The organism is Alteromonas sp. 38 (assembly GCF_902506055.1).
GTDB lineage: Bacteria > Pseudomonadota > Gammaproteobacteria > Enterobacterales > Alteromonadaceae > Alteromonas > Alteromonas lipotrueae.
The window spans coordinates 2,248,636-2,479,321 of sequence record NZ_LR733300.1 but is presented as its reverse complement, the minus strand read 5'-3'; the positions used below and the strand labels follow the sequence as shown (position 1 = coordinate 2,479,321).

General features: G+C 43.6%; 185 protein-coding genes and 5 tRNA genes (2 of these 190 running past the window's edge). 100 read left to right on the top strand and 90 right to left on the bottom strand.

All coding sequences use genetic code 11. The annotated features are described in order from the left end of the window. The 5 genes from prfA to kdsA form a co-directional block, all read left to right on the top strand. Nucleotides 1-822 carry the 3' portion of a peptide chain release factor 1 gene (prfA, locus tag FLAVO9R_RS10715; RefSeq protein ID WP_159531165.1) on the top strand. The gene continues 264 nt to the left of window position 1, outside the view, so 822 of the gene's 1,086 nt are visible here — the last part of the coding sequence; its start codon lies off the left edge, out of view; it ends in the stop codon at nucleotides 820-822. Between the two features lie 4 nt (nucleotides 823-826). Further along, the gene (gene prmC, locus FLAVO9R_RS10710) at nucleotides 827-1,693 is read left to right on the top strand and encodes a peptide chain release factor N(5)-glutamine methyltransferase (RefSeq protein WP_159531163.1); all 867 of its coding nucleotides are present in this window, start codon (nucleotides 827-829) and stop codon (nucleotides 1,691-1,693) included. Nucleotides 1,694-1,778: 85 nt separating this feature from the next. Next, nucleotides 1,779-3,353 (top strand): DUF3369 domain-containing protein, encoded by a 1,575-nt coding sequence (locus FLAVO9R_RS10705; RefSeq protein ID WP_159531161.1) that lies wholly within the window; start codon nucleotides 1,779-1,781, stop codon nucleotides 3,351-3,353. 78 nt (nucleotides 3,354-3,431) lie between these two features. After that, nucleotides 3,432-3,803 (top strand): SirB2 family protein, encoded by a 372-nt coding sequence (locus tag FLAVO9R_RS10700; RefSeq protein ID WP_159531159.1) that lies wholly within the window; start codon nucleotides 3,432-3,434, stop codon nucleotides 3,801-3,803. 24 nt (nucleotides 3,804-3,827) lie between these two features. Beyond that, complete coding sequence (gene kdsA / locus FLAVO9R_RS10695) at nucleotides 3,828-4,682, top strand: 3-deoxy-8-phosphooctulonate synthase (RefSeq protein WP_159531157.1); 855 nt, start codon at nucleotides 3,828-3,830, stop codon at nucleotides 4,680-4,682. 61 nt (nucleotides 4,683-4,743) lie between these two features. On the opposite strand, the gene FLAVO9R_RS10690 is transcribed toward kdsA, so the two are convergent. Next, a complete protein-coding gene (locus FLAVO9R_RS10690) occupies nucleotides 4,744-5,031 on the bottom strand; it encodes a hypothetical protein (RefSeq protein ID WP_159531155.1) in 288 nt (95 codons plus the stop codon). 228 nt (nucleotides 5,032-5,259) lie between these two features. Here FLAVO9R_RS10690 and FLAVO9R_RS10685 point away from each other — a divergent pair, with 228 nt between their 5' ends. The 5 genes from FLAVO9R_RS10685 to fusA all read left to right on the top strand — a co-directional run bounded on the left by FLAVO9R_RS10685 (nucleotide 5,260) and on the right by fusA (nucleotide 10,730). Further along, nucleotides 5,260-6,153, top strand: coding sequence for a transcriptional regulator GcvA (locus tag FLAVO9R_RS10685; protein WP_159531153.1), 894 nt, complete (start codon nucleotides 5,260-5,262; stop codon nucleotides 6,151-6,153). Nucleotides 6,154-6,183: 30 nt separating this feature from the next. Further along, a complete protein-coding gene (locus FLAVO9R_RS10680; protein ID WP_420838755.1) occupies nucleotides 6,184-6,852 on the top strand; it encodes an alpha/beta family hydrolase in 669 nt (222 codons plus the stop codon). 55 nt (nucleotides 6,853-6,907) lie between these two features. Then, nucleotides 6,908-7,363 (top strand): DUF423 domain-containing protein, encoded by a 456-nt coding sequence (locus FLAVO9R_RS10675; RefSeq protein ID WP_309475333.1) that lies wholly within the window; start codon nucleotides 6,908-6,910, stop codon nucleotides 7,361-7,363. Beyond that, a complete protein-coding gene (rlmM, locus tag FLAVO9R_RS10670; RefSeq protein ID WP_159531147.1) occupies nucleotides 7,356-8,450 on the top strand; it encodes a 23S rRNA (cytidine(2498)-2'-O)-methyltransferase RlmM in 1,095 nt (364 codons plus the stop codon). The genes FLAVO9R_RS10675 and rlmM overlap by 8 nt, the downstream gene beginning before the upstream one ends. A 195-nt stretch (nucleotides 8,451-8,645) precedes the next feature. Then, entirely contained in the window at nucleotides 8,646-10,730 is a 2,085-nt protein-coding gene (gene fusA / locus FLAVO9R_RS10665; protein ID WP_126873886.1) for an elongation factor G, read from the top strand. A 99-nt stretch (nucleotides 10,731-10,829) separates the two neighbouring features. Here fusA and cynS read toward each other — a convergent pair whose 3' ends face one another. The 6 genes from cynS to FLAVO9R_RS10635 all read right to left on the bottom strand — a co-directional run bounded on the left by cynS (nucleotide 10,830) and on the right by FLAVO9R_RS10635 (nucleotide 18,456). Further along, nucleotides 10,830-11,279 carry a cyanase gene (cynS, locus tag FLAVO9R_RS10660; protein WP_013784675.1) on the bottom strand — a complete coding sequence of 150 codons (450 nt, stop codon included), beginning with the start codon at nucleotides 11,277-11,279 and terminating at the stop codon, nucleotides 10,830-10,832. Nucleotides 11,280-11,319: 40 nt separating this feature from the next. Beyond that, nucleotides 11,320-13,113, bottom strand: a complete 1,794-nt coding sequence (locus FLAVO9R_RS10655) for a bifunctional protein-serine/threonine kinase/phosphatase (RefSeq protein ID WP_159531145.1) — start codon at nucleotides 13,111-13,113, stop codon at nucleotides 11,320-11,322. 44 nt (nucleotides 13,114-13,157) lie between these two features. Then, nucleotides 13,158-14,006: a formate/nitrite transporter family protein gene (locus FLAVO9R_RS10650; protein ID WP_159531143.1), complete on the bottom strand. Its 849-nt coding sequence runs from the start codon at nucleotides 14,004-14,006 to the stop codon at nucleotides 13,158-13,160. A gap of 428 nt (nucleotides 14,007-14,434) precedes the next feature. After that, entirely contained in the window at nucleotides 14,435-16,483 is a 2,049-nt protein-coding gene (locus FLAVO9R_RS10645; RefSeq protein WP_159531141.1) for a transglutaminase family protein, read from the bottom strand. Beyond that, a complete protein-coding gene (locus FLAVO9R_RS10640; protein WP_159531139.1) occupies nucleotides 16,480-17,541 on the bottom strand; it encodes a DUF58 domain-containing protein in 1,062 nt (353 codons plus the stop codon). Before FLAVO9R_RS10640 ends, FLAVO9R_RS10645 begins: the two co-directional genes overlap by 4 nt. 3 nt (nucleotides 17,542-17,544) lie before the next feature. After that, the gene (locus tag FLAVO9R_RS10635; protein WP_159531137.1) at nucleotides 17,545-18,456 is read right to left on the bottom strand and encodes an AAA family ATPase; all 912 of its coding nucleotides are present in this window, start codon (nucleotides 18,454-18,456) and stop codon (nucleotides 17,545-17,547) included. Between the two features lie 218 nt (nucleotides 18,457-18,674). On the opposite strand from FLAVO9R_RS10635, the gene seqA reads away from it, so the two are divergent. The 7 genes from seqA to FLAVO9R_RS10600 all read left to right on the top strand — a co-directional run bounded on the left by seqA (nucleotide 18,675) and on the right by FLAVO9R_RS10600 (nucleotide 27,303). Further along, the gene (seqA, locus tag FLAVO9R_RS10630) at nucleotides 18,675-19,412 is read left to right on the top strand and encodes a replication initiation negative regulator SeqA (protein ID WP_159531135.1); all 738 of its coding nucleotides are present in this window, start codon (nucleotides 18,675-18,677) and stop codon (nucleotides 19,410-19,412) included. A 27-nt stretch (nucleotides 19,413-19,439) separates the two neighbouring features. Then, entirely contained in the window at nucleotides 19,440-21,089 is a 1,650-nt protein-coding gene (gene pgm / locus FLAVO9R_RS10625; protein ID WP_159531133.1) for a phosphoglucomutase (alpha-D-glucose-1,6-bisphosphate-dependent), read from the top strand. A gap of 217 nt (nucleotides 21,090-21,306) precedes the next feature. Further along, nucleotides 21,307-23,784 (top strand): glycogen/starch/alpha-glucan phosphorylase, encoded by a 2,478-nt coding sequence (locus FLAVO9R_RS10620; protein WP_159531131.1) that lies wholly within the window; start codon nucleotides 21,307-21,309, stop codon nucleotides 23,782-23,784. Nucleotides 23,785-24,036: 252 nt separating this feature from the next. Beyond that, on the top strand, nucleotides 24,037-25,338 hold the full coding sequence (locus FLAVO9R_RS10615) for a putative bifunctional diguanylate cyclase/phosphodiesterase (RefSeq protein ID WP_159531129.1): 1,302 nt from the start codon (nucleotides 24,037-24,039) through the stop codon (nucleotides 25,336-25,338). A 91-nt stretch (nucleotides 25,339-25,429) separates the two neighbouring features. After that, the gene (gene astE, locus FLAVO9R_RS10610; RefSeq protein ID WP_159531127.1) at nucleotides 25,430-26,467 is read left to right on the top strand and encodes a succinylglutamate desuccinylase; all 1,038 of its coding nucleotides are present in this window, start codon (nucleotides 25,430-25,432) and stop codon (nucleotides 26,465-26,467) included. After that, entirely contained in the window at nucleotides 26,460-26,861 is a 402-nt protein-coding gene (locus FLAVO9R_RS10605) for an HIT domain-containing protein (protein ID WP_159531125.1), read from the top strand. Before astE ends, FLAVO9R_RS10605 begins: the two co-directional genes overlap by 8 nt. 115 nt (nucleotides 26,862-26,976) lie before the next feature. After that, nucleotides 26,977-27,303 (top strand): heavy metal-binding domain-containing protein, encoded by a 327-nt coding sequence (locus tag FLAVO9R_RS10600; RefSeq protein ID WP_013784663.1) that lies wholly within the window; start codon nucleotides 26,977-26,979, stop codon nucleotides 27,301-27,303. Between the two features lie 81 nt (nucleotides 27,304-27,384). Here the strand turns inward: FLAVO9R_RS10600 and FLAVO9R_RS10595 are convergent, their stop codons facing one another. The 6 genes from FLAVO9R_RS10595 to FLAVO9R_RS10570 form a co-directional block, all read right to left on the bottom strand. Continuing rightward, nucleotides 27,385-27,552, bottom strand: coding sequence for a DUF2897 family protein (locus FLAVO9R_RS10595; protein ID WP_159531123.1), 168 nt, complete (start codon nucleotides 27,550-27,552; stop codon nucleotides 27,385-27,387). Between the two features lie 35 nt (nucleotides 27,553-27,587). After that, nucleotides 27,588-28,271: a M15 family metallopeptidase gene (locus FLAVO9R_RS10590; RefSeq protein ID WP_159531121.1), complete on the bottom strand. Its 684-nt coding sequence runs from the start codon at nucleotides 28,269-28,271 to the stop codon at nucleotides 27,588-27,590. Continuing rightward, nucleotides 28,268-29,401: a succinyl-diaminopimelate desuccinylase gene (gene dapE, locus FLAVO9R_RS10585; protein WP_159531119.1), complete on the bottom strand. Its 1,134-nt coding sequence runs from the start codon at nucleotides 29,399-29,401 to the stop codon at nucleotides 28,268-28,270. The genes FLAVO9R_RS10590 and dapE overlap by 4 nt, the downstream gene beginning before the upstream one ends. Continuing rightward, entirely contained in the window at nucleotides 29,395-29,742 is a 348-nt protein-coding gene (locus FLAVO9R_RS10580) for an ArsC family reductase (RefSeq protein WP_159531117.1), read from the bottom strand. The genes dapE and FLAVO9R_RS10580 overlap by 7 nt, the downstream gene beginning before the upstream one ends. A gap of 84 nt (nucleotides 29,743-29,826) precedes the next feature. After that, entirely contained in the window at nucleotides 29,827-30,330 is a 504-nt protein-coding gene (locus FLAVO9R_RS10575) for a PTS sugar transporter subunit IIA (protein ID WP_159531115.1), read from the bottom strand. Further along, nucleotides 30,330-30,719 carry an ACT domain-containing protein gene (locus FLAVO9R_RS10570; protein WP_159531113.1) on the bottom strand — a complete coding sequence of 130 codons (390 nt, stop codon included), beginning with the start codon at nucleotides 30,717-30,719 and terminating at the stop codon, nucleotides 30,330-30,332. Before FLAVO9R_RS10570 ends, FLAVO9R_RS10575 begins: the two co-directional genes overlap by 1 nt. A 403-nt stretch (nucleotides 30,720-31,122) precedes the next feature. Between FLAVO9R_RS10570 and FLAVO9R_RS10565 the strand changes: the two genes are divergently transcribed. Then, nucleotides 31,123-31,491 (top strand): VOC family protein, encoded by a 369-nt coding sequence (locus tag FLAVO9R_RS10565; protein WP_159531111.1) that lies wholly within the window; start codon nucleotides 31,123-31,125, stop codon nucleotides 31,489-31,491. 124 nt (nucleotides 31,492-31,615) lie between these two features. Here the strand turns inward: FLAVO9R_RS10565 and hppD are convergent, their stop codons facing one another. Both hppD and hmgA read right to left on the bottom strand, forming a co-directional pair. Then, the gene (gene hppD, locus FLAVO9R_RS10560; RefSeq protein ID WP_159531109.1) at nucleotides 31,616-32,689 is read right to left on the bottom strand and encodes a 4-hydroxyphenylpyruvate dioxygenase; all 1,074 of its coding nucleotides are present in this window, start codon (nucleotides 32,687-32,689) and stop codon (nucleotides 31,616-31,618) included. A gap of 320 nt (nucleotides 32,690-33,009) precedes the next feature. Next, complete coding sequence (gene hmgA / locus FLAVO9R_RS10555) at nucleotides 33,010-34,311, bottom strand: homogentisate 1,2-dioxygenase (RefSeq protein ID WP_201299301.1); 1,302 nt, start codon at nucleotides 34,309-34,311, stop codon at nucleotides 33,010-33,012. A gap of 257 nt (nucleotides 34,312-34,568) precedes the next feature. On the opposite strand from hmgA, the gene FLAVO9R_RS10550 reads away from it, so the two are divergent. Further along, complete coding sequence (locus FLAVO9R_RS10550) at nucleotides 34,569-35,651, top strand: patatin-like phospholipase family protein (RefSeq protein WP_159531105.1); 1,083 nt, start codon at nucleotides 34,569-34,571, stop codon at nucleotides 35,649-35,651. A gap of 143 nt (nucleotides 35,652-35,794) precedes the next feature. Further along, nucleotides 35,795-35,871, top strand: a tRNA-Val gene (locus tag FLAVO9R_RS10545). Nucleotides 35,872-35,881: 10 nt separating this feature from the next. Here FLAVO9R_RS10545 and FLAVO9R_RS10540 read toward each other — a convergent pair. Then, nucleotides 35,882-37,819, bottom strand: coding sequence for a tetratricopeptide repeat-containing diguanylate cyclase (locus FLAVO9R_RS10540; protein ID WP_442858577.1), 1,938 nt, complete (start codon nucleotides 37,817-37,819; stop codon nucleotides 35,882-35,884). 387 nt (nucleotides 37,820-38,206) lie between these two features. Between FLAVO9R_RS10540 and FLAVO9R_RS10535 the strand changes: the two genes are divergently transcribed. Continuing rightward, nucleotides 38,207-40,072, top strand: coding sequence for an alkaline phosphatase PhoX (locus FLAVO9R_RS10535; RefSeq protein ID WP_159531101.1), 1,866 nt, complete (start codon nucleotides 38,207-38,209; stop codon nucleotides 40,070-40,072). Nucleotides 40,073-40,131: 59 nt separating this feature from the next. Continuing rightward, on the top strand, nucleotides 40,132-41,802 hold the full coding sequence (locus FLAVO9R_RS10530; protein WP_159531099.1) for a hypothetical protein: 1,671 nt from the start codon (nucleotides 40,132-40,134) through the stop codon (nucleotides 41,800-41,802). Between the two features lie 171 nt (nucleotides 41,803-41,973). Here FLAVO9R_RS10530 and FLAVO9R_RS10525 read toward each other — a convergent pair whose 3' ends face one another. Beyond that, a complete protein-coding gene (locus FLAVO9R_RS10525) occupies nucleotides 41,974-43,140 on the bottom strand; it encodes an MBL fold metallo-hydrolase (protein WP_159531097.1) in 1,167 nt (388 codons plus the stop codon). 311 nt (nucleotides 43,141-43,451) lie between these two features. Between FLAVO9R_RS10525 and FLAVO9R_RS10520 the strand changes: the two genes are divergently transcribed. Then, nucleotides 43,452-44,819 carry a diguanylate cyclase gene (locus FLAVO9R_RS10520; protein ID WP_232370627.1) on the top strand — a complete coding sequence of 456 codons (1,368 nt, stop codon included), beginning with the start codon at nucleotides 43,452-43,454 and terminating at the stop codon, nucleotides 44,817-44,819. 90 nt (nucleotides 44,820-44,909) lie between these two features. Here FLAVO9R_RS10520 and FLAVO9R_RS10515 read toward each other — a convergent pair whose 3' ends face one another. Genes FLAVO9R_RS10515 through xdhA form a run of 7 tightly spaced genes read right to left on the bottom strand, consistent with a single transcriptional unit; the run spans nucleotide 44,910 to nucleotide 52,950 of the window. Further along, a complete protein-coding gene (locus FLAVO9R_RS10515) occupies nucleotides 44,910-46,127 on the bottom strand; it encodes a urate hydroxylase PuuD (RefSeq protein ID WP_159531093.1) in 1,218 nt (405 codons plus the stop codon). Then, nucleotides 46,114-47,430, bottom strand: a complete 1,317-nt coding sequence (gene guaD, locus FLAVO9R_RS10510; protein ID WP_159531091.1) for a guanine deaminase — start codon at nucleotides 47,428-47,430, stop codon at nucleotides 46,114-46,116. Before guaD ends, FLAVO9R_RS10515 begins: the two co-directional genes overlap by 14 nt. 5 nt (nucleotides 47,431-47,435) lie before the next feature. After that, nucleotides 47,436-47,756: a hydroxyisourate hydrolase gene (gene uraH, locus FLAVO9R_RS10505; RefSeq protein WP_159531089.1), complete on the bottom strand. Its 321-nt coding sequence runs from the start codon at nucleotides 47,754-47,756 to the stop codon at nucleotides 47,436-47,438. Then, complete coding sequence (gene uraD, locus FLAVO9R_RS10500) at nucleotides 47,756-48,274, bottom strand: 2-oxo-4-hydroxy-4-carboxy-5-ureidoimidazoline decarboxylase (RefSeq protein WP_159531087.1); 519 nt, start codon at nucleotides 48,272-48,274, stop codon at nucleotides 47,756-47,758. The genes uraH and uraD overlap by 1 nt, the downstream gene beginning before the upstream one ends. Then, nucleotides 48,271-49,125, bottom strand: coding sequence for a xanthine dehydrogenase accessory protein XdhC (xdhC, locus tag FLAVO9R_RS10495; protein WP_159531085.1), 855 nt, complete (start codon nucleotides 49,123-49,125; stop codon nucleotides 48,271-48,273). The genes uraD and xdhC overlap by 4 nt, the downstream gene beginning before the upstream one ends. Continuing rightward, nucleotides 49,122-51,494: a xanthine dehydrogenase molybdopterin binding subunit gene (xdhB, locus tag FLAVO9R_RS10490; RefSeq protein ID WP_159531083.1), complete on the bottom strand. Its 2,373-nt coding sequence runs from the start codon at nucleotides 51,492-51,494 to the stop codon at nucleotides 49,122-49,124. The genes xdhC and xdhB overlap by 4 nt, the downstream gene beginning before the upstream one ends. After that, nucleotides 51,487-52,950 (bottom strand): xanthine dehydrogenase small subunit, encoded by a 1,464-nt coding sequence (xdhA, locus tag FLAVO9R_RS10485; protein WP_159531081.1) that lies wholly within the window; start codon nucleotides 52,948-52,950, stop codon nucleotides 51,487-51,489. Before xdhA ends, xdhB begins: the two co-directional genes overlap by 8 nt. A 309-nt stretch (nucleotides 52,951-53,259) precedes the next feature. Between xdhA and FLAVO9R_RS10480 the strand changes: the two genes are divergently transcribed. The 3 genes from FLAVO9R_RS10480 to FLAVO9R_RS10470 are packed head-to-tail and all read left to right on the top strand — an operon-like array spanning nucleotide 53,260 to nucleotide 55,144. Beyond that, nucleotides 53,260-53,919, top strand: coding sequence for a TetR/AcrR family transcriptional regulator (locus FLAVO9R_RS10480; RefSeq protein ID WP_159531079.1), 660 nt, complete (start codon nucleotides 53,260-53,262; stop codon nucleotides 53,917-53,919). Further along, nucleotides 53,909-54,835 carry an allantoinase PuuE gene (puuE, locus tag FLAVO9R_RS10475; RefSeq protein ID WP_159531077.1) on the top strand — a complete coding sequence of 309 codons (927 nt, stop codon included), beginning with the start codon at nucleotides 53,909-53,911 and terminating at the stop codon, nucleotides 54,833-54,835. Before FLAVO9R_RS10480 ends, puuE begins: the two co-directional genes overlap by 11 nt. A gap of 51 nt (nucleotides 54,836-54,886) precedes the next feature. Next, the gene (locus FLAVO9R_RS10470) at nucleotides 54,887-55,144 is read left to right on the top strand and encodes a DUF3862 domain-containing protein (protein ID WP_159531075.1); all 258 of its coding nucleotides are present in this window, start codon (nucleotides 54,887-54,889) and stop codon (nucleotides 55,142-55,144) included. A 126-nt stretch (nucleotides 55,145-55,270) separates the two neighbouring features. On the opposite strand, the gene FLAVO9R_RS10465 is transcribed toward FLAVO9R_RS10470, so the two are convergent. Next, a complete protein-coding gene (locus FLAVO9R_RS10465; RefSeq protein ID WP_159531073.1) occupies nucleotides 55,271-56,602 on the bottom strand; it encodes an NCS2 family permease in 1,332 nt (443 codons plus the stop codon). A gap of 288 nt (nucleotides 56,603-56,890) precedes the next feature. Here FLAVO9R_RS10465 and FLAVO9R_RS10460 point away from each other — a divergent pair, with 288 nt between their 5' ends. After that, nucleotides 56,891-57,895 (top strand): adenosine deaminase, encoded by a 1,005-nt coding sequence (locus FLAVO9R_RS10460; RefSeq protein WP_159531071.1) that lies wholly within the window; start codon nucleotides 56,891-56,893, stop codon nucleotides 57,893-57,895. 26 nt (nucleotides 57,896-57,921) lie between these two features. On the opposite strand, the gene FLAVO9R_RS10455 is transcribed toward FLAVO9R_RS10460, so the two are convergent. Further along, nucleotides 57,922-58,272: an Hpt domain-containing protein gene (locus tag FLAVO9R_RS10455; protein ID WP_159531069.1), complete on the bottom strand. Its 351-nt coding sequence runs from the start codon at nucleotides 58,270-58,272 to the stop codon at nucleotides 57,922-57,924. Nucleotides 58,273-58,590: 318 nt separating this feature from the next. Between FLAVO9R_RS10455 and FLAVO9R_RS10450 the strand changes: the two genes are divergently transcribed. From FLAVO9R_RS10450 to FLAVO9R_RS10440, 3 genes are all read left to right on the top strand, one after another. Continuing rightward, complete coding sequence (locus FLAVO9R_RS10450; RefSeq protein WP_159531067.1) at nucleotides 58,591-60,699, top strand: putative bifunctional diguanylate cyclase/phosphodiesterase; 2,109 nt, start codon at nucleotides 58,591-58,593, stop codon at nucleotides 60,697-60,699. 127 nt (nucleotides 60,700-60,826) lie between these two features. After that, the gene (locus FLAVO9R_RS10445; protein ID WP_159531066.1) at nucleotides 60,827-61,744 is read left to right on the top strand and encodes a diguanylate cyclase; all 918 of its coding nucleotides are present in this window, start codon (nucleotides 60,827-60,829) and stop codon (nucleotides 61,742-61,744) included. Nucleotides 61,745-61,889: 145 nt separating this feature from the next. Further along, nucleotides 61,890-63,902 (top strand): ATP-binding protein, encoded by a 2,013-nt coding sequence (locus tag FLAVO9R_RS10440; RefSeq protein WP_159531064.1) that lies wholly within the window; start codon nucleotides 61,890-61,892, stop codon nucleotides 63,900-63,902. 37 nt (nucleotides 63,903-63,939) lie between these two features. On the opposite strand, the gene FLAVO9R_RS10435 is transcribed toward FLAVO9R_RS10440, so the two are convergent. From FLAVO9R_RS10435 to FLAVO9R_RS10380, 12 genes are all read right to left on the bottom strand, one after another. Then, entirely contained in the window at nucleotides 63,940-65,022 is a 1,083-nt protein-coding gene (locus FLAVO9R_RS10435; protein WP_159531062.1) for a purine nucleoside permease, read from the bottom strand. Nucleotides 65,023-65,117: 95 nt separating this feature from the next. Further along, nucleotides 65,118-67,535, bottom strand: a complete 2,418-nt coding sequence (locus FLAVO9R_RS10430) for a TonB-dependent siderophore receptor (RefSeq protein WP_159531060.1) — start codon at nucleotides 67,533-67,535, stop codon at nucleotides 65,118-65,120. 257 nt (nucleotides 67,536-67,792) lie between these two features. Then, nucleotides 67,793-69,166: a uracil-xanthine permease family protein gene (locus FLAVO9R_RS10425; protein WP_159531058.1), complete on the bottom strand. Its 1,374-nt coding sequence runs from the start codon at nucleotides 69,164-69,166 to the stop codon at nucleotides 67,793-67,795. A gap of 2 nt (nucleotides 69,167-69,168) precedes the next feature. Then, nucleotides 69,169-70,638 carry an adenosine deaminase family protein gene (locus FLAVO9R_RS10420; protein WP_159531056.1) on the bottom strand — a complete coding sequence of 490 codons (1,470 nt, stop codon included), beginning with the start codon at nucleotides 70,636-70,638 and terminating at the stop codon, nucleotides 69,169-69,171. A gap of 225 nt (nucleotides 70,639-70,863) precedes the next feature. After that, nucleotides 70,864-71,229: a hypothetical protein gene (locus tag FLAVO9R_RS10415; RefSeq protein WP_159534555.1), complete on the bottom strand. Its 366-nt coding sequence runs from the start codon at nucleotides 71,227-71,229 to the stop codon at nucleotides 70,864-70,866. A gap of 74 nt (nucleotides 71,230-71,303) precedes the next feature. Then, a complete protein-coding gene (locus FLAVO9R_RS10410; RefSeq protein WP_159531054.1) occupies nucleotides 71,304-72,536 on the bottom strand; it encodes an allantoate amidohydrolase in 1,233 nt (410 codons plus the stop codon). Continuing rightward, nucleotides 72,529-73,764: a pyridoxal-phosphate-dependent aminotransferase family protein gene (locus tag FLAVO9R_RS10405; protein WP_159531052.1), complete on the bottom strand. Its 1,236-nt coding sequence runs from the start codon at nucleotides 73,762-73,764 to the stop codon at nucleotides 72,529-72,531. The genes FLAVO9R_RS10410 and FLAVO9R_RS10405 overlap by 8 nt, the downstream gene beginning before the upstream one ends. Nucleotides 73,765-73,773: 9 nt before the next feature. Beyond that, complete coding sequence (locus tag FLAVO9R_RS10400; protein WP_159531050.1) at nucleotides 73,774-74,592, bottom strand: sulfite exporter TauE/SafE family protein; 819 nt, start codon at nucleotides 74,590-74,592, stop codon at nucleotides 73,774-73,776. A 254-nt stretch (nucleotides 74,593-74,846) separates the two neighbouring features. Continuing rightward, a complete protein-coding gene (locus tag FLAVO9R_RS10395; RefSeq protein ID WP_159531048.1) occupies nucleotides 74,847-76,424 on the bottom strand; it encodes a gamma-glutamyltransferase family protein in 1,578 nt (525 codons plus the stop codon). A gap of 69 nt (nucleotides 76,425-76,493) precedes the next feature. After that, the gene (locus FLAVO9R_RS10390; protein WP_159531046.1) at nucleotides 76,494-77,756 is read right to left on the bottom strand and encodes an amidase; all 1,263 of its coding nucleotides are present in this window, start codon (nucleotides 77,754-77,756) and stop codon (nucleotides 76,494-76,496) included. 194 nt (nucleotides 77,757-77,950) lie between these two features. Further along, a complete protein-coding gene (locus FLAVO9R_RS10385; RefSeq protein WP_159531044.1) occupies nucleotides 77,951-78,514 on the bottom strand; it encodes a DUF924 family protein in 564 nt (187 codons plus the stop codon). Between the two features lie 157 nt (nucleotides 78,515-78,671). Continuing rightward, nucleotides 78,672-79,529, bottom strand: coding sequence for a MurR/RpiR family transcriptional regulator (locus FLAVO9R_RS10380; RefSeq protein WP_159531042.1), 858 nt, complete (start codon nucleotides 79,527-79,529; stop codon nucleotides 78,672-78,674). A 396-nt stretch (nucleotides 79,530-79,925) separates the two neighbouring features. On the opposite strand from FLAVO9R_RS10380, the gene FLAVO9R_RS10375 reads away from it, so the two are divergent. Further along, complete coding sequence (locus FLAVO9R_RS10375) at nucleotides 79,926-80,555, top strand: CPBP family intramembrane glutamic endopeptidase (protein ID WP_159531040.1); 630 nt, start codon at nucleotides 79,926-79,928, stop codon at nucleotides 80,553-80,555. Nucleotides 80,556-80,859: 304 nt separating this feature from the next. After that, nucleotides 80,860-82,062: a mechanosensitive ion channel family protein gene (locus tag FLAVO9R_RS10370; protein ID WP_442858576.1), complete on the top strand. Its 1,203-nt coding sequence runs from the start codon at nucleotides 80,860-80,862 to the stop codon at nucleotides 82,060-82,062. 64 nt (nucleotides 82,063-82,126) lie between these two features. Here FLAVO9R_RS10370 and FLAVO9R_RS10365 read toward each other — a convergent pair whose 3' ends face one another. Together FLAVO9R_RS10365 and FLAVO9R_RS10360 are read right to left on the bottom strand one after the other, a co-directional pair. Next, the gene (locus tag FLAVO9R_RS10365; RefSeq protein ID WP_159531036.1) at nucleotides 82,127-83,251 is read right to left on the bottom strand and encodes a DUF3080 family protein; all 1,125 of its coding nucleotides are present in this window, start codon (nucleotides 83,249-83,251) and stop codon (nucleotides 82,127-82,129) included. Then, nucleotides 83,238-83,984, bottom strand: a complete 747-nt coding sequence (locus tag FLAVO9R_RS10360; RefSeq protein WP_232370727.1) for an SDR family oxidoreductase — start codon at nucleotides 83,982-83,984, stop codon at nucleotides 83,238-83,240. The genes FLAVO9R_RS10365 and FLAVO9R_RS10360 overlap by 14 nt, the downstream gene beginning before the upstream one ends. 589 nt (nucleotides 83,985-84,573) lie before the next feature. On the opposite strand from FLAVO9R_RS10360, the gene thrS reads away from it, so the two are divergent. The 4 genes from thrS (at nucleotide 84,574) to rplT (ending at nucleotide 87,822) form a co-directional block, all read left to right on the top strand. Beyond that, nucleotides 84,574-86,490 (top strand): threonine--tRNA ligase, encoded by a 1,917-nt coding sequence (gene thrS / locus FLAVO9R_RS10355; protein WP_159531032.1) that lies wholly within the window; start codon nucleotides 84,574-84,576, stop codon nucleotides 86,488-86,490. 98 nt (nucleotides 86,491-86,588) lie between these two features. Next, nucleotides 86,589-87,137 (top strand): translation initiation factor IF-3, encoded by a 549-nt coding sequence (gene infC / locus FLAVO9R_RS10350; protein WP_126873690.1) that lies wholly within the window; start codon nucleotides 86,589-86,591, stop codon nucleotides 87,135-87,137. 113 nt (nucleotides 87,138-87,250) lie between these two features. Next, on the top strand, nucleotides 87,251-87,448 hold the full coding sequence (rpmI, locus tag FLAVO9R_RS10345) for a 50S ribosomal protein L35 (protein ID WP_012518091.1): 198 nt from the start codon (nucleotides 87,251-87,253) through the stop codon (nucleotides 87,446-87,448). A 17-nt stretch (nucleotides 87,449-87,465) separates the two neighbouring features. Then, on the top strand, nucleotides 87,466-87,822 hold the full coding sequence (gene rplT / locus FLAVO9R_RS10340; protein ID WP_013784592.1) for a 50S ribosomal protein L20: 357 nt from the start codon (nucleotides 87,466-87,468) through the stop codon (nucleotides 87,820-87,822). A gap of 242 nt (nucleotides 87,823-88,064) precedes the next feature. Here rplT and FLAVO9R_RS10335 read toward each other — a convergent pair whose 3' ends face one another. Continuing rightward, nucleotides 88,065-88,952: a hypothetical protein gene (locus FLAVO9R_RS10335; protein ID WP_159531030.1), complete on the bottom strand. Its 888-nt coding sequence runs from the start codon at nucleotides 88,950-88,952 to the stop codon at nucleotides 88,065-88,067. A 209-nt stretch (nucleotides 88,953-89,161) separates the two neighbouring features. Next, complete coding sequence (locus FLAVO9R_RS10330) at nucleotides 89,162-90,616, bottom strand: undecaprenyl-phosphate glucose phosphotransferase (protein ID WP_159531028.1); 1,455 nt, start codon at nucleotides 90,614-90,616, stop codon at nucleotides 89,162-89,164. A 691-nt stretch (nucleotides 90,617-91,307) separates the two neighbouring features. Here FLAVO9R_RS10330 and FLAVO9R_RS10325 point away from each other — a divergent pair. From FLAVO9R_RS10325 to FLAVO9R_RS10305, 5 genes are read left to right on the top strand one after another with little or no spacing between them, the layout of a single operon-like run. Then, a complete protein-coding gene (locus FLAVO9R_RS10325; protein ID WP_159531026.1) occupies nucleotides 91,308-92,510 on the top strand; it encodes an outer membrane beta-barrel protein in 1,203 nt (400 codons plus the stop codon). Between the two features lie 44 nt (nucleotides 92,511-92,554). Continuing rightward, entirely contained in the window at nucleotides 92,555-93,055 is a 501-nt protein-coding gene (locus tag FLAVO9R_RS10320) for a polysaccharide biosynthesis/export family protein (protein WP_201299299.1), read from the top strand. Between the two features lie 30 nt (nucleotides 93,056-93,085). After that, nucleotides 93,086-95,302: a GumC family protein gene (locus FLAVO9R_RS10315; RefSeq protein WP_159531024.1), complete on the top strand. Its 2,217-nt coding sequence runs from the start codon at nucleotides 93,086-93,088 to the stop codon at nucleotides 95,300-95,302. Nucleotides 95,303-95,309: 7 nt separating this feature from the next. Then, the gene (locus FLAVO9R_RS10310) at nucleotides 95,310-96,038 is read left to right on the top strand and encodes a tyrosine-protein phosphatase (RefSeq protein ID WP_159531022.1); all 729 of its coding nucleotides are present in this window, start codon (nucleotides 95,310-95,312) and stop codon (nucleotides 96,036-96,038) included. Then, nucleotides 96,025-96,762 carry a VpsP family polysaccharide biosynthesis protein gene (locus FLAVO9R_RS10305; RefSeq protein ID WP_159531020.1) on the top strand — a complete coding sequence of 246 codons (738 nt, stop codon included), beginning with the start codon at nucleotides 96,025-96,027 and terminating at the stop codon, nucleotides 96,760-96,762. The genes FLAVO9R_RS10310 and FLAVO9R_RS10305 overlap by 14 nt, the downstream gene beginning before the upstream one ends. Before the next feature lie 17 nt (nucleotides 96,763-96,779). Here the strand turns inward: FLAVO9R_RS10305 and FLAVO9R_RS10300 are convergent, their stop codons facing one another. From FLAVO9R_RS10300 to FLAVO9R_RS10280, 5 genes are all read right to left on the bottom strand, one after another. Beyond that, entirely contained in the window at nucleotides 96,780-97,190 is a 411-nt protein-coding gene (locus tag FLAVO9R_RS10300) for a 3-phosphoshikimate 1-carboxyvinyltransferase (protein ID WP_159531018.1), read from the bottom strand. Between the two features lie 78 nt (nucleotides 97,191-97,268). Continuing rightward, nucleotides 97,269-98,681, bottom strand: coding sequence for an O-antigen ligase family protein (locus FLAVO9R_RS10295; protein ID WP_159531017.1), 1,413 nt, complete (start codon nucleotides 98,679-98,681; stop codon nucleotides 97,269-97,271). A 65-nt stretch (nucleotides 98,682-98,746) separates the two neighbouring features. Next, nucleotides 98,747-99,325 (bottom strand): hypothetical protein, encoded by a 579-nt coding sequence (locus tag FLAVO9R_RS10290; protein WP_159531015.1) that lies wholly within the window; start codon nucleotides 99,323-99,325, stop codon nucleotides 98,747-98,749. Between the two features lie 89 nt (nucleotides 99,326-99,414). Next, nucleotides 99,415-101,358: a bifunctional diguanylate cyclase/phosphodiesterase gene (locus tag FLAVO9R_RS10285; RefSeq protein WP_159531013.1), complete on the bottom strand. Its 1,944-nt coding sequence runs from the start codon at nucleotides 101,356-101,358 to the stop codon at nucleotides 99,415-99,417. Continuing rightward, complete coding sequence (locus FLAVO9R_RS10280) at nucleotides 101,355-102,053, bottom strand: transglutaminase-like cysteine peptidase (protein ID WP_159531011.1); 699 nt, start codon at nucleotides 102,051-102,053, stop codon at nucleotides 101,355-101,357. Before FLAVO9R_RS10280 ends, FLAVO9R_RS10285 begins: the two co-directional genes overlap by 4 nt. Nucleotides 102,054-102,495: 442 nt before the next feature. Between FLAVO9R_RS10280 and FLAVO9R_RS10275 the strand changes: the two genes are divergently transcribed. The 9 genes from FLAVO9R_RS10275 (at nucleotide 102,496) to FLAVO9R_RS10235 (ending at nucleotide 113,153) form a co-directional block, all read left to right on the top strand. Beyond that, entirely contained in the window at nucleotides 102,496-103,632 is a 1,137-nt protein-coding gene (locus FLAVO9R_RS10275; protein ID WP_159531009.1) for a glycosyltransferase, read from the top strand. Nucleotides 103,633-103,638: 6 nt separating this feature from the next. Then, nucleotides 103,639-104,970, top strand: coding sequence for an O-antigen ligase family protein (locus tag FLAVO9R_RS10270; protein WP_159531007.1), 1,332 nt, complete (start codon nucleotides 103,639-103,641; stop codon nucleotides 104,968-104,970). After that, a complete protein-coding gene (locus FLAVO9R_RS10265; protein ID WP_159531005.1) occupies nucleotides 104,967-106,079 on the top strand; it encodes a glycosyltransferase family 4 protein in 1,113 nt (370 codons plus the stop codon). The genes FLAVO9R_RS10270 and FLAVO9R_RS10265 overlap by 4 nt, the downstream gene beginning before the upstream one ends. After that, nucleotides 106,076-106,942, top strand: coding sequence for a glycosyltransferase family 2 protein (locus FLAVO9R_RS10260; protein ID WP_159531004.1), 867 nt, complete (start codon nucleotides 106,076-106,078; stop codon nucleotides 106,940-106,942). Before FLAVO9R_RS10265 ends, FLAVO9R_RS10260 begins: the two co-directional genes overlap by 4 nt. A gap of 49 nt (nucleotides 106,943-106,991) precedes the next feature. Then, nucleotides 106,992-108,263, top strand: a complete 1,272-nt coding sequence (locus FLAVO9R_RS10255) for a UDP-N-acetylglucosamine 1-carboxyvinyltransferase (RefSeq protein WP_159531002.1) — start codon at nucleotides 106,992-106,994, stop codon at nucleotides 108,261-108,263. A gap of 9 nt (nucleotides 108,264-108,272) precedes the next feature. Then, complete coding sequence (gene murB / locus FLAVO9R_RS10250; RefSeq protein WP_159531001.1) at nucleotides 108,273-109,256, top strand: UDP-N-acetylmuramate dehydrogenase; 984 nt, start codon at nucleotides 108,273-108,275, stop codon at nucleotides 109,254-109,256. 137 nt (nucleotides 109,257-109,393) lie between these two features. Then, a complete protein-coding gene (locus tag FLAVO9R_RS10245; RefSeq protein ID WP_159530999.1) occupies nucleotides 109,394-110,656 on the top strand; it encodes a glycosyltransferase in 1,263 nt (420 codons plus the stop codon). Nucleotides 110,657-110,674: 18 nt separating this feature from the next. Continuing rightward, nucleotides 110,675-112,135, top strand: coding sequence for an oligosaccharide flippase family protein (locus FLAVO9R_RS10240; RefSeq protein ID WP_159530997.1), 1,461 nt, complete (start codon nucleotides 110,675-110,677; stop codon nucleotides 112,133-112,135). A gap of 34 nt (nucleotides 112,136-112,169) precedes the next feature. Further along, nucleotides 112,170-113,153, top strand: a complete 984-nt coding sequence (locus tag FLAVO9R_RS10235) for a glycosyltransferase family 2 protein (RefSeq protein WP_159530995.1) — start codon at nucleotides 112,170-112,172, stop codon at nucleotides 113,151-113,153. 191 nt (nucleotides 113,154-113,344) lie between these two features. Here the strand turns inward: FLAVO9R_RS10235 and FLAVO9R_RS10230 are convergent, their stop codons facing one another. The 3 genes from FLAVO9R_RS10230 to FLAVO9R_RS10220 form a co-directional block, all read right to left on the bottom strand. Beyond that, complete coding sequence (locus FLAVO9R_RS10230; RefSeq protein WP_159530993.1) at nucleotides 113,345-113,986, bottom strand: hypothetical protein; 642 nt, start codon at nucleotides 113,984-113,986, stop codon at nucleotides 113,345-113,347. 163 nt (nucleotides 113,987-114,149) lie between these two features. Continuing rightward, a complete protein-coding gene (locus FLAVO9R_RS10225) occupies nucleotides 114,150-114,926 on the bottom strand; it encodes a sulfotransferase family 2 domain-containing protein (protein WP_159530991.1) in 777 nt (258 codons plus the stop codon). Nucleotides 114,927-114,971: 45 nt separating this feature from the next. Continuing rightward, the gene (locus tag FLAVO9R_RS10220) at nucleotides 114,972-117,527 is read right to left on the bottom strand and encodes a right-handed parallel beta-helix repeat-containing protein (protein WP_159530989.1); all 2,556 of its coding nucleotides are present in this window, start codon (nucleotides 117,525-117,527) and stop codon (nucleotides 114,972-114,974) included. A gap of 248 nt (nucleotides 117,528-117,775) precedes the next feature. Between FLAVO9R_RS10220 and FLAVO9R_RS10215 the strand changes: the two genes are divergently transcribed. Then, nucleotides 117,776-118,891, top strand: a complete 1,116-nt coding sequence (locus FLAVO9R_RS10215; RefSeq protein ID WP_159530987.1) for a glycosyltransferase family 4 protein — start codon at nucleotides 117,776-117,778, stop codon at nucleotides 118,889-118,891. Here the strand turns inward: FLAVO9R_RS10215 and FLAVO9R_RS10210 are convergent. Both FLAVO9R_RS10210 and FLAVO9R_RS10205 read right to left on the bottom strand, forming a co-directional pair. Then, entirely contained in the window at nucleotides 118,877-120,013 is a 1,137-nt protein-coding gene (locus FLAVO9R_RS10210) for a glycosyltransferase (RefSeq protein WP_159530985.1), read from the bottom strand. The two genes, FLAVO9R_RS10215 and FLAVO9R_RS10210, sit on opposite strands and share 15 nt — an antisense overlap. A gap of 69 nt (nucleotides 120,014-120,082) precedes the next feature. After that, the gene (locus FLAVO9R_RS10205) at nucleotides 120,083-120,871 is read right to left on the bottom strand and encodes a hypothetical protein (RefSeq protein WP_159530983.1); all 789 of its coding nucleotides are present in this window, start codon (nucleotides 120,869-120,871) and stop codon (nucleotides 120,083-120,085) included. A 359-nt stretch (nucleotides 120,872-121,230) separates the two neighbouring features. On the opposite strand from FLAVO9R_RS10205, the gene pheS reads away from it, so the two are divergent. The 4 genes from pheS (at nucleotide 121,231) to FLAVO9R_RS10185 (ending at nucleotide 125,624) form a co-directional block, all read left to right on the top strand. Continuing rightward, a complete protein-coding gene (gene pheS, locus FLAVO9R_RS10200; RefSeq protein ID WP_013784552.1) occupies nucleotides 121,231-122,211 on the top strand; it encodes a phenylalanine--tRNA ligase subunit alpha in 981 nt (326 codons plus the stop codon). 14 nt (nucleotides 122,212-122,225) lie between these two features. After that, a complete protein-coding gene (gene pheT / locus FLAVO9R_RS10195) occupies nucleotides 122,226-124,613 on the top strand; it encodes a phenylalanine--tRNA ligase subunit beta (RefSeq protein WP_159530981.1) in 2,388 nt (795 codons plus the stop codon). A gap of 3 nt (nucleotides 124,614-124,616) precedes the next feature. Next, on the top strand, nucleotides 124,617-124,916 hold the full coding sequence (gene ihfA / locus FLAVO9R_RS10190; RefSeq protein WP_013784550.1) for an integration host factor subunit alpha: 300 nt from the start codon (nucleotides 124,617-124,619) through the stop codon (nucleotides 124,914-124,916). Between the two features lie 117 nt (nucleotides 124,917-125,033). Further along, nucleotides 125,034-125,624, top strand: a complete 591-nt coding sequence (locus FLAVO9R_RS10185; RefSeq protein ID WP_159530979.1) for a hypothetical protein — start codon at nucleotides 125,034-125,036, stop codon at nucleotides 125,622-125,624. A 13-nt stretch (nucleotides 125,625-125,637) separates the two neighbouring features. Here the strand turns inward: FLAVO9R_RS10185 and ybaK are convergent, their stop codons facing one another. Then, nucleotides 125,638-126,108, bottom strand: coding sequence for a Cys-tRNA(Pro) deacylase (gene ybaK / locus FLAVO9R_RS10180; RefSeq protein ID WP_159530977.1), 471 nt, complete (start codon nucleotides 126,106-126,108; stop codon nucleotides 125,638-125,640). 4 nt (nucleotides 126,109-126,112) lie between these two features. Then, nucleotides 126,113-128,602 (bottom strand): penicillin acylase family protein, encoded by a 2,490-nt coding sequence (locus FLAVO9R_RS10175; protein WP_159530975.1) that lies wholly within the window; start codon nucleotides 128,600-128,602, stop codon nucleotides 126,113-126,115. Nucleotides 128,603-128,700: 98 nt separating this feature from the next. Here FLAVO9R_RS10175 and nagZ point away from each other — a divergent pair, with 98 nt between their 5' ends. Both nagZ and FLAVO9R_RS10165 read left to right on the top strand, forming a co-directional pair. Then, nucleotides 128,701-129,759: a beta-N-acetylhexosaminidase gene (gene nagZ / locus FLAVO9R_RS10170; RefSeq protein WP_232370624.1), complete on the top strand. Its 1,059-nt coding sequence runs from the start codon at nucleotides 128,701-128,703 to the stop codon at nucleotides 129,757-129,759. Continuing rightward, nucleotides 129,746-131,137 carry an SLC13 family permease gene (locus tag FLAVO9R_RS10165; RefSeq protein ID WP_159530971.1) on the top strand — a complete coding sequence of 464 codons (1,392 nt, stop codon included), beginning with the start codon at nucleotides 129,746-129,748 and terminating at the stop codon, nucleotides 131,135-131,137. Before nagZ ends, FLAVO9R_RS10165 begins: the two co-directional genes overlap by 14 nt. Here the strand turns inward: FLAVO9R_RS10165 and FLAVO9R_RS10160 are convergent. From FLAVO9R_RS10160 to FLAVO9R_RS10145, 4 genes are all read right to left on the bottom strand, one after another. Next, entirely contained in the window at nucleotides 131,134-131,649 is a 516-nt protein-coding gene (locus tag FLAVO9R_RS10160) for a cob(I)yrinic acid a,c-diamide adenosyltransferase (protein WP_159530969.1), read from the bottom strand. The two genes, FLAVO9R_RS10165 and FLAVO9R_RS10160, sit on opposite strands and share 4 nt — an antisense overlap. Nucleotides 131,650-131,732: 83 nt before the next feature. Further along, entirely contained in the window at nucleotides 131,733-133,370 is a 1,638-nt protein-coding gene (locus tag FLAVO9R_RS10155) for a CsiV family protein (protein WP_159530967.1), read from the bottom strand. 1 nt (nucleotide 133,371) lies between these two features. Further along, entirely contained in the window at nucleotides 133,372-136,890 is a 3,519-nt protein-coding gene (gene mfd, locus FLAVO9R_RS10150) for a transcription-repair coupling factor (protein WP_159530965.1), read from the bottom strand. A 56-nt stretch (nucleotides 136,891-136,946) separates the two neighbouring features. Next, nucleotides 136,947-137,546: a PilZ domain-containing protein gene (locus tag FLAVO9R_RS10145; RefSeq protein ID WP_159534551.1), complete on the bottom strand. Its 600-nt coding sequence runs from the start codon at nucleotides 137,544-137,546 to the stop codon at nucleotides 136,947-136,949. A 107-nt stretch (nucleotides 137,547-137,653) separates the two neighbouring features. Here FLAVO9R_RS10145 and FLAVO9R_RS10140 point away from each other — a divergent pair, with 107 nt between their 5' ends. Further along, a complete protein-coding gene (locus tag FLAVO9R_RS10140; RefSeq protein ID WP_159530963.1) occupies nucleotides 137,654-138,868 on the top strand; it encodes a lipoprotein-releasing ABC transporter permease subunit in 1,215 nt (404 codons plus the stop codon). A 76-nt stretch (nucleotides 138,869-138,944) separates the two neighbouring features. Beyond that, the gene (locus tag FLAVO9R_RS10135; protein ID WP_013784537.1) at nucleotides 138,945-139,511 is read left to right on the top strand and encodes a phosphoribosyltransferase; all 567 of its coding nucleotides are present in this window, start codon (nucleotides 138,945-138,947) and stop codon (nucleotides 139,509-139,511) included. 470 nt (nucleotides 139,512-139,981) lie between these two features. Here FLAVO9R_RS10135 and FLAVO9R_RS10130 read toward each other — a convergent pair whose 3' ends face one another. From FLAVO9R_RS10130 to FLAVO9R_RS10120, 3 genes are read right to left on the bottom strand one after another with little or no spacing between them, the layout of a single operon-like run. Further along, nucleotides 139,982-140,623 (bottom strand): energy-coupling factor ABC transporter permease, encoded by a 642-nt coding sequence (locus FLAVO9R_RS10130; RefSeq protein ID WP_159530961.1) that lies wholly within the window; start codon nucleotides 140,621-140,623, stop codon nucleotides 139,982-139,984. A gap of 32 nt (nucleotides 140,624-140,655) precedes the next feature. Further along, a complete protein-coding gene (gene xthA / locus FLAVO9R_RS10125) occupies nucleotides 140,656-141,465 on the bottom strand; it encodes an exodeoxyribonuclease III (RefSeq protein ID WP_159530959.1) in 810 nt (269 codons plus the stop codon). A gap of 49 nt (nucleotides 141,466-141,514) precedes the next feature. Beyond that, nucleotides 141,515-142,192 carry a hypothetical protein gene (locus tag FLAVO9R_RS10120; RefSeq protein WP_159530957.1) on the bottom strand — a complete coding sequence of 226 codons (678 nt, stop codon included), beginning with the start codon at nucleotides 142,190-142,192 and terminating at the stop codon, nucleotides 141,515-141,517. 265 nt (nucleotides 142,193-142,457) lie between these two features. Between FLAVO9R_RS10120 and FLAVO9R_RS10115 the strand changes: the two genes are divergently transcribed. Then, on the top strand, nucleotides 142,458-142,862 hold the full coding sequence (locus FLAVO9R_RS10115) for a DUF2750 domain-containing protein (RefSeq protein ID WP_159530955.1): 405 nt from the start codon (nucleotides 142,458-142,460) through the stop codon (nucleotides 142,860-142,862). Between the two features lie 60 nt (nucleotides 142,863-142,922). After that, the gene (locus tag FLAVO9R_RS10110) at nucleotides 142,923-143,327 is read left to right on the top strand and encodes a SufE family protein (protein WP_159530953.1); all 405 of its coding nucleotides are present in this window, start codon (nucleotides 142,923-142,925) and stop codon (nucleotides 143,325-143,327) included. Here the strand turns inward: FLAVO9R_RS10110 and FLAVO9R_RS10105 are convergent. Beyond that, the gene (locus FLAVO9R_RS10105) at nucleotides 143,322-144,611 is read right to left on the bottom strand and encodes a glycosyltransferase (protein WP_201299298.1); all 1,290 of its coding nucleotides are present in this window, start codon (nucleotides 144,609-144,611) and stop codon (nucleotides 143,322-143,324) included. The two genes, FLAVO9R_RS10110 and FLAVO9R_RS10105, sit on opposite strands and share 6 nt — an antisense overlap. A gap of 362 nt (nucleotides 144,612-144,973) precedes the next feature. On the opposite strand from FLAVO9R_RS10105, the gene FLAVO9R_RS10100 reads away from it, so the two are divergent. Beyond that, a complete protein-coding gene (locus FLAVO9R_RS10100) occupies nucleotides 144,974-145,819 on the top strand; it encodes an HDOD domain-containing protein (protein ID WP_159530951.1) in 846 nt (281 codons plus the stop codon). 114 nt (nucleotides 145,820-145,933) lie between these two features. Here the strand turns inward: FLAVO9R_RS10100 and FLAVO9R_RS10095 are convergent, their stop codons facing one another. After that, nucleotides 145,934-146,749, bottom strand: a complete 816-nt coding sequence (locus tag FLAVO9R_RS10095) for an acyl-CoA thioesterase (protein WP_159530949.1) — start codon at nucleotides 146,747-146,749, stop codon at nucleotides 145,934-145,936. Nucleotides 146,750-146,919: 170 nt separating this feature from the next. Here FLAVO9R_RS10095 and FLAVO9R_RS10090 point away from each other — a divergent pair, with 170 nt between their 5' ends. Next, complete coding sequence (locus FLAVO9R_RS10090; protein WP_126873697.1) at nucleotides 146,920-148,239, top strand: spinster family MFS transporter; 1,320 nt, start codon at nucleotides 146,920-146,922, stop codon at nucleotides 148,237-148,239. A gap of 122 nt (nucleotides 148,240-148,361) precedes the next feature. Beyond that, nucleotides 148,362-149,165, top strand: a complete 804-nt coding sequence (locus FLAVO9R_RS10085; protein ID WP_159530947.1) for an alpha/beta fold hydrolase — start codon at nucleotides 148,362-148,364, stop codon at nucleotides 149,163-149,165. A gap of 3 nt (nucleotides 149,166-149,168) precedes the next feature. On the opposite strand, the gene glgC is transcribed toward FLAVO9R_RS10085, so the two are convergent. After that, nucleotides 149,169-150,443 carry a glucose-1-phosphate adenylyltransferase gene (gene glgC / locus FLAVO9R_RS10080; protein WP_159530945.1) on the bottom strand — a complete coding sequence of 425 codons (1,275 nt, stop codon included), beginning with the start codon at nucleotides 150,441-150,443 and terminating at the stop codon, nucleotides 149,169-149,171. Between the two features lie 222 nt (nucleotides 150,444-150,665). Between glgC and FLAVO9R_RS10075 the strand changes: the two genes are divergently transcribed. The 4 genes from FLAVO9R_RS10075 (at nucleotide 150,666) to FLAVO9R_RS10060 (ending at nucleotide 156,709) form a co-directional block, all read left to right on the top strand. After that, nucleotides 150,666-151,637, top strand: coding sequence for a nucleoside hydrolase (locus tag FLAVO9R_RS10075; RefSeq protein WP_159530943.1), 972 nt, complete (start codon nucleotides 150,666-150,668; stop codon nucleotides 151,635-151,637). A gap of 44 nt (nucleotides 151,638-151,681) precedes the next feature. After that, a complete protein-coding gene (locus FLAVO9R_RS10070) occupies nucleotides 151,682-152,215 on the top strand; it encodes an SRPBCC family protein (RefSeq protein ID WP_159530941.1) in 534 nt (177 codons plus the stop codon). A gap of 585 nt (nucleotides 152,216-152,800) precedes the next feature. Next, nucleotides 152,801-153,961: an MFS transporter gene (locus FLAVO9R_RS10065; protein WP_159530939.1), complete on the top strand. Its 1,161-nt coding sequence runs from the start codon at nucleotides 152,801-152,803 to the stop codon at nucleotides 153,959-153,961. Nucleotides 153,962-154,075: 114 nt separating this feature from the next. Further along, nucleotides 154,076-156,709 carry an EAL domain-containing protein gene (locus FLAVO9R_RS10060; protein WP_159530937.1) on the top strand — a complete coding sequence of 878 codons (2,634 nt, stop codon included), beginning with the start codon at nucleotides 154,076-154,078 and terminating at the stop codon, nucleotides 156,707-156,709. A gap of 480 nt (nucleotides 156,710-157,189) precedes the next feature. Here the strand turns inward: FLAVO9R_RS10060 and FLAVO9R_RS10055 are convergent, their stop codons facing one another. From FLAVO9R_RS10055 to FLAVO9R_RS10025, 7 genes are all read right to left on the bottom strand, one after another. Next, entirely contained in the window at nucleotides 157,190-158,170 is a 981-nt protein-coding gene (locus FLAVO9R_RS10055; protein ID WP_159530935.1) for a transposase, read from the bottom strand. A gap of 177 nt (nucleotides 158,171-158,347) precedes the next feature. Then, nucleotides 158,348-159,292 carry a hydroxymethylglutaryl-CoA lyase gene (locus tag FLAVO9R_RS10050; RefSeq protein WP_159530933.1) on the bottom strand — a complete coding sequence of 315 codons (945 nt, stop codon included), beginning with the start codon at nucleotides 159,290-159,292 and terminating at the stop codon, nucleotides 158,348-158,350. A 14-nt stretch (nucleotides 159,293-159,306) separates the two neighbouring features. Beyond that, complete coding sequence (locus FLAVO9R_RS10045; RefSeq protein WP_159530932.1) at nucleotides 159,307-161,397, bottom strand: acetyl/propionyl/methylcrotonyl-CoA carboxylase subunit alpha; 2,091 nt, start codon at nucleotides 161,395-161,397, stop codon at nucleotides 159,307-159,309. Further along, nucleotides 161,394-162,188, bottom strand: coding sequence for an enoyl-CoA hydratase/isomerase family protein (locus FLAVO9R_RS10040; protein WP_159530930.1), 795 nt, complete (start codon nucleotides 162,186-162,188; stop codon nucleotides 161,394-161,396). The genes FLAVO9R_RS10045 and FLAVO9R_RS10040 overlap by 4 nt, the downstream gene beginning before the upstream one ends. A 17-nt stretch (nucleotides 162,189-162,205) precedes the next feature. Continuing rightward, nucleotides 162,206-163,813: a carboxyl transferase domain-containing protein gene (locus FLAVO9R_RS10035; protein WP_159530928.1), complete on the bottom strand. Its 1,608-nt coding sequence runs from the start codon at nucleotides 163,811-163,813 to the stop codon at nucleotides 162,206-162,208. Between the two features lie 87 nt (nucleotides 163,814-163,900). Further along, nucleotides 163,901-165,070 (bottom strand): isovaleryl-CoA dehydrogenase, encoded by a 1,170-nt coding sequence (locus FLAVO9R_RS10030; RefSeq protein ID WP_159530926.1) that lies wholly within the window; start codon nucleotides 165,068-165,070, stop codon nucleotides 163,901-163,903. Continuing rightward, complete coding sequence (locus FLAVO9R_RS10025) at nucleotides 165,067-165,474, bottom strand: MerR family transcriptional regulator (protein WP_057792458.1); 408 nt, start codon at nucleotides 165,472-165,474, stop codon at nucleotides 165,067-165,069. Before FLAVO9R_RS10025 ends, FLAVO9R_RS10030 begins: the two co-directional genes overlap by 4 nt. Before the next feature lie 268 nt (nucleotides 165,475-165,742). On the opposite strand from FLAVO9R_RS10025, the gene FLAVO9R_RS10020 reads away from it, so the two are divergent. Then, a complete protein-coding gene (locus tag FLAVO9R_RS10020) occupies nucleotides 165,743-166,918 on the top strand; it encodes a thiolase family protein (protein ID WP_159530924.1) in 1,176 nt (391 codons plus the stop codon). Between the two features lie 330 nt (nucleotides 166,919-167,248). Next, nucleotides 167,249-168,709 carry a diguanylate cyclase gene (locus FLAVO9R_RS10015; RefSeq protein ID WP_232370623.1) on the top strand — a complete coding sequence of 487 codons (1,461 nt, stop codon included), beginning with the start codon at nucleotides 167,249-167,251 and terminating at the stop codon, nucleotides 168,707-168,709. Nucleotides 168,710-168,778: 69 nt separating this feature from the next. Here FLAVO9R_RS10015 and FLAVO9R_RS10010 read toward each other — a convergent pair whose 3' ends face one another. Together FLAVO9R_RS10010 and sbcB are read right to left on the bottom strand one after the other, a co-directional pair. Then, the gene (locus tag FLAVO9R_RS10010) at nucleotides 168,779-170,434 is read right to left on the bottom strand and encodes a FapA family protein (RefSeq protein ID WP_159530922.1); all 1,656 of its coding nucleotides are present in this window, start codon (nucleotides 170,432-170,434) and stop codon (nucleotides 168,779-168,781) included. Nucleotides 170,435-170,582: 148 nt separating this feature from the next. Next, nucleotides 170,583-172,016, bottom strand: coding sequence for an exodeoxyribonuclease I (gene sbcB, locus FLAVO9R_RS10005; protein WP_159530920.1), 1,434 nt, complete (start codon nucleotides 172,014-172,016; stop codon nucleotides 170,583-170,585). A 167-nt stretch (nucleotides 172,017-172,183) separates the two neighbouring features. Between sbcB and FLAVO9R_RS10000 the strand changes: the two genes are divergently transcribed. Both FLAVO9R_RS10000 and FLAVO9R_RS09995 read left to right on the top strand, forming a co-directional pair. Further along, nucleotides 172,184-175,771, top strand: a complete 3,588-nt coding sequence (locus FLAVO9R_RS10000) for an ATP-binding protein (protein ID WP_159530918.1) — start codon at nucleotides 172,184-172,186, stop codon at nucleotides 175,769-175,771. 251 nt (nucleotides 175,772-176,022) lie between these two features. After that, complete coding sequence (locus tag FLAVO9R_RS09995) at nucleotides 176,023-176,442, top strand: CBS domain-containing protein (protein ID WP_159530916.1); 420 nt, start codon at nucleotides 176,023-176,025, stop codon at nucleotides 176,440-176,442. Nucleotides 176,443-176,550: 108 nt separating this feature from the next. Here FLAVO9R_RS09995 and FLAVO9R_RS09990 read toward each other — a convergent pair whose 3' ends face one another. The 3 genes from FLAVO9R_RS09990 to FLAVO9R_RS09980 all read right to left on the bottom strand — a co-directional run bounded on the left by FLAVO9R_RS09990 (nucleotide 176,551) and on the right by FLAVO9R_RS09980 (nucleotide 182,698). Beyond that, nucleotides 176,551-178,905 (bottom strand): phytase, encoded by a 2,355-nt coding sequence (locus tag FLAVO9R_RS09990; protein ID WP_159530914.1) that lies wholly within the window; start codon nucleotides 178,903-178,905, stop codon nucleotides 176,551-176,553. After that, on the bottom strand, nucleotides 178,898-179,884 hold the full coding sequence (locus FLAVO9R_RS09985; protein ID WP_159530912.1) for a purple acid phosphatase family protein: 987 nt from the start codon (nucleotides 179,882-179,884) through the stop codon (nucleotides 178,898-178,900). The genes FLAVO9R_RS09990 and FLAVO9R_RS09985 overlap by 8 nt, the downstream gene beginning before the upstream one ends. Before the next feature lie 108 nt (nucleotides 179,885-179,992). After that, nucleotides 179,993-182,698 carry a TonB-dependent receptor gene (locus FLAVO9R_RS09980; protein WP_159530910.1) on the bottom strand — a complete coding sequence of 902 codons (2,706 nt, stop codon included), beginning with the start codon at nucleotides 182,696-182,698 and terminating at the stop codon, nucleotides 179,993-179,995. 354 nt (nucleotides 182,699-183,052) lie between these two features. Between FLAVO9R_RS09980 and FLAVO9R_RS09975 the strand changes: the two genes are divergently transcribed. The 6 genes from FLAVO9R_RS09975 (at nucleotide 183,053) to FLAVO9R_RS09950 (ending at nucleotide 192,143) form a co-directional block, all read left to right on the top strand. After that, the gene (locus FLAVO9R_RS09975) at nucleotides 183,053-184,024 is read left to right on the top strand and encodes a GGDEF domain-containing protein (protein WP_232370622.1); all 972 of its coding nucleotides are present in this window, start codon (nucleotides 183,053-183,055) and stop codon (nucleotides 184,022-184,024) included. Then, nucleotides 184,024-185,118 carry a helix-turn-helix domain-containing protein gene (locus tag FLAVO9R_RS09970; RefSeq protein ID WP_159530908.1) on the top strand — a complete coding sequence of 365 codons (1,095 nt, stop codon included), beginning with the start codon at nucleotides 184,024-184,026 and terminating at the stop codon, nucleotides 185,116-185,118. The genes FLAVO9R_RS09975 and FLAVO9R_RS09970 overlap by 1 nt, the downstream gene beginning before the upstream one ends. A gap of 224 nt (nucleotides 185,119-185,342) precedes the next feature. Further along, nucleotides 185,343-186,656 carry a Na+/H+ antiporter NhaC family protein gene (locus FLAVO9R_RS09965; RefSeq protein WP_159534546.1) on the top strand — a complete coding sequence of 438 codons (1,314 nt, stop codon included), beginning with the start codon at nucleotides 185,343-185,345 and terminating at the stop codon, nucleotides 186,654-186,656. Nucleotides 186,657-187,133: 477 nt separating this feature from the next. Beyond that, a complete protein-coding gene (gene hrpA, locus FLAVO9R_RS09960) occupies nucleotides 187,134-191,072 on the top strand; it encodes an ATP-dependent RNA helicase HrpA (RefSeq protein ID WP_232370726.1) in 3,939 nt (1,312 codons plus the stop codon). A 158-nt stretch (nucleotides 191,073-191,230) separates the two neighbouring features. Next, nucleotides 191,231-191,533, top strand: a complete 303-nt coding sequence (locus FLAVO9R_RS09955; RefSeq protein ID WP_159530904.1) for a PilZ domain-containing protein — start codon at nucleotides 191,231-191,233, stop codon at nucleotides 191,531-191,533. Nucleotides 191,534-191,888: 355 nt separating this feature from the next. Continuing rightward, entirely contained in the window at nucleotides 191,889-192,143 is a 255-nt protein-coding gene (locus FLAVO9R_RS09950) for a DUF2061 domain-containing protein (RefSeq protein WP_159530902.1), read from the top strand. Nucleotides 192,144-192,337: 194 nt separating this feature from the next. Here the strand turns inward: FLAVO9R_RS09950 and FLAVO9R_RS09945 are convergent, their stop codons facing one another. Further along, nucleotides 192,338-193,531, bottom strand: a complete 1,194-nt coding sequence (locus FLAVO9R_RS09945) for a class I SAM-dependent rRNA methyltransferase (protein ID WP_159530900.1) — start codon at nucleotides 193,529-193,531, stop codon at nucleotides 192,338-192,340. A gap of 460 nt (nucleotides 193,532-193,991) precedes the next feature. On the opposite strand from FLAVO9R_RS09945, the gene FLAVO9R_RS09940 reads away from it, so the two are divergent. Beyond that, nucleotides 193,992-194,969 (top strand): NAD(P)H-quinone oxidoreductase, encoded by a 978-nt coding sequence (locus FLAVO9R_RS09940; RefSeq protein ID WP_159530898.1) that lies wholly within the window; start codon nucleotides 193,992-193,994, stop codon nucleotides 194,967-194,969. A 144-nt stretch (nucleotides 194,970-195,113) separates the two neighbouring features. On the opposite strand, the gene rnhA is transcribed toward FLAVO9R_RS09940, so the two are convergent. Further along, nucleotides 195,114-195,581 (bottom strand): ribonuclease HI, encoded by a 468-nt coding sequence (gene rnhA, locus FLAVO9R_RS09935; RefSeq protein ID WP_013784494.1) that lies wholly within the window; start codon nucleotides 195,579-195,581, stop codon nucleotides 195,114-195,116. A gap of 103 nt (nucleotides 195,582-195,684) precedes the next feature. Here rnhA and dnaQ point away from each other — a divergent pair, with 103 nt between their 5' ends. The 9 genes from dnaQ to lolE all read left to right on the top strand — a co-directional run bounded on the left by dnaQ (nucleotide 195,685) and on the right by lolE (nucleotide 202,721). Next, nucleotides 195,685-196,401: a DNA polymerase III subunit epsilon gene (dnaQ, locus tag FLAVO9R_RS09930; protein ID WP_013784493.1), complete on the top strand. Its 717-nt coding sequence runs from the start codon at nucleotides 195,685-195,687 to the stop codon at nucleotides 196,399-196,401. An 89-nt stretch (nucleotides 196,402-196,490) separates the two neighbouring features. After that, nucleotides 196,491-197,987: a TIGR03503 family protein gene (locus tag FLAVO9R_RS09925; RefSeq protein WP_159530896.1), complete on the top strand. Its 1,497-nt coding sequence runs from the start codon at nucleotides 196,491-196,493 to the stop codon at nucleotides 197,985-197,987. Between the two features lie 321 nt (nucleotides 197,988-198,308). Then, nucleotides 198,309-198,385: transfer RNA gene (locus FLAVO9R_RS09920), tRNA-Asp, on the top strand. 27 nt (nucleotides 198,386-198,412) lie between these two features. Next, nucleotides 198,413-198,489, top strand: a tRNA-Asp gene (locus FLAVO9R_RS09915). 33 nt (nucleotides 198,490-198,522) lie between these two features. Then, a tRNA-Asp gene (locus tag FLAVO9R_RS09910) sits at nucleotides 198,523-198,599 on the top strand. Nucleotides 198,600-198,630: 31 nt separating this feature from the next. After that, nucleotides 198,631-198,707: transfer RNA gene (locus FLAVO9R_RS09905), tRNA-Asp, on the top strand. A 470-nt stretch (nucleotides 198,708-199,177) separates the two neighbouring features. After that, nucleotides 199,178-200,734, top strand: a complete 1,557-nt coding sequence (locus tag FLAVO9R_RS09900) for an EAL domain-containing protein (protein ID WP_159530893.1) — start codon at nucleotides 199,178-199,180, stop codon at nucleotides 200,732-200,734. A 65-nt stretch (nucleotides 200,735-200,799) separates the two neighbouring features. Further along, nucleotides 200,800-201,495, top strand: a complete 696-nt coding sequence (lolD, locus tag FLAVO9R_RS09895) for a lipoprotein-releasing ABC transporter ATP-binding protein LolD (RefSeq protein ID WP_159530891.1) — start codon at nucleotides 200,800-200,802, stop codon at nucleotides 201,493-201,495. Then, nucleotides 201,495-202,721, top strand: a complete 1,227-nt coding sequence (gene lolE, locus FLAVO9R_RS09890) for a lipoprotein-releasing ABC transporter permease subunit LolE (protein ID WP_159530889.1) — start codon at nucleotides 201,495-201,497, stop codon at nucleotides 202,719-202,721. Before lolD ends, lolE begins: the two co-directional genes overlap by 1 nt. 297 nt (nucleotides 202,722-203,018) lie before the next feature. On the opposite strand, the gene FLAVO9R_RS09885 is transcribed toward lolE, so the two are convergent. Continuing rightward, nucleotides 203,019-204,365, bottom strand: a complete 1,347-nt coding sequence (locus FLAVO9R_RS09885) for a dicarboxylate/amino acid:cation symporter (protein ID WP_159530887.1) — start codon at nucleotides 204,363-204,365, stop codon at nucleotides 203,019-203,021. 108 nt (nucleotides 204,366-204,473) lie between these two features. Between FLAVO9R_RS09885 and FLAVO9R_RS09880 the strand changes: the two genes are divergently transcribed. Further along, entirely contained in the window at nucleotides 204,474-206,681 is a 2,208-nt protein-coding gene (locus FLAVO9R_RS09880; RefSeq protein WP_159530885.1) for an Ig-like domain-containing protein, read from the top strand. 46 nt (nucleotides 206,682-206,727) lie between these two features. On the opposite strand, the gene astB is transcribed toward FLAVO9R_RS09880, so the two are convergent. After that, nucleotides 206,728-208,068 carry an N-succinylarginine dihydrolase gene (astB, locus tag FLAVO9R_RS09875; RefSeq protein WP_159530883.1) on the bottom strand — a complete coding sequence of 447 codons (1,341 nt, stop codon included), beginning with the start codon at nucleotides 208,066-208,068 and terminating at the stop codon, nucleotides 206,728-206,730. A 398-nt stretch (nucleotides 208,069-208,466) separates the two neighbouring features. On the opposite strand from astB, the gene topA reads away from it, so the two are divergent. Together topA and FLAVO9R_RS09865 are read left to right on the top strand one after the other, a co-directional pair. Further along, nucleotides 208,467-211,133 carry a type I DNA topoisomerase gene (gene topA, locus FLAVO9R_RS09870; protein WP_159530881.1) on the top strand — a complete coding sequence of 889 codons (2,667 nt, stop codon included), beginning with the start codon at nucleotides 208,467-208,469 and terminating at the stop codon, nucleotides 211,131-211,133. 12 nt (nucleotides 211,134-211,145) lie between these two features. After that, nucleotides 211,146-211,697, top strand: coding sequence for a DUF2058 domain-containing protein (locus FLAVO9R_RS09865; RefSeq protein WP_159530879.1), 552 nt, complete (start codon nucleotides 211,146-211,148; stop codon nucleotides 211,695-211,697). A 121-nt stretch (nucleotides 211,698-211,818) separates the two neighbouring features. Here FLAVO9R_RS09865 and FLAVO9R_RS09860 read toward each other — a convergent pair whose 3' ends face one another. Beyond that, on the bottom strand, nucleotides 211,819-212,718 hold the full coding sequence (locus FLAVO9R_RS09860; protein WP_159530877.1) for a LysR family transcriptional regulator: 900 nt from the start codon (nucleotides 212,716-212,718) through the stop codon (nucleotides 211,819-211,821). 118 nt (nucleotides 212,719-212,836) lie between these two features. On the opposite strand from FLAVO9R_RS09860, the gene FLAVO9R_RS09855 reads away from it, so the two are divergent. After that, nucleotides 212,837-213,946 carry an MFS transporter gene (locus FLAVO9R_RS09855; protein WP_332310446.1) on the top strand — a complete coding sequence of 370 codons (1,110 nt, stop codon included), beginning with the start codon at nucleotides 212,837-212,839 and terminating at the stop codon, nucleotides 213,944-213,946. Between the two features lie 87 nt (nucleotides 213,947-214,033). Here FLAVO9R_RS09855 and add read toward each other — a convergent pair whose 3' ends face one another. The 4 genes from add to FLAVO9R_RS09835 form a co-directional block, all read right to left on the bottom strand. After that, the gene (gene add / locus FLAVO9R_RS09850; protein WP_159530873.1) at nucleotides 214,034-215,041 is read right to left on the bottom strand and encodes an adenosine deaminase; all 1,008 of its coding nucleotides are present in this window, start codon (nucleotides 215,039-215,041) and stop codon (nucleotides 214,034-214,036) included. Nucleotides 215,042-215,412: 371 nt separating this feature from the next. Further along, nucleotides 215,413-216,429: a pyridoxamine 5'-phosphate oxidase family protein gene (locus FLAVO9R_RS09845; protein WP_159530871.1), complete on the bottom strand. Its 1,017-nt coding sequence runs from the start codon at nucleotides 216,427-216,429 to the stop codon at nucleotides 215,413-215,415. Between the two features lie 8 nt (nucleotides 216,430-216,437). Then, nucleotides 216,438-217,109: a glutathione S-transferase gene (locus tag FLAVO9R_RS09840; protein ID WP_159530869.1), complete on the bottom strand. Its 672-nt coding sequence runs from the start codon at nucleotides 217,107-217,109 to the stop codon at nucleotides 216,438-216,440. Nucleotides 217,110-217,120: 11 nt separating this feature from the next. Next, nucleotides 217,121-217,582 (bottom strand): nuclear transport factor 2 family protein, encoded by a 462-nt coding sequence (locus tag FLAVO9R_RS09835; RefSeq protein WP_159530867.1) that lies wholly within the window; start codon nucleotides 217,580-217,582, stop codon nucleotides 217,121-217,123. A gap of 153 nt (nucleotides 217,583-217,735) precedes the next feature. Between FLAVO9R_RS09835 and FLAVO9R_RS09830 the strand changes: the two genes are divergently transcribed. Continuing rightward, entirely contained in the window at nucleotides 217,736-218,659 is a 924-nt protein-coding gene (locus FLAVO9R_RS09830) for a LysR family transcriptional regulator (protein ID WP_159530865.1), read from the top strand. Nucleotides 218,660-218,760: 101 nt separating this feature from the next. Here FLAVO9R_RS09830 and FLAVO9R_RS09825 read toward each other — a convergent pair whose 3' ends face one another. Beyond that, nucleotides 218,761-218,994, bottom strand: a complete 234-nt coding sequence (locus tag FLAVO9R_RS09825; protein ID WP_159530863.1) for a hypothetical protein — start codon at nucleotides 218,992-218,994, stop codon at nucleotides 218,761-218,763. A gap of 165 nt (nucleotides 218,995-219,159) precedes the next feature. On the opposite strand from FLAVO9R_RS09825, the gene FLAVO9R_RS09820 reads away from it, so the two are divergent. Further along, on the top strand, nucleotides 219,160-219,618 hold the full coding sequence (locus FLAVO9R_RS09820; RefSeq protein WP_159530861.1) for a GNAT family N-acetyltransferase: 459 nt from the start codon (nucleotides 219,160-219,162) through the stop codon (nucleotides 219,616-219,618). A gap of 92 nt (nucleotides 219,619-219,710) precedes the next feature. On the opposite strand, the gene FLAVO9R_RS09815 is transcribed toward FLAVO9R_RS09820, so the two are convergent. Next, nucleotides 219,711-220,484 carry a haloacid dehalogenase type II gene (locus tag FLAVO9R_RS09815; protein ID WP_159530859.1) on the bottom strand — a complete coding sequence of 258 codons (774 nt, stop codon included), beginning with the start codon at nucleotides 220,482-220,484 and terminating at the stop codon, nucleotides 219,711-219,713. A 192-nt stretch (nucleotides 220,485-220,676) separates the two neighbouring features. Between FLAVO9R_RS09815 and FLAVO9R_RS09810 the strand changes: the two genes are divergently transcribed. Next, a complete protein-coding gene (locus tag FLAVO9R_RS09810) occupies nucleotides 220,677-221,252 on the top strand; it encodes a TetR/AcrR family transcriptional regulator (RefSeq protein WP_159530857.1) in 576 nt (191 codons plus the stop codon). On the opposite strand, the gene FLAVO9R_RS09805 is transcribed toward FLAVO9R_RS09810, so the two are convergent. Together FLAVO9R_RS09805 and rne are read right to left on the bottom strand one after the other, a co-directional pair. Beyond that, entirely contained in the window at nucleotides 221,249-222,328 is a 1,080-nt protein-coding gene (locus FLAVO9R_RS09805) for an oxidoreductase family protein (RefSeq protein WP_159530855.1), read from the bottom strand. The two genes, FLAVO9R_RS09810 and FLAVO9R_RS09805, sit on opposite strands and share 4 nt — an antisense overlap. A gap of 149 nt (nucleotides 222,329-222,477) precedes the next feature. Continuing rightward, nucleotides 222,478-225,789: a ribonuclease E gene (rne, locus tag FLAVO9R_RS09800; RefSeq protein ID WP_159530853.1), complete on the bottom strand. Its 3,312-nt coding sequence runs from the start codon at nucleotides 225,787-225,789 to the stop codon at nucleotides 222,478-222,480. A gap of 702 nt (nucleotides 225,790-226,491) precedes the next feature. Here rne and rluC point away from each other — a divergent pair. Continuing rightward, nucleotides 226,492-227,433, top strand: a complete 942-nt coding sequence (gene rluC / locus FLAVO9R_RS09795) for a 23S rRNA pseudouridine(955/2504/2580) synthase RluC (protein ID WP_159530851.1) — start codon at nucleotides 226,492-226,494, stop codon at nucleotides 227,431-227,433. Nucleotides 227,434-227,565: 132 nt separating this feature from the next. Then, complete coding sequence (locus FLAVO9R_RS09790) at nucleotides 227,566-228,213, top strand: HAD-IA family hydrolase (RefSeq protein ID WP_159530849.1); 648 nt, start codon at nucleotides 227,566-227,568, stop codon at nucleotides 228,211-228,213. Between the two features lie 86 nt (nucleotides 228,214-228,299). Here the strand turns inward: FLAVO9R_RS09790 and FLAVO9R_RS09785 are convergent, their stop codons facing one another. Next, nucleotides 228,300-228,947, bottom strand: coding sequence for a Maf family protein (locus tag FLAVO9R_RS09785; protein ID WP_159530847.1), 648 nt, complete (start codon nucleotides 228,945-228,947; stop codon nucleotides 228,300-228,302). Nucleotides 228,948-229,358: 411 nt separating this feature from the next. Here FLAVO9R_RS09785 and yceD point away from each other — a divergent pair, with 411 nt between their 5' ends. The 3 genes in view from yceD to plsX are tightly spaced (at most 15 nt apart) and all read left to right on the top strand, a layout consistent with a single transcriptional unit that may run on beyond the window. After that, complete coding sequence (yceD, locus tag FLAVO9R_RS09780) at nucleotides 229,359-229,892, top strand: 23S rRNA accumulation protein YceD (protein ID WP_159530844.1); 534 nt, start codon at nucleotides 229,359-229,361, stop codon at nucleotides 229,890-229,892. Nucleotides 229,893-229,895: 3 nt separating this feature from the next. Then, the gene (gene rpmF, locus FLAVO9R_RS09775; protein ID WP_013784462.1) at nucleotides 229,896-230,066 is read left to right on the top strand and encodes a 50S ribosomal protein L32; all 171 of its coding nucleotides are present in this window, start codon (nucleotides 229,896-229,898) and stop codon (nucleotides 230,064-230,066) included. Nucleotides 230,067-230,081: 15 nt separating this feature from the next. Continuing rightward, nucleotides 230,082-230,686: the 5' portion of a phosphate acyltransferase PlsX gene (gene plsX, locus FLAVO9R_RS09770; RefSeq protein WP_159530842.1), read on the top strand. 421 nt of this gene lie beyond the right edge of the window; 605 of the gene's 1,026 nt are visible here — the first part of the coding sequence; the start codon lies at nucleotides 230,082-230,084; the stop codon falls past the right edge of the window.

Below are 230,686 nucleotides of genomic sequence, written 5' to 3'. Positions count from 1 at the left end.
GCGGATATTGAACGCCTAGAAACTGAGTTACAAGTTTTATTGTTACCTAAAGATCCTAACGATGATAGCAACTGTTTCTTAGAAGTCCGAGCCGGTGCCGGTGGTGATGAAGCGGCTATTTTCGCCGGTGATTTGTTCCGTATGTACAGCCGTTATGCAGAAACCAAAGGTTGGCGCGTAGAGCTAGTTAACGCTAACGAAGGTGAGCATGGTGGTTATAAAGAAGTAGTTGCAAATATTAGTGGCGATGGCGTTTACGGTATCTTGAAATTTGAATCAGGCGGCCACCGTGTTCAGCGCGTACCTGACACTGAATCTCAAGGTCGTATTCATACGTCTGCCTGTACTGTTGCAGTATTACCTGAAATCCCTGAATCAGAAGCGATTGATATTAATCCAGCGGATCTTCGCATTGATACCTTTAGAGCATCTGGCGCAGGTGGTCAGCACGTTAACAAAACCGACTCGGCTATTCGTATTACTCACATACCGTCTGGGTTAGTGGTTGAATGCCAGGACGAGCGTTCGCAACATAAAAACCGCGCCAAAGCCATGTCGGTATTGCAAGCGCGTTTGAATAATATTGAAGAAGAAAAGCGTGCGGCAGAAGAAGCCTCTACTCGTAAGAGTCTGGTAGGAAGTGGTGATCGTTCAGAGCGAATCCGTACTTATAATTTCCCGCAAGGGCGTGTCACCGATCACCGCATTAACTTAACGATTTACCGGTTAGATGAAGTGATAGAAGGTGATTTGAAACAGCTTCTTGACCCTATCATGCAAGAGCACCAAGCTGACTTACTCGCCTCGTTGTCAGACGACTAATACCATGCGTATAGACGCCGCATTAGCGTGGGCGATAGCCGAGTTGCACGAAGGCGAGTCGCCAGCAGTTGATGCTAAAGTACTGTTAAGCCATGTGTTAGATAAACCTCAGGTTTATCTATTTACATGGCCTGACAAAACAGTAAACGAGAATGAGTTATCTCAATATAAAACGCTAGTCAGTAAACGTGTTGAAGGCATGCCAGTGGCTTACCTAACGGGCAGCCGGGATTTTTGGACACTGCGTTTAGCTACAACACCCCATACTTTAATTCCTCGCCCCGATACGGAAGTGTTAGTAGAGCAAACTCTTGCATGTATCGCGTCGGAACCGTTTTTCCCAGATCTAGAAAATAATGGGTTAGCGATTTGTGATTTAGGTACAGGCACAGGGGCAATTGCCTTGGCGCTAGCCTCAGAATTACCTAGCGCAAAGGTCACAGGTGTAGATTTACTACATGAAGCCGTTCAACTCGCTACCCGCAATGCTACGCTTAATAACATCTCAAATGTACACTTTAAACAAAGTAGTTGGTTCGATAATTTAGCGAATGAAAAATTTCACGTTATCGTTTCCAATCCACCTTATATAGAAACATCCAGTCCATTTCTTCAGCAAGGCGATGTGCGCTTTGAACCTGCATCAGCACTTACATCAGGCGCTGATGGGCTCGACGATATTAAGCACATTATTGCACTTGCAGCTCCCCATTTATTTGAAGGCGGCTTACTGGCTTTTGAACATGGTTTCGACCAATCAAAAGCGGTTGGCGGCCTGTTAAAAGCCCATGGTTTTGTGAGTATTCGTACCGAAAACGACTATGGTGGGAATGAGCGAGTCACGTACGGTTATCTATCCACAACGTCATAAAAACGTGCTGCCATTATATAGGGACTTGCTAAAAATACGCATTGCATTAGTATTTTAGGAGCATTTGGGGAGTAGGAAGTGATAGATGAGTGATGACTTACTGTTCATCGAAGACGATGAAGATGATGTAGTAGAAGAATTAGGCAGATGGAAAATTCTAATTGTTGACGATGAACCAGAAGTTCATGCCATCACAAAATTGGCACTCAACGACTTTTTCTTGAATGGCAAAACCCTTGAATTCATTAGTGCTTATAACGGCGACGAAGCAAAGCGTTGTTTCGAAGAACATGATGACATAGCGGTGGTTTTACTTGATGTCGTAATGGAAAGTGACGATGCGGGGTTGCTAGTGGCAGAGTATGTTCGCAACGAACTCGACAATCACTTTACCCGCATTATTCTTCGAACGGGTCAGCCAGGGCAAGCCCCTGAAAAAGATGTCATTATTAATTACGACATTAATGACTATAAATCGAAAACAGAACTAACCGCACAAAAGCTGTTTACGGTTATTATTGCGGCGCTGCGTTCTTATCGCGATATTATTGTAATCGAAGAGAGCCGTGCCGGCTTAGAAAAAATTATTGATGCCTCTGTTGATTTGTTTTCATCCAATTCGCTCGAAAAATTCATGCAAGGCATTATTCAACAGCTAGCATCTATCTTAGGCTGTTCGAAAGATGCTGCTTATATTACCACTGCAGTTGCAGCCACTCCCGATGCATCATCTAACCACGGTAGCGAACTGAAACTAAATGAGCTGTATGTTTTTGCAGGTAACGGCGAGTATTCAGACAAAGAAGGCGTGTTGTTAAAAGATGCCGTCTCCGCTGAGCAATATGAACTCTGCAAACGCGCTATGCGCGACCGTGAAATTGTGTACGCAGAAGATCATGTGGTGGCGTATTGTAATAGCAAAACGCAAAACGGTGCTTTGTTATATTTATCGGGGTTACCTCGCCGTATAGGCGAAAATGACAAACACTTGGTTAGACGCTTTTCGAACAGCGTCCAACTCGCCTTTGATAATGTGCTTAAAACCATTGAAATAGAAAGTACTCAAAGAGAAATTATTGAGCGCTTAGGCAAAGCGATGGAGCATGACGATCATGGAAGTAATCACATCACGCGAATGAGTGCGATGGCAGAGATTATAGGCTGTGGCATTGGCATGAATGAAAATGACGTGCGGGTACTAAAGCATGCTATACCACTTCATGATGTAGGTAATTCACGGGTACCTGTTACCATTTTGCGTAAAACTGAGCCATTAACGGAAGATGAAGTTTTTGCTATTCGTCAGCATGCCGAATTTGGCTATCAGATTTTAAAAGATTCAACACGACCCACCATTCAGTTGGCCGCAACATTGGCACGGCAACACCACGAGCGGTGGGATGGTAATGGGTACCCAGAAGGGTTGAAAGGCAGTGACATAAGGTTACAAAGCCGTATTGCAACCCTGTTAGATGTGTTTGATGCACTAATCAATACTCGCCCTTACAAAACTGCTTGGCCATTAGAAAAGGTGGAAAAGGTTATTAAGGCGGAAAAAGGGCGACATTTCGACCCGCTATTAGTCGACTACCTGTTGAACCATATTGAAAAATTCATGGCTATTCAACATCAGTACCCTGATATTCCTGAGTATGTTTAACTTAGTCGAATGTCAGTAAATAACGTACAATAACGAATAATTACATAATCAAAACTCAAGAACGATAGGAATTATTGTATGTATATGATGGCAAAACATCTGCACTTAACGGCAGTAGGATTAAGTATTTTACTGTTTATTTTTCGCTTTGTATGGTCACAATTTGACGCCAGAATTTTAGCGAAAAAGTGGGTTAAAATTGTGCCTCATATTATTGATACTATTTTATTAGCCAGTGCTGTTTGGCTATGTGTGATCTTGTCTCAATATCCCATTGTAAATGCATGGCTCACATTCAAGTTAGCTGGCGTTATTGCTTATATCGTACTTGGTTTATTTGCCCTTAAAAAAGCAAAAACGACCTTAGGACGTTGGGCCTTTTTCATTGCCGCGCTCGTGGTACTGATGACCACTGCGATGGTGGCAGTCACTAAACAACCCTTATTCTAGAAATCAACGGATAACGAATTAATTATGTCTGAATCTCAACAGATCATTCGTGTTGGCGATGTAGAAGTTGCTAATCACTTACCTTTCGTGCTTTTTGGCGGAATGAATGTATTAGAGTCTCGCGATCTTGCCATGCGCATTGCTGAGCATTATGTTGAAGTTACCCAAAAATTGGGTATTCCTTATGTTTTTAAAGCTTCATTTGATAAAGCAAACCGCTCATCGGTAGCGTCTTACCGTGGCCCTGGTATGGAAGAGGGCTTGCGCATATTCGAAGAAATTAAATCTACTTTCAATGTGCCATTAATTACCGATGTTCATGAGCCTCACCAAGCCGCACCTGTGGCTGAAGTGGTAGATGTTATTCAACTTCCCGCGTTTTTAGCCCGTCAAACTGATTTGGTGGTTGCCATGGCTAAAACCGGTAGCGTGATTAATGTGAAGAAGCCGCAATTTCTAGCGCCCCATGAAATGCGTCATATCATGACTAAATTGGGTGAAGCGGGTAACGATAAAGTCATTTTATGTGAACGTGGCAGTAGCTTTGGCTATAACAACCTTGTGGTTGATATGCTGGGTATGGATGCAATGAAATCCTACGCACCGGTAATATTTGATGCTACCCACGCGCTGCAAATGCCAGGAGGCAGAGCAACATCAGCCGATGGTCGTCGTGCTCAAGCGGCACAATTAGCGCGAAGCGGAATGGCGTTAGGCCTTGCTGGGTTGTTTATTGAAGCACACCCGAATCCGGATGAAGCAAAATGTGATGGTCCATGTGCGTTGCCATTGGCAAAACTTGAGCCGTATTTAGCGCAAATGAAAGCGTTAGATGAATTGGTGAAAGGATTTGAGCCGTTAGATACCAGTAATACCTAGGCAAGTCTGATGGCGAATGCCGGTGCGTCGCACCGGCATGCGTATCAGGTGTGGGCGTGTATTATTCGCTTTCAGCAACTAATACAGTAGATTGTTTATTATTTTCTTTTGCCATGGCAAGTAAGTTTTTATGTAACGCAATTTGCGTTTCTTCTGCCAGCAATGCAGCTGACTGCTTTTTAACAACAATGTGAGCGTCGTTTTCAGGCAATACGTCTGCCATGTTTACGCTGGTCATCGCCGTAGCGATTAACGATTGAAGATTGATCTTTTCTGGTTGTACGTTAGCATTCGCAGCAGCGCTTGCAAAAGCCATTACAGATACACTAGCTAGTAGTAGTTTTTTCATTTTCACACCTAATAAAAATAATTTAAAAATATGTTTCCACTTGTTAAATTGCTTAACAAATAGGCTTTGTAAAGAGTTGATATTCGAGGCTCTTTCCAAAGTTCGCGCAAATAATAACCAAAACTCGTGCAAAAATAAAACGAGTAAAAGTATGGGTTATCATTAGTAAAACTAATGCGATCACTGCTACTATAGAATGAGTAGGTCACACAGGATTTATTTCTTAACATGCATCGACGTCTTCCCCCTCTAAACGCCTTAAAAGCCTTTGAAGCGGCTGCCCGGCATTTGAGTTTCACTAAAGCCGCAGATGAGCTTTTTGTTACGCAAGCCGCGGTCAGTCATCAAATTAAAGCGCTTGAAGAATTCTTATCGATGAAGTTATTCATTCGTCGTAACAGAACCTTGTTATTAACCGAGGAAGGTCAGGCTTACTTCCTTGAATTGAAAGATATCTTTAAAAACCTGCAAGAAGCGACGGAAAGACTGTTAGCGCGAGGCAGTAAGGGAGCCATAACCGTTGCCATGCCGCCGAGCTTTGCCAGCCAGTGGTTAGTGCCACGAATTAGTCAATTTAGTGTGGCGCAACCGGACATAGACGTAAGAATAAAAGCGGTAGACTTCGATGAAGGCTTTTTAGACGATGATGTAGATGTTGCTATTTACTATGGCAAAGGCCGCTGGAGTGGGTTGCAAGCAGACAAGCTTCACCGTGAATTCCTAACACCATTATGTTCCCCTATGCTTTTCAATGGCCCTAAGCCATTAACGAGCTTGGCAGATTTACGTCATCATGTGCTGCTTCACGACTTAAGCCGCGCGGCGTGGAAGAACTGGCTTAAGCATGTTGGCGTGTCGGGCGTGAATGTAAACCAAGGTCCGGTTTTTAGTCACTCTATGTTGGTACTTCAAGCGGCGGCGTTGGGGCAGGGGATTGCGTTAGGTAACACGGTACTTGCTCGGCCAGAGTTAGATGCAGGCCGATTGATTATGCCTTTTGAAGAGAAAGTAGAAAGTCGTGATGCCTTTTATTTGGTGTGCGAAGAGTCTCAAGCTGAGTTAGGCAAGATTGCCGCTTTCAGAGAGTGGATCTTAGGCTTGGTTGAAGAAGAGCAAGAATGATGAATTTTACATTTAGAAATAATACAGATAATGAGTCAGTCGATGTTTGATATTGAAATTCATTCGGTAAATACGGATGGAAAGGCTAATGCACCTATAGCACGCCTTATTCTTGCGCACGGCGCGGGTGCCGGTAAGCACCATGAATTTATGCAAGCGATGGCTTCGCAGTTAACTGGCCATAATATTGAAGTGATATTATTTAACTTTCCTTACATGCAAACCATGATGGAAACGGGAAAGCGTAGGCCGCCAGATAAAGCCGAAAAGTTACTCACACACTTCACAGCGCTTATCGATGAGGTGAGCAAAACCCAAATTAGCGTACCTACGTTTATTGGCGGTAAATCCATGGGAGGACGCATGGCGACTATGGTGCTTGATGATGCTGAGTCAATAATAGGCGCGATAGCATTCGGTTATCCATTTCACCCTCCGGGTAAGCCAGAAAAACTCAGAACCGTCCATTTAGAAACGCTCAAAAAACCACTGCTTATACTACAAGGCGAGCGTGATACCTTTGGCACAAAAGATGAGGTGAGTGCCTATGCGTTATCGCGTGGTATTGCGGTTTCTTACTTAGCTGACGGCGATCATAGTTTTAAACCCAGAAAGCAAAGTGGCTTTACGTTAGAGACCCATATAGAATGCGCGGCTAAATCGACAGCTGATTTTATAAAAGCACGCGTAAATAAATAATGAACCACTAATTAATCTTCGGTTTAACTCACACTCAATGTCATGGGCAGGTGCTTTGAATAAGGCAATAAATAACACAGGGTCTGTTGATCAGAGCCTAAGTAATAAGCAAGGCCTAAACAAACTCTGGCTGTGTGCTGGCATTCTTTTGGCGGCTACCGCAGTAATGCTAGGCGCTTTCGGTGCACATGGCTTAAAGGCGATATTAGCACCATCGGCACTGACTACATTTGAAATTGGGGTTCGCTACCAGATGTATCATGGTTTAGCCATTGTGGCGCTTCCCGCTTTGTCGGCATACATTCCACCTAAATGGCTTAACGCGGTAGCGGCACTTTTTGTGATTGGCTGTGCGTTGTTCAGTGGCAGTTTATACTTATTAGCAGTAACCGGTAACGGGTTATTTGGCCCTATTACGCCTTTGGGCGGCCTATGTTTAATTATCGGGTGGATGGCATTGGCTATCGCAGTCGTTAAGGGAAAGACCAGTAAGGGAAAATCTAATGACTAGTATTTTAGCTTATTGTCGCCCTGGCTATGAAAACGACACGGCCAATGAACTGGCTACCCGTTACGGTGAAAAAGAACTCTTTGGCTACCCGGTATCAAAGTCGAACACGGGCTTTGTGCATTATAACTTGTACGATAATACGAGCCTAGGTAATGCATTGGCATTGTTCGCGGTAAGCGAGTCTATATTTCCCCGCCAATTAATAGGTGTGTTCGCTACGCTTAATGATATTGAAAAAGACGATAGAGTAGGGCAAGTACTCGATGCGCTAGAAGATGTGTCCTTAGAAGCATTTACCGGTGCTCATGGTGTATTCGGTGCCATCGATGTTGAATACCCAGATACGGAAGACGGCAAAACCCTAGCGAAATTTTGTAGGAAGTTTACCGTTCCTCTTCGTCAGGCATTAAGAAAGAAGGGCTGGCTATCACCAAAGGAAAACGAGGTTAAACCTAAATTGCATGTTTTCTTCGAGTCTTTTGAAACTTGCTATATAGGCTATAGTCTTGCTGGATATCGCTCTAATGACCATTTAGGCATTTGCCGATTAAAATTTCCGTCCGATTCACCAAGTCGCTCAACCCTCAAGTTGGAAGATGCCTTGGTGAACATGTTAAGTGCTAACGAGCAACGTGAAGTACTTCGCGCTGGCGGTAGAGCAGTAGACTTGGGTGCATGCCCTGGTGGATGGACTTATCAACTAGTTAAACGTGAAATGTACGTTGAAGCGATTGATAATGGAGCAATTGCTGACAGCTTAATGAGCACAGGGCTTGTTGAACACCATGCTGCAGACGGGTTTACTTACAGACCACAATTTGGTCGTGTAGATTTACTAGTGTGTGATATGATAGAGCAACCCGATCGGGTAGCAAAGCTGATGGGTGACTGGTTGGTAAAACATTGGGCCACTCATGCGGTGTTTAATTTAAAGCTACCCATGAAACGACGATATGAAACCGTAATAGAGGCCATGTCGACGTTAATGACCAGATTGAATGCGTTAGACGATGCATTCACTGTCAAGGTTAGACATCTCTATCATGACAGAGATGAAGTTACAGTAACGATTGTACGCACTTCGTGAAACGAGGTGTGTTTTTGTTACTTTTAAAAAAAATATCTTAAATGCTTATATTATTGATATTTAAATAAAAAATTTATGGTGGCTCGGTTTTTCACAAACGTTTTCAGAGTTTGTGCTAAATAAAGGTGTATCTCTTGTACAGAAATCCTTTATAATCCGGCCGTTTTTTTACTCTGAATCAATGAAAGTGAACTAATGTCAGACTTATCCCTTTACAGAAACATTGGTATTTTCGCCCACGTAGACGCGGGTAAAACTACCACTACAGAACGTATTTTGAAGCTTACTGGTAAAATCCATAAAACCGGTGAAGTACACGACGGTGAGTCAACTACTGACTTCATGGAACAGGAAGCTGAGCGTGGTATTACTATCCAGTCGGCAGCAGTAAGCTGTTTCTGGAAAGATCACCGCTTCAACGTTATCGATACTCCAGGACACGTTGACTTCACAGTTGAAGTTTACCGTTCACTAAAAGTATTAGACGGCGGTATCGGTGTATTCTGTGGTTCTGGTGGTGTTGAACCGCAATCAGAAACTAACTGGCGTTATGCTAACGAATCAGAAGTTGCACGTATTATATTCGTAAATAAATTAGACCGTATGGGTGCTGATTTTTACCGTGTAACTGAGCAAGTACGTAAAGTACTTGGTGCTGTACCACTAGTTATGACGTTACCAATTGGTATCGAAGATGACTTCGTAGGTGTAGTAGACGTATTGACTAAACAAGCATACGTTTGGGATGACACTGGTCTTCCTGAAAACTACGAAATTAAAGACGTTCCTGCAGACATGGTAGACAAAGTTGATGAATACCATGAAATGCTTATCGAAACTGCTGTAGAGCAAGACGATGACCTAATGGAAGCGTACATGGAAGGTGAAACTCCTTCGGTTGAAGACATCAAGCGTTGTATCCGTAAAGGTACACGTGACCTTGCTTTCTTCCCTACGTTCTGTGGTTCTGCATTCAAAAACAAAGGTGTTCAATTAGTACTTGACGCCGTTGTTGACTACTTACCCTCTCCTACAGAAGTTGATCCTCAGCCTCTTATGGATGAAGAAGGTAACGAAAATGGCGAACATGCAATCGTATCTGCTGATGAAACGTTTAAAGCGTTAGCATTTAAGATCATGGATGACCGTTTCGGTGCACTAACATTCGTACGTATTTACTCTGGTAAATTGAACAAGGGTGACACCATCCTTAACGCATTTACGGGTAAAACTGAGCGTGTTGGCCGTATGGTTGAGATGCAAGCTGACGAACGTATTGAGTTATCTAGCGCACAAGCGGGTGACATCATTGCTATCGTAGGCATGAAGAACGTACAAACTGGTCACACACTTTGTGATCCGAAAGATCCAGTAACACTAGAGCCAATGGTTTTCCCAACGCCAGTAATCTCGATTGCTGTTCAGCCTAAAGATAAAGGCGGAAACGAGAAAATGGGTATCGCTATCGGTAAAATGATTGCAGAAGATCCTTCGTTCCAAGTTGAAACTGATGAAGATTCAGGCGAAACCATCCTTAAAGGTATGGGTGAGCTTCACTTAGACATCAAAGTAGATATTCTTAAGCGTACTTACGGTGTAGACCTTATTGTTGGTCAACCTCAAGTTGCTTACCGTGAAACTATCACTCAAGAAATTGAAGATAGCTACACGCATAAGAAGCAATCTGGTGGTTCTGGTCAGTTCGGTAAAATCGACTACCGCATCAAGCCTGGCGAAGCGGGTTCTGGCTTTACGTTCACATCATCTGTTGTTGGTGGTAACGTACCGAAAGAATTCTGGCCTGCAGTTGAGAAAGGCTTTAAGTCAATGATGGGCGAAGGTGTTCTAGCTGGCTTCCCAGTACTAGACGTTGAAGTAGAACTTTTTGACGGTGGCTTCCACGCAGTGGATTCATCAGCAATCGCGTTCGAAATCGCTGCTAAAGGCGCTTTCCGCCAATCTATTCCTAAAGCGGGTGCACAACTTCTTGAGCCAATCATGAAAGTTGACGTATTTACGCCAGAAGATCACGTTGGTGACGTAATCGGTGACCTTAACCGTCGTCGTGGTATGCTAAGCGACCAAGAAGCTGGTTTAACTGGCGTTCGCATTAAAGCAGACGTTCCGTTATCAGAAATGTTCGGTTACATCGGTTCACTACGTACAATGACATCTGGTCGTGGTCAGTTCTCTATGGAGTTCTCACACTACGCAGCTTGTCCACAAAACGTAGCTGACAAAGTAATGGAAGAAGCTAAAGCACGTAAAGCAGCTAAGTAATTAGCTACTAACTAGGTAAGCATTCATGCTTACCTTAGTGTTAAGCATATAAAAGCCCGTCTGGTATACCAGACGGGCTTTTTTGTTGCTAAATGCTAATTAATACATTTTGTAGGGTAAGAACTTTCCAGACATCACCACACTGACGCGGTCACCTTTAGGGTCGTTCTCGCGCTGCAAATCCATCGAGAAATCGATAGCGCTCATTATGCCGTCACCAAATTCTTCATGAATAAGTTCTTTTAGGGTTGTACCGTAAACACTGACTAATTCGTACCAGCGATAGATAAGCGGATCGGTAGGCACTTCGGTCGGCAACGAACCTTTATAAGGCGCAATTTGTAACCAAGCAATGGCTTCATCACTCAGTTCTAGCATTTCGCCAACGGCCGTCGCTTGTTCCTTTGTCATCGCCATTTGCCCTAAACACGCGGCGGTACTCCATTCTTTTGATTGTCCTACCGCTTGGGCAATCTCACTCCATTTAATGCCTTTAGAAATTTTTGAAGACTGGATCATGTCGGTGACTTGAGTTCGATTGGTAATCATTGCATTTCCTTTTTTGAGTGATACGGGTTATTGATAAAAGTTAGTTGTTGCCATAAAGCAGTATGAATGTAATTACATTACTAATAACTAACAGCAGGGACAGTCCCTGCCAGAATTTAAGTGGGTGACGTTGTATTAATGGCGCGGTCACGCGGTTAAGAAAAGCGGGGCTAGGGTGTCGAAGGTGATAGATAAACTCAGATAAGCTAGCAAAACGCTTTTCAGGATTAGGCTGTAATGCTCGTTTCAGCGTGGCATCTATCCATGCTGGAATAGGCCGTCTATCATCAAGCACCGATTGGTATTTGAGTTTGTGCTGCGCCGCAACGGTGCGGGTTTTGGCTACTTGTGTGCCATAAGGAAAGCGGTCGCTGAGTAAGTAATAGGTGAGTACGGCAAGAGAATAGAGGTCGGATTGATCACAGCCGCTATCGCCTAAGAAGTATTCTGGAGCAACATAAGCTGCGGTGCCCATAATATCACTCTCGTGTTCAAACAATGCGTCACTAATGCCAGCAACACGGGCCGAACCTAAATCTATTATTTTGCAGTTGCCTGAAGCTTCAATCATAATATTTTCAGGGCGAATGTCTTGATGGAGAAGCCCTTCTCGGTGCATGGCCATTAAGCCTTGCGCTACCTGCTCAATAATACTTCGTACTTTTTCAACATCTGGCTTAGGGTTATCGGTGAGCCACTGGGTTAAATTCTGCCCTTCAATATATTCGCTAATGGTATACATACATGAAGGTGGCTGAATACGAGTAGGTACGTTTATTACGTGGTTAGATTTAATTCGTCTTGCCAGCCATTCTTCTAATGCAAAGTGCTCAAGGTAGTGGCTGTCTTGTGCCAGTTCAGTAGACGGTATTTTAATAACGATATGTGTTTTGGTATTTTCATCCCACGCTAGGAAAACATGACTTCTAGCCGATTGATATAGCTGTCGTTCAATGCGGTAGCCATCTATTGTCTCCCCCACATTCAACTGCTTGATAATGGGAACTGACGTTTCATCAACAGCATATTCCGGTGTTAAAAACTTACCATCGCCTACGCACTCTACCGTTATTAACTGGCAAGAGACATTATCATCGCTGTCGTTTTCACGCGCTATGTCTACAAGGCGTTGCGCAAGAGGCGTAGCATTTTTATTATCAATAGAGGTGTTATGTATACCAACGTCACTTTCAGAGACGTTAACCGTCGATATAAGTGAAGCAAGCGTAGGGGAAGAAACGTATTCATAAACACCATCTGTCATTAGAATAATAATATCGCCTGCTTTTAGCGGTACCGCGAGGTAATCGATGTCGACATTAGCATGCACGCCCAGTGCGTTAGCGAGATAAGATTCATGCTGTGAGTGGTTGACTCGATGAGACTGGGTAAGGACTTGTACCCTATCATCAGAATACAAACAGACTCTAGCATCACCCACATGGAATATATGTGCCGTATCGCCTTTAACGATAACCGCAGAAAAAGTGCATACGTAGCCCTTATCAGGGGTATAGCAAAAAGGGCTTTGCTGGGTTTTGGTATATAAAGAGGCATTAATACTTTGTATAACGGTTTTAGCGCTTGTTTCAACACTCCAGGTTTCGGGGGTACAAAAGTATTGTTTTATGAAGTCTTTAATCGCCAAATCACTGGCTATTTGGCTAACAGTACTACTGCTTATACCATCGGCAATTGCAAAGGCGGCGCCTTTTAATGTTAAAGCTGGGCTGTTACTAGCTGGAATAAAGGCATCGCAAGCGTCTTGATTTATAGGCTTAACGCCGGCGCTGCTAAACTCGCTATAGTGAAGTGATAAAGATTGAATCTGCATATTGAAAAAGCCCGATACAGAGGAAACGTATCGGGCTTGCTAAATTATACTGTAGCGGCTTTAGCTGGTGCATTTTCAGCAACAGCAATTTTACGCTTGGGTGCAGTTTTAACGTGTGTGCTGTAAATCGTTAAACCAGTAAACGCTAAACCACCAACAAGGTTACCTAGGGCTGTTGGAATTTCATTCCACACGAAATAATCCATGATAGAGAACTCACCACCCATGATAAGACCAAACGGGAATAAGAACATGTTTACAACAGAGTGCTCGAAACCCATGAAAAAGAACAGCATGATAGGCATCCACATGGCCAATACTTTACCGCTCACGTGGGTTGAAATCATCGCGCCAACCACACCCAGTGATACCATCCAATTACACAGCATGCCGCGAATAAAAATAGTAAACCAACCTGCAGTACCATGTTCTGCGTAACCTAATGTTCTTGCCTCACCAATGCTAGCTACTTTAGCAGCAATAGCGCCACCATCTACGTTGTAACCCATGGTGAAAATGAAAGACATCATAAAGGCAACAGTAAGTGCGCCACCAAAGTTACCTAAAAATACTAGACCCCAGTTACGTAAAATTTGTTTAGGGGTAACACCCGGTCGCTTGGCAAGCCACGCAAGCGGGGTTAATACAAATACACCTGTTAGCAGATCGAAACCCATTAAATACAGCATACAAAAACCAACAGGGAACAAAACGGCTCCCAGTAAGAATATGCCGGTTTGTACCGCAATCGTAATAGCAAATACAGCCGCTAACGCTAATATTGCGCCAGCCATAAATGCGCGTATCAGCGTATCTCGTGTAGACATGTAAATTTTAGATTCACCTGCATCTACCATTTTCGTGGCAAACTCGGCGGGAAGTAAATAAGCCATAATTAATCACCCTGATATATAAACTATTATTGAAATAACGTGCTTTTAAACCGCTTTATCTAACAAATAAATAAAAAAAAACGTCCACACCATTCCCTGTTTCCAAAGAAGGTTGTGGACGTCTTTATCCAATTCGATAGATTGTGATAGCCAGTTTATTACCTGACTCTTACTAACAGAATCTTTGCGAGATTAATGCCAATAACGTTTTGTTTTATAAAAAACCATGTAAATCAGTTTGTTATTAGGTATCTGGATTGTGTTGTTGTAGGGGAAGGTTATAAGATTTAATCCACTATGGTGCAAATCACACGCTGTTATGCACCGATTTGGTGGGTGTCTAGATAACTTCTTGTAGATAACATCTGCCTTACATTCACAAGAGTTTACAGCGCTTCTACCCCAGCAAGAAGTAAGCCCAGCAAGAACTAAGGCGCACGCGTGTTGTTTGGTAGCGTTAAGGATTTCTGCAGCTCAGAAAGGGCGCTTTTCATTATACGCTCCCGTTGCTGTCGGCTGTCGCTATTGTCGTTTTCGTCAGGCTGATAGCGTGCACGTTCGAATTCTTGAGTAATAGTATTAAACTGGCTCACGGCTTGTGCCGACATATGGGGTTTAACAAGATTAAAGTATGCCGAACTAGCCATGGTCTGTCTGTGTATCTTGGTGAAAATAGCAATTAATTCGGCGGCTTTTAGATAGATTTGTTGATATTTAGGCATTGTCGATTTTTTTCTAAGAGGGAAGAATAATACCAGCAGAAAAATACTCACTATCGCCAGTACACTCAGAAAAAAGAACGTCATTTTTTGAGAGGTCAAATCGCCAAGGAGCTTTTTTAATAAATCAGTTTGCGTTTGATTATCAAAACCTAACACAATGCGGCTCCACTGATAATCAAGTTGGCGAAACCAGCCGCGAATGGATAAAAACAACTCAGCAGAACTTAAATCGTTAAATATTCCCTCGCTACGAGTTTCGTTAAAATCGGCTAACGCTTGTTCTAACCCAAAGGTAATACGTGATGGTGCCACCACACTGGTAGGATCGTACGACACCCAAACGCCGTCTATTAACGCTTCTACCCAAGCATGGGCATCGTATTGGCGAACTTGTACTACGTTATCACTTAATAATTCGCCACCTTGATAGCCTGTCACCATTCGAGCAGGAATGCCCGCAACCCGAAGTGCAAAAACCATGGCGCTGGCATAGTGAGCACAAAACCCCGTCTTTGCTTCAAACATAAAGGTGTCGATGGGCGAGTTCGGCATAGCGTTAGGTTGTAAGGTGTAACTAAATCCGCTGGTTCTAAAGTGACGAAGAATATCATCGGCAATACTTCGCTCACTTTGGGCATTTGCTTTTAGCTGCTTTGCCCACGCTTGAGTACGTACGTTACTGTTTTCTGGGTAGTGAATATTAAGCTGATAATCAAAGTCATATATCTCACTAATAAGTGGGGTATCAGGGAAGTAAGTTAAATAGAATGCACGTTTGCCAACAATTGGACGTGCTGCCCGTAATGCATAATTAAACTGACGGCGCATCTCTGGATTGTCTAAAGCTGTGTTTTCAGCCGACACATCAAGAGTATACAACCAGCGTTGGTTACTGGGTTCTACAATCAATTGATAGTTTTCAGAAGATATCAGTGGTTGTGAGGGAGAGGAAGCCGGTGAGGGAGCCGCAACATTTCGTCCCATGGCTTTAAGTTGTGCTTCAGCTTGCTTTCGTCTTGGGCTAATTGTCCACGTTTTTCCGTCAAAGGCTTCCATTGTCATCGCGCGCCAATATCGCTGTTCGGCCAATGGTGGGCTTTGCTCAAAGGTGGCGGTGAACGCTAAATCGGACGATCTCGCCAACGAGGCAATGTCCCCTGGCGTGACCGACTCTGATAAACCCGTCTCATTCGACTTTGATGTTGGCATTTGCCACAGAGGCGGAAACTGCGGGATTACTACAAATAACAGCGCTGCCAAGGGAAATGCTTGTAGTAGTATTATCGTCGATTTACGCATAGACACTCTAAAGCTTCTAGCGGGGGCATATACCAATGATAAGGCAGTAAACAAAAGAACAATAATGGCGACGTAGCCTAACCACGCTTCTATACCTAACGCAAATATAAAACCGCACCCTACAAGAAATATGCAGGAGCAGAAAAGCTGCAAGAAATCTCTTGTTCTTGAGAGCAGCATAAGCTTGAGCGAGCAGGCGATTACTAATAGATTAATCATGCTGTTGAGCAAACCAATAGAAAGGCCGAACCACCCTAGGGCTATTAAGGCCAGTACGGCCAACAAATTGACGGTGCGACTGCTTGGGTTATATTCTTGCCACCCAAAATACAACGCGGTTTGCATAATAACCGCGCATATGGCGAGTAATACCACCCACGTTAGCAGTGGGGTAAGCAAACTGAACGTTAATACGATAAAGCAGGTGGCTAGCAGCATATTGGCTTTATTGTTCATTGAATCAGACCTTGCGCCGCGCTGATATTCGCCCCTGAAGATGAGGCTTTACCGGAAAATTTGGCCGAAGTGACAGTAAAAGGTGTATTGGGGTAAGTCGCCAGTGCCCTCAGACATTGGTGCATGTGCGTAATAGAATTATTGGGCGTAAAGGTCGTACTACCTAATTTTAAACCATAATGTATGCCTTGCGATTGCATTGACACTATTTTTTGGGTTAATGCACTTAACCCTTCTTCTAGCGGAGTGTTAGTCGGTAAGCTTAAATATACGTCTTCACCTTTTTGTTCGCTAAATTGCTTTACCACCCAATTTCCTGTTTTAGCGACCTGCTTCCACGCTACCCGGTTTAACGGCTCGCCTTCAATAAAGTCGGTAAGCGCAAAGAAGTCCTCATTACCTTGTCGCTCATCCTCTATACCTCCGGTGGTGTCTTGAGTGCTGTGAGCCATTTCACCAAGTTTCCCAACTTTAGGCTCTGGGTACACCATGACCTGCACGTCGAAATCTAGGTGAGTCCAACAATGATACAAACCGAAGGGGTAGGCGCTTTTTAAGGTAATTCGGGGAAGTTTGTGTTCGCCTCTAGCGTGAAGTAAGACAGGAATAGTCAGTCGTTGTTCTCGATTGCCAATATCAAAGGTGATAGTGCTCGTATCTTTAAGCCTCGGCAGCTGAAGCCACTGCACCTGTAACAAGCCTTCCGGTGTAGTTTTATAGTCGGAGTGTTTGACCCGATTGAGGGTGAGGTGTGCTGACGTGTTAGCAAAGATGGTTTTTGGAGGTGATACGCTAAGGGCAATAGCCGCAAAATTTTGATAGCTGTAAAACAAGGTAAGTAACATTACGCTAAGTAACAAATAGCTTAATAACAACATAAGGTTGTTTTGATAGTTTGTGCCTAATAGAAACAAGCACATACACATCACGATAAATCCCCAGCCAAAACGGCTCGGTAAAATAAACACCGAGCGCATATTCAAAGCATGTGAAGGATGTGGCGGAATACGTTTGTCTAGCCAAGCAAGCAAAGACTTGTGTAGTACTTTTTTAAACATGGATTACGCCGCCAGCGGATCGATACTATCCAGTAAATGCTGACTTAGCGAGGTGCCTGTATGTTCAGGGGTACTTGCACTAAGCCTATGCTCAGTAACGGCAACGAATATAGCTTGCACGTCATCTGGAGTAACAAACGTTCTATCGTGCATAAAAGCCCAAGCTTTAGCGGCCTGCAACAAAGCTCTGCTAGCGCGAGGTGATAATGGGGTAGGGTAGCGCCCTTCTGCGCGGCTCTCTGTAACTAGTCGCAATATATAATTAATCACATCATCACTAGCGTGCACATGGGGAACCGCGTCTTGCATAGTAATTAAGTCGATCTGCGATAAACACGAGGCTATCTGCTGCTGAACGTCGGTTGATTGCTTCAGCATGGCTTTTTCAGCTTCCCAATTGGGAAAGCCCAATGATATACGCATAAAAAAGCGGTCTAGTTGTGACTCAGGTAGCGGATAGGTGCCAGATTGATAACCAGGATTTTGGGTGCCGATAACAAAAAAGGGAGAAGGTAAAGCATGGGTGGTGCCATCAATACTCACTTGTCGCTCTTCCATCGCCTCTAACAAGGCACTTTGCGTTTTAGGGCTTGCTCGGTTTAGCTCGTCGGCTAGAACAACTTGGCTAAAAATGGGGCCATGCCTAAATTGAAATTCACCATTGTGACTTTGATAAACATTAACACCTAGCATGTCTGATGGGAGTAAATCTGACGTAAATTGAATACGCGAATATTGAAGACCGAATACGTGGGAAAGTGCGTGGGAAAGCGTGGTTTTACCCATACCAGGTAAATCTTCAATAAGGAGATGACCATGGGCTAGCAAACACGTCATCGCAAGTTTTAACTGTTCCGATTTGCCAATAATCTTCTGACTTAGCGCGTCATGCACTAATTGAATCTCTTTTCGCATGATAAAACGTGACCTTTTAATCCCCTTCTATATTGATAGTAGCAACTAAAGTGCTGAAATAGCAGTTGGCAGCCATACAAAGGTATGAGCATGGTTATTTAACACATTGAAAGCAGCATTTTATTGCTGGTTGTAACGAATTTAGGGTTAGGTTAGAAATAGTGCTGCGCTGTGCGTATCGGTTGTCTATAATGGGGCATCTTGTTAAGGAAGTAGTTATGAAAAGCATTGAAATAGATGATGATTTGTATGCCTTTATCGCCAGCCAAACAAAACATATAGGCGAGAGCGCATCAGAAATTTTACGTAGGCTTTTATTGCCTGAAGATGGTGAAATAAAGGGTGCAAGCAACGCCTCTCTACCTGATGAGTCAGTACAATCGACGAAAGTACCGGTTGCTGCTACCACTACAGCTAACGCCTCGGCGCAAAAGGCAGAAGCGAAACCAGTCACTAAACCGGTGGCCAAAGCGGCGCCTAAAGCAACCGTTGCCAAAGCGCCAGTGACGAAATCACCCGCTGCAAAGTCAACAACTGCAGCCAAAGCGCCTGTTAAAAAAGACGTAGTGGCGCCAGTGGTGACTGAAATAGAAAATCACAATAAAGATGATATTGTGAGTATGGTATCTCAAGATGCGTTATCGACCTTTACCAAACGTGTCGACCAGTTCTTATTTATTCTAAGTGCTGCGCACAAGTTAAATAGCGATACCTTTGAAAATGTTAAATCGATTATTGGTAAAAATCGTACCTATTTTGCTACAAGCAAAGAGGCGTTGTTAGAAAATGGCAGTAGTACTAATCCGAAAGCCATTCCCAATAGCCCATTCTGGGTGGTCACAAACAACAATACCGCGAAGAAAGTAAACATGCTGGAACAAGTTTTGCGTACATTAGGGTATCAGCCCGATGTCGTCGAAACGGTAGTAAGTCGATTCGCCCCAGAGGGCAAATAAACGCTTAACTTAAAATAAGGACTTTTCATGGCTTTACATCCGCAGGCTGGTAAGCCAGCTGCACCTGAACAACTGATTAATGTGGCACAACTTGTTAGCCAGTATTACAGCTACAAACCAGACGCCGCTGCCCCAACTGAAGCAGTAAGTTTTGGTACTTCAGGGCACAGAGGATCGGCGTCGAACTATACTTTTACCGATACCCATATTAGTGCAATCTGCCAAGCACTGGTTGAATATCGTGAAGCAGAAGGTATTACCGGGCCGCTATTTATAGGTAAAGACACCCATGCATTGTCTGAACCTGCCATGATCACCGCCATCGAAGTACTCAGTGCCAACGGTGTTGATGTGGTAATTCAACGAAGCGACAACGAAAGCTTAGGTTATACCCCGACGCCGGTAATTTCCCGTACTATCATTCGTTATAACCGGGAAAACGCGGCGAAGTCTGACGGGGTAGTCATAACCCCCTCACACAACCCACCCGAAGATGGTGGGTTCAAATATAACCCTCCTCATGGCGGCCCAGCTGATAGCGACGTTACGACCAAAATTCAAAATCGTGCGAACGCGCTTATTGCCGAAGGCAATAAAGACGTTAAACGCATCGATATCCGTTCCGTAAGAGCCCAGAAGTTAGTGCGCGAAGAAGATTTTATGGAACCTTATATTGATGACCTAGCTCAGGTTATTGATATGCAGGCTATCGCAAAAGCGGGCTTGAAACTCGGTACTGACCCCCTTGGCGGTGCAGGTATAGGTTATTGGTCTCGTATTGCGGATAAATATGGATTAGACATCACGGTTGTAAACCCTGCTGTCGACCCTCAGTTTGGATTCATGCGCCGCGATAAAGACGGCAAGTTACGCATGGACTGTTCAAGTGCTTTCGCCATGGCGGGCTTAATCGAATTAAAAGATGATTTTGACCTTGCATGGGGCAACGACCCAGATTTCGATCGCCACGGTATCGTATGCAAAAGTGCTGGCTTAATGAACCCCAATCATTATCTTGCGGTGGCTATTAAGTATTTGTATACCCACAGAGCACAATGGCCAGCTTCGCTAAAAATTGGCAAAACACTGGTTTCAAGCAGCATGATTGATCGCGTAGCGAATAGCTTAGACAAACCCCTTGCTGAAATGCCAGTAGGCTTCAAATGGTTTGTAGATGGTTTATCTAACAGTGAAATTGGTTTTGCAGGTGAAGAAAGTGCCGGAGGTATCTTCTTACAACGTAATGGTGAAACTTGGGCTACCGATAAAGACGGTTTTATCCTGTGTTTGTTAGCTGCTGAAATTCTTGCGGTGACTAAGAAAGATCCAGGTGAACACTATCAGGCATTAACTGAGCAATTTTCATCGCCGGTTTATAACCGTGTAGATGTGGCCGCTACCTTAGAGCAAAAGCAGAAGTTATCTGCTATGGATGCTTCGGTAGTAACCAGCGATACCCTAGCTGGTGAGCCCATTACTGCCGTGCAAACCCACGCCCCAGGTAACAATGCCGCTATTGGTGGTGTAAAGGTTTCTACAGAAAATGGTTGGTTTGCAGCACGTCCATCAGGGACTGAACAAATCTACAAAATTTATGCAGAAAGCTTTAAAGGTGAAACTCACTTACAAGAATTAATTCAAGAAGCGGAAGCCTTAGTAGGTAAAATTATCAAATAAGGTCAAAAAACAACCTTCCCAAGCTTTTTATTGTTAATGTAGTGTTAAAGGCTGGGTGAATGCATACGTTTTCATCCGGTTTTTTGTTATTTTAACAAAATTATCACAACATAATCGTTTAAGCACTGCTATATTGCTCTCATATCGTTGATTTTTTCTGTAATTAAATTACACATTGAGTGTGCCTTAGTACACATCAACCAGAGTGAGACGCAAAATGAACGCAAAAGCTGCCAAAACGCAACCCTCTTCACCGCTAGACAAGGCTGAATTTAAAGCTGCTATTGTTAAGCACCTTCACTGTACGCTAGGTACGGATGAAAATAAGGCCAACAACCACGCATGGTGGAAAGCCACCTGTGCAGCCATTCAGGCTCAGGTACTAGAAGGCCTTCGTAAAACGCAAAAAAGTCACTACTTCAATGATACTCGTGCAGTGCATTATTTTTCTGCAGAATTCCTAATGGGTCGTTTGCTATCAAATAACCTTCAAAACTTAGGCTTATTTGATGTTGCCAGTGGCGCATTAAAAGAACTCGGTGTTGAAATTACCGACATCATGGAAGAAGAGCCAGACATGGCACTAGGTAACGGCGGGTTAGGGCGCTTAGCTGCGTGCTTTATCGACTCACTTGCTACGATGGAATTGCCTGCCATTGGTTATGGTATTCATTATGAGCATGGTCTTTTCCGTCAAGAAATTAAGAGTGGTGCGCAGATAGAACGCCCTGATAGCTGGCGCGATTACGGTAACCCTTGGGAAATTTGCCGCCCAGAGTCAATTCAAGAAGTGCCTTTATTTGGTTATGTAGAAACTAAGTATGGCGAAAGCGGTCGTATTCAAAAAGAATGGCACCCTGGTTCTATTGTAAAAGGGATCCCATGGGATATTCCTGTCGTAGGCTATGAAGGCAAAACCGTAAACGTGTTGCGTTTATGGCAGTCAGATTCCTCTGATTACTTCAATTGGGATGTATTTAACGCCGGTGGTTACGTAGATGCACAGCGTGAAAACGTACAGGCAGAGACCATTTCAAAGGTACTTTATCCGAACGATGAAACTGAAGCGGGTAAAGAGCTTCGTTTAATTCAGCAGTATTTCTTCTGCTCATGTTCATTAAAAGACATCATTCGCCGTTACAAACGTGCCCATGGTGATGACTGGAGCCGCTTTGCTGATCAGGTTGTTATCCAATTAAATGATACACACCCAGCCATCGCCATCCCTGAACTTATGCGTATATTAGTTGACCGCGCAGAATTAGATTGGGATCAAGCATGGGGGATCAGCACGAAAGTATTTGCTTATACCAACCACACATTATTACCTGAAGCCCTAGAAAAGTGGCCTGCACGTATGATTGAAAAAATCCTACCGCGGCATTTGGAAATCATCTATGAAATTAACCATAGATTCATGGCTGAAGTAGATAAGAAGTGGCCAAGCGACAACCGCATTAAAGCGAAGCTTTCTATTATTGAAGAAGGCAACGAGAAGATGGTACGTATGGGCCATTTATCGGTCATTGGTTCGTTTGCTGTTAACGGCGTAGCCGAAATGCACTCTCGCTTGGTGAAGTCTGATTTGTTCCCAGAGTTTGATGCACTATGGCCTGATAAATTAACGAACGTAACGAATGGCATAACGCCGCGTCGTTGGTTAAAAGCGTGTAACCCAGAACTTTCTAAATTAATTGATAAGAAAATTGGTTCAGATTGGCCAAAAGATTTATACAAACTTGAAGCGCTAGAAAAGTACGCCGATAACAAAACGTTCCAAAAGCAATTCATGCAAGTGAAGCTTAACAACAAGCAGTTGCTGGCTGATGAAATTCGAGCATCGTTAGACATTGAAGTAGATGTAAACGCTATTTTCGATGTGCAAATTAAACGCCTTCACGAATACAAGCGTCAACACTTGAATTTGCTTCATATAATGGCTTTGTATCGTCGACTGCTTGAAAATCCTGATTACGATATGGTGCCTCGTGTATTCATTTTCGGCGCGAAAGCAGCACCGGGTTACAAGTTAGCGAAAGATATTATTTACGCCATCAATAAAGTGGCTGATAAAATCAATAATGACCCGCGTGTTAACAACAAAATTAAAGTGGTGTTCTTGCCGAACTACCGCGTGTCTCTTGCTGAGAAAATGATCCCTGCATCAGATGTTTCTGAGCAAATTAGTACCGCAGGAAAAGAGGCGTCTGGAACTGGTAACATGAAGTTGGCACTTAACGGCGCTATTACCGTAGGTACGCTTGATGGTGCTAACGTAGAGATTGCTGAAGAAGTGGGCGATGACAACATCTTTATCTTTGGCTTAACGGTTGAAGAAGTTCACGAACTGAAGGATAAAGGCTACAAGCCTTACGATTACTACTACCGCGACCCTGAAATTAAAGCCGTTCTTGATTGGCTAGAAACCGATTACTTCACGCCGGGTAAACCAGGTGCGCTAGTGTCGATTAAGCAAAGCTTGTTAGATCATGGTGATCAATACATGGTATTAGCTGATTTCCGTAGCTATTGCGATGCGCAAATCGCCATTGATGAGGCGTACCGCGACAAAGCACGTTGGGCTAAGATGGCGATTATCAATACCGCTAAAATGGGTAAGTTTACCTCAGACCGTTCAATCAAAGATTACGTAGAACGTATTTGGAAACTTTCACCGTGTAAGATCGAAAGCTAGTCTCAACGACTCTCAAAAAAAAAGCCCGGGAATGCTATGCTTTCCGGGCTTTTTGTTGTGACCTTTTTACCCGCTTAAACCAAAAATAAATTAAAAATCAATACATAGCGGAATCATAAGAGAAAAGTCTACGATATATAATTGTGTATCGATTTATATACTAATTGCGAGTTGCTCTAAGTATTAAGTCGTGTTGAACTACCGTTTGCTTATTTTTAGCACCTAGCCGCCGTTTAGTGCAAGGAAACCGTCATGAGCCAACATCATAAGTCGCTGGCTACACTTCCCAATCGATTTGCATTTATCGACACAGTGTCGAAGTGTGGTGTATTGCATCCGTCGTTATCATTAATGTTGGTAGATGTGGTCCGTTTCTCAGATGTAACCACCAGTTTAGGTATTAATATTGGTGACAGGTTTCTGCTAGAAATTGCTAACCGCATTCAATCTCTGTTTGGTGTTGATATCCGCCTTGGCAGAATAAGTGGTGATGTATTTGGTATAGCGTTTCCCGGTACGCGAAGTTCAAGCCAAATGCGCGACATGTTCGAACGGCTTGTCGAGCATTTCAAAACCCCTATGCATCACGATGGTCATGCGTTCATTGCCGATTTTAATGTAGGTGTAGTGACATCAGATAGTCAGGCGTTTGAAATTACCGCTTTTGTGTCTCGTGGTGAAGCGGCACTAAAGCAAGCGAAAGAAAATAAGTACGAAAATTTCTTCCTCTATAATATGCAAGATAAAACGGACACTGGTCGGAGTCTTGCCTTAAAAGCTGATTTGAAACGCGCCTTATCGCAAAATGAATTAGAGCTCTACTTTCAACCCAAAGTTAACTTGCAAACCCTTGAAGTTATCGGTGCTGAGTGCTTACTTCGCTGGAATCACCCGTTAGACGGCGTGTTATTTCCTGGCCCGCTTATCGAAGCGGCAGAATCCTATAATATGATGAATGAACTGGGCTATTGGACATTAGAGCAAGCGTTTAGAAGTTTAGTTGATTTTGATATCCACCGTTTATCGCTCACCTTGTCGGTTAATATATCGCCTACTCAATTGTATGATAACCACCTTATCCCTTCCTTGAAGATGCTCAGTAAGTCTTATTCCATGCCGCTTACCCGTATAGAGTTGGAATTAACAGAAGACGTTGCATTGTCCAACTCACTGATGGTGAAAAAGCAACTGGATGAATTGCGGGCCTTAGGGGTAGCTATTTCGGTGGATGACTTCGGCAAGGGCTATTCAAACCTAGCTTATATTCGAGATCTTGATTTAAGCGCGCTTAAAATAGACAAAACCTTTGTTATAGAACTCGCTAAACATCCTGTTAATCGCGCTATTATCGAGGCTGCCAAAATCATCGGTAAAGCGAAGAACTGCGATGTGATTGCCGAGGGTGTAGAAACCATTGCTCAACTGCACATTCTTCGAGAAGTGGGGGTAACCATAGGGCAGGGCTACTTGTTTTCAAAAGCCATTCCTTTAAATGACTTTATTGGTCTAGCTCAGCAAGAAATTATCGTCGGTAACTCTCCTTTACGTGCGTAAATAAAATCCCCCCAGTTTGCAAGTGGCAATACGTGCATTCGCTTGGCTGAATCGCTAAACTAGCGCTATTCAAGCTACTATTGGTTTTTGTATGCAACAACTTATCGCGCAAGGAAATTTTCTTTCTTTGTCTAGAACTCAACCAGAGTTATTTACCTCTTCGATTCAATTTACGTTAGACAATGGTACTGACGTTACTATTACTGCACCCGGAATTATCGCCTTCACGCCCGTTGCGAAAACGTCTATTAATAAGCATGTTGTGATATCTAGCGGCGTTCATGGAAATGAAACGGCCCCCATCGAAATATGCGACGAGCTGGTACAGCATATTCTTACTAACAAGCTCGAGCTTAGCCATCGCGTACTTTTTCTATTTGGCAACTTACCCGCCATGGATATTGCCGAAAGATTTGTAGAAGAAAACATGAACCGGTTGTTTAATGGTGCTCACTCCAAAGGGGAAGGGTGCAACAACAGTGAGCGCAAACGGGCTAAAGTACTGGAAGACGCGATAACAGCATTTTTCTCTGTGGCACTTCCTGGTGATGAGAAATACCACTACGATTTACATACAGCTATTCGTGAGTCTAAAAATGAAAAGTTTGCGGTATACCCGTATTTACATGGTAAAGCGCACAGCAAAAGCCAGCTTGGATTTTTAGCCGCGTGTGGTATTCAAACCATATTGCTGTCTGAGTCAGCGACCACAACGTTTAGCTACTCTTCTTCAGTGCAGCACCAAGCGCATGCCTTTACCGTCGAACTGGGTAAAGTGCAACCGTTTGGTCAAAACGACATGAGCCGGTTCGAAGCGGCGAAACAATCAATTACTGCTCTTATTTGTGAAGATGATTTTAGACCTGACGTTGATATAGACTCGTTAGATATTTATCGCGTGAATCAAGTCATTAATCGCCATCAAAACGATTTCACGTTGCATTTCGATGACGACACACCTAATTTTACCGATTATGCTAAAGGCACGGTATTGGCGACCGAAACCGGTGCTACCTATACTGCGCAGCAAGACGGCGAAGCGATAGTGTTTCCTAATGCGAATGTGGCAATAGGGCAGCGCGCTTTATTAACGGTTGTACCTACAAAGCTGGAGAAACTCAGTGTTTAAGTTAGATGCAAGGCTAGAGGCTGATACGTTCTTTATCCACGATTTACCCCTTTGTCGGGTTTTACTGATGAATGATAGTCAGTTTCCATGGCTGATATTGGTGCCTCGTGTAGATGGGGTAACTGAAATCATTGAGTTGTCAGATGTCCAACAACAACAGTTTTTAAGTGAGTCGGCACAGGTGAGCCGTTTACTGCAATCGCAATTTTCACCCGATAAATTAAACGTAGCGGCACTGGGTAATGTGGTGAGTCAGTTGCATATTCACCATGTTGCAAGGTATAAAAGTGATATCGCATGGCCAAAGCCAATTTGGGGCGCGCAAGCCGTTGTGGCTTACCCTGAAGACAAAGCGACCGAATTGGTAGACGTGCTGAAGCAGGCATTATCTTAATAGGCTAGGATAACCAGGTGCTATGTGATTAGCACTTCAACAAGATATCTAATGGTCTACTATAAGGCCAAAATAATAAACCAAATTTTTATAACTACTCAGCAAGGAGCAACCCATGATAATTTCAACTACGCCTACTTTGGAAGGCCAAAAAATTGAAGCCTACTATGGCATTGTAGTTGGCGAAGCCGTAATGGGCGCTAACATAGTAAAAGATTTATTTGCCTCTATTCGTGACATTGTAGGTGGCCGTTCTGGTTCATATGAAGAAGAGTTAACGCGGGCAAGAAAACTAGCGTTTACAGAACTTGAGCACGAGGCGCGTAGCATGGGTGCTAACGCAGTTGTGGGGATAGATCTTGACTACCAAGTTATTGGTGACAAAGGCAGTATGTTGATGGTGAGCATTAGCGGTACTGCTGTAAAAACGTCGCCGCTTTAAAAAATAGCAGGCGGGCGGGGTCAGATTTACGCCCAGATTTGAGCAATTTTAATGTGGGGCGCTTAATATAGGGCGACTGTTTTACCAGTCGTCCTCTTCATCTTCAAACCCATTTTTCTTTTGCTTATCATCGTTCTTTTTAAGCGGTGTTGGGAATTTAAATTTAGCGCTGTATTTTAACAGTGTAATATTGCCAATCACCACGCCCAATACAATAACGATAATAATGACAACCCAAAGCGTATCCATCACTGTCTCCATTAAAGCTTTTTAGTTGTGAGAGCTTACCTAACCCAACTCACGCCACGATTTAACACGTAGCGATAGTAAATTTCATCAATATGCTCAAGCACAACAGCCTTACCTTCAATGCTACTGAGTTCAACGGCAGTAGTCAGTTCAGCCAGCGAAAGCGCTTGTTCAAACTCAGTGGCAACAGCCCGATGGCTTAGGTGCCAAAGCTCACATGCTACGCCACCTTTATTTTCGCTAAATGGGCGAAAGAATCCAAAGGTGCTCATATTCGCTTCAAGCCATGTAGCTAACGAGAAACAAGGCCCACCTTTACGATATTCGCTATCAACCAACGAAAACTTACCGCCCCATTGTTCAACCGCGTGCTTGTCATAAACATCAAAGTCACTTCCCCAATGGTGTCGACTACCGCCAGGTAACGCTGACCACATCAGTATTGCATGCAGTTTTTCTACGTCTGATAACGTATTCGGGTTTAATGTAGTGCCCTCGTTATCTAACAGCGCCGATTCGCCACGCCATTTTCTATTCCAAATAGCACACTGTTTGTCAAAGTGACGAAAGCTGCTTACTAAGCATAAATCTATACCGTCATTATGGGCGGCTTTTTGCATATTAACAAAAGCGGCTAGCACGTTAGCATGCAGGAAGTGTCCATTTCCTGCATCAACAAGGTGAGGATTATCTTGCCCTAACCAGGTAGCGGGGTTCATGCGAGTAGATTTACCAAAATACCGTAATACATGTCGCTTAATGCCTCTAAATCACTCATTTTCACGCATTCATCTATTTTATGAATAGTGGCATTTACTGGTCCTAGCTCAATAACTTGTGCGCCAGTCGGCGCAATAAATCGCCCATCAGATGTGCCGCCTGCGGTAGATAAAATGGTGGGCTTGCCACGTACATCAGCAATTGCTTTTTCCGTAGCCGTTAACAACGGGCCTGAGTCGGTCAAAAAAGGCTGTCCGTTAAACGTCCACTTTATGTCGTAATCAAGTTCGTGTTTATCCAAGATAGTCGTAACACGCTTGATCAGTTCTTGATCTGTCACTTCGGTTGAAAACCGGAAGTTAAAGCACACATGAAGTTCCCCAGGGATCACATTGCCTGCACCGGTACCGCCATTAATATTTGAAATTTGGAAGCTGGTGGGCGGGAAAAACTCGTTACCATTATCCCAATGAGATTGTGCCAATTCAGTTAATGCTGGTGTGGCACAATGAACGGGGTTTTTTGCTAAATGGGGGTAAGCAACGTGGCCTTGAATGCCCTTAACCGTAAGGTCTCCGGTGAGCGAGCCTCGTCGACCATTTTTAACAATATCGCCCACTTCATCGGTAGAGGATGGTTCGCCAACCACACACCAGGTAATTTTTTCATTTCGCGCTTCAAGGGTATCAATGACACGAGTAGTACCATTAATAAATGGGCCTTCTTCGTCACTGGTAATAAGATACGCAATACTGCCTTTGTGATCAGGATAATCAGCCACAAATTTACGCGTTGCCACTAACATTGCGGCCAAACTGCCTTTCATGTCGGCAGCACCACGGCCATGTAGATACCCGTCTACTTCAGTAGCCGTAAAAGGCGGGGTTTTCCATGCGCTTTCTGGCCCACTAGGTACCACATCGGTGTGACCAGCAAAGCAAAAAACAGGGCCTTCGGTACCACGGCGAGACCAAAGGTTGGTGGTATCGTCAAACACCATGGTTTCGTTGTTAAACCCAAAGGTACCTAAGAAGTCTTTCATGGCTTCTTGGCAGCCTTCATCTTCTGGGGTTACCGAACGCCTGTTCATCAAGTTTTTGGCGATGTCTATTACGTTATCGTTTAACAAAATATTTCCTCATACTGCGCAGGCTTAAAGCCAATATGAAACGTACCACTATGATTTAAAATAGGGCGCTTCACCATCGCAGGGTGTTCAAGTAACAAGGCTAACGCTTTCTCGCGGGTGATATCTGTTTTATCACTGTCTTCAAGTTGGCGAAAAGTAGTACCACGTTTGTTCAACATCACTTCATAACCAAGGTTGGCTTCAGCTTCGGCAAGAAAATCAGCGTCTATGCCGTCTTTTCTATAATCGTGAAAAGTAAATTCGATGTTGTTCTCGGTAAGCCATTTCTTCGCTTTTTTAATCGTGTCGCAATTTGCGATGCCATACATTGTTGTACTCAAAAGGATACTCCCTTACAGCGTGAAGTTAGTGTAAGTGCATAATAAGCTGGTTATTATGTATTTTCAAAAAGGGTTCGAATTTGCCTATATATACAGGGTTATAAACGTGTCGCTATACGCATCAACAAATTTTTGATGCGTAGGTAGCACGCCTAATAGGGCTGTGGCATTTAGTAAGGTCATTATACAAATATTTTCCACGCCTTGTTGTTTTAGCCACGCAGAATTTACACTAAATAACATGGCGCCTGCTTTTATCTTCTCGCCTCGTTTCAACTGTGTTAAAAACTGAGCCCCATGCAACATCTGGGTGTATAAACCATATTTGATTCGACATTTAAGCCCAAAAGAAGATTTAATTTCTATTGAGTAGTCTAGGGGATCTATTTTCACTACTGTTGCATTAAACGGGGAGACCACTTTACTGGAAGCGGTAACAAGCGCCATACCCGGCCCCCATGCCCCAGCGTTTATCAAGTCATCATTTACGTGTTGCAGTAAAATACAATGGCCCGAAACTGGTGCGGCGATAGGAATGGCTTTTTTAAAATTTTCAGGAGGCTCGGTTAGTTGCTTTTCTATCAACACTACTTACCCTCAAGTACCGTATAGCCTGCATTTTTTAATGCCTTTTTTGCATCAGCAAGTTTATTATCTTTCACAAGGAAAAAGTCGGTTTCGAACGTAGATACAACAAAGATAGAGACTTTTACTGCGGCAAGTACAGCACCAATCTGCGCCATAATACCCACCATAGATAAATGCAGCGGGCCGAGCAGTTCAAGTGCTCGCCAGCCTTCGTCAGAATCGAGTGAATCAACGTCTACGTTCGACGGGATAACGATAGACAGTTCATCTTCTGTTTTGCCCAAGAAAAAAAGCGGGCTTTGAAGTACATTTGAAGGAATTGCACTGTCGCCATCTAGGCTGTGGATCGTAAATTGTTGGGGAAGTACCGCGAGTGTTTGTTTTGGCATGAATAACCGGAAAAAAAGGTTTCAATCAAAGTATCCACATTAAAACACTATCTGTGGTTAAGTGCTACGTGTTATCCACTTAATCTGTGGATAAGTTTGTTGAGTAGTTTGGGGCTTTTGTTTAAGGTGTTGAAATTAAACAATAAAATAAACTGTACAAACAATAGCCAGTGGATAACATTTACCTATTCACAAGCATTTTCCACAGCCTCTGTCTATACATATTTGAAAATTGTTCTGCTTATTTTGCAATTTCTTGTCTTGACACAGCTCTCTTTTATCCAACGTAATAAACACGATCTCTGCGTGGTTTTTTATCAATGGCTGTGCAATTATCAATGAGTACTAAGCTTAAATACTGACTTGATAATTTAAAAATATTAAACCTCAAAAGGAGAATGAAATGAGCGACAGTTTATGGATGGATATTACCACCGATGACGCTGACGGCTTAGCTGACTTTTACGTCAATGTAATGGGCTGGAAAAAAGAAGCCTTCGACATGGGCGGCTATAATGATTATGTGATGATGAAAGAAGATGGCAGCCCTGCTGGCGGCATATGCAACAAGCGAGGCTGTAATAGTAGCATTCCTGGCGGTTGGGTGCCGTATTTCACGGTAGCCGAATTAGACTCAGCGTTAGCCGCTTCTAAAAGTGCTGGTGGGGAGCAAATAGGAGACATTCGCCACCATGGCACATCACGCTTTTGCATAATAAAAGACCCCTCAGGGGCGTGTTGTGCGCTTTATGAACAAGGCGAAGAGTCGTAAGGGTAATACAAGTTCATTGCAAGTACACGGCGAGGATAGAACATGGATACACATGGTGATGTCAGCTCGAAGCTAAGGGGGCTAACACCACTATGTGTAAATTTTTGAGCAAGCGTTAAGGTTATTATTTATTTAATACGCCACGATTTACCTGATCTCGCTCAATCGATTCAAATAACGCTTTAAAGTTACCTTCTCCAAACCCATCATCTTCTTTGCGTTGAATAAACTCGAAAAATACTGGGCCAAAAACGGTTTCTGAAAAAATTTGCAATAGCAAACGAGGAGACTCACCTTCAGTGGTACCGTCTAACAAAATGCCTCGTTGTTTGAATTCTCCAACAGGCTCACCGTGACCGGGCAAACGCTCTTCTAGCATGTCGTAATAAGTATCAGGAGGCGGGGTCATAAACTTCATCCCCTTCGCTTTAAGTTTATCTAAACAACTTACAAGGTCGTCACAAGCAAAGGCAATATGCTGGATACCTTCACCATTATATTGCATTAAAAATTCTTCAATTTGGCCGCCACCGCCTACCGCTTCTTCATTGAGAGGAATACGAATTTTGCCATCTGGTGCGGTCATGGCTTTAGAAAGTAAACCAGTGTACTCACCTTTAATGTCGAAGTAGCGAATTTCGCGGAAGTTAAATAACGATTCGTAGAACTTTGCCCAATGATTCATTCGCCCGCGATACACATTGTGAGTAAGGTGATCCAGCGTATGGAAACCACAACCTTCTGGGTGTCTATCTACCCCTTCAATCCACGTGAAATCGATATCATAAATAGTGTTTTCACCTTGATAGCGATCTATTAAATAAAGCATGGCACCACCGATACCTCTGATCGCAGGCAGTTTTAATTCCATAGGGCCCGTGTGGGTGTCCATAGGTTGAGCGCCGCGCTTTAGCACTTCAGAATACGCGTGCTGGGAGTCTTTAACGCGAAAGGCCATGCCACACGCTGAAGGGCCGTGTTCTTCGGCATAATAGGAAGCATGGCAATTTTTTTCATAGTTACTTAAAAGATTGATATCGCCTTGACGCCAAAGCTCCACATCTTTTGATTTGTGTCTGGCCACACGGGTGAACCCCATAGCTTCAAACATAGGCTCCAATAAACCCTTTTTAGGCGCGGTAAACTCTAAAAACTCAAAACCATCTAACCCTATTGGGTTTTCAAATACGTCTGCCATTTTCTTTCTCGCTTACTGAAGTCAGTGCCTTTGTACGAGTTGAATAGTTTTTGTTATTGAACTCATGCAAAGGCGGATATAAATAGAAGACTAGATTGTAATGTCGAGGTAAATATAAGGGCAATAGAGTGTTAAGACATGGCGCGAGCTGTTGTTACGTTTTAAGTGTAACGTTTAGTTTTCAGCTGTGTTAAAACGCAATTTCATCTCGTTTTTAATATTTTAAATATATGAATTTAAATGTTTTATTTTTATTTGTGCGCAACCGAGTAATGTTCATATATGAATACATACTAAGAAAATACCCACTATTTTGGTGCCTATATCTTACCGTCGAAATGCTTCGTTAATCCTTTCCAACAATCGATATAGTCTGTTTGGCGAAGAGAGGTACTAAGTGCAAACTCAGTTGGGGCGATAGGAAAGCGAGACTCAAACATAAACGCCAGTGTATTTTCGTATTTCTGTGGGGCTAATGCGGCATTCGAGGCAGCTTCAAATAAAGAAGCTTCGGGGCCATGAGGGGTAAAGCAATTATGTAAACTCATACCGCCAGGCGCAAAGCCTTTTTCTTTAGCATCATAACTACCCTCAATTAACCCCATAAATTCACTCATCACATTCCTATGAAAATAAGGCGGGCGGAAGGTGTTGTCAGCCACCATCCAGCGTGGGGGGAAAATGACAAAATCAACGTTGGCAGTGCCTTCAAGTTCAGAAGGCGAGGTCAGTACCGTAAATATGGAAGGGTCGGGGTGGTCAAAACTGACGGTATTGATCACGTTAAAACACTTAAGATCATATTTGTAAGGCGCTGAATTACCCACCCAAGCCACTACATCAAAGGGCGAATGCGGAAGCGGGGCTTGGTATAAATGGCCACAAAACTTGTTAATGATGACATGGGGCGTGTCTACATCTTCGAACCACGCAGTGGGGTACAAAAAGTCTCTTTGATTGGTAAACCCGTTTGCCCCTGCGGGTCCTCGTTCTGGTAAAACAAATGACTGCCCATAGTTTTCACAAATATACCCACGAATTGCGCCATCGATAGGGGCAACGCTAAAGCGAACCCCACGAGGGATCACCATAATTTCACCCGCGGTTAGGTGTAATTTGCCAAACTCAGTTTTCACTTCCATGTTTCCATGTTGTGGAACGAACAGCATCTCACCGTCGGATGAGTAAAATACCTTATTCCCCATAGACGAATTCGCACTGTAGCAGTGAATGCCCATACCGGTTTGCTGATTAGCGTCGCCGTTCGTGGCTATGGTCACTAAACCTTCAATAAAGTCTATGTTGCTACTCTCATCGGGAAGGGGGATAGGATCCCAACGCATTACATTTGGCGGGCACGGCGATTGCGTTTCAGGGCCAGTTTGAAGCTGTGTGTTTTTATAAGGTGAAAAATCACCCATGGCGACAGAGGGTCGTATTCGATAAGTCCAACTGCGTCTATTTTCGGCTCTGGGCGTTGTAAAAGCACTGGTGCTGAACTGCTCAGCGTAAAGTTTATAATTAACTTTCTGCGGGCTAAATTGCCCTTTGGGTAGTGCATTAGGCAAGGCTTCAGTTTCATGCTCATTATTAAAACCCGACAAATAAGTTAATTGATTCACCATACCCACCTTTTAAATACTACTGATGCTTAACGCTTCTATTTATGTAGCGTAAATATTAATAATAAGTAAATCAATTGCGTGGTGCCGATAGGGTTTTTGCGAAATGGTGATGTGTGATGATTTGTTTACACAGGTGGAAACTTCCTACATAAGCGCCCACTTATAGTACTGGTTTCATAAAGGTGATGGACGGCTCATTGATTTTACAGCTTTTACTGATAAATTAGACGCAAACATCATAGTAGAGACAACACGTGGCACCGCTAGAAATTTATGCCGGCAATGGGGCAATGAATACCATTAAGCAGCTAGGCTTTCACCCCGAAATATTTAGTTATTTTCTCGGCGCTTCAGGCGGTCCAAAATGGTTTTCACTTGCAGGGTTAGACAGAGTACTGTTTCCTGAGTGGTTTAGTCATGTCGCACATCAAATACATGTTATAGGGTCGTCTGCGGGTGCATTTAGGGCTATCTGTGCAGTTCAAGATGACCCGCTTGCAGCCATAAATCGGCTAGCCACTTCCTATTCAACCACCACTTATAGTGATAAACCAACGCCTGCGGAAATAACCCGCAAAGCAGAAGCTTTGGTAAAAGAAATGGTCAATAGCGAAGGCAAAAAAGAGGTGTTGGCCAACGAGCGATTTAAAGCACACATCTTCGTCGCCAAATGCCTAGGCGCGACTCGACGCGAGCATAAGTTTTCGCAGCTGTCTGGCCTTGCTATGAGTGCTGCTGCTAACGCGGTTACGCGGAAAAACCTGGGGCGTTATTACACCCGCTGTATTTTTTCGTCGCCTAATACTGAATTTTCAATTAAAGACCCGTATCAATTACCCACCGAGCATTACCAATTAAATAACGAAAATATCCATAACGCACTGCTTGCTTCCGGTGCTATTCCTGTTGTTCTAGAAGGAATACGAGATATTGCGGGTGCCCCGCAAGCTATGTATCGTGATGGTGGTATTGTTGACTATCATTTTGACCTAGAATTTGGCCCTGACAAAGGTTTAGTGTTATTTCCACACTTTTACCCTAAGCCCATTCCGGGGTGGTTCGATAAAGGGCTAAAGCGCCGTGTTGCACATAAAAACAGTTACGATAATGTGGTCATGCTTGTGCCTTCTGCCGAGTTCGTTGCAAGCCTGCCATATGGTAAAATTCCAGATCGAAAAGACTTCGAGCAACTCGATGCCACTACCCGTATTAAGTACTGGCAAACCGTATTGCAAGAAACCGATAGGTTAGGGGAGTACTTTATGAAAATTTCGAGTGATGGCAGCATTGTTGATAAAATCAAGCCGTTGCCATTTATGCAGCGCGAAAACGCTTAATTCGGTGTGAAAAGGCTCACTTTTTCAATAAATGGTGGCAAATCAATCAAACACACACCTTAAACACAAAATAAGCTTGCAGGACGCACTGCGCATCGCTATGATACGCGCCGTCCTTCAGGCAGTTCTGCCGAAGTATAGTTGCGACTATAGCTCAGTTGGTTAGAGCGCTACCTTGACATGGTAGAGGTCCCCTGTTCGAATCAGGGTAGTCGCACCACTTCTTAGATTCAATTTATTATCACCTGATTTCTACCGTTTTCTTTTGCCTGATAGAGCACATTATCGGCATGCTTAATTAACGTATCTAATGTTCTGTTCGATTTATTCCCAAGCGATACCCCAACGCTAAACGTCATGCTTAAATCTTCCTTAATGGCATCGATGTTGTTGCAGTACTTTTGATAAGTTGCAGCTAGCTGCTCAAACATCTGGTGAACTACAATTTCGTCCGACGAATGTAAAACGAATAACCATTCCTCGCCGCCGTAACGGCCAAAATCATCATGTTTAGACAGTGTCTCTTTTGCAGCATTGGCAAAAGCAATCAGCACTAAATCACCCACATCGTGTCCATATTCGTCATTAATTTTTTTAAAGTAATCTAAATCAACTATGGCGACCGTTATGTTTTGTTGCGCAAGTTTAGTGTTGGCAGTAGCCAGTATTCCCCGACGATTAAGACAGTTCGCCAGGTGATCGGTGGATGCCATACGATGATATTTTTTACGTTGGAGTGATTGTCTGTAAACTAAAATCAAGGCGACAAGAACTAAAATAAAAGCAATAGTAGTGCTTAAGCGCCATATAATTTTTTGCTGGTATTCCTCTTTAGCTTGAAGGTTACTAATATCTTTTTGGTATTCTAACTTACGGATTGTGTCTTCTTTTTCTTTTACTTCAAACTGTACTTGTAAGGCTTTAATGTTGCTTTCGCTGGTGGCCTCAAAGTGTTTTTTAGTATACAAAAGCTTTTTTTCTATGGCATCAAATGCATCATCAATGCGGTTTAGTTCTCGCTTCAATGTATAGCGTTCACTGAAAAAATCCGCTTTATAAATGCTTCGACTAAAATTATCTACAAGTGCAAAAACGTCGTCATTGACTTGCTCGGCTTTATCTAAATGGCCCTGTTTTATATAAATATTCGAAAGTAAAATCATAGACGCAAGATGCATATCATCAATGCCCGCGGTGCGAGCAAGTTCGATATTTTCTTTTGCTAATGATAAGGCTTTATCGTAATTGGCCTGAAGATATTGAATATTTGCAATTGAGTATTGGGCAAAAGCGAGCCCTTTATTCATATTAACGTCTTTAAAATAGGCTAAGGCTTTGTTTAGATAGACTAAGGCATTTTGTGAATCGCCAGTCTCAAGAAGTATATTACCCAAGCTCCAATACGCTTTTGCCGTAAAAAGCCCATCATTTGTTTTCTCGAATGTCTCTACCGCCTTTTTTGCGTAACTTACTGCTTTGTCCTCATCTTCCTCTAAGTACCCATAAGCATCTGCTATCTTTCTGTAAAAATAGCCTTGCGAAGGGAAGTCATCGCTTTTTATTGCTAATTCAAGGCCCTCTAACGCTGCACTTAGCGTTTTTCTCAACGCATCATTAGCCGTATAGTAATAAGCCAAAGCGCGAAAAATAATGATTTTTTCATTTAGTGAGTGTTGCGAGATTTGCGCTTCTAAGTTTTTAGAAAGATCTTTTGCTGGGGTGGGATCATCTATTCTGGCAAGAGCCTTTAGTTTAGTCTCTAAGAAAAGTAGATAAATATCTTTTCGCTTTACTAATTCGTTATCATTTAAATAGTGTGATAAATGAGCCATTAAATCGGCATATTTTTCCTCTCTAAAGAGGAGTTCAGAATAAAGCGCTGCTGCTTCTAAGTGAAGTTCCTCCCAGCCTTTTTCCTTGCTGACTTTAAAGGCACTTTCTAGTTTTTCTTTGTTGCGCAGGTAATCAAGTTTGTTTTGCCTAATGTCATTAATAACGCTGCGTGTACTTTCAAAATCGGGAACGCCTAAAAATGGGTTTGAAGCGCTTTCGGATGCAAGACTAGTTTGAGCCTCAGACATTTGAGTCAAGCATAAAAAAAGTAAGATCGCCAAAGCGTTAAGCCAACGCGCGTTAAATAACCCTTTATTCTGAAAATTTTTATCGATAATTATCACTTATAAACCAGTAGATATTAACTGCTCCTAGCACTATAGCATTAGCTGAAAAATTAATGGCTTATGCTTACAAAGTTATACTTACTCAATGGGTATAAATTGAACAGATATTGTTTGCATCATGGTTGTTAATTTACATACCTAGTTTGCTATCTGAACGCGATAAAAAAACAGGGTTATCTCTACTCATTAGTTATCACACCTATTTCTTTGTATCAAGGTGGCCAACTTTACCTTTGTCAAGAAACCTTCAATTTTATGTAAGCAATGTGTAATGGGCCAGTCATATAACGTCCTCACTATATTTGCCGCTAAGACCATTTTAGAGATGAAGGAAGCAGTCTCATCTCAACCTAACGATTATTAAAAGGATAGTTGATGAAAATTGAACGTTTACGCGATTTAAAATATTCGGCGCTAGCTTTAGCGGTAGCCTTTGGTATTTCTGCTTGTTCATTGGAAGGCGATGACGGTGAAGATGGTGTCGCGGGAGCAATTGGTGAGCAAGGCCCTGTTGGAGAACAAGGTGAACAGGGAGAGCAAGGCGATAAAGGTGAAGAAGGCGATACAGCGGGAACATTAACCCGTATTGCGACAGTTCCTTTAGGTGCAGAAGTTACCGGAATTTTCTTGACCGACGAAGGCGATCTTTTCTTCAACGTGCAACATCCATCAGGCACTAACTCAGTGACTAACGACGTTAATGCCATGCCTATTAATACAGGAACGGTAGGTGTGTTAGCCGGTGCTAACTTCAATAACTTACCTGTTACGCTGCCTAATTCACCTGTACCTGCTTCTGATGAAGAAAAAGAAGTGGTGGTTTCAGCTATTGGTCAATACCAAGTACTTGGTCAAACGGGCGACACTTTTGGTACTGAGTTACCTGAAGGGCTAGGCCACATCTATACACTAGATGGCGAAGAGCTGGTTTTAGAAAACGATATGCCAGATTTTAATGGGTTCATTTCTACCGATGCTGGCGAAGGCTACTTGTTCTCAAACTGGGAAGAACTTCCAGGTGGCATGAGCCGAATGAAAGTTGAAAAAGATGACTTTGGTATGTGGCAAGTCACCGAAGCCATGATGCTTGATTTCTCGCCAGTATGGGGCACAGCGGCCAACTGTTTTGGTTCAATGTCACCTTGGAATACTCCGCTAACCTCAGAAGAGTGGGTCGTTGATTCTTCGGTAGATTCAACTACATCGCCTAACTGGAATAATCCTGAAGCGGTAGCCACTGAAGCGCGCCTTGGTCGTATGTGGCAAATGACCGCACCAGATGCGTCAAACCCATATAATTATGGTTACATTGCCGAAGTGACCGAGCCGCTTGCAGATGAGCCAGTTATTGTTAAACACCTAGCAATGGGCCGTTACGAACATGAAAACTCGACAGTAATGCCTGATGGAAAAACCGTTTATCTGTCGCAAGATGATACCGGTGGTGTGCTGTTCAAATTTGTTGCTGATACAGCTGAAGACCTTTCAGCAGGTACGCTCTATGGCGCAAAATTAACTCAAGATATTGGCCAAAACGACCCAGCCACAACGGGCTTTGCGGTTGAGTGGGTTGAACTTGCCAGTGGCGACAACATGACTATTCGTGCGTGGGTTGATGAATACAATGGCATTGGCACTGATGACTATGTAGAAGGCCAAAGCTCTTACATTACGATGGCTGATGTAGAAGCGTGGGCAAATGGCGATGCTACTTACCCTACTGTTGAAGATGGCGGAAGCAGCCAAACGGCTGGCGAACCCATGGACGACCGTGTCGCATTCTTAGAATCACGAGCTGCTGCTCGCGCGAAAGGGGCCACTGCAGAATGGCGTAAGCTTGAAGGTATTTCAATTAACCTTAAACGCGTTGAAGAAGCCGTGGAAGGTACCGATACCATTGACGGTGAAGTGGTTGAGAATGCTTACCTCTATATCGGTATTGCCGATTTAGATAACACTATGGTTGATGATGAAGGTGATATTCAGCTTTCAGCTCGTGTTAAAGATTGTGGCGGTGTTTATCGTGCACGTCTTGAAGCTGGCTATGACATCACCCGCATCGAACCTGTTGTTATGGGCGGCACTTTCCGGTCAAGCCTAACTGGTGCAGAACGCTGTGACGTAGATCAGCTATCTCAACCTGACAACGTAGTTGTAATGAACGATGGTCGCATTTTAATTGGTGAAGACGGCTTCCAGGAAAACAATACGCTGTGGATGTACGAGCCAGCAGATAAGTAAGTTTTTCCTTTTAATTCATCCGGGCACATTTGTGCCCGGATTTTGTCGTTGTTACTATTATGAAAATACAAATTAGATCACTTCCTTTATTAACCGCGGCTATGCTGCCCTTATTATTTGCGTGTTCGCCTGCCGAGCAAGTTGAAGCCGTGCTAGCAGAAGAGACGAACATTTACCCTTATCAAGAGGGTGATGCCATTCCCGCGTTAGCCTACATAGCGCATAACGAAGTTTATAATCCTGAATCGGTTATCCCGCCTCAGTGCTATACCAAAACCCAAGGTGAAAATAACCCGTGTTATGCGTGTCATCAAAGTTATGATCGCGCCGAAAAGCGCCCTAATCAAATGGGCGACGGTACACTACAAGGGAATTACGAATTCTCAGATGTTGGGCTAACCAACAGCTGGAAAAATCTGTTTATAGATAGACGAGAATTAATCGCGGGCATAGAAGACGATGCCATTTTAAAATACATATCCCAAGATAACTATACTGCCGCCATCGAAGGCGATAGCACTATTCCAAGCTATATGCATATTAAAAACTTAAGTGCTGGTGCCGCTGCGTTTGATGAAGACGGTCTTGCGAAAGACAGTAGCGGGTGGGTGTCGTATAACTACAAACCTTTCCCCAGTACATTTTGGCCCACCAATGGCTCAACGGGCGATGCTATGATTCGCTTACCTAGTGCATTCCAACAGCACAAAGGGGAGTACAGCCGTGATGTCTATTTAGCGAATTTAACCCTGGTTGAAATGGCGCTCAAAGAAGTAGATGCCTTGCCAGTACTGGGCATTAATGAAAAAGTATTGGGTCTTGATATAAGCGGCGACAAAGCATTAAGTGAACGGGTGACAACCATGGTGCGCCGGCCTAACTATATTGGCGACGCGGCTGATATTGAGCTTGCACATATGTTGTTCCCAGAAGGCACAGAGTTTTTGCACACCGTACGCTATGTAGGGGTGGATGAGAACGGCGATATTTACAACGCTGAGCGCATGAAAGAAGTACGCTATATGCAAAAGCACCGTTTTCGAAGCCGGGAAAGTTTAGCTTCAGCTTATTATGCAGAAGCCAAAGACAAGCACTTTGAAAACCTACCGCAAACTCGCTATTTAGGTGAGCAGGGCATTGAAAACGGTTTTGGCTGGACCATTAATGGCTTTATTGAAAATGAGCAAGGTGAATTGCGCGCTCAGCATGATCAAGAGCTCGCGTTTTGTAATGGATGCCATAAAACCGTAGGCTCTACATTCGATCAAACCTTCTCTTTTGCGCGCAAAGTGCCAGGCAGCAATGGCTGGGGGTATATCAACCTGCATGCCATGGAAGATGTACCTAACATTAATGAAGAGCAAGGTGAATTTCTTACTTACATGCAGCGTGTAGGTGGGGGCGACGAATTTCGCCAAAATGGCGAGATGCTAGCCAAATGGTTTACTGATAACGGCATGGTGAATGCTGAAAAAGTAAGTAAAGCTGCGTCTGTCTATGAACTGATAACACCAAGCCCCGAGCGTGCATTAGCATTAAATAAAGCTTATTTAACTATTGTACAAGAACAAAGTTACTTATTTGGCCGCGATGCCACACTCACAGAGGCCACCAACGTGTTAAGCCATATTGATGCTGCACAACCACCGCTGAAGCCAGAACATCGCTTTAAGTGGGACATGCGTTTAAATTGGAATGCCAAAGATACGGAAGAAGTTGCTGGGCAGTAATACTACAGCGGTTAATTTGTTTAAGGATAAATAGTTTAAAAGTACTTTTCCTTGCAAGTAATCAAAGCTAAAGGCTTTGCTCTCTATCGCTGAAAGTAAGCTCACCGCAGTAATGCGGTGAGCTTTTTATGATCTTATTGGGGGCTTTCTAATTTTTCCGTTGCCCCACAGTCACATCAATGGCGGATACCACCAAGGACGAGGTGCTCCACTAATCGCTTCTGCGCCAGATTCAGTAGCCGTTTTTAAATGAGTGTCAGTAGTGGATGAACTCACATCGTTAGCAGTCTTGTGCTCGTTATTAACATTTAGTGATTTAGGCAGCTGGTTGATATTAACCACTTCGCCAAACTTAGGCGTAGAAACTGTTACCTGCTTTTCAGTAGCCAGTTGCGTAATTTTTTCTAAAGGCTCAAACCAATTGTGCAGTGCTAAATCAAACGTACTATTGTGAATGGGCATCATGATGTGCCCCTTAACATCAATATGAGCTTGCAAGCTTTGCTCAGGTAGCATGTGAATTTCTGACCACATATCGTTGTAGGCACCGGTTTCTATTAAGGTTAAATCGAAAGGCCCGAAGCGCTCGCCAATGTCTTTAAACCCGCCGAAATAGCCAGAATCGCCACTGAAAAATAGGTTGGTATTTTCACCTTTTATCACCCAGCTTGCCCATAACGTTTTGTCTTTATCAAATAGCCCACGGCCAGAGAAATGCTGGGAAGGGGTAGCAGTAAAAGTCATAGATGACACCGAAGTGCTTTGCCACCAATTTAGCTCAACAATTTGCTCATTGGGCACGCCCCACTTTCGTAAATGGTTTCCCACTTTAAGGGGAGTAACAAATGTCTCTGTAATATGAGCGAGCTTCTTGATTGCCGATTTGTCTAAATGGTCGTAGTGATCATGACTAATAATAACCGCTTTAATAGGCGGTAATTCATCAATACTGATGGGCGTGTCGTGAAAACGTTTAGGGCCAAGCCATTCTACGGCGAAGGCTCGTTCACTAAAAACGGGGTCTAACAGTACAAACTCTCCGTCAATTTTAAGCAACACACTGGAGTGACCTAAACGAATGATAGCATCATGGTTTAGGTTCAATAGGGCATCACGGGTCACCGGAATAACAGGGATCGGGAAATCAGGTACTGCTGATTCGCGATCATCGGTAAGGTAGGCTTTAGTGATTTTCCAAATAGATGACAATTCAGTTTTATACTCTATTTCAGAATTTTTAAATTTTCCGTCTGATACATTTGCTTGTAAACCATTAGTCGCCAATGCGTTGGTGCTGATCATTAATATGAACCCTAAAGTGAAAAAATTGCGAAGCATATAAAACCCCAACAAAGTAAACTGCACGGTGTAGTTTATTGTAATTTCAGAAAAAGTAAACTGGTAAGTGTAATTTTGTCGTTGTCTTGTATTAAATATTGAAAATGCGTAACGCGATGTTAAAGCCACTGGCTGTCTGTTTATTGTGCGGTTTTTGTGGGATGCAAATGAAGTAAGTGCGTTATGCCCAAAAACAGGAGTAATTTTTTTAAAAGTCTTCGTAATTCATCCCAGCTTAGAAATGTTGACTACACTAAAAGTGTGAATTGAAAACGTAGCGTAGCGGGTAGTGAATGGATAGTACGGGGCTTATGAGAGAAAAGAATATTTTCGAAAAAACATTTGAGCAATGTGGCGTGGGATTAGCGCATGTGAGCCCGCACGGTGATTTTATCCGTGTGAACAGCAAGCTAAGCGGCTTTTTAGGTTATGAGAGTGCGAGACTTATCAAAATGTCGTTTCAAAGCATTACAGAACCCTCACATATTCAAGAGGATTTATATCTTCTTCACCAAGTGCTTCGCGGCGAAATAGATACTTACAGCATAGAAAAAAAATACATTCATGCTAAAGGTCATAACGTTTGGGGAAAATTAACGGTCACTTTGGTTCGTGATGAAAACGGTGAGCCAGATTATTTTATTTCTGTCGTTGAAGATATCGATGATAAGAAGCGCATTGAATCAGAGCTTTATAAAGCAGAGGCGCTTTTCAGCAAGATAGTAGCAGCTTTTTCTTCGCATTCTTTTGTTTGGGTTGCGAACCCAGAGTTAACCCGCATCCATTACATTAACGAGGGTTATCGTAATATTTACGGGCGTGATGAATATGAGTTGCATACTAAGCCTGATGCATTTTTATCTTATGTTCATGAAGACGATCGCTTGCTTGTAGAAAAGGCATATAAAGCGAAACCGTTAGAAAGCTGGGATTTACAATATCGCATCAAAAACAGTCGGGGAGAGGTAAAATATATCCACGATAGAGGCATGCCACTATTTGATGAGAATGAGCAACAGATATTGGTGGTAGGCACCGCTGACGATGTTTCTTATGAAAAAGAGCAACAACAAGCGTTGTTAGAGGCGATTTCTAAACTAGAGTATCTTTCCAAAACAGATCCACTCACCGGTATTTCAAATAGACGAGAGATGTTCATTCAATTAGATAGAGAAATACAACGAATAAACCGTGGTCAGCAACCTTCAACGCTTGTATTCATCGATCTTAACGACTTTAAGAGTATCAATGACACCTTTGGCCATAAAGCCGGTGATAAAGCATTGGTGGGCTTCTCAGATATTATGAAAAATTTCCTACGAGAAACCGACCGCTTTGCTCGGTTAGGCGGCGATGAATTTGTTGTGCTTTTATTTGGTTCAAATGACACCGATGCTGAGGTATTTTTTGAACGCTTAGCAGAAACCTCATTCGAAATTGAATTTGACAGTGAGTTTGACAGTGAATTAGCAGCTTCCGGCGCTAGCCAAGACAGTAATGTGAATAGTGGAAAAGATAGTTCCACTACCACCGGAACCTCTCTGTCTTTTTGCTTGGGGTGGCATACATGGGATTCAAATATTGTGACTGCCCAAAACTGGGTAGATGCCGCTGACGAAGCCATGTATAAACAAAAACGCCAGTATAAAAAATATACTGGCGCGCAAAAGGTAAGTTGAATCACTGGCCTGCTCTAATCCAATTAATCTAAAAACAGTGCAACGGCATGCGCTACCATGAAGGGCAATGTTAAATTGCCCAGTTAGGTTTTAGTTTTCCTTATTGGCATGCGTTGTGGCAAACCACGCCGCTATTTCAGCCCGCTCGTCATCGGTCATGCCGGTTTTATTTAAAAACGGCATGTCTTTGGTCACGGTAGTGCGTCTTACTAACTGAGGTGCATAACGAGTGATATCTTCCCAGCTATCTAGCACCACACCTAGCGGGGCCACTTTGAATATATCATCAGTTGGGGTACGTGAATGACAGCCTACACAATGGGTATTCACAAGCTCGGTTACTCGTTCATTAGTTACCACGGCTACACTTTCATTTTCAGTACCCGCTACCTCAACATTCGCTGGCGTTTTCGGCCACGAAACCCAAAGAGCTATGGCAAGCATAGCAACAGCACCTGTTACTAATATCGATGGTTTAGTTTTGCCAACATGACGTAGGTTGAAGAAATGTCGAATCCACGCGGCAGCCGCCATTAATGCAATAAGCACTAACCAATTTTGCTCATGCTGATAGGTCATAGGGTAATGATTTGAAATCATGATGAACAATAACGGTAAGGTGAAATAGTTATTGTGCATCGAACGCAATTTAGCGCCTGCGCCCCACTGTGGGTCGATACTTTCTTTTGCTTGTACCGCAGCAACCATTTTACGTTGGTTGGGCATAATGTTGAAAAACACATTACCCACCATAATAGTGCCAATTAACGCCCCAACATGAATGTAAGCCCCACGACCACTAAACCATTGTGTTGATAGATAAGTGACTACACAAATAAGCGAGACTAGACATAACGCAAAGACAATAGGGTATTTAGCCAATGGGCTTCTGCAGGCCAATTCGTAGATGGCAAGGCCACCAAAAATAAGTCCAAGGCCTAAAGATATTGCCATCGAGGGCGACATATTGTTGACTTGAGGGTCAATCAAATACGCCGAAGCGCCAAAGTAATACACTATGATGAGTAGCGCAAAGCCTGATAGCCAGGTGGTATAAGCTTCCCATTTGAACCAGTGTAAGGTTTCAGGCATTTTTTCTGGGCCATAAGCATACTTGGCTACTTCATAAAAGCCGCCGCCATGTATAGCCCATAAATCGCCTTTAATGCCTTTATCTTCTTTCCACTTAGGCGGGGTGCGCAAATTATTGTCTAACCAGACAAAATAGAACGACGCACCAATCCACGCCACACCGGCAATTACGTGAAACCAGCGTACAAATAAGCTTATCCAATCAAGCCATGGCATAGTGTGTTTCCTTCTTATTATAACAGCATTGACCGCTTATCCAGGTCTCTGCAATAGCGCGGTCATCACCCAATATACTGAGTGCAAAAAAGACATCGTCAAATTCAGCATTAGGCTTAATTCGTAATTCCATGAGTTCATCATAACGGGGCGTTACAATAATAAAATCGGCAACCGTATTGGGGTTTAAGTTTCCAATCTCGTCATCTAATTTATGTGCTACCGCAGCGCCTTGGGTCATCAAGTAAAACCCTTCGATTGGGCAGATAGGCGCGTGGCGCAACTGGCTAACTTTATACGCATCGCCATAGGTTTTTAACATACTAAAGCTGGTGCCAGCGCCAACATCGGTGGCCAATGCTACATGCACATTATTGGCCCGTGCGGTTTGCATATCAAACAACCCGCTACCTAAAAATAGATTCGAGGTAGGGCAAAACGCTAAGGTTGCATCCGCTTCACCTAATCGTTGCCATTCATCGCTAGAAAGGTGAATACCATGACCAAATACCGAACGGGGGCGTACTAAGTTGTACTTATCGTAAACGTCTAAGTATCCAGATGCCCTCGGGAATAAAGATTTCACCCATGCAATTTCATCTACATTTTCAGACAAATGCGTTTGCACAAAGACATCTTTAAATTGGGTTGCCAGTTCACCTAAAGCTGCCAATTGCGCTTCAGAGCTAGTCGGCGCAAACCTAGGGGTGATCGCGTAGCGATTTCGGCCGGTGTTGTGCCAATTTTCAATTAACACGGCGCTGTCTTTTTGTGCAGTGTCGGGGCAATCTTGTAGGTCCGCAGGGCAGTTTCTGTCCATGCACACTTTACCTGCCACTATCGCCATGTCTATTTCACTGGCGGCACTAAACAAGGCATTACAACACCCTTGGTGTACCGATGAAAAAACGAAGCCAGTCGTTGTGCCGTTCTTCAACAATTGTTGCAAAAACACCTTGGCAATTTTTTGGGCATGCTCCACGCTGGCAAACTGCTTTTCGGTAGGAAAAGTATAGTTTTCAAGCCAACTTAATAGCTGCTCACCATAGCTAGCAATACTTTCAGTTTGTGGGTAGTGCAAATGGCTGTCTATTAGCCCAGGTAAAATCCAGCTGTCTTTATGATCATGTAACACTGCATCAGGGTACTGCTCACGCATCGTGATATACCCGCCAGTGGCGATAATTTTTTTGCCATCAATAACCAAGCCGCCATCGTAAATAACACTAATATCTTCCACTAAGGAAGATGACGTAGTACTAGGTGTTGGAAAGTGTGCAATATTCGCACGAAAAAGCTGCATTATATTTAGCTGCCTCTATAACTGCTAAAACCAAAAGGAGAGATAAGCAAAGGCACATGGTAATGGCCGCCGTCACTTTCAAGTTCAAACGCTATATCTATATGGGGGTAAAAGCTCTTCCCATGGGTAGCAATTAAGTAGTCATGGCTGTGAAAACGCAATGTATACACACCGGCTTCGAATGTCTGACCCCATTGGTTAAAGCGTCCGTCGTTATCGGTTTTACCGGTAAGTACATCGCCATTAGGCAAAGTAAGAGTAAGCGCAATACCTTCTACTGGCTTGCCCGATGTGGTGTCTAATACATGACTTGATAAGGTATTCATTAATTTTCGTCCTTGGCAGTTAACGCTTTGTCTAAGCGTAACAAGGTAATTTTAATTTGTTCTTGGGCTGCTGTGCGAATTTCTTCATTGGTGCTGTTCGGTAATCGCGCTTGCAAGGCGCTAAGCATCGCGTCGGCCGAAAGCCCTGTGGCACAAATAATAAAAATAAAACCATGCTTATCAAGATACGCTTGGTTCGCTTCTTTTAGCGTAAGCAGCGTAGCTTCTGACGCACTGGCTGTGCCTGATTGTTCTCCGCTGGCAATGGTTTTCGTGTTGGCAAACTTTTTACGCAGCGAATCTACATCGCCAATCATTGGGTGGGCGGTGAATGCCTCTAAAAAGTCTTCCTTGCCGCATTTTGCCCATGCGGTTTTGGCATATTCTTTTACATCGTTAACGGTGCCAAAAGGGCGGGCGTTCACCATGCTGTAAATCCACGACTGTGCTGCGCAGGTTTGTTGAAACCAACCGGTAGCAGCACTGGTCGATAGGGTATTAAGTTCGTTTAAGGTCATACATTATGTTCCTTATTGTTAAATCTATCGACGTTAGTCACCGTAGCATCTTCAACATTGTCTTCACCGGCGTGTAAACGCTGGATAATTTGTGAAGCAATAGATACCGCCACTTCAATAGGACGCTTGCCGGGTATTGAAGTATCGCCAATAGGGGTTGCTAAGCGCGCTAAATCACTTTCATTAAAACCACGGTGTTCCAATTTAGTGATAAAACGCTTGGCTTTGGTTTGTGAACCAATAAGGCCAACAAAGGGTAACGCAGGGTATTTTAATGCTTGCTCGGTAATGCGGTAATCGAGTTGATGATCGTGAGTCAATATCACCAACCAGGTATTTTCTTCCAGCCCCCGTACTTCAGTCTCTGGCGCTTCTTCTACCACCATTTTGACGTTTGCCGGCAGCGGGTGACTGAACAAATCTTCACGACTATCAATCCAGGAAATACGAAGTGGAAGCTGGGCTAAAATAGGTACCAGTGCTTTTGCCACATGGCCTGCACCGAAAATAGCGATGTGCTGCGCATGGCGATTGCACACTTCAAACAACACTTTAACAGCACCGCCACAGCATTGCCCTAGCTTACTGCTAAGGGGGTATGAACGTATTTCTGTGCTTGCACTCTCTTTACTACGACTACCGCCGCTTAGCATCTCACGGGCTGTTTTGATTGCGTCGAATTCTAAATGCCCGCCGCCGATGGTATCAATGCTTTGTGCATCGGTAACCACCATTTTGCTTCCGGCTTCACGGGGTGTGGAGCCAGCAATACTAATGACCGTCACAATAACGTAGGGCGCACCGTCTTGTTGACACTGCGCTACCGCTTCGTACCATGTGCTCACTTTCATTGCGTTTCCTGTTGCGCGTTCTGAACCGATTGAGAGTGTGTTGCTTGTTGCAGCTGCATTACGGCATTCAGTACACGCTCTGGCGTGGCAGGTGTATCTAATTGTGGATCTTGGGTGTAACCAGAAATACTTGAAATGGCATCTTTCAAAGCACACCATACCGAAATTGCTAGCATGAAGGGGGGTTCTCCTACGGCTTTTGAATGGTAAATACTGTCTTCAGCATTCTCTCTGCCAAAAAGTTTCACATCAAAATGTTTAGGGGTATCGCCAATAGCAGGAATTTTATAGGTGGCCATGTTTTCACTGGTTAAGCGACCATCGTTATTCCACACTAGTTCTTCGGTAGTCAGCCAGCCCATGCCTTGAATGAAAGCACCTTCTATTTGGCCAATATCAATAGCAGGGTTCAAGCTATTACCTACATCGTGGAGTATGTCTACTTTATCAACGCAGTACTCACCACTTAAGGTATCAACAGATACTTCACTTACCGACACGCCATAAGAGAAATAGAAAAACGGGCGGCCATCGCCAGTTTCGCGATTGTAATGTAGTTTAGGGGTTTTATAAAAACCATTGGCCGATAATGACACACGATCAAAATACGCCGCCTGAACTAAATCGCTAAAGGCTTTTTGATGTTCACCTAGCACTAGGTTACCGGCAGTAAACTGTACCTTTTCGGCTTGCTCTGGCATACCTAGCTCGGTAGCAAAGCACTGCGCAAGGCGTTGTTTTAACGTTATGCAGGCATTTTGCACCGCTTTACCGTTTAGATCTGTGCCGCTCGACGCCGCCGTTGGCGATGTGTTCGGTACTTTATCGGTGCGGGTGGCAGTCACCTCTATCATGTCCATCGACACACCAAACTCATTCGCTGCAATTTGGGCTATTTTGGTGTGTAAGCCTTGGCCCATTTCTGTGCCGCCATGATTCACTTGAATGCTACCGTCGGTATAAATATGTACCAGTGCGCCTGCTTGGTTTAAGTGTTTTGCAGTAAAGGAAATACCAAACTTAACCGGAGTAAGGGCTAGGCCTTTCTTAATAACAGGGCTATTGCGGTTAAAGTCGGTAATCGCGTTTCTACGTGCCCAATAATCGGCGTCTTTTTCAAGTTTAGCTATCATTTCTGGCAATAGGTTGTGCTCTACTTCCATGCCATAAGGGGTAGTCGTGCCAGTTTCTGGCCCGTACAGGTTTTGTTTACGTACAGTGAGCGGGTCTACTTCCAGTTTGCGTGCCATGGCATCCATCATGGCTTCAGCCATGATCATTCCTTGCGGCCCACCAAAACCACGGTAAGCGGTGTGCGATACCATGTTAGTTTGCAAGCGATGACCTACAATGTAGCTTGCACCCAAAAAGTAACCGTTATCGGCATGAAACATGGCTCTGTCGACAATAGCGTCAGACAAGTCAGGTGAATGCCCACAGTTACCGTTAATATCTACTTTTGTAGCAACAATTTTACCGTTTTCGTTAAAGCCAACCTCAAAGCTGTTATCGAAAGGGTGGCGTTTACCTGTTACATGCATATCTGTGCTGCGGGGTAATCGGCACTTCACTGCACACTGATTGCGAGACGCTAACAAAGACGCCAAACACGCCCACTGGGCAGCTTGGGTTTCTTTTCCGCCAAACCCGCCACCCATGCGGCGCATATCTACCATCACATGATGCAGCTTAATATTGAGCACTTCAGCAACCAGTTTTTGTACTTCGCTAGGATGTTGGCTTGAGGTATACACCTTCATACGGCCATCTTCATCTGGGATAGCCAGAGATACTTGTCCTTCAAGATACATATGTTCTTGGCCGCCAATAGAGAGATGGCCTTTACAGCTCAAAGGCGCAGTGGCCAGTTGAGTATCAGCATCACCTTGGCCGAACTTGTGAGTAGGGCGAACAAAGCGCTCGTGTTTGTGTGCTTCTTCGGTGGTAAATACGCCTGCAGTAGGAATAACCTTAATGGTGCCCTTTAGTGCCGCTTTTCGCGCTAAGTGCACCGAGGTGGCAAGAACAGCAAAATACGGTTGGCCGTAAAACTTAATTTCACCATTGGCGAGTAACGGATCGCCTTCAAAAACAGGCCCAATGTCTTTATGACCAGGTACATCATCGATGGTAATAACATCTACCACACCTTCGCTTGCACGTACGGCAGATAAATCCATAGTTTCAATAATACCCGCCGCGCACTGGCTGGTGCCCACAGCGGCGTACAGCGTGCCGTGCGGCTCTACCAAATCGTCAATATATTTCGCACTACCTTGAACCTGTCTAGCAGCACTTTCATGCTTTACCGACGTATGAACAACCTGTGTTGAGGCTGAATCTTTCGCGCTATCGATAAGTTTACGCATGTTGCACCACCCGAGTTTCAATCTTGTTGCTGCTATGACTGCCTGCTTGGCTAGTGTTTTGATGCTCTAGCCAGAACCGATGCCATAAATTAGCCAGTACTGTTTTACGATATTCTGCGCTGGCCCTTACATCATCTATCGGTGCAAAGGCTTCGCTTAAAATCTGTTTACCAATATTCAAGCATTCGCTACTTGCCCACTGTTTGCCTTTTAATGCGCTATTAAGCGCCTCGCAGCTAGCTGGTGTTGCGGCAACACCGCCAAAGCCAGTACTAACGCCTTCAACCTTGCCGTTATTAAGCGTTACGTTGAATACAGCACATACGGCAGAAATGTCATCTTCCATACGTTTTGAAATCTTGTAAGCCGCGACCAATTCATTTTGTGTTAGGTAAGGAACTTCAATGGCAGATAGCCATTCGCCTTTTTCTAGCGCCGTTTGTCGATAGCCGGTAAAAAAGGCGTCTACAGGTACAGCGCGCGTTTGTGTGCCGTTATCAATATGCAGCACCGCGTTTAATGCTAGCAATACAGGCGGCATATCACCAATAGGGGAAGCGTTAGCCACGTTACCGCCCAAGGTAGCTTGGTTACGAATAGGTAGTGAAGCAAATCGGGTAATCAACTCTGCTAACTGGGGAAAGTGCGCCAGTAAAGGTTGCGTCAAATCACTTAATGGCGTGGTTGCACCAAAGGTGATCGAATGTTCGTTTGCAGTGCATCCATTTAGCGATTTTACCCCAGCCAAGCTGATTAATGTGCTCACATCTTTGAGTTGTTGAGTAAACATCAAACTCAAATCGGTACTGCCAGCGACTAATAGTGCATCAGGATGCAGTGCGATAGCATGGGCCAGCGCTGCGCGAGTATCAGGAACAAGCAAGTTGCTCGTACCCAGTAAGGGGGTTCCAGCCAGTTGCTTTAATGAACTTAGCGTGCTGGGCGTGTTACGTGAAAATGCGTCGTCAGGTGTGTTTCCACATACTGATAGCGCCGCATCAATGATAGGGCGATAGCCGGTACAGCGGCATAAGTTGCCCGAAAGTGCATGCAGAACATCGTCGCGATTTGGCGTACCCTCTTGATGATACAAAGCAAACATCGACATAATAAACCCCGGTGTACAGAAGCCACACTGCGAACCATGAAAGTCGATAAGTGCTTGTTGTACAGGGTGTAATGTGTTGCCTTGAGTTAAGTGCTCAACCGCAATAAGTTGTTTTCCATGCACAGCCGACATTAAGGTTATACAACTGTTTACTGTACGGTAATGTAACCCATCGAACTGTGGAGTAGGCTCGGCAATCACAACGGTACACGCACCGCAATCGCCTGCAGCACAACCCTCTTTGGTACCGGTAAGTTTCCTGTGCTCGCGTAAGAATTGGAGTAACGTTAGGTCAGCCCGGGTATCGTCCAATTCAACGAGTTGTTGATTAATAAGAAAGCGAATCATACCCGCACCTCATCACTGTTTTCATTGATATATCCATTAATATAGCGGTATTCTTGACAGAAAAGTAGACCATTTGGTCAAAAAATTGCTTTAAAAAAAAGGCTTCCCTGAGAATAGCCCCTGATTTGGTAAGCAAAACTGCATACTTGTTGATGTCATACAGGCAAGAATCGTGCAAGGTTTAATATAAAGAACACGAAGTTAAGTAGAGGTAACGGTATAGTGTTTACGTTTTCTGTTTTACGCTAAAACCGTGATAACGTAATACAAACGGATGCCAGACGTGTAGTGAAGGATAAAATAACAACGATGATCAAATTAAGAGACACAGACGCAGGAGTAGGCGCCACAAACAAAAGAAACATTCTGCAGGCGGCTGAAAAATGTTTCGCCCAGTTCGGTTTCAAAGGTACTGCGGTTCAAAAAATTGCAGATGAAGCGAAACTGCCTAAAACCAATGTGCTTTATTATTTTAAAACGAAGCAAGAATTGTATGTGGCAGTGTTAGAAGAAACACTGTCGTTGTGGAATTCCCATTTCGACAGAGCCACTGTAGATGACGACCCCGCTGAAGTGTTAGCTGCGTACATTACAGAAAAAATGGAAGTATCTCGCACCCATCCCCAAGCGTCTAAAATATTTGCGATGGAAATTATTAACGGTGCGCAGAACTTAACCGGTTATTTTGATGAAGAACATGCCAAATGGATGGAAGGGCGCTTAGCACTTATCGACCAGTGGATTGAAGTAGGTAAACTTCCTCAGCTTGATGGCGAATATTTACTTTACACCATTTGGGCTAGCACCCAGCATTATGCAGACTTTTCTGCTCAAATTACCCGTCTTCGTGGTCGTAAAATGATTAAGGCCGATTTTGAAACGGCCACACGCCAATTAATTCAATTGGTGCTAGGTGGGTGCAACCTGCCAGTGCCAAGTCGTTATATTGAGAATGTTGATGTCGAATAATTCCCATACTTACCCTCGCGACCTTATAGGTTACGGGGCTGATGTACCTAAGGCCAATTGGCCGAACGGCGCTAAAATTGCGCTCCAGTTTGTTTTAAATTATGAAGAAGGTGGTGAGAACTGCGTGCTTCATGGTGATGCGCACTCCGAAACCTTTTTGTCTGAAATAATTGGGGCACAAGCATTTAATGATAGACACCTTAGTATGGAGTCTATTTACGAATACGGCAGTCGAGCGGGGTTCTGGCGACTTCATCGTTTGCTCACCAGCTACAATATTCCGGTAACGGTTTTTGGTATCACTATGGCCATGCAACGTCACCCAGATGCCGTGCAAGCCATGTTAGATGCTAAATGGGAAATTGCGAGTCACGCTATGCGTTGGGTGCATTATCAAGATATGGATGAAGCGACTGAACGAAAAGAAATAGACGACGCTATCATGTTGCATGAGCAACTTACTGGCAAGAAGCCGGTTGGCTGGTATACAGGGCGTACCAGCCCTAACACGCTCAAATTGATAGCTGAGCGTGATGACATACTTTATTGTGCCGATTCTTATGCCGATGATTTACCTTATTTTGATAATCATTACAGCAAGCCCCTTTTAATGGTGCCTTATACGTTAGATACCAATGATATGCGCTTTGCTGCTCCACAAGGTTTCAATAGTGGCGAGCAATTTTTTCAATATCTAAAAGATGCATTCGATGTGTTATACGAAGAGGGCAGTGAAGCACCTAAAATGCTTTCGATAGGCATGCATTGCCGTATTTTAGGGCGGCCAGCGAGAATGGCGGCATTGAAACGTTTTATTGAATATGTGCAATCTCACGACAAAGTGTGGCTTGCTACTCGTGAAGACATTGCGAGACATTGGTTAGCAGAACATCCTTTGGTTGAAAAATCCCAGTAAAGTGTAAAGCTATAAGAAGCAAGCTACGCTATATAAACTGGAGATATAAAAATGAAAGTAAAAATTGCCTTGTGTTTATTAACAGCGCTCGTGTTAACGGGCTGTTCGAAGCTAAATCAGGAAAACTACGACAAATTAAAAATGGGTATGTCTCAAGATGAAGTGTCATCGGTGATAGGGGCTGCAGATAATTGCGCAAAAACCATGGGCGCAGTGTCTTGTATTTGGGGTAACGAAGAAGCGAAGCACGTAAAGATAGTCTTTATGGGTGATAAAGCCGTTACCTTTAGCTACGACGGTTTAGAGTAGGGGTAGAAAGCCCAATCTATGTAATTTACATAATCTAAGTAGCCTAAATAGATTACGCAAAACACAAAAAAACGGTGAAGATTATCTTCACCGTTTTTTTATATGCTAAGCATAAGTCTGCGCTTGTTATTTTAGGTCAAATATATAGCGCAGTATAAACACACCCGCTAACACGTAGGTTAATCCGCTCACCTCTTTGAATTTCCCTGTGCCCATCTTAATACCGACATAAGTAATAAACCCAAGGGCAATACCTTCGCTGATACTAAACGTTAGTGGCATGGCCAACAGTGCCACTGATGCGGTAGCCAGTGCGCCCAAATCATCGAAATCTATCTGACGTATGGCTTCCATCATCAATATACCCACCATAATGAGGGCAGGCGTCGTTGCCATCAACGGAATAACTTTCATTAATGGCGTAAGGAACAAAGCGAGCACAAAGCACAGTGCAACTACTACTGCAGTTAACCCTGTTCTACCACCTGCAGACGCCCCAGTAGCAGACTCTACGTAGCTGGTTACCGGTGAAGTGCCAATAAAAGCACCCACTACACTAGCTGATGCATCAGCGGTCATGGCAGGCCCTATTTTAGGTAATCTACCGTTTTTATCTAGAAGGTTCGCACGGCGAGAAACCCCAATTAAGGTACCAATGGTGTCGAACATGTTCACAAACATAAGCGCGAATATTAAGTCCCATGTCTCAGCGATATGATCAATAGGATACCAAAAGTCCATTGCCATGAAGGTGTTCGAAATAGGTTCCGGCAAGCCGATAATGGCTTGTGGCGTTGCGGTTAACATGCCATTTTCGGTAGGTACGAAAGCACCAATCACCGTTAGCACCACGATGGAAATAAGAATACCGCCAGTTACTTTTTTTACTACCATGACAATGGTAAAAATAATTCCAAGTAGCGCTAGCATTACCGCAGGGTCAGATAAATCACCAAGACTCACAAAGGTGGCAGGATGGTCGACAACCAAGCCCGCATTTTTAAGCCCAATAAAGGCAATGAATAACCCTATACCGCATTGCACACCAATTTTTAGAGCCGGAGGAATAGACTCCGCAATTTTAGTTCTTACCCCGGTTAAGGACAGAATTAAAAAGAGAACACCGTTCCAAAAGACTATTCCAAGCGCGGCTTCCCACGGGATTTCTCGAGATAAACAAATTGTAAAAGCAAAAAAGGCGTTTAAACCCATACCAGGCGCAAGTGCAATGGGATAGTTAGTCATAAACGCCATCAATAAAGTACCCAAGCAGGCAGCGAGCGCGGTTACCGTAATTAATCCTTCGATAGGCATGCCACTTAAGCCAAGGATCCCTGGATTTACCACTAAGATGTACGACATGGCGGCAAAGGTGGTTAGCCCCGCTACCACTTCTGTTTTTATTGTGGTTCCATGCGCCTGAAGCTTAAACAGGCGCTCTAATACGTTATTAGACATGTAGATTTCTCTATGCGTTGAGTCATTTATCATTATTTGATGTTGCATGAAGCAAAAACTTGACCACTTAGTCAGTTTGTTGGTGCGTTTTGTGCTACGGTAATCATAGCCAGAATACGCAAAGTCAGTGGTACGCCAGTGAAATCAACTAATAAAGGTTTTAAAAACCGTCTATTTCACATCGGAAGCGTTATAACAACGCCTGACTAAATCAACGCTAGAAAAGAAGTTGCGCACTAATTAAGATCAAGTTGCATCAAAATGGTGCGTTTCTAACTGTGAGGGGCCATGTCGCTATCAACAATAATTCAAAAACTCCCGAAGGCTGAACTGCACTTGCATATAGAAGGCAGCCTAACACCTGAGCTTATGTGGCACCTGGCAAGCAAGCATAGTATCACGTTGCCATATAAAAGCATTGAAGAGATAGCTGCCGCCTATCAATTTACTAATCTTCAAAGCTTCCTCGATATATATTATGCCGGCGCGGGCGTTCTCATTGATGAAGATGATTTTTACGCATTAATGTGGGCGTATTTCACTCGCTGCCACGAAGACAACGTGGTACACACCGAAATCATGTTCGACCCGCAAACCCATACCGCAAGAGGGATAGGGTTTGAAGTTTTCATGCCCGGTTTTTTACGTGCCATGAAAGATGCACAAAAGCAGTACGGTATTTCCAGTTATTTAATTATGTCTTTCTTAAGGCACCTACCAGAAAGCGATGCCTTCGCCACACTTGAAGCCGCCAAACCTTATTACAGTGTCATAGACGCGGTTGGCTTAGACAGTTCTGAACTGGGACATCCGCCGTCTAAATTTGAACGGGTATTTAAAGAAGCGCGAGCACTTGGTTTTAAAATAGTTGCCCATGCAGGTGAAGAGGGCCCGCCAGAATATATTTGGGAAGCGTTAGACTTGCTTAACGTTGACCGGATTGATCATGGGGTAAGATGCCAGGAAGACGAAAAGTTGATGGCTTACATTAACGATAATCAAATTCCTCTTACCGTGTGTCCGTTGAGTAACCTGAAATTGTGTGTGGTAGATGACCTAGCCAAGCACAATATTTTATCGTTACTCGATGAGGGCTTAATGGTCACAGTGAATTCAGACGATCCGACGTACTTTGGTGGTTTTTTAAATGATAATTATATTGCATTGTGTGATGCGCTACCTGTAACAGAAGCACACGTGAAGCAACTTGCTATCAATAGTTTTACGGCTAGCTTTTTACCGGATGACATTAAGCAACGACACATTGCTCACATACATTCTTTAACAAGCTAAACTGTTAAGCCGCTTATTGCTTCTTTCTAAGCGTAGGCGGTAGTCATTTCAGATTTAGTGGCATCGATTACTGATGCCAACGCTTCAACGTGTGCTTCAATCTCATCCCAATCGTCTGTTGTCGATAATATTTCAATGGATGAAGCTTTCTGGCGTAGTACCTCGGCACCCACATCACCTGAAACCCCCTTAATAGCATGGCTAGTGAAGCGAACTTCTTCGCGATCTCTATTTGTAACCGCTGTAGTAAGCGTTAAGTATTTTTCATCGATTTGATCAATAAACATCTTTGCAACGCGTTTCAAAAGATCGTGGTTTCCCGCTAAACGTTGTAATGCTTTTTCATATTGCCAAAGCGACGTACTATCAAAATTCATAACGTTTTTTGCCTTATAAGCCATTTAAAAAGTGTAAGTAGTTAATTTACAGTTAAAACTTAAATTTAAAATTTAATTGTGGAGCTATTTAAAGTAAGGTTGTCTATTGTTTTATTAAATTCACCTTTAAGTTTCTCTTTGTGGTTGTGATAGTATTTGCTGTACACGTTGATTTATCAGTTAAGCCTTGCGTACATAATCTATTATCGCAATACTAATAATATTAGCATAGACGAATATATACTAAAGGCTAATAACAAAAAGTATAACGTAGTCGATACTAAATAGAGAAAAAAGTAAATAGGAAAAACGACAGCTATGGATATGCGTGCGCAAAAAGTGCTTATTGTTGATGACGAACCTGTAAATATTGTCATTTTAGAATCGGCTGTAAATAGCTTAGCGAACGTAATTAGTACCAGCGACAGTCAAGAAGCCCTTCAACTTGTCCAAATTCATAAACCCGATTTAATTGTTCTTGATATCAGTATGCCTAAGCGGTCAGGGTTTGACATCTGTAGGGCAGTTAAGGCTGATTTGGGTTTACGAGAAATTCCGATACTCTTTGTTACATCGTTTACCGACAGTGAAAATGAGCGAAAAGCACTCGCATTGGGTGCTATTGATTTTATTGCTAAGCCCATTGATATCGAAATTTGTAGGATGCGGGTAAAGAATCACCTGCTAATGCAACGCCAAAAATCACAGTTATCTACTTATAACGAAAGAGTACTCGAAGAAAAAAAGCAGCTAAATATTACACTTAATGCTATCGCTGATGGGGTTATTGCCACAGACGCAGAAGGTCTTGTGACTTTTATTAACCCGGTTGCTCAGCGCTTAACTGGCTTTAATGAGTTTGAAGCGTGCGGGCGAATGGTGGATGACATTATGGAGTTACGAGATGCCACGACTAATGCTGAAGTGATTAACCCAGCGTTATATACCATGAAGGTTAAGCGGCCTGTTGCTATGGCGTTCAACGTAAAGTTAGTTAGCAAGCAAGGTAAAGAGTGTAGGGTAGAAGATACAGCTTCACCTATTTTGGATACGCAAGGAAACGTCAAAGGGGCCGTGCTCGTATTCCAAGACGTGTCTGAATCTGTGGCAATGGCTGTACAAATGACCCATGTCACCAATCACGATCAACTTACCGGCCTGCCTAATCGCGTGTTATTGCACGACAGAATTGTTCAGTGTATTAATAACACCGACAAAGCACAGCCGAATATCGCACTGTTACTAATAGACATTGATAATTTTAAATATTTAAACGATACACTAGGTCACAAAATCGGCGACTCTATTATTTTGTCTATATCGAAGCGTCTTCAACAAGCATGCGGTCCGTCAGCAACGGTCGCAAGGGTGGGCGGTGATGAGTTTGCATGTTTATTAACTCATGTTAGTGGTTTAAGTGTAGATGGAGTGGCAATGAACTGTTTGCAAAGTGCAAGAGAGCCTATTCATATTGATGGTCAGTATCACCAACTTAGTTTGAGTATTGGTATTAGCTTGTTCCCTCAAGATGCTTCTAGTGCAGAAGAAATGATGCGCCACTCTGACACCGCCATGTATCGCGCAAAAGCGACAGGCAAAGACAAGTTCAGCTTCTTCTCGAAAGATCTACAACTGGCCATGCGCAAACGAGTTGAAATGGAAGTAAAACTTCGTACAGCACTTGATAACAACAGCTTGGCAATATTTTTCCAACCTAAATATGATTTAAACTTAAACAAAGTCGTTGGTGCAGAAAGCCTCGTTAGATTGATTGATGATGAGGATGGAAGTATTGTTACACCAGATGAATTTATTCCATTGTCTGAAGAAACAGGGTTAATTCACCGCCTAGGTAAGCAAGTTTTGGTAAAAAGCTGTGAGTTTATTGCTAAGTGTGTTGAAGCGAATAAACCGTTTAAAATTGCGGTTAATGTGTCAGCACAGCAAATAGCAAATCCAAATTTTGCGAAAGAAGTTGAGGAAGTCATTGTCAAGACCGGAATCGACCCAAAGCTGTTAGAGCTAGAGGTAACAGAGTCAGCACTAATGGCCGATTTCGACCTAACGCGAAATATGTTACTGGCGTTGTCCTCATTAGGGCTTACGTTAGCACTAGACGATTTTGGCACCGGCTACTCAAGCTTATCCTACTTACGTCAGTTTCCTTTAAACGTACTTAAAATTGACCGATCGTTCGTAAAAGATATGAATAACGAACCCCAAGCGCTTGATATTGTGACTGCTATTGTTCGTCTCGCCAATTGTCTTAATATGATTCTAGTGGCAGAGGGGCTTGAAACCGAATTGCAGTTTCATACGCTTAGGCAGTTAGGCTGTGAATATGGTCAAGGCTACTACATGTGTAAGCCGATATCAGAAAATGAATTTACCACACGGTTTTTAAATCAAACGACAATAATGACGTAACAGTAAATTTTAAAAATATGAAAAGATGGAAGTTTCTCCTTTTTGGGTTAATATCCCGTAAGTAATGTTGTAATATGAGACTACTACGGTTTGCCCCTCAATTTCTTAAGATAGTCCTGTTAAATTTATGCAGTTAGAACTAAAACCATACTCGGCATGTAAGGTACTCGTGGTCGATGATGAGCCTATTAGCAGAATGCTTCTTACCTCCATACTCGAGCCTTTCGTTACCTGCATTGCTGCTTCAAACGGCAAAGAGGCAATTGGCCATTGTGCTATACACAAGCCTGACCTCATTCTGTTAGATATGAACATGCCTGATATTGACGGTCTTACCGTATGTCGTACTTTAAAAGAAAGCACTGAATCAGCCCACATACCTGTTATTTTTGTTACCTCTACTATTGACGTTGAAACCGAAAATGAGTGTTGGGAAGTGGGGGCCTCAGATTTTGTGTTGAAGCCGGTTACCGCCTCTACACTAGTGCATCGCATAAAAAACCACTTGCAAGGTAAGCTACGTACAGATTTGCTTGAAAGAATGACCTTTCACGATCAGTTAACAGGCTTATACAACCGACTGTACTTAAGTAATGAAATTCCATTATTAGTAAAGCAAGTTGCTCGCGACCATGGAACTGTCGGTATCATCATGATGGATATCGATTTTTTCAAACTCTATAACGATAATTATGGTCACCTTCAAGGGGATATCTGCCTTCAACAAGTGGCAGGGGTTATTGGTGAGCATGCGCGCCGTCCCAAAGATGCAGCCATTCGATTTGGTGGTGAAGAGTTTATGCTGGTATTACCTTACACCGACATGAACGGGGTTAAGAAAATTGCTGAAGACATTGTGGCTGCAATAAGAAGTGAGAATATCACGCATTATGCCGGCAAGGGGGGGAAGCTAAGCCTCAGCGCGGGTTTTGCGGTGAGAGCTGCTAATGAATTGCAAGATAATGGTGTATCTTCTCTTATAGAGTCTGCTGATATTTTTCTCTTCGAAGCCAAAGAGGCTGGGCGTAACCGCGCTATCGGTTAAATGGTGTTACCCTTTTCACAACTAGCCTATTGTTTAATTTTTTTTATTTGAAATAACCACTATCATTGCCGTAATGGAGCAGTGTAAAAACTGTAGTGGCTCTTCTGACCCTCAGGGGGCTTCTTGATTTTGATGGCGGTTTGCTATGTCTCAACAATTCAATAGTAAAGAAAAGTACCCTATTTCCGTTTCATCGACGGTACTTAACTTCGAGAAAGTGCTTAAATCCGGTTGCGACATATTATCCATGCAGCAAGGTATACTTTTACATGTTACTTGCGAGCATATCGACGTGATCGCCAAAGCCGATGTTTCTCTTGCACCTAACCAACTACTCCTACCCCCTTTTCCTGTTGATATAACCTCCCTTCCGGCTGGCCAGTTCGCAAGCTGCGGTGAGGTTAAGCAGTGGGCAGAGCAAAATTTATCGGCGAAAAACTATATTATTGGCCGTGTTCATCGTGTTGGTAACTATCACCTTGTGTTAATGCTGGTAAACAGTGTGGAAGGTATAGATTTTTCTTTCGATAAAGGGAAGTTATCGTTACTTGATAACTGGCTAGAAAGCGTTTTACAAAAAGAACGTGGAGCAGACGATAATTCAATCAAACATGCTGAGTTATTTGAAAAGTTGCAGTCAGTGGCAAACATAGGTGTATGGGAAGTTGATATTGCCGACAATGCACTTTTTTGGTCTTCTCAAACCCGTGTTATTCATGAAGTGCCTCAAAATTATACGCCAGAACTTGGCTCAGCAATTGAGTTTTATAAAGAGGGGGCAGATCGCGATGAAATTACAAGGTTGGTTAATCACGCGATAGAAACAGGCGAACCATGGACCGCTACCTTGCAGATAATTACCGCAAAGGGAAACCCGGTGTGGGTAGAAAACCACGGTATGGTTGAAATGTTTGAAGGTCATTGTGTTCGGCTTTTCGGTACGTTTCAAAATGTTGATAAGCCGGTAAAGCTTCGCTTGGAACTTGAGGAAAGACAGAAAGACGCAGAAGCTGCATTTAAAGAGCGGGGTCACTTGTTATCTCGTATCAGTCATGAATTAAGAACGCCGCTAAATGGTATTACGGGAATGCTACAGGCCATAAAGTTCGAGCAGCGAGTGAATATTCGAGAGCGAAAAACGGATTTAGCACTTAAGAGCGCCAGCCGCTTACTGCTGCTAATAGATGATGTTTTAGACTACACTGAAATTTCCAGTGGCGAGCTTGTACTGAAGAAAAGTCACTTCTGCGTGCGTGCAATGGCAGAAGAGTTGATTGATGTATTTAAATCCTTGTGCAAAGAAAAAGGCCTTCGTTTATACGCGGTTTTGTCGTTCCCCGAGAATACCTATATAAATGGTGATGCCAATAGAATAGGGCAAATTATTTCTAAGTTACTGCACAATGCCATTAAGTTTACTTCACGAGGGCACATTTCCATCCAGTTAACACTTAGAGAAGCGTTAACTGAGCCTAACTTGCTTATTTCTATAGAAGATACGGGGGAGGGAATGGATGAGGTCACTAAAACCTCGTTGTTCACTCCTTTCATACAAGGGCAAAAGCAATCGGCAATTAAAGGCAGTGGAACAGGCTTAGGGCTTTCTATCGTAAAACAGCTAGTTGACAAAATGGATGGCGAGATAGATATTCGCTCTGAAAGGAATGTAGGCACTACCTTTGATATTGTCCTTCCTGTCACCCTGACAGATGCTAAGCAAGGCCTGCTTGACCACGACGATGCCCTACCATCAAGTTTACTCACTATCCCATTGTCTATTCTGGTGGTGGACGATAACGATATTAACCGCATTGTGCTTACTTCAATGTTGGAAAAATATAACTTTATTGCCGATGAAGCTGAAGATGGTGAAGTTGCAGTACAGAAAGCCAGAGAAAAAGACTACGACCTTATTTTCATGGATTGTGCTATGCCGGTGCTTGATGGGGTGTCAGCCACCAAAGTCATACTTGAAGAGGGGTTGATGCACAGCCAAGGTAGCATTATTGCAGTTACGGCTAATACGTCAGAAGATGACAGAAAAGCGTGTACAGAGGCGGGAATGTCAGCGTTTTTATGTAAACCAGTCGACCAACGCAAAGTCACGTTAGAACTTAAGAAAGCCTTGCTAAGTAAGTCACTTGAAATGCATCAGTGACAGCGGGCCCCGCTGTCACCTAATATTCATTTTTTGACTATTGCTTAACCGGCATGTCAGTTTTCACTGTATCCCAGTTTTTTGTAATTTCTTCAATAACCACAGCGCCTACAGCGTATGCTGCTTCTACTGCCGACTGCAATGCCGCGTAGCCTTCCCCTGAACTCTCTAGCTCAAGATTTTTCGCTGCGGTCAAACCTGCAGGTTGCATGGTAAAGTTACTGGCAGTACGAAGAATAAGTACACGGTCTTTATCAACCAAGTTAGCATTGTCTAAGTAAGTAAGCGCTTGTAAGGTGGCTGAATCTTCCATGCCTGACGTGACAAAGTTACCTTTGCTTTGTGTCCAGTAGCCCACCCAATCGTTAGCCCAGTCATTAAGTAATTTGCCGTGCCAAAATGTAGATGCCGATAAATGTGAACCCGTCATAATGGTTGGGGCAGCAAGGGCATTAGGGTACCCCGTATAAGTCGCGCGCAATTTATCCATGGCGGGTGTATTGGGTAACGCTGTATCTTTTGTAAGGTTAAACGCCCAGTCTCTTAAACTGGCATTTAAAATGTAAACCTCGCCGTTAGGCGCTTGTTCTGGGTTTACTGATGCGGCGTTAGCATAAGGTGAGTGAGTGAAAAGCGGGAAGTAGCCCGTTTTCCAGTCACTTGGAATTTCACGTGCATCAATTTGATGAGCAAGGTCGCCGTCAACCACATAGTCAGTCCATACTGCAGAGCCAATGGTGCCGTCAGCAGGATCCATACCTGCAATACCGGCTACAAGCCAGTAAGCATGCGTTAAGTCGAATCTAGGATCTAGACCAAGTGCCATAATAGCAGCCGAGGCGCGGGCTATACCCATTCCCGTTACAATACCTAATACCCCGGTTTCTTCATTAACAAAAATATCATGGTGAGCATGGGGCAGGGCATAGCGGGTTGAAAGCTTTTGGCCTTTTTTCCAAAGTTGGAATTCACCAGGTTTGTCACCTTCGTCTTCACCAATTTCAAACATGGCAACCACAACGGCTTTAATCTCAATAGGGGAAGTATCGGTTGTTTCAGCGCAGTGCCCAGCAGAAGCGAAAAAAGAAAGGGCGAGAATAGCATTAGCAAAATAGCGCATTAATAATTGTCCTCTTAGGTATAAAAAAAGGTAAATCTACGAGGGTAGATTTACCTTTATAACATTTTTATTACAACAGCTTATAATGCAGTGTCTTAGAACTTATAAGCGAACTTCGCGCTCCAATGACGTGGTAGTTCTGGCAACACAACTTGGCTACCGAACAAGTCAGGGAAGTTAGCGCGGAAATAACGCTCATCAGTTAAGTTCTTAACAGTAAAGTTTACAGACCAGTCATCTGCCTGATAAGAAACACCTGCATTCACTAGCGTGTACGCTGGAAGCATTACCGAAGCAGAGAAGCCAGAAGCTACTTCTTCAACGTCAACTACACTCACGTTAGCCGCATAACCGTTTTGGAAGTCGTAAGTTGCCGTTACTGTGTACACGTTTTCAGGGATACCCGCTTTACGTGCATCAGTGTTAGCAAAGCCTTCACCAATTAAGTTCAAGCCAATCACGTTACCACCAAACACGAGCGACGGATCGGTAAGACTTGTTAAGTCTTCAGCACCAAGGAAACCAAACTGGCTACCATTTTCAAGTGCAGTAAGGTTAATAACCTTAATGTTCGTGTAGCCTGCAGACATCACTAAGTTTTCGTTAACAACCCAACGAAGTTCAAATTCAGTACCTTTGTTGTTTGTGGTGTTGTTAGTAACCGTGTTTTGGCTGCTAAAGTCGGTTCTTTCCATTTCAAATGAAGAAAGTGCAAAGTAAAGGGTATCGTCTAGCAATGAACCTTTAACACCGAACTCGAATAACTCAGACGTATCGAAAGCACCGTCTTCTAGTTGGCCAACACCAATTTCTGCACCTTGACCCGCAACAATCGTTGCTTGCTCAGCAGCCGTGATGTAAGGAATTAAGCCAAACGGAAGTTCGTATGAAATACTGGTATTCCAAGACCAACCGCCTACTGTATCCTCAGCATATACAGGTACTTCATCGCCAGTTGCGCCAAGTAGCAGGTCGGTACGTGAAGTCGTTTCGATATCAATGGTGTCGTAACGTACACCAAGCACAAGATTTAAGCCCCAATCCCAAGTAAGGTCGGTCATGGCACCAATACCTAAATCAAGGTAGTTACCTTCATCGTAGTTATCGTAGTTCATACCAGAGCGAGTAGAAAGCAAGCGTCTATCAAGCGCCGATGATGCCATTGTTAGGTCACGACGGTTAAAGTACTCGTACGTAAAATCATCACCGTGTAAAAAGTCGGTGTAACGAATTGACGGAGAAATTTGGAATTGTGCTAATAGGCTATCGTTTTCATATTCGGTAGCGAAAACAATCTTATCTTCAATTACCCAGCTATCGTGGAATTGAGAGAAGCCATACGCATTTTCGTTAATGTTATCGTATGAATCGTAGAAGAACTGGTTACGAATTTCCCAGTTGTCTGCGTAATAGATGGTATCGAAGTAGAAAGTAATCGCTTCGTTACCCAATTGGTCATCTGGTGCAACCAATACTTGGCTACCGCTTAGGGTAGTAGTACCTACGTTTTCAAGTGCCATTAGGGCAGTGGCTTCATCATCGGTAAATGCAGCACCAGGCACGTAGAAGAAGCTGTTACCCGCAATATTTACTGCGCCATACTCTTCGTGACTAATTGAGCCGTCGCCGTCTATATCAAGTGGCTGTGCAGTACCAGTAATATAAGTACCGTCGTCGATTAGCTCTTGTGTTAAACGGTTCCAACCAGCAACTTGGTTACCATCGTAATCGTGGTACATACCACCAAATTCAACACGAAGGTTATCAGTAATATCTATGTTGAAAGCGGCTTGTAAAATAGTTTGGTCAGTTTGTGTGTTCTCGTAGTAACTATCTGAGTTTTCTACTTCACCGTACAGGTAATAACCGACTGTTTTATCGCCAACCTGTGCTGGACCACCAACCTCTGCCGTTAACACGCTCTTATCCCACGAACCCGTCGTGTAAGAGATTGCGCCTTCAGGCTTTTCTAAATACTGGCCAGATGAAGCACGGGCAGATTTAGGGTTAAAGTTTAAGTAACCACCAATTTTAGACGGGCCGTAAATTGGCGATGCTGGACCACGAACAATATCAATTCGGCTTGAAGCACCAATTGGCGTAGGGTAGTTACCTGGGTTATCTAGGCGTTTAACGCCACGGAAATAGGTTTCACCAGGCGTACCACGTACATCAAGTGAACCAGCTACACCAAAGAATGACTGGGTAAATGTACCAGGAGCAAATGCCACTAGTTCATCAATGTCTGAAACGTTAAAACGCTCCATTTGTTCTTGAGAAATCGTTGATGCAGAACGCGGTGTTTCAAGAATTGATTTTCCAAAACCAAAAACTGATTCAACATCTTGACCAGGCAAACTGCCCAGAGAGCCTGTTACTTCAATTTTTTCAACGTCAGCGTCTTTCGGCGCAGATTCAGCCTCTTGTGCAAGTGCGATTGAAGGCACTGACAACGTCAGACCGAATGCTAGCGCACGGGCTAGTGGGTTAAGCTTGAATGTAGTGTTAATCATGGTTTCCTCTATTTTTAATAACCTTTTAAAAGGCTTTTTATACTTTTTTATTTTTCTGTCTGGGTAAAAGCACAATGAGTGCCAGCTTCTTGTCCAGTTGGTCAGGAAGTAGAATAAATTTAAATTAATGATTTTATTGAGTTTTTTTTAGAGTTGGGAAAGTGGTGATGTTATCAAAATGTGAAGTGGAGCAATGCTGATGGCTCTCTGCACCAGCGTTGTGATATTTACCCTGCGTGTTGCACCAAATTTGCTCTTTATACTTCACTTTGAGTATCTGAGGTGACTTCTGCTGATTTTTGCGGTGCACGTGGCAAAGAAAGTTCTAAAATGATGGCAGTCAGGCCCGCAGAGGTTACGGGTGAAAGTAAAACGTTTTCCAGCCATGTAGGCAATTGCGATAATGCGCTGGGCACCATCATTACACCAATACTCATCCCTAATGCACACGCGGTGATCAAGCTACTTCTTCTATCTAACGCGTAGCTAGCAAGTAACTTCAAACCACCTACGGCCACCATGGCAAACATAACCAGTGTTGCCCCGCCCAACACCGGCTTAGGTATAGCTTGTAGCACCCCCCCCACAGCAGGAAAAAGACCAACAAACACAAACATGCCCGCCACGAAGAAACCCACTTTTCTACTCGCAATACCAGTTAGCTGAATAACCCCGTTGTTCTGCCCAAAGGTGGTATTGGGAAATGTATTAAAGGCACCCGCAATCATAGAGTTAAGTCCATCACCTAGAATGCCACCTTTAATGCGCGATAAATAAAGTGGGCCAGTCACGGGTTCTTTGCAAAATAGGCTATTCGCGGTTAAATCGCCTGCGGTTTCAATCGCAGTAAATAAATAAATGAGGGCAATGGGTAAAAACAAGGTGATATCGAAGCTAATACCAAACGCAAAGGGCTGGGGAACCGCAATAGCAGGTAGGGCATTTAAGTGAGAAAAGTCTAAGCCTTTGGTGATCCACACATAGGCGGTACCCAATGTCATCCCCACAAAAATGGCCGATAGTCGTACCCAGTGATTATTCGACGCGTTTAAAAATACAATAATTAGTAAAACGCTTACCCCTAATCCTAAATTATCTAAACTCGCAAATGATTCAGCATTAAACCCACCTGCTAAGTCGGTCATTCCAACATTGATAAGCGATAAGCCAATGGCGGTAATAACAATACCCGTCGTTAGTGGTGTGATAATGCGTTTAAGTTGAGTAACAAATAAACTGAAAACTACCTCAACGACCGCCCCCGCTAGGGTTAAACCAAAAAGTAGAGATAAAATTTCTTCGCTACTGCCACCTTCATTTTTTACTTTCATGCCGGCCAATAGCAATGCACTGATAAAGGCAAAGCTAGTGCCCTGAATAGCCACTAATCCACTGCCCACTGGGCCAAATTTTTTCGTTTGAATAAAGGTGCCAACACCACTGACAAAAAGCGCCATGCAAATAAGGTAGGCCGTGTGCTCTGTAAGTCCCAGAGTTGCAGAGATAATTAATGTAGGCGTTATGACACCAATAAAGCTCGCCAGCATGTGCTGAACCGCAGCCGTTAAGCAAGCTGCCGCATTGGGTTTGTCGTGCAGGCTATAAAGTAAATCTTGAGGTTTCTCTTGCATGATTAATCCTTATCGTTGCTGCACAATTCGCTTTCAAACGTACAGATGAATGCGCGAAATTTTGGGGTAGGAGTGTTGACGTTATCTACTGCAACTAAGCGTTCAAACCCAGCAACACGTTGGTGATATAAAGCAAGCTGCTGCGCTTTTACATCGGGTTGTAAAAAACTGTACTGCAAACTGTTGGTGCCTAATGTGAGTACTTCTTCCCAACTTAAGTTGAATTCGGTAACCGCAACATAAAACTCGTCGGTCAAGGTGGAATCGAACATACCTCTATCATCGGTAGATAGCGCGGTAGGAATACCTGTTCGCAAATATTCTGGAAAGGGGTGGGCATCGTAGCTGGGAATGTATTCAAGCAGTAAGTTCGAAATAAGGTTAATTTCTATAAGGTACTGGCCGTTTCTCATTAGCAATAGAGTATCTGGGTCGAAAATGGTATTTAAACCATGCCCAATGCGCTCTGCTCCAAGCAATAAGGTGTCTCGTACGTTTGTGTCTGCGGTTTCTGACTCACCAGCGTGAAAGGCCAATGAAACTTTAGGGTATTTGGCACGAAGCTTACGAAGTGTTGATGCAAACCGTTTCGGTTGCCCATTCATGTCATCTTCTCTGCCTACTAAATTAATACCCACGTACAAGTCTCTGTGGCTATCCACAAAGTCATAAATCCATTCTAGTTGCGCTTCGGCGTCGGGTAAAAAACGCACCAGAGCATATTGAAAACGAACAGTAACTTGCGTGGCTTGTGCCTCGTCGCTGGCAAGCATGTCGGTATAAATACCGAGTGCTTCGTCGGGCGTATAAGGGCTACCATCCGGTTTCTTTGTATAGCGAACATTCACTTGGGTTTCCAAATATTGCAGATTTTCCTTTTGGTAAGCTTGCATATTACGTAGCAATATTTTTGATACTAACGTGGGATTAGCCGTGAGCTCGTTTAACCGTTGCCAATGGGTAGAAAAGAATTCTTCTCGCCCTTCTGACGGAGTATGTAAGCGAATACTATCCATAAACTCGCGTTTTAAATTGTCATCAAGCAATCCTAATTCAGTGTAATTTTTCTGAATACACGGCGGTAACCTAGCCCATGTCGTTTTGCTGATGGTATGAAAGCGTAATGCACTTTGTTTGCCTGAATGGCATAGGGTGTTGCTCACCAGTGTGTAATAGGTATATCCCCCATTTTTAGTAGGATCTGCTGCCAGTTCGTACCACCATTCACTAAACCCTGAACCTGACAAGTGGTGATGTAAATCGCCTCCTTTTGGCATGGCTTGTAAAAATTGATACATCTGGCGTGGCGTGGCCGTTTGTTTAAAACTTTCAAACCATAAGGGCATTGAAAAAAATGAGGAAGTAGAAGAACTGGCTACTGAACTTGGTGTGGCAGCGCTTTTGATAGCAACGCTGGTAAGGCAGATAAAGACAACAAGTGGAAAAGATAACAAGGTAAGTCGCAAACGCATGAGTACTACAGCAGTGTTAAAATCATAATGCGTGAGGTTTGCAAGAAGCTGACCAGTTAGTCTATGGTTAAAAAGAAGGTTAACTCAATGATTAACGGGTAATTTAAGGTAAAATAAGCGAAGGGAGAAAATGACATTAAGTATACGCTGCACCAATGTAGTGCCTTTAAACGAAAAGCGCGCCAATATGACGCGCTCAAATTAACAGCAAGGCTTTGAAACTAATTAAAATTCAACGCCTTCGTCTAGCGTTACAAAGATAGAATGACGCACTTCGTTATACATGGCTTTTGAGCAATGGCCTTCGCCTTCGGTGTCTTCGAGTAGAATAACATCGCCAGAACCAAACACATGGCGCTCACCGCTAGAAACAGTGAATTCTGCGCGACCTTTTAATATAAAAAGAAGCTGGCGTGCTGGCGCGGGGTGCCATTTAAAGTCATAGTCAGCAGGGGTTTCTCTAAAGATAATCTTATCGGCCCCAAACTTTTCTGACAACAGACCAATAGGTCCGCCATCCTTCAGTGGAATATCGATTTCACCAAAGTGGCTCTTGCCTTCATCGTCGTTATATATCCTTGCTATCTTCATCTTACTCATACCTGTTTCTTATCATTTAACGAATAATGCTTAAACGTGAACCTTGCGTAGGCAGGAACTATGCCTTAGTACTTTAACGTGCGAAGACTGTGGTGCAATACCGCCAAGCTAGCGGCAACATCATCTGTGGTGATTGACTCAGCCGGATGGTGACTAATACCACCCTTACAGCGTGTGAATAACATAGCAACAGGGCATATCTCAGCCATTGCCATTGCATCATGTCCTGCACCCGAGGCCAGTACTTTGGGTACTATCCCAGCTTCAGTTACACCCTTAAGCAATGTATTTTGTAGGGCGCTATCACAGTGAACCGCTGGCGCACTGTGCGTTTGCTCAACTTTTAATTCCACATTACGCAATATGGCAATGTCATTGATTTTTTGCAAAATCTCTGCCAATGCGGCGTCTCTTAACGGGTCTTCTTCACTGCGAATGTCTAATGAGAACTGACAGCGCCCTGAAATTACGTTCACTCCATTGGGCGCATTTTCAATTTTACCCACGGTAGCCACAACGCCTGGACGCTGCTGGCTAATAGACTCTACTGCTAAAATCATTTCTGCGCTGGTGCACAAAGCATCATGGCGCATCGACATAGGCACAGTACCCGCGTGTCCTGCCATACCGGTAACGGTTAAAGAAAAGCGCTTCGCACCGGCAATAGCGTTAACCACACCGACCGGTAAATTCTCTTGCTCTAATACTGGGCCTTGCTCAATATGCAATTCTAAGTAACCCAGTAAGTCGGTCCGTGCAATGGTAGCGCTGTTAATGGCATCAAAATCCAGTCCGAAGTTTTTCATCGCATCTTCAAGCGAAATGCCATCTTCATCTTTTAGCCTGCGCCATTCGTTTTGCCATTTGCCCGTTAATGCACGGCTACCTAAAAGTGTGGTGCCAAAACGCGTGCCTTCTTCGTCACAAAAACCAACGATATCGATATGAAAAGGAAACTGTTGGCCTACGCCGCTGAACATGGCCATTAGCGTAACAGGGGCTACCACACCTAGCATGCCATCATATTTACCGCCATTTGGAACGGTGTCTAAGTGACTGCCAATAATCAATCGAGGTGCATTTGGAACGGCCGATGTATAGCGGCCCCAAATATTACCCACACTGTCTTGCCAAGTTGTCATGCCAGCTTCTATCATCCAACCAGAGGTTAATTGGTTGGCGAGCTTGTGCTGTTCGGTTAAATAGCGTCTGTCTAAACAGGTAGGGTTTTGGCTTAACGAACCTAGTGCTTCACAGCGCGCCATGACTAACGCGGCCGCATCAGAAAACTCAGACATTCATGGCTCCCGAATACACAGCAAGTGCGGCGTCTACGCCAGCGCCAGCCGGTAGCGACATACCTTGCTTACGTAATACGGTTTCTAGCGACTGAAGGGTATGCAATACCGCATCTTGGCGGGCGTTATAACCCATGGTGCCTATACGCCAAATTTTACCTTTGAGAGGGCCAAAGCTGGTGCCAATTTCAATGTTGAAACGCAGTAGCAGGTCTTCACGTACTTGCTCGCCGTGTACGCCATCAGGAATAACCACACCTACTACATTACTCATTTTGTTAGCTAGGTCGCCAAATGGTGTTAGCCCCAACGCTTGCACGCCTGCTAGCATGGCATCGCCTGCTACTTTGTGACGTGCAATAACATTTTGCTGGCCTTCTTCAAGGTGCAAAATAGCGCATTCACGGGCACAATAAAGCATGGTAGCGGCTTCGGTATGGTGGTTTAAACGCTCATCACCCCAATAATCCATGATCATGCCAAGGTCGAAATAATTAGAACGAATTTTCGGGCCACGGGCACTTTCATGGTGTGCATCTCGAATACCGGCTTCAACGTGATGGCGAGTTCGCACCACATCAACGAATTTTTTGCTCATGGTAATGGGCGCACTGCCTGAAGGGCCGCCTAAACATTTCTGCAAACCTACTGAAACTGCATCTAGCTTCCATTTGTCTACTTCTAACGGGTTACCACCTACCGATGCGGTTGCATCGCAATAGAACAACACGTCGTTGGCTTCACAAATGGCACCAATGTCATCAAGAGGCTGAAACATAGTGGTAGAAGTGTCGCCTTGTACAATCGCTAACAGCTTTGGCTGAACTTTCTTGATGGCCGCTTCTATTTGCTCGGGCTTAAATACTTCACCCCATGGCACTTCAATAGTGTGTACTTCCGCGTCGGCGCGCTCTGCAATTTCAGCCAATAAATGCCCAAAACGACCGAAAATAGGTACTAATACTTTGTCTCCAGGCTCAATAGTCGACACTAAAACCGCTTCAATACCAGCGCGCGACGTGCCGTCAATCAGCATGGTTTGTTGGTTTTCAGTGTTAAATAACGTGCGGTATAGCGCCATGGTTTCATTCATGTAGCCCGTCATTACTGGGTCGTATTGCCCCACCAATTGTGTAGACATGGCAGACAAAACACGGGGATAACAGTTAATAGGGCCTGGGCCCATTAAAAGGCGCGGTGGAGGGGTTAAAGGTGCAAAACCAGTCATACTAGGCTCCTAGATAAACACCTGCGCAAGCATGCGCAGGCCAGTAATGATGAGAACAACAGCGAAAATCTTCTTAAGTAGGCCTGCGTCTAACTTATTGGCAATGCCTGCACCAATTGGCGCAAAAATTACCGTTAGCGGTACAATGCATGCGAAACCAAGTAGGTTAACGTAACCGTAGGTAGCAAACGGCGCATCAACAGGTGTAGTGCCTACAAATAAAAGGGTAATAGCAGCTGGCAGCGATATAATTAGGCCAACAGCGGCAGCTGTACCTACTGCTCTGTGCGCAGGGTAGTTACAAAAGGTAAGGGTAGGTACGGTAAGTGTGCCGCCACCAATCCCAACCATGGAACTGAAAAAGCCAATACACGCCGCCATAATAGATTGCCCAACACGCCCAGGTAGGCTGTTAAACAAGGCATCTTTTTTGCCAATTAGCATGTTGATGGCAGACAAGGTGGCAATAACACCAAACATCAATGTTAAGAAGTTAGCGTCTAGTACGGTGACTAAGTAACTTCCTGCTAGAACGCCAATTAAGATGAACACAGCCCATGCCTTTAATAGCGCAAAATCTACGTTACCTTTGCTGTGGTGGGCGCGAATAGAGCTAATAGACGTTGGAACAATTGTGGCCAGCGATGTTGCGGTTGCTATTACCATCGCACTTTCTGCCGATACGCCTAACGCTTGAAATAGAAAAAACAGGACTGGCACTATAACAATACCGCCGCCGACACCTAACAGGCCAGCCAGTAATCCGGCGAACACGCCTGTACCAATTAACGATAAAATTACCGTCATGTTATCGAGTAAAAACTGCATAAATAAAGAGTCTCGTTATGAATTAAATCTTGTGCTTGTGGGCAAGCTTTTTGTATACAAATTTGTGTAAGTAAAAAAACGCTTGGCCACAATTAAATTATGGTGGATTGCTCTGGCTTATCTAAAAAGGGGTGGACGTCCTTTAAAAATAAGCCAAAAGCAACACACCGATAAAACGGCTTGGGTAGTTTATTAAACCCGTATAGGGTTAACTATTATCGATAGATGTAGAATCTAACGATTAAGCTGCGCAGTTAAACCCTATCAGTAAAGGCTTTACCATCGCTGCGTGGATCGCTTGCTGCACTGACAGACCCCGTTGGCGTGCGAATGACCGCTCCCGCGTGACCCATCAGTTCGTTACAAGGGTCAACAGTCACCATGTCGTGACCACGGGCAATAAGGCTTTCGCCTACATACTCGGCTAAGTCACGCTCGGCTTTTAAGTTGTTACTTTCATCACCCCAAGTACGGCCTAGTAACCAGCGGCCAAGCGCAATGGCTTTATCAATAGGTTGGTTGTGATAAATATGGCGGGCAAATAAAGCAGCTTGTGTTTGTGGCTGACCTTCACCGCCCATGGTGCCGTAACTCATGCGTCGCCCATCGGATAAATCGGCGAAGGCAGGGTTAAGCGTATGAAACGGTTTCAACCCAGGCTTTAAGTATTGGTTGCTAGCAGAGTCTAACGAGAATGAAGTCCCTCGGTTATTCCATACAATGCCGGTTTGTGGGCTAACAATGCCTGAACCAAACTCCCAATAAAGCGATTGAATGTAACTTACCATTCGGCCTTCGCTGTCACACGCGCCCATCCAAATGGTATCGCCTGGCTTCGCCACATGAGGCCATGGCTGCGCTTTTTCTACCGAAATGTGTTTAACCATTTCATCTAGCGAGGCATCGGTTAATAGGCTAGATAAATCTACAGGCGTACGTGATGGGTCGGTCACGTTCGCATTTCGTGCAATAAACGCTTGTTTGGTGCATTCAATCAATAAGTGAACCATGTCAGCATCTGTAGTGCCTAAATGCTGAACCTTGTCGTACAGCGCTAAAATAATTAATGACGCTACACCTTGGGTAGGTGCAGGTAAGTTATACAAAGTGCCTTTGCTGGTAGTGACTGAAAGCGGTTCTACAATTAGCGCTTTGTATTGATTGAAATCTTCAATACGAATAGGTGAGCCAGCGGCTTCTAAATCGGCTGCTAGTTTGCTAGCGAGTTCGCCATGATAGAAGTCATCAAGCCCGGCTTTGGCTAAGTGGCTGAGTGTTTTAGATAACGCTGTCAGTTTAAGGATTTTGCCTTTTTTAAGTGCTTTGCCCTTAATTAAAAACTGATCGAAGTTTGGGTCACTCGCCAAATCGTCAAAGGTTTTATTGCTGGCATCTACCAAGCTTTGCGTTACCTCAATACCCCAATTAGCCTGGCTAATTGCCGTATCAAACAAGGTATTAAGCGGCAGACCATCTTGCCACTGGTGGCTTATTTTTAACGCTTCATTCCAACCCGCAACAGCACCGGCCATAGTCAGGGCTGATTTTCCGCCTCGGCTAGGAATAGCGCTGTCGTCTTTATAAAATTCAGGGGTGGCACCTAGTGCGGCAACGCCCGACGCATCAATGCCAACAGGGGCTTTGCCAGGTTCGCTAATTAACCAAAATCCGTCGCCACCCATGCCATTCATATGGGGGTATTCCACGGCAATAGACGCCGCCGCCGCCACCATAGCTTCAATCGCGGTGCCGCCTTTTTCTAAAATATTCAAACCCACTTGCGACGCCGCAAAGTGAGGGGCTGTAAAGCCTACGTTATGTTTTTCACTCATTGTCTTTTTTTATCCATTTGTTATTTGGCCAATGCAACCTTGTTTTCTCAGAAAGCCTAGTATGACCAATCAATTTGCTGTCAGTGCTTTCGCTAGCTTAATGAGTGCAAGATCGCTGCCTTTTTTGCCCACCAGTGATAAACCACATGGGGCGTTTTGTAGGGTAAATAGCGGCATATGAATTTGTGGAAGCTCTGCTAAACCTGCAATTGAGGTAAGCGCAAGCAGGGCATTCCTATCGTTCGCTAATGTTTCTTCATCAGCATCGCACCGAGGTGCAATACCGGGAGTAGTGGGTATCAACAATACGTCTACGGTTTCAAATAAGCCGTTTATGTATTCTTGAAACGCCACTTGCTGCTTCTTGGCATGTTCAATCTCTTGTTCGGAAATCGTTTCACACCAATCTAATCGAAGCATAATATCGTGGGCAATATCAGGGTGAGTGTCAGTTATCCACTGGCCATGTTGCTGCCAAATTTCAGCACCTTGTAAAACGCGAAACGTCGCGGCAGTATTCAGTGCCGATAAATCCAATTCGTCTTCGGTGATAGTGCAAACCGTCACACCCGCTTTTTCGTTAAGCGTTTCAAGCCATTTTGTGACCAAAGCGCCGTGTTTCGCACTTTGAAGCAAATGCTGAACAGCACCAATTCGTATTGTGATGTTGTTAGTGTCGTCTGCGATGGTAGACAGTTCTTCCTGCCCAGCATTGGCTAAACAAACGTGGCTCACTTTTTCTAAGGTGTCGATATCCCGCGTCATCCAACCTATGGTGTCGAAAGACGGTGCCAGTGCCACCATGTTGTCACACGGTATCGCGTTGTGCGAAGTACGTAAGCCCCATAATCCTTGATAACTAGCAGGAACACGAATAGAGCCACCTGTGTCTGTACCCAACCCAATATCAGCTAAATGCGCCGACACCGCCACTGCCGAACCTGAAGATGACCCCCCTGGAATGTGAGCAGGTGCAATGGGGTTAACCAGTTGTGGATAATGTTTATTTTGTCCATGTAGGCTATAAGCCAACTCATCGGTAATCGTCTTACCTTTAAACGTGACGCCTGCACTACATAATGCTTCAACGGTACTATTGGTGGCCGTAGGTACAGGGTGCGTCGCTAACCAATCAGGGTTCCCGGCTGCGGTGGGTAGCCCTTCAATGTGAAATAAATCTTTTACCGCTAATGCATAGCCCTTTAAGGAATAGCCCTTTAATTCGCAAGCTGTTGGTGACGCATTGACTGTCGCAGAATCTGGTGCAGATGCTGAAGCGCTTTTAGCATGTATTTTAAAATCAGCAGGAATAGAAACAAAAGGAGAAGACACGGTACATTCGCAATAGTGAAAAAGATACCTCCATGAAACAATCGTTTCTCTTTATTGTCAAGTGAAACGTTTGTTGCTGGTGTGTAATATGCTTTGTTTTTGTGGCCTAGTTTATGAGTTGTTTTCAATAAGGCAATTACAGGCGATTTGTGAGGTGGGTTAATAACCAATACAACGGCGAAGCTGTGTTCGCATTAAAACCGACTGCCAGGTTCCAAAAGAAACTGTTCTTCTTCTTTCGTGCTGGTTCTGCCCAATACCAAGTTTCTGTGCGGATATCGACCAAATTGCTTAATAATATTCACGTGTTTCAACTCATATTCATATTGTTTTTCTAAACCAGGAACCGCAAAAAGTTGAAGCGCAATATCGTGGATAGCCAAAGATTCGCTATGCATAAATGGCATATAAAGAAATATGCATTGCTGAGGGGTAAGGGTTTTGTCAGCCTCAACGCTAACAGCCTCTTGGGCTAATACTAAAGCCACAGGGTCTTGCGAGTAAGCGTGAGGCGTGTCTCTGTATATATTTCGTGAGAACTGATCAAGCAACAAAATTTCCGCCAACCGGCCTGTAGGGGTGGCTCGCCAAGGCCATAACTCGCCCCGAGATGCGGCGCGATGCAAGGTTAAAAATTGCGATGCAATAGTACGATCTAGTGCAGAGTCTTTACTGAACCATTGTGAAGGAGTTAGTTCATTAAACCAAAATGCTAAAACTCTGCTAGACTCTTCTATAACAAGGTGAGATTTGTCCATTTCTACTCCAACTACGAATGCTAGGTTGCCTTTTTACGGGAGAACAGCGCAGTTATCTCTTGTAGCACGTGTGGCAACACGATTCTTAATACGTACCAGTTTACTTATTCGATCTTCTATTCTTGCCTAAAAATTAATCTAATAAAAGTCGTTAATGTTACTTTCGCTCGGAAGGCTCTAATTCATCAAGGTCGCCATACAGGTTAGTAATGGCTTTAACCCGTTCAGATGCACTATCACCCAGTGCGGAATACGTAAAGTTACATAAGGTAGAAACCAAGCTCATTGGGGCGGCGTAACTGTCGAAGGGGGCGTAGTTATCTACCTGTGAACTTAGATGGTTGCCCAAATGGCACACCAGCAGATGCTTTACGTTATCCCGATATACTTGCCCGGTTGGATCGGTGATTAAAATAGTTTGGCAGTGAGAAACGGTATTTAATACATGCTTGAACTGCCGAGTGCGCCTACGAAACCCAAATAACACCACCACATCGTCTTTACCTAAATCGACTAAATCTTCCCCCAAGGTTTGACCAGGTTGAGGCAAAAGCCTGACTGAGGTGCGAATTTGCTTAAGCTGCTGGCGAAAATGCAGCGCTAATGGATAGGCGTTTCTAAAGCCGATAAGGGTAATTTGTTGCGCGTTCGCCAGCTTTTCAGCAATGGCAGTAAGCGTAGCAATATCAATATTATCGAAAGTGTGCGAAATATTATTGAGTTCTTGCTCGTGCTGCAGAACCGCAGTCGTGCTCGGGCTTACCGGCACGCCCTGTTCGCGTAAGGTAAGCAACGTATTTTTTGCTTCCTGATGCGACTCAAAACCAAGCTGGCGAAAAAAACGGCTTACCGTGGCTTTCGAGGTGTTGGTTTGTTCAGCAATATGAGAAGTGGATTGGGTTACAACGGCAATAGGGTTGCGCTGTAAATACTGAGCAATAGTTTGGCCTGAAGGTGATAAAGACGCATAGTGCTTCTCTATTTGCTTAATAACATCGTTCGAATTTTGGGCCATAGTGAATTATCTTTAACTGCTCAGTGTGCTTGCCGCGTGCTTTTAGGTGTGTACCTATATTGATGCTTTTTAGCAAATAACAACAATATCGTGAAGGAAAAAATTTCACCAAATATACCCATGAGCCTGTTATTTATACACACAAAAAACATTCTTCGGGGTGTAATTAAGTGAAAAATCAACCGCCGTGCCTTCTTCACACATTATCACGTTCTATTATCACACCCTAATTCAAGACAGAAAGCTTCAAAAACCCGCCGTATATTGGTGACTTACTAATTTACGCCTAATGTATAACGCTGCAAGATAAGACTTCTACGCCAATTGGCACTATAATTTCATTATCTTTTATAATTCATAATTATGTCATCAATTTGCAATCAAGTAGGGGTCTTCGTGGTAAAGCTGTGGTCTGAGTTGCTCATTTTGTTCGTTGCACTGCCCATTGCCGTACTTTACTGGATAAACCACGTTTCCGATTGGCTTATGCCTATTTTGGGCATAGTGTGTTTGTTTTGTTTAAGCGTGCTGCTAGCCGATAAACAATTCCAACGAATTCGTTTATGGCATTGGGAAGATTACGGGCCTCATTTAAAAAGTACACTTAAGCTATTTTTACCTTGGGCAAGTTTGCTTGCGCTATGCGTTTATCTCATTAAACCTGAACTATTTTTGCATTGGCCCATTAACGAGCCATGGATGTGGGTAGTTACGTTATTGGTGTATCCAGTGGTGTCGGTTATTCCACAAGAAATCATTTTTAGAACCTTCTTTTTTCATCGTTACAAACTTATTTTACCTTCGCGTAATGCGCGCTGGGTGTTAAGTACCTTCGTGTTTGGTTTGGCGCATTTAATTTACGGTAATTGGGTGGCTGTCATTATATCGTGGTGTGGTGGTGCTATATTTGGCTATCGCTACATGCAAACAAACTCAACGCCCATTGTGGTAATTGAACATGCTATTTGGGGAAGTTTTCTTTTCACCATCGGTTTAGGTTCATACTTAGTAGTGGCTGGCCCTTAACACAAAGGGAAAGCAAGGGCTAAGTAGGGCCATAACAGGGGCTATATCCAAGACTTTGTTACAGCTTAAGCCAGAACTTAAACCAGTACATGAGCATGTGCGTACTACAGATATGGTACTACGTAGAAACTAGCGTGGTGATGGTCATATTGTTAGGCTGCACCCGTGGCAAGTAACCTCATTTCAAGGAGCGAAGGTGGGCAACATCAATTCTTTAACGGCTTTTTTTAACCTAGTAGGTTTCTACCTAACAAAGCTCGACTTAACAAATTTCATTCTAACAAACATATTTCCCACAGCTTTATTGGCCGCAGATGCCGTTGCGCCTTCCTCTGGAGTAGAAAACCTTTCAGAAGCGCAGTCGGTTTTATTAGATTTATGGCACGGCTTTTTGTATCGCTTACCTGGCCTTGGTGTTGGCCTGCTCATTATGGCGCTGTTTATTTTTGCTGCAGGGCCATTATCCCGATTGCTACTTAAGCCTTTTTCTTTTTCTTCGTTAACCCCCTTAATTAAGTCGGTAGCGCAACGCTCTATTAGCTTGGTTATTATTTTGCTTGGGGTGTATTTATTCCTATTTATGGCAGGCTTAACCGGCTTCGCGGTAGCGGTAATAAGCGGAACTGGCGTAGTAGGGTTAATTCTTGGTTTTGCCTTTCGTGATATTGCCGAAAACTTTATTTCTAGTTTGTTACTTACCATTCAAAGGCCGTTTCGAATAGGCGATATTGTTGAAATAAACGAGTTTACCGGCATTATTCAAAAGGTAACGTCTCGTGCTACTACCATGGTGGATTTTGACGGAAATCACATTCAAATTCCCAACGCGACCATTTACAAAGGTGTGATAAAAAACCTGACGGCTAACCCATTAATGCGCGGCCACTTCGTGCTGGGAGTAGGTTATGATGCAGACATTCGTAACGCACAGCATTTAGCGGTACAGATAATTTCTAGCCATGCGAAGGTACTTACCGATCCTGAACCCCAAGTGCTAATCGATAATTTAGGGGCATCGACCTACAATTTAAAAGTGTATTTTTGGGTGAATGTTGAAGATACCAGCGTGCTTAAAATGTCGTCGTTACTTATGCGCCAAATTGTAGGCCGATTTACTGAGGAAAACATTAGCATGCCTGACGATGCTCGCGAACGTGTATTCCCCAATGGGTTAGCCATAGTGTCTAATCAATCGGTGAGTAAAGAAGATACAGCTGATGATGCCAGCGGTTTCACATCGCTTAATAAACCCATCTCCGAAAGTAATAACTTCCCGTTAGCGACTAACAAAAAATCAGCGGTAGAAATAGCGGGTGAGTCGGAAGAAAGTAAAGCGTCGGCATCTGCAGCTCAGGCAAATAAAGCTCAGGCAGATACAGCTCGCAGCAGTGCTAATTCAGCGCTTGAACACGAAAATGACAACGAAGACGTTAGCAGTGAAGCAGAAGATATTAGAGAGCAAGCGAAGAAAGCCCGCGACCCTGAAAGTGGTGAGAATATTCTTTAGCTTGCAGCATATAGGGTTGAACACTCTAAGCTGAGTGATGAAACGTTTAGCCGCCTTACGTTAACTAGGGCGCGGTTGGCGATAAATTGCAGCGACCTAGAAAGTTTTGCCATAACGTAACATGGGCTTTCATTGTGGCGCTGTATTGCGTGAAGTTATCAACAGCGTGGGTGCGTATGTGCGCTTTAAATGGGACGCTCAACGCAGTACTTTCCCCCCATTGTTCCCATAAAGACTGTAGCTGGTAGTGGTAACTATTAAGCGTACTCGCAATGGGCTGAATTTCCTCTATAAAGTACAAGTAAAACACATTTCGTAATATAGTGGCTTTGTCGCTGTTTGTTCCATTTTCGCACTTAACGTCATTTAGCGCAGGCGCTAAGACTTGGTTCAGTAACGCTAAACGGTTATTCAATATAGCTTGGGTTTGCCATAGCTTTGCAGGAAGCCGAGAAGACGCAATTATTTGTAATTGTTGTTCAAGTTCATCTTCAACAACACCTTGTGACTGAGCAGTTTTAGCTAAACCATTAATAAAATTAAGCGCACTGACCGACGCCTTGGCATCTTTATTGCCATTGGCCTGTAGTGGCGATGAAGCCATGCTTAACCCAAGTTTCATTTCAGAACTGGTTTGCACCACGTTTGCCCAAACGTTCATATACTGACTGCGTTTTTGTTTACGCCATTCTGCTACTGTTGCTGCAGTGGGGTTTTGTGCCTCTTTCAGTGTGGTTTCGCACTTTGCCAATGCGTTCAATAATTGATGTTCATACTGCAAGCGCTGTGAAGGCAATTGGGTTTTACCCAAAGCTGTGTTTCTTTCAGCCACTATCCGGCCAAGTTCGCAATCTTGTATGGCGTAAAACTCTCTAATGTTTATATTCAGCGCAGTAACCTTGTTGCCTAGCGCCGTGAGCGATGGATAGGTTTGAGAAGGCAGAGCAAGCGTAGCGTTTAATTGCAGCGTGGAATGGGCTTCACTTTCTAAGGTTTCATCTGCCGGGGCGCTATTTGGTAAAGAAGCATCTGGCAAAGCAGCTTCGGCTAACGGGCTTTCTAATACCCTCGATAAACGGGTGGTGTATTCATCCATGGTGTCATTAATGCTAGGCGCACCAAAGCACCCTTGCAATAACCCCAAGGCTAATACTACGCCAGCTAGTCGCATGCGCTTATGCCGATGCATTAGTATGCAAGCTTCGGCCACCATCCACATAAATGATTTGCCCCGTAATATAATTAGCTGAAATTAAAAATGTTGCGGTGTTTGCAATATCTTCAGGCGAGCCTAATCCGCCTAATGGAATGCTATCTAGCAATCGCTGTTTTTGGTCGAGCTCTAATTCTCTTTCAGGCCACAGTATGGCGCCAGGTGCGATACCATTCACCCGCACCTCTGGTGCCATTTCAACCGCCAGTGAACGTGTAATAGACGCCAACGCCGTTTTAGCCAGGCCGTACACCGTATGGTGGGGCAGTGGGCGGTCTATATGCATATCAACCATGTTGATAATGCAGCCATTATTTGCTTTTAGCGCAGGCCATAAAGCTTGAGATAAAAACAGTGGGCCTTGAACGTTGCTGCCAACCAGTGCCTGCCAATCACTGGCAGAAATATTGCCTAACGGGGTAGGGTAAAAGCTAGACGCATTGTTGATTAATACGTTAATACCGGTTGCACTATTATCACTGCAATCTTCACGGGCTGGTTGCTCAGTGTCCACATCAAAGACATTCGGCGCAGTGGCTTGCTGTGCTAAACGAGTAATATCGTCTAACTTGCACAAATCTGCTTGCAAACATGCTGCACTGTTAGGCCTTATTGCATTTAATGCATTTACCAATGCGTTGGCGTGTTCAGCTGAATGGCCATAATGTACAATCACCCGGTAGCCTGCACTGTGAAGGGTTCTCGCCATAGTGGCACCAATGCGTTTCGCTGCACCAGTAATGAGTGCAACTGGTGGATTGCCTTGTCCAGCCTTATATCCGTTCTTTGGCTCGCCAATGTGAGAGGCGTTGGTAGGATCAGCCGTTACTGTATTCCCAATAGCGTTTTTTTCAGTAGGTATGTGTTCGTTAGGCATTTGCAGGCACTGCTCTGTTAATCAATAATCTGTTATTTACTATTTCTGTTTGCATAAGTTTGACAGCATTTCCAACAATTTAAAGATAAGAATAAGTAAGCTTTGCAGCAGCTGGTGGGATATTTCACTTATTGTTTATACCCCGTAAGCACAAAATATAGCTCGCAAGGCATCGAAAATACGCTTGCCCATTGCATGTGTGTTTACAGCCGTTATAATCGCCCATCGATAATTGTTTATACCGCCAACCCAAGTATGCGTGTTGGCAAAGAGTAAACGGTTATAAGGCTTATATGGTTTATATAGCACTTTCCGCTTATGTAATGAATATAACGACTACGCGTAAACACCAAAATGAGTGTTTTTATAATTAAAGATGCAAGTGGCGCAGAGTAGGCGTCACCACTGTAAAGGATATATCATGCCAGTAATTACCCTTCCTGATGGAAGCCAGCGCGCTTTCGACCAATCAGTTTCTGTATTAGATGTTGCCAACGATATCGGCCCAGGTTTAGCGAAAGCGACTATTGCGGGTAAAGTGAATGGCGAATTGGTAGACGCAGTAGACCTTATTGAGTCAGACGCTCAACTACAAATTATTACCGCTAAAGACGAAGCCGGCTTAGAAATTCTTCGTCACAGCTGCGCGCATTTGTTAGGCCATGCTATTAAGCAACTTTGGCCTAATACCAAAATGGCGATTGGCCCTACTATCGACAACGGTTTTTACTACGATGTTGATATGGAAGAGAGCCTTACTCAGGAAGATATCCAAAAGCTTGAAAAGCGTATGCTTCAGCTAGCAAAAACTAACTATAACGTGGTTAAAAACAAAGTTAGCTGGCAAGAAGCACGCGATGCATTCGAAGCACGCGGCGAAACTTATAAAATGGAAATTCTAGACGAGAACATCAGCCATGATGATCGCCCAGGGTTATACCATCATGAAGAATACGTAGACATGTGCCGTGGCCCTCACGTGCCTAACATGAAATTTTGCCAAAACTTTAAGCTTATGAAAGTAGCCGGTGCATACTGGCGTGGCGACAGCGACAATAAAATGTTGCAACGTATTTACGGAACCGCATGGGCTGATAAAAAGCAACTTAAAGCCTACTTACAGCGCTTAGAAGAAGCTGAAAAGCGCGACCACCGTAAAATTGGTAAAGCGTTGAACTTGTTCCATTGGCAAGAAGAAGCGCCGGGCATGGTGTTTTGGCACAACGATGGTTGGTCTATTTACACCGAGCTTGAAAAGTTCGTGCGTGAAAAATTACGCGATTACACTTACGACGAAGTAAAAGGCCCATTAATGATGGACCGTTCGTTGTGGGAAAAATCGGGTCACTGGGAAAAGTACGCCGAAAACATGTTCACTACCGAATCTGAAAAGCGTGAATATGCTATTAAGCCAATGAACTGCCCAGGCCACGTTCAAATATTTAACCAGGGCTTGAAGTCTTACCGTGACCTTCCGTTGCGTATGGCTGAGTTTGGTTGCTGTCACCGTAACGAACCTTCTGGTGCGCTACACGGTTTAATGCGCGTTCGTGGGTTTACCCAAGACGACGCTCATATTTTTTGTACCGAAGAACAGATCCTAGAAGAAGTAAGTGGCTGTATAAAGATGGTGTATGAGACTTATGCAGCATTTGGTTTTGAAAAAGTAGCGGTTAAACTATCTACTCGCCCTGAAAAGCGCGTTGGCAGTGACGAAATTTGGGATAAATCAGAAGCCGCATTAGCCGAAGCACTTAAAGCCAACGATATTGAATTTGAATATCAGCCAGGTGAAGGCGCGTTTTACGGCCCTAAAATTGAATTTACATTGCACGATTGCCTGAATAGGGCATGGCAGTGTGGAACGGTTCAGCTAGATTTCTCTATGCCGGGTCGTTTAGGTTCTACTTATGTAGCTGAAGACGGCGAACGTAAAGTGCCTGTAATGATCCACAGAGCTATTTTAGGTTCATTAGAAAGATTTATCGGTATTCTTACCGAAGAGTTCGCTGGCTTTTTCCCGCTGTGGTTAGCCCCTCAGCAGGTGGTAATTCTAAATATTACCGATAGCCAAGGCGAATATGCACAGGAATGTGTAAAAAAACTGCAAAAAAGTGGATTTAGAGCAAAGTCGGACTTGAGAAATGAGAAGATTGGCTTTAAAATCCGCGAGCACACTCTCAAGCGTGTTCCTTATATGCTAGTAGTAGGTGATAAAGAGATGGAAGCTGGCGAAGTAGCAGTACGCTCTCGCAGTGGCGACGACCTAGGCAAAATGAGCCTGGAATCTTTTATTGCCATGGCAAATCAGGAAGTGGCAGAAAAGACCATTAAATAGTTTGAGGGTTTTCGTGTATACTACACGACGGTGTTTGCTTACCAGTACTGAACATTACACAGGCGGTAAGCAAACAGAAGAATTAAATGTTTGGAGGAATGCACATTAAAGGCGCTAATAACAAGGCTCAGGGCGACAAAGCCCGCATAAACGATGAAATTAAAGCCAAAGAAGTTCGCTTAATTGGCAAAGATGGTGAACAAGCCGGCATTGTGACGTTAGCAGAAGCGACGAAACTTGCTGAGGAAGCCAGTCTTGATCTAGTAGAAATCAGTCCGAATGCTGAGCCGCCAGTCTGTAAAGTTATGGACTATGGCAAATTCCTCTTTGAAAAAAGTAAAGCTCAAAAAGAGCAGAAGAAAAAACAGAAGCAAATTCAGGTCAAGGAGATTAAGTTCCGCCCTGGCACTGATGAAGGCGATTACCAGGTAAAACTGCGCAACCTGCGTCGCTTTCTTGAAGGTGGTGATAAAGCCAAAGTTACGATCCGTTTCCGCGGACGTGAAATGGCGCACCAAGAGATCGGTATTGAACTACTAAACCGTGTTAAAGCGGATTTAGAAGAGATTGCTGTGTGCGAGTCTTTCCCACGTCGTGTGGAAGGCCGCCAAATGATCATGGTGCTAGCCCCAACTAAGAAGTCGTAGTGGTCTAAAAGTTTTTGAGGTACTGCAATCTCAAAACACCCTGCGGCTAAACATTAACCGACAAACGGTAACTGCATACCCAGCGTCGATATTAACAATGCGGAGTTTTAGCAATGCCTAAAATGAAAACTGTAAGCGGTGCCGCCAAACGTTTTAAGAAAACGGGTTCTGGCCGCTTTAAAAGCAAACAGTCTCACTTACGTCACATTTTGACTAAGAAGAGCTCTAAGCGTAAACGTCACCTTCGTGGCAAAAAACTGGTTCATGATTCTGATACCAAATTGGTTCAGCGCATGTTGCCGTACGTATAGACTTAGGAGACTGATTAATGGCTAGAGTAAAACGCGGCACGGTAGCACGTGCACGTCACAAAAAAGTCCTCAAGCAGGCAAAAGGTTATTACGGTGCTCGTTCACGTGTTTATCGCGTAGCGGTACAAGCCGTAACTAAAGCTGGTCAATATGCTTACCGTGACCGTCGTCAGCGCAAGCGTCAATTCCGTCAATTGTGGATTGCACGTATTAATGCTGCGGCACGTCAAAATGGTATGTCATACAGCCGTTTCATTAACGGTTTGAAAAAAGCGTCTGTTGAAATCGATCGTAAGATCCTTGCCGACATCGCTGTACATGACAAAGCGGCTTTCAGCGCACTAGTCGATGCGGCTAAAGGCGCATTAGCTTAATTATTAACTAATTAAGTTTAAGTTCTTTCGGAAAAAGGCGAGCAGGATGCTCGCCTTTTTTCGTTTCTGGCGTTTAGAAATATAAAATCGTTTTCAATAGTTAGCGGCATATCGGTGAAACCTGAATAGTCGAACGCCGCAAATAGAAAAGTGTAAAAACACCAGACACCTAATAGCTCGAAATTTATTCAAGACGCTAACGATCAGTGCTAAGCAAGTGTAAATCCAATGCTAGGCTAGAGCTAAAAGGGTACGGTTAAATTAATCCCTTCGCTCATATAAATATCATCATAAGCCAACCCCCCATTGCCATAAGGTTGTTTAATTGGCCCTGTATTGCAGTTAGCCAAAAAGTAAATCAGGGGTAATTCCCGCTTCATTCTGAAGTTGGCATTTTCGTAAACTAGCGATTGGCTTGAAAACTCGCCGCCTTTCACATACACACGATATACTTGCCCGCCATTTTTAACGGTGGCGTTATTAACCACATACCAAATGCTATACCATACACCTTCTTTTAAAGGCTTAGCATCTTTGTTGTTGTCAGTATTTTTTACACTGGCATATTGGCGATACTTGTCTTCGCTGTCTATTTTAACCATCAGACTACCATTGTTTTTAAAACCGTTAGATTCCGCCTTATCGGTAACCCGAAGGGTAGGTTCAAATGCGTTGTAACCATGTTTAATTATGTCGGCAGGGTGCATGTTGCTAATGCCAAAAGCATGGTTATTAGGAAAGCGCTCAAGGCGAATTCTTGTATAAAAGCTATAAGTTTCACCAACAGGAATTGGCTGGGGTAGGGCTTTGAACGTAAGGGCTTTTCTATTGCCTACCACGCCATCTGGCGCAGGTTTTTTAAATAAGAAGCCATTGTTGACACTGGGCACAGTAGAGGAGGTATCTTTAATTGAATTTGACGCTGAATCTGAATCTTGAACCCGAATTTCAGTAACTTGGGCATTTTCTAAAAAGGGGGTAGTATCGTTTTGCGTGTCGGCTAATTGCCAACCAGTTAGCGTTTTAGTATCAAAAGTATCAATCACTAACCAAGGCGAAGGGTGTTGTGTAGGTAATAAGTAACAAGCAGTAAGTAAGAATGACGTACTAATCAGTAATAGGTACTTCATTACGTGCCTTGAAATGTAATGACTGTTGCTTATTTATACACGTAAGGCACCAAAAACTGCAATGTAAAATAACCATTTAAATTGCCTTTAAGTTTTACTTAGTGTGTGCAATTACAGTTAACATATCCCCATTGGTAGAAACAAAAAAGCCTCAACATAGAATGTTGAGGCTTTCGTTTGTCAAATTTTACGAGCTGTAACTAATAAGTTTAGTAGGCGTTCTTATTCGCTAACCCACCAAATACCGTCATAAATACAATTTTAATATCGAACCAAACAGACCAACGGTGAATGTAGTCTAAATCGTACTCTACGCGTTGTACCATTTTGTTCACTGTCTCTGTTTCGCCACGTAAGCCGTTTACCTGCGCCCAACCGGTAATGCCTGGCTTCACCTTGTGGCGCAGCATATAACCGGTAATAAGCTTACGGTATTCTTCGTTGTGCGCTACCGCATGGGGGCGGGGGCCTACAATTGACATTCTTCCCTGCAGAACGTTTATAAACTGCGGAAGTTCGTCTATAGAAGAGCGACGCAAAAAGCCACCAATCTTGGTTAAGCGAGCATCATTCTTAGTAGCCTGTTTAACCACATCTCCGTTGTCTTGCGTGGTCATAGATCGGAACTTATAAACCGTAATTTGTTTTCCATCTAACCCGTAACGCTTTTGTTTGAAAATAACGGGGCCTTTAGAAGTAAGCTTAACTGCCGCGGCTATGCCTAACATAGGGATGGCCAACATCATTAATATTAAAATGCTTAATACAATATCTTCAAAGCGTTTTAAAATGTCGCTAGCACCTTGGAAAGGCGTGTCGTATACACTTAACGCTTGTACCGACCCAATCGACTGCCAGCGGGCATTAAGCAAGTTATACATAAAGAAGTTAGGAATAATATAAACGTTAGCGGTAGTGTCGCTGCACTTTTCAAGAATGTGACGAATACGGTTCTCTGCACTCATTGGAAGAGCAATGTAGATATAATCCACTTCATTGCGCTTAGCCATTTCAATAGCCGACTCAATATTGCCTAATACTTGGTTTTTAAACTCGTGCGGTAAGCGATCTTCACTTCTATCGTCGAACAAGCCTAAGAAACGAATACCTAAATGTTCGTTCCCCATAATTTGATTAGCCATGTTGTAACCCAATTGGGTTGCACCAATAACAATCGACTTTCTCGAGTTTAAACCGCTACGGCGAAGGCGAAATAAAAACTTACGCATAACATAGCGCCACGCGATAACCGCAACAAACGATGATGCACACCATAAAATTACACCAGGGGGCGTAATTCTAATATCACCAAAGAAAAAGAAACCGAACGCCATTGTTGCTAGCATGCTAAGCGCCCACGTTATAGCTGCTGCACGTAACATTTCTGGTGTTCTGTGCCCCCGCCAAGAACGATAAAGCTCTACGCATTCACCCGAAAACTGGAAACTTATAACGTAAACAAATAGGAATAGAAGGCTGCCAGCCGTTACGGGGCTGTCGTAATAAAATGCTGAAGCGTAATAAAGTAAGGTCACAAGGCATAAATCAATAAGCCTATAAATGGTTGAAAAACCACTTTGGTTCCTAACTATTAGCCCGCCCGAAGCATTGGGTTCAACCTCGTGAGATTTGAGGACTTGGTTAGGTGCTACTTTATTATCCATGTAAGTATCTCTAAGAAATAAAAGTTCACGCCGACTTCAATTGTCAATAAAGCAAAAGACCACTGCGTTTATTAAGGCTTTAGTTAAAACTAAAGCAAAATGTGTACCGGAAAGCTTTCGAAAACAAAAAATTGAAAACATGAAGAGGGGGTTAACCACACTACGCTAACAAAAAGCCGATTAAGTGATGTTACCACTCTTTCAGCTTAACCATAGTATAAGCAGGTTGTAATTTTATTACAAAACTATTGAAAGCAATTATCTAACTGATATTGTAAGATAACCTATAAGCTTTATACTGCGTGCGGTTACTCTTCAGCTTCCACATTAGAAACTTCATTCAAAACTCTGTAGCAAGGCTGCGCATGTAGCAAGCAAGCCGGAAAAACAGACACATTGCTGCAATATTTAATAGCTATGCTATCAGCGGTGATGGGGTGGCCTGAATGTCGCGCTTTTAGTGGGACGGCTGCGTGAGTACGACTGATTCAGCCAACACAATAGGGGGCTAAACCTTGTGTGGCACAGAATTAGCATGTTTAGCGGCATATAACTGAAAGATTATAGATATCACACTCAAATCGGTTGAATAAAGGTGGTTGGTGTTGTTTTTTTGAGCACTGAAGCAAATGTTGCACTGTTTTACCCCAACATTTACCCGAATAAAACCAAAAAAATTTTAGGAGCGAGTATGTTTAAAAGGACAACAGGCCTTGTTGCACTGTCGGTAATTAGCGCCATATCGAATGCACAAGAGGCTGGCCGTATTGAAGCAGGCCAATTCGACATTATCCCCACCTTCAACACATCAATGAGTTATGTTGATAACGTAGCTTACGCTCGTGATGGTGAACCTAAAATTTACAGCTGGCGGGCAACGCTATCGCCAGAAATAATTGCCGCCACAGAAGTTGATGGTAACCCTGTTCAATTTGGTTATCGATTAGAGCGCGGCGTGTACTTCTCGAGTAGTGCCGATGATTACACCGATCATTTTGTTGAAGCTACCGGTGAGTATGAGCTAAATAGTCGTCATCGCCTTAGTGGAACAGCGCAATATGAAGATGGGCACGAAGATCGCGGTACTGGTTTTTCACTAGGGGCCGGCAACGACATTACTACGCCTGATAGGTTTAAAAGTATGTATGCGGGTGCCGAATACAGTTACGGTGCATTAACCTCGAATGGCATGCTTACGCTTAAGGCAAATCGCGAAACGCTAGATTATGACCGAGAAGAACAAGCTTACCTGCTTCGTGATCGTGCTAAGAATAAAATAGGCGCTGAGTTTGCCTATAAAATTGCACCTTCAACAGCATTAGTTATTGATGTAACCAATACTTATACCCGTTACGACCGTGAGTTGTCAGCAGCCTCAAGCCTAGATAGTGACACGCTACGTGTTTTAGGTGGTCTTACGTGGGAAAGTACCGCCGCAACAACTGGTTTTGCAAAAGTGGGTTACACGGAAAAAGATTTTGAATCTGCAACCCGCAGTACGTTTTATGGTGTTGATTGGGAAGCCGGGGTTGAATGGCAGCCTGTTACCTATTCAACGTTTCGTTTTGCTACCAGTGCCGATACACGTGAAACCAATGGTGAAGGTAATTTCATTCGTGGTCGCGATTACACAGCATCATGGGAGCATGAGTGGCTTCAGCGCTTAAGTACGTCGGCCAGTATCAGCAAACTTACTGATGAATATGTATTAGACGACGAAGGCATTGCCAACCGTGAAGACGATTTAATGCGTTATACCGCCGCGTTAAACTATCAAGCACGTCGTTATTTAAGCTTCTCTTTGTATTACACATTAAATGATAGAGACAGTAACCGAGATACGATAGGTTATGATAGAAGCATAATTGGTTTATCTGCCGAGGTTAGCCTGTGAAGCAAAGTGTAAACAGTATTTTCGCATTCCTTTTTGTTGTAGTGATGTCGTTCAATGCCCTTGCACAAGAAGGCAATTTAAGTATGAGCCGCTACCAATTGGGCTCTGGTGACAGAATAAGCATTAATGTATTTGGCCAAGACGATTTGTCGATGGAAGTACGATTGCCCGATGTTGGCACTATTAATTACCCGTTTATGGGTGAAGTTAAATTAGTAGGGTTAACATTAGGCGAAGTAGAGCAGCTTATTTACGAAGGCTTAAAGGGGGACTACTTAGTAAACCCGTCGGTGTCGGTTACTATTATTGACTACCGCCCCTTCTTTATAGACGGCGAAGTAAAACGCCCTGGTGGCTACCCTTACCAGCCCGGTTTGTCGGTAAATAAGGCGGCAGCATTGGCAGGCGGTTACACCGAGCGCGCAGCAAGAGATAAAATAACAATAGTTCGAGAAAAAGATGGCACATCACGTAGCTTTACCGTAACAGTAAGCGACATGATTCAGCCCGGTGATATCATTACCGTTAACCAACGCTTTTTCTAATTAGCAAAAATTTCAGGATACAAAAATAACATGGCAGTAAATCAAAGGGACGATGTGAATCATGGCGTGCTAGATAGTGAAACTATCGATATAGCGCACTATTTTGGCATACTGAAACGCTACGCTTTTCGCATTGTTTCGTTAGCCATAGCATTCACCATATTGGTGGCTTTGCTGGTAATGCGAATGACGCCACTTTATACGTCGTCTACCACTATATTGGTCGATTCTGAAAACGCGAATGTGGTTTCAATAGAAGAAGTGTATGGCTTAGATACTAAGCGTAAAGACTACATGCAAACCCAATACGAAATATTACGTTCGCGCCAAATAGCCGAGCGTACCGTAGAGGGGATGAATTTACACTTAAACGATAAGTTCATGCCGCCTGAAGAAGGCCCCAGCGCGATTGACTCGCTTATAGACAGTGCAAAAGACATGCTGCCGTTCCTGCCTCAAGAAGAAGTGGTAGCGCGCACAGAAGCGCAAATTATCGCCGCTAAAAAACGTTCGGCAGTATTCAGATTAATGCGCGCTGTAGAAGTAAGCATGGTAGATAACACCCAGGTAATGAAGATTTCTGTAACCACCGAATCTGCATCCTTGTCGGCTGAAATTGCCGATACTATTGCCGATGTTTACATTGAAAACTATTTGCAAGCCAAGCTTGATATGACCGCTAAAGCAACGTCGTTTCTTACCGAAAGCTTAGAAGGCTTAAAAGATAAACTCGATATTGCTGAAAAGAACCTATCGCAGTTTTATGAACGCAATCAAGTAGTAAACATAGATGGTGTAGTAGGCCTTGCCGCCGACGAACTAGAGCGTTTAAGCACGCAGTTACTTGATGCCCAAACCGCATTAAAGTTAAACGCGGTAATATACAGACAAACTCGCAATAACGTAACGCTTGACGACATTGCTCGGTTACCAGAAGTACTGAATCACCCTACCATCCAAGGGGTACGCCGCGACGAAGCTAAAGCCATGACCCGCGTGTCTGAACTTAGCAAAGTATATGGCCCTAAGCACCCTAAGATGATTGCGGCAAATGCTGAGCTGTCTTCCATTCGCGAAACGTTAAATACGCAAACTCGCGATCTTATTTCTAGTATTACTACCCAATACCAAGTTTCAGAGCAGCGCGTTGCGCAATTGAAACAAGAAGTAGAAGTGGCAAAAGCAGAGTTTCGAGGTCTTTCAGCTTTAGATAATGAGCGCAAAGCCCTTCAGCGCGATGTTGATATTAACCAGCAGTTGTACAATTCCTTCTTTACCCGTTTGAAGGAAACCGATGAATTAGGTGGTTTTGAATCAGCTAACGCTAGAGTGTTAGATAGCGCAGTTGTGCCATCGGTACCTTCTGAACCGAATAAAAAATTGTTAATTGGGGCGGCTTTTGTATTTAGTATTGGCTTTGGCGTGTTTTTGGCCATTACCATGGAAACCCTTAATAGCGGTATTCGCTCGGTAGAAGATGTAGAGCGTAAGTTAGGCCAGCGTATGTTGGGTTTAATTCCTTGGCTTGCCCATAAAAAGAAAACTAACTTACCTATTCGCACTTATTTCGACGGTAAAAAACATCAGTTCGCAGAATCGGTTAGAACCTTACGTACTAGTTTGTCGTTATTGAATTTAGATAAAGGCAATCAGGCTATTATGGTTACCTCTAGTGTGCCGAAGGAAGGTAAAACTACCGTGTCTATTAACCTGGCATTCGCGTTAGGTCAGTTAGACAAAACCATATTAATAGATGCCGACCTACGCCGCCCAAGTATTGGAAAGCAGTTTAATATTCCTAACTACCAGCCAGGCGTAGCTAACCTTATTCTTAAAACGCACAGTTTCGATGAATGTTTGGTGCGTGACGAACAAGCGAATATCGATATTCTTTCGGCAGGTACTATACCGTCTAACCCGCAAGAGTTGCTGGCCGATAAAGGCTTCGATGCGCTAATTAAAGAATTAAAGACCCAATATAAATATGTTGTGGTAGATACAGCACCTACCCAAGCGGTAAGTGATTCAATGGTAATTGCTAACTCGTGCGACTCTATTATTTACGTGGTACGTGCCGACAGTACGAGCGAAAAAATCATTAATACTGGGCTGTCTCGTTTCTTACAAGTGGGTCATCGTCTTGATGGGGTAGTGCTAAATCAAGTAGACTTACGAAAGTCTGATGTAGCACAGAGGTACGGCGGGTTTTATGATCAGTATGATTATACTAGTCATAAGGACAGCTAATAATTAATTGATAGACCTTCACAGTCATATATTACCTGGCATTGACGATGGTGCCAGAACCATGGCCATGTCGATTGACATGGCCAAACAAACACTTGAATGCGGCGTGAGGCATTTGGTTTGTACCCCACATATACACCCTGGTTTCTTCGATAATACGCCTGCTATTATTGAAAAAGCGTATAACGAACTTGTGTTAGCGCTTCAAGATGAAAAAATTCCCCTTACCTTATCGTACGCTGCCGAGCTTCGTGTGTCGGAGCATATTCCTATATGGATAAAGCAAAACGCGGTGCCTTTTTTAGGCCAGATTAACGGCAAGAAAGTGATGCTGCTAGAGATGCCTCATAGCCATGTGCCATCGGGGCTAGAGCCGTTAATAAAATGGTTATTAAAAAACAACGTGCAGCCACTTATTGCACACCCTGAACGCAACCGAGAGCTACTGCGCGAGCAACACAAGTTCGACTGGTTGCAGCGCATAGGCTGCTGGTTTCAAGTGACTGCGGGGGCACTTACAGGCCGATTCGGTGAGCCTGTACAGAACTTTGCGTTAACACTGCTAGCCAATAAAAGCTTTCATGTAGTGGCGTCTGATACCCACGATACGCTTCGAAGACCCAATGACATGGGCGAAGCCTTTGCTGTGGTGTCGGCAGTAGACGCCGCGTATGCTCAGCAAGTTTTCGTTACTACACCGGGTGAAATAGTAGGGGCAGGTAGTGGCGTTAGCTAGCGTGTATGAGCATCATCAATTAGCGATAAAACGCATTGCTCGTAGCGTGTTTTTCATTACTGCTGCGTGGGGCGTAGTGTGGAGTGCACAGTTTTTTGTATCGGGTAATTATTATTATCGGGTGAACAATCAATTAAATGCTTGGCAGAGTAATCCTGAACGCGTAACAGCTAGCAAAGTAAGCGATGCTATTACCAAAATAGATTCCGCTATTTCCATGTTCCCCAATAACGCACTTTATTATCAAATGCGTGGCCAGCTTTATGAATGGCAAGCGTTTACTGCAAATGGCACGGCTGATAGCAATAAAGCAAGCATGTTGAATCTTGCGGCGGCCAATTATCAGCAAAGCTTATTGCTACGGCCGCTTTGGCCAGCAAGCTGGGTGGGCTTAGCGTCGGTTAAATGGAAGCGTAACGAAGTAGACGACACTTTCTATCAATATATGAAAAAAGCCATTCAGGTAGGCCCACAAGACGCTATAGTCCATCAATTTATTGTAGAGTTTGGCTTAGCCAATTATGCAGCACGTTCGCCTGAATACATTAAGGTTATTCAGCCCTTAAAACATCATATGAATTTAGGGCTAATAAACCCCCATAGCAGGGAAGCTATAGTGCAAAGTATTGTGAACTATAACGCAGAAGAGCCAGCATGCCGATGGATGCGCTTGGCCACTTACCCAGTAAGAAAACGCATTCCCAACTGCATTACTTACAAATAATATTATTACGCTCGCATTTAAAACTTGCTTTTAAGCCAATCCCACAAGCCTAGTGAAAAGTTTTCGAATAAGTTAATACCCAGCCACGATTTTAGTATGTACAGCAGTACCATACCAACCAGCAATGAAAATAGAAGAAACAGAGTAAAACCGAAAGCTAACGTAAGTTGGCCAATTTTACTTTCTATACGGGAAGGATCGCGTTTATCTTTACCGCCTAACAGCACAAAATAAAAGCGGCTACGGCCAATACCTAGGGTGCCGCGTAAGTCTAACTTATGCTTGCCCCAACGCCTGCCTGCCAATGCGGTATTAATATGGGTAAGCTGTTCTTCACTAAACGAGTTGGCCACATGCTTGGGCATTCTTTCTAGCATATGCTTTACGTTGGGTTCTTCCTGAATGGGGTGATTAACTTTTAACACCACGACTGATTTTCCATAACTGAATCCATTAATAAATACTTAATTAAATCTCTAATTAGGCTTTTATTAAAAACCTTAATTTTACGATTTGTGCTTACGTGTTGTTGATTTTCGAACCCGAATTCGGTTACTTATTGCACCTAGTGCAAGTAGAGTAATAAAGATAGCAGCGTTAGCCGGCGCTTGTAAGGGAAAGTCTACGCTTGTGTGCATTGCCATACCAATAATAGCCATAAAACACGCAAACGCGGCCCCGCGCGGAAGGGGATGGTGTCGCTGACGAAAAGCGTTGAAGGCATTAATGCCGCAAAACAGCACAAATATGCCCATTAGTAGTGCGCCAATAACGCCAAACTCAATACTAAACTGTAAGTATTCATTATGAGCATGGTCGTAAAAGTGCTGAATGCTCTCACTTTGAAACTGGGGGTAAACGGTATAAAAGGTACCGCCACCTGTGCCAATTAGTGGGTATTTTGCTAACAAAGGTAGTGTATCGGTAACCACTTCATCTCGGCTTTCATGGGTTAAGTCGGTTTGCTCAAGGCGCTCTTTCACTTCGTTTAGCCCAAATACGCTACTTACAATCATAATGTCGATAACTAGCATGCTAACAAATAAGGCAATGTAGCTTTTTTGTCTAGGCTTGAAGTACCATAATCCTAATGCCGCCGTTATGGTCATACTGACAAAAAATGCGGTGTTACCCATTCTTGAGCGAGACATTACCAGTGCAATCACCATAATAATAATGCCAATACGAAACAGCACTTTATTACCTAGCCAAAACTTAAGCCATTTTCTAAGTCGCTCTCGTTTTGTTAGCCCATCGTCATCACCTAAACTGGCAATGAGGTACCCTAACGCAGCACTTAACGTAAGCAGCAAGTAGTTTGCAAAATGGTTCTTGTATATGAAACTGCCGGTAGCAATGTGACTAACGGGTTGTTTGAACACTAGGCTGTACTCAATGCCCGATAGCACCTCGAGCGACCCATAAATAGCTTGAAATATACCGCTTGCGCTAATGCTAATTAGCACTAGCTTCAACCGAGATGTTGATCGTACTAAAGCTAAAACACTGAAAAAAAGCAGGCAGTAACAAAGGGATTTCAAAAATACTATTTGGCTTTGGCCTACATCAAAACTAAGGGGTAACCAACGAGCACCAGCCGATACGTTAGCGTATTCAGGTAAAATTTTTTCGGGCCGAAGGCTGGCAACAAATGATGCGGGTAGGGGAATTAAATTAAGTAACTGCCAAGCAAGAAACAACACCCAAAGCAGAACGAAAAAGCGGTATTGACGCACTACCAGAGTTACGGCCCTGAAGTGAAAGGCTATTAAAGATGCACTTATACAGAATATAGACACTTGCATGAGTGCCCACGCCCAAGGACGGTTGGCACCTAAAGGAATAGGCAGCCAAAAAAGGGTAAATAAAAGAAAACCGAAAAGAAGCTTTTCGGTTTTTCTATTATTATTACTCAGCATTCACTATCGCCACTTCTTACTACCACTAACGATCACCAACACAGAGTTTTAGTTAATTTAACGTTCTAATTTGCTGAAACCGTGGTGTCGCCACCACCCGCACCGGCTGCACCAGTACCCACGCCTAGTGGTGATACGTCGTTGCCAGCAGCACCCGCCGCTGTAGCGGTAAGTGTTGAGGTATCAATGCCTGCATTAATGGCAGCTAATAGTGCATCTTCTGCGCTAACAACGCCGGTTTGTAATGCAACGTTATAGATTTCGTTGGCATTTTCTGGAAACATAATCATCGCAATGGTAACCACTTGTGATGCCTGTTCAGGTAGTGCCGCAAAGCCAGCAATGGCTAATTCAAACCCAGTAGCGTTATCTACAAGTAAACCCACCATGCTTTCGAACGAAGCTTGGTTAGTTTGTAAAAAAGGTAAACTTTCAGCCGGAATAGCAACACTGCCATTCGCGAGCACATCATTGCTAACGGTAACTGATGCTTCTTCAGCAGGTGTGCCGCTATCAATGGCAGTTAATAGTTGGTTTCTAATTTGCAAACCTGGAGCGCTACCTGCGCTGTCTTGCGCAATGGCCACTGGCGATATAGCAATAAGTACACTTATTACTAAAGAAAAAATAAATCTATTACGCATAATAGTTCCTACATCAAAAAATGGGTTTGCATACACAAGGCATTGTATACCAAATGAACGCGCGTTGTCTTAGCTTTTTAAGCGGAAAATTAGTTACCTAACCGCCAAGCTGTAGGTTTTGCAAAGTGAAAACCTTGCTGATAAACAACCTGCAGCTTGTTAAGCGCGCCGCTTTCAAGTTCGCTTTCAACCAATTCCGCAATAACCTTAATGTTTAACCCATTAGCAATACTTACCAAGCTGCTAACGAATAGCTGATTGTCTTTGTCTTCGTGTATATCTTTGGTCAATTTGCCGGATATTTTTACAAAATCGGGCTGAATGGCCCTTAACCCACTTAATGATGCAAGATTGTCGCCAAAATGTTCAATAGTTATTGTGCACCCTGCTTTTTTCACCATGTCGCAAAATTTAAGGGTAGCTTCCCGGTAGTAAATAATGGCGGAGTCTTCAATTTCAAACGCCAATCTATCGCACAACGACTTGTGTTCAAGAAGATAACCTTTAAGCCATTGACAGAAGTCGGCATTCGCTATTGATGCGGTAGCAACGTTCACCGCTACCGTATGAGGGGAGGACATGAGTTTACTGACTACCAGCGACGTTACCAGCCTATCTACTTGGGGAATAAGGTGCAGCCGCTCTGAAGCAGGAATTAACTGCGACATGGGTATATCGGTATTGGTAGAAACGTCTTTAAAGCGTGCGAACCCTTCGTAATAACAGGGGGCATTATTTTCGGTACTAAAAATAGGCTGTATTAAAATGTCAGCATACTGTTGTAACAGAATGTTGTTCAGCCTTTCACGCCACTCGGTATTGCTATGAATGTAGGTTAGCTCCGAAGCAAACTGCCAACCTCTGTCTAGCTTAGTGGCGGCTAATAGGGCGCTATCTGCTTTTTCCATTACTTCACTAAAGCTATTTTCACTGGAATACTTAGCCGCGCCAATCCACGCTGTTTTATCGCCATCTTTAAGGAAGTCTATTTGGTTAATGTCTTGGGCTAGACTTTTTAGTCGTTTTTCGCACTCTTGCTGCGATACCGCTTCCATTAATAAAGCAAAGTCGGAACCCGACACCCTAAACAAGGTGACTTTATCGGGGAATTGTTTAATTGCACCTTTCAACACTTTTGACGCAGCACTAACATATTCATCGCCTTCAGCGCCGCCCAGCAAATTATTTACCCGTGCAAGCTGCGTTAACCTTATTAACACCACGTAACCTTGTTCTACCGTAGCAGCGCCACTTAATAGTGCATTCATGTGTCGATTAAAGGCATTTCTATTAGAAAGCCCCGTTAGGCTATCGCCATACGCAATGGCCTTAAATTGTTCAGCCCGTGCAGTAAGTTCTTTAAACATGCTTTCTACCGCTCTAGACAACTTATTAACGGCTAGCGTGATGAAAGAAAATTCTTTAGTAAAAGGCTGGTAGTCAATTTCAGAAAACTTTTGGTTTTGAATATCGCCTATTTTTTGCGTAACAATTTCCAAGGGCTTTGTAATTTGGCGAATAATAACCAGCAGCACCAAGTAGGCAATAATAAAGGCAATAAAAAACATTAATGCACTTTGGGTAATGCTATCCCATAGCTTTTCATTCGCAAGCCCTGGGTGGCTTTGCACGGTAAGTTGCCCTGCTATTGTCCAACCATCGTTAAGCTCGGTGCTTTTTACCGGTGGAGTAACGTGTACAGCTTCGGTAAACCATTTAGGTACCGTATCTATTTTATTCGGATTTTGCCGAAGAATAAGAGTATTCCCGCTGGCGTCTTTAACCGAAATAGTTTGGTAGTAGCCCCTGTCGAATATGGCGTTCACCATGGTTTCAGCCACCGCCTGACCATTTTCTTGTGCCAAATAAGGCGCCATGGCTAAGCCTAGCGATGTGGCAGTGTCTTGTGCGTGGGTAGCAAGTTGTTCATTCACGTATTCTTTGGTCATTTTTACGTTAATAAAAAAGGAACCGGCGAACACGGCCAGTAAAAAAATAAGCAAGCTAACGCTTAGTTGGGTAGATAATTTCATTGTTCTTGTGTATCTCCGAGCATTACGCTGTTTAAACGATCTATCATGTCGTCCCACATTTTCATGGGGCCGCTGCCTCTTAATTTTCTGCCTGTTCCCATAGACTTCGCAGCCCACAGACCGTCACCGTTAAAGCTATAAACAGGTGCAAGGTCGCGCCGTTGGTTTGCTGGCAGTATGCGACGGTTAATATTATCAAGCACTAAAGGAACAGAGGTAGGGCTTGGGTAATAGGCTAACACCATATGAGGTTGGTTTAACTCTAACGCGGTTACATACATAAGCCGAAGCTGCGATTTTGGAATACCAAGTTCTATTAACGAAAAGTATTTGGCGATTGAATAATCTTCACAGTCGCCAGCGCCCGTTGCAATAAACTCGATTGGCGTGGCCCAGTAATCCGGCTGGCGCCAGTGCTTTAGGTCATCTACAAAGTCGAATCGATTGAAAAAGCGATTCACTTGATAAAGTTTTTCATCAATATCGTCGTTCTCAATATTGCTTACTAGTTGTCGCCACTTTGCAACATCAGACGCACCGCGTTTACCAAATAGGGCTTCAACCCGGCTGTAAACCTCTTCAGTGAATATGTTTTTCTGCTGCGCGATAACCAAAGATGCCACACCGAAAAACAGCCCCGTTAAGGCAAAAATACAGGTTCGTCGGTAAGTTTTACGCGCGTAGCGGGTTGTCATGCCAGTTGAGCCTTAATGCACCATAATGAGACGAATTTATTAGAATAAATAGCTGTAAGAAAACGTTAACCACTTCATAGTATATTAAACATGTGGCAGTAAATTGATAGTGTCAAACTTATACAAAAGTTAAAAGTTATTTCAACAAGGTAAGGCAGGAAAATACATTAATGCCCACATTTGGCATGTTTCATGTATGGTTTTAGTGAGTAACCGCATTAACGGTTAAGTGCATAATAGTAACGTAAGCACATAGTAAGAAATAAGCGTGCACGCAAGATGCTTGCAACACGCATAGCTAAATTATTACCAATATACGTATTACAGGTGGTTCAGCAAACGTACTGGTGCCGTAATGTTGTAATTTTACTACAAAACCAAAATAGAGCTGTGCTAAACTTGGCACTAGCATTTAGTCTAAAGACAAGGAAGATGACGTTTCATGCTGAAAAGTAACCGCCCCGTGGTGTTTATCATTAATTCCCTTGAAGGCGGTGGTGCTGAACGGGTTATGGCAAAGTTGCTGGCTATAATGGAAACGTATTTTTCCGACGCTGGCGTACCTGTTCACCTTGTATTACTAGACACGCTTGAAGAAAGTCAGCAGTGCCCCCCTTATGTGACCAAAACAGTACTTACCAGTAATGGCAGCCTTAAAGCCGGTTATCAACAATTAAAGCCTTTGCTTGCTTCTTTAAACCCTCAAGTTTGTTTTAGTTTTTTAACGCGTAGTAATTTCTTAAATATAGCGATAGCAAAATCGTTAGGTTACTGCGCCATTATTAGCGAACGTGTAAATACTACTAGCCATTTATCGGGTGGTTTAAAAGATGGAATTAGCCGTTTTTTAGTTAAGCTTTTGTACAAGCGTGCCAATAACGTGGTGGCTGTGTCTGAAGGTGTAAAAGCCGATTTAATTGAAAACTATGCGGTGCCAGAGCCTAAAGTATCTTTATTATATAACCCTTACGATATTGCGCAGCTTCATGAACTAGCAAGTGAAGCGGTAACCGACATTCCTAAAGCGCCATACATTATTGGGGTAGGGCGGTTAGTTAAAAACAAAAACTTTTCACTGTTACTAAATGCTTATGCGAAAGCCGATATTGTTGAAGACTTAGTTATTTTGGGCGTGGGCGATGAAGAGGCCATGCTAAAAGCGCTAGCTAAAACACTTGGCATTGCAGATAGAGTGCATTTTTTAGGTTTTAAGCCAAACCCTTACCCCTATGTGGCCAAGGCAGAATATTTTGTTTCAACCAGTAATGCAGAAGGTTTCCCCAATGCCATTGTGGAAGCCATGTGTTTCAACAAGCCGGTAATTGCAACAAATTGCGAGTCGGGCCCAGCTGAAATTATTGCCGAACAATACCCGTACCAAGTTTCTGGTGCCAGCGAAGAAAAGAATGGCATACTGTGCGAGTTAAATAACGCCCAAGGTGTTGCTGATGCGTTGGTGTTATTCAAAGGTAGTGCTAACCGATCGCGATATGTTCAAAAAAGCCAAGCGTGCGCGCAGCAGTTTTCCTATGCCGCTTTCCACAAGCGCGTAAGTGCCATTTTAGAAAAAGAAGACTAACTAATTATGTTTGAAGCAATCAAACTACTGGTAGGGGTGGTTAGCCTAATAATGGTGTATAGAACCATTACCGGTAATTGCAATAAGTATTTAGCGTTTGCCATTTGCGCAATATGGTTGCGCTACTTCTTATCTGCATTTCATACTATTACCTACCCGCCACTAGTAGCTGGCTTTTCAATTAACGCATTGGGAAGTATAGGCGTAGCGGGTTTGGGCTTACTGCTTATTCCTACCGCTGTTTTTACCTTAAAAAAACTGTTTCCTTTTTATATATTTTTTACTGCCATTGCAGTAAGCGGCTTTGTGAATATGCAAATACCCGGCACCATTAATGTATTGGTAAAATGGTGTTATTTCTTGGTGTTAGCGGGGGCGTTGTTCCTATCTATCCGCAGCCAAGGGCAGAATGAAACGTTTAAAAAGTTGCTGGTTGCTTTTGTTATGCCGGTTACGCTTCAAATTTTGTCAATAGTATTTGGCCAAGCAAAGGCGGCAGAAGCTGATGGTTCGACTAGCTACATTGGTGGATACAACCACGAAGCGGCTTTTTCTATGATAATAGTGAGCTTTATATTTGTTGTAGGGCTTACAGAAAAAAACACGATTCGCTTTAGAACCAGCTTGTTTACATTGTCTATTATTCTTCTTGTATTAGTTAACTACCGAACCGCTATTCTTACTATATTGCCAATTGCCGCTGTATTTTATTTTACTTTGGTTGAGCAAAGGTTAAAGCCATCTCAGAAAGCGCCGGTATTAACTATTGTAATCATGTTTTTAGTTAGCGCTTTTATGTTGCTTTCTTTTACTATGCGAGAGCGCTTTGCGGACGTTGGATTATTAGTAAGTAATTTAGATATCATTTTTAAAGCACCAATTTATTTTAGCGAAGCAGAAAAAGACATTATGTCTGCCCGGGTGTTTATCTGGAGCCAATATATAGATGCATTTGCAAATGCAAATATGCTAAATCAGATGGTTGGGTTTGGGCCCGATTCTTGGAAAGGTGTATTTGCTAAATACGCACACAATACCTACGTTTCAAACCTGTATGAATATGGTGTTATAGGGTTCTCTGCCTTTATTTTCATGTGTTTATTTTGCTTGCAACAAGCATTCAAAATTGCCAATAAGGGGTTATCTAAAATAGTGGCCTTTTCAATTGTAGGCTTTCTAATCATGAATATGGCCACAATGCCATTGTGGAATATTGAAGGGCTAGTGTTCTTCGCCATATTGATAGGTGTGGTGTTTTCATCAGCATCGGCTAAAAAACCAATTTTTTCTAAAGTTCATGACAGAAAAGCAAATCATGAAGTTCGTGAGGTAATATGAAGATATGTGCAATAGGATTACGTGGAATACCTGATGTTATGGGTGGAATAGAGTCCCATTGTCAGCAGTTGTATCCTCGTATGGTTGAAAGTGGTGTAACGGTAACAGTAATTGCACGATCGCCTTATGTAAATCAAAAAAAGTATACTTATAAAGGCGTTAACGTAATAAGTGTATGGACGTTACAACATAAATTTTTAGAAACGTTTATGCATACTTTCTTCGCTATTTTATACGCTAGAATATTTGTGCATCCAGATGTTATTCATCTTCATGCTATTGGCCCTGCTTTGTTTACACCATTAGCAAGATTATTAGGAATGAAAGTAGTGGTTACTCACCACGGTGCCGATTATGACAGGCAAAAGTGGAATGGCCTGGCAAAGTTCATACTCAAAACTGGCGAAAAAATGGGTGTGCTTTTTTCCAACAAAATGTTTGTAGTGGGTAAAACACTTACCCAAAAACTAAAAACACAATTTCCGAAGCAAGCCGAAAAAATTAATTATGTGCCAAATGGAATGCTTCCGTCATTTACTGGGGCAATAGCGGCAAGTGCGCTTCCTAAAGAACTCTGTATATCTTCACAAGGTTATATTTTAACAGTAGGTAGATTAGTACCCGAGAAAGGCTTTCACGATCTTGTTGCTGCTTATAAGGCGTCAAGTAGCCATTTGAAATTGGTGATTGTGGGTAAAGCCGATCACCAAGATGAGTACGCCTCTTCTTTGGTGGAAGAGGCAAGCGAAAATATAATTTTCGCGGGGCGAAGATCGGGTGATGAACTAAAGGCGCTTTACAAACATGCGAAAGTATTCGTTCTGCCTTCATACCACGAGGGACTACCTATAGTGGCACTAGAAGCCATAAGTGCGGGTGCGCCAGTATTATTAAGTGATATTTTACCGAATAAAGATATTGAAGCCCCCGAAGACAGTTACTTTCCAGTTGGTGATACGTCAGCATTATCTGAAAAGATAACGAATTTAGATTCCCTGAATTTAGACTTAGATCAAAGTGCATTTTTGTATGAATTCAATTGGGACAGGATTGCGGAAAATACTATTTCACTACTAAAAATAATTGGCAAAGAAGGTGATACCCAGTGAGTTTAAAAATCTCAGTAGTAATAACCACCTACAATCGCCCTGATTGCTTATTAGAAGCCCTAGAGGGGGTTAAAAACCAGATTTGTTCGCCGCATGAAATAATTATTATTGACGACAATTCAAGCTGTTCGTACGACAGTGTTATGCCAGCTATTAACTCGCTTAATGCTAAATATTGTAGACAAAATGTTTCTTGTGGCGCGAATAAAGCGAGGAATTTAGGCGTTGAGTATGCCTGTGGTGACGTGGTTGCCTTCCTTGATGATGATGATATTTGGCTACCTGAATACCTAACTATCTTAAGTGAGCAGTTTCGAGCTGGCGCAGATGCTTGTGTTTCTGGTTTTAAGCAACTGGGTAAAGAGGACGTAGTTGTAGTTAACAAAGATACTTCAGTTACCAAATCCTCACTACTGAGAGGTAACACATATTGCGGAATGAGCGGCTTTAGCGCCAAGCGTGAGTTGCTTCTAAAAAACACCTTTGATGAATCGTTGAATAATGGACAAGATTGGGACATGTACGTTCGACTGTTCCAACTAGGAGTGACATTTGTAAATGTGCCTAACCCCATTTTCTTGTATAGATTTCAAAATGAAGATGGTATTGGTGCAAAAGTACGCAAAATGAAACCTGAACAAATCGATAAACGATTAGGATCTGCGTATAAACATAAAGAATTTTTAGGCGAATATTGGTTCAAGAAAAGAGTATCGGAGCAATTTCTTTTTTCTTTGAAACACAAAAATAACAAGCCTTCTTGGATAATATATTCGATTAAAAAGGCAGGGTTAATCGCAACGGGAATGTTTTTTGTTAGAGCGTTTAATAGAAAGTTAACAAAACGACCGATGTCTATCTAACGTTTTAATCACCTCATTTAAAAATCTAAAGTTAACAATAGGATAGTATATGAAAGCAATTATTGAAGGTGGAAAAACTCCACAAGGAACGATAAACGTAAGCGGAGCAAAAAATTCAGCTACTCGTCTTCTTGCTGCTGCGTGTATTTCGGATGGGGAAGTAATACTTCAAAATTTTCCAACACAATTAGTGGATGCGCAGCACAAAATCAGATTTCTTCAAAATATTGGTGCTGAAATCATTGTGGATGACGAAGCTGAAACGCTACGCATTAACAGTAAGGGAATAACATCTACAGAGCTCGACGTTTATGATTATCCAATTCGTACGACTTATCTTCTTGCGGCTGCTCAAATAAAGCGATCTGGAAGTGCGAAAATTCCTTACCCCGGAGGTTGTAAAATTGGTAGTCGTGGATACGACCTTCATATTATGGTTTGGGAGTCATTGGGCTGTAAAGTGACAGAAGAGCCTGACTTCATACATATAGAGGGAAAGAGTTTTATTGGCGGTCAAATAAAGTTCCCAATTTCAACTGTAGGTGGCACCGAAAACGCCCTTATATGTGCGAGTATGGCTGTAGGTAAAACAGAAATCATTAATGCTTACATCACGCCAGAAATTGAAGACCTTATTGATTTCCTTCGTAGAATGGGAAGCGTGATTGAAGTAAACGGCAGTAGTAATATTATTGTAGAGGGTGTCGACTATTTAAAAGGCACTATAAAAAGTGTGATGTATGACAGAATCGAGGCATTAACTTGGTTAGTATATGGCGTTCTTTCAAAAGGTACTCTTTTAATTAATAACGTTCCATTTGACTCTATGGAAGTTCCGCTTCTACATTTGAAAAAAATGGGTATCGATTTTTTAAGTAATTCCAATAGCATTTACTTTTCACCAGATTGTATTAAAAATGGTCAAGTCGAATCTTTCGAATTAGCTTGTGGTGCCCATCCTGGCATTATTTCCGATATGCAGTCTTTCTATACCCTTTTAGGAATAGTCGCTCAAGGCGACTCACGAATATTCGACTATAGATATCCAAAGCGCATAGCATATGCAGATGAACTTCAAAAACTAATTGACGTGCCAGTGGTTGAAACTGAAGAAGGTAAGATCACTACGCGTGGGCCTGGTGCTTTTATACCGGGAGAAGTAACGTCTACTGATTTACGTGGAAGTATGGCGCTAGTTATGGCTGCTTTATGTGCAGAAGGAAAGTCAGTAGTTAACGACGTAGAAATGGCACTTCGTGGCTACAACAATCTCGAAGGTAAACTTGCACAACTTGGCATTCATATAGAAATACAAAAGTAGGATAATCGTATGGAACTCCATTTGCCGTTTGAGTTGCAACAGCAACTAAACGCCAAATTCAAGGACGAGGTAGAGTACCTCGTCCCACTGAATAAACTAAGCTACTGGAAGATTGGAGGTTTAGCTCAATGTGTCATTACGCCTCGTTCTCTTGAGGGTTTACAAGAGGCATTAGCAATCACCAGTACATTCGAAGATGTTCCACGGTTGGTAATTGGTGACTGTTCAAATCTTCTTTTTGACGATGACGGTTTTAATGGGATTCTTATAAAAATTGGCAATGGGCTAAGCAAGATTTCTATTAGTGAAAATAGAATTTACTGTGAGGCAGGCGCATGGGTTCCCGAAGTAGCTTACCATTCATATCGACATGGTTTGAGTGGCATAGAGCACATCTGTGGTATACCTGGGCGTATCGGTGGCTTGGTTTACATGAACGGTGGTAGCCAGCGAAGAGGAATCTTAGAGAACGTTGAAAGTGTAATTGTGATGTCACTCCAAGGGGAGTCACGTACTATCAATGCAGATGAAATTGAACATTCTTACCGTGAGTCTCCTTTTCAGGGCGAACCAGTAATTATTGCTGCGGTGACCCTAAAGTTAGAAACAAAAGAACGTTCTTTAGTGCGCAATGAGATGCGAAAAATATTATCGAGTCGTAGAAAAAAATTCCCCCGTAAACTTCCAAACTGTGGCTCTGTCTTCCTGTCTAACCCTGCTATGTACGACGTTGTTGGACCTCCAGGGTTTGCTATAGAGAAAGCGGGTTTAAAAGGTGTTAGGAAAGGTAATGCTCAGCTATCTCCCTTGCATGCAAATTTCATTGTCAATCTTGGGGGCGCGTCAAGTAAAGATGTTCTTTACCTAATAGCACTAGCCAGAAATACTGTAAAAGAAAAGACCGGGTTCAGTATGGACTGTGAGGTCAGATATATCCGCCCAAACGGAGAGATGACGCAAGCACATACATATACTGATGGCTTGGAATTGTAATATAAAGTTAACAATCTGAGTTTTTATTCCAATCATGAAGCTAACATGTATATCTGAAATAAACATGATGTAGTTTACGGGTGTATTGTTATCCCAAATATATTGTAGAGATGTACCTCGAAAAGGATTGTTATATCATGGAAAACCAAAAAATTAGTGTGCTTTATTTTCTTAATCGCTTTCCACTGCCTTCGGAAACATTTGTAATTGATCAAATTTGTGGCTTGATGGATAGAGGAATAGAAATAAGCATTATTTCGCTAATTAAAGGCGATTACGAAAATATGCATGAGAAAGTTATCGAATACGGACTGGACAAAAAAACAATTTATCTATCTGAGCAAACGAAAGCCAAATTTACCAGTCGCATTACTTCTTTAGGTTCATCATTATTTAATCCAAAAATTTTTAGGCTATTAAATTACTTCAAATATGGGAGTGTAGCTAAGAACTTACTACTCCCACTACTTGAGAAGAAAAAAGAAAAAAGTGAATTCGACTATATAATAGCCCACTTCGGTACTGCTGGTGTTACGGCAATGAAAATTATGGACGCTGGTGTCCTTCAAGGTAAACTTATTCCAGTATTCCATGGTGCAGATATCTCAAAGAAGAAAAACTTAGAAGCATATCAAGCGGACTACAGGAAATTGTTTAGTAAGTCATTCGCCTTATTTCCAATTAGCGATTTGTGGAAAAGAAAGCTGATAGAGTTAGGTGCTGATAAAAGTAAAACAATGGTCAATCGTATGGGGATTGATGTTGTTCGCTTTACTTTCGTTGACTCAGCGCCGTCGGAAAGTGACTTTTTCAATATTGTTTCTGTCGCTAGAATGGTCGAGAAGAAAGGTATTGATGATGCCATCAAAGCAATGAGCTTGCTTAAATTGCATACAAATATACCTTTTACGTACGATTTAGTGGGAGGGGGGCCATTATTTGAAGAAATGAAAGAGTTAGCTAGTGAATTAGGGCTTTCAAATACAATAAAGTTCCATGGTGTTCAAACGCAGTCGAGAGTAAAAGAGCTTCTGAGCAACGCTAATGTATTTTTATTACCATCGAAAACTGCAAGCGATGGTGATATGGAAGGAATTCCTGTTTCATTAATGGAATCGATGTCTAGCGGTATCGTAACAGTTTCAACTTTTCATAGCGGAATTCCGGAGTTAATTACACATGAAGTGGAGGGCTTTCTTGTACCGGAAAACTCTCCAGAAGATATTGCTCAGCAGCTCAGTAGGATAATTAATGACGAATTCGATTTATCACAAATAAGACTAAATGCACTGGCCAAAGTTAGCGGCGAATTTAACCAAAAAAACGCCTATGACCAAATGTATAATTTTCTAAAAGAGAACCTAGATCTTTCACAGCCTTCAATTGAGAATTTTAAATAAAAAGAGTTTACAAGTTTTATGGGAAAAACAATTTCGGTACTAAACTCTTCTTCGTGGACGTTAGGAGTCAAGTTTGTTGAGAGGGGCGTTTCTTTAGCAATATATATTATGCTCGCACGCTTTTTAAGCGTAGAAGAGTTTGGTGTCGTTGCTTTCGCAATGCTCTTTTTAGAGTTTATCACCGTAATTATAAGTAGTGGTGTAAAAGATTTTATTTTAACAAGAAAAGAAGTTAATAATATATTTATTGACACGTGTACCTTCTCTGTCGTACTGGTTTCAATATTGGTTTCGTTAATTTTCTATTTGGTGATGGATTTATTCTTTATTAATAAGTCCGACTTAATGCAGGATGTTTTCAAGGTACTTCTTTTCCTACCTGCCATATCTTCATTTAATATTGTTCAGACGGCCCTTCTTCAAAGAAACTTTAGTTTTAAAAGTCTATCTCTCCGGAATTTACTGTCTACACTAGTGGCAGGAATTATTAGCGTTTATTGTGCGTTCGATGATTATGGTGCATGGGCCTTGGTAATCTATCAATATTGCAAAGTAATAATTGATACAATTATTTTGCAAGTGATTGTTAAATATAGGCCTGGACTTACATTCTCATTTACATATTTCAAAGAGTGCTACAAGTTTTCTATACCATTGTTAGGCTCTGAAATTATGAATTTTTGGTCTACACGAATGATGGATCTGTTTGTTAGTATAATTCACGGTGCTGGTAGTCTGGCGATTCTTAACATATCTAGAAAATTTACACGACTAATTCAACAACTCTCACTAACCTCGTTGAGACCTGTAGTTTTAAGTTATGCGTCGAAATCTGCAAACAAAAGCAAAGCGTTCGCAAAGTTTATTTCTTATATTACATTTATGATAGCTCCTGTATTGATAGCTATAGGGGTTTATGCGGAGTTTTATGTAACAACAATATTTGGTCAACAGTGGGAGCCCGCCGTCAGTATTGTTGAAATACTTTCATTTACGGCTATCGCACAGTGCTTATCCTGGTATTTTGGCTTAATCTTAATAAGCCAAGGGAAAAATATACTTTTATTTAAGTTAAATGTTATTTTTATTTCAGCTTTTATATTAACTGGACTATTGTGTTATAAATTAGATTTTTATGAATATATTGCTGTTCAGGCTGTAGTAATAAATCTAATTTCAATTTATAAGATTTATTTTTTAGTTCGACATGAATATATGCTGTTTTCTGATTTTAAGGATTACATTGTTCCGTCAATTTTTTCTTGTATAATATTTGTGTGTTCCTCATTGTTTTTCAGGAAATTTCTAGAATTAAATTTCTATGACTCTGAATGGATTTCAATAGCATTATCTATTTTATTTTCTCTTGTTGGTTTTGTTCTCTCCTCTATTATCTCAATGTTGTCATTTAGGGTTTTCAGTAAAGACATTAAGGATAATTTATTCAAGGCTGTTTTAAAGCAAAAACGCAGAGTATAAACAGTAAAATTACTAAATTTAAGGTTCATTTAACATGGATGATATAAACGTTTCGATATGTGTAGCGTATTACAACAGAAGTGAATACGTAAAAGAGTGTGTTCAATCGCTACTAGATCAAGATTTTAATTCATTTGAAGTGATTGTTGTTAATGATGGTAGTACCGATCCGTTGACTGGGACGTTTCTAGATGAGTTTGATGACGCACGTTTGAGAGTGATTCATCAGAAAAATGCGGGGTTTGTTGGCGCTATTAGGGCTGCCATAGATGCTTCCAAAGGTGCTTATATAGCTATTCAAGGTGCAGGTGATGTCTCATTGCCTTCTCGCATCAAGAAGCAGGTAGAAGTATTGGAAAATAAACCTCAAGTAGGGATTGTTAGCTGTCTTTTTGAAAATGTTGTTTTTGGTGGCAAAAATGATGGGGCTAGGAAAAAAAGGGGCTACAACAATAGTCATATTTCTGCTGATGATTTTCTGGCTGGATCAAACCCTTTAGGGCACGGAGAGGTAATGTTTCGACGAAGCCTTTATGATAAAGTCGGTGGATATAGACCATACTTCAAGTTTTCTCAGGATCTTGATTTATGGCTATTGATGATAGACCACTGCGAAGTTGAAATCATTCAAGAGTACCTGTACGAACGACGTATGTTCATGAAAGATGGTGTCTCAACTGATGGGGCTAAGCAATTCCTTCAAAAATATTTAGCTGAGTTTGCTAGACAGTGTTATCGGGATCGTAAGTTGTATGGTAAAGATTTGATAGATTTGTATGGAGTTCACGCAGGCTTGTTTAGATATCCTAATAAAAATATAACTGGGTTAATTGCTAGTAAATGCACAGATAGTCTATTGAATGAGAATGGTAGAAACTTAGATTTTTACTTGAGGTTCGTTAAAGGGGAGCCACTTACTTGGAAACTTGCAGTGGTCTTAATTTTAGCAAAAATTTATAAAACAAATTTAGGAAAGGTAATTGTTCCAAATTTAATTTCAATTTTTAAAACTAAGTAGTTTTTTGGTAAGTGGAAATTTTCAATAACATTTGAATATCACTTAAACTATTGAAGAATATACGGATGAATTCACTAAACAAGCCCGTAAATCAAAAACTAAAAGGCCCGAATCCGAAAACATCGAATTCAGGCCTAACATTCTTTTAGAAATGAGCTGTACTAAAATCTCATCGGGTCATCTACCGAAAGCTAAGATTTCAAACGCTTTCTGCCTGCTGCAAGTAGGAATAAAGACATAGCGAACATTCCAAGTGCAGCTGGTGCGTTAGCTGAGATAGGTGAAGGAGGTGTTGATAACAACGATTCACAATTTGTAGTGTCATTACAGATTTCGACATTACTAAATGATAGTGAAGCACCAGAAATTCTATCTGAATCTAAAATGAAAACCAGTTTGTCGTAGCTTCCAGTAAAAAATGTACCGACATCAATAGCAAAATCAACTGCCCCATCACCGAAGCTGTAAGAAGAAATCTGGTTTGCACGAGTACCTTCATCACCACCTAACTGGAAAAGTGTACTTGCTGTTACAGAATCGTTGTCATCAAAACCAATACCATACCATTCGGCCTCATTTCCGAATGCTTCCATTGTAAAGTACAATGTAGAATCGGGGGTGATTATGAACAATTCGCTGATAGTTACCCAAAGGTTACCAGTTAGCGTCAGGGTTGAACCATCAGCGCTAGAAGTAGCACTGCCGGTAATAGCTTGATTTACGTAATCTGAAGTCGTGTAGTCGTTAAAATTAATGAACGAAGCGTTAGCCGAAAAGCTTGCACCGCACACTAACGTTAATGCAATTATCAATGACTGCTTGATATTTTTCATTTTAAATCCTCAATGCTTGCCTTGCGGCGAAGTTTAAATATAACTTTATAGCATAATGCATAAAATGGGCCAATCATATAAAATACTGATTTAATTACTCTTTTTTGTGTGTCTTTTTTTCTGTGTAAAAAAGCCTGACAACACACCCCATTAATCATGAAGTTTATTGGGGGTCTAGAACCTCTTGATATATCGCTTTATCGACTTTACTAAGAGTATTGATACGCTCCATGGTTTCAGCGTTATCATAAAGATCCGAAGTTAAAGACTTATTGGGACTTGAGTTTTTATTATCAATTTTTATTTTGGTGCTAAACTGGCTATTAAACTTGTTCTGCCAATCAGTTAAATTCTCTAATGTACCAGCGACACTGAATTTTCGAAGATTTTTCACAGCAGAATCAATAGCTTCGTTTTCATTTTCCAAAATTTCGTCAGCATCAGTAAAATTTGAGAAGTATCGTGCATAAGTGGTAGCAGAGTGTCTAGCGAAAGGTGACTCTAAATAGTCTCCTATTTCATCGTCATGTTTTCCCCAGTCAGATTCTTTAAATTTGTTATACACGAACTCTGAAACGAACCTTTTACTGGGGTCGCGAAGGATTGTAATGAAATTCCAGCTATCCCCAAATCTATCGACAAATTCAGGCCGTGCACGACAATGACCAGTAATAAATTTTTTATATTTGTCATTTAGATTACTAGCTAACTGAACCTCTCTAGCGGTTGTCATATCAATATTAAGAAGTTCAGAACTCACCTTGCTTCCAGCTAAATCGATATTGCTTGATAAGCGTGTGGCTTTAAAAAAACTGGGATATAAAGAAGCATGAATAGCATTTGATAAAGATACGCCTGCGCATTTAGGAATATGGCAAAAGAAGACTTTCGGGTAACGTGATAAAAAATTCTCAGCCTTCGTTTTCAAAGAACCTTGCATATTCGTGTAACTCCTAATTACTTCGTTAAAATTGAAATTTTTAATTTAGTTTTGTATCCCGATCGGAACAAGTATTTCGTCTTGATTTTCGGTGCCGCTCTCTGGTGAAGTTGTAATTTCTAGATTGGAAAATGTAACAGAGCTTTTATTATTTATTCGCTCTATATTATCGTTATCTAGTATGAATACTATATAGCGTAGAGCTCCTAAATGATACTTGCTAAGTTCAATTTCCAATTTCCCACTAGTACCACCATCTAGGAGGTTAACTAGATTGTTTCCAAACTCCTGAGAACCCGCGAATCTAAGAACCTTTGATGCTGTCAGTGAGTTATTTGTTTCAAGTCCTATGCCAATAATTTCAGCGCTTCCATTTATTTCGTAATCCAAAGACATAGTCGTTCCGGAATTTACATTAATATCTACTGGTATTTTGTACCAGCTGTTTCCGGAAAGCTTTATTCTATTGTTGTTGGTTACAATAGGTTCACCATATTTTGTTTGGTTATCGAATTTAGTTAGTTGCTGAGAGTCTATATTTATAAAGCTAGTGCTATTTTCATCAGCAGTAGGTGCTTGTGGAACAAGTTCTCTTCTAGAAAAATTCGGTAATATAAACTCACTCTGTAAAGGCAGGGTGAAAGTAGGGGTATTATCAATTGATGAGACATATGCAGCATCGTTGGTTAAAGGGTGTTCAACCAAGTTCTCAAGCGCTACATCTAAATTCGGTCGGTTTATTTTAGTATTAAAAATCAGGTTATTGGTAAATTTTGATAAGTGATACTTTTCGATATCATAAATCCCCAAACCGACTGCTGTATTATGTAATCGATTAATAATTATATTGTTGTTAGCTTCCATCCAGAATGTCTTGTCGCCACCCACGCTAGAGCCCGATATCCCATTACGGTCAGTATTTATGAAGTTTTCTATTACGTAAGTTTTGCCACTTGGTTTTGATAGCAAGCCTCCTGCTTTAATAGCAGTCCATTCTTTGCCCCTTTCGTCGCCAAGATCATGAATATAGTTGTGAAATAGGTAACTTGGGCCTAATCTATTTGGTGCAATGCTAATACCAGCATAGCCTTTCGTAAATTCATTGTTATATACGAGAATATTTCTTTGGCCCCCATCTATCTCTAGTAAATCGTCATTTGCGAAGGCTAAATAATTGCCGTAAATCGCGGAATCTCTTACGAATCCGCCAGTCAATTCTGTATTTTTTCGCCCTTCAATCACATCGTTAAACCGATGAGTGTCAGTTCCGAAGAATTTATTATTTCTTATTATTGTTTGGCCTCTGTATTTTTCCTCTGGATGGTATGCCCAAACTTGAACTGCATTAGGGCCTTTGGGGTGACCATCTCCCCAGTGATTAGCCTTGTGATTAGGGCTATGTATTTCACAGTCTTCAATAACAACTACACCAGAGCGCTCTAAATATATGCCTGAATCATAGTTAATGGGCGATGAGCTAGTTTCAGAGACATATCCTATATTATCTTTATAGTAACCAGGAAGCTGACCGTATTTAGAAATATTGCACCCCCGAATCCAAATGTGATGGGAGTTTTTTGCATAAATACCATAGCGCTTTCCACCTTCAATAGTAAGGTTCTCTAAAACGATATAAGATTGAGAGCCAATGTTTATTGCCGCTACCACATCATCTGATGCTTGAACAGTCTGGCCATCTCCTATTATTTTTGCGTAGCCATCTTCACTACCGTAAATATTTAACGCTTCTAGGTCTAAAAGACCGCCGGAGTATATTTCTGAAAGGTAGTATATTTTATTCGGATCAATAGGGGGGGAGTTTGGGCGCGTTTTAAAATTAAATGAGTATTCTTGTGTATCTCCCTCGTAGCCGGTTATTTCAACTTCAACCTCATAGGCTGTATCGGCATTCAAATGAACAATACTACCAGAGAGTGCGCCATATATGGGCTCCCATGCAAGCTCTAAGGCTGGAAGCCATGTGTTATCGCCCACTTCTCTATATCTTACTTCACTTGAGTTATCTTCGTCTTGACCGTAAATTACAATTCCCGCTGAGTGTATAAGCGGAGTAACGCTATTTTCCATTCCTGTTGCAGAGGCTTCTAAAACGATAGTTGGGTCTAGATTGTTTTCAACAGCGATTGCTAAGAGTGTATCTTCGTTTATTAAACTGTTTTCGGTAACGTATGTCAGAATTCTATAGGCATCAATTGGAAACAACCTCACAAGGGTAGAAATAGCTGAAGGTGTATCCTTGTTATTAGCCAAGTTTTCTGCAAGTTTATTGTCGCGATATTTGTTTTGCATAACTAGCAATAACGTATCTGTGCGATAAAGATTAATAATATTGGCTTTGTGTTGTGAAACGACTACTTTAGAAGCCTTCGACACCTTCATTTTTGATAGCGCGGTAGATAATTCGTTTTCACTACTGGCGTGGCTCGCAGCAAGATGTGATTGAATTGCGGCGCCTAGCTGGTTATTTACTGAGCTAGCCTGATCAGAATGTTTCGACACAGAGCAAGATGCCAGCGTCATTAACATAGTGGCAATAAAAATAGAGAACAATTGTCTATAAGACACGGTTTGGGATTTCATGAGAAAATCCTTTGGCTGTTACGGAAAAGATAAAAAATACGGAAGTACAGGTGCTAAAAACGTATTTTTACGGAAGAGACTTACAGTTTAGTAATACGTTTTAAACTACACAAGCGATTAGTCGGAACAAATAAAGTACTAACTTCATTTTTATTCAGTGCTGTGCGTAATTATTTTGTGTATCTGAATTCAGTTCATACTAAACTTACTGAAAACTCAGGTAACGTAGGCTAGTAGGGAAATTATTGATGTCACATGTGTGTGTTGTCGGCACAAGAGGGGTACCAAACTTTGTCGGCGGTGTGGAAACAATTTGTCAAAAGCTATACCCCTTAATACTTAAAGAGCACCCTTCATATAAAATCACCCTTATTACTAGGTTGCCCTACAAACAGCAAGAAAGTTACCAATACGAAAACGTTGACGTAAAAGTAATAAGGGCGCTGAAAATTTCTGGGTTTGAAACTTTTTTTCATACGTTTGTCGCTTTGTGTTACGCCCGTATCTTCATCCACCCTAAAATTATGCACCTTCATGGAATAGGTCCTGGGTTCTTTAGTTTGTTCTCGCGGCTATTAGGGTTTAAAACCGTAGTTACACATCATTCGCCTGACTATAAACGTCCTAAATGGAAATGGTACGCCAAGCTAATATTGAAAGTAGGGGAGTTGTTTACTGTTCTGTTTGCTTCACGAATTATTTGCGTAAGCGCTTCGGTAAAAGAAGAGTTAGATGCCCGCTTTCCGTTTTTATTACAAAAACGGCTAGTTATTCGTAATGCTGGCTCACTCAGCAACGTACCTGCTCAAATAAAGCAAGACGCGTTTTTAAAGGCGTTAGGTTTAGAACCAAAACAGTATCTTTTAGCGGTTGGAAGGTTAGACGCAACAAAAGGCTTCGATAACCTTATAGATGCTTACTTGGCAATGCACCCGACTAAGTTAAAGTTGGTCATTGTAGGCGATAATTATATCGCTAATGATTACGTTAAAAAGATTACTCAGTATAGCAGCGAAAATATTATCTTTGCAGGTGCTCATACTGGTGCCAATCTGGCTACTATTTACCAAAATGCTGCACTTCTAGTGAATCCCTCATATATGGAGGGGTATTGCCTAGTAGTAGCTGAAGCTTTGTCGGCCAACACACCTATAGTAGCCAGTGATATCCCTGCCCACCGTGAGTTCAAACTTAACGAAAAAAGTTATGTTAAAAAGGGCGATGTGCCCGCGCTTACCGCAAAACTTAATGCTGAAGATTATTCAATTTACAGAAGTAAATCGGCTGAATTTCTGCAATCGAATAATACATGGGAAGCGAACGCACACGAACACTTCAATTTATTCAACTCAATGCTGCAGTAACGTTTGTCGCAAAAATTGCCAATATTCATTAGCAATAGCCTCTATAGAAAAATCTTCAGCTCGCTTTCTAGCTTTTATAGCGTAATTGGTGCGAATAGGTTCTTCGCTGCACAGGTTAAAGGCCCGAGTTAATTCTAAGGTGTTATTGAGGGGGGCTAACAAGCCGTGTTTGGCTTCTGTGAGCTTATCACTCGTATATTGTGGGTTTTCATTTAGTATTTCGGCAGGTCCAGAAGGGCAATTTGTCATTATTACTGGTAAGCCCAAAACCATGGCCTCTACAAGCGCATTGGGAAAACCTTCATTCAACGATGCGGAAACATAATATTTGGCTTTTGATACAATGGCGAAAGGGTTTTCAGCATACCCAAGTAGTAACACTTTCTGCTTCGCATTTTTAAGTACAATGTAATCTTCTATTTCTGCTTTTTGCTCACCTTCCCCAAGAATACAAAGGGGAGCGCTTTCGTTCGATGCCAAGTAAGCATCTATCAAACCTTTTACGTTTTTGCTTGGCGTTAGCCTTCCTGTACTAACAACAAAAGAGTCAGGCAATGCAAATTCAGGTTCAATTTTTGAATGTTCTTCAATTTGTGAAATATTGTAGGGGTTAAATATAGTTGTAGCTTTGGTAGCTGGAACGCTAAAGTTTTCAACAAGATCATTTGTTACGCCAGTTGAAACCCCAATTACAGCGTCAGCAAGACGATAGGTCAATTTGGGTAGTATACCCGCCAACACCCGCTTCATGTTTTTAAACTGCCCGTCGAGGTGACTACTTAAATGCATGCGCTCACATAAAACGACCTTCCTGTTTTTAGAAGTCAATTTAAGTGTAGCGTTAACCACATTAGCCCTAACCAGAAAGCTAACGCATAAATCAGGTTTACACTCGCGCTGAAGGCGCATTAAATTAATAAAGCTACGAGCTAGGCTTCTTTTACTTTCTAATTGGTGTAGCGTGATGTTATCAGGAAGTGTTCGAATAATAGGCTCATCATCTAAAAGGGCAACATGTACATCGAACTCAGAGTAGAACGACGGTTTACTCAATAAATTTACCAGTGCCCTTTCTGCACCACCATAACCGATAGAATTTATAACAAACAAAATTCTCTTCACTAAATTTCCTTTTTATTATTTGGTTTGACAGCAAACGTCCATGCTCGATGCACCACTTGCTGGTGCAGTTTAACTAACAGTTACTCGCTTTCGTATAAGTAAACTCAAAAAGATTATCATAATTACCCAAGTACTTGGCGAATCCACGCGAATAGCACTAACACTAGCCAGCGTAAAACCGAGCGTGGAATCAATATTGCGCTCAAAGCCGCCTGCCGTAGGGTAAAAGCTTTCTCTTACACGAAGGGAGCCAGTGCCTTGCTGATTGTTGTCGGTAAAGTTTGTATCTTCCCAGAAAAACGGTTGCGAGAAGTCGGGCTGCTTGTCGAATAGTTCAGTTTCTTCGCTGAATACTAGAAAATCATTAATTATATCGAAAAAATAAATGCTTAACGCATAGGATAAGATACTTTCTCCGCTAGAGGTAGCTTCTGTAAACCTAGCAAAATCGCTAAAATATTCGCCGTCACCAATGGGGCCGCCGTCGTAATCTGGGCCGTTATACATTTCAATATGTTCTTCAGGAAAATAGTCATCCTCAAAGGCGTTGTAAATACCTTGATTAGCAAGGCTGTATGTTTTGCTACCCAGGATTAATTGGGAAGTCAGTACGGGTAAGCCAGATTCAACTTGCCCCCACCAGTACCAGCTAGTTTCAAGCCTGCCATAAACTTCTGTTGATAAATCTAACGTGAACGAACCACTTATTGTTTGGCCAAGCAAGCTGGCTTCGTCAAACTCAGAATTAGCGTTGTTCTCTACACTAGAAACAAAGCCTGTGAAATTGAATTGCATGAACGCAGAATGCGCGTTGTAGGAAATAAATAATAAGAGTACAGCTAATATCTTGAAATGCATAAAAGCTCCTTTTTACGCGATGTGAGTTAAGGCTTGGGTAGGAATTAGCACTGCTTAACGATACTGCGTTTTAATAATAAGCCTTGTATGAAATTTGTTCTATGGTTTATTTACCCAATCTAAAAACTACCTAAAGTCTTGTTTGCCACCTAAGTAACACCGCATTCGGCAACTTTTATTCTAGCTTGGTACAAAAATCTGCCAATATCAGCCATATAGGGTAGCGGTTATGTCTATCAGTCGTGTAAACTGTCGCCTTTATTCAGGCAAGCCACAATTTAACGCACTATATTTAGCCTATTGCAGGGCAATGCATAGCGCATCGTGGTTATCCAGTCATCATGTCAATTGAGGAAAACATGGAGCTTGACGCTATTATCAATCAGGCAAAAGAACTGATTGACGCTGCACAAGATGCAGCCACATTAGACCAAGTTAGGGTCGAATTCATGGGTAAGAAAGGTAAACTTACCGACTTACTTAAAGGGCTTGGTAAGCTTTCTAACGAAGAGCGCCCAGCGGCTGGTCAAAAAATTAACGTGGCCAAACAGCAAATTCAGCAAGCTATTTCTGCAAAAGGTGAAGCCTTACGCAGTGAAGAGCTAAACAAGAAGCTTGCTGAAGAAGCCATTGATGTTACGTTACCTGGCCGTACTGAAGCGCCGGGCAACTTGCATCCAGTTAGCCGTACCATTGCGCGTATTGAATCGTTCTTCGGTGAGCTGGGTTTTGCGGTTAAAACCGGCCCTGAAATTGAAGACGGTTTTCATAACTTCGATGCCTTGAATATTCCGGCTAATCACCCCGCGCGTGCCGATCACGACACTTTCTATTTTAATCCAGACATGATGCTGCGTACCCAAACATCGGGTGTTCAAATTCGTACTATGGAAGCTGAACAGCCGCCGCTACGTATTATTTCACCTGGGCGTGTTTATCGTAACGATTACGATCAAACCCATACGCCTATGTTCCATCAGGTAGAAGGCTTGATGGTAGACAAAAACGTTAGCTTTACCGACCTTAAAGGTATATTGCACGACTTCTTGCATCACTTCTTTGAAGAGTCGCTTGAAGTGCGTTTTCGTCCGTCTTACTTCCCGTTTACCGAGCCTTCAGCAGAAGTAGATGTAATGGGTAAAAACGGCCAGTGGTTAGAAGTGTTAGGTTGCGGAATGGTGCACCCAAATGTACTTAAAGCCGTAAACATCGACCCTGAAGAATACACTGGCTTTGCCTTTGGTATGGGCGTAGAGCGTTTAACCATGTTGCGCTATGGCGTGAATGATTTGCGTTCGTTTTTTGAAAACGATCTTCGTTTCCTTAAACAGTTCAACTAAGGCAGAGAGTAAGCATGAAATTCAGTGAAAAGTGGTTAAGAGAATGGGTTAACCCTGCTTTGTCGGCTAACGAACTGTCTGAACAGTTAAGCATGGCTGGCCTTGAAGTTGATGGTGTTGAACCTGTTGCAGGCGAGTTTAGCGGCGTATTAGTAGGGGAGGTGGTTGAATGTGGCCAGCACCCGAATGCCGATAAATTACGTGTTACTAAAGTAAACGTTGGTGACGGTGAGCTTCGCGACATTGTATGCGGTGCCCCGAATTGCCGTGAAGGCATTAAAGTAGCCGTTGCTGTAGTAGGCGCGGTACTGCCTGGTAACTTTAAAATTAAAAAAGCAAAACTACGCGGCGAACCTTCTATGGGTATGTTGTGTAGTTTTTCTGAGCTAGGCATTAGTGACGATCACGATGGCATTATTGAATTGCCAGCCGATGCCCCAGTAGGCACCAATATTCGTGAATACCTAGACCTAGACGATACTTCTATTGAAGTAGACTTAACGCCTAACCGAGCAGACTGCTTGGGTATTCGTGGTATTGCCCGCGAAGTAGGCGTGTTGAACAACCTAGATGTATGCGAGCCGGCTATTAGCCCTGTTGCGGCCACTATTGACGATAGCATTGCTATTAAATTAAGTGCGCCAGAAGCGTGCCCACGTTATGTAGGCCGTGTGCTTCGTAACGTTAACGTAGCAGCCGCTACGCCGCTATGGTTAAGCGAAAAGCTTCGCCGCTGTGGTATTCGTAGTATCGACCCTATTGTAGATGTCACCAACTTTATCTTGTTAGAGCTTGGCCAACCTATGCACGCGTTCAACCTTGCTGCTATTGAAGGCAGTGTAAACGTGCGTATGGCGAATAAGGGGGAAACCCTTACGTTGCTAGATGAAACCGAAGCTAAGCTTAACGACGACACCTTGGTTATTGCCGACGACAACAAAGCGTTAGCCATGGCGGGTATTTTTGGTGGTTTACATTCAGGTGTAAATTCAGACACCAAAGATATTTTGCTTGAAAGTGCGTTTTTCAGCCGTGATGCCATTATGGGCCGTGCACGTCAGTATGGTTTACATACCGATGCGTCGCACCGTTATGAGCGTGGCGTAGACTCACAACTTCAACGTAACGCTATGGAGCGTGCTACTGCCCTTATCTTACAGATATGTGGTGGTGAAGCAGGGCCGGTTATTGAAGCCTGTGAAGAAGACAAATTGCCTAAACAGGCCAGTGTTTTATTACGACGTGATCGTTTAGCCCGCGTGTTGGGTATAACCATTGATGATGCTCAAGTGCTTGAAATGCTTGAACGTCTTGGCTTAAACGTTGTCCAAACGAACGAAGGTTGGGAAGCGAAGGCGCCAAGCTATCGTTTCGACATTGCTATTGAAGAAGACTTAATAGAAGAAGTAGCGCGTGTGTACGGCTATAACAACATTCCACATGTTGCGCCAACCGCTGCGTTGTCTATGTTGCCTTCACAAGAAGCGGTGTTGCCGATTAACACGATGAAATCGTTATTATTAAGCCGTGGCTATAATGAAGCGATTACCTATTCGTTTGTTGACCCTAAAATTCAAAGTGCACTATTTCCTGATGCGAAAAGTATGGTATTGCCGCATCCTATTTCATCAGACATGTCTGTGATGCGTGTTAGCTTGTGGCCTGGGTTACTAGGTGCAACGGCTTACAACCAAAAGCGTCAACAGGGCAGAGTACGTTTGTTTGAAACTGGATTACGCTTTATTCCTCAACAAGATACGCCTAATGGTGTATTGCAACAGCAGGTTATTGGTGGTGTAGTAGCAGGGCGTCGTAACGAAGAACACTGGGATTTAGGCGACAGCCCAGTAGATTTCTTCGATGCAAAAGCAGATGTAGAGGCATTACTGGCATTAACGGGTAAAACCGGTGAGTTTAGTTTTGTAAGTGCCCAGCATAGTGCGTTGCATCCGGGTATGACTGCAAAAATTTTGCTTAATGATGAAGAAGTTGGCTATATTGGTGCTATACACCCGCAGTTTACAAAGTTGTTGGGTGTTAACGGTCGGGTATTTGTGTTCGAGCTTGAAGTAGAAGCTGTTGTCGCACGTAAATTACCGTCTGCCGCGCCTGTATCGCGCTTCCCATCGAACCGCCGTGATATTGCTATTACGGTGAAAGATGAAGTGAGTGTAGGAAATATTCTTTCTTACATAGAAGAAATTGGCGTAAATCAACTAGTTGGCTTAAACTTGTTTGACGTGTACAAAGGCAAGGGAATTGAACCTGGTTACAAGAGCCTTGCTTTGTCACTTCACTTACAAGATCCGGAAAAAACCTTGGAAGAAGCTGAAATTCAGCAGGCTGTAGATACTGTGGTTAAAGGTCTGGAATCTGAGTTTGAGGCCGCGTTAAGAGAGTAAACTATGGCATTGACCAAAGCCGAGATGGCTGAACACCTATTCGAAAAGTTGGGCATTAACAAGCGTGATGCTAAAGATCTGGTAGAGCTTTTTTTCGAAGAGATAAAAGGCGCTTTAGAAGCTGGTGAGCAAGTAAAACTGTCAGGTTTTGGCAATTTCGACTTGCGTGATAAAAACGAACGTCCGGGCCGGAACCCTAAAACCGGTGAAGACATTCCTATTAAAGCGCGCCGGGTGGTAACGTTCCGCCCGGGTCAGAAATTGAAGAGTCGCGTAGAAAACTCTTCGCCTATCGACCAGTAATCTACCGGTCGTTACAATACTGATAAAAGAGCGGGGTAACTCGCTCTTTTTTGTATTGCCTATTCAAAACCAGTAACCTTGTTGCTGCGTTTCATTTCATTTTGTCTGGAGGAAAGTGTGGTTAAAGCGCTTCTCATTATTGTTGCTGTTTTCACGTGTATTGTTTTTGCTGTTGCGGGTTGGTTTGTTTATTTGGCAGAAGATACTAATCAGCGCGATCAAGCGTCGGCACAAGTTCCTGTTATCACTTTAATGGAAATTCTGCACGCCAGTGATTTACAAGCTGGGGTAAAAGAAGCGGTTAAAAATGGCGATAAAGACGCCATTAATCAGTGGATGGAACAAGCGCAAGTAGTGGCTGAAGCAGGCCATCTAGCGCAAACCCACATAGAATATTTAGATTCGCAGCAAGCCTACGATTATGTGGTGTTTAACGCCAAGCGCCAGCTATTTAATGAAGCCTTTGAGGCCCGTTATTATGCGCTTGAAGATATGGGTAACTTAAAAGATGAATATCCAGAGGCGTACGACTTGTTCGAACGTACTGAAGCTTTGCTTGAAAAACGCGATGCGATTATTGTTCAAATGGCACAAGCCTTATCGGGCACTAACCCACCAAGTGACGCGGCATTAAACGAAGCAAAACAGCGCTGGCTGGCACGTGCCGAAGGTGATTCGCTATCGCTAAGCATAGATGAGCCCCAGTAATCGTCTGACTCTGTTAGCCAGCAGCAATATCAGCGGTTTTGCCTTGCGTTAAGTTAATGATGCATTGCGGGGGGATTTCTAGCTCTAAACCCCGCTTACCTGCACTCACGTAAATAATGTCGTGTTCTAATGCACTCTCATGTAACACGGTTGCTAGGCGCTTTTTCTGCCCTAAAGGGCTCACTCCACCTAATAAATAGCCAGTGCTGGCGGTTACCGTGTCGTTTGGCGCCATGGTGATTTTCTTCACGCTTAGTACTTTGGCAAGCTTCTTTTCGCTTAACTTCGTGTTTACGGGTACTAAAGCAACGGCTAATTTGTTGGCTTCATCGCACACGACCAGCGTTTTAAATACTGTATTTGGGTTAAGGCTTAGTTTGTCGGCTGCTTCCAAGCCATAAGACGGCGCATTGCTGTCGTGCTCATACTTTAAAATAGTATGCGCAATGTGCTTTTTTCTTAATAAGGTAATAGCAGGTGTCATTACGTTATCCTTCGTCCTTCGGATACCACTGGCGCAAATGAATTGGCTTGCCAGGAAGCAATGGGGTAGCGGCTTGTGTGGCGTAGTCGCTAAAGCCTGCTTTAAAAAAGGGTGATAGAGGGTGACCAGACTGCGCCCCAGGCAAGGTTAGAATGGCATCATCTAAATGCCCTGGGCTAACAAAAAAGCGTTCTGACGCGCCGAACGTTGATGATTGAACCGCGGGCATATAGGTATCACCAAAGCCTTCAATGGTATCCATATTAAGCTTATGCCCTACGAAAGGAATTTGTGCGGCAAACGGATGCTTTACCGTAAGCGCGTTAACACGGCCCCAGCGTAAGTCTTCCATATTGGCTTCAATAGGGGAGTGCTCATCTAATAGTGCATGCTTGGCGCGGCGATAGGCATCAACAAGCAAATCATCAAACGATTCAGTACCTTCAGGCAGCCAGCTATCGGGCTGGGTGTGTATTAATTGCCATGTTGCTGGTTCTATACCGCGAAGTAGCGAGCGGCTTTGTACGCCTTGGTTGTCGATGCTAGACAGTATTTTACCAAACAGTTGGCTTACCACTTCTTTGCGAAAATGTTTTACTAGGGTGTAACCCACAGAGTCTTCGCACGCGCATTCACCCCATTTTCGTAGGTAAGCAAGGTCGGCTTTAAATTCAATGTTGTCGTTCAGTAACAAGCCAGAAAGTAACTGCTGCCATGGAAGTAGAAATTGTGCGTGATTGTCTAATTGAATAGCGTAGAAGTCGTTTTCGTTAAAGGTATCTTTTTCAAATAAGCGATCTCTTATTTGCTGGCCTCTGGCACCAAGGGCATAACCACCATCGCCCAATCTTGCTACGTCATTGGCGGAAATTACCCGCGCATTGGCTGTCCATATTCTGTCGCTGCTTGGGTTTTTCACTACCGGAAGGTTGGTGGTGCGTGAGGGCGCTATTGGCGCAACGGTGCTTTCGTCAACGGCGGTAAACGAAGCTTGCTCTCTATGCATTACTGCGCCGCCGGGTAACCATGCTGTGCTGCCAGAATCATCTACTATCACCATATTTTGGGTAGGAATAGCAATATCTTTACCTACGGCAATAGCATCGTCTACGGTATTCGCCGTGCCCATTTCAACAATAGCAAGGTTTACCGCAAAAGGATGATGTGCCACCCAATTTAACGCGTAGCGCTTACCGTTAACGAGTTTTACCGGACCGTATTCGCTTATTTCTAGCGTGTAGGTATGCGACACCGCTTTACTTACTATTACCTCATCTACCATTTTTGTCGGGGTATCGTCGGCAAGTGCTATCCAATCTAGGTTGTCTAAGTTGGCATTCGTGAAGCCCCACGCTACTTTGTTGTTGGTGCCAACTATCACGCCGGGTAATCCAGGGAGTGATACGCCGGTTACCGACACACTTGTAGCGGATGTACTTTTAGCCAATAAATCAGAGCTTGGGTAGGCGTCGCCTACCGAGCTTCGGTGTGTGTCTTTGTAATTAAGCTGTGTGCGATACCAAATAATAGGTACACGTAAACCTAGGTGCATGTCATTAGCCAGTAAACCACTGCCTGTTGCCGTAAGGTTTCCGGTAACCGCCCAATTGTTACTGCCTATATCTGGTAGCTCTTCAGCGTTGTAAGACTGTAGTGATACTTCTGAAATAGTAGGGGGGCCAGAATTATAATTGCTGCCACTAGGTTTAGGTGCTTGCTCAGATGGGCTACTTTTAGATGGGCTAGGCTCAGGTGAAGGCTCAAATGTAGGTTCAGACAAAACCGGCTCAGATATTATAGGATAAGGCGGTACGTCGGCGTGGTAAAGCGCCAATTCACTGCCATCCAATGCGGCTTGATAACGGCTGGGCTGGGTAATGAAATTGTATAGCGGCGTGCCGTAGGTTTCTTTTAAGGCCGTGCGGGCTAAATCAATTTCAATTTGGCCGCCTTGTAAATCTAAATACATGCTGTAGGCCACCAAGATACTGTCGGTAGGCTGCCAGGGTGATAGTGTTAACCCAGCTGCAATGTATTCAAAGGGGGGCACGGTATATTCGTCTAGCGCAGCATTTACCCCATGAGAGTAACTCACAAGCAATTGTTTTTGTGTAAGTGGCAGACTATCGAAAACGGCTGCAGCGCGTTCTGAGAACTGGTGAAAACGGGCATTTTTATCAATATCTAGCGCCACATCACCTACCCATTCTGCCAACCGACCCGACGCGCTTCTGCGTTGTAAATCCATTTGAAAGAAACGGTCTTGGCCGTGGGCAAAGCCTAGGGCATAAGCCGCATCGAATTTATCTTGCGCATTAATCACCGCGTGACCCATAGAGTCGCGGGTAAGTGTTGCGGGCGCGGTAATGCGAGACGTGGCGTGATTACCGTCTAATGTGGGTAAACTTAGGTGCAACGCCATGTAAACGCCACCCAGTGCTAAAACGACTAATGCAATTGCACCAAAAACCAACCACTTAATCCAATTTAACACGTGTATTACTCCATTTTTTTCTCTATCCTAACCACACTACCCACAAATTTGAAGTGATGTTTTATGACACGTTTGCGAGAAACACGATGGGCCCGTTAATGCTTGACTGTCAGGCAGAACGTTTATTGCCTGAAGAGAGAGAGAAACTAGCACATCCTGTGGTGGGCGGCGTCATACTATTTAGCCGTAATTATTACGATTGCCAGCAACTTACGCAGTTGGTAAAAGAAATTCGAGAAAGTGCCCAAAGGCCTTTGTTAATAGCGGTCGATCACGAAGGGGGCAGGGTACAACGCTTTCGTGAAGGTTTTACAAAGCTACCTGCTATGGGTAAGTTAACGGGGTTGGTACAGGCGCAAGCAGCAGGTAAAGATATCGACTGGGCAGATTTACTGGAAATAGAGCCGGAAGCAGAAGAGACAATAGTCAACGAAGCCACGCTAGAACTAGCTAAAGCCTGCGGCACAATTATGGCCCATGAGCTAAAGCAGATAGACATCGATTTTAGTTTTGCCCCTGTACTTGATATTAACGGTGTATCGAAAGTGATTGGCGACAGAGCCTTCGCTGAAACCGCAGAAAAGGTGATTCCCTTAGCCACAGCACTTATAGAAGGCTTACAGGTTGCCAATATGCCAGCTATTGGAAAACATTTTCCTGGGCATGGCAGTGTGGCCCCCGATTCTCATGTGGCGTTACCGGTAGACGAAAGACCGCTTGAAGAAATTAAACAAACTGATATGGTTGTTTTTGAAAGACTAATTTCTAAACAGTTGCTAGATGGCGTAATGCCAGCACACGTTATTTATTCACAAGTTGATAGCAAGCCAGCCGGTTTTTCCGAGCACTGGTTACAAAAAATATTAAAGCAAGACTTGGGGTTTAATGGCGCAGTGTTCTCTGACGATCTGTCTATGCACGGTGCCAGTGTTGCCGGAAATTATGTCGATCGTGCCATGGCAGCATTATCGGCAGGTTGCCATATGGTGTTGGCATGTAATAACCCGAAAGGGGCAGAGTCTATTTTAGATGCTCTGCCGCATTCAAATGATACTTTCGAGGCTTTAACCTCACTTTACGGGCGCAAACCAGCTGTGCATGCCAGTGCAGCTTATGAAAACGCATTAAAGGTGTTGTCGCGCTATGGAACCGGTTAAACCGAAACTAATAATAATATCCTTGGTTAGCGCAGTTGCTCTGTATGGAGTGCTGTTGTTTGTAGGTCTGTCACATATTATGGCCATTAGTGCCGCCATTACTGTGCTGGTGGCCATGCTGTGGGTTACCGAGGCATTGCATATCGCGTTGCCCGCACTCATTCCTTTCTTCGCCTTTCCTATGGCGGGGGTTATTAGCTATCAAGAAGCTGCATCGGCGTTAGGTAATCACGTTATCTTGTTGCTGATGGGCGCGTTTATGCTGTCTAAGTCGCTAGAAAAATCGGGCGTACATCAACGTTTAGCGGTTTACCTTATTCGGTTAACTGGGGCTAACAGTGCCCGCAGGCTGGTATTTGGCTTTATGTTTACTTCGGCCATTTTAAGTATGTGGATTTCAAACACCGCCACCACGCTTATGTTACTGCCCATAGCGCTAGCCATTATTCATGCATCTAATTCGCCCAAACTGGGTGTAGCTGTGTTGCTGGGTATTGCTTACGCTGCCAGTGTGGGCGGTGTGGGTACGCCTATTGGTACACCACCCAATATTATTTTTATGAGTGTGTATCAGCAAAGCACGGGCACAGAAATTAGTTTTATTAACTGGATGAAAACCGGAGTGCCTATTGTATTGGTAGCATTGCCCTTAATGGCGTTGTGGTTAACCCGGCATTTAAAAGGCGAGAAAACCGGTGGGTTACCCGATGTTGGCCCTTGGCGAAGTGCAGAAGCGAGGGTGCTATTGGTATTTAGTTTTGTGGCCATGGCGTGGGTATTTAGGCCATATTGGACAGCGTGGTTCGGTATGGATTTTGTGGGCGACAGCACCATAGCCTTAGCGGGTGTGGTACTAATGTGCGTTATTCCCAACGGAGAGCGCGAAGTTACGCCTTCTGGCAGCAAACAAGGCTACTTGCTTGACTGGAATACCGCGCAGCAAATTCCTTGGGGAATGCTGCTGGTGTTTGCTGGGGGCATTTGCTTGGCGCAAGCGTTTACCGCGTCGGGCTTAAGTGAATTACTGGGGCAGGGCTTAACGGGCTTAGCCGTATTACCTTTATTCTTATTGGTTTTAGTGCTGTGCTTGTCGGTAAGCTTTGTAACAGAAATTACATCAAATACGGCTACTGCTACCTTATTAATGCCAATATTGGCCAGCGCGGCGGTGGCTATAGAGGTCGATCCGCTTATTCTCATGATGCCAGCAGCCATCAGTGCAAGCTGCGCGTTTATGATGCCAGTGGCAACCCCCGTAAACGCCATTGTGTATAGCAGTGGTGAGCTTACGGTGAAAACCATGGTGCGCGAGGGCGTAGTACTGAATATTATTGTGGCGTTTGTGGTCACCGCTGGTGTGCTGTTAACGCGAACTTAAACGGCTACTTCATCGAACCCTGCTTCTGCATTTAAAAAGCGGGCGAAGGTAAACAAGTAATCAGACAGCCTGTTTAAATAAGCGGGCACTACGGCAGGTACATCGTAGTGCTTGGATAGCACTATTACGGCCCGTTCAGCACGTCGGCATACAGCACGGCATACATGGCTTTGCGCCGCAGCTTTGCTGCCACCAGGCAGTACAAACGTGGTTTGCGGCCCCAAGGTGGCCGTCATTTTATCAATATCACTTTCAAGCTTTACAACATCGTCTTGCGTTAGGGTAGAACTGGCTGAAATAGCAAAGCCAGCTTGAAACAAGTTTCGCTGAATAGTGTAAATATCTTCTTTTAAATGCAAGGCTACCATAGCGGCCAATAGCCCCAAGTGGCTGTTTAGTTCATCAATATCACCGTAGGTTTGTACTACCGCATCATCTTTTTCGACTCTTACTGGCTTGTCGGCATAAATCTGCGTACTGCCTTTGTCGCCCGAACGGGTATAAATTTTCATGCTGGTATTTAATCCTTTTTCTTGCCTTTTAAAAGCCTAGTCTTCAAGAGCGTAGTCTATAAAAAAGCTTTGCTTCTAAAAGCTTACTCTTCAGGCGCGGTTGGGCGTTTGTAACGGCGAATTTGTACCACCATGCCAAATAAGGGGTGATCAAAATAATGAAGCTGGTTGCTTATTACGCGGCGCTGTTCACTAAAGGGTAACGACACTAATTGATACTCCGGCGTAGCGTTGGCGGAAACATGGCTAGCGCTGACATTTTCATTGTTGCTGTTTATGCTACTAATAGAGCTAGATGAGCTGGCTGCCGCTTGTCCTTCAACAGGAATAGGCTGGCGATAGAAAAGCTCGCTATCGATATGTAAATAGGGCACACGGTTTATGTATTTTAAAAATACCTTCATGTTGCCATCTACTTTCCAAATAGGCGCGCGAAATGCGGCGCTTATATTACTTTCATCGGCATCGTCGATAACATCGGCGTTATCTAACGCCAATAAATCTTTAAACAATATGGGCGCTGGGCTAGCAAGGCGTGCATCTAAATCGTAGAAGAAGTCGCTTGTTATAGTTTCGGTGCTGCTGGTATTCAACCCAAGTGGTTGGCTGTTACCTTGGTAATCATTTAACCCGCCAGTCGCACTAACACCACTGGTGGTAGAATCTAAACGTTGAATTTTTTCTTCTAAATTCTGATAGCTGTTTTCATCGAGGCCATTTTCATTGAAGCTGTTTGAACCAGAGGTGCCAGAGATTGACGCGGTGCTGCCAAAGCGCAAAGGTGGCTGCGGCGGGCGCTTTACGCCTTCTTGGTCAAACTCATCTGAAAAATTGTTACCGGCAAAAAGGCGAACGTTAAAGGCTTCGTCTTTACCAAATTTTACAGGTTGGCGCCACGTTACATGTAACAAACGCGTTAGGTCGCGGTTTTGCCTAATTTGACGTGACAACGACGTCATTTCTTGTGCGTTCTTAGTTAATAAATGGGCATGGCTAGCTAATGGCCAATCGCTGCCTTCAGGAGTGATTGGCAGCTCTTTGGGCGCTGGTAAACGGTTGTCGGGGCGATGAATATGCCATTTACTGTCGTAGTAACTTAACCAGGGTTTGTGCACCACGCAATACGGCTGGTTAGGTACAGTAACGGTTTCTGTTTCATCTAACCCCAGAAATTCTGCCCAATAACCGGCAATTTCTTCTGCCGATAAGCCATTTCCTGATAAATCGTCATTTGATAACGCGTCGGTTGAAGCCTGTGTGCCCATTAATGATTGGGAGCCCAGTTCATCGGCAAAGTTGGTTTGAGTAGATTGGGGGTGATTTGAATCGGTATCTTCAGATATTACCTTCGATGTCTGGTTTGTTGCTTGCGCAAGAGATTGGGCAGATGCATAGTCTGAAGAGCTTGATTGCGCATTTGCTTCACTTGAGGCACTGGCAAAATAATCGAATTCTGGCCACTCTAGCGCATTGGTTTCACCGCAAACCGCAATGCCTTGTTTTAGCATGCTAATGTCGGGGGTAATAACCGCGCCTATTACATCGGCATCGGTAGCCGGAACGGCTAATGAATCAGCTAAATCGAACTGTTCTTCAAGGGCAGACATTGCCACCTTTCTTTCAAAAACAATAACTTCAACATCGAACCACCAGTCGTCATTTGCCAACAACGGGGTAGAAGCCAATACAGCAAGTAGTGGGCTCCAACGAAAAAACCTCATGTTATCGCGACTCCTTTGCAAGGTCGGCAATGATATCGCTAATAAACGCAATACGCGCTTTTGCAGTATCAGTCTGTTTTACTAAACGCAGTTTCTGGCTGCCTTCAAATTTGAAAGTGTTTGGCTTGGTTTGTACAAGCTTAATAATATAGCCAGGGTCAACCTTGGTGGTATCTTTAAATTCTATGGTACCGCCTTGTGATGACAAGTCTACTTTAAGCACGCCAATGGCTTCTGCTTTTATTTTTATTTCGGCTACTTCTACTAAGTTTTTAGCGGGTTCCGGTAGTAAACCAAAACGATCGATACATTCTACTTGGAATTCGTCTATATCGTCTTGGTTTTTACAGCTGGCTAAACGTTTATACAGCGAAAGCCTGGTATTGACGTCGGCAATATAATCATCTGGCAGTAAAGCAGGAATGCGAAGCTCTACTTCGGTGTGGCCTGCCATGGCGTCGTCTAACGAAGGTTCTTTACCTTCTTTCAGTGATGTTACCGCTCTATCTAGCATGTCCATATACAGGCTGAAGCCTATGCTGGCAATTTGGCCAGATTGGTCGTCGCCCAATAATTCACCTGCACCACGAATTTCAAGGTCGTGGGTGGCTAACGCGAACCCTGCACCTAAATCTTCCAATTTCGATATGGCGTCTAATCGCTTCGCCGCATCTTTGGTCATGCGTTTAGGATGGGGTGTGAGTAAATACGCGTAAGCTTGATGGTGCGAGCGACCCACACGGCCACGTAGTTGGTGCAGTTGGGCTAGGCCTAAATGATCGGCTCTGTCCATAATAATGGTGTTGGCACTGGGCACATCAATACCGGTTTCAATAATGGTGGTACACACCAACACGTTGTAGCGCTGGTGGTAGAAGTCGCTCATTACGCTTTCCAGTTCCCGTTCGCGCATTTGGCCGTGACCCATTGCAATACGCGCTTCAGGTACAATTTCGGCAATTTCTTCAGCGGTTCTGGCAATAGTATCTACTTCGTTATGAAGGAAGTACACCTGTCCACCACGTAGAATTTCCCGCATTATCGCTTCACGAATAGTAGCTTTGTTGCGTTGTTGCACGAAGGTTTTAATGGATAAACGCCTTGCTGGCGCGGTAGCAATAATCGATAAATCGCGCATGCCAGACATGGCCATATTCAGCGTACGTGGTATAGGCGTGGCAGTAAGGGTCAGAATATCTACGTCGGCACGCAGCGATTTTAGCTTCTCTTTTTGACGTACCCCGAAACGGTGCTCTTCATCGATGATCACCAAGCCTAAATCACTGAATTTAATGTCGTTCGACAGCAGCTTGTGCGTACCTACTACAATGTCTACTTTGCCTTCGACAAGGCGCTGCATGGTTTCTTTCTGGCCCTTGGCGCTAACAAATCGGCTCATGACTTCAATTTCAAACGGCCATGCGGCAAAGCGATCTTTAAAGTTTTCGTGATGCTGTTGGGCAAGTAGGGTAGTGGGCACCAAAATAGCCACTTGTTTACCTTGGTTCGCAGCTAAAAACGCCGCGCGCATGGCCACTTCGGTTTTACCGAAGCCTACGTCGCCGCACACCAATCTGTCCATGGCTTGCGGGCTGCCCATGTCGTGAATAACCGCGGCAATGGCTTGTGCCTGATCGGGTGTTTCTTCGAACGGGAAGCTGTCGGCGAATTTTTGGTATTCGTCCCAGTCAATATTGTACGCAAAGCCTGGTTTAGCGGCACGACGTGCGTATACATCAAGCAGTTCTGCGGCCACGTCGCGTACTTTTTCAGCGGCTTTTTGTTTCGCTTTGCTCCATGCATCAGAGCCTAGTGAATTAAGCGGCGCATGATCGGCATCGCCGCCCGTATAACGAGAAATAAAGTGTAACGAAGCTACAGGCACATACAGCTTGGCCTGTTTAGCGTATTCAATGCACAAGTATTCAGTGGTAACGCCACCGGCATCTAGGGTTTGCATGCCAATGTAACGGCCCACACCATGATCTAAATGCACAACAGGCTGGCCGGTGGTAAGCTCGGCCAAGTTGCGAATAATGGCGCTTTCGTCAGTGGCGGAGCGTTTGTCGCGGCGTCGGCGTTGGCTAACTTTGTGACCTAATAGCTCGGTTTCCGTGATAAATAGCAGTTCACCACTGTCACTTCGCCAGTTAAAGCTATTTTCAACCATTCCCACGGTAATGCCGATATTGTCGCTACCACTAACAAAAGTATTGAACGATTCCGCCGCTTTGGGCTTAATGCCCGCTTTTTGCAATACGGTAAGTAGCCCTTCACGGCGGCCTTGGGTTTCGGCGCAAAACAGTACCTTGGCACCGCGCTTTTTGGCGTTGTTTATCGTGGCAATTAATTGTTCAGCCGGTACTTTCTTTTGCGTGTTAATGGCAATGTCGTCAAGCTTGTTGCAGCCTAAATTCACGCTACCGGGTTTCTCTTCAATCACGTCTTGGGTTAGGGTTACCCGCGGCCACTGTTTAATTGCACCGAATAAGGTATTTATCGGTAAAAATAAATCTTCAGGTGGCAACAATGGCCTTGCTGGGTTGTATCTATGCTGTTCGTAACGTTCTTGAATATCGGCCCAGAAAAATTCGCTGGCATCTTGCACATCGCCGTGTAACAACAGCACACTTTTGGGGTGTAGGTAGTCGAAGAGCGTAGCCGTTTTATCGAAAAACAACGGCAAGTAGTACTCAACCCCGCTGGGCATAGTGCCTTTAGTGACTTGGGAAAATACCGATTCTGAGGCGTTGTTTGCGTCAAACTTTTCTAAAAAGCGCTGACGAAAAAGGGTGATAGATTCTTTATCGGTAGGGAATTCTCTTGCCGGCAGCAGCTTTATCTTTTCAACCGCATCGCCAGAACGCTGGGTTTCGGTATCGAAAAAGCGGATAGAGTCTACTTCGTCATCGAACAAATCAATACGAAATGGCTTGTCGCTGCCCATGGGGAATAAGTCGATAATACTGCCGCGTACCGAAAATTCGCTATGGCTCATCACCTGGCTAACGTGCAAATAGCCTGCTTGTTCTAGGTTTCGCCTGAATTGGTCTCTATCAAGGGTGTCTCCCTTATTCAACATTAGCAAATATTTGGCGAGATAATCAGTAGGCGCCAAACGTTGCATTAACGTGTTTACCGGCACAATGAAAATGCCATTTACCTGCTGCGTGAAGCGGTATAAGGTTTCTAAACGCTGCGAGACAATATCTTGATGCGGTGAAAACGAATCGTAGGGTAGGGTTTCCCAATCGGGGAAAACCGTAATAGGTACGTTGCTTTGTTCTGCACTGGTTTTGGCGCCAGCATTGGGCATAAAGAACGCTAACTCTTTTTCTAATTTTAGCGCCGAAGGTGTGTCGGCAGTTACCAGCACAATGGGGCCGTTGTATTGAGCTTGTGCTTGCGTAATGCAAAGTGCCGCGCTGCTACCTTGTAATTGACCCCATTGCTTGTGGTCTTGTACAGAGGCAGATTTTTTCTGGGTCGGCAAAGGCAAAGATAAAAGAGTTGCTGTCATGTCGTCCTTTAAACTACATATTCGGTTTAAGTGTGTTGCTGGCTTTTTCTTTAGCGCTAGGCTCCGGTAGCCTTTTCTTGTGCTCGTTTTTTCAATTGCTGAGTTTGCAAATGCAAGCTGGCACGAACAAGCAATTCTTGATCTTGCTCTCGGATGCTATTGAAAATAAAAGCTATATGGTAGCTATCCTCGACGTTCTCGCAAGTAATAACTTCCCCGTAGCAAAATATTGCGGCCGCTTCAGTATCAAGAAATAATTTGAGTTCAGCTTGGCTGCCAATTTCCATGGCAGTTGGGCTTTTAATAATAACGCCACCGCCACCGAGCTTTATTGTGCTAAAACGATGATCTGGTTCATCTTGCTGGTGTAAAATAAATGACATCATTAAATCTATCTTGCGAGCTTGGTGATTTAAATATTCAGCTAAGGATTCAGCATGGTCGCTTAAATGACGTAACGGGCGAAGTGCTTGGGCTTCAATGCTGGCCATTTCGCTAGCTACACGAAATGCGTAGGGCATGGCTTGCTCTAAACCCGCTTCAGAAGGCACGGTTTCACCTTCAGCAAGTGGCTTCACGTTAATGTTAACGCTGTGCTGAATAGAGAAATATTCATCGAACTGGGCTTTTTTTTCTTCTAGGCTTAGGTTTTCCATCATATCTCCCGCCACTTATCTTGTACGGCCAGTAGCTTACACGTAGTATACGCACTTTACTATTTTGAGATTGCCCCGTCATCACACCTTTGGACTAAGCGCGCATTATGTACTTTCCTCTTCCCGCTTTTATCGCTTATCGGTATGCGAAATCTGGCCCGGCGCAGTCGTCTAGCCAAAATAGCTTTGTTTCCTTTATCAATCGCTTTTCGGTAGCAGGTATTGCCCTTGGCCTAACGGCGCTTATTATTGTGCTTTCTGTAATGAATGGCTTTGAAGCCCAATTGAAACAGCGCATTTTGGGTATAGTGCCGCATATTGAAATTAATGCGCCTATTGAAGAAAGCGTTGTAATGGGCTTGCCCAATGTGGTGGCAAGTATGCCGTTTCGAGAAGCCGAAGCGGTAGTGCAGTCTCGTTCAGATTTACGTGGTGTACAGTTACATGGTGTGCAAGCAGACAGCATGTTGCAGCACACTATGGTTGCTCACGAAATGCAGCAGGGTAATTTTGCAAGCCTAACTGCCGGTAGCTACAACGCCATTATTGGCAGGGCGTTGTCTATGCAATTAAATGTGCGTGCTGGCGACAAACTTCGGGTAATGGTAGCTGGAGCCAGTGTTTACACGCCATTTGGTCGCATGCCAAGCCAACGGTTGGTGACTATTTCAGGCGTATTCGATATGGGCTCGCAAATGGATGACAAAGTTATTTATATGCAGCTTGATGATGTGAACCGTTTACTGCGAGATGTTTCAGGTAAGAACACGGCCACTCGATTATTTTTAGACGATGCGTTTTTGTATCAAGACACGCTGAAGCCTATTGTTGAGGCTGATTTGCCTGTACGTACATGGCGAGAGCGCCAAGGACCTTTGTTCGACGCTGTAAAAATGGAAAAGAACATGATGTTCCTAATGCTGCTGTTAATTATAGCCGTGGCAGCGTTTAATTTGGTTTCATCGTTAGTGATGGTGGTGTCGGAAAAGCAAGGCGACATTGCAGTACTTCAAACCCAAGGCATGTTGCCTAGCACCATTATGACGGTGTTTGTATTAAATGGGCTGTTCAATGGAGTAAAGGGCGCGGGTATAGGATTGGTGGCTGGTGTGGTGGTGACTTTACTACTAAACCCCGTCATGAGTTTTTTGAATGTACCTATTGCGCTATCGTCAGACGGGCAAGGGTTACCTATTGATATGCACTGGTTGCAGATAGTTTCTGTAACGCTATTTTCATTGCTACTTTGCATTGTTGCGAGTATTTACCCTGCTAGGCGTGCCATGAAAACGCAACCTTCGCAAGCTCTTCAAAACGAATAAGTTAGTGAATTTGCCGTGCAAATTGCGGCAGAATTCACTATAATCGCGGTCTTTAAATTTCGGCCAGTGAGACGTCATGAACAAGAATTTTATCACCTCGCAAGCGTTGCTTCAGGATTCCTTTCGTTTAGCAGCAAAGGTGTATGATGACGGGTTTCGCCCCGATTTCATCATTGGTATTTGGCGCGGTGGTGCACCTATCGGCATAGCGGTACAAGAATTTTTTGAGTTTAAAGACTATTCTACCGACCACATTGCGGTGCGTACTTCTTCTTACTATGGCATTAATAAGCAATCTAAAGAAATTCGTGTTCACGGTTTACACTACTTGGTGGAAAACGCAGACGCAGAACATAAGCTACTTATTGTTGATGATGTTTTCGATTCGGGCCGCAGTGTAGATGCGCTTATTCAGCAAATTCGCAAATTGATGCGTTTGAATATGCCAAAAGACATTCGTATTGCATGTCCATGGTACAAGCCTCAGAACAACACAACTGATATTGTGCCTGATTACTACGTAAACGAAAGTGATGAGTGGTTAGTATTCCCGCATGAAATCGCTGGGTTAAGCGAAGAAGAAATTCGCGAAGGCAAAGGTGAACTAGCCGACGTTATGGATATTTTGTTCGACAAAAAGTAAGCGCAACGCGCTAGCTTTTACAAAGACACCCATTGTAAAACCGCCAACCAGGCGGTTTTTTTGTGCCTGTAATTATCAAGACACCCACGTTAATTCGACATTCTTCTTACTAAGACACCCACGTTATTTCGATATTCTTTTATCGAGACACCCATGTTATTTCGAAGCAATTTGGGGGGACATCCATCGTTCATTTTATCAATATAGGGTGGGTGTCTTCGTAATTTTTAACGCTTTAAACGTGGGTGTCTCTATAAGGTGTTTATTAAATAGGGTGGATGTCCACATAATTCATTAACGTTTTGAGGTGGGTGTCTTCGTAACGTTCTTCGTAACGTTCTTTCATAACGCTCAGGCGAAAAACGTGGATGTCCATGTAATTTTGTTGAGTTTAAATGATGGGTGTCTCGTTAATGGTTGTCTCGTTAATGGTGAGACGAAAAAACATGGGTGTCTTGTTTAGTTATTGCTTAGTTATCGAAATAAAACTTATCGTGGAAGGTGTAAACCCACGTGGGTTGATAGATGACGAGCAGAGTAATTGCCATACCGTTCAGCAAGGCTTCTGGAAACACTAAAAGTGGAATGAGTAGTACAAAATTATCGTAAATAACATCCCACGTATAAATGCCTTCAATGAAGTAATAACCTGCAAGTGCGCCGGTTTTAAGAGCAATGCTGAGTGCGCCTGGAAAGAAAGCGCACACAAAAATATAAACGAACAGTTGGCGGGGGAGATGGTGAAACGACACTAAATACACAAAGTAGGTTACCGCGACAGGGAGCATAACACCTAATACGCCGTTTACGCCTATGGTGTGCCACTGTGCAAAACCAGCGGCGGTAGCACCCAATAAAGCAAGGGTGCCGGCCAGAATGGCGTAACGAAATCCGAGCATGAGTGTAACCACACTTAAACCAACAAAATGAACATCTAGCCCTTCAAAAATGCCCACTTTGAAGATCCAAAACGCGAACAACGCGGCAGCGCTACCAAACAACAGGTGCTGTTGGTGCTTGTCGCCCATTAGGCCTATAACAGAAATTTGTTTAATAACCCCAACTAGGGTTAAACAATATAAAGTAAGGCCAAGCCACTGTAGCGTTGTCACACACTCTCCGATACTTATCTACTGTAGATTTCTTATTGACTATACGTCGCCCAAATAGGTGCATGATCAGACGGTTTTTCAATACCGCGAAGTTCATAATCTATTCCGGCATCGCTCAATCGTTTATGCATAGAAGGGGTAGCCAAAATAAGATCAATACGAAGACCACGATTATCATTAAAACCTTTCGAACGATAATCGAACCACGAGTACCTGTCGGTAGTGTCTGGGTTCAATGTTCTAAAGCTGTCTTCAAAGCCCCAATCCATCAGTGTGTTCAACCACACTCTTTCTTCGGGTAAAAAGCTACATTTGCCCGTACGCAACCAACGTTTTTTATTCTCTTCGCCAATGCCAATATCTGAATCGGTATGTGAGATGTTCACATCGCCCATCACAATGACATTTTCATCAGGAGTATGGTGGGTGTCTAGATAAGTCATTAGATCTTTATAGAACTTACGTTTTGCTGGGTATTTAGTTTCGTGCTTTTCGTTTTCGCCTTGCGGGAAATAACCATTTAATACGGTTACTGGCTGGCCGTCGTGGTCTGTGGTTTTCAATATAATCATGCGACGCTGCGCATCTTCTTCATCAGTAGGGAAGCCCATAAGCACAGACTCAGGCTCTTTTTTCGCTAAAAATGCCACCCCATAGTGACTCTTTTGACCATGAAAATAAACGTGATAACCCATCGCTTCAACGGCTTCAACAGGAAACTGTTCGTTATGAACTTTTATTTCCTGTAGGCCAATAATGTCGGGCTGATGCGCATCTATTAATGCTTGGAGCTGGTGAAGGCGGGCGCGAATGCCATTGATATTAAATGAGATTACTTTCATAAGGGCTTCTTAAAAAACGGAATTGATGAATTCTAACAGAATGCTTGGTTTAACTTAATGTCTGTGGGGGCAAAGTTGTGCTTTTTCCTAACAAAATAAGATGATCAAACCAAAGATTAGCATCATTAATGATAGCCACACTTAACGTTTCGCAATTCTGGCTTTCAACCTGGTTGCCCTCAATCATTGCGGGTAATAAACGTGCTACTTCTTGCTTGAATTCGGGCCAAGCCTTGGCCTGTTTTGCCATAGTTTGATAGTAATGCGTAGGAAAACCGTAGTCTGCCTTTTCAAGTCTACGGCTAATAATATTGGCGCCCATCGATGAACCTAACCACACATACATTGCAGAAATTGTGGCAGATAGTGATGTTTCAAAACTGGGGAAGCTTACCGTTTCTAATTCTGTGGTTCGCTTAGCGTCGGTTGAACTTAACCGTGCCAAATCGTTATCAAGTGCTGTTAGCACTTGTTGGGCTTCAAACTGCTCTGCAAGTGGCTTAAGTGTAGGGTACTTTTCAATAGCGTGGTTAATGACTAACTTGCAGTGCTGATGAAATTCTCGCATTACATAAAGTACGCAGTGGTAATTTTCTGAATGATTTTCGTGTTTTTCACTGCCATTTAGCCCCATCATATTATGAAAAAGTGCAAAGGGTACGCTGTGCTCTAGTTCGTCATGTTTACTGTGGGTTTTTATCTTTAAATCGCTAAATAGGTTTTGCATGAAGTTTTAAGCTTTGCGTTTTTTAATAAAAGGCAGATGTAATTTACTACCGTGAATATAGATTGCTAATGTACAAGAAGCATGTGGAGTGCATTATGAAACCCAGCTTAAAACTCAAGATAAGGTGACATATATTTGCTCGCAATAATATTAGTCGCAGGAGATGTTTTCAACTTGAATTTATAAGATTAAAGAGACTTTGGTATTTGGCGGGGCTGCTTGCAAAGGGTATACTTGGCGCCTCTTAACTATAAGGTAATTTTTTGTGTTTCCAGATACTGTAACCGCCACACTAAACGATACTGTGCTAGCACAAGCGAAAAGTTTGTCTGCTGAAGACCGACAAATGCTAGTGATCAGCTACGTACCCAAAGCGAAAGAAATTTGGCTAATCCAAGGTACAGAAGGCTTTGTCATGCTGGAAGACAACGACATTACTCGATTGCCAGTATTTCCTCACAATAACTTAGCGCAGGCATGGTTAGACGACAACCACATTACGGGTACTTGCGTGGCAGTGCCGTTTAATGAGTTTACCGAGACTTGGTTACCTGGCCTCACTAAAAATGGGGTGGAATTGGTAATGTTTCCTACTTCTGCCGATGCCGAAAACTTAGTAATGACAGCAGAAGAGCTAAGCGCCGAATTTAGCGCAGATGCTAGTGCCTAGCTGTTGGACTCAGCTTTCTGAAGATGTTGATATGAATTACAACGCTGTAACCCCACAACGATGACAGAATCTACGCAACTGTTGCCGCTAGGGCAAACCGTGGCTGCGGCAAAAGGGTGGGATGGCGCCACTCGCGCCATTATGCTGGCTGGCAAGCAGCTGTTGGCTTTACCAGAGTCGGCACGCACTGAAGACTCATTGGTACCGGGTTGTGAAAGTAAAGTATGGGTAGCGTGTACGCCTGCACAAAACACGGGCGACCTTGTAATTGCGGCTTATTCACCCAGTAAAATTATTCGCGGCGTGCTGGCGGTACTACTAGAAAAAGCAAATAGCCTTTCAGATGAACAAAGAAAGGCGTACGATTTTGAGCAATACATGAACGCGTGTAATTTGCAGCGCCATTTAAGCCAGTCTAGAGGCAATGGTATTTTAAGTGTATTGCGCCGCTTAAATACGCTATAAGTTTTGGTTTTTAGCTTCAATCCACTGCGACATGTATTTACTCGCATTCAAGGTTTGATGCCATAGCAGCCCTTGCAGAAACAAGGTCTTGCGATGTGCATCTACATCTGTAGCTATAATGGCAACCCGTTCGCTTAAGGTTTCATTCTCTTTGGCACCTTCAAAAGCGTTAAACAACGTTAGCCCTAACTTACTTGCTGACGACCAGTCCTCTTCGCTGCTGTAAAGTCTAGCGGCGTGTTTCGCGAACTCTTCTGGGGTATTGCAAATTGCCCCTCCCCATGTAGCATGGTGTGCTGTTTCGGCAATACCCTCCGCACCTACCCAAGTTGTCAGGGTAGGGGTTTCACATCGCATGGCTTCTAGTATTTTACCTTTAATACCAGCACCAAAGCGCAGCGGTGCAATGAGCAGCCGTGCGTTAGCAATAACATCGTGTGCATTTTCAGCCCAGCCATCAAGGTAAAACCCATTCTTGGGGTTATGCAACTGCGTGGCTTTTTTGGGCGGATAGGCACCATAAATATGTAAATTTGCTTGAGGGAGCACCTTTTTTATAGCAGGCCAAACGGTTTGCTTGAGCTGTAATACTGCATCCCAATTTGGCGCATGACGAAAATTACCAATGGTGACAATGTCGGTGCGTTCATCAAAGTTTGGTGATTTATCATTTATTGGCGCTACATTAAGAGGATGGTAATAAAGCTGTTTTTTGGGAACCTGATAATGGTCGGTAAGTAGTGCGTACTCGGTGCGAGAAATGACCAAAGTAAGGTCGCAACGTAATATGGCGGCAATTTCCCGCTGAGCCAAAGGCGAATTGTAGTCGGCCTCTTTCGCGGCACTGGCTATGTGCGCTAAAAGAGGAGACCCGGAAGCTTCTTTGGATGCCCTTAGTGTCTTATCTTGTGCTTTAACGGCGTCGTGTCTGGCTTGCCGCAAACTGTGTAAATCTTCGGTGTTTAAAATACGAATAGCAGAAGGGCATGTGTCTTTTACTCGCCAAGAAAATTGCTCTTCGGTCATGTATCGGTCGAAAATAACGATATCAGGCGATAGTTTGGCAATTCGTTCATTAAAGCTACTGCAATTGAGTGCAACCGCTTCACTGCTTACGCCTAGGTTATCTAGATCAGCTTTATGAATACTGTCTGTTGCCGCGGTCATAAAAGTAACGTTATGGCCGTAGCTTAGAAACTGTTTAATTAAGGCCAGCATATTTTGACCAGCGGCGGAGGAATTGGGTTCAGGCCACACGTAGCCAATGACTAAAACCTGCATTATGCCTTGTGACATTCCTCCTGACATTCCCTCTGACATTAGTTACCTGTGCTTAAATGTGTAAAGCGCGAAATAGTAGCACAGCAGGAAATAAAGAAAATGAAACTCTATCGCGGATAAAAGTGCTTAAAACCTTCTGCTTTTAAGGGGGAACCCCTATTGGGACTGAATAAAATGTAAGGTAATTTATCGCATACTATACGAAAGTTAATGAATTCTGATTAGCTAGGCTAAATAATCGCGCTATAATGAAGCTAGTAGTGAAAAAGCCAATCATGTTTTATAGTTACCGTTTTTATTTTAAGGCTTGATTGCGAAATACCCTCTTCTAAATAGAGTAGGTTATATCAGGAGCGTATACCTAAATGACCCTACAAGATATTATTAGTAACGCGAGTACGTTGTTCGTGCTACCTGACTCTGTGACGCGTTTAAAAGCTTGCATGGATGACGGAGCATCTAATATTGATGATATCGCTGATATCATCTCTTTTGACCCTTCGTTAGCCACACAGCTTTTAAGAGTGGCAAATTCAGCGTTATACCGTTTCCCTAATAAAATAGATACCATCACTAAAGCGCTACAAGTAGTAGGTACGCGCTCTACTTACGACCTAGCACTTGCTTTTGGTGTTAGCCAAGCTTTCAAAGAGGTAGATGGCCAAGTTATCGACTTAGATAAATTTTGGGAGCAAAGTGTTTCTTGTGGTCTATTAGCAAAATACTTTGCTGAAATGCGAAATATCAGAGAGCCGGAACGCTTATTTGTTGCGGGCTTACTTCATAATATTGGTGAGTTGGTTGTATTGGCTATGTTGCCAGATAGCGCGAAACGTTGTCAGGCGTTTAACGCAAGAGTAAGCCCTGCTGAACTGCAAGCTGGGGTGATGGGGTACACATTTACGAACGTGTCTGCGGGGATCATCAAAGAGTGGGGTATCCCTGAAACAATTTATAAGCCTATTTCAAATATACACGGCGACAACAGCAACACTTCTGATGTTGAAGAGCAGATTTTGCAGTTGTCATACGTGTTGGCTTTAGATAACGTGAATTCAGAAATTTATCCTAGCTACAATAACTTAAAACCTGAGTTACATGAGAGTTTATCGCTAAATCGCGACGACTTAGAAGATGCATTGGATATTACTAACCTGCAGTGTATTTCAGTTATTTCCTTGTTCAACCCTAACGCGTTTATGCTTTATTAACGAAAAAGGGCGTACTCTTTTATGCAGTACGCCCTTTTTATGCTCTCGTTTTTTCAGTGCCTTTTAGCTAAAAACTTCTCTGCCAAGCACCTTGTTTAAATGCTCATTGCCTAATTAGTCAAAAATTGCCACGGTTTGGCGACTGATCGCAATAACTTCATTGTCTTTATCCCAAATAGTCGCTTCAGTATGCCCATAGCCATCTTCTGCCTGACGGGTATGTGCTTGGTAAGCAAACCAGTCTGTAGGGTCTACCTGCTTATGCGGATGGATAAACTCCAGATTCCAACTAACGGTACTGGCAGGGGCAGGTAACTTCATCATTTGTAACAGCGTGGGCGGCCAAGCATCAATCATGGTAATGATGTGTGCATCGGTTATCTGCGCGGGTGGTTTTTTAAAACGCATGTGCCCATGGTAAACACTGCTCTTTTTACGGGTGAAAGGGATGCCACCCTTATCGATAGCTAAATCGAAATGACGTAAAAACTTAGGGGTTACCTTTGGAATTTGTGGTATGAATTTACCTTTGGTGGGGGCAGGCATGTCATGGATGTCTTGGTTTTCTACCTTAATGCCTGATTTTCTGCCAATACCAAAGCAGGCTTGCACGAACACGCAACTTTTCCCATTTTGCTTTGCATGGGCGGTATATTGAGATACGTTTTTGCCCTCACGCAATAAGGTCACTTCAATCGAAAATGGCGTATCTGGCGAAAGGGGGCCCACAAAGTTCGTTGTGAATGAACGTAGCACCCGTTCGTCACTGACTTTTTGACGAATAGCGCTGTACGCCATGCCTGCTGAGATGCCGCCGAATGCTGTACGCCCTTGCGCCCAAATACTGGGAATAATGAGGTTATCTACTTTCCAGTGATTTTCAGAAAGTGCCTCTAAAGAAGAAAGAGTTAAAAGCTCGTCTACCGTCATGCTGTTTGTCTGGTCTGATGAGTAAGGGTGCTGATATCCTACCTTAAGCTCAAGCTAACAGAAAGCCTAGGCTAACATTCCTTTTTATATTTACAAATAACTAACAATAAGTTGTCAATCTTTTAACCTGCCGCGTAGACTGAGTTTTCATTGAATTTAAAGGGAATGATATGGCCCATAGTCAGGTTCAAACGGCACCAGTAGAGAAAGCGGATACATCCCGCGCCTACAGAAACTACGTGTTAGTGATACTAACGCTGGTTTATGCATTTAATTTTATTGATAGACAGATCATAGGTATCCTTTCTCCATTCATTAAAGCTGATTTGGGTTTAGATGACGCACAGTTAGGCTTATTAAAGGGCGTTTATTTCGCCATTCTTTATACTGTGGTGGGCATCCCTATAGCGTGGCTTGCCGATCGGTATAGTCGTGTGAATATCATTGCTATCTCGCTTACCCTATGGAGTGGCTTTACCGCCGCCTCAGGGCTTGCCATGAACTACACTCAGCTGGCACTGGCCAGAATTGGTGTAGGTATTGGTGAAGCAGGGGGCAGCCCACCTTCACACAGTATTATTTCCGACCTATTTCCTAAAGAAAAGCGTGCGGGCGCATTGGCGGTGTACTCATTGGGTATTCCATTTGGCGTGATGTTGGCATTCTTTGCTTCTGCATTTTTCTTACAAGGCGGTTCTGCTGATTGGCGTACCGTAATGATAAGTGTGGGTTTACCGGGTGTAATATTAGCACTATTGCTGAAGTTTACGGTGAAAGAGCCAAAACGTACCGAGTCAGTACAAACGGATGACGCTGAAAAGCCCAGTGTTTCAGCTTCACTTAAAACCTTATTGAAGATTCCAACGTGGTGGGGTATGGCGTTAGGTATTTCCTTTGGCTCGTTCGGTAACTACGCCATTTCGACTTGGATCATCGATTATTATGTACGTGCCTTTGCAGGGCTAGATATTACCCAGTTGCTTATTGCGTTCGGTATTATCAATGGTTCTGCTTATGCATTAGGCGTGTGGCTTGGTGGTTATATTGCCGATAGGTGGGGTAAACAAAATAAGAAAGCGTATGCGTTGTTACCTGCTATTGCGCTAATTATTGGTGTACCAGCGTTGTATTTCTCGCTTCAAGTTAACGACTTATGGTTGTCGGTAGGCTTAATGACATTCTTGTTGTTTACCAGTGGTTCCTATTTAGGCCCAAGCTTTGCCATGGCGCAAACCCTTGCACCTATTAATGTTCGTGCTATGTCTACTGCATTGTTTTTCTTTGTATTGAACATAATTGCATTGGGCGGCGGGCCAACGATTACCGGTATTATTAGCCAGGCGTTAGTGCCTTCATTGGGCGAAGTTGAAGCCCTTCGTCAGTCTTTACTGTATTTGATTGTGCCTTATGCGCTTTCTATTATCGTGTTCTTATGGACCAGTACTAAAATTGTTAAAGATTGGGAGATGGCAGAGTCGAGAGGGCTGTAGTACTATCTTCTTCATAAATAACATGTTGTTTTGATAAAGGGCTGGTTTACCAGCCCTTACTTTTCTCTCTTTGCTATTGCTAATTGTAGCTTTGACATCGCTTTTCATGAAGGAGTATTTCATTGTCGAAAACCGATATTAGTTTTCACTTTGCGCATGCAAATGGATTTCCTGCAGGTAGTTATAACGCGCTTTTTTCTTCATTACCTGAGAATTTTCACCGTCTTCATGTCGACAGGTTTGGTCACGACCCTCAATTGCCAGTAAATGCGAATTGGCGCAATCAAGTTAATGAGCTTATTAAACACGTAAAAGCCGAAAACACCGACAGTAGAGGTGTTTATGCGGTAGGGCATTCTTTTGGTGCGGTGATTTCATACATGGCAGCCTGCGAGGAGCCCAGCTTGTTCCGAGGGCTTATCATGCTTGACCCTCCGTTAGTGATGGGGCCCATGAGTTACTTTTTTCGCTTTGCAAAGAAGACGCCGTTAATTAATAAATTAACCCCAGCAAAGCTAGCTGAAACGCGAAATACGCAATGGCCATCTCATATTGATATGGAAGCGTATTTTCAAGGAAAAGCGTTGTTTCGTAATATGGATAAGCGGTGTATTCGTGATTATGTAAAGCATGTAACCCACACTAAAGGTGAGCTGACATCGCTAACATTTAAAGCCGAGGTTGAAGCATCGCTATTTCGCAATGTACCGCATAATTTAGGTAAGTATAAAGGCAAGTTGAAGTGCCCAGCTTTGCTGGTAACGGCTAAAGATGGCGAGGTGTGCAGACCGGCTATGTACGAAAGGTTAATTCAACATAACAACATTGATCATACTGAATTCAATGGTGGGCATATGTTCCCTTTAGAACACCCAGAAGCAGTGGCTGAATTGATTTCAACCACCATTTCAAAATGGAATAACTAACCTTTAGTTCGGGGATAGGCCGCCAACAGGTTGGCCTAGCATTTCTCGTGTAACTAACACCACGCCTTTTTCAGAAACACGGAATCCTCGTGCTCTATCATCATCATGGTTGTAGCCGATGACGGTACCTTCTGGAATAACGCAACCTCTATCAAGCAACACTTTTCTTAGCTTACAATTACGCATAATTTCAACATCAGGCAAAATTACGGCATCTTCTATAAGCCCGTACGAGTGCACTCTTACGTTCGAGAAGCAAATTGTGCCGCGAAGGGTTGAACCAGAAATAATACAGCCGCCAGACACAACCGAATTAATCGCTTCACCGCGTCTGTCGTGGTCTTCCCACACAAATTTTGCAGGTGGCAATTGTTCTTGGTAGGTCCAGATGGGCCACTTTTGATCGTACAAATTAAGCTGTGGAACGGGCGCCACCATCTCCATATTGGCTTCCCAAAATGAATCAATGGTACCTACATCGCGCCAATAGGCATCGCCACCACCGGTGCTTTCAAATTCAAACGCATACACGGGGTGATCTTTGATTATTGACGGAATAATGTCTTTACCAAAATCACGCTGTGAGCCAGAGGTTTCAGCGTCTCTTCGTAATTGTTCGAAAAGAAACTCAGTATCGAAAACATAGTTACCCATTGACGCTAGGCATCGGCTATCATCGCCAGGCAATGGAGCAGGGTTTTCAGGTTTCTCTGCAAAACCGTTAATACGGAAATTTTCATCTACCGACATCACGCCAAATGCCCCAGCCGCTTCTTCGATAGGGACCGACATACATGACACCGTCATTTTAGCGCCACTTTCAACATGACGAGCTAGCATAGTACCGTAATCCATACGATAGATATGGTCGCCAGATAAAATCATTACGTACTTGGGGAGTTCGTCTCGAATAATGTCGATATTTTGGAATACTGCATCGGCGGTACCTTCGTACCAACTATCTGAGAATCGCTGAGAAGCGGGTAGTATTTCTACTGACTCGCCAAGTTCCTTTTTGAAGTGCCCCCAACCGCGTACTAAATGTCTTATCAATGAATGCGACTTGTATTGGGTTACTACACCAACACGTCTAATGCCTGAATTAATACAATTCGACAGCGGGAAATCAATAATCCTAAACTTACCGCCAAAATAGAGTGCAGGTTTTGCACGCCATGTTGTTAGTTCATGCAAACGTGAGCCTCGTCCTCCAGCTAATATCAGTGCATAGGTATCGCGAGTCAGATTACTAATATAGCGTGAACTGTTATCTGCCATGTCCTCGTTCTCCATTTTTTGAGACACAATCTTCCGGTGTCGATGAATGTGTAAAAACCATAATTCATACCGATTGCACTAGGGCGTTGTAAGTAGAATATTGCCCTTGAAAATTAGGTTTTATGATAACCTAACTTCATATTACACAAGAATAAATATAAAGCCACGGCGTTTTACTGAACAATGTAAAAAAAACGTTATAATTATCTTAAGGGATTTTTTATGTCTTCTACTACCCCAGTTATTTTTGACCACGATGGTGGTATCGACGATTTATTATCGCTATTACTTTTGCTGCGTTTGCCTAATATAAATGTGGTAGGTGTCACCATTACGCCAGCCGACTGCTACCCCGATGATGCATTACTGAGTACTCGCAAAATTCTTACGTTAACGGGCAATACCCATATTCCCGTGAGTGTAGGGCAGTTAACTGGTCCAAATCCATTTCCGCCTGAATGGCGCGCTCAGCCTAAAATGTGCCATGCTACACCTACGATGTTGCGTACCCCTCACGATGAAGTGAAGGTGGAAAGCAAGGCCGCTCATGAATGGATACAAAGTGCGTTAACAAATGCTGCGTCGCCAGTTACTGTATTAATGACAGGCCCAGCTACCAATTTAGCCGCCGCGTTTACCCAAAATCCAGACCTAGTCGATAAGGTGCGGAAGGCAGTGTGGATGGGAGGTGCCGTGAAGGTTAAAGGTAATGTGGCTATGCATGATCATGACGGCTCTGCAGAATGGAATGCATATTGGGATCCTAAAGCCACCAAAGTACTGGTAGATAGTGGCGTTAACCTGATATTGGTACCTTTAGATGCCACCAACGATTTGCCAGTTAGTTGGGATTTTTTACAGCAACTTGCTGTAAAAAATACGCCAGTCTCAGACCTGTCTGGTCAATTCTGGGCGTCTACGGTAACGTCTATTCCATCTTATGAGTTTACGTATTTTTTATGGGATATTCTTTCTACCTGTATTTTAGCATTGCCAGAAGACAAGCTAAGTATTGAAACCGGTCAGGTTGCGGTAAGTACAACGACGCCGAATGCTGGTCAAACCTTCCCGTGTGAGAATGCAGGGAGTCGAATTTCTTGGGTGGCTAGTGTTGATGCTGATTACGTCCGGGAAATGGTGCTGTATTATTTGAGCGGAGAATTTTGTCAATCACCAGTGCCATTTGTTAAATAATTGTTATATATTTCTAGTCCTATGTGATTATCATGGAGTTTTAGATGGCAGTTTTAAAGAAGATAGTTTTAGGTGTGGGCGTACTGATTGCTTTGGTTGTCGTGGTTGGGCTATTCCTTCCAAAGCAATACAAAGTTGAAAGAAGTATTTTAATCAATGCGCAACCTGAAGAAATTTATCCCGATGTCGTCGATTTACGGGCGTGGCAAAACTGGGGCGTTTGGTTTCAACGCGACCCTAGTATGGAAATTGATTACTCTGGGCCAGATAGAGCTATTGGAATGATGTCATCTTGGAAAAGCGTGACGGAAGGCAATGGGGAAATGAAAATTACCGATTTAGAACACAATAAAAAGGTCGTTTACTCATTGGCTTTTCCTGATTGGGAAATGGGTTCGACAGGTTCATTGGTAATATCGCCTGCAGGTGAGGCTACCAAAGTGACGTGGGTTGACTCTGGTGATGTAGGTAACAATATCATCAATCGCTATTTTGTACTCATGATGGACGGCATGATAGGCCCAGATTTTGAAATGGGATTAGAAAATTTGAAAACCGTTGTTGAGAATAAAGGCTAAAAACTAGCCACGCTTTTGCTTAGTGCAGAAGCGGCAATGATTTTCACTACAGACCAAGCCGAGTTTGCTTTTATGGATATGTTCCAAAGCGAACTTGGCTTTTTTCATTTTGGGCGATATAAATTCAAAATACTTCTCTGGTGTTGCTAGATGGTGTTATTGGCGTTATCGAGACACCCATGTTAAGAAGCATTTATTGTTTACAAAGACACCCATGTTTAGGTTGTCTTAAAAGAGTTAAAGAGAAAGAGTTAAAGAGACACCCATGATTATGACGTTATCGAGACACCCATGGTAGTGTTATGAATAGGATATGAAGCGCTGATGGAACCCTAGCGATCTTACTTAAACAGGTTGGTGGGACAGTTAGTTTACGATGGGTGTCTCGATAAGCTTTTAGGTTTTAAATTGGCCTAATTGTTAAGATTGTTCAGTGTGTTAGTACGATATAGTGCGCTTAATTGCTGCATGATCGAGTTCTGAGGGTTTTTAGTATAAAGTCCATTAAGTAACTCTTAAATGAGCTGTGGCAGGCTTGCTGGTTAGAAGCGTTTGTGATTTTGTAAAATTACCTTAGGGAAGGACATGCTGGGAAATAAACGTCGTCTAATTGTCGGCCTAGCTTTCAATAAATTGGCCGACTTACTGGCGTCTGCAAAAACTACACTACCTGCACTACTAATCTCTTTGGGGGCTCCTAGCTGGATGGTGATGTGGTTGGTGCCAATTCGCGAATCTGGCGCATTGTTACCACAAGCCCTAATTGGTGTGTACCTACGTAATAAAAGCGCTAGGCACCACGTTTGGCGGTTGGGTATGGCCGTACAGATATCGGCCATATGTACCATGTTAGCTGCTGCACTTGTCACCGAAGGTTCTTTGGCTGGGCTAATAATACTCGCTTCACTTGTATTTCTAAGTTTAGGCCGCTCTGCGAGCTCTCTTACCGTAAAGGACATGGAAGCAGATGTCAGTCAAAAAGGGGAACGAGGCAGGTTGGTAGGGTTAGCATCCACAACGTCTGGTGTGATGACATTGTGCGCAGCAGTGCCTTTGGTGTATTTTGAAAAAGAGCTTGAAGGCTATTCACTTTACATTTTGCTAGCGTCATCAGCGCTTGCATTTTGTGTCACGCTATTTTTAATGTTTTCAATAAAAACCCATGTTGAAATAGAAGAATCTAAAAATAAGTCGTTGTTTAATTGGCGTTTTGACAACACAGTATATCGGTTCGTTTTTGTGAGGGGACTGTTTGTTCACTCTGCGCTAGTCGCGCCGTACTTCATGTTGGAAAGTGTACAAAGCGCAAAATCTTTGCTTCCGTTTTATCTTGCTGCACAAGCCTTAGCATCTATGCTTTCTTCGTTTCTTTGGGGAAAAATTGCAGATAAAAGCGCTCGATTCACCCTTCAATTGTCAGGAGCCTTGGCATTAATTGCCTGTGTTGGCTTACTTGCTATGAAGCCTGAAAATTTGTGGATGTCTGCAGGGTTGTTTTTTATTCTTTCTATTGCTCATGCAGGCGTGCGAACAGGGCGAAAAACTTACAGTTTAGATATTAAAGATGGGCAAGACAGGACTGAATTAGTCGGTTTTTCAAACACAGCTATAGGCCTTATTTTACTTGGCTTTGGTGGTTTCTACGCGATTATATCGTCATTTATAGACTTTTCAGTGGTGTACATTATGGCTGCAATGCTCACTATGGCGATTTGTACTACGCTTATGTTACCAAAAGAAAAATAAGACAATAGGAGGTCGAAGCCGTGCAAATTACCGTGATTACATTTCTGAAACCCAATTCATATATCAGTCGATATTGGGCGAACGTGGCTCTAGTAATCAAGTTTGGTTTCAAATATGTCTTATAAACAACAAGAAAATAATGGCCCGGCAGTATTGCCAGTAAAAGATCCTGAGGAATTGGAGGGTTATCTTAATGCGTTTTTGGACATATCAGTTGACCCTGTATTTATTAAAGACGGGGAGGGTAAGCTTTTAGTTGCTAACAACGCCTTTTGTGAGCTTGTAAACGTTTCTCGAAAAAAACTCATTGGAAAAACCTTCTCAGATACAATCTACCCACAAGAATTGGTGAAGTTGGCGCACAGCGATCAGCATGTAATTGATACCGGAGAAGATAAAGTCATTGAGCAAACCCTGCAGGGCAAGGGTGACAAAGCAAGGGTAGTACTTGCTAAACTGAGCCGATTTGTAGACCGCAATAATAGACGATTTATTGTTGGTGTTATCCGAGACGTTACCAAACGCAGGCAGAATGAGTTAAGGGAAACAACGCGCAGTGAAGTATTAGAACTCATTACCAGCGGAGAACCTCTAAAAAAGGTGCTAGATGCCATTGTCAGCGTGGTTGAGCTTAATAACCCAGAAATGATGTGCAGCATCTTAATCCTCGAGGATTCAGGGGGGCATCTGCGCAACGGAACCGGAAATAGTCTTCCTAAATTTTATACCGATGCTATTGATGGCGTAGAGATAGGTATGGGTGTGGGTTCTTGTGGCACAGCGGCGTTTACTAACGAACGTGTTATTGTTGCAGATATACAAACCCATCCTTATTGGAAAGATTTTAAAGACTTAGCGTTTAGCGCTAATTTAGGCGCTTGTTGGTCTGAACCCATTCGTTCTACTCAAGGCGCAGTACTTGGTACTTTCGCTATTTATCACTCCAGTATTAATTGCCCATCTGATTCTGATCTTGCGTTAATTGAACAAACTGCCAGTTTAGCGAGTATTGCCATCGAAAAAAATCGTTCCGAAGAGACATTAAAGCGTGCTGCCAGCGTTTTCACTCATGCGAACGAAGGTATTATTATCACAGACGCTTCCGCCATCATTATTGAAGTGAACGATACACTTTGCCGCATTACAGGCTACAGTAAATCGGAAGTGCTAGGGAAGAACCCTAAAATTCTTCAGTCTGGACGCCACAGCGCGCAGTTTTATAAAAACATGTGGAATACGCTTAATACTGATGGGCACTGGAGAGGTGAGATTTGGAATTGTCGTAAGGATGGTGAAGTTTATCCTGAAATGGTCACAATCAGCGCCGTCAAAGACTCGGAAGGGCAGGTGCAACATTATGTGTCACTCTCAACTGACATATCAGAAATTAAGCTCAATGAAGGTAAGTTAGAACGAATAGCGCATTATGATCTGTTGACCAACTTACCTAACAGAGTGTTACTTGCCAAGCGCCTTAATCAAGCCATTAAGCACAGTCAGTTACAACAAAATTCACTGGCCGTCGCATTTATGGATTTAGATGGATTTAAAGCGATTAATGATAATTACGGGCACAACATCGGTGATCAGTTTTTGGTTGAAGTCTCCAATGGCTTAAAAGCTAGTTTAAGAGCGGGAGATACAATTGCACGTATTGGCGGTGACGAATTCATTATTATTATGGTTAACTTGGATGAGTTTAGTGATTGTGAGCATGTCTTAAATCGACTTCTTAAATCTGCCTCTGCACCAGTCAATATTGCCGATGCGGTTATGCAAGTGTCGGCCAGTATTGGTGTGACTGTTTTCCCTCAAGATAACGTCGATGCGGATCAGTTAATACGCCACGCAGACCATGCCATGTATATTGCAAAACAGGGGGGTAAGAACCGATATCACCAGTTCGATTTAGAGCAAGATAACGCGATTAATACCTATAACAAGAGCATTGATAATGTACGCGTTGCGTTGGATCGCAAAGAGTTTGTTTTACACTACCAACCGAAGGTGAATATGAGCTCTGGTGAAGTGATTGGTGTAGAAGCTTTGCTCCGCTGGGAGCACCCTGAAAGCGGCTTAATTCCACCGCTCGAATTTTTGCCAGTTATTGAAGGGCACGGTATCAGCTTGGAAGTTGGAGAGTGGGTTATTGATGCCGCTTTAACACAAATATCGCACTGGCAGAAACGCGGTATTTCATTACCCGTAAGTGTGAATATTAGTGCACATCAATTGCAGCAGGACAACTTCACTTCTCGACTAGAAACACTTTTAGCGGCACATCCTGACGTAGACCCAGGCTATTTAGAGCTAGAAATTCTGGAAACCAGTGCACTGCAAGATACCTTTCAGGTATCTTCAACAATGAATGCGTGTCACGATTTAGGGGTGAGCTTTGCTTTAGATGATTTTGGTACTGGTTACTCATCACTTACTTATCTAAAACGTTTGCCAGCTTACTTAATTAAAATTGACCAAAGCTTTGTGCGAGACATGTTAGATGACACTGATGACTTAGCGATTGTTGAAGGTGTGGTGGGATTAGCAAAAGCATTTAAACGAGAAGTGATTGCGGAAGGCGTAGAGTCAGTTGAGCACGGCGTTGCCCTTATCCGCTTGGGGTGTGTGTTAGCGCAAGGCTATGGCATTGCCAAGCCTATGGCCGCTAATCAAGTTTCTCTATGGCTAACTACCTGGGAAGCTAATGAGTCGTGGTTGGCTTTAAGTGATAATCGAGAACCTGCTTGAATCCAGAATTCTCAGGCATTATAAGAGTTATCAAGACACCCATCTTATTAGGGTTAACCGTTAACAGCGTTAACGGGACACCCACCTTAAGAAGGTTATCAGGGCAACCTTAGCTTATAAGACTACCTAATTTTACGAAGACACCCATGTTTACATTTAAACAGGAGTTGTGGTGAAAATATAAAAGATATGAGGACACCCACCCTAATACAGGTTTAATCTCAACCCTGCTCAAGGAAATACAGTGGGTGTCTCGTTAGTTCTGTTAGCCGAGCAGAAGTTTAAAATCTACCAAGCATTTAGCTTGGCGATTATTTATAGATGCGATGAGGTTACTTAGACAGTTTGAAAAGGAATAATAAGGCCGTAGTGTAACAACTAAGGTAGGGCTACGAATTAACTTTTGACGATAAAGGGCTGCTGAGTCAACAAAGGGGATTTTTTGCCATTTAACTCATATCCGCGGACAAAAGATGGTAACTAGCTTGCGTTGGAAAGCAATTTTGCGTTCTTTATTCCTCTTGCTCGCTGCCGATTGGTATTTTGCTTAAACCTCCTCATTGTGACTTCACACCCAGCTGCATAACTAAATAACTTTTCGAAGCTAGTGGTAAGCGTCTGCCAGTGAATCTGTTTTATCCCTAATCTAGACAATATCGGGGCGTAATTGCTATTGATGTAACCTGGTTTGTCATCACGAATGATTCTTCCCATTGTATCGACGAGTTCAAGGTAATCGGTTAGGCCAATGGGTAATAGTTTGGAGTCGTGTTGTTTACACTCCCCTGTAAACGGTAGCAATTCAGAAGTATTCGAATTGCACTTCATTGCCTGTATTCGTGAGTAAATACTGGTGTACCTAGCGTTTTCAGGCGTGGTCGCAACCTTGGCTCTAACGGGGTTTAAGTCTACATAGGCCATACAGGAAAGGAGGGCGCTTTCATTCAACAAAGCTTGAGATTTAAATCTTCCCTCCCAAAATCGCCCCGTGCACTCGTCTTCTGTATTTGCCGCCCTAGCAATAAACTCATTTAGATTTCGCATAAACCAACTAATGTCATACAGACGCCCACGGTAAATTTCAGCAGTATCGGTTACTGCTTGTATTTCGGCTTCCGAGAGGGGCTCACCTTTAAGGAACCTTTGACTGAGCAGGGTGCCTTTATGAATACGGTGCCACTTGGTTAGTACTTCTTCCTGGCTCCAGGTATGTGCGCTTTTTTTGTCAACATGCAGGACTACATGGACGTGATTACTCATTACCGCATAAGCACAAATATCAATGGAATACACCGATACTAACTCTAATAATCGGCGCTCTACCCAGCCTCTTCGATGTTCGAAACTTTTGCCAGAATGCTGATCAATGCCGCACAGGTAGCATTGTCTAACGCAGCGAGAAACACAATGATAGTAAGGAGTATCTGCAAGACTGATTTGGCTGCTTCTTGATTGCGGCACGGTCAATATCCAGTAAATTCGTATATCACCATGCTAGCAATCAATGAAAATTGATGAACCTGTATTTTAGGCGTGAATTAATTGAATTGCCCCTTTATTTTACGAAGGATGGCTTGCTGGTAGTGACGTTGCCAGCGATGGGTGTCTTGGTAGCGCTAAATGCCGAAGAAAGTGAATCTAATTTATCTTGGCAAGCAATGCATTAGCTACCTTAGACACTGGTTTTCTGCCTAATAAAGAAGAGATGAATTCAGTAGCAACAAGCAGCTTATCCATACTCACATCAGTTTCGATTCCAAGTCCATTAAGCATATATAGAACGTCTTCCGTCGCCACGTTTCCGCTCGCGCCTTTAGCATAAGGACATCCCCCAAGTCCTGCCACAGCGCTATCTATGCTCGCTATACCGTACTGCAAAGCGGTGTAGATATTAACTAGTGCTTGACCATAGGTGTCGTGAAAGTGAACGGCTAAGTCGGCAACAGGCACGTGTTGGCAAACTTGCTCGAGTAAACGAGTTGTAGACGCAGGAGTACCGGTTCCTATGGTGTCACCAAGTGAAATTTCATAGCAACCCATATCACGTAATGCCTTGGATACCAGTGCTACCGCCTCGCTAGAAATTTCTCCTTCATAAGGGCAGCCCATCACACAAGATACGTAGCCCCTGACTGGGATTTTATGCGTGTTTGCGGCCGCAATGACAGGCTCAAATCTTTTCAAGCTTTCACTGATTGAGCAGTTTATATTTTTTTGAGAAAAAGATTCGGACGCAGCACCAAATATAGCAACTTCATCAGCGCCAACAGACAATGCTGCTTCGAATCCCTTCAGGTTAGGAGTTAACGCAGAATAGATAACTTCTTTAGCTCGGCTAATTCCATTGAAAACTGCGTCAGAATCTGCCATTTGAGGAACCCATTTTGGGGAAACGAAGCTGCCCGCTTCAATACGTTTTAATCCACTTGCGCTAAGCAAATTAACGAGGTGTATTTTGTCTTTAGCGCTAAGAATCGCCTTTTCGTTTTGTAACCCGTCACGGGCACCAACTTCCACGATACTCACTTTCGAGGGAAAGTGAGTCGTTTGCTTAGTTGTCGAATTTGCAATGGGTGTCTTCATAACGGTTTCCACACTCATTCACCTTTCGGCTCAGGATCAAAATCAATCAACACTGAGCCGCCATCTACTAACTCACCAGGTTGATAAAAATAGCCACGTACCACACCGTCGCAAGGTGCAGCAATACTGTGTTCCATCTTCATTGCTTCCATAATAAGTAGCGGCGCATCTTTTGTAACGCTAGCACCAACCTCAACCAAATGAGCCACCACGGTACCATTCATTGGTGCATCTAAACTCGCACCATTTTGATTGTCATCGTCATCTCCTATATCAGGCGTTACCACCTTGAAATGACAGTTCGAATCTTGACCAAATAAGCCAAATTGCCCTTCATTGTTCGAGAAATGATAGGTACGCCCTACACCATCTACAGAGGCAATTAACTTATCACCAACAAGATAACCAGTTGCTTCAAAGCTTTCGCTATCCGTGCTCACCTTAAGAAAAGTACCCTTTTGATTCAGTGTGTTACCTGAATTGGTAATGTGCCTTATTGTGAGCGAGTGGAGTGCATCATTCACTATAACGGAGAGGGATTCTTGATATTCCATGTTGGGGCGCCATGCGCCAACAACCCCCCAAGGTGAGGGGAGTCCATCGTTCGCCGCATCTTGATTGCGTGAAAGTACAGTTAGTAGTGCAATAGCAGGAAGCTCAGCAACAGCTGATTTACTCTGGCTGCTGAACAGGATGTCAGCGTGTTTATCAATAAAAGTTGTGGTTAGTTCTGCGTTACTGAACGGTGTACTCGACGCCACGTCGATAAGGAAATCAATATTCGTGGTTACGCCGTCAATATGGTATTGCTTTAGTGCGCTAACTAATTGTTTTAATGCAGATTCCCTGTCCTCACCCCATACAACGAGTTTAGATATCATCGGGTCGTAATAAACACTAATGTCGTCACCTTGCTGCACGCCGGTATCGATACGGACTTTACTTGCTGAGCCTTGGCTAGATAACGTGGGTGTCTTGTTTAGCGACTGGCTGTTTTGATAGGAAGCCGGGCTTGCTAACATGGGTGTCTTGATAAGCGAGAGCGTGCCGCTGGCGGGCAGAAAATCATTGTTGGGATCTTCCGCGTAGATGCGCGCTTCGAATGCGTGTCCCGTTAGCGTTAATTCTGATTGGGTCTTGGGCAGGGTTTTTCCTTCTGCGACATCAAGCTGCCAGCGAACCAAGTCTTCACCGGTAATCATTTCCGTAACAGGGTGCTCTACTTGCAAGCGGGTATTCATTTCCATGAAATAGAACGAGCCGTCTTCGTCATACAAGAACTCAACGGTTCCCGCACCTACATAATTAATCGCTTTTGCTGCTTGAAGGGCCGCTTCGCCCATTTGCTGCCGAATATTGGCAGGAAAATTAGGAGCAGGTGCTTCTTCTATGACTTTTTGATGACGACGCTGTACAGAGCAGTCACGTTCAAATAGATACACGCCGTTACCATGGGTGTCACAGAAAACTTGTATCTCAACATGGCGAGGGCGAGTGAGGTACTTTTCAACCAGCATATGCTCATCGCCAAAGCTTGCCATCGACTCTCTTTTCGCTGCACTTAGCGCCGCCGAAAACTCGCTTTCTTTCCACACCTGACGCATACCTTTACCACCACCACCGGCAGCAGCTTTAAGCAACACAGGATAGCCCATAGCATCACTGGCTTGCTTTAAGGTAGCCTCATCTTGATCATCTCCGTGATAACCTGGCACCAAAGGCACGCCAGCACCTTCCATAATTTTCTTGGCCGCAGATTTAGATCCCATGGCTTCTATGGCAGACGCGGGTGGGCCTACAAATATAATATCGTGCGCGGCACATGCCTTAGCAAAATCGGCATTTTCAGATAAAAAACCATAGCCAGGATGAATGGCATCTACACCAAGCTTTTTGGCGTATTCAATAATTGCAGTACCGCGCAAATAGCTATCTTTCGAGGGGGCAGGGCCTAAATAAACCGCTTCATCCGCCTGTAAAACGTGTAAGGCATTTGCATCAGCGTCTGAATAAACCGCCACTGTTTGAATACCCATAGCTTTAGCTGTACGCATCACGCGACATGCAATTTCGCCGCGATTAGCAATAAGTAGTTTTTTAATCATGATCGTTTCTCCTGCCACGCTGGGGGGCGTTTTTCGATGAAAGCCCCTAAGCCTTCTTGTCCTTCTTGCGAGGTTCTTATTTTGGCAATTTGCTTGCTTGTTTCATCAAGCAATTCGGCATTAATAGGAGCATTGGCAACCTGTTGCACTAAGGCTTTGGCTTGCGATACCGCCACGGGTCCGTTTTTTAAAATTTGGGTGACAATATCGTCTATTGTGCTATCAAGTTCATCTTCGGTCACAGCCTCGCTAAGCAGTCCTAGCCTCCGGGCTCGGCGAGCAGAAAAGACTTCTGCGGTTTGAAAATAACGTCTGCATACCCGTGCGCCCATGGCTTCTATCACGTAAGGGCTGATAGTGGCGGGAATTAAGCCTATTTTTACTTCGCTTAAACAAAACTTACTTAACTTGCTACCAATGGCAATATCGCAGCAAGCGATAAGACCTACCGCACCGCCAAATGCAGCCCCTTGCACGCGAGCAATTGTGGGCTTCGGCAAGGTGTACAAAGTGTGCAACATGGTGGCTAGCGCCATCGCATCGGTGTGATTTTTAGCTTCATCGTACTGCGCCATGCGCTTCATCCACTCTAAGTCGGCACCAGCACTGAAGCTCTTTCCTTCGCCTTGTAAAACAACGGCGCGAACGCTGCTGTCGTTGCCAGCGCGCGTAAATAGGTTGGTTAATGTGGCAATCATGTCATCGTTGAATGCATTGTGCTTGTCAGCGCGGTTTAGCGTAATAAGGGCAACGTTTCTTTCGTCTACATGATAAGTAACTGCTTGTTCCATAATAAATTCCCCTCAAACTACATGCGAAAGACACCGAAGCGGGTGTCGGGTATAGGTTGATTTAATGCTGCAGATAACGATAGGCCTAACACTGTGCGGGTATCAGCAGGGTCGATAACGCCGTCATCCCATAATCTGGCTGAAGCATAATATGGATGTCCTTGTTTCTCGTAGGTGTCGATAACCGGTTGTTTGATGGCGTGCTCTTGTTCGTCGGTCCAGGCTTCACCTGCACGTTCTTTTTGATCCCGCTTTACTTGAGCTAGTACGCCAGCGGCTTGTTCGCCGCCCATTACCGATATGCGAGCATTTGGCCACATGAATAGAAATCTGGGGTCGTACCCACGGCCGCACATCCCGTAGTTTCCTGCACCAAAACTACCGCCAATTAATACGGTAATTTTAGGGACTTGGGCACACGCAACGGCAGTAACCATTTTGGCGCCGTGTTTAGCTATCCCGCCATGTTCGTACTGTTTACCCACCATGAAACCAGTGATGTTTTGTAAAAATACGAGGGGAATCTTACGCATTGCACACAATTCAACAAAGTGTGCGCCTTTAAGTGCACTTTCGCCGAATAAAATGCCGTTATTGCCGATGATGCCCACCGGATAGCCGAAGATGCGCGCAAATCCACACACTAACGTAGTGCCGTATAAGGGTTTAAATTCATCAAAGTCTGAATCATCTACTACCCGAGCGATAATTTCTCGCACATCGTAAGTTTGTTTTGAATCGGCAGGCACAATGCCGTAAATCTCTTTAGCATCGAAGCGCGGGGGCTTCGGCTCTGCCACATCTAATGCAACATGTTTGGTACGGTTAAGCCTAGAAACTGCATTTCTTGCAAGAGATAGTGCGTGATGATCGTTATTGGCTAATTGGTCTGCTACCCCTGAAATTCGGGTATGCACGTCACCGCCGCCAAGCGCTTCGGCAGTTACCACTTCACCTGTCGCTGCTTTCACTAGTGGTGGTCCACCTAAAAAGATGGTGGCTTGCTCTTTTACAATTATGCTCTCATCTGCCATGGCGGGCACGTAGGCACCGCCAGCTGTGCATGAACCCATCACCACAGCAATTTGTGGAATATTCTTTGCCGACATATTGGCTTGGTTAAAGAAAATACGGCCAAAGTGTTCTTTGTCGGGAAACACTTCATCTTGATAGGGCAAGTTCGCACCGCCTGAGTCTACCAAGTAAATACAGGGCAAGTTATTTTCTTCGGCAATGGTTTGTGCGCGTAAGTGCTTTTTCACGGTAAGCGGATAGTAACTGCCACCTTTTACTGTGGCATCGTTCGCCACTATCATGCACTCAATACCTTCCACGCAACCTATCCCCGCTACTACGCCCGCGCAGGGTACATAATCGTCATACACATCCCATGCCGCCAATTGGCCTATTTCCAAAAAGGGCGTGTTGTCGTCAATTAAGGCGTTAATTCTGTCTCGGGGAAGTAATTTTCCGCGAGATTGATGGCGTTGGGCAGCTTGTGCCCCGCCACCTAATGAAACTTGTTCTATTTTTGCAATCAAGTCGTTTACTTGTGCTTGCATATGCTGCGCATTGGCAACAAAGGTGTCTGATTTTGTATTTATCTTTGAACGTAGAACGGGCATACCCCCTCCTGATTGTTCAGTGCAGCCTTATAAGCCGCACAGTCTTTCGTTAAGAGCAAAAAAAGCTGAACTGACACGTTATAATTATTATTTTGATTCGTTAAACAGTTCGCGGCCAATTAGCATCCGGCGAATTTCTGAGGTACCCGCACCAATTTCATATAACTTGGCATCTCTTAATAATCTGCCAGTGGAATACTCGTTGATGTAACCATTACCACCTAAAAGCTGAATAGCGTCTAAGGCCATCTTGGTGGCTAATTCTGCAGAATACAAAATGGCACCAGCGGCGTCTTTACGGGTGGTATCACCGCGATCGCAAGATTTTGCAACGGTGTACACATACGCTCTTGCCGCGTTCATTTGGGTATACATATCGGCAACTTTGCCCTGAACAAGTTGAAATTGACCAATAGACTGACCGAATTGCTCTCTGTCATGAATATAGGGGACAACCACATCCATACAGGCTTGCATAATGCCCAAGGGGCCTCCAGACAGTACCAATCGCTCGTAATCTAGCCCGCTCATGAGCACCCGTACGCCTTCACCTTCTTTACCCAGAATATTTGCCTCAGGTACTTCACAGTCTTGGAACACAAGTTCACAGGTGTTTGATGAACGCATGCCTAATTTGTCGAGCTTTTGTGCACGGGTAAACCCAGGGAAATCACGTTCTACAATGAATGCGGTGATCCCTTTGGGACCGGCTTGTGGGTCTGTCTTTGCGTAAATCACAAAGGTATGGGCGTCTGGACCATTGGTGATCCACATTTTATTGCCGTTTAAGATGTACTTATCACCGCGCTTTTGTGCACGTAGTTTCATACTCACCACATCTGAACCTGCATTGGGCTCACTCATGGCCAACGCACCAATGTGCTCACCAGACACTAATTTAGGCAGATATTTCTCTCGCTGTTCGTCGTTGCCGTTTCTAAAAATCTGGTTTACGCATAAGTTAGAATGCGCGCCATAACTCAGGCCAATACCCGCTGATGCGCGGCTCACTTCTTCCATTGCTATGGTATGGGCTAAATAACCCATATCGGCGCCGCCAAATTGCTCTGAAACCGTAACCCCCAACAAACCCATTTCACCCAGCTTGGGCCATAATGCGTTAGGGAATTGGTTGTTAGCGTCGGCTTCTTCTGCTAACGGGGCAATTTCATTTTGTGCAAATTGGAAGACTTGATCGCGTAACAAATCAATATCTTCGCCAAGATCAAAATTTAATGTAGGGTAGGAGGTATTCATGCAATTTTTCCTTGTTCTAATTCCGCTAGCTCTTCACGGCATCGTGCTTCTACTTCATCGAGTTCTTGCATCAGGCTTTGAATATCTTCAAGTTGCTGATGAAGTACAGCTCGTTTTTGTGCGGTCATTTCCAACATAGTACCTAGCTGAACAGCGGAGTTGGCGTTGGTGTCGTACATTTCAAATAGGGTTTTTACTTCTGCTAAGGAAAATCCCAGTCGTTTCCCTCTAAGAATGAGCATTAATCTCACTCTATCTTTATTGTCATACACACGGTTTTGCCCGGTACGCTTGGGGCTAAGTAGCCCTTGCTCTTCATAAAAGCGGATGGATCGGTGAGTTATATCGAACTCTCTTGCCAGTTCACCTATGGCGAATACCGACTCTTTCTCGTTGTTATTCATAACACGTACCTTTGGACTGATGTCGTTGTCTTAAGCTGTTTACAAAAAGACTATCCCTGAATGAAAAGGGATTCTTGACACTATATATATTGAGGTTTACGTTAACGTTAATTACCTTTTACGTTAAGGTAAAGTAACATTTTGCTAACGTCAATTTTTCATATGTGAGATAGTTCGCTTATCTAAACATGGGTGTCTACATTTTTATACGAAAGTAAAGTTAGTTGAATATTATTCCATAAATTACAGATGGTTAGGAGTTCAAGTGATGAGTAGTGAAACAGTAGTGATCGTAGCAGCGAAGCGCACACCAATGGGGGGCTTCAATGGAAGTCTGTCTGGGGTGGCCGCCACCGAACTAGGTGCCACTGCCATTAAGTCGGTATGTGATACATTCGATATTAGCCAAGTTGATGAAGTTATAATGGGGTGCGTTTTACCCGCAGGCTTAGGTCAAGCACCCGCTCGTCAGGCATCGTTAGGCGCAGGCCTTCCTCTTAGTGCTGGCGTAACAACCATTAATAAGGTGTGTGGTTCTGGTTTGAAAGCGGTAATGCTGGCTCATGATTTAATTAAGGCGGGTAGTGCTGAAGTGGTTGTAGCTGGTGGGTTCGAAAGTATGAGCAATGCGCCGTATATGTTGCCAAAAGCAAGAACAGGCTATCGCATGGGGCACGGACAAGTACTCGACCATATGATGTTAGATGGTCTTGAGAATGCTTATGATGGCAAGGCGATGGGATGTTTTGCTCAAGATACTGCCGATGCTGAAAACATTACCAGAACTGAAATGGATGAATTCGCGCTTAGTTCGCTTTCAAAAGCCCATGAAGCGATTAACAGTGGTAGTTTTAAAGATGAAATCGTGAACGTGACTATTTCTGGCCGCAAAGGCGATGTAGTGGTTGATACTGACGAAGGTCCAGGTTCTGCGCGGCCAGAAAAGATACCATCCCTTCGCCCTGCGTTTAAAAAGGATGGTACGGTAACCGCGGCAAACTCTAGCTCTATATCCGATGGTGCGGCGGCGTTACTAGTTATGAGTGAATCTAAAGCGCACGCGCTGGGATTAACTCCGCTTGCTAAAGTGGTAGCGCATGCCACACATTCTATTGAGCCAGAAAATTTCACGGTAGCACCTGTTGGAGCGATGGAAAATGTGCTCTTAAAAGCTGGCTGGTCTAAAGATGAGGTCGACCTATTCGAAATTAATGAAGCTTTTGCCATGGTAACGATGTTGGCTATCCAAAAGCTGGGATTAGACGAGCGTAAAGTGAATGTAAAAGGCGGGGCATGTGCGCTTGGTCACCCTATTGGTGCGTCGGGTGCGCGGATTTTGGTCACCTTGCTGCATGCACTTAACCAAAAGAAAGCGAAAAAGGGCATTGCCTCTTTATGTATTGGTGGCGGGGAAGGCGTAGCGCTTGCTGTTGAAATGCTATAAGCATGCTTGATTGACGTCAAAAAAAAGCATGATTTTTAGAAAATGGCACCGCAAACCGGTGCCATTTGTGTTTTAATTATTCTAATAACGCGTTCATTATCCGTCGTTGAATAGGTTCACTTTATTATTGAAAAGTGTCTATTTATTAAACTGTTATTTTGACACTTAGCAACTATGAAACGAAATGGCAGGTAAATTGCCTAAATTTTGGCTGAATGTGCTGGTATCGTGATTTTTTAGTTTAGACCGATGTTGCATTTGCAGGCGCTAAGTTAGATACTCTGGTGTGCGATTTTTCGCATTTTACGTATTTGTATTTAGGTGGTCTTTTTGATTTCTTTCAGGTGTTTACGCCTTGTCTTCTTAGCAATGTTGCTTACGCTTTCTTACTCAGTGAAAATAGCAGCACAAGCGCTTCAACAGAACGTCTCTCAAACGCAATCGACCAATAACACGGCTCCTCGTGAAGTGACGTACTGTGTCGATCCCGACTGGGCACCTTATGAAGCCATACGAAATAATAACCATGTTGGTATTTCTGCCGATTATATTCACACTATTTCAGAGCTGTCTGGCTTAAACTTTAAGCTAGTGCCAACTCAATCATGGGAACAAAGTTTAGCGTTCGTACAGCAAGGGAACTGCCAAATACTCTCTATGCTGAATGTTTCTGACTTTAGAAAACAATTTCTCGATTTCTCCACGCCTTACTTCGAAGCACCCAATATTTTGGTTGCCCGTTCAGGAACACCTATTTTGCAAGGTTACGCAGGTATTGGTCATAGAACAGTTGGGGTAGTGAAGGGTTACAGGCAAGTAGAGTACATATCTAGGCATTATCCAGAGCTAAGGCTGAAGTTAGTGCAAACGGAAAGTGAAGGGCTTGCCGAGCTGGCAAGAGGTGAGATCGACGTTATGGTAGGCTCATTATTAAGCGTAAATACACATATCAATAATCAAAAGATAGATAACGTGAGTATTGTGGGTTATGCCGAGCCGTTCGACTCACTTGCGTTTGGTGTTAATAAGTCTTCCAGCGATATTATTCCTATTTTAAATACTGCGATAGCCACTATCTCAGAGAAGAGAAAGGTTGATATTTATAAGCAGTGGAATAACGTACAGGTTCGCTATGAGCAGGATTATTTCAAATTACTGGTAACTACATGTTTCGTATTGATGGCTATTGTTTGCTTGGTGTGGCGCAATAGAACAGTGTCACAATTTAGGCGTTTAACAAAGCAGAAAAATGACGAAATAGAGTCGTTGCAAACTACGTTGTTAGACAGGAATCGTACCCTAGAGTTTTTGTCAGCCCACGATACACTGACTGGGCTGTATAACCGCAACCATATGATTCAGAAGGCAGAAGAGGAAATCTCCCGCTTCCACCGCTTTCATACCACCGCATCATTAATTGTTGTGGAGATTGGGGGTAAGCGTGATTGTCGGGGCGAATTAAATGAATTCGACAGGGAAAATATTCTAAAGCAGGTGGCGTCTCAATGTCTTGCAACCGTAAGAGAAGTAGATGTTGTGTCACGCTTCACAGGCGAGCAGTTCATCATTTTATGCCCCCAAACTGCCCTAGAAGCCGGACGGGTTCTTGCTAATCGCCTGGTGGAATGTATCGACCAAGATGTGCTTACCGACAATGCCGATATGCAAGTTAGTGCGGGTTTATCTGAACTAAAAGAGAGTGAAAACTTCACCGATTGGTTTGAGCGCACAACAAAAGCGTTGTATCACTCAAAAAGACTGGGCAAGGCGAAAGTTTCAGTCGCAGACTAGCGTGCGATGAAAGCGTTGCTGAGCCCGCTGCGGTTTTAACTAGTAGTGATTAGAGCTTATTTTAACGGTTTAAATGATGGGCTCGTAATGCCATTGATGAGAATCATAATGAATGTGGGCTCTTTCATACTCTCGCTCTGAACGCCAATTACGATTGTTCAATTTTGCTGTTACACCAGGATAGAGTTTCTTATTGGCAATAAGCTTAATATCTTGTTGGTACTGAACTTTCGCATCGCTTATTTCCAGCACTTTCGTTTCAATCCAATCAAGCAACGCGTTTTCGTTATTGAACATTTCAAGCGCTTCTGTCACTTTTGCTTTAAGTTCTTTCGGCACTTTTTTACTTTTCAAAATATCAATTTTTTCTTTGTGCTTGCTGTTGTTTTCACGAAGTTGGCGCACAAGTTCGTCTAGCGCCTCTTTACGTTCAAGTAGCTGTGCAAAACCGGGGCTAAAATCGACTTTGAGCATGCTGCCAGACACTGCACCAAGGGTACCGGCTTCTATCCTATCTTGACTCACAATGTCGCAAGCAAACAAGTTGCCCATAGGTTTGTCTATTTGGCCCACAATAACGGCGCCACCACAGTGAAGTTTGCTATAAGCCAATTGGCGGCCAACGGTAATATTTCCCGAGCACTGAATTTCAATACCTTGACCGTGCTGAACGTGAATGCTGCCTTTCGCTATAAGGTGGCAGTTGAATTCACCTGCATTGTCATTTACTTTCCCCATAGCGCCTTCGGTAATAATGATATCGCCACCAGATTCAATGTGAGCAGACTCTACGAAACCATTTATGGTAACGTCACCTTCTGCTTTTATTTGCATTTTTTCTGTTACGTCACCATTAACCAGCACTGCACCTTCATAATTCACGTGACCCGTACCCACATTAACTCCGTTACAAATATAGGTGTCGTCGATATTCATGGTTTGGTCTTGGTATTTGGGCATACCTGCAATTGATGACACTAATAAATTTTGATCGTCATCGGCCTGAACAGTTCCGGTGCCTTTGCGAAATTCAACCCACTCACCAGGAATTGGAGGTAGCTTGCTACCGCGTACATCGAAACCACTTCTGCCTGAGGTTGGTTCTGTGCGACGAAGAACAGGGGTGTCTACTTTAACGCAGATAACTTCACCTAAGTTTCGCATATCAACCCGCTCACCTTCGTTGGTTTGCGGCTTCAAGATACGTTCAAGAGCATTAGGGACTAAAGGGATAAATCGAGATGAACGGCCATTCCTAGCCGGTAGGCCTTTTGCTACTGTGCGCTCGATAATGGCGCCCGGTGGTGATTTTCGTGCTTCCAGTAACATGGCCTCAATGGCTCTTGTTCCAAGACCGCGATGTACATTGTTTTTCGCTGCTAAAGATTTAATGGTATTTAATGCGGGTAATTTACCACCGTAGGGCGACGTGATCACAAGATTGGCCGCCATTGCATCTTCGGGAATACGAAACTCTATTTCGGCGTTTCTTCGTTCACCAACTCGCTCTTGAACAACAGTATTATCGCCGGTTTTGAAGTAATGATTGGCGGTATCACAGGCCGATTTTAAAGCCGTATCAGAAATGTATAACCGTTTGGTTTCACCGGTTGCTAACTCCGCTTTTACTTGGCGTATGTCTATTTCTTTAGAAAACTCAGACGGGTTTAGCGTCAGGTTTATATAGGTTCTTGTTTTATCGAAGCTTATGGTTACGCCGTTCATTACTACATTCATCCTTTGAGCAGTCTTACTTTCTTTTCTATAGTCAATATCGACCTTAACGCTGCAGACTTAAGCATGTTTATGCATTATCGTAGGAACAATAATGCATTAGACATAAGTTTAATTTAATGCGATTCATTGCGTCTCGTCAAAGGTTTTCGGCATATTGAAATAATGCTCTTAAGATCGCTTGTTTCTCGGGGTCATCAACATGTTCATGAGCAAGGCGTTCTAGCGTGCTCATATAATGCTCGAGCGTAATCGAAGCAGACGAGGTAGAGTCGGTTAAACGCGCTTGTCTATGTCTTTGCCATTTAAGGGTTTCGTCGTAGGTAAGGGTAGACGGGTAATTTCTTGCTCTGTATCTAAACAAAAGAGTCCTAAGCCCTACATGTTGAGTCTCTTCAGCTAATGCGCCAAGCTGTTCTGGGCTTGATTCCAGCACTTTGTCACACCAGTGGCGATCTTCGGTACTTAAAAAACCACCGCTATAAAGGGCGTGGTCGATATCTTGTTCTTTCTCGTCTGCGTCATTTTCGTACACTTTTGACAACTTCATGCCTAATTCACGCTCTTGCGTCAAAATGCGGTAGTTTTCAAGGCAGGTGTCTCTGTCTAATCCTAATCTATGCGCATTATCTTCAGTCATCGCTTTAGCGGTCGTTACAAAAGGAGAGCGGTTAATATGAATAAGCTTCAAGCCTGGGCGCAAGGTATTGGCATCATTGCCAGGCTCTTGGCGCGCGTAAAGTTTAGCTTTTATTTCTTCAGGGGAGTCGTTAAGTAAGCTATCGATAGGCTTTGACAAGTCTACGGCAATAATCGCATTGCTGTTTGTAGGGTGTTTAGCGATAGGCATGATCCAAGTGCAACACCCTTGGCTTGCGGGCAACTTAGCTGAAATATGCAACAGTACGGAAGGCTTAGTTAAATCGAACTGGTTAGCGACATTATGCTTACTGCGAAGCGAATAAGCGTATTCAAACAACCTAGGCTGCTTTTCTTTGATCAACTTTGCTAAGGCAATAGTGGCATGCACATCACTTAATGCATCGTGTGCGTTTTCGTGGCTTATGCCGTTTTCTTTGGTCAGGTGTTCTAGTTTGAAACTAGGCGTACCATCTTCGCGAGTTGGCCAGTTAATGCCATCAGGACGCAGTGCGTAGCATGCTCGCGCTAAATCTATAATATCCCACCGGCTATTTCCGTTTCGCCATTCTCTGGAATAAGGGTCATAGAAGTTTCGGTAAAATAAGAATCTAGCGACTTCATCATCGAAGCGTATGCTATTAAACCCCAAGCTACAGGTGTTGGGTGTCGACATTTCTTGGTAAATTCGCTGCGCAAAGTCAGCTTCGTTAGAGCCATCACGTAAGGTTTGTTGGGGCGTAATACCGGTAACCAAACAGGCTTCAGGATTGGGCAAGTAATCGTTGGCAATTGCGCTCATAATATTAATGGGCTTACCCATAATATTGAAATCCAGATCGGTTCTAATGGCAGCGAACTGACAGGGTAAGTCTTTTTGACCACTGGTACCGAAAGTTTCGAAATCGTACCAAAGAAAGCTAGGTTCGTGCATGTTCTAGGTTACATTATTTGAATAAGTGACATCATGTTGGCAGTGTACACTGCGTGGGTTTGAATACCAAACCTAGCTAATGTAAACGTATTTAATCCATAACTTGCGAATCTGTAAATGTGAAACTAGTTTTTAATGTATATCAGATAATTGGAATGTATTTTACCTTGGCAGCGGTTATAAAACAGAAACTGGGAGCAAAGTATTCCCGACAAATGCTGGGCTTCGCTGTTGTAGGGGCAATCTTGGTTACTGTGATACTGGCTTTTTTATTCGAAAGCAATCTTTCGAAAAGCGTTTTAGATGATGTGTCATCAGAGTTAAATCATCGAACGAGTGAGATAGAGGGGTTTACACAACGTCAAGCGGCTCAATATGCTGATGATTTAAAATTTCTACACGCCACGCCGCCTGTTTCTGGCATTCCCCGTGCAACTGAAAACGCCGGGGTAGATCCTGAAGAAAATACCAGCTTTGACCTTTGGAAAAAACGTTTAGAGACAATTTTTATCGCCTTTATAGAAAATAACGAAGAAGTTGATCAATTACGAATTATCAGCATAGATGATGATGGCAAGGAGATACTACGTGTAGAACGATCGGGCGGCAAAATATCAGCCTTAGCTGATAGGGATCTTCAAGTAAAAAGTACCAGAGATTACTACAAAGAAAGTGCCCAATTATCTCGCAATGAACTGTATATGTCTGGTATCAGCCTTAACCGCGAATACGGCAAAGTGGAGTACCCTTACAAGCCTGTATTGCGCTTATCATTGCCCATTTTTAGCGAAAGCGGCCGAAGGTATGGCTTTATCATCATGAACATCGATACCTCCATTGCGTTAGCTGGCATGGTTCAATTCGTATCTTCTCCCCAGCAGCTGTATCTCACCGATGACGAAGGCTTCTTCATTTTACACCCTCAAAAACGTTTCAGTTTCAGTAAAGACCTTGCGCCAGAATCCACCTGGGAAACGCAATTTGCTTCCCCTGTTTTTGAAGGTGCTAGGCACGCAAATAAACGAGTGGATGGTGTCGTCAGTGAAGTGTTCATTGCGAGTCGCAAAGTGGTGGTAAGCAACTCCCCGGGCAAGAAATTTGTTTACGTGCATATTGCCCTACCGGCTAACATCATTATCGGTTTAATGAATGAAAGGCGATTGGCTGTTTACGGTTTTCTTTTGGCAATGTCTATTTTGTTCGTAGCGGTATTGCTGTTCTTTCACCGAAGTGCCAAAAAGAGCTTTGAACTGGCGGAAGCTCGCGGAGAATCGGCAGCCATTGTGGCAGGGTCTAGCGACGCCATAGTCAGTATGGATATTGCTGGCATAGTGAAAAGCTGGAATATGGCCGCTGAGCGATTGTTTAGACTACCCAGCTCGACAATTTTGAACCATCACTACAGTGCTTTTGCATCTATAAGATCAATATCTTGGGACAAATACCTTAATGCTGAAGTGGCGCTTACTGGCTATTTTCAGGATGAAATTTTATATAAACAATCATCAGGAGTTCAGAATTGCCTAGCTGTTACAGTTTCCCCGATATGGGGTGAGCAGGGGCAATATTCAGGCGTGGCAGTGGTGTTAAGGGACATCACTGAAGAAAGAAATACTCAGCATGCGATTAAAAAAATTAATTTTGAGCTTGAAGAAAAGGTGCAGAGCCGCACTAAGCAACTGGCAGAAGCTCGCGATGAAGCGCAACAGGCTAGCCAGGTAAAAAGCGCGTTTATCTCCAACATAAGCCATGAAATGCGAACACCTTTAAACGGTATAGTCGGCTCACTTAATTTGTTAAAACGTCAGCCTCTTTCTGCTAAGGCGGAACAGCTTGCGGCCATGATGGATGTGAGTTGTAACAACTTGAGTGTTTTAATTAATGACATATTAGATATGTCGAAAATTGAAGCGGGGAAATTAGACTTGAACGTGCAAGCGTTTAATCCTGTGCACTTAATTGAAACCTTATCTTCATCACTGGCTGTAAGAGCCCACAACAAAGGTTTGGAGCTTCTTGTAGATACAACAGGATTAAAAACTGAAACTTTGGTGTCAGATCCACATCGACTCTCTCAAATTATTAGCAACTTGGTGAACAATGCCATCAAATTTACAGAACGGGGACATGTGGCTCTCACCGCGTCACTTCAAAGCACTGATAAGTTTACAGTTCAGCTCCATGTATCGATATCCGATACAGGCATTGGCATTGCAAAAGAGCACCAGTCAAAGCTTTTCTCTGCCTTTACTCAAGCAGACGCCTCAGTCGCTACACGTTTTGGCGGCACAGGGCTCGGCTTATCTATCTGTAAACAGCTCAGTGTGTTATTGGGCGGCGATATTGATTTTTCTTCCACGCAAGGCCAAGGAAGTTCCTTTTCGTTTTGGGTTGCAGTAGATGATGTGTCCTCGAATGATAGTCAGCAAAATTCGGAATTACCTAATAAAATGGATGGGTTACGTTTAGCTGTGTTTGCCCAGTATCCACCGCTTGCAGAAAATATTAAAACCCTAATCACTAGTGAAGGTGCTAGCATTGTAAAGACATATACCGACATCGTCTCATTCGAGGAGGTTTCTTGGGATACCATTGATGTAATAGTCACTGATTACAACAACCCCGTATTGTCGGTAGTAGACGAACATTGGGAAAACTTGGAAAAGCAAATATCCATTCCACACATCTGTATGTTGCAAAGTATTGGAAAGCAAGCCACGTATTACGCCAATTTTACACCCGCTATTTTAACAAAGCCCTTATTGAAATCTGAATTCTTAAAAGTCGTTGATAGCTCCTCTTCTGAGCTAATAGAAAATCAACCTGCACATCAAGTTGAATCGAATGCGACGAATATCGAAAAAGAGAGTATAGCTGGCGCTCATGTGCTGATAGTCGATGATAACGCTATCAATATAGAGGTGGCGAGAGGGGTGCTTGATAATTTGCCCGTTTCGGTGAAAATTGCCAGTAACGGTGAACAGGCGTTAGATATTGTAAAGCAGTGTGAAAAAGAGGGGCATTATCTTCACTGTATTTTGATGGATTGCCAAATGCCCATTATGGATGGGTATGCGAGTACTCAAGCTATTCGAGATGGCCGCGCGGGGCAAGTGCACCAGCAAATCCCCATTATTGCGATGACAGCCAATGCGATGTTAGGGGAAAAGGAAAAGTGTATTGCGGCAGGCATGAGTGACTACGTCACTAAACCTATAGTGGCGAGCATGGTAGAACCTAAAATTATCAATTGGATCCAGTCTACTTACAGCCCGCAATTTTTAGGTAAATCAGTACTGGGCGAAACACACGCAGTACATGGCGAATCCGCAAGTGAAAGTCCCGCTTTGGCAGCGTCATCGAGCGTTACTGAGCCTTCGACATCCTCTTCGATACTCGCTCCATCCACATCACAAGGAAGCGACACGCCCGTTTGGGATAAGTCACGCGCCTTGTCTCGACTTGCTAATAACCAGGTTCTGTTCGATAAAATATGTGAAATGTTTATTGAAAGTGCACCTCGAAAATGTGACGAAATCAAAGCTGCTGTAAAAGACAAAGATGTACCCACCATCAAGTTGTTGTCTCATACTATTAAAGGTATGGCGGGAGATATTGGCGCTGTGCTTGTGCAAAGTCGTTTTAGTCATATTGAGCGATTAGCCAAGGATGAAAAAATGCTAGAAATAGACAATGCATTGCCCGACGCTATTAACGAGGTTTCCGCGATTTTGAATGCGTTAAAACCAGCCTAGGCGAGTGTGCCGTGCGACATTTGTGGTAAGTGCGCAATTTGCTTTAAGCAGCGAGTTAAAATCAAACTTTAGTGAGTGAAATTGAATAGAAAAAGTAGCTGTCAGAGGCATAGTCTACTAGGCTTAAAGCGTGACAAAATAATTTGATTACAAAAACATAACATTGCGTTACATCATTACTATAACAAGCAGTGCCGTTTCGTCTTCACGCTGTATAAATCTAATAAAGACGCCGCGGCTGGGAGAGAAATATGGAATCGTTGCTAGTCAGTGATTATATGAATACTCACCCCGTTAAATTAAATGGGGATATGACGGTGGCCGAAGCCGTAGAGGCTTTGTTGGCATGCGGGCAAAGTGGAGGCCCAGTGATTGATATTAAAGGTAAGGTAATTGGCTTTTTGTCTGAGCAAGATTGCATTGCCCAAATGATAGCGTCAAGTTACTACCGAGAGCAGATTTGCCGGGTGGCTGAAATAATGAAAGCACCGGTTGTGGTTATTAAACCGTATCTGTCGGTAATAGAACTTGCCCAATTACTTATCAAAGATAAGCCTCGCGTTTACCCTGTGGTTGATGACGATGGCGTGTTGGTTGGAAGTATTAACCGAACGGCAGTACTTAGAGCAATAGACGTACAACTTCGATCGGGTTATCAGCGCGCCAGCTAGCATGTGGTGTGTAATTAAGCAGTCCGAGAGTAAAAAAGGGTAAGCCAATTCGCTTACCCTTTTTTTATAGTTTAACTTATTGTTCCTATGGGATTTATCAAAAGTTGGTTACCGAGTACGAGTGATCACAAAAGTACGAATAGCACCTGCTACGTCATCTCCCGCCACTAACTTAAAGTTCTGCCGCTGGCTAGGCATTACGTTTCTTCCATCTTGTACTACAAATAGCCCATTTTTAAATAGCCCACCCAGATTGACGTTTGTGGTTTCAAGCCCATCGGTTTCCGACACGCCATCAATGCCGTTATCATAATTTGCACCAATGCTTACCATACCCATCAAACGGTAAGGTGCCTTGCTTTCATACACGGCGTACTGATTATTGCCTTGGCTAGAAGCAATAAGATAGCGTACACCGTCTACATCAAACAACGACAAGCCTTCGATGTCAGCGGTAACCGGTGCTTCAATCGGAATAATAAGCGTGGGTGTCTGGTTAATCGTTTTATTAAGCATTGATGAGGACTTTGCTTTTACCTCAGAAACATCCAACGCCCATATGCCTGCACTTTCTTCTCCCAAGTAGGCAATTTGCGTATCAGTGTCGACAACGCAACCTTCCGGCTGAGACGGTAAGTGGAAGTCGTGAATCAAGGTGGCAGAAACCAGAGAAGGGCTTGCTCTGTCAGTTTTGCTGTTAGTTTTCGCACTGGCCTTACTATTCACATCTGTGAGAGGGTTCAACTGATAGCGTAAGTACCGGCCATCAGTACTGTTTACTAATACCTGAGTGTGGTTATTTGTTGTAAAGACGCACAGCCCATATATATCGGTTAGTGGGGTAGGGAGGTTGGTGTTAAAGGTTAGCTCACCAGTTTTTTTATCGATGAAAAAGACCGACATGCTATTACTGCTTCGGTTGCTTGCCACCGCAATATCGTGTTCTGGTGCCCAGTCGTATGCCACGCCCACGTTGTTTACGCGTCCTACCTTGTGAGATGCCACTAACTCGCCTTCTAAGTTGTAGGTATTTAGGCTGCCTTTTTTATTAGTGCCAATCACCAAACTTTTTGACGGGTGACTTTTGTTTACCCAAATAGCCGGATCATCTGCTGCATCACCATAATTTTCCACCACATCGGTTTCATAAATAGGCTGCAGTTCTATAGTGGAAAGCATGGGTGTCTTGTTAGTAGATACGTCATCGTTTGTGATGGGTGTCTCGATAGTGAGATTTTCGTTTATTACTATGGGTGTCTTGTTAAGCGTTCTTTTATCTAGAGATGGGGCGCTTTCGTGGCAAGTATTGAGCCTTGCTATAGCTTGGGTGATGTCGGTGGTGAACGTGCTGCCTGAGTTGTCATCGTAAATGTTGGCGTAAACCGTATCGCTTTTTACCGACAGCGCGATATCTTCTGGGGCGATGTTCACATCAAAACCAAAGAAAGTTGTGGCGCAAGTGTTGTGTAGCCACATCCCCTTGTGTTCTGGGCTTACCCATGCGGTAACTTGGCCCTGTAAAACTGGGTTTTCTGACGCTGGCTTGCCCATAATCAAGGTGTGTGCGTCCAGCCCGTTAAGCGTAGCAACACCTTCTACAGGCGTATCGGCTTGGTTGAAAATAAGCGAACGCTCAACCTCAGCTTCTGCATTTGCAGGCATGGCCCATACTCCGGCATACTCGTCAGCCAAGTAAATGGTTGGTTCAACGTGACGTTTATCTCTTTGCGCTGCTCCTTCTTGATCTGCTCCGTAACTAACCCCAAGCGCGCAACTTTTTATACCTGGCCCAATAGCCAGAGTTCGTAAATGATAAACGGTGTGTGTGCTATCGCTTTTATCGGGGAGCGCCAAATATTGGGTGAGCATGCCCAAAGCATCTATATTGATGAACTGCAATTTGCCGCCTATATTTGCGCTACACAACGCTTCTGAATCTTTCACTTCAGTCGCTGATGTTTGGGTAATACTCACAGTGTGGTTTTGGCTATTTTCAGTACCTATTCTGTAGCTGCGAATTTGTTGGCTATTTATATCAAACACCAAGGTGTGAATATAGGCGTTGTTAGTGTGCCCTGATTCGTCAACAGCTAGGTAACTTCCTGCGTCAACAAAGTGGCCTTTTTGCGTCGCGAGCAAATTTTTGTTGTCAGAAACGGTTAAGCCATTGGTTTCGCTTATTGTTATGTTTATTGTTCTGCCGTTTACCTCGAATGTCGCCACCGAACCCATGCCAACAACAGCGGTATTTTCTACTAGCGTGAGGTCGGCCGCAGTTAATACCGCCACATTGTGTTCTTTCAAAGGGGCTGTGTTACTGCTCGCATAATCTAGCAAAGTGCTAGCGATTGTATTTAGCTGCGCGGCAGCAGGGGCACTAACACTTGCCATAGCAGCAAAGCAAAAAGCTAACTGTCGTGTTCGTAAGGTAATCCTTGTAAGTTTGCTTTGCGTGTTATTCATTGCCAGTTCCTATTATTTCAGCGCTAGGCTTTTGTACTTTATGTCGATAAATCACGCCCCCTTTGTGGTTAATAAAGGTAAACCCAAGTTCGTTATTAGTCATACTTACCGCCACAAAGCCCCCCGTCGATTCAGCAAAACGAGTAAAGTCGTAATGTCCTACTGGGCGTACTTCTGAACCTCCACCAGATACAATATGTACCAATGCGTCGTCAGGTAACTGGTTATGCTGCAAATCATGTTCGTGACCCGCTATGTAGGCGTCAACACCGTGCTGGTGTAACAAAGGCTCGAGTACATCTTTAATAGCGCTGGTATTACCGTAGCGCTTTCCACTTGAATACATCGGGTGGTGTCCTATCACAACATTCCATTTAGCGGTGCTCGCTGATAGCATTTTATTTATCCACGCTAATTGCTTTGTTGAGCCTTGTTTATAAGCTTCTTGGTATTTTGCTTCTGTGGCGTAATCTGGATTTAGCGGGTTGGTGTCAATAAATAAAATAAGCGCGGTGGTACCGTCTTTTAGTTCGACGGTTTTACTATAATACTGCGCTGGCATTTCCCAGCGTCGACTTATTTTGCTGTAGTCGATTTGTGCTTGCCAGTTGCCGCGGTAATCATGGTTACCTAACACAGGGTGCCAATCTACGAATAAATGAGGTTGATGGTAAATGTCTTCAAATGAGGTACGCCAGTATGGGTCTTCAACAGACGCCACTCCGTTGTCATAAAAGTTGTCGCCTGTTGTGGCGATGAATTCTGCATCTAGTTGGTAGCTGGCAATGTCCATCCATTTGGCGACATCGCGCTGATAAAAATGGCCATTGCGGCCCCAGTCACCTACAACCAAAAAGGTATAAGCATCGTCTTGTGCAGTTAGGTTGCTAATTTGGTGTTGATGGTAATAATCGTGTGATGTGATTTGCCCTTGGCACGCGAGTGACAAAAAGGCAGCAAGAAGCAGTAATACGCGCATGAATATATCTCTGATGAGGGCGCGCTGTTGCGCGCCCAATGTGTTGTGTTTAATAGCTTTAGTGTTAAACGTATATCTTATTTAAAAACAAAATATACGTGGTGTTTCTTAGCGCATTTGCCATGTGAAACCTAGCTCAAACGTGCGGCCATATTCTTCAAATTGTGCATTGTTAGTGCGCGAGTCGAAGTAGTTATAAAACGGCTCATTATTGATATTGATAGCGTTGAAATAGACTTGCATGTCATCATTAATATAGTACTTAGCAGTAAAGTCTAACTGAGCGTGCTCGTCTTCGTAGCGCAACATATCGCCATCAATTTCCTCGAAGTTTTCACTTTTGTAGGTCATGGCTAAACGTAAACTAAAGTCGTTGGCTTCGTAACCAAAGGTAAGGTTGCCGATAGTATCTGACTGGTTGGGTAATTGGGTTTCAAACTTTTCACCGTCTAAGAATGTGGTGGCGTCTGAATCGGTAAAGGTGGCATTGGCCGACATAATAAAACCGTTATTAAAAGCTTTAACCCATGAAAGCTCTAGCCCGTGTAAGCTGGCACTTTCACCGTTAATTGCTTGAATAGCTTCATCGTAATCTTCCCAGCCTTCAGTGCCTGCTACGTCGGCGTACACTACAAAGTTATCAATATCTTTATAGAAATAGCCTGCTGAAAGTACGCCGATATCACCTGGGTAATATTCTAAAGAAAGATCAATGTTTTGTGCTTCATAGGGCTGGAGCTCAGGATTGCCCACTTCAGCTTCACGCTCGGTCACAAACACGCCGTCGTCTTCTTCGGTTTTACTTTCAATGATTTGAAACGCTGCAACATCTTCAAATTTAGGGCGTGAAATGGTTTGGGTGTAAGCGGCGCGAAGTTGAAGTTTGTCTGAAAACGCGTAGCGGGCGTTAATGCTGGGCAACCAGTGATCGTAGTCACGTTCAGCTTCCCATACCGTGTTTACCACATCTTCAACATCGGTTTCTTCATTTTCAATAAGTTCAACACGCATGCCTGATGTACTGAATTCGGTACGCTCGTAGCGCACACCGGCAACAATATGAAGTTTATCTATATTAACGCTACCCATTACGTAAGCGGCAAAAATATCTTCTTCGTTCACATAGGTGGCGCCGTTAGATTCAATCTCTGAATCAAGTTCAGCGAGCTCTAGTGCACTGCGATTAGTGTTAAAGTAATCACGCATAGAGGAACGAGACAAACCCGGACCAAAATCACCTAGTGTGTATTCTGGTGAATCATCACCGAAATCAGCAGGGTTTATTTCATCGAAATCGCCATCGTAAATAAAAATACTGCTGTCTCTGTCTTTCTCACGACTACGGTATTTAGTCCCTAATTTTAACTCACCTAAATAGCTGCCAAAGTTTACAGGGCGCGCTAAGTCAAGCTTGAAGCTGGTTTCGGTGTCTTTGGTGTAGTTATCTTCAAATGCAATTTCATCTAGCTCGTACGTTGATAAGTCCATGGCGTCTGCATCTTGTGTAATAGCAGGGCGAATGGTGCTTAGGTTTGCATCGATGCTGTCGTTTTCAGTGACAAAGTTATAGTAAAGCGCGTCTGGCTCATCTTCATCAGATTTGGCATAGCCTAATTGCCAGTCGGCTTTCCAAGTTTGCAATTGATGTTCACCGCCAAGGGCTACCGTAAAAATACTTTGGGTTTCTTTTCTGTCTTTACTGCCACGCTCAATTTCTGAATCTTCGCCGTCTAGGGTGAAAGTATTGCTTAAACGGTATTCTTCATCTGAAAATTCGCTGTACAGAGTACGAAGGTAGTATTGATTGTTAAAGTCTGGGCGGTAATCAAGGTTTACAGCACCACCTAAGCGCTCACGGGTAATGGTGTACTGACGTTGTTCAACCTCGTCATCGCCATTGCTTTCAACGTTATCTGAGCCGAAATCACGGTCAAAGTACGACAAAGCGGCAGCAATACCCCAATCGGGCGTTAGTTTTTTTGTAATGGTGCCTGATACTTTTGGGCTTACTTCGTCTCGTAAGTCATTTTGGCTACCTTGCACAGTAATACTCGCGGTGTCTTGCTGCTTATCAAAAGCGCTGACACTGGTCACTTCCACTGAGCCACCAATAGCATCACCATCCATATCAGGGGTAACCGATTTAGACACTTCAAGGGTTTGAATTAGCTCAGAGGGAATAACATCTAAGGCGACAGAGCGAACACCAGATTCTGGTGAAGGAATGTTTAAGCCATTAATGGTTACGTTGTTTAAGTTAGGATCGATACCACGAATGCCTACAAAACGACCTTCACCTTGGTCACGTTCAATCGACAAGCCAGGTAAACGTTGCAATGATTCAGCGGCATTTTGATCGGGGAATTGCCCTATAGCATCGGCAGATACCACATTTGATATACGGTCTGATACCCGTTGTTGGTTTATGGCACTGGCCTGGCTACTACGCTGCCCCAATACTAATAGTTCTTCAAGTTCGTCACCTTGCCCCAACTCTATGGCCGGTCGCACCGTGGCGTCGTCATTAACGGTAACTTTTTGCGTAACGGTGTCTTCACCTAGGTACGACACCTCTAATGTATAGGTTCCCGCTGGTACACCAGAAAAGCGAAAGCTGCCGTCGCGTCGAGATTCTGTGATGAGGTTCAGCTCTACCAATCTTACCTTAGCACCTACATAAACTCGCGCCTCTGCAGCGTCGTTTAGGGTTCCGGTAATAGCGCCATTCGCGGCCAGAGCGTGATGAGAAAAAGTAAGGCCAAGCGCGGCAATACAGGCAATGCGTAACGTGGAATAACGGGTTTTAATTTTCATTCTTAATCCATAAGTTAAGTGTGCGATGCCCACGTACGGTAAAAAGCTGATATGACAGTTACATGACGAGAACGCTATCTACACTGGCATAAATAGCGAATATGAACTAAATGAAAGAAGAGTGAGCTAAATTGACCTGTTGGTAACATACTAATAAATTTAGTTATTTTGTTAATATTTTTAAATTCAAAGGTGCACTGCCACCAATTTGTCACATTGGTGAGCCAAACTGACCCTCGACAATTAGGTTAAAAATGGGATATTCCCTAATTCTTGTTCTACTGCTTATTTCCGGCTGCTTTTATCAGCGATGTCGTAAAAAGCACAGTTTGTTACCCATAAGAGTGCTACTTCATGTTTACGTTACGAAATGCCACGCAGTTTAGCCACCACAAAGGCTGGCTATTCTTTACTTTTACTATCGTCGCACTGGCTAGCTCATTAAGCCTAACTTTTGGCAACCCCAAGCCACTCGCCATTATATCTGGATTAGATATTGTGGGTGAGGGCAGTGTAGTGCTACTGACGCTAGGCTGGATTGTAGCCGTGTTGGCCAGTCGGCCTCCTGGCAAGGTAACCAGCTTGCTAATTGTAGGTTTAGTGTTTTTCCTCTTCTCAATGACACTCGACTTGCTTGATGAGTTTTTACGTTATCCTGAGTCTGCTGTGTGGCTTAGCATGATTGAGTCGATACCTGCTGCAATCGGCATGATAATAATGACAGCCGCGCTGTATCTGTGGCATTTAGAACAGCGTGCAATCAACATGCAACTTCGCCGCCGTGAATGGGACTATCGAGATCACCAAGAAATCGATCCTATTACCCAGTTGTATCGAGGCGATTACTGGCAATCACGGGTTACCGCATTGCAAGCGTCTGGGAATAGTGGCTATGTGGCCATTATCGATATTAATGAATTTTCTTATTTTAATCGGCGCTATGGACAAGCCGAAGGCGACCGTTATTTACACGAAGTCGCCCAATTGGTTGTGATGAACCTGAGACAACAAGATTTAGCTTGTCGGTATGCCGGCGATAGGTTCGCGCTATTACTGCCTAATGTGAATGAAGCTGAAGCACAAGGTATCGTTAAAGAAGTTAGAGCAAGTATCGGCCATGTGGCGTTTCGCTATAAGGAAGACACGGCTGCCATTTATACCAGTGCGCGTGCAGTGGTGGCGCCACTTGGTGTGGAAGCTTCGCTAAACGCTACCTTGCAGCATTTACTACTTCAGCTTGAAGACGGCGATAGGCTTGATGGTACTGATGGGAGTAATAAGCGCAGTAAATCCGGCACTAAAAGCGGTAGCAGGAACGCTGCATAGTGATAGCTAATTCAACACCAGCACTTACGATTGTACCAGTGACTAAGTCGGACAAGGTGATACCCGCGTATCACCTTGTAAACGCTGTGCTCGACGTCGCCATTCCCCGAGGAGCAAGTAAAGACAAGATACTTCGCGGCACAGGGATTTTTGACGATAGTCTTACGGTGAATACACGTATTAGCGCTAAACAATGTATTGCCTTACTGTCAAATGTAAGAGGGCAATGCAAAGGTAACGATGTTAGCTTTCTGATAGGAAAGAGTTTAGGTGGGGTATGGCTGCGTGCAGATTTAGCCGATATTAAACATAGCCAAAACCTTGAGCAAGCGATTGAAACGCTTATCGCAATACGTTGGGGAAGTATTCCCTTGGTATCGTTTAAGCGCTTTACCCTGCAAGATAAATACATATGGGTGTTACAAGACACCATGGGGTGTGAAAAAAAAGGTAATCAAAAGCTGTGGCCATTTATTGCCCAGCTGTATTTATCTATGCTGGTGGCCTTGTTGAAGCAGTGGACCGGCACTCGTTTACCTTTACGCTTTACAATGGATTCCGATAGACCGCGCAATGTTCAAGATTTTGAGACTTACCTGGGGCTTCGAGTTACTTTCAATGCGCCGTTAATGTCTATAACGCTTCCCAAATCTTGTATGGTGAGTCCTTTTCCTTTTGCTATTGAGAAAAGTACGTGTGTTGAAAGTGGCTATGACGAAAACGCCAATCATAAATGTGAGGGGGGGAAGAGTGCAGAGTATCAGCAACCTCAAACCCAATCCCCTTCACATCTGAGTTTACTCGACTACATAAGAAGTTTAACGTTGCAGGAGCCACAAAAAGGCTTAGCGGATTTAGCTGAAAGCTTGGGTTACAGTACCGCAACGTTAAAACGAAAGCTGAGCGATCATCACTACACGTATCGTGGGCTAAGCGAAGAAGCCCGGCGGCAACAAGCAATAGTATTACTGGCGCTTAAAAAGCTAAACAACGAACAAAGCGCCTCTCAAATGGCCTTTTCCGACCTCCCTAATTTTCGCCGTGCGGTAAAACGGTTAACTGGCTTGACCCCAAGTGAGCTTCGCGCCCGTTAATTTACTTTGCATTGGGTGCAAAACCTTTTATCCTTTCGTTTGTTTTTGCGAAAGCTTGCTTAAACAAACGCGCTTACATAAACGGGTTTAGACATAATCGTTTATACGTAACGCGTATTATAGGTAAACTAATTGTCGGCCATTCGCCGAGCCCATTCCGATCTAAAGAAGTAGAGTTTTCTGTGCAGCAATCAAATTCAAAAAGCCAACCTTTACCTAACCCGATGGGATTAACACCCATTTTATTATTCGTTGTTTTGGTGGTAGCTACAGGGCTTATTACTAACGATATTACTGCTATGCCAATTTTAGTAGCGTTCTTTATTAGTGCAGGTTACGGCTTATGCTTAAACCCTAAAGGTAAAAAGGTAAGCTTCTCAGAAAAAGTACAAACGTTTTGCAAAGGCGGCGGTGATAAAAACATTATTTTACTGGTGCTGATATTTCTTCTTGCAGGCGCGTTCTACGCAGTCACCATCGATATAGGTGCTCGCGATGCTACGGTAAATATGGCATTGCAATTTGTACCCACCTCCATGATTTTACCCGGGCTATTTTTAATTTGCTGCTTTATCTCGTTTGCCATGGGGACTTCAATGGGCACCATTACCGCGCTTTCACCCATAGGGGCTGGGCTGGCAAATAGCTTAGGCTTACCTGTTGAACTTGCCCTAGGTGTGGTAGTGGGCGGCGCTATGTTTGGTGATAATTTGTCGTTTGTATCAGACACCACTATTGCGTCCACCCGAACCCAAGGCGTACAGCTAAAAGACAAATTTCGTGCAAATTTGATGGTAGCGTTACCAGCTTGCCTTGCCACCATGGTGTTACTACTCGTCTTTGTTGATGTAGATACCTCAGAACTTATTGACACCAAAGAGTACGATGCATGGCGTATACTGCCTTACTTATTCATTATCGGGTTCGCGCTAACCGGTTTTAACGTTATTACTGTATTGGCAGTGGGCATTGCAACTGCTTGTGTGGTGGGGTTAATGCAAGGCAGTTTCACAGTGCTTACTATGATGCACAGCATTCAAAAAGGCATGGGCTGGATGCAAGACCTCGCCATGATTGCCATTACCATTGGCGGGATTGTGGCCTTGATGCATGCAAACGGTGGAATTAACTGGCTGATAAACCGCTTAACCAAGCGCGTTACCAGCAAAAAAGGCGCAGAGTTTAGCATTGCTGGCTTGGTAAGCTTTTTAGATATAACCACCGCTAACAATACCATTGCAATTGTCACTGCTGGTCCTATCGCGAGCGATTTAAACGAAAAGTATGGGGTAGATCCTCGTCGTACTGCATCACTACTCGATATTTTCTCTTGTAGCTTTCAAGGGCTAGTGCCTTATGGTGCGCAGTTATTAAGTGCCGCTGCGGTAGTAGGTATATCGCCGCTAGCCATTACGCCTTATTGCTGGTACCCCATGCTTATTTTTGTGTTTGGCTTACTGGCGATATGGTTCAACTTTCCCACATTTGAACAGAAAAATGACGATGAATTAACAGAAGCTTCGGCCGCCGTGAAATAGCGCTTCTCAACGTTGTTGTGTTCAGCATAAACTAACATTCGACATTGAATACGTATTGCATATCTATGCCTAAGGGTATTAACGATTGGTAACTCAAACCAGTTGTTAATACCTGCAGCAATAGCGATGGTTCACATTGGCAGTTAACGCGAGTAAACGTCGCCTCGTTACTGTTCTAGCAGGGTAAATATCCGGTTCGTATCACTATGCTACACGCTACGGTGATTAGCGGTGGAAATTTAAAGCAACTTCTTCTAGGATCGACCTCCGCTGTCTAGCCGTATATAAAAGCACAGGCTATTTTGACAGCAATGGTTAACAGTTCGTTTCGCTATTAAGCACCGTAAGTACAGATAGTACAGTTCGTATCACCCAGTTCGTATTAAAAAGTAGGATGGTAAATTGTCTTCACCTAACGCGCCCTCGTCGCCTGTCGCTTTTCAGATTAAACCGTTATATGAAAAACTCGATAATTGTATGTCGGCGGATAAATTCCCGTTAAAACGGCGTATTCAGCAGTTCACGAGGCAGCTTAATAGCAGTGAAAAGGTAAAGGATAATAACCAAACTGAATCTGCTGCCGATAGCCCGCAAAGCAAGTTAGCCACTCGATACGACAAGCTCGCCAATGATATTCAAGCGTCGGTAGATAAGCGTGCGGTCAGGCTTAAGAATTTACCTGAAGTCACCTATCCACCATTGCCGGTTAGCGATAAAAAAGACGATATTAAAGCAGCCATTGCAGCAAATCAGGTGGTGATTGTAGCGGGTGAAACCGGCTCGGGTAAAACAACCCAGTTGCCGAAAATATGTTTAGAGCTTGGCCGTGGTGTCAGCGGCATGATAGCGCATACCCAGCCACGTCGATTGGCTGCTCGCAGTGTGGCAACTCGTATTGCCGAAGAGCTGAACACGCCGCTAGGTGAAAAGGTAGGCTTTAAGATTCGTTTTAGCGATCAGGTTAGCGAGCGAAGCTACGTAAAACTGATGACAGACGGTATGTTGCTGGCAGAAATGCAAAACGACCGTTTCTTGAATCAGTACGACACCATTATTATTGATGAAGCCCACGAACGTAGCTTAAACATCGACTTCTTGCTGGGCTATTTAAGGCAGCTATTAGACAAGCGCCCTGAACTTAAACTCATTATTACCTCGGCAACCATCGACCCCGAACGATTCTCGAAGCACTTTAATAATGCGCCTATTATTGAAGTGAGTGGACGTACGTATCCGGTTGAAATTCGTTATCACAGCCCTGAAGACAATGAGAACGATATCGATCAAACCGACGCCATTGTGGGAGCGGTTGATGAGCTATTAACCGAGAAACCGGGCGATATTTTGGTGTTCTTAAGTGGGGAGCGTGAAATTCGCGACACCCAAGATGCGCTAATGCGCAGGCAATACCGTAATACTGAAATAGTACCTTTGTATGCTAGGCTTTCCGCCGCAGAACAAAACCGTATTTTCCAGTCTCACACCGGTAGGCGTATTGTATTGTCTACCAACGTGGCAGAAACTTCGCTAACTGTGCCGGGCATTAAGTATGTTATCGACCCTGGTGTGGCCCGTATTTCACGCTATAGCGCCCGAAGTAAAGTACAGCGGTTGCCTATAGAAGCTATATCACAAGCTTCTGCGAATCAGCGGGCTGGGCGATGCGGACGTGTTTCCGATGGTATCTGTATTCGCTTATACAGTGAAGATGACTACCTAGGCCGCCCTGAATTTACCGACCCCGAGATACTGCGTACTAACTTGGCCTCTGTTATTTTACAAATGCTTGCGTTGGGGTTAGGGGATATCGCCGATTTTCCTTTTGTACAGCCGCCCGATAACCGTAACATTAATGACGGCTTTAGGTTGCTAGAAGAAATTCAGGCCATTGTGAAACAAAAAGGCCGCATGCAGCTTACTAAAATGGGCAGGCAGATTGCCCGTTTACCTATCGACCCTCGCTACGCCCGCATGGTGGTGGAAGCGCAGCGCACTAACGCGTTGATGGAAGTGATGGTCATTGCCGCAGGACTATCTATTCAAGACCCCCGTGAACGCCCACAGGATAAACGCCAACAGGCGGATGAAAAGCACAGCGAATATACCGATAAAGATTCAGATTTTATTAGTTTGTATAACCTGTGGGATGCCTTTAAAGCGCAGCAAAATGAATTAAGCCAGAACCATCTTCGTAAATGGTGTAAGAACCAATTTATCAATTACCTGCGTATGCGCGAATGGCAGGACATTGTTAGCCAACTTAAAAAGTCGGTGGCCGAACTTGGGTTTGGCATTGTGAAAAACGAGCCAGATTATCAAGCTATTCACGAAGCCATTGCCAGTGGTTTGCTTTCGCATATTGGCTTTAAAGATAAAGACAGAGAATACTTAGGCTCACGTAATACGCGTTTTATGGTATTCCCGGGGTCTGGGCTTTCTAAGTCGCAGCCTAAATGGGTAATGGCGGCTGAATTAGTGGAAACCTCTAAGCTATTTGCTCGAATGGTGGCGAAAATTGATCCCGCGTGGATAGAGTCAATAGCCGGGCATGTTAGTCAACACAGTTATTCTGAGCCTCATTGGTCGAAAAAACGCGGTGCGGTTATCGCGTTTGAAAAAGTAACCTTGTTTGGCTTACCCATAGTGATGAAGCGGGCCAAAGTATATAGCTTAATTGACCCGCCGGTATGCCACGAGCTCTTTATTCGCGAAGGCTTAGTTGAGGGTAACACACGACTTAACTTTGGTTTCTTAAAAGAAAACCAAGCCTTGCTTGAACAAGCCGATGAGTTTGAACAAAAAACTCGCCGCCGTGATCTTTTGGTTGATGACGACGAACTGGTACGTTTTTATGCCTCCCGTATTCCAGTGGAAGCGAATAATGAAGCGGCGTTTAAAAAATGGTACAAAAACCAAGAAGCGTTAGCTAAACAAGCGGGCGGAGAAAAGTCGGGCGGCAAAAAGATAAGTGAAGTGCTTACCTTTACCGAAGATGACGTGTATCGCCAACAGCCAGGCCAATCCATAGAAAACGCCTTTCCTGATGCGTGGCGACAGGGCAACATTACCATGGGGCTTCGTTATCATTTTGAGCCGAATGCGGATGACGATGGCGTTAGCGTGATTATTCCTTTGCCGGTACTCAATCAAGTGGAAAATATTGGCTTTGATTGGCAAGTGGCAGGGCTACGACATGAACGCATAGTGTCAATGATCAGAACCTTACCAAAGCGCTTACGCCGCAATTTTGTGCCTGCGCCTAACTTTGCGGATGCCTGCATTGCTGATATCAGTGAAACGGATAAAAACGGCCGGCCAGTTAGCCTTGTAGAGGCTGTAACGGCTAAACTACGTAAAATGACAGGCATTACCGTAGAAGAAGATGAATGGAACCTTTCTCAGCTTGATAGGCACCTAATCATGCACTTTACCGTGGTAAACAATAAAGGCGAAACCATTGCGCGCTCAGACGATTTACACGCCCTTAAACAGCAGTGTGCTGGGCAAGTAAAAGAAACCTTTGAAAAAGCCGCTACGCCTGAGCTTGAGCGTAGTGGTATTGAAAGTTGGGATTTCGACACATTACCTACTACTTTTGCGCAAAAGATGGGGGGCTTTGAAGTACAAGCCTTCCCTGCATTAGTGGAGAAGGGCGATAAGGTAGATATTGCACTCATTGACGAGCCAGAAAAAGCGCAATCTATGCACCGAAAAGGTGTGAACGTGTTGATTAAAAACGCCATGCCGTCGCCGCTTAATTATTTACAAAGTAAGCTGCCCAATAAAGCGAAGCTGGGCCTTTACTTCAATCCGTTTGGGCAAATTAAAGCGCTTATTGATGATTGTATATTCGCCGGTATTGATGCGCTGGTGGGCGAGTATTGTGAAAAGCACAATACAGATATTCGTAACAAAGCTGATTTCGATGCGTGCGTAGATATAGTGCGCGCTGAAATTAACGACAAAGTACTAGAAATAGCGAAACAGGTAGAGCAGGGCTTAACCCTTGCTCACCAATGCCAAAAGCAAATGAAAGGCAATGTGCCCCTTAACATGATAAACGCATTAGGCGACTGCAAAGGGCACCTTTCTAGCTTGGTATTCCCGGGGTTTGTATCGGATATAGGTGAAGCGCGACTTAACGATTGGAATCGGTATATAAAAGGGTTATCTCGTCGTCTAGAAAAGCTACCGATTGATCCGAACAAAGACAGAATGCATCAACTCACCGTTGAGAAAGCGGTCAATGAGTGGGAAAAAGCGTGTGGTAAATACCCTAAAGGTAAAGTACCCCAAGCATTATTAGATGCACGTTGGATGATTGAAGAATTAAGGGTGTCTTTATTTGCGCAAGCATTAGGTACGGCTTACCCTATATCGGCAAAGCGTATCTCACTGTTTTTAGCCGACTTCTAGCTGGGAAACTAAGGGCCTTGATTAATTTCCCCAAAAACAGAAACTAATTTTCTAAATATAATCGGACAATTCTTGGTTAGTCTGATTGACAAGCAGCCAACCTCGCCCTATAACAGGTAGAGCAGCATGTGGTTTGAATACGTAGTGGAGATGTAGAAATGTTGGGATACGACGATAAGCGAAACTTTTTCAGGATGATGGTTAATTCGCCTTGTCAGTTACAGGTTACTGATGATGAATCGAGCCGCACTATGCAAGCGATGTGTAAAGACATCAGCGCGACGGGCATGTCTTTAGAAGTAGATGAACCATCGATAGAAATTGGTACGCAAGTTAGCGTTGCCATAGATTCTCCAAGCTCTCAAGTGCCCTCATTAGCAGCTATTGCTACTGTGGTTCGCTGTGAGCCAGATACAGAATCTAGCTGTTTAATTGGGGTTGAAATCTCAGAAATGAAGTAGGCTGTACAAGGGCGTTCATTAGCCCAGGCTTATTTATGACTCACGAATGCTTTCGTGAGTCAGTCTAGCTCTGTCAACCTTGTAACTAGTGTTAGTATTAGCGCCATTTTGACAACCCATTGCTGACAACCAATATTCCCACTTCCCCTGTAAAATGCCTAAAACGCTGAAATATCTAGCTGACTGAACGCAGTGGCTAATACCTCTATGCTTATCACGTACAAAGCAACGCCTTGTATGATATTAAAATCGAATAAGTCGATGGCGCCCTTCGTAAAAATCAATTGTCTTTGATGTATCTAATCGATAATAATTATTATTAACGATTCGAGACAAACTTATTAGGTTAATCATTATGAAAAAGACAATCACTTTTGCGTGTATGCACTTCACCGTCGCTTTTACAGTGGCATATTTATTAACAGGTAGTGCAGTAGTGGGTGGGGCAGTAGCCTTAGTTGAGCCAGCTGTAAATACGGTGGTATTTTATTTTCACGAGCGAGTCTGGAAGAAATTTGAGAACCAGCCTAAAGACCAAGCTAGCGATCAGCAACTACGTAGTGGTCCTGAGCAGGCTTTTGCTTCAAATGAGATGACATTGGCATCATAAGCGTTTACTAAGTTTGCCTCTTATTTGAATTTTCGAAGAACGTGGCACTAAAGGTGAGTTAAGTCTAATAACACTTAATAAAACCTTAGCGCCACGTTTTTTTATGCTTAATGAATTAAACAGTAACCCTGTATTAATTTGCTTTTATTCGTCTGTAACGTGTATTTCGTTGGATGTAAAAAGTACGCCTGAAATTACAGATCGGTGACTTCACAAACCAAACCTTTCAAGTAATACCCTTCAGGATAACTGCCTATCACAGGATGATCGGTGGCTTGGTTAAGTCGCGCAATAATCTTAATGGTTCTTCCTGCATCCAATGCCGCATCAGCCACAATTTTTTGAAACAGGTCGGCTGGCATCAAGCCAGAACAGCTGAAGGTAAGCAGTAATCCACCATTTCTCACCGCATGAATACCGTACAGGTTTATATCTTTATAACCCCGGGCAGCACGGTTTAGCGAAGCTTTATTGTCGATAAACTTGGGTGGGTCGAGGATAACCATATCAAATTGGTCTTTGCGTTCGTGGTATTCACGCAACTGCTTAAATACATCTTTTTTGACGTAATGACTTTTGCTTTCATCTAAACCATTTAACGCCACATGCTGCTTAGCAAGGTCGAGTGCAGGCTGAGAAACATCCACATTGGTAACCGATTTAGCGCCGCCTTGTAGTGCGTAACAAGAAAAGGTGCCGGTATAGCTAAAGCAATTAAGCACGTCAGCGTCTTTGGCATAATGTGCAGCGGCAGCACGACTATCTCGTTGATCAAGATAAAAGCCTGTTTTGTGGCCGTTCTCTATATCAACAACGATAGAAAGCCCATTTTCTTTTACGGTAACTTGCATAGGTGGCTCGCCGCTCACCACACCTGTAACGGGCTCTAAACCTTCCTTTTTACGTACATCAACATCACTTCGCTCGTAAACGTGGGTACCGGGCTTTAACTTGTTTATTGCCCACACAATTTTATCTCGGTGCTTCTCGGCCCCAGCGCTTAATAGTTGCAATACGGCTACGTTGTCGTACAAATCTATGGTAACACCTGGAAGGCCATCACTCTCAGATGCAATCCAGCGAAATGCATTGGTCACTTCTGGGTCAAATAAACGCATTCTCAAATTAAGCGCAATTTCCATACGGCGTAAAAAGAATGCGTTATCGATGCTTTCTTCTTTACTAAAGGTCCACATGCGTACGCGAATTTGCGAAGTAGGAGAGTAAGCGCCGCGACCTAACCAATCACCTTCTGAATCGAACACATCAACAGTGTCACCACTGCGCCCTCTACCTTTTAGTTCTGCCACGGCGCTTTCAAACACCCAAGGATGGCGACGACGAAGGGATTTATCTCTATTAGGGTGCAAAATAACTTGTGATGACATGAAACGTACTCTATTTCTTGAATTAGCTAGGAAGTGGGTATTGCATTGAAAGCCTTTAGCAAGCGAACGGCCCTTGCAACCACACGTAAGCGGCGGGGCGAAGTATAGCGATAAAGCGTTGCCTATGCGAATGATTACCCAGTTTACTGACCAGAACTTAACTATTTTATTAAGTTTGAAAGTAAGTTTGTTTAGGCAGCGCAGGCCATAGATAACACACAGGGTTATAGCAAACTATTGGTAATCATGAGTATTGTTTCAATAACCTTAAGTTACATTGGTTTACGTCTCATTTTGCACAATAAAATAGGTGTTAGCGGTATGAGGCTAAAATTGCCAACTCAATTATGCACCAAAAATTATCACCCACGTAATCATAGGTTAACAAATTTATTCATGCTATCACTAACGTGCAAAGACACACTGCACCCCCAGTGAAACTCCAAAAAAGAGGATACTAATGCAATTTGTAAACTTCGAAAAAGGCTGTGCACCAGAAGGCCTAACAATAGCAGAGGTTGATGCACCCGTACTCACCGTCGACAAAGTGCTAGTGCAAGTACACGCCTTTGGTGTGAACCGTGCCGATACACTGCAACGACAAGGGCACTATCCACCGCCCCCTGGTGAAAGTGAAATTTTAGGGCTTGAGGTTGCCGGTGAGGTCATAGAGGTAGGCGCTACAGTCAGTGAGTGGAAAGTGGGAGATAAGGTCTTTGGATTGGTTGCAGGCGGTGGTTATGCACAGCAAGTTGCTGTTAACCCGCAGCATTTAATGCACGTTCCTGAAAATATGCCGTATAGCACGGCGGCAGGGCTTGCCGAGGTGTTTCTTACTGCATTTCAGTGCTTGCGTCTTATTTCGAACGTAAAACCAGCAGAGCGGGTTCTCATTCACGGTGGTGCCAGTGGTGTGGGATTAGCCGCCACTCAGCTTTGTCATTTTTGGGGAGTAGAAAGTGCAGTTACCGCATCATCCCAAGCAAAGCTAGCGCAGTGTAAGCAAAACGGCGCTAACCTGCTGATAAATTACAAAACGCAAAATTTTGCTGAAGAGGTACAAGCCCATTGGCCTGAGGGCGTGAATATGGTGCTTGATATGGTGGGTGGCGATTATTTAAATCGAAACCTTCACATTCTAAAGCGAGACGGCATTGTCGTTTACCTCGCCATGTTGGCTGGGCGTTATGCCGACAACCTTGATATGGCGTTAATGTTGGGAAAACGAGCCAGAATACAAGGTACTACGCTGCGTAACAGAACCGATGACTACAAAAGCGCGCTTATTAGTGACTTCTCGACAACCTGTTTACCTGCATTCACCTCGGGCGAGCTTAGCGCAAACATAGATACGGTATACGCAATAAGTGATGTCGCAAAATCTCACGCACGATTAGAAAGTAACGACACGCAAGGAAAGATAGTTGTAGAGTGGTAGTGAGACGCGAAAAATAAAAACAATTTAGCGTAATAAAAGAAAAGGCGATGCTGCCTTTTCTTTTCGCAAAATCACTAACCTTTACCTATAGAGGTGTTTGCTTGCAAATCTATTGGCCTTGTAAGCTATTAGCCCTTAAAGTAATTAGCCTGTAAAGCCACTATCTGGCGTTGTTGGTTTGGCTTCTGCCGCGCCACGCGCTAAGTCATCGCAGCGTTCATTTTCAGGGTGACCCGAGTGGCCTTTTACCCAGTGCCAATTAATTTTATGCTTGCTAACTGCCTCATCAAGGCGTTTCCAAAGGTCGGCATTTTTTACCGCTTTTTTGTCTGATGTGCGCCAGCCGTTCTTACGCCAGTTGTGGATCCATTGATTGATACCGTTTTTCACATACTGGCTATCTGTCGTTAATTCAACGTTGCAGGGCTCAGTTAAGCTGTTTAATGCTTCAATAGGCGCCATTAATTCCATACGATTGTTGGTCGTATGCGCAAATCCGCCACTTAGCTCTTTACGGTGACTGTTATAAACGAGTACAGCGCCATAGCCGCCTGGGCCTGGGTTTCCAAGGCATGAGCCATCAGTAAAAATGTGAATGGTTTTTTGAGCCACTGGGTGTCCTTAAATTATTTACTTTCATATTTCGCTTTTCCCTTAGCCTGTGGCGAAGGGGTTGATATACTATCAAAAAACAAAAGGTAAGATTAGAGGAATCATGCGTCAGATTGTACTAGATACAGAAACTACAGGTATCGACCCTAAAGAAGGTCACCGAGTGATTGAAATTGGGTGTGTTGAGCTGGTTAACCGTAAACTTACTGGCAATCACTTTCATGTATACATTAATCCTGGCCGTCAAATAGAACAAGAGGCCATTGATGTTCATGGTATTACCAACGAGTTCTTAACCGATAAGCCTACATTTAGAGATGTAGCCGAAGATTTCGTGAATTTTATTCGCGGTGCTCAATTAGTTATCCATAACGCGCCCTTCGATGTAGGCTTTATGGATCACGAATTTGGGATGGAACCGAAAACCCGTGGCGTTATCACCAAAGATATTTGTAGTGTGCTTGATACCTTGGCGGTTGCGCGCAAAATGCACCCAGGACAAAAGAACAACCTAGATGCGTTGTGTAAGCGTTATGGCATAGACAACAGCCATCGTGAGCTTCACGGCGCATTACTGGATGCTGAAATACTCGCCGACGTATACCTGCTAATGACCGGTGGGCAGACAAAGCTTAATTTGGCATCTAAGGGCAGCGGTGAAAACCAATCAGATGCACTTCGGCGGTTGAACAGAAACGGAAATAAATTAAAGGTTATCAAGGCTAGCGCCGATGAATTAGCACAGCATGAATCCCGTTTAGATATCGTAGAAAAAGCAGGGGGTAAATGTTTGTGGCGCCCAGAGCAAAACGATGCATAGCTAATTCAGGTGCAGGTTATGGTGTGTAGCCTTAGCTACTAGCCGTACTTAACCATTTTTAAAATACATTTCCAAAGGAGCGGGCAACAGTGAAAGTAGGTGTGATGAAACTAGTGTTGGCGTTGTGCCTATTAGGATGTACTGCATCGGTATTTTCACAAGATACTTCGCTGCCAGCTCCGTCATCACAGGACACGCAAGCCGACACTGCGCCTTCACCTATTACTGACTTGGGGGATGAATACGAGAACTCGATTAAATTATTACAGAATCGTTTTCGTATTGACTACAACGTGAAAGAGGTCTCCATGATTTTCTTTCGTGAATACGGCTCTGCTCCCGTAGTATTAGTTCGCCCCGATGGTTCAAAGCTGTTTCAAGGTAGGGTGGACGAGGCCAACGTTAAGTGGTTCGACGCCGATACCTTTGATATGATCACCATTGAAAATCCTATGCCTGGCCCTTGGCAGGCGGTAGGTCAGGTTAACCCAGCAAGTCGGGTTATGGTCATTTCTGATATTAAGCTTCACGCCACACCGCTTCCCAGCATTCTCTTTTCTGGCGAAATATTAAAATCTACAGCTTACCTAACCAATGGTGGCGAAAAAATTGACAACAAACAGTTTCGTGATGTAGTGGAATTGTCTATTGAGTTTGAAAGTGCCAATGACCCCAATTATGACAACTTTGGTGCTAACGAAGCAGAAATCGCAAAGTTTGAAGATAACGGGCGGGGCATGGATGAGCGTCCTATGGATGGGGTGTTTACTGGCCAATTCAATTTAAAAGTGGCGGCGGGTAAATGGCAGCCTGTGTATCGGGTAGACACACCAATGTTCACTCGAGAACAAATTGGTACACCCATTATACTGCACACCAACCCTGTTTATGTAGATGTTGAACTAGACGCTACCGATGGTACGGGAGATGGATATCATACCTTGTCCGTCGATGTAGATCGTGAACTCGTCAACATAGAGTCACTTCTTATTGACGGCAAAATTAGATTTCCAAACGCAGATATACAAAACTTTTCGTTAACCGAAGGTGGCGATGGTGTAAGAGAGCACCTTATTGTTGCTTATGAAGAGGGGGTTTATCGCGTTAAGCTAACAGCCTATGGCACAACATCGGATGGCCGAGACTTCATTTTGGATGTGCCTGAGTATAGTTTTTTAGCTGAAGCACCTGCGCCAGAAGTGATAGACCCGTTAATTGACGGAGAAGATCCGATTGTTGATGGTAGTGAAGATCCGCTCACAATGGGCAATGGTTCAACATCCGCCAATCCAGAAAATACACAATCGATGGTTGAAGATGATGAAATGGATTCAGGTACGCTAACTCTACTTATTGTAGGGGTAAATGGCACGATTATTTTAATAGGTGTTATTGCTGCTGTTATTATTATTATCTTAAAAAGAAGAAAAGCCAGTGGTTCTGCATCTACAAAGTTAGCCACAAAAAAAGAAAATAAAAAAGCGAACAAGAAAATGGTCTCTGAATCTGACTTATCTCTTGATAATGAACCCAAGGGCTTTAAAAAATTACTGGCAAAGTTTAAGAAGTCGAAACCGGTAGAGTAGGGGCAATAAGTAGGCACATTCTTAGCGCTGAATAGCCGTAATAGGCGGACTTTTTTCTATTAATTAATACGAAAGTGCAAATAAGCTATCCTAAGGTGAGCGTGGCCTGTGGGAATAGCATGCTAGTTTTATGTGTACGAATTCCCGCCTGATTGAATTATATTTCAACATTGTGTTTATTTATCGTGCAAACAGTGCCCAGATGACAATTTTATTAATAAAAAGCATTGACTCTGTAAGGTCTAAACCGTATTATCTGCGCCGCAGTGAGGGCAAGGGGTTTTAACAACTCAACTAACTCACTGATAACATTGAAATTGTGGAGCGGTAGTTCAGTTGGTTAGAATACCGGCCTGTCACGCCGGGGGTCGCGGGTTCGAGTCCCGTCCGCTCCGCCACTTTCAATGCTATAACTAAAAGGCCACGGAGCGGTAGTTCAGTTGGTTAGAATACCGGCCTGTCACGCCGGGGGTCGCGGGTTCGAGTCCCGTCCGCTCCGCCATTTAGTTATAACAAAGTGTCTCTTCGATGATGTGGAGCGGTAGTTCAGTTGGTTAGAATACCGGCCTGTCACGCCGGGGGTCGCGGGTTCGAGTCCCGTCCGCTCCGCCACTTATCGAAATAGCACACTTTCCCATTATGCGGAGCGGTAGTTCAGTTGGTTAGAATACCGGCCTGTCACGCCGGGGGTCGCGGGTTCGAGTCCCGTCCGCTCCGCCATTTTCGGGAAAGCATTTACTACCTAGCAGGTTCTACTGCGCATTAGCAACGTCTTCTCATCTTTCGATTGGCTTTCTGTCCTTCGCTTGCCGTCTATTCTCATCTTGTTATTTATTTCTTCATTTTTTCTTTACCAAGCTTGTCCCTATTTGTCTTGCAGTACTGTTACCTGTAGCGTACGTATGGCTAACCACTGAATAGCGGTTTGGCTTGAATTGGCGTTTAACGTCCTTTTGTTTGCATTTTCACGTGAGTCACTTCCATAGCAGCTACATCCGTAAACTACACGTTTTAGATGATGTTGTTACCAGGTTTCATTTCGACACGAGATAAATTTATTCTTCTTCGCTTCATTAACTTATCTTAATATCCTGAAATACTTAAGTTCATCTAAAGTATCATGTGAATAGTCAATTTTTCGACTACTTTCATGTGTATACAACAAAATGTTTAAATTTTACGTGGTACGAATGACTTATAATCAGCATAAAGAATTTCTACTCGCTGACAATCTTAAAGCAATAGCTGTATCTTTTTTGTCTGTCGTTGTTGTTAGCGCGGTGCTTGGCCTGCTGATGTTCTCAGTCATTAAAGAGTATGAGGATGATCGTGCCGAAGATATTTTATTAAACGTGAACATGGTATTTAAAGACGCCGAGGCCGCATTAGATAATTTGAACGCTCAACCTTACTACTCTTGCAGCGAAGAAAATTTAAACGAAATGCGACGGACGTTGTTTCGCTCTCGTTTCGTGAAAGAAATTGGTTTCTTTGGTGATGGAAAGTTATTGTGCAGTACCTATCTGGGGATTTTAGAGCAACCCATAGACGAAGCTACCCCAGACTTTGAGACTTCTTTGGGAGATGCATTTTGGATAAATACCCCGTTAGAGTTATTTGACAATCAATCTAAAGGAACCATCGCAAAGCGTGGCCGTTACAATGCTGTATTAGATATGGATGCGGTTATTGGCCTAAACTTTAGTCAGGATTGGGCGCTATTTTACAAAGGGGATTCGTTATTTCACATGGCGGGGAACGCCGATTTAATGCCACAGAGCAAAGGTGTTGCCAGCCTTGCTACTAGCTACTTCTCTTTAAGTTTGATCAAGTGCGATAAATATTATTATGCCACTTGTTTGAGCGTAGTATCGGATAAAGAACGAATTTTTAACATTCATAAAGGCAAATTGGTTTTGTTCGTTTGTGTAATGTTAATGACGGCAGCGTTGACCCATATGCTTATGTTCAATTGCTTAAGACGCAGGCGTTCACTAGAGTCGCGGATTAGTCGTGGGCTTAAATCGGGTAAGTTCTATTGTTTATATCAGCCGTTCGTAATATTAAAATCTGGCGAAGTTGTTGGCTGTGAAGTATTAAGCCGATTTGAAGATGAATTTGGCTCGATTTACCCCGATGAATTTATACCTCAAGTCAAAGAGTTAGGAAAAACGTGGGAATTCACTACTGTGATGATTGAATCGGCAATGACTGCCCTCAACGAGAACAAGGACATTCCAGAAGGCTTTAAAGTTTCATTTAATCTGTTTCCGTCAGACTTTATGCAAGATGAGCTACTAGACTTAGATTGGGTGCTCGATATGAACGACAAGCACTTTAAGTTGGTTCTTGAGATAACCGAAGATGAGCAGCTAGCCACAGCTAGTGCGGTTAAGCATATAAAAGCACTCAAAAGCAGAGGTTTCTGGATGGCCATCGATGATTTTGGGGTAGGGTATTCAAACCTTAGCCAACTTAAATCTCTTAAATGTGAATTTTTGAAAATAGATCGTAGCTTTGTGATGGATATGGAAGATCACAGTATTCGTTCCTCTCTAATTCCCCATATTGTCAGTATCGCCGACGAATTGAGAGTGACATTAATTGCCGAAGGTGTTGAAAACACCGAGCAGTGTCAGGAACTTGTGAACATGAATGTTGAGTACGGGCAAGGGTGGTTATTTGGTAAACCGCAAACCGTTGAGAATCTAGCACATACCATTGAGCTGTCGTCTCAAACCCATTAATCGGTTGGCGTGCCGGTCGTTCCGCGATACCATGCGCTTATTGTTAAAAGACGAAGAACGGCTGCATGCAGGACGTATTACATTGCCGCAAAATTTGTAAAACTTATCAAGAAGGCGAGAATAGTACGCCTGTCCTAAACAACATTTCACTTTCTATCAATGCGGGTGAGCATGTTGCCATTTTAGGTAGCTCTGGTTCAGGAAAAAGCACCTTACTGCATTTGCTTGGTGGGCTCGACACACCCACAAGCGGTGAGGTGTGGTTTAAAGGCGAGTCACTTACACACTTAAATGCTAAACAGCTTGCCGCCTTGCGCAACAAAGAAATGGGTTTTATTTACCAATTCCATCATTTGCTAGGTGAATTCACTGCACTTGAAAACGTTGCCATGCCCCTTCGAATTGGCGGCGAGAGTGCCACATCGGCTAACGAGAAAGCTAATGCATTACTTAACGACGTTGGGTTGTCTCATCGCGCGGATCACTTGCCTAGCGCGTTGTCAGGCGGTGAACGTCAGCGTGTTGCTATTGCGCGTGCATTAGTTACATCCCCTTCCGTTGTGCTTGCCGATGAGCCAACAGGAAACTTAGATGCCACTACAGGTGAGCAGATATATCAGTTGCTGAAGCGTCTAAGTGAACAAAAACAAACAGCATTTGTCGTGGTAACGCACGATATTACGCTTGCCAATCGTATGGACAGAGTACTTCGCATTAAAGATGGTGAACTGCTTAACACAGCAACTGAGGAACAACCCTAGTGGCGTTGGCATGGCAACTTGCTAAACGATTTCGTCGAGCCAAAGTACAAAATCGTTTCATCTCTTTTATCTCTATGTCATCCACGGTAGGCATAGGCCTTGGCTGCTTCGTGTTAATTATCTTACTTAGTGTAATGAATGGTTTTGAACGCGAGCTGACGCAGCGAATTTTAACCGTTATTCCTCACGGCGAGTTATATAGCACCGATAACACCGGTATTGAGAACTTAGATGCGCAGCTATACCGCCTGAAGCAAGACCCCAGAATTGCCACAGTTGAACCTTACACAGCGCTTACCGGCATGTTGCAATTCAAAGGTGAGTTAAAGGCAATTGCATTGACGGGCATTGCGGCAGATACACAAAACACGTTTAGCCGACAAGTATCGGATGAGCATTGGCAAAACTTTGCATTAAATGCCGACAGTGTGCTGATTGGCAAAGGTATAGCTAATAAGCTTAATATTGTTGTAGGCGATACCGTTCAAGCACTTATTCCCGTCACGACGAAAGATTTACGCTTTAGCGCACCGACATCAATAACGTTAACCGTTGCAGGCTTTATGCATGTTGGTGGCGAGCTTGATAACCAGTTGGGGCTGATGCATCTTGCGAAAGCTTCTGCGGCCGCTGGCATAGAGGGCAAAGCATTAGGCATGCGCTTTACATTACACGACCCCTTTTCGGCCTATATAACCATGCGAGATATAGGCTATAGCTACCCTCAAGCGGTCTATATGTCTGACTGGACGCGAACTCAAGGTCATTTGTACAACGACATTCAGCTAGTTCGTACCGTTGTGTATATTGCTTTGGTACTCGTGATTGCCGTGGCCTGTTTTAATATTGTGTCTTCATTAGTGATGGCAGTGCGAGAAAAACAACCTGCCATTGCTATCTTAAAAACCATGGGTGCTACCGATACACTAATTCGGCGCACGTTTATGTTTCAAGGTTTACTGAACGGACTCATTGGCATAGTGGTAGGGGTAACCCTTGCTATGATTATTGCCCCTAATCTTTCTACTATTGTTAAGTTCTTAGAAAGTGTTTTTGGGGTAGAAGTGTTGTCAGGGGATATCTATTTTATCGACTTTTTACCTTCCGCGCTCATGTGGCAAGACGTGGTACTCACCTGTGTGGTCGCCATCATCATGTCCGTATTAGCAACCTGGTACCCAGCCCATAAAGCGACAAAAGTGTCTCCCTCTCAATCCCTTCACTAAAAGTGTTGGAGTTTAGAGATAGGGTGGCTTTATTGTCATCGCTAGTATGACTAGCTAGCAATATTCTTAGCTAGTCATAATCGTAAATGACAACTGTACTAGCCGCATACTAAAGCGTTTGATGGAGCGTATTGCAGCATCAATATGCTTGGCTTATTCACTTACAAATAGGTATTGAGGTAGTCAGTATATTGCAATTCAAAAGTGTATTTGCATTGGGTGATGGCAAGACCAACAAGCAACAAAAAAGGGTTAGCGATGCTAACCCTTTTGTTATGTTCGAAAGCGATGAGGGAGTTAAGCGTTCTTGTCAAATTCGCTAAAATTCACATCTTCTTCTTTTTCACCGGCATGTTCGTCGTAGTACACATCTTCATCCAGTCCTCCTTCGCTTTTCGCAACGACGCATGACACCATACAGTCACCTGTGATGTTGACCGCAGTACGGGTCATATCAAGTAAGCGGTCGACACCAATAATCAGCGCTATACCTTCCACTGGCAGATTAACTTGCTGTAGTACCATGGCAAGCATGATTAAGCCCACGCCTGGCACACCCGCCGTACCGATAGAAGCTAAGGTAGCAGTTAACACCACCATCATGTAGTCGCCCAAACTCAAATCAACGCCATAAACTTGTGCGATAAATACGGTAGCTACACCCTGCATAATGGCTGTGCCATCCATATTGATGGTTGCGCCTAAAGGAAGGGTGAAAGACGCTACTGAATTGTTAATACCCAATTTATTTCGCGCTGTTTCCATAGTGACTGGCAGTGTAGCGCTGCTGCTTGAAGTACTAAATGCAAATAAGGCGGCATCGCGCATTTTTTTCAGTAGGACAACTGGGCTCAAGCCGCTCAGTAATTTAAGCAGTATTGAGTAAGTCACTAAACCATGGATGATAAGCACACCAAATACTAAGAAGAAGTATTTGGCCAAGCTGAAGATAGTGTCGCCACCAATGGTAGAAAACAGTTTAGCCATCAATACGAATACGCCGTATGGCGCTAGGTTCATGATGATGGTTACAAGGCGCATGATAACCGTGTTGATATCTTCAAAAAACGCACTGACGCGTTTGCCCGCTTCGCCAGTCATCGCCATAGAAATACCAAATAACACCGCAAACACGATGATTTGAAGCATATTGCCTTGCGCCATCGAGTTAATAGGGTTACTAGGAAACATATTGACGATAACGTCACCCAAGCTTGGTGCGGTCTTCGCTTCAAATGATGTTTCAGTGGTTAGATTTAACCCTTCTCCTGGTGAAATAAGTAAAGCCATACTCATTGCCAGTGTGATTGCTATTGCAGTCGTGACAACATAAAGACCAACAGACTTTGCGCCTAACCGGCCTAATTTACTCGGGTCGGATAGCGTACTGGTACCGCAAATCAATGAGACAAAGACTAATGGCACCACCAACATCTTTAAACTAGCGATAAAAATCTGCCCAAGGGTAGAAAATATACCATCTACAAAAATGCTATACGCAGAGAACTGGAAACCAAATACCGAAAACGTAAAATCTCCGCTATCATCGAATAATAATTGAAGAAGCACACCTATCACGATACCGGCAATCATGCCGATAAAGATTCTGGTGGTTAAACTAAATTTATGTGCAGATTGAGACATTAAAATTCCCTGTACATTTTTATATTTTTATTTAGTGTGACAGATTCTATTGATTTTAAAACATAAAAAACGACCCAATTGTCATTTATAAAGGTTCAGGAACGAATTATGCGACAAATTACGCGAGTCTTGTCTAAGACGCTCTGGCTATTTAGTGCACTTTTTATACTAACAGCGTGTGGGGGCGGCGACTCAGTCTCTAGAGATGATAGCGATGGCTCCGATGATGGCGGTGGTTCCTCCGCTACTGTTAATGTCGTATTAACCGTTCAAAACGCCAGCGGCGAAACCGACCGCAATCTAACCGCCGACAATTCCCTTACCGTTATTGCCACTGTTACCGACACCGACGGCGTTGCCCAAGCCGACCAACTTGTCACGTTTGCTTTAAGTAATACCGACCTCGCGGTGTTCGGGAACGACACCGGTACAGCGCGAACGGATGACAGCGGGGTTGCAAGAATTACTATTAGTGCCAGTACTGCCTCAGGCGATGGAGAGATTACAGGTAGCTTGAGCAGCGGTGAAAGCGGCTCTACTACTTTTTCGGCAGTGGGTAGTGTTACTGTTAGCGAAGAACCTGCGTCGCTACAATTATATGCCAGTGCGGTTCAACTTGCCTCAAGTGGTTCAGATGACATAGAGCTTATCGCTTTGATTAAGAACGAACAAAGTGTGTTGATGGAAGGAATTGAAGTTAACTTTTCAGCCAGTAATGAAGCGGGCGTTGAATTGCAATTAACCCAATCTACCACCACCGCCGATGGTACAGCCAGAGCGTTAGTGTCTACTCAGAATGATGCGTCGAATCGCACGGTAACGCTAACAGCTCAAACCGGCGCATTAGTTGAAACCGTTGATATTTTGATCACCGGCACCGAAGTTACTATTAATGGTGCAAATTCAGTCATATTGAATGATACTGCCGAATATACGTTACGTGTACAAGATTCTGATGGGGTGGCCATTGTTAATCAAACTATCCTATTAGAAGCAGATAATGGCTCTTTAAGTGAAACCTCGGTTAATACGGGGGCTGATGGGCAAGCGACTATCACTTACACAGCGACTGCTTCGGGCGCAGATACGATCACTGCATCATCGCTTAATGCTTCAGTAGAATTTGATTTAGACGTTCAACAAGATGAATTTAGTTTTGTGGTATTGCCAGATGAAGAAATATCATTAAATGAAGCGGCCACAATCAGCGTTCAATGGCTACAAGAAGGTATTGCGGCTGTTGGCAATAACGTGACATTTAGTACCTCTCGTGGAGAGATTATTGACGCAGCGGTTGTAACAACTGATGCTGAAGGTATTGCCTCTATCTCAATAGAGTCTGACAACGCCGGTTTCGCTTCAATTACTGCCACAGGAAGTGAGTCTGGTAATGAGTCTACGGTTAATGCGGTTGCGCAAGTAGAATTTATCGCGGTTGAGCCTGCTACCTTGATTGCGGATGCTACCCCTGATCTTATTGGCCCCGATGGCCAAACAAGCACCATTACTGCGGTAGTAAGAGATCCGTCAGGTAATTTAGTTAAAAATACCGTGGTTAACTTTAACGTTGATGATGTATCTACAGGCTCTATTTCACCTTCTCAATCAACTACCGACAGCAGCGGTATAGCGTCTACGGTATTTACTTCAGGCGCACCTTCAAGTGAAGATGCTGTGATTATTCGCGCTGAAGTGGCTAGCGATGAATCTATCTCTGATTTGGTTTATATGACAGTGGGTGATAGAGCATTTGATATTTCAATTGGTACGGGTAACTCTCTAGAGGAGCCTGACTCAACCACTTACTTAAAACGCTTTGCAGTATTCGTGTCAGACTCCGCGGGACGGCCAGTTAGCGGCGTTGAACTAACGGCATCGGGTACGCCAGTCAAATTTAGTGAAGGCGGTACGTACGATAAAGGTTATTGGCAGTGGAATGATACGGCTTCTATCTGGGAGTCAATCACCACGATAGTGTGCCCTAATGAAGATATAGACAGTAATGGTATTCTTGATAGCGGCGAAGATACTAACGACGATGGTTTCCTAACGCCGGGTATAGTAGGGACATTATCTTTCGCTGATACAAATGTGACGGATGAGAATGGTCAGGCAGAATTAGAATATCGCTATCCAGCTAATTACGGACATTGGTATAACCTCGTTATCACTATTTTCGGTCAGTCTACGGGCAGTGAAGCTAGCCAAGATCATTATTACAGACTAAGTGTTTCTTCTGATGATATCACTAACGAAGCCGCGTCTTTACCCAGAAACCCATTTGGTTCTGAAGCAAACTGTAGTACTTTCAACTAACACAAAAAAGCCGGCGTAAGCCGGCTTTTCATAAGCAAAACAATAACTAATCTTGTTGGAATGGATACACAGAACCAAGCTTTAATAGCTGAGTAAGTTCATCTAGGGCAGTACGTGATTCAATCAGTAACTGTGGGTCGCGTAAATCGTCTTCAGCGAGTACGTCGCGGTAGTGTTTATCTACCCATTTGTTCAGACGCGCAAATTGCATGTCGTTAATTAACGTTGCTGGGTTTACCGCATCAAGTTCTTGGTCGTTCATGGCTACACGTAAACGCAAGCACGCAGGGCCGCCACCATTGCGCATACTTTGCTTTACATCAAAATAGTTCACCGATTTTATCGGCGTGCCCAAGGTTACTAGCTTGTCTAAATAACGCTTAACCGCATCGTTTTCTTCACAGTCCGTTGGCGCAATAATCGTCATGTCACCGCTTGGCAGCGTGATGATTTGGGTATTGAAAAGATACGTTTTAATTGCATCTTGTACCGATACTTCATCAGTAGGCACTTCAATAAGATGAAGGGGGGAATCACCAAACTTAGTTTGTAGTTCTTTTAGCCCGGCGTCCTTTTTATAAAAGGCTTGGTCGTGGTAAAAAAGTACGTTTTGGTTGCCCACGGCAATCACATCGTTATGGAAAACCCCTTGGTCGATAACATCAGGGTTTTGCTGCATGTACACCACGCCTTCTTCACTTAACCCATGCAAGCGAGCAACGGCTTGGCATGCTTCAAGCGTTTGTCGAGCAGGGAATTTAGTGGGGGCGGGTTTACTTGGGTCGAAAGCGTGACGGCCGTATACAAAGAGCTCTACCCCAGCATGGCTGTAATCTGAACACAAGCGGGTGTGGTTTGCTGCGCCTTCATCACCAAAGTGTTCGTTATCTGGCAAATGTAAGTGGTGGGCAAAGTGTTTTTCATTTGCGAAGGTCGCTTTTAAAATATTGCCTGTCACTTGCGGCTCTAACGAACGATGAAACTTGTTTGTTAAGTTTGCAGGTGTAAAATGCACGCGACCATCGGCCGTATCTGCGCTTGGAGAGACTGTGGCTGCATTTGCCGTCCACATGCTTGATGCAGAACAACATGCTAAGAAAATCTCTCTAGATTGCTTTGCAGCGCTTTCTAGCACTCTGGTATCTGAACCAGAGAAGCCGAGTCGACGTAATGCAGCTATGTCTGGGCGTTCTTGAGGGGCAAGTACACCTTGCATCATGCCCATGTCAGACAAGGCTTTCATTTTCAGTAAACCTTGTTTAGCCGCTTGTTTGGGGCTGCTAGCGGCATTGGCATTGTTCAGAGAAGCAACATTACCAAACGAAAGTCCGGCGTAGTTGTGGGTTGGGCCAACAAGCCCATCAAAGTTAACTTCAAATTGCTTCATACTTTCCCTCTATTTGGTGTTTGAGCGTTTGACCGCTACCCTATAAATGCACAACCCATGACTTAGGTGGTATTTACAGTGAAGCTAACGTCTCATTTTTTGGTGGCCGCGAATTAATAAGCATAATAAATGCCTGTTAATTACTAGGCGCAAAGGCATAATGGCTGGCATTATACGGTTTTTATGCGCCTTGCCAATCAAGGTGGTTGAAAAGTGAACAGGAATTGCACGTGATTGAAGCAATGGGAAGAATAACTATTAAGAAGATCTTGTTTTCCATTCACTTTGTCGATATATGTTAAAAAAGCACGGGCACCGCAATGGCACAGTCTACGGGCCCTTTATCTTTGAGAATGACTAAAATAGTCCTTTAGAATCAATAGGTTTAATTCAATTATATGGCAAAATCTCTAGTCATAGTCGAGTCGCCAGCCAAAGCGAAAACGATAAATAAATATCTTGGTAAAGATTTTATCGTAAAAAGTTCTGTCGGCCATGTTCGCGATCTGCCTACGAAGGCATTGGGCAAAGTTGAGCCCAAAAAGCCAGCGAAAGAACTCAAAACTTATAGCGAAGAAGACAAACAAGAATATCTTCGCAGACACGAATATTTAAAACTTGTTGATCGTATGGGAGTGGATCCAGAACAGAACTGGAAAGCTCACTATCAGGTTTTACAGGGTAAAGAAAAAGTGGTTAACGAGCTTAAACGCTTGGCCAAAGACGCTGACACTATCTATCTCGCAACGGATTTGGATAGAGAAGGGGAAGCTATTGCGTGGCACTTACAAGAGTTGCTGGGCAGTAAAGGCAAAACCTATCAGCGTGTGGTGTTTAACGAGATTACTAAAAACGCCATTCAAGAAGCCTTCTCAGACCCAGGTGAAGTGAACGTTGCTCGTGTAAATGCACAGCAAGCTAGACGTTTCCTCGACCGCGTTGTGGGCTTCATGGTGTCACCGCTACTTTGGAAAAAAATAGCACGTGGTTTATCTGCTGGCCGTGTTCAATCGGTAGCTGTTCGTCTAGTAGTTGACCGTGAACGTGAGATTAAAGCGTTTGTTCCAGAAGAGTTTTGGGATATTCATGCCGACTTAACCAGTGAGCAAAAAGCAGCGCTGCGTATGTTGGTAGCCAAGCACGAAGGTAAAGCGTTCAAACCGGTTAATAAAGCGCAAGCAGACAAAGCATTAGAAGATTTGAACGGTGCTAAGTATTTAGTTGAAAGCCGTGAATCTAAGCCTACGTCTAGCCGACCTTCAGCACCGTTTATTACCTCAACATTACAGCAAGCCGCGAGTACCCGTTTAGGCTTTGGTGTTAAGAAAACCATGATGATGGCGCAGCGCTTGTATGAAGCGGGTTACATCACTTATATGCGTACTGACTCAACAAACTTGAGCCAAGAAGCACTCGATAACTGCCGTGCGTATATCGATGAAAATTTTGGCAGCCAATACCTACCAGAGTCGCCTAATCGTTATGGTAGCAAAGAGGGGGCACAAGAAGCGCACGAAGCGATTCGTCCTTCAAGTGTTAAGGTAAATGCTGCGCATTTAGGTGATATGGAGCGTGACGCTCAGCGTTTATACGAGCTTATTTGGCGCCAGTTTGTTGCGTGTCAAATGACACCGGCTAAATACGATGCTACCACCATTAGAGTGGGGGCTGGTAATTACGAGTTAACGGCGAAAGGTCGTGTGTTGAAGTTTGACGGTTGGACACGCGTTCAACCGCAGCTTCGCAAAAAAGGTGAAGAAGAGTTAATGCTGCCTGATGTTCAAAAAGGTGATGTATTAAACTTAAACGCGCTTGATCCCAAGCAGCACTTCACTAAACCAGTGGCTCGTTTTAACGAAGCGTCTTTGGTAAAAGAGTTAGAAAAGCGCGGCATTGGCCGACCTTCTACATACGCAAGTATCATTTCTACCATTCAAGATCGGGGTTACGTTCGCCTTGAAAATAAGCGTTTTTATGCTGAAAAAATGGGTGAAATCGTTAACGACCGTTTGATGGAAAACTTTGATGACCTAATGAGTTTCGACTTTACCGCCAACATGGAGCAACAGCTTGATGATATAGCGGAAGGTAACAAAGATTGGAAAGACGTACTTAACCTCTTCTACAGCGATTTCTATGGCAAGTTACTCAATGCTGAGAAAGCCCCTGAAGAAGGCGGAATGCGCCTTAATCAAGCTATTCCTGCTGGCATTACGTGTGACAAGTGTGGACGTGAAATGAACGTGCGTACGGCATCTACTGGCGTATTCCTTGGATGTTCTGGTTATAACTTACCGCCAAAAGAACGCTGCACCAACACCATGAACCTGACACCAGGTGATGAAGTGGTGAAGGTAGATGACGAAGAAGAGTTAGAAACCGAAGCGTTACGTGCTAAGAAGCGTTGCCCTATATGCAGTACTGCTATGGACAGCTACTTAGTGGACGAAACCCGTAAGTTGCATGTATGTGGTAATACACCAACCTGCGAAGGTACGTTAGTTGAAACTGGTACGTTCAAAATTAAAGGTTATGACGGTCCCATTATCGAATGTGATAAGTGTGGCAGTGACATGGAACTGAAAAACGGTCGCTTTGGTAAATACTTCGGTTGTACCAATGAAGAATGTAAGAATACGCGTAAGTTGTTACGTAACGGTGAGGCTGCGCCACCTAAAGAAGATCCGGTAGATTTACCAGAACTTCCTTGTGAAAAATCGGATGCGCACTTTGTATTACGTGATGGTGCTTCTGGTATTTTCATGGCGGCGCATAACTTCCCTAAATCTCGGGAAACGCGTGCACCAAAAGTGGAAGAACTGGCGCGCTTTAGAGATAGAATTTCTGAAAAATTCTATTATCTGGCCGATGCACCGCAAAAAGATCCGGAAGGTAACCTTGCTATCGTTCGCTACAGTCGTAAGACCAAGCAGCAATATGTGATGTCGGAAAATGAAGCGGGTAAAGCTACGGGTTGGTCTGCATGGTATAACGACGGTAAGTGGGAAACACAAGCCGCCAGTAAACCTGCGGCTAAAACCAAAGCGAAAGCCAAAAAGAAATAAGAGATTTAGTATATGGCCTCGTTACAGGAACAGTTATTAAAAGCCGGCTTAGCAGATAAAGGTTCTGCTAAGCAGGCGCGTGCTGAAAAGCGCAAAAAGAATAAGCAAAAAACAAAGAACAACCAGGGGGGGGTGGACGAAGCAACTATTGCTGCTCAGAAAGCCGCTGAAGAAAAGAAAGCCCGTTCACGTGAGTTGAATCAGTTGCAACAGCAAGAGCGTGAAAAGCGCTCTGTCATTGCACAGGTGAAGCAACTCATTGATGTGAATAAACAGCCGCGAAAAGGCGATACCGTACTGAATTTCACGCATGACAATGTAGTGAAGCGTATGTACGTGAGCGCTGAAATGCACAAGCAAGTCACCAAAGGCCGCTTAACCGTGGTTATCTTAGGTGACGCCTACGAGCTAGTGCCTACACCTGTAGCCGATAAAATTGCGCAGCGTGACGATAGCTTCATTATTTACCGTGCCGATTTAGACACCAGCGATAGTGATGGTAAAGAAGAAGCACAAGACGATTGGTATGCCGACTACGACATTCCAGACGATCTTACGTGGTAACGAACTACTGTGGCGTGAAAAGTCTTTTTCACGCCATTTTTCTTCCTCTCTACTTTCCCGTTCTCTTTTGAATTTCATTCCATTGTTTTCGCTATTCATCTTTCATCGCTTCTAGTCATTTCTAAAATGCTAGCGCTTGATTAGCACACCACCTTAACCAGGTTTCAGTAACGGTAACGCCGTTAGTTTGCCAATGCATTTCTAGCGGCACGGACAAAGGCATTGTAGGTGACATCGTAAGGGGAATAAACACACAACCCTCTGTCTGTAAATTTTTAATACAGCTGGGTACTAAAGCCACATTTCGCGTACTGGCGATGTGGGTCAGTAGGGCTTGCATACTACTAGGCTCGTTAGTTACTTGCGGTTGTACTTTCACGCGGTGAAATGCACTAATAATGGTGTCAAATAAGCTAGATGCTTGTTCTCTGGCAAATAACGTGAGCGGATAAGGCGCTAAATCAGCCAAATTCACACTGCTATTTTTCGATAATGGATGCGCTTCAGAGACTACAAGAACAATAGGATCATCAGTTAAATGCTGTTGATTTATGAGGCCACTGTAGCCGCCATCTATAGGCCTTGAAAAGCCAATTTCTATTCTTCCTTCGCTAAAGGCTTCTAACTGCTGAGCGGCAGTCATTTCAAATATTTGTACATCAATGAGAGGCTCGCTTAGCGAGAAGCGGCTTAGTAATTTGGGCATAACATGCGCACATGCTGAGCTTAAGTAACCAATACGCAATAACCCTTGTTTACCTTTAGCAACGCTTTGGGTTTCATATTGTGCTTGTTGGAAATGGGTTAAAATATCTTCAGCATGGCGAAGAAATACTTTTCCAGGTGCGGTTAGCTCCACATAACGAGTGGTGCGCTCAAAAAGCTTAACGTTAAGGGAGGTTTCAAGTGCATTAATATGACGACTAACCGCACTTTGAACAGTATGTAAGCGCGTAGCAGCTAACGAGAAGCTTTTGCATTGAGCCACTTCGACAAAAGTATGCATGTGTTTAAGGTTCATAATAGCTCGGTGAGTAAAATAAGATTCATGCAAAATATGCATTAATTGTGAATAAAATTATCATTTAACGGATAGCAGTGCCAGTGCGTAAAATACAAGCCGCGTTAATTTAGTTTCAATGGGGTTTTATGAAGTTATCACGTTATTGGTGATTTCAATGTTAACCATTATGGTAGGGGCGGTATTAGCGCCCGGACTGAACTCAATTGCGCCTGCCCTAGGGGTTAGTAAATTTGCGCCTTTGTTAATCACCTTGCCTGCATTGGGCGCCATTTTGTTTGCGTCCTTTTTCGGAAAGCTCATTGATAGCATTGGGGCTCGCAAAACCTTAGTCATAGCCTTGTGGGGATACTTATTATTAGGTATTGGTGGCATTTGGGTTTACGGGCCTTTATGGGTAAGTATCGACCGAATTTTACTCGGTGGCTTTGCAGCGGGAGTAATGGCGTCAGGCACAGCGATTATTTCACAGTGGTATAATGGCAAGGCCAGACTATCTGTTATTGCTAAACAAGGCATGGCCATTGAGCTGGGCGGCGTAATAATACTATTTTTAGGTGGTCTGCTAAGTGAAATTGATTGGAGAGCGCCATTCTTGCTCTACGGGTTGGCATTGATTTGTTTGGTGCTGACCGCAATGAGCATTCCGCATAATGAGCCAGAAACTCAACCGGTTACCATTGGTGAAGGTGGTCAAATTAATGAAAACTTACGGTCTGTCTTAATCAATACCGTATTAGCCATGTCGCTGTTCTTTAGTATGTTTATAACACTGCCAGTTCTCCTTGGCGATTTAGGTTACCGCGAAGCCGAAACGGGTTATTTGCTGTCTTTTATCTCATTAATGGCTGTTTTATCTGCGCTGGTTATGCCACAGATAGTCAATCTGAAGTCTGAGAAAGTCACCTTATTTCTAGCTTTTATAAGCTTTGCGGCAGCACACGCAATCTTCGCGATTGCTGAGACTACAAGTTTACTCGTTGTTGCATCTATATTTGCAGGTACAGGCTTTGGGTTTTCTATACCCTTACTCAACCATGCCACCGTTGAGCGCAGCAGTGAGGCGAATATGGGGCGGAATTTAGCGTGGTTTGCCATGGCGGTATTCTCAGGGCAGTTTTTAACGTCGGCGCTTGAGTTTTTACCTGTAGCAGATCGTGGCGTATTCACCGTGTGTGGGGCAATTGCAATTCTATGCTCGATTTACGTGGTGAAAACAAAAGCGTAGCTAAGTGGTTTAAAGGTAAGTAAACAGTGTTAGCCCTGTTTACTTACGCAAAAAGCGAATTACCTACGCGACGCCTAACCTTACGCGTTACGCACATTTATCTATATAATCATCAAGCCCAGCTAAAAATTGGGCTTTCTCAGTAGTACTCAGCCAGCTTGCTTTAAAGCTGTTTGCCACTAGCGTACTTAGCTCATCTTCGCTGAATCCCCCTTCTTGCTGAAGTGCAATAAGGTTGTCATTTAAATACGCTCTGAAATAAGAAGGATCGTCTGAGTTAATCGTTGGCATTAACCCACGTTCAAGCATGGCTTTTATTTCAGTTGAGGTTAGTGATTGCACCACGAATTGGTTAGACACAGGGCAAACCGTTAACCCAATATTTTTTTGCTTCACTAATTCGCATAACGCGTCTGATGCTAAAATATTTACGCCGTGATCTATTCTGTCTACATCTATATCTTCTAGTACTTGGCGAATATGTTCTAGGGTATTTTGCTGATTCACATCGCAATGCATAGTGAGTTTTAGTCCCCACTCACGGGCTTTGGCAAACACCTCGGCAAACTTAGAGGGTGGGTTATTGTGTTCATCTGAATCTAATCCTACGCCAATGAGTTTACTGAGATGCGGTTCAGCCATAGTTAAATGTTTCATGGCGGACTCGGCCGACATATCGCGAAGAAAACACAGTATAAGGTTACTTTGCACACCAAATTTAGTGCTTGCGTCTTGTTGTGCGCAATAGATACCATTAATCACAGTATCAAAATCTACACCTCTGGAAGTATGCGCTTGTGGGTCGAAAAAGAGTTCCACATATACAATGTGCTGCGCCGCTGCTTTTTCAAAGTAAGCCATGGTAAGTGCGTAAAAGTCTTCTTCTTCAACCAATACACTCATGCCTGCGTAATAAATATCTAAAAAAGAGGGAAGGTCGTGAAAATTATAAGCAGCAATCATTTGCTCTGGGGTTTCAGCACTCAGTTTTATGCCATTTTTCTGCGCTAATGCAAAGCTTAGCTCGGGCTCTAATGTGCCTTCAATATGAACATGTAGTTCGGCTTTTGGCATCTTTTTTATAAATTCTTGCATATGGCCTCGGTGTTATTTTTTTGGAATAAGCGCGGAAAACGCATTCAGTCTGAAATACAGCTAATTAATGACGCTGCCTAGAGTGGGCTTATGTGCAAAGCTACATAAGTCAAAACTACATTAAGTCAAAGCAATGCAAAAAACACGCCTTAGTTTAAAGTTATGGTATTCAACTAAATAGCTTAAGTTATTAATAGTAGAGGGTAATTTACGTTTTTACTTTGTGTTCATGTACAGGTGTGTAATGGAAAATGATAGATAAATAAGCTGCATGAAGCAGGGGAGGCGTTTTGGCGTTAATGGTGTGACGCGACAATAAGTGGCAGATGCATCGAGTTAGTGCAGTGTTGTGATTAGTAACAATACGTATTTCACCACACGCCGGTATGCTCAGTGTTAATTGACCTTTCAATGATAGGGTGCTCGAAAGGGTAAAGACTAAAAACCCGGGTAACGTCTTGAATGGATACTTGTACAAACCGCTCCGCGCCAGCGAACGCTTCCAGTTTTGGGTGAGACCACAAGATAGATGCTTTGCCATTAACGAACAAGATATCCCCATTGCTATCATCAACAAAGCATAAACCTACCCGCCCATCTGATTCGATGTTGCCTAGAGTATTAAAAAACTTATTCCCACTAAAGTCAGGAAACAACAAGCTACTGTCATCTACGTAAATAAAGCCAGGCTTACCTCCTCGATGTGATACATCCAGTCCGTGGCGAGGGTCGTCGGTAAAGTCATGGTGCCTTGAGGCAATGTAAAATGTATCCGCCCGAGCGATTAGCAAAACATCTTTCTTCCTTAACCCATTAGATTGCACATACTGAGCCTTAACGTTTGAATTCGTGCTTGAGCTGGCAGCCAGTGCAGGCGCAACATCACGGTGCAAGGTATCTCGAGGGTGAATATACTGAGGGCAGTTTCCATAACTTTGCTCTACTTGCACGCGTATAACACCACCCCGGTTGTGCAATATTAGTCCGTTGAGCCTATTACGGCGGCGAGTGCTGAGTTGTAACCCAAGTAGCGCAATTTTACTGCCAGTATTACCATCTAACAGTGCTGCATCATTAATTAACCAAGTTACATTATCGTTTAAGGCAAGTGAAAGCTGAGTGGGTGATGGAGATTCAATGTAGCTATGATCTTTAATATGAGTATTTTCTCCCCAAAGCGGTATAGCCCAAGGATGACCCTGGCTATCTACAAGACCAGCCATCATAAATGGGCTACTGCAAAAGAACGCGCGGTGCTGCGCTGGCATAAAAGGGCGTATGAAGCCTTTCATCTGCTCATCCATACGCTCAGCAACGCCTAAGCGTTGCTGAATGCGATATTCCTCAGTATGAAAGACACTCGCATTACTAGTATTAGCGCTGCTCATAACAAATCCTACAGCCTCCATTCCACTATGGGAGACCTGGCCATAGGAATGAAATTAGCTAGCGATTCAATGCGGTTAACCCAAGCGCGAATAGCGGGGTAGGGTTGCAACGAAACACCCCCTTCAGGTGCATGGGCTATGTAACTGTACATGGCAATATCCCCAAGCGTCAGCGAGTCGGTAGCCAAGTATGATTTGGTGTCGGATAAAGTATCTTCCATCACTTTTAGCAAGGTTTCAGTTATTGCTAATGCGCTGGCTACATCAATATTGGCACCAAATACATACTCAAGACGAAGTGCGGCTGGGCCTTTGGCAAGCTCACCTGAAGCCACTGAAAGCCAGCGTTGTACACGGGCCTTTTCAATAGGTGTCGCCCCCATCCAAGGATAAATACTGCCGTAAGTATCTGCTAAATAGACAATAATAGCGTTGGAGTCTGACACTGTGTGTTCACCATCAACAATCACTGGTACCTGCCCGAAAGAGTTCTTGGTAATAAAGTCGGCCGATTTGTGCGCGCCGTTAACCATATCAAGTTCGTGATTAATGTAGCTAATACCGAGCAGCGACATAAACAATTCCACTTTATGACAATGCCCAGATTTTGGGTTTCGATAGTGAATAATAGGTGCGTCTTTCATTGTGCTATTTGGGGCATTTTTCGGTAATGAAGTCATCAACACTCTCCTTATAAATCAAGTTCTGTAAGGCTTGGAAAGTCATCTGGACGGCTATCGCCTTCCCAAGTCAGTTTACGTTCATTGGCATTGATAGGGTGGTCGTTAATACTGGCTATGCGGCGCTGCATTAAGCCTTCCGGATTAAACTCCCAGTTTTCGTTGCCATAAGCCCTAAACCATTGACCTGTTTCATCTTGAAACTCATAAGCAAAGCGAACAGCAATACGATTTTCAGTATGCGCCCACAGCGCTTTTACCAATTTATAGTTAAGTTCTCTGGCCCATTTTCGTGTTAAAAAAGCCTCGATTTGAGCCGTTCCGGTAATAAACTCAGCACGATTTCGCCACTGACAATCAGCCGTGTACGCTGCAGCTACTCGCACAGGAGAACGACTATTCCAAGCATCTTCAGCCAGGCGAATTTTTTCAATAGCAGTTTCTTTGGTAAAAGGGGGAAGTGGAGGTCTCATAAGCTCATCCTGTTTATTTATATTGCAGTGAGTATGATTGCTTGCTAAAAATAAATAATTACTCAATTTTGAAATTTATAATTTCATTATTTGAAATAATAAAAGTGTAGAATAGTTGGTAAACCCCATTAGGAATGAGTAAAGCGACTCGGTATGGATAGAATACAAGCAATGTCAGTGTTTGCGGAAGCAGCCAAGCTTGGCAGTTTTGTAAGCGCTGCCGAGCAATTGTCGATGTCGGCTCCGGCGGTAACGCGGGCTATCGCTACTTTAGAAGCACAGTTGAACACGCGATTGTTCCATCGTACAACTCGTCGTATTCGATTAACCGAAGCGGGCATACAATACCTTAATGACGTAAAGAGAATATTGGCAGACATAGCACAAAGTGAAGCTGCAATTGCGGGTGTTCAGTTATTGCCAAAGGGTACGCTGAGTGTAACGGCGCCCGTGTTATTTGGTGAGCTTTACATTACACCTATCATTGCTCAGTTTTTACGAGACTTTCCTGAAGTAAATGTGCATGGCTATATGTACGACAACATTGTTGATCTACTCGATACAAAAATTGATGTGGCAATAAGAATTAGTAAGCCGAAAGACTCTGGATTATATGCCACTACTGTGGGGTACGTAAGAAAGGTAACGGTAGCATCGCCAGACTATTTAGCTAATGCACCAAACCTAAAAACACCGGAAGATTTAAAACATCATACTTTGCTGTACCCGAGTGACTTCAAGGAGCCGCCGGTGTGGAATTTCAAACGTAATGGTAAAACGGTAGCCATCCGTTTACAGCCTAGATTTGAATGTAATCAAAATCGTTCGACAATTAGCGCCGCAAAATCTGGGCTAGGCATCACGCGCCTGATGTCTTATCAAGTAGCGGATGCAATAGAAAAGGGCGAATTAGTCAGTGTGTTAGATGAATTTAACGATGAAAAACTACCTATACAAGTAGTCAGTCTTGAAGGGCGTCATAACCTAGAAAAAGTGAAGAAATTCGTGGAATATGTCAAAAATACACTAACAAAAGATGTGTACTTGAATTCGTATTCTCACGCTAATATTAAATAAGCTGTGCAACAATCCGTTCAGCAAGCTGTTAATACGAGCTCCGAATCACGCTTTTTAAAAGCGTTGTACCTAAACGTTGAATAACGATTGATACGTTACTTTTACTTACCCTGGTTAATACCCTCATTAATGACTTCGTTTCTTTCTCGTTCGTAGGTGTCATAACTTTTTTGATACTGAGCTTCGCACTCTTCTCGTTGTGCGCCATAAAGTTTACGGCATTCTTGAAGGCGGTTCTCTTGCGTAGCTTCGTACAAATCTTGCGACGTGCAAGCGAATAAAAACGGCAATACCGTTGCCACTACCGCGAGGGATGCGAGTTTGCGATTAAACATAAATTACCTTTGCGAAGAGAAGTGCCACACTCGTGGCTAACAGGTATTTGTTATGACGGTTCAAATTCCATTTGGTTCATTGATTCAACCGTTCATTTTTTAGTGCTATCTTCATACAGGTTTGATAAAACTAGCCCCATAAATAAAGAGTAAATAACCAGCCTTATGATTTCTTGGAAAGTATTAACATTTAGTCAGCTCAATACCCATCAGTTGTTCGAGCTTATGAAACTGCGAGTTGATGTATTTGTAGTAGAACAAACGTGCCCATACCCTGAGCTTGATGAAAAAGACAGACATAGCGATACGCGGCATTTGTTGGGCTTTACTAACGACAAACTAGTCGCTTATGCCCGTTTGATCCCTGCGGGGGTGAGTTATCCTGGGGTAAGCATTGGCAGAGTGGCTACCCATGCTGACTTCAGAGGCAATGGTGCGGGTATAAGCTTGTTAACTGAGGCGATAAAGCAGTGTGAAAACCTGTGGCCGAAAGAGGATATTGAAATTGGTGCACAAGAATACCTGTTAGCGTTTTATCGAAAGTTTGGTTTTGTGCAAACATCTCAAGTGTATCTAGAAGATGATATCCCCCATGTGGACATGAAGCGTAACGCCGTAGTTTGATTCAAGTATCGCCTGGGTATTTAGGGCGGGTAGTTAATTAGGGCAGGTAGTTAATTAGGGCGGGTAAACACCCGCCCTAAAATAACCGGTAATTATTGTTGCTTAGGTAGCATATCTACCAATTCGTTAAGGTCATTTACGTTGTAATCGGGTGCAATAGCCAGTGGATACAATACCTTTCCAGGGCGGGCAATAAAGGCGGCTTGCCAACCGGCTTGTTTAGCGCCAGCAATATCCCAACCATGTGCAGCAACTAGCATCGCATCTTCGGGTTTAACCCCCATTTTTTCAGCGGCCCATGCGTAAGTGCGAAGATCAGGTTTGTATAGGTTGATATCTTCAACACTTAAGCGGTGTTCAAAAAAATCCAGTAAGTTAGCGTTTTTAAACTGGGTATAAACGCCTTTGTTTGAAGAGTTGGTCAAGCTTACCAGTGTATACCCTTTGTCTTTTAACGCTTGTAAACCACTGCGTACATCTGGGTGTGGTGGCAAACTGCGAAGTGGGGTAACAATGGCCGTTTTCGCTTGTTCTTGAGTAAGCGAGATGCCTTCTATTTCAGCCACCATTAGCAATGACGCCACACCAATTTCACCGAAAGTGTGAAAACGTTGGGTGGTAGAGTCTACCAATGAGTGATGCAACATGGTTGAAAACCACAAAGGGAGTAATTCATTACGCCCGCCTAATGCTTCTCCCACTGAGCTTCGCATTGCAGTCAGGTCTAGCAGGGTTTCATTCACATCGAAGAAAATAACTTTTGGGGCAGAAGGTTGAGCCGTCTTCATAGTGCTGTCTGCCTGCTGTTGGGCATAGGTTGAAAATAACGGCAGTGTGAGTAGTACTGCAGTAATAAATCGTTTCATAAGGTGTCCTCTTCTAATGAGCAAGATAAGTGAGCGAATAATACGAGTGGGTTTAACCGATGGTCTAAAAATAGACTTTCATATTTTGAATGATTGTTCAAAACGATAAAGGAGTTTGCAGTAGGGTTCAATAACTTTTTGAGTGTTTGTTCAAAATTGCTATTATGTAAATAAGTAAAGCATAAGAAAAAAATGGCGACTGTGATGGCTAGAGCGCAATTTGATAAAGACAGTATTCTGGATAAAACGATTATGCTGTTTTGGCAGCAAGGCTACCATGGCACATCGATGCAAGATGTCACTGCTAGCACAGGGTTAAAACCTGGTAGCTTATACAATAGCTTTGGAAATAAAGAACAGCTGTTTATTGCCAGTTTGGAACGTTACGCACAGCGAAGCGCTGACAAAATGAAGCTTGTAATGTCACATGGCACAGGCAAGGGCATTGTTATGCTGCTGACCGACATGGTGGCAGCAAGAGGGAAGAAAGACTACGCAAGCTGCTTTATCATTAAAACCCAATTAGAACTTACCAGTACGGAGCCTAAGCTCGCTAAGCTTGCTGGAGACTACTTAAGCCGTACTAAAGCGCAGTACAAACTGGCGATTGCCAGCGAATACGGTGAAGCGCTGAGTGAGGTGTATGCCACGTCGGTCATGATGGCTATTTTCGGTATTCGGGTTTACGGATATCAGCAGCCAAATGAGGCCGATGTGCTTGAAAGCCTCAGGCTGTCTTTACACTGGTTGCCTTGGGAAAATCATTAAATAAATGTTGCCAAAGCTATTTTGGTTTGCCGAGCTAATTCATCGTTTAATTTCCAGTGGTCAGGACTCCAACCCGCTAAAAAACGATTAAAATCAGCGCAGGCAATAGGATATAGCGCTCGCCATTCCTGTTCTATTTCATGATGTTGAGATTCATACTGTGTGCCTATCAGTTTTGTGCGAAGGCAATCGAAATAATAATCCAAACAGTGAGTAGTGTGGGTTCGTTGGCTGCTTTCACTTAACGCGCTGCCAATGAAGTAAGCAACGTCTTTCATTCCTACTCCTAATCCAGTGTATTGAAAATCTACACCACCGCATTGGTTAAAGTCGGGGGTAAAGCAAAAGTTCGCAACCTTGGCGTCGCCGTGTAATAAGGTTTGAAAGCGTGCCGATGAAAGCTGACTCGACAACCTGCTAGCTTCCCGTTTTAAAGGCCCATCTACCATGGCTTGCCATTCATCTTGTCGTGTACTCAAATGCCAGTAAGTGCCTTCGGGCCAGACATTTGTGTCAACAATACCCATGAAGCGAGCATGAAATGCTGCCAGCCAACGCAATACCGAATGCGCTTGTTTTGCACTCAGCGAGGTTACACGCTTTGTATATCCCGCGTCATCTAGGTCGTTCATCACTAAGATATGCGCATTGCTATTGTTTTCACTCTTAAGCTCTGCATTGTTAGCGGCGCTGACGGTTTCTTTGGCAACTAGATTCGCAGCTGGCTTCTCAAGTACGTTGGTTCCGCTAGCTGATACTAGGCACATAGGGGTTAAGCAGTCTGCGTTAGTGTTAGGTTGCAAATGAGTGTAAAAGTAATGTTCTACCTCAAATGATCGGCATTTTCTAATGTGACTGGTGTTGCTTTGCCATCCCTTAGGGTGGCTGATTTCAACAGAAGGTTGAACGCACTTCGCCACCACAGGCATTGAAGTGTTATCAGCTTTATCAAACAGGGTGGCACGAAAGCATGCGCCATAACCACTCCACAGTGACTGAATAAGCGTTGGGGAGCGCACTTCTTTTTTGGTTGTGCTTGCTAACCAATCAATCAAGCTGGGTTTAACTTTTTCCATCGCTTTACTCCCACAGTTCAACAATACAAATGACCAATAAAAAAGCCGCAATTAAGCGGCTTCTTGTAATGTTTAAACAACCTTAGTCCTTAGTAATAACGATAGTCAACAGTAACTATCGCTATCAGTAACTAGGGGTGTTAATCACGCTAGGCGTTTTCATCAACACTGGCTGGCAATGTTGTTGGGGCTGATGCCGCTGCGCTTGCTTTCGCAATAGCTGCGCTTCTACCCGATACTACCACGGTAGGTCGGCTATCGTCTGACTTAGCGGTAAGCGCTACGTCATTGAAAGCATCATCAACTGATGCAGGTGCTGCCATTGGCGCAGATGCATTAATGCGGCCTCGGCTACTTGCAGGTGCGCCTGTAATAATTGGCTTGGTTATCACAGCTTTCGCTTTCTTAGGCTTAGCTTTTGGCGCAGGCTTTTCAGTTGTTTCCGTTGCTGCTTTATCAGACGCTTCACCTAGGTTAATTTCAACCTGTTTAGGTGCAGCTTCAGTGGTAGGAGCAGGGGCTACTTCAGCTTTAGCTGGCTTAGCCGTGTCCGCTTCACTTTTAGGTGAAGCTAGCTCGAACTGCATTTCGTCTTGAACTACTTCAGGCGCCGGCTTGGCTGTTGCAGTTTCTGTTGTTGCTGGCACTGCATTTTCATCCGACGGGGCCAATACACCAGGCTTGCTGGCTTGGGTGTCTTCTGTTTTAGACGCAGGTGCATTATCACTACCAGAAGGCGCTTCAGCCTTATCGGCACTTGTATCAACAGCAGCAGGCTGTACATTCTCATTTTGAGTATGCGCAGTGTCTGCCTCAAGTTTACCAGGCATAGCTGCTTGCGTATCTTCTGCACGAGGTGCTGGTTCACTAGTGTCGGCGGCAGACGTCGTTGACGCTGGTGCTTCCTGTGATGGTGAAGTTTCAACGTTTGCTGCTGGCTGTTCGCTTACTGATTCGCTGCTGTCATCATTAGACTGCTGCGCTTCTTTCTTGCGGCGCTGACCAGCGGCACGAACATGACGAGGAGAGCGGCGTGAACGACCACGGCTTTCACGTTTTTGACCGTTTTCATCAGTGTCGTTACTCGATTGTTCAGAAGATGTTTGAACATCTTGTTCAGTGGTCGAGTTAACGTCAGCAGGTTGAGAAGCTTCTTTTACTGGCGCTGTTGATTCAGAAACTGCTGTTGTATCAGTTGACTGAACTGGCGTAGCCTTAACTTCTTCTACTTCAGCAGGCGCTGATTTAGCTGGATTAGGCTTATCAACTGCAAGAGATTTTACTGGTTTGCTAGCCGTTGCTTCATTTGACTGTGTATTGTCATCTTTTTTCACACGTACGCTGCGACGAGTGTCTCTTCGTTTGCGGCGCTCGGCCACTTCTTGCTTCTTCTGCGCTTCTTGAGGCTTAGCATCTTGAGACTTGCTTTCTTGTGTCTTAGGCGCTTCGTCTTGCGCGTTATTTCTGCTTTGCTCTTGCTTAGGCTTCTGAGTTTCGTCACGAGGTTTACGAGGCTTACGGCCTTTATTGTTACTTGCGCGTGGCTTGTCGTCTTGCTCAGAACGTGGCGTACGCTGTTCTTGTTCGCCGTCTTTGTTTTGAGGCTGGTTACGACGGGTATTCTTTCGTGGTTTACGACGACGATCATCACCATTGCGGTTGCGAGACTGGTTGCCACCACGATTGTTTCGGCTTTCAGACTGCTTCTGTTTCTCTTTTTCTTTCGCTTCAGCTTCAGCTTTCGCTTTTTCGTCTTCACCGCCAAGTACATCACCTAACCATTTACCAATACGGGCAAATAGTGATGGTGAACTTTCAGCTTTAGCCGCAGGTACTTCTACTTTAGGCGCAACAACTGGCGCAGCTGAAGGAGCAACTAACCCTTTTAATGCTGGCTCTTCACGTTTAACCGGCGCTGACGCTGTAGTTTCAGTTTCTGTTTCAACCGTAGGCATCAACTCTACTTCGTAGCTTGCGTCATCGAGAATATCATCTGGGCGGCGGCGAGTGACTTGATAGTGAGGTGTTTCAAGGTTGGCATTAGGGATAAGCAGTAAGTTAACACCATGACGTTTTTCTAAGCTTTGAATCGCTTTGCGCTTTTCGTTAAGCAAGTAGGTTGCTACCGATACAGGTAGCTGCGCTTCAATTTGGCCTGTGTTTTCTTTAATGCTTTCTTCTTCAAGAATTCGCAAAATAGAAAGTGCTAATGACTCGGTACCACGAATGGTGCCGTGACCTGAACAGCGAGGGCACACATGATGTGCTGAATCACCCAATGATGGGCGTAAACGCTGACGTGACATTTCAAGCAAGCCAAAGCGAGAGATACGGCCTAATTGAACACGAGCACGATCGCTGCGAACCGCGTCTTTCATGCGGTTTTCAACTTCACGTTGGTGGCGCACTGGGGTCATATCGATAAAGTCGATAACGACCAAGCCACCTAAGTCGCGTAAACGTAATTGACGGGCAATTTCGTCCGCTGCTTCTAGGTTAGTATTGAACGCTGTTTCTTCAATATCACCGCCTTTTGTTGCACGGGCAGAGTTGATATCAATAGAGGTAAGGGCTTCAGTAGGATCGATAACAATTGAACCACCAGAAGGCAAGCGAACTTCACGTTGGAAGGCTGACTCAATTTGGCTTTCAATTTGATAATGGCTGAACAACGGCACTTCGCCACGATAAAGCTTAACGCGGTTGGCAAAGTCAGGGCGCACAAGTTGGATGTGCTGCAATGCTTGTTCATAGATGCTGGTTTTATCAATTAATATTTCACCAATATCACGACGTAGATAGTCACGAATTGCACGAACAATAACGTTACTTTCTTGGTGAATTAGGAAGGGGGCTTCACGCTCTTCAGCAACGTTAGAAATAGCTTCCCAATGGGTAAGTAATACTTTTAAATCCCACTCTAACTCTTCGTAAGATTTACCCACACCCGCAGTACGAACTATCAAACCCATGCCATCAGGCAGGTCTAGTTTGTTCAAAGATTCTTTAAGCTCTGTACGTTCATCACCTTCGATACGACGAGAAATACCGCCAGCACGAGGGTTGTTTGGCATTAATACTAAGTAGCTACCCGCTAGTGATAAGAATGTGGTAAGCGCTGCGCCTTTTTGACCACGTTCTTCTTTATCAATCTGAACGATAACTTCTTGGCCTTCCTTAATCACATCTTTAATGTTTGGGCGGCCTTCGAATCGGTAGCCTTTAGGGAAGTAAGTGCGCGCAATTTCTTTGAGGGGTAGGAAACCGTGGCGATCTGCGCCGTAGTCTACGAATGCCGCTTCGAGGCTTGGCTCAACGCGGGTTATTTTACCTTTGTAAATGTTTGCTTTTTTCTGTTCGTGCCCAGGACTTTCGATGTCCAAATCGTATAAACGCTGCCCATCAACAAGGGCAACACGCAACTCTTCTAATTGAGTTGCATTAATTAACATTCTTTTCATTGTATCTAACTCTGTTTTAATACAGCCGTCCAGATACAAAATTAAAGTGACATGTACAAACCCTCACCGCGCAATCTCACGATTGGACGGGGACCTTGTTGTAACGCCGCATTATCCTTGAACTTACGCAGCATGTAACGTTTTTCGTTACTCGTTCCGCGTTTTATATTGTTCTTAAGGATGTCGGGAGCGACATACCCTTATTTCTATCTATCTTTTTAACAAACACCGCTCTTAGGCTGGCGCTTGTTTGTCAATTCAATTCTGTTAGCTAAACGGCGAACTTATTTTATGTTCGCAAACAGCATCTGAATTATCTAACGGCAGTGTAGTCGTTGCCTCTATAATTCTCGTTCCAGATATAAAATTGCGTGTTCATTGAATAATGCAATTGGAACGTGACGCTGTTCTAATGGATAACAATAATGGCGAAATAAGCGAGTAACGAATTAACTAGCTCTAAATGCTCACTATGTTAAATGTAGTGTTTTACCGGCATGGTTTAGCCGCGTAAAATACAGCTTCCATTATGGCATCAAAGGTTCAATTTAAGCAAGGTGCCAAGGGTAAATAAGCCCAGATAATACGGTTTTTCAGTGCTAAATGCCCGTTTAGTATCAAAAGTAGTCAAAGGGTTTTATTTTTACGGCACATCAAAGTTTCTGTATCGGTCTGCTTTTGCATTGCGTTATAATGGAGTCTATGAAAGAACAAACCCAACAATCAGTCCGTTTCGTTACCGTTGAACCCGATTTAGCAGGGCAACGTGTAGACAATTTTTTGCGCACCCAATTAAAAGGCGTGCCCAAAAGTATGATTTATCGCATCTTGCGTAAAGGTGAAGTGCGCGTAAATAAGGGTAGAGTAAAACCCGAATATAAACTCGTTGCTGATGATGTCGTGCGTATCCCACCTGTGCGTGTTTCAGAAGGAACACCAGGGCCATCGCCAAAACTCGATAAAATTGCAGCGCTAGAATCTCAAATATTATTTGAAGACGAGCGCATTATTGTAATTAATAAACCTTCAGGCATTGCTGTTCATGGTGGCAGTGGTTTAAGTTTTGGCTTAATTGAAGGTTTACGCGCACTGCGCCCCGATGCTAATTTTATGGAATTGGTGCACCGTTTAGACAGAGACACCTCTGGCTGTATTTTAATTGCTAAGAAACGTTCGGCGCTTCGTCATATGCATGAGCAGTTGCGTACCGGTAAAATGGATAAGCGCTACCAAGCATTAGTGGCAGGGCAGTGGCCTGAAAATCGCTTTAAAGTGAAGGCGCCACTTCGCAAGAATGTATTGCAGTCAGGTGAACGCATGGTGAATGTGAGTGAAGATGGTAAGCCATCTGAAACCCGCTATCGGATATTGCAAAAATTCGAGGCCGCCACATTGGTAGAAGCATCACCTATTACTGGTCGAACCCACCAAATCCGAGTTCACTGTTTACACGCAGAGCATCCAATTGCGTGTGATCCTAAATACGGTGATACCGAGTTTGACGAAACTATGCGCCAAAAAGGGTTAAACCGCCTATTCTTGCACGCACACAGTATTTCGCTAATTCACCCCGGTACAGAAGAGCGGGTTAAATTTACCGCGCCATTAGATGCCACCTTAACCAATACCCTTAAAGCTTTGTAATTAGGCTTTTAGGGTATTCGGTACAACGTTAAATAAAGCGACTGGATTAGGTAGTACTTGGTTGCAAACCCCTTGAATAAATTTATTCGTTATTTGAATTTGTCTTTTTTATAAATAAGGATCGCAGTAACTATGCGCTATAAGTTGGTTATATTTGATTGGGACGGCACCTTAATGGACTCCGCCGATAAAATTATTAACTGTATGCAAATAGCAGCAAAACACTGTGATGTGCCTGTTCCTAGTGCTGATGCGGTAAGTCACATTATTGGAATTAGCTTAAAACCTGCGATTAAGCAGTTATTTAACATCGATGATGATGCTCTTGCTGAGCGTTTAGTACTGGCTTATAAAGAAGCCTTCGTAAGCCATGACGCTACGCCTTGCCCTTTATTTAATGGTGTAGACGATTTGTTGTCAGCGTTACAGGCTGAAGGGGCTACTCTTGCTGTCGCAACAGGGAAAGCACGTAGAGGTCTTGATAGAGCCTGGTTGCAAACCGGAACTGGCCACTTTTTCAGTGCGTCACGGTGCGCTGATGACGCCCAGTCGAAACCGTCACCTGACATGCTACTGCAAATTTTAGACGAGCTAAATATTAGTGCCCACGATGCCGTTATGATTGGCGATACTACCTACGACATGCAAATGGCAAAATCTATTGGTATGCGCAGAATAGGGGTTTCTTACGGGGTGCACGCACAAGTTCACCTTGAAGCGTTGGCGCCTGAAACCATAGTGCATTCTATAGGCGAGCTTCAACAGTTTTTAATTCGCTAGTTTAGCTTTTAAATTAGCTGTTGAAGGAATACTGCTCTCGCTGTCTATCTTCACTAGCTAATTCTCGTTAAGCACATCTTCAAGCGCTAGGCTTTGGCAGTAGCAAGGTCTAGCAAATCGATATTAAAATGTTTGTCTAGCATATTATGCAGCAGCATCACAGGAAGCCCTATTAAAGTATTAGGGTCACGACTGGTAATGCGTTCAAACAATAAGGCCCCCATGCCTTCACATTTGAAACTTCCTGCGCAATCAAGTGGCATTTCGGCTTCAACATAAGCACGTAATTGTGCTTCCTTATGACTACGAAAATACACACAGGTTTCTTCAGCTCGGGTAATAGTGTCTAAATTGCTGGTAAGGATGTCGGGTAGGTCTTCGTCGTCTTCAGTTTTACACAAACTTATCGCGGTATAGAAGTACACAGATTTTCCTTGGCACATTTTTAATTGCGCTACCGCATTTTCTACCGTGCCGGGCTTTCCTAATATGATTTTGCCATCAGTGCCTTCTACAGAAGCAACTTGGTCGCTACCAATCACAATTCTACCTGGCTGTTGTTGTGCAATCTTTTTTGCTTTTTCGAATGCTAAACGTTTACACAACGCAAGGGGAGTTTCATTAGGTAGGGGAGTCTCATCTATATCTGGTTTGCTTATTTCAGCTTGAATGCCAATATTCGACAACAATTGCTGGCGGTATTTTGATGATGAAGCTAGAACGAGTGTGGTCATACTACAAAACCTCAATCTTACATTAAGTGTTAATTAACCGAATTTTGCTTTGCGTGCGTGCCTTCTTACGAAAGTGTGTGTTTATATGTGCGTTAATAGTTAAACACCAAATTCCTTTTATGTAGTTGTTTATTGCAAATTACCCATTAATAGTAATCACAACTTACCCTAAATATAGCGTGTTTTAGTAAAGGAGCGTAATGTCCTTTGCCCACTTGGGCATTTTCGATAATAGGCTGTTTTGCGAACCGTACCCCATTTTATACACATCATATTCTTTTTACTTGTTATTTTGGGTTATTCCCTTAAAATTCGGATCATGAAAAGAAGTACAAAACCGCTAAATTATTATACAAAAATGCCCATTAAATCTTTGACAGTGGGATGTGGAATCTATAGAATGCGCGCCCTATGCAGAAAGTGAAACTCCCTCATACGGTCGAACCGACCAGCAGCGCTATGAAACGTTCCGATTATCGGGGTGTTCTTGTGTCTGAAGATATGGAACGATTGGGTGGGGCTGTTGTCCGATGTAGTGAATTTGTGAACGTCGATGTGCAGTTCAAAAAAGACGAGCAGGGTCTTACTGTATTTCACGGTCATTTAGACACGCAGGTAACACTTCTCTGTCAGCGGTGTAATGGTGAATTCGATACCACACTTGATGTGGATTTTTGTTTTACTCCAGTGCAGGGAGAAGAGCGAAATGAAGAAGATCCAATACCCGAGGCTTACGAACCGGTAGAGGTCAACGACCACGGAGAAGTTAATCTGCTTCAGATATTTGAAGACGAGTTGCTTTTATCTTTGCCCATCGTACCCCTTCATGCAGAGGAGGAGTGCTCAGTGTCTAAAGATGATATGTCGTTCGGAAAGATTGAACCGGAACAAGAGCGAGAAAACCCTTTCGCGGTTTTGAAAGAACTTAAGCGAGACCAGGAGTAAGTTATGGCTGTACAAAAAAATCGTAAAACACGCTCTAAGCGTGGTATGCGTCGTTCACACGATGCATTGACTGCGTCGACTTTGTCTGTCGACCCAACGTCGGGTGAAACACACCGTCGTCACCACGTGACAGCTGACGGTTACTACAAAGGCAATAAAGTAGTCGGCGCGTAATACGGCGTCTACATTTTGTCTAAGCTAACCATCGCGTTAGATATCATGGGGGGCGATCATGGTCCCCCTGTTATCCTCTCTGCGGCTGTTAAAGCCATTGAACTTCATTCTGACGTTCATTTTCTGCTATGCGGCGACCAAGCCGTTATATCTCCAGCAATTGAAAATCTCACCGCTTCTCAACGAAGTCGGGTAACCGTATCTCATTGCGACCAAGTCGTTGAAATGGGTGAAGCGCCTACCTCTGCGTTACGCAATAAAAAACGCTCGTCAATGCGCCGTGTGATTGAATATGTTCAAAGCAACGAAGCCGATGCATGTGTAAGTGCAGGCAATACTGGTGCGCTGTTAACCTTATCGTTCTATTTATTAAAAACCTTATCGGGTATTGATAGGCCAGCACTTATCAGCATGATGCCCACCGCGAGTCACCATAATGTTTTCTTGCTCGACTTAGGCGCAAATGTTAATTGCACGCCTGAAATTTTATTTCAGTACGGTGTGATGGGTTCGGTGTTAGCGCAAGAAGCAGCGGGTATTCCTTCTCCTCGTGTTGCGTTATTGAACGTGGGCGAAGAAGATATAAAAGGGAATGCGTACGTAAAGTTAGCCGATCAACT

Excerpts from the sequence above, each read along its gene's own strand:
- prmC (WP_159531163.1), top strand. The coding sequence starts at position 827 with ATGCGTATAGACGCCGCATTAGCGTGGGCGATAGCCGAGTTGCACGAA.
- FLAVO9R_RS10705 (WP_159531161.1), top strand. The coding sequence starts at position 1,779 with ATGAGTGATGACTTACTGTTCATCGAAGACGATGAAGATGATGTAGTA.
- FLAVO9R_RS10700 (WP_159531159.1), top strand. The coding sequence starts at position 3,432 with ATGTATATGATGGCAAAACATCTGCACTTAACGGCAGTAGGATTAAGT.
- kdsA (WP_159531157.1), top strand. The coding sequence starts at position 3,828 with ATGTCTGAATCTCAACAGATCATTCGTGTTGGCGATGTAGAAGTTGCT.
- FLAVO9R_RS10690 (WP_159531155.1), bottom strand. The coding sequence starts at position 5,031 with ATGAAAAAACTACTACTAGCTAGTGTATCTGTAATGGCTTTTGCAAGC.
- FLAVO9R_RS10685 (WP_159531153.1), top strand. The coding sequence starts at position 5,260 with ATGCATCGACGTCTTCCCCCTCTAAACGCCTTAAAAGCCTTTGAAGCG.
- FLAVO9R_RS10680 (WP_420838755.1), top strand. The coding sequence starts at position 6,184 with ATGAGTCAGTCGATGTTTGATATTGAAATTCATTCGGTAAATACGGAT.
- rlmM (WP_159531147.1), top strand. The coding sequence starts at position 7,356 with ATGACTAGTATTTTAGCTTATTGTCGCCCTGGCTATGAAAACGACACG.
- fusA (WP_126873886.1), top strand. The coding sequence starts at position 8,646 with ATGTCAGACTTATCCCTTTACAGAAACATTGGTATTTTCGCCCACGTA.
- cynS (WP_013784675.1), bottom strand. The coding sequence starts at position 11,279 with ATGATTACCAATCGAACTCAAGTCACCGACATGATCCAGTCTTCAAAA.
- FLAVO9R_RS10655 (WP_159531145.1), bottom strand. The coding sequence starts at position 13,113 with ATGCAGATTCAATCTTTATCACTTCACTATAGCGAGTTTAGCAGCGCC.
- FLAVO9R_RS10650 (WP_159531143.1), bottom strand. The coding sequence starts at position 14,006 with ATGGCTTATTTACTTCCCGCCGAGTTTGCCACGAAAATGGTAGATGCA.
- FLAVO9R_RS10645 (WP_159531141.1), bottom strand. The coding sequence starts at position 16,483 with ATGAACAATAAAGCCAATATGCTGCTAGCCACCTGCTTTATCGTATTA.
- FLAVO9R_RS10640 (WP_159531139.1), bottom strand. The coding sequence starts at position 17,541 with ATGTTTAAAAAAGTACTACACAAGTCTTTGCTTGCTTGGCTAGACAAA.
- FLAVO9R_RS10635 (WP_159531137.1), bottom strand. The coding sequence starts at position 18,456 with ATGCGAAAAGAGATTCAATTAGTGCATGACGCGCTAAGTCAGAAGATT.
- seqA (WP_159531135.1), top strand. The coding sequence starts at position 18,675 with ATGAAAAGCATTGAAATAGATGATGATTTGTATGCCTTTATCGCCAGC.
- pgm (WP_159531133.1), top strand. The coding sequence starts at position 19,440 with ATGGCTTTACATCCGCAGGCTGGTAAGCCAGCTGCACCTGAACAACTG.
- FLAVO9R_RS10620 (WP_159531131.1), top strand. The coding sequence starts at position 21,307 with ATGAACGCAAAAGCTGCCAAAACGCAACCCTCTTCACCGCTAGACAAG.
- FLAVO9R_RS10615 (WP_159531129.1), top strand. The coding sequence starts at position 24,037 with ATGAGCCAACATCATAAGTCGCTGGCTACACTTCCCAATCGATTTGCA.
- astE (WP_159531127.1), top strand. The coding sequence starts at position 25,430 with ATGCAACAACTTATCGCGCAAGGAAATTTTCTTTCTTTGTCTAGAACT.
- FLAVO9R_RS10600 (WP_013784663.1), top strand. The coding sequence starts at position 26,977 with ATGATAATTTCAACTACGCCTACTTTGGAAGGCCAAAAAATTGAAGCC.
- FLAVO9R_RS10595 (WP_159531123.1), bottom strand. The coding sequence starts at position 27,552 with ATGGATACGCTTTGGGTTGTCATTATTATCGTTATTGTATTGGGCGTG.
- FLAVO9R_RS10590 (WP_159531121.1), bottom strand. The coding sequence starts at position 28,271 with ATGAACCCCGCTACCTGGTTAGGGCAAGATAATCCTCACCTTGTTGAT.
- FLAVO9R_RS10570 (WP_159531113.1), bottom strand. The coding sequence starts at position 30,719 with ATGCCAAAACAAACACTCGCGGTACTTCCCCAACAATTTACGATCCAC.
- FLAVO9R_RS10565 (WP_159531111.1), top strand. The coding sequence starts at position 31,123 with ATGAGCGACAGTTTATGGATGGATATTACCACCGATGACGCTGACGGC.
- hppD (WP_159531109.1), bottom strand. The coding sequence starts at position 32,689 with ATGGCAGACGTATTTGAAAACCCAATAGGGTTAGATGGTTTTGAGTTT.
- FLAVO9R_RS10535 (WP_159531101.1), top strand. The coding sequence starts at position 38,207 with ATGAAAATTGAACGTTTACGCGATTTAAAATATTCGGCGCTAGCTTTA.
- FLAVO9R_RS10530 (WP_159531099.1), top strand. The coding sequence starts at position 40,132 with ATGAAAATACAAATTAGATCACTTCCTTTATTAACCGCGGCTATGCTG.
- FLAVO9R_RS10525 (WP_159531097.1), bottom strand. The coding sequence starts at position 43,140 with ATGCTTCGCAATTTTTTCACTTTAGGGTTCATATTAATGATCAGCACC.
- FLAVO9R_RS10520 (WP_232370627.1), top strand. The coding sequence starts at position 43,452 with ATGAGAGAAAAGAATATTTTCGAAAAAACATTTGAGCAATGTGGCGTG.
- FLAVO9R_RS10515 (WP_159531093.1), bottom strand. The coding sequence starts at position 46,127 with ATGCCATGGCTTGATTGGATAAGCTTATTTGTACGCTGGTTTCACGTA.
- guaD (WP_159531091.1), bottom strand. The coding sequence starts at position 47,430 with ATGCAGCTTTTTCGTGCGAATATTGCACACTTTCCAACACCTAGTACT.
- uraH (WP_159531089.1), bottom strand. The coding sequence starts at position 47,756 with ATGAATACCTTATCAAGTCATGTATTAGACACCACATCGGGCAAGCCA.
- uraD (WP_159531087.1), bottom strand. The coding sequence starts at position 48,274 with ATGACCTTAAACGAACTTAATACCCTATCGACCAGTGCTGCTACCGGT.
- xdhC (WP_159531085.1), bottom strand. The coding sequence starts at position 49,125 with ATGAAAGTGAGCACATGGTACGAAGCGGTAGCGCAGTGTCAACAAGAC.
- xdhB (WP_159531083.1), bottom strand. The coding sequence starts at position 51,494 with ATGCGTAAACTTATCGATAGCGCGAAAGATTCAGCCTCAACACAGGTT.
- xdhA (WP_159531081.1), bottom strand. The coding sequence starts at position 52,950 with ATGATTCGCTTTCTTATTAATCAACAACTCGTTGAATTGGACGATACC.
- FLAVO9R_RS10480 (WP_159531079.1), top strand. The coding sequence starts at position 53,260 with ATGATCAAATTAAGAGACACAGACGCAGGAGTAGGCGCCACAAACAAA.
- puuE (WP_159531077.1), top strand. The coding sequence starts at position 53,909 with ATGTCGAATAATTCCCATACTTACCCTCGCGACCTTATAGGTTACGGG.
- FLAVO9R_RS10470 (WP_159531075.1), top strand. The coding sequence starts at position 54,887 with ATGAAAGTAAAAATTGCCTTGTGTTTATTAACAGCGCTCGTGTTAACG.
- FLAVO9R_RS10465 (WP_159531073.1), bottom strand. The coding sequence starts at position 56,602 with ATGTCTAATAACGTATTAGAGCGCCTGTTTAAGCTTCAGGCGCATGGA.
- FLAVO9R_RS10460 (WP_159531071.1), top strand. The coding sequence starts at position 56,891 with ATGTCGCTATCAACAATAATTCAAAAACTCCCGAAGGCTGAACTGCAC.
- FLAVO9R_RS10455 (WP_159531069.1), bottom strand. The coding sequence starts at position 58,272 with ATGAATTTTGATAGTACGTCGCTTTGGCAATATGAAAAAGCATTACAA.
- FLAVO9R_RS10450 (WP_159531067.1), top strand. The coding sequence starts at position 58,591 with ATGGATATGCGTGCGCAAAAAGTGCTTATTGTTGATGACGAACCTGTA.
- FLAVO9R_RS10445 (WP_159531066.1), top strand. The coding sequence starts at position 60,827 with ATGCAGTTAGAACTAAAACCATACTCGGCATGTAAGGTACTCGTGGTC.
- FLAVO9R_RS10440 (WP_159531064.1), top strand. The coding sequence starts at position 61,890 with ATGTCTCAACAATTCAATAGTAAAGAAAAGTACCCTATTTCCGTTTCA.
- FLAVO9R_RS10435 (WP_159531062.1), bottom strand. The coding sequence starts at position 65,022 with ATGCGCTATTTTGCTAATGCTATTCTCGCCCTTTCTTTTTTCGCTTCT.
- FLAVO9R_RS10430 (WP_159531060.1), bottom strand. The coding sequence starts at position 67,535 with ATGATTAACACTACATTCAAGCTTAACCCACTAGCCCGTGCGCTAGCA.
- FLAVO9R_RS10425 (WP_159531058.1), bottom strand. The coding sequence starts at position 69,166 with ATGCAAGAGAAACCTCAAGATTTACTTTATAGCCTGCACGACAAACCC.
- FLAVO9R_RS10420 (WP_159531056.1), bottom strand. The coding sequence starts at position 70,638 with ATGCGTTTGCGACTTACCTTGTTATCTTTTCCACTTGTTGTCTTTATC.
- FLAVO9R_RS10415 (WP_159534555.1), bottom strand. The coding sequence starts at position 71,229 with ATGAAGATAGCAAGGATATATAACGACGATGAAGGCAAGAGCCACTTT.
- FLAVO9R_RS10410 (WP_159531054.1), bottom strand. The coding sequence starts at position 72,536 with ATGTCTGAGTTTTCTGATGCGGCCGCGTTAGTCATGGCGCGCTGTGAA.
- FLAVO9R_RS10405 (WP_159531052.1), bottom strand. The coding sequence starts at position 73,764 with ATGACTGGTTTTGCACCTTTAACCCCTCCACCGCGCCTTTTAATGGGC.
- FLAVO9R_RS10400 (WP_159531050.1), bottom strand. The coding sequence starts at position 74,592 with ATGCAGTTTTTACTCGATAACATGACGGTAATTTTATCGTTAATTGGT.
- FLAVO9R_RS10395 (WP_159531048.1), bottom strand. The coding sequence starts at position 76,424 with ATGAGTGAAAAACATAACGTAGGCTTTACAGCCCCTCACTTTGCGGCG.
- FLAVO9R_RS10385 (WP_159531044.1), bottom strand. The coding sequence starts at position 78,514 with ATGGACAAATCTCACCTTGTTATAGAAGAGTCTAGCAGAGTTTTAGCA.
- FLAVO9R_RS10380 (WP_159531042.1), bottom strand. The coding sequence starts at position 79,529 with ATGGCCCAAAATTCGAACGATGTTATTAAGCAAATAGAGAAGCACTAT.
- FLAVO9R_RS10365 (WP_159531036.1), bottom strand. The coding sequence starts at position 83,251 with ATGCATCGGCATAAGCGCATGCGACTAGCTGGCGTAGTATTAGCCTTG.
- FLAVO9R_RS10360 (WP_232370727.1), bottom strand. The coding sequence starts at position 83,984 with ATGGCGAGAACCCTTCACAGTGCAGGCTACCGGGTGATTGTACATTAT.
- thrS (WP_159531032.1), top strand. The coding sequence starts at position 84,574 with ATGCCAGTAATTACCCTTCCTGATGGAAGCCAGCGCGCTTTCGACCAA.
- infC (WP_126873690.1), top strand. The coding sequence starts at position 86,589 with ATGCACATTAAAGGCGCTAATAACAAGGCTCAGGGCGACAAAGCCCGC.
- rpmI (WP_012518091.1), top strand. The coding sequence starts at position 87,251 with ATGCCTAAAATGAAAACTGTAAGCGGTGCCGCCAAACGTTTTAAGAAA.
- rplT (WP_013784592.1), top strand. The coding sequence starts at position 87,466 with ATGGCTAGAGTAAAACGCGGCACGGTAGCACGTGCACGTCACAAAAAA.
- FLAVO9R_RS10335 (WP_159531030.1), bottom strand. The coding sequence starts at position 88,952 with ATGAAGTACCTATTACTGATTAGTACGTCATTCTTACTTACTGCTTGT.
- FLAVO9R_RS10330 (WP_159531028.1), bottom strand. The coding sequence starts at position 90,616 with ATGGATAATAAAGTAGCACCTAACCAAGTCCTCAAATCTCACGAGGTT.
- FLAVO9R_RS10325 (WP_159531026.1), top strand. The coding sequence starts at position 91,308 with ATGTTTAAAAGGACAACAGGCCTTGTTGCACTGTCGGTAATTAGCGCC.
- FLAVO9R_RS10320 (WP_201299299.1), top strand. The coding sequence starts at position 92,555 with ATGTCGTTCAATGCCCTTGCACAAGAAGGCAATTTAAGTATGAGCCGC.
- FLAVO9R_RS10315 (WP_159531024.1), top strand. The coding sequence starts at position 93,086 with ATGGCAGTAAATCAAAGGGACGATGTGAATCATGGCGTGCTAGATAGT.
- FLAVO9R_RS10295 (WP_159531017.1), bottom strand. The coding sequence starts at position 98,681 with ATGCTGAGTAATAATAATAGAAAAACCGAAAAGCTTCTTTTCGGTTTT.
- FLAVO9R_RS10290 (WP_159531015.1), bottom strand. The coding sequence starts at position 99,325 with ATGCGTAATAGATTTATTTTTTCTTTAGTAATAAGTGTACTTATTGCT.
- FLAVO9R_RS10285 (WP_159531013.1), bottom strand. The coding sequence starts at position 101,358 with ATGAAATTATCTACCCAACTAAGCGTTAGCTTGCTTATTTTTTTACTG.
- FLAVO9R_RS10280 (WP_159531011.1), bottom strand. The coding sequence starts at position 102,053 with ATGACAACCCGCTACGCGCGTAAAACTTACCGACGAACCTGTATTTTT.
- FLAVO9R_RS10275 (WP_159531009.1), top strand. The coding sequence starts at position 102,496 with ATGCTGAAAAGTAACCGCCCCGTGGTGTTTATCATTAATTCCCTTGAA.
- FLAVO9R_RS10270 (WP_159531007.1), top strand. The coding sequence starts at position 103,639 with ATGTTTGAAGCAATCAAACTACTGGTAGGGGTGGTTAGCCTAATAATG.
- FLAVO9R_RS10265 (WP_159531005.1), top strand. The coding sequence starts at position 104,967 with ATGAAGATATGTGCAATAGGATTACGTGGAATACCTGATGTTATGGGT.
- FLAVO9R_RS10255 (WP_159531002.1), top strand. The coding sequence starts at position 106,992 with ATGAAAGCAATTATTGAAGGTGGAAAAACTCCACAAGGAACGATAAAC.
- murB (WP_159531001.1), top strand. The coding sequence starts at position 108,273 with ATGGAACTCCATTTGCCGTTTGAGTTGCAACAGCAACTAAACGCCAAA.
- FLAVO9R_RS10245 (WP_159530999.1), top strand. The coding sequence starts at position 109,394 with ATGGAAAACCAAAAAATTAGTGTGCTTTATTTTCTTAATCGCTTTCCA.
- FLAVO9R_RS10240 (WP_159530997.1), top strand. The coding sequence starts at position 110,675 with ATGGGAAAAACAATTTCGGTACTAAACTCTTCTTCGTGGACGTTAGGA.
- FLAVO9R_RS10235 (WP_159530995.1), top strand. The coding sequence starts at position 112,170 with ATGGATGATATAAACGTTTCGATATGTGTAGCGTATTACAACAGAAGT.
- FLAVO9R_RS10230 (WP_159530993.1), bottom strand. The coding sequence starts at position 113,986 with ATGAAAAATATCAAGCAGTCATTGATAATTGCATTAACGTTAGTGTGC.
- FLAVO9R_RS10225 (WP_159530991.1), bottom strand. The coding sequence starts at position 114,926 with ATGCAAGGTTCTTTGAAAACGAAGGCTGAGAATTTTTTATCACGTTAC.
- FLAVO9R_RS10220 (WP_159530989.1), bottom strand. The coding sequence starts at position 117,527 with ATGAAATCCCAAACCGTGTCTTATAGACAATTGTTCTCTATTTTTATT.
- FLAVO9R_RS10215 (WP_159530987.1), top strand. The coding sequence starts at position 117,776 with ATGTCACATGTGTGTGTTGTCGGCACAAGAGGGGTACCAAACTTTGTC.
- FLAVO9R_RS10205 (WP_159530983.1), bottom strand. The coding sequence starts at position 120,871 with ATGCATTTCAAGATATTAGCTGTACTCTTATTATTTATTTCCTACAAC.
- pheS (WP_013784552.1), top strand. The coding sequence starts at position 121,231 with ATGGAGCTTGACGCTATTATCAATCAGGCAAAAGAACTGATTGACGCT.
- pheT (WP_159530981.1), top strand. The coding sequence starts at position 122,226 with ATGAAATTCAGTGAAAAGTGGTTAAGAGAATGGGTTAACCCTGCTTTG.
- ihfA (WP_013784550.1), top strand. The coding sequence starts at position 124,617 with ATGGCATTGACCAAAGCCGAGATGGCTGAACACCTATTCGAAAAGTTG.
- ybaK (WP_159530977.1), bottom strand. The coding sequence starts at position 126,108 with ATGACACCTGCTATTACCTTATTAAGAAAAAAGCACATTGCGCATACT.
- nagZ (WP_232370624.1), top strand. The coding sequence starts at position 128,701 with ATGCTTGACTGTCAGGCAGAACGTTTATTGCCTGAAGAGAGAGAGAAA.
- FLAVO9R_RS10165 (WP_159530971.1), top strand. The coding sequence starts at position 129,746 with ATGGAACCGGTTAAACCGAAACTAATAATAATATCCTTGGTTAGCGCA.
- FLAVO9R_RS10160 (WP_159530969.1), bottom strand. The coding sequence starts at position 131,649 with ATGAAAATTTATACCCGTTCGGGCGACAAAGGCAGTACGCAGATTTAT.
- FLAVO9R_RS10155 (WP_159530967.1), bottom strand. The coding sequence starts at position 133,370 with ATGAGGTTTTTTCGTTGGAGCCCACTACTTGCTGTATTGGCTTCTACC.
- mfd (WP_159530965.1), bottom strand. The coding sequence starts at position 136,890 with ATGACAGCAACTCTTTTATCTTTGCCTTTGCCGACCCAGAAAAAATCT.
- FLAVO9R_RS10145 (WP_159534551.1), bottom strand. The coding sequence starts at position 137,546 with ATGGAAAACCTAAGCCTAGAAGAAAAAAAAGCCCAGTTCGATGAATAT.
- FLAVO9R_RS10140 (WP_159530963.1), top strand. The coding sequence starts at position 137,654 with ATGTACTTTCCTCTTCCCGCTTTTATCGCTTATCGGTATGCGAAATCT.
- FLAVO9R_RS10135 (WP_013784537.1), top strand. The coding sequence starts at position 138,945 with ATGAACAAGAATTTTATCACCTCGCAAGCGTTGCTTCAGGATTCCTTT.
- xthA (WP_159530959.1), bottom strand. The coding sequence starts at position 141,465 with ATGAAAGTAATCTCATTTAATATCAATGGCATTCGCGCCCGCCTTCAC.
- FLAVO9R_RS10120 (WP_159530957.1), bottom strand. The coding sequence starts at position 142,192 with ATGCAAAACCTATTTAGCGATTTAAAGATAAAAACCCACAGTAAACAT.
- FLAVO9R_RS10110 (WP_159530953.1), top strand. The coding sequence starts at position 142,923 with ATGACAGAATCTACGCAACTGTTGCCGCTAGGGCAAACCGTGGCTGCG.
- FLAVO9R_RS10100 (WP_159530951.1), top strand. The coding sequence starts at position 144,974 with ATGACCCTACAAGATATTATTAGTAACGCGAGTACGTTGTTCGTGCTA.
- FLAVO9R_RS10095 (WP_159530949.1), bottom strand. The coding sequence starts at position 146,749 with ATGACGGTAGACGAGCTTTTAACTCTTTCTTCTTTAGAGGCACTTTCT.
- FLAVO9R_RS10090 (WP_126873697.1), top strand. The coding sequence starts at position 146,920 with ATGGCCCATAGTCAGGTTCAAACGGCACCAGTAGAGAAAGCGGATACA.
- glgC (WP_159530945.1), bottom strand. The coding sequence starts at position 150,443 with ATGGCAGATAACAGTTCACGCTATATTAGTAATCTGACTCGCGATACC.
- FLAVO9R_RS10075 (WP_159530943.1), top strand. The coding sequence starts at position 150,666 with ATGTCTTCTACTACCCCAGTTATTTTTGACCACGATGGTGGTATCGAC.
- FLAVO9R_RS10070 (WP_159530941.1), top strand. The coding sequence starts at position 151,682 with ATGGCAGTTTTAAAGAAGATAGTTTTAGGTGTGGGCGTACTGATTGCT.
- FLAVO9R_RS10065 (WP_159530939.1), top strand. The coding sequence starts at position 152,801 with ATGCTGGGAAATAAACGTCGTCTAATTGTCGGCCTAGCTTTCAATAAA.
- FLAVO9R_RS10060 (WP_159530937.1), top strand. The coding sequence starts at position 154,076 with ATGTCTTATAAACAACAAGAAAATAATGGCCCGGCAGTATTGCCAGTA.
- FLAVO9R_RS10050 (WP_159530933.1), bottom strand. The coding sequence starts at position 159,292 with ATGAAGACACCCATTGCAAATTCGACAACTAAGCAAACGACTCACTTT.
- FLAVO9R_RS10045 (WP_159530932.1), bottom strand. The coding sequence starts at position 161,397 with ATGATTAAAAAACTACTTATTGCTAATCGCGGCGAAATTGCATGTCGC.
- FLAVO9R_RS10040 (WP_159530930.1), bottom strand. The coding sequence starts at position 162,188 with ATGGAACAAGCAGTTACTTATCATGTAGACGAAAGAAACGTTGCCCTT.
- FLAVO9R_RS10035 (WP_159530928.1), bottom strand. The coding sequence starts at position 163,813 with ATGCCCGTTCTACGTTCAAAGATAAATACAAAATCAGACACCTTTGTT.
- FLAVO9R_RS10030 (WP_159530926.1), bottom strand. The coding sequence starts at position 165,070 with ATGAATACCTCCTACCCTACATTAAATTTTGATCTTGGCGAAGATATT.
- FLAVO9R_RS10025 (WP_057792458.1), bottom strand. The coding sequence starts at position 165,474 with ATGAATAACAACGAGAAAGAGTCGGTATTCGCCATAGGTGAACTGGCA.
- FLAVO9R_RS10020 (WP_159530924.1), top strand. The coding sequence starts at position 165,743 with ATGAGTAGTGAAACAGTAGTGATCGTAGCAGCGAAGCGCACACCAATG.
- FLAVO9R_RS10010 (WP_159530922.1), bottom strand. The coding sequence starts at position 170,434 with ATGAACGGCGTAACCATAAGCTTCGATAAAACAAGAACCTATATAAAC.
- sbcB (WP_159530920.1), bottom strand. The coding sequence starts at position 172,016 with ATGCACGAACCTAGCTTTCTTTGGTACGATTTCGAAACTTTCGGTACC.
- FLAVO9R_RS09995 (WP_159530916.1), top strand. The coding sequence starts at position 176,023 with ATGGAATCGTTGCTAGTCAGTGATTATATGAATACTCACCCCGTTAAA.
- FLAVO9R_RS09990 (WP_159530914.1), bottom strand. The coding sequence starts at position 178,905 with ATGAATAACACGCAAAGCAAACTTACAAGGATTACCTTACGAACACGA.
- FLAVO9R_RS09985 (WP_159530912.1), bottom strand. The coding sequence starts at position 179,884 with ATGCGCGTATTACTGCTTCTTGCTGCCTTTTTGTCACTCGCGTGCCAA.
- FLAVO9R_RS09980 (WP_159530910.1), bottom strand. The coding sequence starts at position 182,698 with ATGAAAATTAAAACCCGTTATTCCACGTTACGCATTGCCTGTATTGCC.
- FLAVO9R_RS09975 (WP_232370622.1), top strand. The coding sequence starts at position 183,053 with ATGTTTACGTTACGAAATGCCACGCAGTTTAGCCACCACAAAGGCTGG.
- FLAVO9R_RS09965 (WP_159534546.1), top strand. The coding sequence starts at position 185,343 with ATGGGATTAACACCCATTTTATTATTCGTTGTTTTGGTGGTAGCTACA.
- hrpA (WP_232370726.1), top strand. The coding sequence starts at position 187,134 with ATGTCGGCGGATAAATTCCCGTTAAAACGGCGTATTCAGCAGTTCACG.
- FLAVO9R_RS09955 (WP_159530904.1), top strand. The coding sequence starts at position 191,231 with ATGTTGGGATACGACGATAAGCGAAACTTTTTCAGGATGATGGTTAAT.
- FLAVO9R_RS09950 (WP_159530902.1), top strand. The coding sequence starts at position 191,889 with ATGAAAAAGACAATCACTTTTGCGTGTATGCACTTCACCGTCGCTTTT.
- FLAVO9R_RS09945 (WP_159530900.1), bottom strand. The coding sequence starts at position 193,531 with ATGTCATCACAAGTTATTTTGCACCCTAATAGAGATAAATCCCTTCGT.
- FLAVO9R_RS09940 (WP_159530898.1), top strand. The coding sequence starts at position 193,992 with ATGCAATTTGTAAACTTCGAAAAAGGCTGTGCACCAGAAGGCCTAACA.
- dnaQ (WP_013784493.1), top strand. The coding sequence starts at position 195,685 with ATGCGTCAGATTGTACTAGATACAGAAACTACAGGTATCGACCCTAAA.
- FLAVO9R_RS09900 (WP_159530893.1), top strand. The coding sequence starts at position 199,178 with ATGACTTATAATCAGCATAAAGAATTTCTACTCGCTGACAATCTTAAA.
- lolD (WP_159530891.1), top strand. The coding sequence starts at position 200,800 with ATGCAGGACGTATTACATTGCCGCAAAATTTGTAAAACTTATCAAGAA.
- FLAVO9R_RS09885 (WP_159530887.1), bottom strand. The coding sequence starts at position 204,365 with ATGTCTCAATCTGCACATAAATTTAGTTTAACCACCAGAATCTTTATC.
- FLAVO9R_RS09880 (WP_159530885.1), top strand. The coding sequence starts at position 204,474 with ATGCGACAAATTACGCGAGTCTTGTCTAAGACGCTCTGGCTATTTAGT.
- astB (WP_159530883.1), bottom strand. The coding sequence starts at position 208,068 with ATGAAGCAATTTGAAGTTAACTTTGATGGGCTTGTTGGCCCAACCCAC.
- topA (WP_159530881.1), top strand. The coding sequence starts at position 208,467 with ATGGCAAAATCTCTAGTCATAGTCGAGTCGCCAGCCAAAGCGAAAACG.
- FLAVO9R_RS09865 (WP_159530879.1), top strand. The coding sequence starts at position 211,146 with ATGGCCTCGTTACAGGAACAGTTATTAAAAGCCGGCTTAGCAGATAAA.
- FLAVO9R_RS09860 (WP_159530877.1), bottom strand. The coding sequence starts at position 212,718 with ATGAACCTTAAACACATGCATACTTTTGTCGAAGTGGCTCAATGCAAA.
- FLAVO9R_RS09855 (WP_332310446.1), top strand. The coding sequence starts at position 212,837 with ATGGGGTTTTATGAAGTTATCACGTTATTGGTGATTTCAATGTTAACC.
- add (WP_159530873.1), bottom strand. The coding sequence starts at position 215,041 with ATGCAAGAATTTATAAAAAAGATGCCAAAAGCCGAACTACATGTTCAT.
- FLAVO9R_RS09845 (WP_159530871.1), bottom strand. The coding sequence starts at position 216,429 with ATGAGCAGCGCTAATACTAGTAATGCGAGTGTCTTTCATACTGAGGAA.
- FLAVO9R_RS09840 (WP_159530869.1), bottom strand. The coding sequence starts at position 217,109 with ATGACTTCATTACCGAAAAATGCCCCAAATAGCACAATGAAAGACGCA.
- FLAVO9R_RS09835 (WP_159530867.1), bottom strand. The coding sequence starts at position 217,582 with ATGAGACCTCCACTTCCCCCTTTTACCAAAGAAACTGCTATTGAAAAA.
- FLAVO9R_RS09830 (WP_159530865.1), top strand. The coding sequence starts at position 217,736 with ATGGATAGAATACAAGCAATGTCAGTGTTTGCGGAAGCAGCCAAGCTT.
- FLAVO9R_RS09825 (WP_159530863.1), bottom strand. The coding sequence starts at position 218,994 with ATGTTTAATCGCAAACTCGCATCCCTCGCGGTAGTGGCAACGGTATTG.
- FLAVO9R_RS09820 (WP_159530861.1), top strand. The coding sequence starts at position 219,160 with ATGATTTCTTGGAAAGTATTAACATTTAGTCAGCTCAATACCCATCAG.
- FLAVO9R_RS09815 (WP_159530859.1), bottom strand. The coding sequence starts at position 220,484 with ATGAAACGATTTATTACTGCAGTACTACTCACACTGCCGTTATTTTCA.
- FLAVO9R_RS09810 (WP_159530857.1), top strand. The coding sequence starts at position 220,677 with ATGGCGACTGTGATGGCTAGAGCGCAATTTGATAAAGACAGTATTCTG.
- FLAVO9R_RS09805 (WP_159530855.1), bottom strand. The coding sequence starts at position 222,328 with ATGGAAAAAGTTAAACCCAGCTTGATTGATTGGTTAGCAAGCACAACC.
- rne (WP_159530853.1), bottom strand. The coding sequence starts at position 225,789 with ATGAAAAGAATGTTAATTAATGCAACTCAATTAGAAGAGTTGCGTGTT.
- rluC (WP_159530851.1), top strand. The coding sequence starts at position 226,492 with ATGAAAGAACAAACCCAACAATCAGTCCGTTTCGTTACCGTTGAACCC.
- FLAVO9R_RS09790 (WP_159530849.1), top strand. The coding sequence starts at position 227,566 with ATGCGCTATAAGTTGGTTATATTTGATTGGGACGGCACCTTAATGGAC.
- FLAVO9R_RS09785 (WP_159530847.1), bottom strand. The coding sequence starts at position 228,947 with ATGACCACACTCGTTCTAGCTTCATCATCAAAATACCGCCAGCAATTG.
- yceD (WP_159530844.1), top strand. The coding sequence starts at position 229,359 with ATGCAGAAAGTGAAACTCCCTCATACGGTCGAACCGACCAGCAGCGCT.
- rpmF (WP_013784462.1), top strand. The coding sequence starts at position 229,896 with ATGGCTGTACAAAAAAATCGTAAAACACGCTCTAAGCGTGGTATGCGT.